This window comes from Georgenia sp. AZ-5 (assembly GCF_043952095.1).
In the GTDB taxonomy this organism is placed as follows: domain Bacteria; phylum Actinomycetota; class Actinomycetes; order Actinomycetales; family Actinomycetaceae; genus Georgenia.
In genome coordinates, this window is sequence record NZ_JBINOU010000001.1 from 2,370,041 (window position 1) to 2,600,726 (window position 230,686).

Below are 230,686 nucleotides of genomic sequence, written 5' to 3' on the forward strand. Positions count from 1 at the left end.
CGGCGTAGTCGGTCAGCCCGTTGGCCCCGTGCATCGTTGTCGCGTCCGGGACGCGGCGCAGACCGAACCCCGCGTCGACGATCCGCGCGGCAAGCCCGTCCCACAGCCCGTCGGGCGCCGTGCCCTGAAGCAGCACGGGCATCGGTGGCTCGGGCAGCGGGTCGCCGTCGGTCTGGGACACGTCCCACACATGCGCTCGCTTCACGCCGACCACGCGGGAGCGGAGCGCCTCGCCGGGGCCTGGTCTCTCGTACGGGGCCAACCGTCGCCACGCGTCACGCTCGGGGTCGTCGTTGGCGTACCGGGCCGTGACGGGGGCGAGGATGACGTAGCCGGCCTGGCCCTTGAGCACGTGCCTGCCCAGAGCCAGCCACTGGTGGTATCCGGCGACGTATGTCGGGGTCGGGTCGGGCACGCGGCCCTGCTCGTACGCCTGCAGGTGCTGGAGGTAGATCAGCAGCGTGTTGTTGAACGACCGTGTCCGGAAGCGTGCGGTGAACTCGAGTGCTCGGCGCCAGTCGTCCCCGGTCACCAGCGCCCCGACGGCGGCTTCGAGCATCTCTTGCGTGGCGTCGAGCTTGGCATCGCGCGCTGCGGCCCGCGCGGTCCGGTCTGCCGGTCCGGGGGTCATCGCGCACCGCCTGGTGCGGCGACTTGCCCAGACGGTCCGGTGGCGTGGTCATGCTCGGTGAGCTCGCGTGGCTCACCTGTCAGGCGTGCGGAGGTGTCGAACAGCGCGGCCTCGGCCGGATGGAGCTGGTGCTGGACGACGAACGAGCGGTCGCGGATGCGCCACAGGCCCTGCCCGGTGTCCAGGGCCGGCAGGTGCTCCCGTTCGGTGCGGGTAAGCCCGAGGGCGCGTGCGGTGGGGCCGAGCTGGTCGGACTCTTGCCGGTAGATGATTCGGATCTCGGCGTTCGCCAGCAATGAGGCCGCGATCGCGCGGTTGGCAGAGCCGGAGTTCCCGACGTTCTCCAGGTCGGACAGCTTGTGGAAGATCAGCATGTTCGCGATTCCGTAGTGGCGGGCCAGGCGCCAGTGCGCGTCCATGCGCCGCAGCAGCGCGGGATGGGCCATGAGCCGCCACGCCTCGTCGTAGACGACCCACCGCCGCCCACCGTTGGGGTCCAGCAGCGCGGCTTCCATCCAGGCCGAGGCGCACGTCATGAGGAGCGAGATGGCGGTGGAGTTCTCCGCGACGGCCGACAGGTCGAGCGACACCATCGGCAGGGTCGGGTCGAACCGGACCGTGGAGGGCCCGTCGAACATGCCGGCGAGGTCGCCGGCCACGAGCCGGCGCAGCGCATGACCTGGTAGCCGGCCGTCCTCGACCAGGCGGTGCTCGGGATCGCTGTTCGCGTCGGGGGTCAAGAGCCGGTCGACGACCATCGGCAGGATCGGCACGTCGGCGGTGCGGACCACGTCGGCCAGGGCGACGTCGATCGCGGTGTGCTCCAGCGGGGAGAGGCGGCGGTCGAGGACAGTCTCGGCCAGCGCGCTGACCAGGTCACGGCGGCGGGCGGTCAGCTGCGCGGCCCACTGGGCGTCGTCCAGCCCCGACGGCCGCGGGCCCTCATCGAGCGGGTTGAGCCGGTTGGGCAGCCCGTGCCCGAGCCGGATCGCCACGCCGCCGACAGCCTCGGCGACGGCGGTGTGCTCACCCTTGGGGTCACTCGGCACGTAGACGCGGCGCCCGAACGGGATCGAGCGGGTGTACACCGACTTGGCGAGCGACGACTTCCCGGCCCCGACGATCCCGGCCAGCACCACGTTCGGCGCGGTGATTACCCCACGCTGGTAGAGCACCCAGGGGTCGTAGACGAAGGATCCACCCGAATAGAGGTCGCGGCCGACGAATACGCCGTCGGACCCCAGGCCGCCCTCGGCCAGGAAGGGGTACGCACCTGCCCAGGTCGCGGAGGTGTCCTGGTGGCGGGGGAGCCGGAACCTGCCGGGCGTTCGCAACGCCGCCGGGCCAGGCTCGCCGGCCGCCGGGAGCAGCGCCACCGCGCGCCGTTCCGCACGCTCGGCGATCCGCCGCGCACGCTCGGCCTGCTGCCGTGCCGCCCGGTCGGCCGCGGCCAGTTCAGCCGCGGCCCGGCGGCGCATCCGACGGAGGCGGCCGCGCTCCCCGGCGGGAGAGACCAGCACGGCAGTGTGCAGGCGCTGGCGACCGCTCATCGCGACAGCCCCGGCGGAGGCGTCACGCGGCGGTCACGCTGTGTAGCGGCGTCCTTCTGCTGAGGTGGGGCCGTCGGCCGGGGCGGCTCGGTCTCGACCTTGGCGTGCGGCGGGTCGTACCAGGCAATGCGCCCGGTGCTGACCGATGCCATGTTGATCAGCCGCTCGACCTCCTCGAGCCGAAGCGACGCGCGGCGCAGCGCCGCAGCCGCGTCACGTGCGTGCCTGTGGCCCTCCTGCCGGTCGCCGGCGTCATCGTGCGCGAGCTCGCGGTGATGCATGTGCGCGCTGGCTACGTTGCCCAGCACCGCCTGCAGTCGGCGGGTGATGGCAAGGAGGTCGCCGACGACCCAATAGGTATCGCCGGGGGTTTCGAACCAGCGGGTGGCGTGGGCCAGCGCGCGCAGCGCTTCGGCGGCTTCGTCAGCTGAGGGGACGGGGCGGTCGTAGTCCGCCATGGTGAACCTCCTGGACGACGGTCGGTCACCCAGGAGGTGTGCAGGCAGCCCCCGCTTCAGTCGTCGAAGTCCGTCCGCATCGTCGTCCCTACTCGCCCCTGTTTCTTGAACTTCACGGAGTTCCTTTGCTGCTGCTGCCCGGTGAGGTGAGGTGGTTACATGGCCCTGCAGATCGGGAGGGCGGCCGCGGTGAATGCCTGCGCTTGCTGTCCCCACAGCCGGCGGGTTTCGCACGAGGACTGAATTGCGGCCTGCTCGATCGCGGCAACAGCACGCTCGAGTTCGCCGGGGCTCTCGGCGCTGAGGGTGATCAGCCCCGTGGCCCGCAGGATGCCGTGTCCGGCGGTGAGGTCGGCTTCCTGCTGCAGGACGTCGGCGTACTCCGCGGTCTGGGCGGCGTCATCGATCTGGCCGATCTTGGCGCGCTGGGCGGCGTCGGAGAGGTACTCGGTCTTCTTCTTGCGGATGTCTCGGGCGGCGATGTCGGCCCGAACGGGGGTGAACAGCATCGTGAAGGTGCGCCGCACGCCTGAGGACAGCAGCACGGGGCTGAGGAACGTGGGAAAGACATGGGCGCGGGGCCACTCGGAGATCCACAGCACCGCGTGGTGGGCGGAGTCCGAGCGGATCGATCCCGAGGTTTCGGCCACCGAGACCGGGCCGGCGGACGCGAGGTCGCGGCCGAGCTCGCCGTAGCGCTCGAGTGTTGAGGCGACGAGTGGGTCGTAGGCCGAGCGCAGCATGAGCGCCAGGTCGCCGGGCCCGAGCGGCGCCGAGGGTGCCAGCTCGGCTGCGCGCATGGCCGCGGTGAGGGTCTCGACCTCCTGGCGCAGCACCGCGACGGCGCCGCGCATGCCGCCCCCGGCGGCCTGGATCGATCGTCCGGCCGAAGAGAGGTTGAGGGCGAGCGAGATCGTGGTGGCATGCCGCTCGCCGGCCGGCCCGGCTCGCTCGATCAGCTCGCCGTAGGTGCGCGAGGGCCATGACCCGTCGAATCGGCCGCGATGGGTCCACCAGTCCGTCAGGCCCTTGCCTGAGGCGGGAAGGGTGCGCTCCATGACTTGCAGGCAGGCCAGGCGCCCCGATCGGCAGGCGGTGGCCAGGACGCGCCCCCACCCGGCGATGCGGCGCTGCTGGTCGGCGGGCTCGAGCAGGATGAACGCCGGGTGAGCGACCCCGATGACCGCGACCAGTGTCCTGGTGTGCGGATCGTGCACGTAGACCGCGCCGGTGTCGGCGTCGACCAGCTGCCGCAGCCGCGCGGCGTCTCCTGGCAGCGCGAGCGTACCGGCGGGGCGCGGCCTGCTGATCCGTGCCCGGTACTCCAGCTGCCCGGTCATCGAGCGCCGGCCCCAGCGGGCGGCGAGGGGCAGCCACTCGATGATCGGGCGACCGGCCACCCGAACGAGCGCGAGCACGGCGCTGCCGGCGATGAGCGGCGCGGTGTAGGGAAGCGTGGTTTCCCCGAGGTAGAGGGCGACCACGAGTATCGCGGCGCCGGACCCGGCGGCGACCAGCTGGGGTCCGGACAGCCCGAGCAGGACGCCTCGGCGGGACAGGCGGGAGAACTTGACCGGCTGGAGCTCGGCCTCGCCGGCCGGCCGAGAGGGGGTGGTCGTCATGGTTGTGCTCCTCGGGCGGCGGTGTCGTGCTGGGCGGCTTGTCCCGCAATGGCCCGGCCCACGCGTGGGCCGACCTTCGTGGCCTCGACGGCGACGGCACCGGCGAGGAGGGCACCGGTTGCGGCGGCTCCGCCGGCGACGGCCGCGCCACCGGCCGCGGACCCCCCGGCAGCCGAGCTGCCGGCTGCCGGTGCGCCGGACGAGGCTGTTGCCGAGCCCGCCGTCGACGGTGCCGGAGCGCCGCCGGTGCGTACCGCGGTGGGCGCGGTCCCCGGACCGCCCGTGCCTGGCTGGCCGGGCTGCCCCTGTGTGCCGGGTGTCCCGGGCGGGCCGCCAAGGACCGCAGGCGCACTGGCGCGGGGCAGGGCGCGGGTGGGAATCGGGATGGGCCGGTTGACCGCCTGCTTGGCCTCCTGCTCGGCGCCGACGGCGTGGTACATGTCGAAGCCGATGAAGCTGATCGCCTTGTACGTCAGGTACGGCGCGAACCCGGCAACGAGCATGAGGACGACGCCGGCCATCGGGTCGGCAAAGGATTGCAGGTCCGGGCTGATGGGCGCGGAAACCTGGGCGGTTGCGAGCAGGAAGATCACGACGACCACGAGCTCGGACGAGATCAGCGCGAGGACGAACGACGCCCACCGAGAGACCCACCCCCGCGTGGCGTCCCACGAGGCGCCGGCGAGGGCGAAGGGAGCGAACACGATCGCGATGAGCAGCAAGGCCTTTCGGATCAGCAGGCTGAGCCAGACGATGAACGACGCGCCGATGGCCAAGCAGGCCAGGAGGAACACCACGATGATCGGCAACGCCGGCCCGCCCGCGGCGCCGGCGTAGGTCAGGGCGGCGGTGGGCAGCGAGATGCGCTCGCCCATCTGGTCCAGGGTGGTGCCGGTGGCTTGGATGATGCCCAGGCACAACTGGTCGGTGATCTCCAGGGCGGTGGCGACCAGGGTCAGGACGACGAAGGAGCCCAGGACGGACTTGGCCAGTCCGAGCGCCGCCCGGGACAGGGCGGCCGGCTCTCGGCGGATCATCGCGGTAATGACCTGCAGCAGGAAGAACGTGACCATGATGAAGACGGCCACGCCGAAGACGATGCTGTAGACGCGGGTGAACTGACCGGTGGTGATGTCCACGAAGGTCGTGGTCTCAAACGCGGCCCACATCGTGCGGACCATCCACGCCGCGGCGGACGTCGTCAGGTCCGCCAGCACCTGAAACGGGACGAGGAGTGCGGTGGCGACCGACTCGCCGACCTTCGCGCACACCGCGGCGATGCCCGGGATCTCGCACACACTGACAGCCATGAGGACCACCTCCGTTGAGGGTCAGACCTAGACGGTCTGCCCGACGTTCCAGAAGAAGGTCACGAGGGCGACCGCGGCGCCGCAGATGACCGCGGTGCCCACCGCGATCAGGACGCCGGACTTGCCGCGACTTGCCGCGTGCGGGTTGGCGGAGTGGGCCCCCAGGGCCCAGACGATCGCCGAGATGATCACCGCGAGGACGGCCAGGATGAGCCCGACCGTCATAACGGCGCCGACAATCGTGCGCAGCTGCGCGATACCGGGCAGCCCGTCGCTGTTCGGGGTGATGGAGATCTGCGCCAGCACGGTCGTGACGGCGGACGAGTTGATGAGGGTCGACATTGTCTGCTCCGGATGGTCGGTGCGTCAGAGCCTGGCGCCGGTGTCCAGCAGCCAGTTCGTCCAGGCCAGGGCGGCACCGGTCAGACCGGCCCCGGCGAGGGCGACCAGGACGCCGGTGCGGGCGCGGGCGGCAGTGGACCAGTTGCCCGTGTGAGCGGTCAGCGCCCACACGGCCGCGCACACCACGACCATCGCCACGGCGGTGATCAGCGCGACGGTCAGCAGGGCGCCGACGACGCGCTCGAGCTCGCCGGTCGCGGCCACGGCCGCGAAGTCCGGCCTGACCGGGCCGGCACGCAGGCGGGCGGTCACGCCCCCACCGCCAGGCAGAAGTCGGGCCGCGGTGCGGGCGGTGCCCCGTTGGCGTCGGCCTCGGTGGCGGAGGACAGCCACCCGGCCGGGTCGACAGGTGACGCGTCCGGTCCGCCGCGATGGATCTGGAAGTGCAGGTGCGGGCCGGTGGACATGCCGGTCGACCCGACGTCGCCGATGTGCGCCCCGGCGGCCACGAGGTCACCGACCGCCACGCGAATCCCGCCGTCGCCCAGGTGCCCGTACACCGACGCCACCAGCTCGCCGTCGACGTCGTGCACGAGCACGAGACGGTTGCCCAGGTCGCCGGAGTACCCGGCGGCGACCACGCGACCGGCGGCGGTGGCCAGGACCGGGGTGCCCGCGGGCGCGGCCAGGTCCACGCCCGCGTGCAGCCGCCGCACGCCCAGGATCGGGTGCAGGCGCATGCCGAACGGCGAGGTGTGCGTCCACGTGCCGGCCGGCAGCGGAAAGACGGTGGCGGTCGTCGCGGGCAACGCCGCCGCGGACACCCCACCGGCGCGGTCCGGCCCGCTTTCACCGATCACGGCGGGCGGCGCGGTGAGCGCGGCCAGGATCGCCTCGGCGACCGGCTCGTAGCGTGCGTACCGGTCCGGGTAGGCGGAGACCTCGACGGCTTGGGCGGCGGCGCCCTTGGGGAGCTGGTCCCAGTCGGGGATGTCGAGCAGCCCGCGTGGGGAGCCGCCGTTGGGCCCGGTCGGCCCGCCGAAGAACGCCCTGGCCTGGTAGGTCGGGTCCATCAGGTCGGCGACCGAGCCCCACCCGGCCGCGGGGCGCATCTGGAAGAGGCCGAGCGAGTCGTGGTCCGCCCCGTCGGCGTCATGCGGGTAGGTCGCCGAGGCCGGGTACGCGCCGGTGTTGGCGTACATCAGCAGCCGCGACTCGGTCAGGGCGGCCATGAGCGCGACGAGCAGGCCGTCGCGGCCCACGCCGTCGGTGCGAGAGCCCACCGTGATGATGGTCGCGGCGTGGGTGAGCTGGGTCCGGTTCAGGCGGACGTCTGACCCGTCCGTGGCGGTCGCGGTGAGGCTGTCGGGCACCTGTCCGACGGCGAGGGTCGCCGACGCCTGGCACGAAGAGAGCGTGGACGCCACGGTGGCGGCGAGCAGGACCAGGACGAGGGCCGGGGACGCGAGCATGGCCAGCAGGCCGACGGCGAGCAGCCGGAGCATGTCAGGTCCCGCCTCTCACCGCAGGGGGTTGTCCAGCTGCGACAGGCGCAGCAGGTAGCAGGTGGGGTAGGACGGTTCGCAGACGACGAAGACGGTGAACGCGACGTCGAACTGCTGCCTGACGGGCTCGCCCTGCCACACGCCGGCCCGGTGCCGGACCCCGGTCACCGTCAACGCAGTGACGCCCGGAGCCGGCGCGTCCTCGCCGGCCGCGGCCAGCGCCCGGGCCCACTGGGCCGGCTCGGCGACGTCACGGATCTCGATCCACTGCCTGGTGGAGTACTGCGTGAGGAAGTCCCACGTCGGGGCGCTGGGCACGTAGCCGGCCAGGTCGGCGACCAGCCCGGGGGCCTCATGCCCGGTCGGGTCGGCCACGGCCAGCAGCCGGCCCTTGATCTCGGCGAGGTCGACCGGTCCGGTGGTGTCCCAGTCGAAGATTGCCCGGCTGACGTCGGTGGCGAACGCGGCCGGATCCGGCGTCGCGTCGATCGGCGCCCGTTCACCGTCCGCCGCCAGGTCCGGTGGTGCCTGCGGTGCGACGGCGCGGGGGCCCGAGCTGGTGATGACTGGGTCCGCCGCGCGGGGGTTTCGGGTGACGGTGCTGACGACCCCGTAGGCGGTGAAGCCCACCAGCAGGCATCCCAGCACGATGCCGAGCGCTAGGCGCACGCGATGCCACAGGCGGGCGGTGGGGGAGCGAACGAGCATAGTCCTCACCACCCTCATGCCACACCGGTGCGTGCCTGGCGGGCTGCGCCGACGGCCTCGAGGAACCCGACGCTCTCGGACACCACGCGCTCGAACAGGCCCCAGTCGGCATCGGAGAGCTCGGCGGCGACCTGGTCGGCGTCGTAGTGCCGCGTCCAGCCATCCAGGTCCCGCCACGTCAGCACCAGCGCCTTCGGGCTGCGCTTGACCGGGGCCGGCGGGGCCTGGTGCGCCTTGAGCGGCTGGACGCGGGCGGGCCGCTCCTTCTTGGCGCGCTCCAGGGCCGCGACCCCGAGCTGGGCGATCTGCTCCGGCGTCAACGGGTTGGGTTCGCGTTCGGCGGTCGCGATCGCCTGCATGACGGACTCGTAGGCGGGGGCGACGGGTGCGCCAGCGGCGATCGCGTCCAGCTTGGCCTCGGCGAGACGACGGATCGTCAACGGCCGGGTCTCGTCTCCGATCATCGCCCGCAGCTTGTTGATCTGCTCAAGCCGCTTGTACGACGCGGAGCCCGTCACGAAGTCCGCGGCCTCCTCACGGGTGCGCCCAGGACCACGCTCCGGCCGGGGCGAATCGCCCCGGCCTGACGTTCCGCCGTTCCCGCCCATCGGGCGGAACTGGTTCGCCGCGATCCGGCGCTGCGCGTCCTCCGCCAGGAGCGCCTTCAGCTCCCGGTACAGCTCCGCGGCCTCGATCGGGGACAGCGGCTTGCGCAGGGCGTTCTCGTCCTGCTGGGCGAGCAGACTTGACAGCTTGTCGGAGATCCCAGCCCGCACCCACACGTTGACCGTCTTGACCCCGAGCCGCTTGAGCGCCTCCAGCCGTCGGGCCCCGCACACGAGCAGGCCATCGGGCGTGACCGTGATGGGCTGCAGCAGGCCGACCCGCTGGATCGACTCCATGAGCGGGGTCAAGTCGCCCAGGTCCGTGCGGTGTCGGGCGCCCACCACGATCGAGTCGACGGACCGCTCAGCACCCCGGTACTCGCGCACCTCAGACATGACTCGCCTCCAAGGCCCTGGGCGCGGCGCCTTCCAGCAGCCGCGTGATCCGCTCGTCGGCCAGGACCTCCTCACGGGTGTGGCCCGCGATGAGCCGCCAGAGCACCCCGCGGCCGACGTCGGTGTTCGCCTCATCGCGGTGTTGGCTGCCGAGGACGACCGTCAGCACGCGCGTCCACTGGTGCTGCGTGAGGTCCAGATGGGCCCACGCCTCGACGTCGCGGCGCAGGTACTCAAACGCCGTGGCGCGGCTGCCCGCCTCGATCGTCCGGGCGCACACGGCCGCCAGCACCTGGCGGGCGTGATCCGCCTGCCACCCGCAGCGCACGAAGATCTCGACGGCGACCTGCACGGCGGCGTCGGGCCCGAGGACCGCCTGGGCGCGCCAGCGCTCGTCCCGGTCGTCCGATCCGGCGCCATGGGCGTCCAGCTGGAGTCGGATCTGCAGGGCGGGGTGGAACTCGAGCAGCCGGTGATCGGCGAACCGCGTGACGTCCCGATCGCGCGAGCGCAGCAGGTGGCGGGCCTGCTCGTCGCCGCACAGCAGCCCGTGGGCCCGGTGCTCGCGCTGCAGCGTGTGCCGCACGGCGCTGGTCACCACGCCCCACGGGTCGTTCGCCCACCGGGTAGCGGGCGCGAGCAGGACCTCAAACGCCGCCCGCGCTGCGTCAGCGGGCTCCTGCTCGTACTTGCGGGCCAGTGCCCGGTAGCGGTCGGCGCAGTAGGCCACCAGTGCCGCAGCCTCCCGGTCATCGCGCCACCGCTGCGGGTCACGATGCAGCCGGATCAGCAACTCGCGCAGCCCGGCCGAGGACGTGAACGACCATTCGGTCATCGCGGCTGCACCCCCTGCCGCGCCTGAGCGCGACGGGCCCGGATCCTGCGGGCCGCGGCCGCCGGCGCGCGCACCGCCGCCTTGGTCGCCGTGGACTGGAGGTCGAAGGTGCGCCCGACCACCCACCCCACCGCCGGAGCGAGCGCGGCCTCGGGGATGTCCGACGGACGGATCCAGCCGGAGCTGCCGCGCGACGGCCTGACACCATTTGAGCCGGCGCGGGGTCGGCCCGTCTCAGCCTGAAGCGGCTCCAGTTCGGCCGCGCGGTCGTTGGGAGCGGACGGATCGTCGAACAGCGCGAGCGCCGACGGCGGACGTCGGGTGGCCGGCGCCTGCGGGGCCGCCGGCAGGGGCCGCGGGGGGCGTGGCTCGTATGGTGTGCTCATCGCGATATCGCCTCATGGGTAGGCGGGCGGCGGCGACCGCCGCCCTTGACCGGTGTGGGGAACGGGGCCGTGCGGAAGGCCGAGCGGATGGTGGCGATCGCTTCGCGCTCGGGAAGCCCGGCGTGCTGTGCGGCGGCGCCGAGCGCGCCGAGCGTGGAGGGCAGGTCGAAGCCGTGCTCGACCATTCGGCACGCGGCCCAGAACAAGCCGTCGTTGCGCCCGCCCTCCGGCCGCGACGCCACCCACGCGGCCAGGTGCTCCGGATTACTTCCGTGCGTCGGTGCTAGACCGGCGGGCCGCTTCGGACGTGGCGGGAGGAGGAAGGACCGCAGCGCGGCCGCGTTTACCGGAGCCGGCTCGCCGTGAGCGACGACGGTCAGCTCGTAAGCCCGCACACCGCCGTCGACGGTTCGGACCCGTGAGGGCGGGGCGATGACGTAGCCGCCGTCCCCGCGGAAGTCCACGTGCGCGCCGGGTGTGGACCACGATCGCTGCTCGCTGCCGCCCGGGTGCGGGTAGTAGAGGTGGACGCCACCCGACGGGGTGCGCACGATCCATGCCCAGTTCCCCGTCAGGCCAGTCCGGCGGGCGCGGTCGAGCGCGCCGAAACCCGCTCCAGATGAGTGCACGTCGACGTCGACTACGTCGATCCCGGCCGATGCGCCCGTGGGCAAGCCGATGTTCGCCCGAGGGGACTGGCGCCACCACGACTCGACCCGCCGCGGGTCAGAGCTGGCGTCATGGAAGCCGCGCACTGTCAGCGGCGCCTTGCCCTCGGGCAAGCACGGGAACACCGCGGCGCCGGCCCTCGCGAATGCGAGCGCGGCGTCAGCAATCGTGGGCGCAGACGCTGCGCGCGCGAACGCCGCTGGCGTCCAACTTGCCGGTGCGGGGGCGTGGTTCATGGCCGCAACGCTGGCGGTGCGGTATCACCCATCTCGTACCCCTACACGGTCTACCCCCTCACCCAACATGGGTGTTCATGCAGGTCGCTGGGTATACCCCAAGACTCCATCGCGGCAAGCATGAAGGCCGGAGAAGCAGCGTGATTACCTTCCGATGGCGCGGCGACATCGCAAGGGGGCGTACTTTTCCGAGGCGGGGGATAGGCGCCAAAGGGCATCAACAGATAGACCGCACGGTCACGTGTCGTCCGCAATGAGAAGGTCGAGGGTTCGAGTCCCTCTAGTGTCCTGCGCCAGAAATTCACTGGATAAGTCGTAGACTGGGGTATGCCTCGTTCTGGGCGTCCCAAAGCCGAGTTGGTCTTGTCCGCTGACGAGCGCGCGCAGCTGGTGAGGTGGTCGCGCCGGGCGAAGTCCTCGCAGGCGCTGGCGCTGCGGGCGCGGATCGTGCTGGCATGCGCGGAGGGCTTGGACAACAAGACGGTTGCGGCGCGGTTGGGATGCGCGGCGGCCACGGTGGGCAAGTGGCGGGCCAGGTTCGTCGAGCAACGCCTCGATGGGCTCGGTGACGAGCCGCGGCCGGGACGGCCCCCGGTGATCAGTGCCGACCAGGTCGAGGATGTCGTGGTCGCAACCTTGGAGTCGACGCCGAAGAACGCGACGCACTGGTCGCGGGCGAAGATGGCCGAGCGCACCGGGCTGAGCAAGTCCACGATCGGGCGGATCTGGAGGGCGTTCGACCTCAAGCCGCACCGGGCCGAGGGGTTCAAGATCTCCAACGACCCGCTGTTCGTGGAGAAGGTCTACGACATCGTGGGGCTGTACCTCAATCCCCCCGAGGCCGCGGTCGTGCTGTGCGTGGACGAGAAGTCCCAGGTGCAGGCGCTGGCCCGGTCCCAGCCGGCGTTCCCGATGATGCCCGGCATGCCCGAGAAACGCACCCATGACTACGTCCGCCACGGCACCACCAGCCTGTTCGCGGCGCTCAACATCGACGACGGCACGGTGATCTCCAGCCTCCACCGGCGCCACCGGGCGAGCGAGTTCAAGAAGTTCTTGACCAAGATCGACGACCAGATCCCCGACGATCTCGACGTGCACCTGGTCTGCGACAACTACGGCACCCACAAGCACCCGACGGTGACGAAGTGGCTTGAGGCGCACCCGAGGTTCCACATGCACTTCACCCCCACTTACTCCTCCTGGATCAACCAGGTCGAGCGGTTCTTCGCCTACGTCACCGCCGACCTCCTCCAGCGATCCGACCACCGCAGCGTCCAGGCCCTCGAGGCCGACATCCGCACATGGGTCAAGGCCTGGAACGAGGACCCCAAGCCCTTCGTGTGGACCAAGACGGCCGAACAGATCCTCGACTCACTCCGAAGACTTCTTCAACGAACTACTGGCGCAGGACACTAGCTCACCATTGTGATGTCGCAAGACATCCCGGACAGCCCGGACCCACGTTTGTGGGTCCGGGCTTTTCCGTGTACGCCCGGCATGGGCAACTGCTAGGAGGTGGAAGTCCTCTGGGGGAGGCGGTGGTGCTAACTCCGAGTCGGAGGCAACTGCGTCACCGTGAGGTGGGGTGGGAAGGAAGCCCGAGACGTAACTCTGCACCGAGGAACACGAATCGGGTATGAGGCGTGATGGTCGGGGTGAGCCAGCACGAGATGGTGAAGCCCGTCACCACCAAGGCGGCCATTGCGTAGACGCGGCGGGGGTAGGGGGAAGTGGTTGTTCTTATCCGGGGAGACCTGTCCGGGTGTCCCGCCCCGGCGGGACGGTCAGGGCCGAGAGGGTCTGGCTGACCGGGCAGGAGTCAGCAGAGGTCGTGGTACCGCCTGGAGGGATACCCGCCGGGGGAGTCCGGGGGGATGGGGCGGGAAGGGCCGAACGTCAGATGCATCGAAGGATCTGGTGGTGCTCGTATGAGTCGTGGTGATCGCAGCCATCCCGCGAACGCGGGTCTGGCGGGGCAGGAGGCGGTGCTCCCGCCGGAATCCCGTCCAGGGCGTAGCGGCTCGTCGGCGGCCACTGGTGGCAGCGGTGCGGAGCCGGTGGGGGTGTGGGACGAGGTGTTCTCGCCCGGCAACCTCTCGGCAGCGTTGAAGCGAGTCCGCGCCAGTCGCGGGGCGCCGGGAGTGGACGGGATGACCACGGAGGAGTTGGTGCCGTGGCTGGACGTCCACTGGCCGGAGGTCCGGGCGGCGTTGGACGAAGGCACCTACTGGCCCTCGCCGGTTCGCCGGGTGGTGATCCCCAAGCCCGGCGGCGGGGAGCGGTTGCTGGGTGTTCCGACCGTGCTGGACCGCCTGGTCCAGCAGGCGCTCGCGCAGGTCCTGACCGGGATCTTCGATCCCGGTTTCGCCGAGTCCTCCTACGGGTTCCGGCCCGGCAGGTCCGCCCATCAGGCGGTCCGGGCGGGGCAGGTCTTCATCGAGGAGGGCTACCGGTGGGTCGTCGACGTGGATCTGGAGAAGTTCTTCGACCGGGTCGGCCACGATGCGTTGATGGCCAGGGTCGCGCGGAAGGTCACTGACAAGCGCGTGCTCAAGCTCATCCGCCGGTTCTTGGACGCCGGGGTGATGGTCGAGGGGGTCAAGCAGCCCACCGCGGAGGGAACTCCGCAGGGGTCGCCGCTGTCCCCGTTGTTGTCGAACATCATGCTCGATGACCTCGACCGCGAGCTGGGCAGACGCGGGCTGCGGTTCGTGCGCTACGCCGACGACATTGGCGTCTTCGTGCGTTCCAAACGCGCCGCCACCAGGGTCCTGGGCGGCATCGCAGAGGTCGTCGAGGGGCGGTTGAAGCTGCGGGTGAATCGGGAGAAGTCCTCGGTCCAACCCGCCGGTCGGGCGGTTCTTCTGGGCTTCGGGTTCTTCTTCGTCACCGGCGGCAGGGTCAAGGTCCGGGTCGCACCAAAGGCGATCGCTCGCCTGAAGACGCGGCTGCGGGAGTTGACCCGCCGGAACTGGGGGGTGTCGATGGGCTATCGCATCGGCGTCCTGAACCGGTTCGTCCGCGGCTGGATGGGCTACTTCCGGGTCGCGGACACCTCGCGGGTGTTCCGGGACCTCGACGAGTGGTTCTACCGCCGCATGCGGCAGATCTACTGGAAGCAGTGGAAGCGGATCAGGACTCGGCGCCGGATGCTCGCGCAGTTGGGCATCCCACCGCTCAGCGCGATCCGCTGGGCGGCGTCGAGCAAGGGCTACTGGCGCATCGCCGGCTCGCCCGTGCTCCAACGCGCCCTGCCCCGCCGCTACTGGGACCGTCAGGGACTGATCGGCCTGCGCACCGCATGGGAGCGCTTCAGGCAAGCGGTCTGACGAACCGCCGGATGCGGGCCCGCATGTCCGGTGGTGTGGGAGGGGGCCGGGCGACCCGGCCCCCTACCCGATTATCGGGGTTGGTAGTCGCGTGTGGGGTCGAGGGTGAGCTCGCGCAGGATCTCGCCGGTGGTGGCGTCGGCGATGGTGATGTGCAGGCGTTGACAACGCTCGTCACCGTGGCCCAGGAAACCGCAGCGAAGAGTGGCCTGGCGACATTCACCCGAGGCGTCGCGGCGGGCACCCTATTGACCCTGCCTTCTTACCTGCTGCACGCGGTCGGGTCGGCCGGCAGCCGGATCGTCCTGGCCTACCTCGTTGGTTTCTTTCTCGGCCTGGGCCCGTTCGACCACGTCGTCGTCTCGGGTCTGCAGCTCCTCTTCGGCGTGTGGCTGGGGGGGCCGGTGGCGTACGGGGACGTGGCCGCCAACGTGGTGATCGCGGCCGCGGGCAATCTCACCGGAGGCATCCTGCTCATGACACTGACTCATACCGTGCAAGCCAAGGGCTCACGTTCTCAGCACGACTGACCCTGTGGGCGCCCACCGGCCCCCACGCGGGCCCCCGGCGCCCGGATGCTTCGGCTTACGGGGGCTCGGTACCGTCCAGGCGCAGTCCCAGTGCCGGCCCTGCCGAGGGGCCGGCTACGTTCCTTGACGCACGGAGCGACGGAGATGGCTGAGCGAACCTACCGGCAGGGCGACGACCAGGTCGGCTCGCCCCAGAACCTCGATCAGGAGAGCCCGGCATCGAGCGAGGCGGCACGCGCTCAGGAAGCCCCCGCGCCGGGGGGCGAGGCGCAGTCGACATTCCCGGCCAACATCCCGAGGACGACCCCGACGCTGAGGGCAAGGACCGCTTCGACGCCGGCTGACCCCCGGCGGCGCTCGGGCACCGCCAAGCGGCATCCACGGAGCCGGCTCCAGACCCAGCTTCGGGAACCACCATGGCGGCCGCCACCACGAGGGTCCTGGCAAGCGCTCCATCAAGCCGTTGACCCGGTGCTGCGATCATGCGTCGGCGGGGCCCCGGTCGCTTTGGTCCCCGCTATCCCGCCGGGGGTGGAGTTTCCGGCGTTGTGCCGTGGTTAGCCGACGGCGCGAGCGTGGTGGGGCTCTGGCGGGGGCGCTCGAGGAAGTACGCACCCAGGGCCCCGGCCAGGGTGGCGAAAACGGCGACCGAATACGCAGCGAGCACCACTTCGAGGATGCGGGCCGCGGGGTCAGAGGCGTGGAACGGCTCTCCCGTGACGGTGGCGAGCGCAGCGGCGTGAAGGGCGTCCGCGTAGGAGTCGAACACGCCGACGATGACCAGCAGCTGGCTCGAGGCGAGGATGACCACGCCGGTCACGACCGCCAGCCATCCGATGCGCCCGCTCAGCAGACGGCTGGCTGAGCGTGATCCCCGGACCGCGCTGGACAGCACCCCACCGACGCGGGCCACTCTGGTCAGCCGTAGGAAACTGAATGCGCGAATGACGCGCAGGAACGGGACGGCGAGGAATATCACCTGCCACCAGTTGCGCCGCCAAAACCGCTTCTGGTCACGGGCGATGTACGCCCGCAGCGCGAGCTCTGCCACGAAGACCGCCCACAACACCCACCCCACGACCGAGAGCACCGATGCAAGGGCCGGCCCGGCCAGGTTCTGCCCCAGCACGACGAACAGGAACACCAGACCCAGGGCACCCATCGGTCGATCAAGGCGGCGGGCGAGTGCCTCCGCCTCACGAAGTCCCCTCCGCTGAGTACTCTCGCCGTTCAACTTCGCTACACCCCACATCCTCGACGTCCAACGCGCGGGACACGCTTCGAAGTCGCCCCACTGCCAACGGGTGGTCCTGACTGGAGCCCGCGCTCCGACTCAAGAAGCATCGCCGACCTCCCCGATGGTGGCGCGCTTCCCGAGGACAACGCGCCAGGAGGTTTCCTGCGGAACGGGCGGTGGCTGTGCTGGCGAAGATGTGGGCACCGGCTCGCCCGCCTCGGTGGCCTACGTGCTCGAGAACTTGCGGGAGAGGGCATCCATGCACCTCTTCGACGACGCGGAGAGGTGGGGCGAGGTCCTCGCCGCCTTCGACGGGCTCGCCGAACAAATCCGGCGCTGGCGGGCCGGCCGCAAGCAACCGGCCGGGCTCGCGCAGCGCATGGCGATGGCTCCGTCACCCGTCGAGCCTCGCATGAGGAGGGAGCAAGACCGCCCCGTCGTTCGAATCACTGACCGGGTCCAGCACGCGATCGTGAACCAGCTGGAGGGGAAGGCGGTCGATCAGCACAGCGGGCTTCACGGCATCGACGACTGTGTTGATCGCGTCCTGGCCACACCGACCGCAAGCGCACGCGTAGTCCACTGGCTCGTCGATCGACTGTTCATGGGCGGTGGGCGCTTCGATCCGCGATGGTCCAATCCAAGGTGATGAAGTTATTCGCTGAGATCGCCGCCTTCCAGAGCCGAGGGGAGTAGCGGCCGGCCCGCGTTGGCGAGGCACATCAGCGGGCGAGTGAGATCATCTGACCCACCAGCTGATCACACTCCTCGAGCAACTGCGCATGGCGGGCGACCCCGGTGCGCCGTCGAGGCGCAGATCGAAGCTGTCAACGGCGAGGTCGCTGAGCAGGTCCGGCCGCCAACGCTCGCTCTATCCATGCCAGGCAAGCCCCGCGGGCACAAGGAGAAAGCGGAGCGGACGTGACAAGTACTGCCCCCGACCCGAAAGCTGGAGCACATCCTGTTGCGAATTAGGCGGAGCCTTCTGCAGTCGCCCGCAGCCGGGCCCGACGCACCACCTCAGTAGCTTCACGCACGACCAGCGCAGGAAGGCCAAAGGAGCCAAGATCCTGCTCATCCAACCATTCCAGTGCGGCAGCCGTATCCATGTCACCATCGGCAATGAACTCAGAGATCTGAATCGTTGCGGTGCGCGAGAGCCCGAGAGACATCAACGACACTTCTGTAGGTCTGGAGACGCCAAGTTCGAGCATCATCGTCACGTCCGGCCTCGGCGGGTCATCAGTGGATCGGGGCGCGACTAGCTCCACGATGTCTGCATAGCACGACAGGTACTTCGGGGCACGGAAACGAGCGATCTGTTCGACGTCTTCCAGTACTGATCGAATGCAATTCGCTGAACTAAACTTGTCAGGCTTGCGCTTGCGTTCAAAGTCGATCCGCTCTGACACAAGCCAGGGGATTGGGACTCCTCGCATCCAGTCCAACAGGAAGACTGAAAGTCTTGCCTGATTGGCTGGCACGCCAAAACCTGCGCGCATATTCCGTTCACACCGCGCAAGCACCCTCACTAGGCGATCGAAAGCACCTTCATCATGGGGAGAGAGAAGTGGAAGCTCACCAGGATCCTTTGTGCGAAGATCGTCGAGTAGTCGTTGCATCGCCTGCGGGTTGATCCCTGGATGCGAGCGACGAATCCTATCAGGGATATCCAACTCATCTTCTTTTGCTTCGACTATGGCCGTCAGTTGAAGCGCCTTATCGGCCGGCAGCGCCCGCAACGATATGGAGCTTTCATTGCGAGAAGCAGCATCGAAGAGATGTGCAGCCAGAGCCTCAAGGTCCTCGTCCTTCTTAGTTCCGCGAGTGTGCTGGCCGTTGTTTGTGATGAACTCCGCGAGGCGCTCTGAGTTCTGTAGATTCGTCTCAGTAGCAAACGAAATCACTCCACTAGTACGTCGAGTAGGTGGAGGGCTTTGCCAACCGGTTCGCGTCCGAGTTCCAATGCAAATAATATTCCCAGCAAACTCCGCGCCCCAGCGACCGGCTCGTCCGGCCAGGTTCCAGAAGTCGAATGCCGACATTGGGTTACCGCGCCCACGTCGAGGATTCATGATCCAAATGTTGGTGCACGGCAGGTTCACGCCTTCGAGAAGCGTTGAGGTGCACACAAGAAAGCGAATCAACCCTGCTCGATAAAGTTCCTCAATTCCTTGACGGACCGGTTGAGGCATGTTCCCGTAGTGAAACGCGACTCCACGCGAGATCACCTCGGCTAGAAGGTAACTAGCGTGTACTGATTTTCGAATAAGATCCTTCAAGTCACCAATGCGGGAGTCGTCAGACTCTGCCGAAGTTCCTAGATACTCATATATTTGCTTCGCGCACGTTTCAGCCTCTGCTGCCGTGTTCGCGTAAACAATGTTCAGCGCTCTTGGGCCCGAGAGCTTCGCCGGAATAGCTGCCAGCCGCTTCGAAGGAGGACTTGGTTCCTCCCCCAACGAGACCTCAGCGATCTCGACCATCTCACCGTCTTGCGAACGTTCGATAGACCAGACAGGCGAGCGGCGGGGAACCGGGTTTATCCAGTAAAGATTCTGGTTGACGCTTGGTAACAGCGAGGCAAGAGCGGCGCTCTGAGTGTCACTTGCTGACCGACTCAAGAGTGCTTCGGGATTCTCAGTCATCGGGCTAGCGAAGACCGCCTTGATTGAGCTATTCCTGCGCACGGCCTCCTGTACCACTTCTTCAAGCAGTATGCCTCGATATCCTTCAGCGACTTTCTGCGCCTCGTCAAAGAATGCCGCAGTAGGCCGCAAGGACGGAAACCTATCAAAAGTGATTTGCACACGCTCTTGTGTCATTACCAGAATTCTAGGCCCCGCTTCATTCAGTCCGCTGTCCCACGGAATCGAATGAACATGAACTGAGTTCAGTTCGGGTTCGTCTAGCAACTCCTTTGATACTTCGTCGACCAGGGCTCGCGTAGGAACAACGTAGAGTACAGCCGCATCCTGGCTCTTCAACGCTTGGTCGATCACCCAACGTTTGACGACATAAGACTTACCCGCTGACGTTGGCGCAGAGACGCTCAACCATTCGTTAGATCTTGATTCTTTCCAGAAGAGTCTCTGGAATCTGCTTCCCAGAAATGATGTACCGGCTGCTGGTTGGATTGTGTGCTCTAGTTTTGCGGCAACTGAGTCGATTCGAAGGGGAAGCGGAAGAGATCTTCGATAGTTATCATCGATGCGGGAACGTTTGATTGCGAGGTTGATCGACGGCCAGTTCCCAAAACGCTCTAGCAGTAGAGCCGCGGCTATCTTGTTTTCGGCAGAGGCGTCCGCAGACTGCAGTGCGCCGAAACTGATATCCATAACGGCCTGCTGAACTCGGGGGCTTTCGTCATCGTTGAGAGCGCTGGTCAGGAAGAGTGCGAGATTCCAGTCAATCCCGTCGGACGTACTGTGGAAGGTGGCAGAGGGGAAAGCCGCGCGGTCGAATGCTGCGACTACCTCATGGCGAAGACTCTCGAAGATTTCGGAATCTAGGATTTCATCATTGATGTCAGTCATCGGCATTCAGGCCTAACGCAGAAAGGGTGAGCTTACGAAAATCGGCAACGTCCTTGAAGGGAACCATAAAAAAGTCGATCTCGAACGCGTCGAGCTGGTTGCCGATGATGTGGGTTCCGAGGTGGCTCGCCCAGGATGAGATGGCTCTATTAATCTCGTCGTCGTCGGCAATCTCAGCGACAGAGGTGTAGCGCGGGTAAGAGGGCAAGTTGAATCCAACGAGACACGCGGCGCGCAGTTCCAAGAGGTTCCACTCAGGGTTCTTCTTAATGAAGAACCTGACCATTGCGTCCTTAAGTTTCTTGCCCTCTACGTCTAGATTGTCTCGAACGAGCCCTAGATCCCTCGTGGCAGCTTTGCGGTTTGGGTCTGTCAAAAATGGGCCAACTGATTCGAGACATTCTCGAACTGCTGCGGCACGATCCTCGTGGATCTTGGATTCTCCCCAATAAAGTGCGAGGCCACGTTCTGTATGTTTGGCGTGAACGCCATCCGCACCGTGATAATGCATCATGTTCGACGTCTTCAAAGTCATCTTGCTCAGAATCTGTGGAGCGCCAAGGACCCGCTCGGTAAGCAAGTAGAGCAGGAGTTCGCCTGCCTCGCCTGACGTAGTGCTGTCGACAAACAACTCTCCTGCTTCTCGGCGAAGGGCATTGAAGGGCTCGTTGGAGCCAGTTCGATGCGCCTCCTCAAATGCTTCTGTGCGGCGATCGCGGGGAAGACAGTAGTCGGTGACTAGATCTGCCAGAAACTCGGCGAGCTTAGACGCCTGGAAGATCCCGTTGACGTCAGCGGGAATCAGGTGGGTGCGCATCCGAGTTTTGATATTCGGAAGATCAAGACTGTTGCCAACTGATAATAGGTAGCCATCAAGCGTCTCTAGCCCTTGTTTCGGGACCAGGGTGTTTAGGTTCATTGTGCTGAACGGTTGTCTCGAAGATGTACTGCGTGCATCTTCGTTGGGAGCCGTGAGTGATGCCTCCGACATCACCCTGAGACCTCCTGGGAGCAGGACGTCGGAAGCACCGCTGACGCCTTGACGCTGAGTTGCTCGACTCTGAGTCTTTTCAACGCCGTCTCCATCCCGGCGAACGGTCACGACGTGTGCGGGTCGCCTACTGTGGTTGTGCGAGCATTTCATCTTCAATCATGCCGGATCGAGACAGTTTGCGGCCGACGACACGACGAGGTGGTGCGCCGCCACCGGTTTCGGGCCTTGCCCGCGGGCTAGTGGCGCGTGTCGTTAGTTAATTTACGGTTGGTGTGCGGGACGATGGGGGTATGGCGAATCGTCCTGCTGCGGCATTGGTGCTGCGTGATGACGACCGGGTGGAGCTGACGCGGGTGACCCGGTCCTCCTCGGTCCGGGCGGGGCTGGCGCAGCGGGCGCGGATCGTGCTGCTGGCGGCGGAGGGGTTGTCGAACACGGCGATCGCCGAGAAGGTCGGGGTGTCGCGGCCGACGGTGATCGAGTGGCGAGAGCGGTACGCCGCCAGGGGCTGGCCGGCTTGCAGGACGAGGCGCGGGCGGGTCGGCCGCGCAGCGTCGACCACCGCCGGGTCGTGGCGCTGACGCTGGCGCCGCCACCGAAGAAGTACGGCGTGACGCACTGGTCCTCCCGGTTGCTGGCCCGCCACCTCGGCGTCGGCAACGCCACCATCGCCCGCGCCTGGCGCGAGTACGGCGTGCAGCCGTGGCGGTCGGAGACGTTCAAGTTCTCCACCGATCCCGAGCTGGTCGCCAAGGTCACCGACGTGGTGGGCCTCTACCTCGCACCGCCGGCGAACGCGATCGTGCTGTGCGTGGACGAAAAGTCCCAGATCCAAGCCCTGCACCGGACCGCCCCGATGTTGCCCATGCAGCCCGGACTGCCCGAGCGGCGCACCCACGACTACGTCCGGCACGGGACCTCGACGCTGTTCGCGGCCCTGGAGATCGCGACCGGGAAGGTCACCGCGGCGTGCAAGCCACGCCACCGCCACACCGAGTTCCTGGCCTTCCTCAAACAGATCGCCCGCGCCTACCCCGACGACGGGACCGGCCAGGAGCTGCACCTGGTGATGGACAACTACGCCACCCACAACAAGGCCGAGGTCCGCGCCTGGCTCGAGCAGCACCCGCGCATCCACGTCCACGTCACCCCGACCGCCGGGTCCTGGCTCAACCTCGTCGAGGTCTGGTTCGGCATCATCGAACGCCAGGCCATCCGCCGCGGCAGCTTCGCCTCCGTCAAGGACCTCAACGCCAAGATCCGCGCCTTCATCGACGGCTGGAACGACCGCCGGCACCCCTTCGTCTGGACCAAAACCGCAGAAGAGATCCTCAAAAAGGCCAACCGTCAGACGACTTCAAACACGCGCCACTAGGCACCACGCTGCGTTGGTGGTCGCGGCAGAGCCGCGTGATCGGGTGCAGTCCAACTGCGGCTGCACGCGCGCCAGGTGCCGCCGCCCTCAGGAGCGATGGGGTGCCCTCTACGGGCGCGAGGTCGAGGCGCAGGCGGGATCGGCGCACCGACCTCGCACCGACTTACGGAGCACCCCCAGGGCGGACCTGATCCTTGCCGGGAAGGTCGGCCTCGGAAATGATTCCGACGAGCCGCTCGCCCTCCACGACCAGCAGCCGATCCAGCTGATGCTTGCGCATCTGCACTATGGCTTCTTCGAGGTCCGCGTCTGGCGCGATCGTGACCAGCTCGCGGGTCTCGATGTCGTTGACCGTGAGGCCGGTGGGGTCACGTCCCTCGGCGACCACCCGAGCAACCAGGTCGCGGTCGGTGATGATGCCGACCAGGCGCTCTCCCTCGACGACCGGGAGTGGCCCGTGCCGGGACTCGACCATCTTCTTGGCCGCGTCGACGATGGTGGTGGACGGTTCGACGGTGATCACGTTCTCCGTCATCAGATCTTTGACCTGTGGCATGACGTCCCCAATCTCCGCGGGCCGGTGAAAAATCGCTCACCGGCTACGACTGCTGGGCCATATGAACTTTACCGCCGGCTGCTCAGCGTGCGGTAGAAAAGAAAGGGTATGCGGACCTCCGGCTTCGTGTCGCGGGAGCACTGCTCGTCGCCATCTCGAAGGAGCCTGAGGTGTCGGAGCGGCTCAGCGCGCGGGCAGGGCAGGTGATCAAGCGGCGTTGCCCACACGGGCCCGATGACAGGGGCCCGTGTGGGCAGCGTCCGCCGGGTCACTGGCGCCTCGCTCGGTCGGCCGTCGAGGTTTGGGCGAGTCTGGCGGCCGGCGCACTGCGGTTGGATCGGACCCCGGTGCGGGGCGGCACTGCTGCCTGGCGGCGGCACTGCCGCTTGGGTGTGCCCCGTCTCGGGGCTCGTTGGTCAGACTCGGCCGGTGCCTTCGTCGCCCTCCAACTCGATCTGCTCCTTGCGGACCTCTTCCGTGACCTGCTCCTCGCCTGTGACGGTCTCGGTGTCGAGCCGGACGCGTTCGACCGGGCGGGCCTCCTTGGACACCACGGGGACCTCCTCGTGGAGGACGACTTCGTGCTCCTCCTCGGAGATGGCCGGGCCGTCCATGGCGGCTCCGACGTTGGCGTCGGTGATGGGCTCACGCTCGAGGCGGGCCTCCTCGCGACTGACCGGCACGTTGACGGTCTGCTCCTCAGTGACCACGTACTTGCGCAGGCGGGCGCGGCCGGCCTCCCGGCTCGCGGTGCCGACGTTGAGCTCCTCCTCGGAGCGGGTCATGGCGGTGTCCGTGGTCGGCCCGGAGGTGTCGTAGCCCGTGGTGGTGGTGTCATAGCCTGTGGTGGTGCCGCTGAGGTTCGCGGCGTCGTCTTGGGTCTGCGTGGTCGCGTAGGCGTCGCTCATCCCGTAGTAACGGTAGAGTTGTTCTTCCTCGGTGGGTTCGAGGTGGCCGTCGTCCTCTACGCGGGGTGCGTCCTTGACGGTGTCCTTGTCGTAGGGCACGCGCAGGGTGTCCCCCTCGATCGTGGCCTGGTTCAGGGGGACGAAGGACTGCGACGTGCCGAACAGGCCGGTGTCGACGGTGACCCACTGGGGTTGGCCGGTGACGTCGTCGAGGTAGACCTGACCGACGGTGCCGAGCTTCTCGCCATCGCTTCCAACGACGGCGGCCTTGCTGCCGATGAGGTTTTGAACTTGGTCGTTGGTGATCATGGGTCCTCTCCTGCTGGTAGGGAACGCGGCTACGACCACCGTAGGTCCGCCACCATTACGTCTGCATCGGGACTAGGGCGTGTCTCTTAATGCGTTGAGCCAGATGGTGATCGCTCGCAGGACGACGCCGCCGCGGTAGGTCAGCGCGAGCTTGTCGTAGCGGGTGGCCAGGGCGCGCCACTGCTTGAAGACGTTGAAGGAGCGTTCGACGACGTTGCGCCGCTTGTAGGCCTCTTCGTCGTAGGTGACGGGCCGGCCGCCCTTGGACCCGCGGCGTTTGCGGTTGGCGACCTGGTCGGAGCGTTCGGGGATGACGGCCTGGATGCCGCGCCGGCGCAGCAGCGCCCGGTTCGCCCGGGAGGAGTAGGCCTTGTCGGCCAGCGCCCGCACCGGCGTGCTCCGGGCCCGCCCAGGGCCCAGCCGGGGCACGCGCACAGAGTTCATGAGGTGGACGAACATCGGCGAGTCTCCGCCCTGCCCTGGTCCGAGCACCATCACCAGCGGGCGCATGTTGCCGTCGCAGACGTGGTGGATCTTCGTGCTCAGTCCGCCGCGGGAGCGGCCGATGGCGTGGTCAGGCGGCTCCTCGTCCAGTTTCATGTAATTCGACAGGTCCCCCTGTGTCCCTCGGGAGGTTCGTGGCGTGCTGGTGAGCACGGTTGATCGTGGAGTCCACCGACACCTCCCAGTTGACCAGGCCGGCCGCGTCCGCCTGCGCGAGCAGGGCGGTGAGGATCTTGTCCCAGGTCCCGTCGCCGCTGAAGCGGCGGTGCCGCTTCCACACCGTCTGCCACGGGCCGAAGCACTCGGGCAGGTCCCGCCAGGCGATCCCGGTGCGGTAGCGGTAGACGATGCCCTCCACCACCGCGCGGTGGTCCCGGAACCGCCGTCCCCGACGGCCCTCCGAGGTCGGCATCAACGGTTCGATCAACTCCCACTGGGCATCCGTCAGCACGGCATAACGTGACACCCCCGCAGCGTTTCAGCCCAACGGCTCGACTATTGGGAGACACGCCCTAGTAGCTCCGAAAAGCGATATGGCGCCTCCGTGCTGGTCGCCGCCGACATCGGCGTAGCGATTGGGGGCGCTGGTTCCGCCGTCGCCGTCGAACTCGCCGCCTCGCCCTATGGGCGGCCTCCCGAAATGGGAGGTGATCGCGCTGGCCGCACGGTCAATAACATGCGACAGAACATCGCCAGGCACTCGAATGTTTCTCAACGGGGATGATTCGTCCGCGGCGTGCATGCGCGCCATTGAAAGGTGGTCGGGGGGACGCCCCTGGGCGCGACACTCGGGCGTCGGGCGGGTAACACTACGGGTGTCGGCATCGATGAGGCTGGCGACGGATCTCGGTTTCCCTGTCCCGCTACGACGAGGTGAAGACCCATGTCTGAACGCAACACGCTGGTGCGGAGCATGCACGATCTCGGTCTGGACGCGTGGTTTGGCGGCTCCCTCATGGGGGCGATCGGCCTCAACGGTGCGGCCTCGGCCGCGGCGGACCCCAACGAGCGGTTGACGCTGTCCTCCAAGGGGTGGGGCATGTGGGCCCCGGTGAACGCCGCGGCCATCGGCACCCATGTGGTCGGCAGCGTCGGCCTGATCGCCGGCAATAAGGCCCGGTTGATGAGCCAGCCCGAGGCCATGCAGAACACGATCGTCAAGAGTGTGCTCACCGTCGTGGCGGTCGGTATGACGGTCTACAGCGGGATGCTGGGCGCCAAGGTTGCCAGGGAGGCGCAGCGAGGCGGCGAGGGCGCCGCCGGGCCGGCGCCGCAGGGGGCCATGGGGGCCACTGAGCCGTCGCCGGGTTCCTCGGCCACGCTGGCGGCGGCGCAGAAGCAGCTCAAGGCGCTGCAGTGGGCGATCCCCCTGGTGACGGGATTGCTGGTCGTCCTGGGCGCGCAGCAGGGGGAGCAGCAGCGCCCCGTCGCCGGGCGGTCGTCGCGGCGCTAGCCAGCAGTGGCGCAGACTATCCGGGACACGACACTGCAGCTGGGCTCGAGCCGGCTGGACGGCAGCTACTGCCCGAACTAGGCAAGTGGCGGGCGCGGCCGGCCCTGTCATTCGTCGAGAGGAGAGGTGCCATGGCCTCGCACCAGGAGGGCCTTGCCAAGCCGGACTCCCCGACTGAGATCCGCAAACCGTCCTGGGGGTACGTGCTGCGCAAGACGGCCAAGGAGTTCATGGCGGATCAGTGCACCGACATCGCCGCCGCTCTGACGTATTACGCGGTGCTGTCGATCTTCCCCGCCCTGATCGCCCTGGTTTCGATCCTGAGTCTGGTTGGGCAGGCGGGGACGACGACCAATGTCATCGTCGGCATGCTCGAGGGCGTGGTCCCGCAGGACGCCATGAGAACTCTCGAACCGGCCATCGCGCAGCTCACGACGGCGCCGGCTCCGGGCATCGGTCTCATCATCGGTCTGCTTACCGCGCTGTGGACCGCGTCGAACTACGTCAACGCCTTCGGGCGGGCGATGAACCGCATGTACCAGATCCCCGAGGGCCGCCCGGTCTGGAAGCTGCGCCCGCTCATGTACGGCCTGACGGCCCTGCTGCTGGTTCTGGTCGCCATCGCCGCCCTGGTACTCGTCGTCAGCGGGCCCATCGCCCAGGCGATCGGTGGTGCCATCGGACTGGGTTCGGCGGCTCTGGCGGCGTGGAACATCGCCAAGTGGCCAGTGCTGCTCCTCGTCGTCATCGTGATCGTCGCGCTGCTCTACTACTTCACGCCGAACGTCAAGCAGCCGAAGTTTCGCTGGATCAGCCTGGGTGCGGTCATCGCCATCGTCGTCGCGGCCCTCGCCGTCCTGGCTTTCGGCTTCTATGTGAGCAAGTTCGGCAGCTACGGCGCGACGTATGGCGCGCTGGCCGGCGTGATCATCTTCCTGCTGCTCCTGTGGATCATGAACCTCGCCCTGCTTTTTGGTGCCGAGTTCGACTCCGAGCTTGAGCGCGGCCGCGAGCTACAGGGCGGGATCGCGGCGGAGGAGACGCTCCAGCTGCCCCCACGGGACACACGCGCCAGCGACAAGAAGGCGGTGAAGGCCCAGAAGGACGTCCAGCGGGGCCGGGCGCTTCGCGAGTCGCGCGGCCGCAGCGCCAAGCCGGACGACGATGCCTGAACCGTGGAAGCGCCACCGCCGCTTCAGCGGGGACGGTACCTGGGACAAGATCTTGACCATCCTCCTCGCCCACGCCGACGCGGCCGGTCTGATCGACTGGGAGGTCTCGGTCGACTCCACGGTCAACCGTGCCCACCAGCACGCCACCAACCTGCCCCGGGACACAGGGGGACCTGTCGAATTGCACGAAACTGCGGCAGGAGCCGCCTGACCACGCCATCGGTCGCTCGCGTGGCGGGCTGAGCACGAAGATCCACCACCTGTGCGAGGGCAACATGCGCCCGCTGGTGATGCTCCTGGGGCCCGGGCAGGGCGGGGACTCACCGATGTTCACCCACGTCCTGGGCGCGTTGAGCGTGCCCCGCCTCGGTGGGGGCCGGCCGCGCACGACCCGGATCGGGCCGTGGGCGACAAGGCCTACTCCTCCCGGGCCAACCGCCAGCTCCTGCGCCGACGCGGGATCCGGGCCGTCATCCCCGAACGCTTGACCAGGTCGCCAACCGCAAGCGCCGCGGATCCAGGGGCGGCCGCCCGGTTACCTACGACGAAGAGGCCTAGAAGCGACGCAACGTCGTCGAACGCTCCTTCAACGTCTTCAAGCAGTGGCGCGCCCTGGCCACCCGCTACGACAAGCTCGCCCTGACCTACCGCGGCGGCGTCGTCCTGCGCGCCATCACCATCTGGCTCAGAGCATTAAGAGACACGCCCTAGCACCCGCCGCTACTCGTGAAGTGTTCACGCTCAGGCAAACCCCCCGGTCGCAGTCGGGCAGCTCGACGCCTGAGAAAGGCCCAAGCTTGGTGATCTGGAAAACGGATCCGTGGGGCCTTGCCACTACGAGTTCGCTAGGCCGGCACGCCCCAAATCCTCTCGGACGGGGTCTTACCCGGCAGGGTTGCCGGGCTTCCCCCGCCTGCGCCAGTCGTGGTTGTTGATGATCTTGACCGTGCGCGGGGGCAGATCACCGTACAACGGGGTGGCGGGCTCGTCGTCGCGGCGTTCGATCTCTTCGGTGAGAATCCGGTCGGCCTGGCCGTCGTGGCCCTCGGCCTTGAGCACGGTGATGAGGTCGAGCTTGGGGATCTCCTCGTAGGGCGCGGCCTTGTAGATCTTCTCGGCGACCGTGTGCGCTAGGTCGAGGTCGTCTTCGTCGAGTGCGCGCGTCACGACGATGTGCGCGACGTCGACGATCGCACAGGTCATAAGCTGGTCGGTGCGATCGCCCTCGAGCATCCAACTCCAGCCTTGCTTGCGGGTGTGGGTGAATGGCTCCCCGCGCACAAGCTTCAGCGCGGACTGAAGGTCGGCGATGCCGTCGGCCTGACGAGCCTGTCCGCGCGCTCGCAAGGCGCGGAACAGGTCGACGTCGCAGAGGAGGTCTTCGACCTTGTAGGCGTGCGGGTCGCGACCGCCCTTGCCGTTGGGGCTGGAGGCGTAGGGGAGGTGCCAGTCGCCGGTGCGGGGGTTCTTCCCGAGCCACTTGCGCAAGACTGTTAGGTCGTTGCGCATGCGCTCTTCCTTGATGGAGAACGCCTCGGCCAGCTGCGAGATCGTCGACCCGTGCGGATGCAGCGCGAGGTAGGCCAGCAGTTCGGTGTAGTAGGCACGTCGGTTCGACCCGGCGGTTGCTTCCCCGCGGGTGCGTGCGACGACGGGGCCGAGCAGCATCAGGCGCGGCAAGGGGCAGTCGTCGCTGAGGAACATCGTCACGTCGTTGTCGAGCGTGGACGTTTCGGCTTCGACCAGTCGGCGCACGCGGTCGGTGACGTGCGGGGCCAGGTTCTCGACGTCTTCGACGGTGGTGGCCCCGGCCTTCTCGTACTCGGTGGCGGCATCGGGAAGGAGGGACTCCTCGCCGCCGGGTCCGGTGGTGCCGTGCTGGCGGGGGTGGACGAGCTCGTCGCGCAGCGCGCCGGCGGCGTCCGTGAGGGAGGGTATGCCGTCCGTCGAGGTGTAGTCGACCGGCATGGGCAGGTTGATCACCGTTGTGTCGGTCAGGTGCGCGAGCGCTCCGGTCGCGTGTGCGTCTTTGGCTGAGAGGCCGGCTGCGCGGAGGGTCAGGCCGAGGTGCGGGACGAGCAGCCGGCCGTCTGGAGTGAGGTCGAGCACGGCGTCGTGGTCGTGGGAGCGCCCGTGGAGGGTGACGATGGTGGCGCCGGCCCGGTCGGTGGCGGCGCGAATCGCCGTGGCCTTCTCACGAATGGTTGCGAGGTGTGGGCTCTGCGCCGTGATGAGGAGTAGTTCCACCCCGTCGGGGTCTGTCCCGCTGTCCAGGCTCGAGGACGTGCCGAAATGGTGGAGTGGTTCTTGGTCGTCGGCGGTGACGTAGGTGATGCGCTCGAGGCCGGTGGTGGCGACCTCGCGCGCGACGCCCGCGGCGACGATGCTCACGCACACGCCGCGCCTGCTCAGCGCGATGTCCGCCGCGATGTACCGGGCGAGTGCTTCGGCATGTTCGGCATCACCGGTGATGGTGATGGTGCGCATCTGCTCGAGGTTGAGCAGCCAGGCGTGGCCGGCGTCATCTGTGCCGACCGACGTGAGCAGCGGCCAGGGTGGGGTCAGTGAGGCCGTATCCCGGTCGGGCTCGGTGTCGAGGAGCGCGGACCACGTCTTGCCGCGGCCCGTCCAGGGCGCGGGCAGGTCCTGGTTGTCGGTGAGGTGCAGCACCGCGGTGCTTTCGGCGATCTCGACGGCGTCGAGCCGGGGCAGGCCAGCGAAGCCCTCGTAGTGTGAACCGAGCGCACACAGGTAGGCGTCGAGGGCCTCCATCATGTCGGCCCGGGGCCGGCCGACGATGGTGGCCGTCCTCTCGGCCGAGACGAGCTCAGGGGGTGGGGGAGCGATGCGCATCCCGGGCCGGCGGAACCGTACCTGCTTGCGCATGCGGGCACGGACGCCGATGAACAGTGCCCCACCGAGCAGCGCACCGGCCCCGGTCAGGCCCGGCAGCAGCCATGCTGCGGGTGCGGTGTCGTCCTCGATGTCCTCGGTGTCCTGAGACTCGAACTCGTCGGCCTCGGTCGGGGGGTTGGTTTGGGCCGGGGGTGGTGACGGGGCGGCGCTCGGCGGAGGAACGGGGATGGCCGGTGGTTTGGCGACCGCGCTCGGCCGGGGTGATGCGGGTTCGTCCGCGGGTACCGGTTCCTTGGCGCCCGCAGATGATGTTTCGGGGCCGGCTCCTGCGGCGGCGTCGTCGTCTGGCAGGTCAAGCTCCCAGCCGGGCTTGATCAGGTCCGGGTCGGTGAGCTTCTCGCCGCCGGGCTGGATGGTGTCAGTGGACGCCTCGAAGATCTCCGGGTAGCGGGCTGCGTCGCCAAGCTCATCGAGTGCAATCTGGGACAGGGTGTCGCCCGGCTTGACCGTGTAGGCGTCTGCGTCGGCAGCGGCCGGGGTGCGGGCGTCGTCGGGCAGCAGCAGCACCATGGGTGGGGCGATGAAGTCGGGCTCACCGCCGAGGGCGTCGGCGTTGAGCGCGGCGATCTCGGGGTACCGCAACGGGTCGCCGAGCATCTTCTCAGCGATCTTCCACAGGCTGTCTCCGCGCATGACCGTGTACGGCACCGTGCCGGGCACGTCGGCGACGGGTTGGCGCGCCGCCGGCACTGGTGTGGCTGGAGCGGTGAATGCCACCGGCCGGACTGTCGCGACCGACGCCGTGCCTGCGGCGTCGGTGCGTGGCGGCGCGGTGGCGATCAGCCCTGGCAGCTCGTCCGGGGCCAGGGCGTGCGCCGCCGGAGCGGGGAAGGCCGCTGGCGCGGTTGGGGCGGCGACGAACAGCAGCGCGGCCCAGGCGACCAGGACCCTGGCGGCGTGCTGGGGCCGGGACAGGCCGCGGAGTTCGGGGGCGTGGATCCCCCGGACCGCGGCGGCGAGCTCGACGAGCAGGCAGGAGACCAGGACGGCCCAGGCGCCCCACAGCAGGATGCCGAGCGCGACCCACACGATCTGCCAGGGCCTGGTTCAAGGCCGACGACGACCCCGACCGCGGGTCGGAGTAGCTCAGCCCGCCGGCTCCGGTGCCTAAACCGGAAGAAACAGGAGCCGCTGCGGAACGCCTTCTGAACGCCCGTGGTGGAATCTAGACGCACGTGGGACCATCTCAGAACCGACCGTTTGTGAGACGACGCAACGAGACGCTGCTGGACGGTGGCTTATGCGTCCACAACCCATCTCAAAACGGCTCTTCGCGCTTCGTGGTGAACGGCCTGCTGTGATGGGCGTTCACGCCACTGCTCGCGCGGCGCTGGCCAGGAGGATACGGGTCTTGTAGTTGTTGCTGTTCCTGAAGCCGCGTCCGGTGCGTTTGATCTGCTTGACGGAGGTTTTCGCGGCCTCGACCTTGGCGTTGGTGGTGCCGGTGACGATGAGGACCTCGATGTGGGGCCACCAGGCGGCGATGGTGTCGTAGAGCCGTTGCGTCTCGGGCATGTTGGCGACCTTGACGTAGTGGCCGAGGCGCATCCGCTCGTGCCAGGCGTCGGCGAGGGTGGTGGTGCGCAGCAGCCGGCGGACCTGCTCCTTGATCGCCCAGGCGGCGGAGAGCTCGTCGGTGGGATCGTCGCTGCGGAAGACTTTCTCGAGCCGGTCCCAGCCGCGCTGGGACAGCGTGTCCGCGCCGCGCAGGAGGAGCTTGCGGTTGGCCCAGGACGGGTCGACCAGGCGGCCGCGGCGGCCCTTGTGCTCGCGGGCCAGGCGCTGGCGCACGGCGGTGAGGGCGTCGTTGGCGAGCTTGACCAGGTGGAAGGCGTCGACGCTGACGGCGGCGTGGGGCAGGTGCTCGCGCAGGGCCTTGCGGAAGGCGGCCGAGGGGTCGATCGCGACCACCTCGATGCCCTCGCGCCACGTGGGCGTGCGGGCCTTGAGCCAGGCGCCGACGGCCTTGGAGTCGCGGCCGTCGACGACCCCGAGCACCCGGCCGGTGGCCAGGTCGACCAGGGTGGTCATCCACGGCTCGTAGCGCTGCCAGGCGCCGGCGGTGTCGCGGAAGTAGCGCACCGAGCGGTAGCGGTGCTCATCGATTCCGAGCCGCCGCACCGGCACGGAGTCCACGTCCGGGAGAACCACCGCGGCCGCCGCCGTCAGCGCGGCCTGGACCAGCCACCACGAGACCGCGTGGGCCCGCGCCACCTCCACCGCGGCCCGACCGGAGACGATCACCGCCGCGGCCAGCTGCTCCCTGAGCCGCCGGGTCGAGCGGGCGCGCCTAGGGACCTGGACCGTGGCCTCGGCGAAGGTGGCCCTGACGCATTCGGGCTCGTCGCAGAACCAGCGCCGCTTGACCCAGACCACCTCGGCCTGCCCAGCCACCGGGATGTCGCGCAGCCGCTGCCAGCGGCGCGAATGCACCCGGGTGGCGATCACCCCGCAAGCCGTACAACCGGGCGGGTCGATCGACTCGATCATGATCCGCCGCCCAACATCGGGCAGATCGACCGCGTCGATCACGCGGTATCCGGGCAGGTTGAAGATCGTGCTCGCAGCATCACGCCGCGAGCCCGTAGGCTCATTCACGCTCGTGGTCCTCTGGCTGACGGATCTCTCGACAAGACCCATCCCAGCAGGACCACGAGCCTTTACACGTCTACGACGCGGACCCGCTCTTCACCACGAACCGCGAAGAGCCCTCAAAACCGTCCGTGTCGGGCCATGGTTCCGAGAGCCGTTTCTGAGACGCTTGGGTGGTGACGCAGAACCTCATCGGCCTCGCCCGCGTGTCCACCAACGCGCAAGACGCCCAACTCCAGCGCGACGCCCTGCAGGCGGCCGGCTGCATCAAGATCTTCGAGGAGAAGATCAGCAGCCGATCGAGCCATCGCCCAGGGCTAGCTGCCGCGCTGGACGACATGCGCGACGGCATCGACACCCTGGTCGTATGGAAGCTCGACCGCCTGGGCCGGTCGACCAAGGACATCCTCACGGTCGCCGACGACCTCAGTGACCGGGGTATCGGTCTACGCGTCCTCACAGGAACGCTCGCCGGCACCTACAGCCCGACGGGGGAGGGGAAGTTCTTCTTCACGATGATGGCCGCCTTCGCCGAGCTCGAGCGCGACCTCATCCGGGAACGGACCTTGGCTGGCCTGGCGGCCGCCCGGGCGCAGGGGCGCACCGGTGGCCGGCCCCGGGTGATGGACCCCGACAAGCTCGCGATGGCTCGCGCCCGCCGTGCCAATGGTGAGAGTCCAACGCAGATAGCTAAGGCTCTTGGGGTGTCGCGGGCAACGGTCTACCGCTACCTGGCGGCCGGTTAGCCGGAGGCGCACGAACGGTCCTCCCAGAGGTCCGGATTGTGCCGGACAGCGCGCCCCCGCCGGACATATCACCGGACAGGTCTTACGGGGACGGGTCGGCGGCCGAGATCCTGAGACCGAGCGATGTCGCACTCCGTCCCGGTGTGGGTTCGCCAATCGGGACAGCGGGAAGGTCTCGCTCTACCAACCGCTCGGATCGTGGAAACGAGGCGGACGCCGGGACATGAAAGGTCGGCGGTCACGCGGGGGGATGAGAAGGTCCAGGCCTGCGCTACGACAGTTGCTAGACGAGGCCTTGCTTCTCGAATCAAGCGCTAGATCTGCGGCCCGGGGAACTGTCGAGCGTGTCTGTCGTCAGGCGACCTGGCTCCATTGCCTGCCGCAATGGTCGACCGTGCACGAGATCCGCGATGGAGTGGCCCGTACCCGGGCGGCGCGACGAAGCGTCATCCGAGACGCCGCCACGCAACTGTCCTTGAGCCGTCGTAAGGCAGCGCTCCGCTGAGCGATCCCCAGCTGACGATCGGTGGCCCGGCCCTATTACGCGAACGCGGCCTGCAGGTGCCAGCCGAGCTCGCACGGCGTTACCGAGACGTGGAGCCGGCGCTTGCACGTCGTGCGCGACGGGCAGGTCATCGGAGCGTTCAGCCTCGAGGACGAGATCCGGGACGTCTCCCGCCAGGCGGTCGACGAGCTGCACGCCGCAGGCGTCAAGGTCGTGATGATCACCGGCGACGGCCGCCAGGTCGCCGAAGCGGTCGCCGCCGAGCTCGACATCGACGAGGTCTTCGCCGAGGTCATGCCCGAGGACAAAGACGCCAAGGTCGCCGAACTGCAGGCCCGCGGCCTGACGGTCGCCATGGTCGGCGACGGCGTCAACGACGCCCCCGCACTCGCACGTGCCGACGTCGGGATCGCGATCGGTGCCGGCACCGACGTCGCGATCGGATCCGCGGGGATCGTGCTCGCATCCGACGACCCCCGCGGCGTGGTCGCAGTACGCCGACTGTCCGCCGCCAGCTACCGCAAGATGGTCCAGAACCTGTGGTGGGCCGCGGACTACAACGCCAGATCGAGGAGGACACCTACTGCATCGACGTGCTGCAACAGATCGCCGCAGTCAACGGCGCGCTGCAGAACGTCGCGATCGGCCTGCTCGACGAACACGTCGGCCACTGCGTCGCCAACGCAGCCGGCGACCAGAACAAGGCCCGCGACATGGTCACCGAAGCCACCCAGGCCATCGCCAGGATCATCAAGGCCTGACGCCCGCCTCACCCACGGCATCCGCAACTCGAGAAAGACGCCCGTAGGAACACCCGGTGCGGCGGTTATGGATCGGAGCTGCGGTGCAGAGGGCCGCGCGACGGTCCGTGAGCGTCGCTATGCGGAGGCTCTCAGGGGCTCGAGGGCGGCTAGGACGAGGTCGAGGCCGAACATGAACTCCTCTGCCGGGTCGTAGCCGGCAGCGACGAGCGCCGCGGCGGACTCGTTGAGGTAGGGGAACTGGTCAGGAGGAAGCTGGGGCAGGAAGACGTCCTCGGCCATGTCCGCGAACTCGTCGGCGGTGTCGAACGCCAGGCTGGCTGCCTGCAGGGCGAACCCGTAGACGTAGCTGTCGAGCAACCAGTTGGCGTGCGTCGCCATCAAGACCGGGAAGCCAGCCCTCCGCAGGCAGGCGGTGACCGCCTCGTGGTGGCGGAGGTTCGCGGGCCCCGGCGATGTCCTCGACTCCAACAGGCCGATCGCCCACGGGTGGCGTGCGAGAACCTGCCGGGCGGATACCGCCCGCCGTCGCATCGCCGACTGCCAGTCGGTCTCCTCGGGCGGGAGCTCGATCTCCTCGAACACGACGTCGATCATGGCGTCCAGCAACTCCTCCTTGCTCGCCACGTAGTGGTAGAGCGACATCGCGCCCGCGCCGAGCGCGCCAGCCAGCCGGCGCATGCTCAGCCCGTCGACCCCCTCCCGGTCGGCGAGCCGGACCGCCTCGACCACCACCCGCTGCTTGCTCAGCCCCGCGTCTGACGAGACCTGGCGTTGTTCCCTCACAGACACGGGTCCTCCTCGCTCCCTAGAACGGCTTGACAATGGTACAGCGTACGCCCATAGTACAACGTACGACGTACGACGTACGACGTACGACGTACGACGTACGACGTACGACGTACGGGCCAGCGAGAGTCCACTCAGGACGTGAGGAGGCTTCTGTGGGAGCCGAACAGCGATCGAATGCCGGAGCACGCCTGGTGCCGGGGGCGAGTCCGGCCGGGGCGGCGACGATGCGGGCCGCCGTCCAGCACCGCTACGGCCCGCCCTCAGTGCTCGAGTCGTCCGAGGTCGGGATACCGCTGCCCGGTCCAGGCGATGTGCTCGTCCAGGTGGGCGCGGCCGCAGTACATCCCGGCGACTACTTCGTCATGACCGGCGAGCCGTACGTGGTGCGCCTGGCGTTCGGGCTCCGCCGGCCGCGCCACGGCATCCCTGGCCGGGACCTCGCCGGCGTGGTGGCAGCGGTCGGGAAGGATGTCACCGCTCTCCGCCCCGGCGAGGAGGTGTTCGGCTGGAGCACGGCTGGAACGCTCGCGGAGTACGCCTGCGTCCCGGCGGACAACCTCGTGTCCGTGCCTGCCAACCTGTCGGTCGTGGACGCGGCAGCGGTGCCCACGTCGGCCATGACGGCGTTGCAGGCATTGCGCGATATCGCGAACGTTCGACCGGGCCAGACGGTGCTGGTCACGGGCGCGTCGGGCGGCGTGGGCTCCTTCGCCGTACAGATCGCCAAGGCGTTTGGCGCCGAGGTGACGGGGGTGTGCAGCACCCGCAACGTCGACCTGGTCCGGTCGCTCGGTGCCGACCACGTCGTTGACTACACGAGGACCGACTTCACCCGCACCGAGAAGCGCTACGACGTCATCCTCGACAACGTGGAAGCCCAGCCCCTGGCGGCTGTCCGCCGAGCGCTGACAACCACCGGCACCCTCATCCCCAACAGCGGACGCGGTGGCCGCTGGCTCGGCCCCCTCGGTCGGATCGTCAAAGCGCGCGTGCTGTCCGGGTTCACCCGTCAGCAGCTGAAGCCTCTCCTGTCGGTCGAGAAGCGCCAGGACCTGCTCACCCTGGCCGACCTGCTCGCGACCGGGCAGGTCACGCCGGTCATCGACCGCACCTACCCCCTCGACGAAGCAGCCGACGCCCTCCGCTACGTCGGGGCCGGCCACACCCGAGGGAAGGTCGTCGTCACCGTCTGACGACCGGACCGACGAGAACGACCCAACCCGTGCGTATGCACGCCCAGACCTGCCGCCACTCCGGCGGACGGACCGCTCCTCTTGAAAGAAGAACCGATGACCATCCGAACGAAAACCCCGAACCTGCTCGACAACCCGCCGATCCCCGTGCAGGCCAAGATCGCCGCCGCATGGACCAGCTTGATGTTCTTCGTCATCTACATCGACTACTTCCACCTCTACCAGCCCGGCGCCATCGACCAAATCCGGGGTGGCCGCATCTTTGAGTTCGACATCACCCCGACGTTGTTGACCATATTCGTCGTGGTCATAGGGATCCCGGCCCTGATGGTGATGCTCTCCATGACGCTGCCCGCCCGGGTGAACCGCGCCACGAACCTCGTCGTGGCATCGCTCTACATCCCCGTCATGGTGTTCAACGCGGCAGGGGCGTCCTGGGACTGGGCCTTCTACTACGGCCTTCACATCGGTATCGAGGTGCTGCTCCTGGCCTTCATCCTGCGCTCCGCCTGGACCTGGCCCCGCACCGCACCGTCGGCGACCATGGCAACCAGCCGCGACAACGAGCCACACCGCACGCCGGAGCAGGCCTGACTGCCCGCCCCGCGCCCGACCATCCTTCGCTCGCCCCACCCGCGGGCACGGTCACCTGCCTCAGCGTTCGCTGCTGAGCACTCTGTCCCACCCGATCCCCCAGAAAAGGTCCCGGTCATGATCGAGGCGCACGAGCTCACCAAGCGCTACGGCGACACCACCGCCGTGCACTCCCTCAGCTTCACGATCGCGCCCGGGACCGTCACCGGGTTCCTCGGCCCGAACGGCGCCGGCAAGTCCACGACCATGCGCATGATCATGGGACTGGACCGGCCGACGTCGGGCACCGTCACCGTCAACGGCAAGCCCTACCGGCAGCACCGTGCCCCGCTACGCGAGGTCGGCGCCCTGCTGGAGGCAAGCGCCGTGCACCCCGGCCGCAGCGCCCGCTCGCACCTGCGCACCATGGCCGCCACCCACAACATCAAGGCCTCCCGGGTCAGCGAGGTCATCGAGATGACCGGCCTGGCCGGGGTCGCGACCAAGCGCGTCGGGGGGTTCTCCCTCGGCATGGGCCAGCGCCTGGGCATCGCCGCCGCCCTTCTGGGTGACCCCAGGACGCTCATCCTCGACGAGCCGGTCAACGGGCTCGACCCCGAGGGCGTGCGGTGGGTTCGCCAGCTCGTGCGCGCCCTGGCCGCCGAAGGACGAACCGTCTTCCTCTCCTCACATCTGATGAGCGAGATGTCGCAGACCGCCGACCAGCTCCTGGTGATCGGCCGCGGTCGCATCATCGCCGCCGGCCCGGTCCAGCAGGTCATCGACTCCGTCGGCGGCGGCGCTGTGCGGGTGCGCTCCCCGCGCGCCGGTGATCTCGCCGCCGCTCTGGCCGCCGACGGTGCGACCGTCACCTCGCCCGAGGCCGGGATGCTCGAGGTCAGCGGGACCACCGCGGAGCACGTCGGCGAGGTCGCCTTCAGATACGGGCTGCTGCTGCACGAGCTGTCACCGCGCCGCGCCAGCCTCGAGGAGGCGTACATGAGCCTGACACAGGACGCGGTCGAGTACCGCGCCCACACCACCACCACTTCCAGGACCGCGAAGGCCGAGAACCGATGAGCACCCTGACCGCCGACCCCCCCACGACCTCACACGCAGCCCCCCCGCCCGCCCCCGCGCAGGTGCACCCCACCTTCGCGGGGGTCGTGCGGGGGGAGTGGATCAAGCTGCTGTCCCTGCGCTCGACGTGGTGGGCGCTAGCCTCCACCGCCGCAGTCATCACGCTGGTGGCCCTGGCCGCCGCCGCGTCCCTGAACGCCATGGCCGACAACCCCGCCCTGGCCCCGGGCATCGAGCAGATGCACGGCGCCGAGGTCATCTCCAGCGGCTTCCACTTCGGGATGCTGACCATCGCCGTCCTGGGCGCCCTGCTCATCACCGGGGAATACTCCACCGGCATGATCCGCTCCACGTTCGCCGCAGTCCCAACCCGGATCCCCGTCCTTGCCGCCAAAGCCCTCACCCTGGTCGTCCTGACCGCCGCGGTGGCCCTCGTCAGCGTGACCCTGTCCTACGTCGTCACCATGCCCCAGCTCTCACAGCACGACCTCGTCCCAGCGCTGGACGACCCGGGCACCTGGCGCGTGTTCGGCGGCACCCTCTACTCCCTCATCGCCGCCGCCCTGTTCTCGCTCGGCATCGGCACGCTGCTACGCTCCACCGCTGCCAGCCTGACCGCTGCCCTGACCGTCCTGCTGCTGCTGCCCGGCATCCTCAGCTTCATCCGCCTGGACTGGGTAGAGACCATCGTCAGCTACCTACCGCTGCCGGCGTCCTCAGCGTTGCTCACCACCGGAGCAGCCGAGACCCAAGGTGCCTACCTCTCCACACAGGCGAGCCTGATCGTGATGGCCGCCTACGCTGTCGTCCCTATCGCGGCGGCCGCCGTCACGCTGCACCGACGCGACGCCTGACGCCCTGCGTCTCGATACCCCAACGAGCTGAGCACTATGACCGCAGAGATCCTGGCTGCCACCGAGCATCTGGTGCTGCGCCGAATGACCAACCACGACGCCGCCGCCCTGGCGGCGTACCGAAGCGACCCGGCGCAGGCCCGATACCAGTCATGGGAGACGCCATACCCCCTCGACAGCGCCCGGGCGCTCATCGCCGAGATGCGCAACGTGCGATTCGCCCAACCCGGCGTATGGCTCCAGATCGGCATCGAGACCAGCGGGCGGCTCATCGGCGACATCGCGGTCCGCGTCGACGGCGACGAGACCCGCCAGGCCACCGTCGGGTTCACCCTCGCCGCGGAAGCGCAAGGCCACGGGTACGCCACCGAAGCACTACGCACAGTCATCTCACTGCTGTTCACCGAGCACGACGTACACCGCATCTGCGCCGACTGCGACACCCGCAACGACCGCTCGGTCGCACTGCTCGAACGCATCGGCATGCGCCGCGAGGCCCACCACCACAAGTCAGCCTGGTGGAAAGGTGAATGGACCGACGAGTACGTCTACGCCATCCTCGCCGAGGAATGGCCAGACAAGAACCACGGAGTAGACCCACGACCGCCGGCCGACGCCGGAGGTAGAGACCACTAGGGCGTGTCTCCCAATAGTGGGGCCGGTGGACTGAAACGCTGCGGTGGTGTCACGTTATGCCGTGCTGACGGATGCCCAGTGGGAGTTGATCGAGCCGTTGATGCCGTCCTCGGAGGGCCGTCGGGGACGGCGGTTCCGGGACCACCGCGCGGTGGTGGAGGGCATCGTCTACCGCTACCGCACCGGGATCGCTTGGCGGGACCTGCCCGAGTGCTTCGGCCCGTGGCAGACGGTGTGGAAGCGGCACCGCCGCTTCAGCGGCGACGGGACCTGGGACAAGATCCTCACCGCCCTGCTCGCGCAGGCGGATGCGGCGGGACTGGTCAACTGGGAGGTGTCGGTGGACTCCACGATCAACCGTGCCCACCAGCACGCCACGAACCTCCCGAGGGACACAGGGGGAGCTGTCGAATTACATGAAACCCGGCGAGGAGCCGCTTGACCACGCCATCGGCCGCTCCCGCGGCGGACTGAGCACGAAGATCCACCACGTCTGCGACGGCAACATGCGCCCGCTGGTGATGGTGCTCGGGCCAGGGCAGGGCGGGGACTCGCCAATGTTCGAGCACCTGATGAACTCTGTGAGAGTGCCCAGGCTGGGTCCTGGGCGGGCCCGGACCACGCCGGTGCGGGCCCTGGCCGACAAGGCCTACTCCTCCAGGGCGAACCGGGCGCTGCTGCGCCGGCGCGGCATCCAGGCCGTCATCCCCGAACGCTCCGACCAGATCGCCAACCGCAAACGTCGCGGGTCCAAGGGCGGCCGGCCCGTCACCTACGACGAAGAGGCCTACAAGCGGCGCAACGTCGTCGAACGCTCCTTCAACGTCTTCAAGCAGTGGCGCGCCCTGGCCACCCGCTACGACAAGCTCGCGCTGACCTACCGCGGCGGCGTCGTCCTGCGAGCGATCACCATCTGGCTCAAGGCATTAAGAGACACGCCCTAGCTGGCATCTGACGAACAAGTCGAAGAGCCAAACCCCGCCCCCTGGTCTAAACGGGCGCACGCGCCCCTGAGCCGAGTGCGCGCCCCGCGGCTACGTGTTTCATTGACGTCAGGATCGGCCCGGCCAGGCTCGGTCTCAGGTGACCCGGGTGGTCGCTCTCCATGCGGCTGCCCACGCTCCTGGCGTGAGGCTCACATTTGGAATGCTGGTGGTTCCCACGTTCACTGTTGTTCGGTCAACGGGCGAGGCGCCCGGCTTTGCCCCTGCGGCATCGTCGTGGCTACGCCGTAGACATTCACCACGACCTACCGGACCCAGCACATGTCACCGTTCCTGTAGTTCCCCACTCCGCGCACCAACTGGCTGCCGTTGCACGAGGCGGTTACGCACCGCACTCCCGCCCAGATCCACCGGGTTCGAGCGGGTCGACGATTAAGAGTGGCAATCCCCTGGAACCGTGGAGACCTGATTAGTGGGCGTCCTGTCCGCGTCCTGGCTCGCGGGCGGGGTCGCAGAGGCTCCGGGGTCAAGGGCGGCCGGAGGCCGTCGCGCAGCGATCGCGCAGCGACCCTTGAGGCCGGAGGGGCGGCACCGCCACCCTGGGCCGCGCGGGCGGTGCGCCGGATGAGATCGGGCGGCGCAGCCGCCTCCGCCTGCTTGTGCGGTGCGGTTCATGCCGCGAGCTTGTCCCGGTGGCCCTGGCCGGTGGCGAGGGAGCGTTCGTACTCGACGGGGCTGAGCATGGCGTCGGTGGAGTGCCGGCGGGTGGTGTTGTACTCATCGATCCATCCGGCGGTCACGCGGCGCGCCTGCTCGCGGGTGGCGAAGTGGTGCCGGCGCAGCAGCTCGAACTCGACGGTGCTGTTGAAGCTCTCGCTGACCGCGTTGTCCAGCGCGGAGCCGGTGCGGCCCATCGACTGGGTCACGCCGGCGCTGCGGCAGGCCCGGGCGAAGATCTCCCCGGTGTACTCCCCGCCCTGGTCGGAGTGGAAGACCACGCCGGCCACGGACCCGCCGCGGCTCGCGATCGCCACGCACAGGGCCGCCCGGGCCAGCGGGGCGTCGTGGTGGGCGTCCATCGCGAAGCCGACGCAGCGGCGCGAGTGCAGGTCCAGCACCGCGGCGAGGTAGAACCTGCCCTCGTCGGTGGGCAGCTCGGTCAGGTCCCCGCACCAGCGCTGATCGGGTATCGGCGGCGGGGCGAAGTCGCGGCCCAGGGCGTCGGGGGCCTTGCGGGCGCGCCGGTCGGCCCGCGTGGTGCCGCGGCGTCGGCGCTTGGGCCGGGCGGCCAGGTGCTGCTCGGCCATCAGCGCCGCGACGGTGTTCACCGAGACCCGCCAGCCGGCCGCACGCAGGTCCGCGGTGATCCGCGGGGAGCCGTAGGTGCCGTGGTGCCGGGCGAAGAGATAGGCGACCTGGGCGGCCAGCGCCGCCCGGCGCTTACGCCGCACCGAGACCTCCCCGCCGACCCACTTGTAGAACCAGGCCGGGGAGACCCCCAGGGCGCGGCAGGACACCGCGTACGGGACGTGGTGCACTGCCCTCTGGGCGGCGATGAAGGCAGCCAGGCTCAGTGCCCCATCGCTTCCTTGACCCAGAGGGCGACCGAGCGCTTGAGCACATCACGCTCCATCGCCAGCTCGGCGTTCTCCTTGCGCAGCCGGCGCAGCTCGGCGCGCTCGCTCTCCTCCAGCGTGCCGTCCCCGCCCTCGCGCGCCCGCCGGTCGAGCTCGACCCAGTTCCCCAGCGTGCCGTCGTTGATGCCCAGCTCCCGTGCGACCTGCGCGATCGGCTTGCCGGTCTCCCGGACGATCCGCACCGCGCCCTCCTTGAACTCCCGGTCGAACCTCCGCCGCGTCTCCATCGCCGTTCCTCCTTGGGGGCGATGCCTCCACGATAAGAGGGGAAGCCCACAGGCCTTACGACACCGGTTCCTTGCGTACACCTTCCCGTCTCGCTCACCAGACCCGTCCCATCCGGCAGTGCTGGGCCGTCCTGACTTCGTCGCGGCTGCTCCCACCCTCCCCGGCGTTCCCCGGGTCAGGCTGCCGCCAGCTTCACCCCGCTCCTACGACAGCGAAGCGATGTAGGTCTTTCACCTCCATCCGAAACAACAGCGCCTCGTGGCGCACCACGTGCTCATCGACGCCGATGACCTTCACACCGTCGAAGCGCGCGGTGTCCTCGATGAGAACCCGCTTGCACTCGGCCAGAACGGCGTCGGTGGCGGTGTTCCAGGCCACCCCCAGCCCCTCCGCAACCCGGGCAACCGTGAGGTGCTGCATGACGATGCCGACCAGCGCCGAGCGCAGCGCGCTACGAGACAGCTTGGCGCGGGGCTCAGCGGCGCGGCTGGTGTCTTGGCCCCACACGTGCCCGCACTCGGTGTAGCGGTAGCTGCGGACGGTGATCAGCAGCGTCGTGGGACGGCCAGCCCGGCGGCTCGTGCGCCAGCCGGCGGGTGACGGTGTCGCGGGCGGCGCCTCGCGTCCACAGCGCCGGCACCACTGGTCGGCCTCGACGTCGACGACACGGCAGCCAGCACCGCCCGGTCCGGTTCGAGCTGCTGCCCGGTGACCTCCACGCCGAGCTCCTCCAGGCGGCAGAACGTCGTCAGGTCGGGGCAGGCGAAGGTAGCGTCAGGCACGTCGAGGTCTTCCGGATGGGCGGGGTAGGAACCTCCATCCTCGGGAGACCTCGACCCCTACCCCCGCACTGCGCGCCGACCGGCTCAACACACTCAACTGCGAAAAGCCGGATTCAGTCGCTGGCACGACGGCGTTCTCACGCGTCGCCAAGGGCATGGTGGCGCTGCTGCGTCTGCCGAGGCTGCCGATGTCGCCGCCGTGAGGAGCGTCAGTGGACCGAGGCCGGCGACAGGGGCGTAACGGTCAGCTGCTTCGACGGGCAGCTGGGCAAGCAGCTTGAGCACCGAAGCCACCCGGGGGATGAGGTCGGTCGTGTCGATAGACGGCACCCATCCGAGTCGTGCGGCAACCGGAACCAGACACCACGTTGGCCGTTCCGGCTGACCCTTAGGCCAGCCTCGTTGTCGCGGTCACTGGCTCCCACGATGACCTGATTGCCCTGCACATTCTACGGAGACCGGTTAAGTCGGTGTGAAGAGGCCGCCCTGCCGGCCGAGGCCCACCAGGTCATCAGCGAGGCTTGCGCAGCCGCCGGGCTTCGACGAGGACCTGATCGACGGTTGCCGCTTCGTGGTCTTGATCCTCAAGACGTGGCATCGTGACCACGTGCGGACTCGTCGGTCTCACCGAACAGCCCGCTCTGGTACGCCAGGACGACCGCCTGCACCCGATCCCGGAGGTGGAGCTTCTGCAGGATGTGCGTTATGTGCGTCTTCACCGTCGTGTCGCTGACGTACAGCTGCGCGGCTATCTCCGCGTTCGATAGGCCGTCGGCGATGAGGCGGAAGACCTCCCGCTCCCGGGCAGTGAGTTCGGCGAACTGACGCGGTGCGCTGGGGTGCCGGATGCGACTGAACTGCTGGATGACCCGCTTCGTCACCCCAGGCGACAGCAGAGCATCACCGGCGGCGATGGTACGGATGGCGGTGAGCAGCTGTTCGGGCGGATCGTCCTTCAGCACGAACCCACTCGCCCCAGCCGCCAGCGCCTCGTAGACGTACTCGTCGAGGTCGAACGTCGTCAGGATCAGCACGCGGGCTGCGTCGTCGGCCTCCAAGATGCGTCGGGTCGCCGCGAGCCCGTCGACCTCGGGCATGCGGATGTCCATGAGGATGACCGTGGGGTGGAAGCGCGCGGCGCTGTGGATGGCCTCCAGCCCGTTTCGGGCTTCGGCGACGACCTCGATGTCCTCCTCGCCGGCAAGCAGCATCCGGAATCCGGCGCGGACCATCGACTGGTCGTCGACGACGAGCACACGGATAGTCATGGTCGCTCGTTGCTGAGCGGCAGACGGGTGCGGATGAGGAAGCCGCCGCCAGCGACGTTCCCGGTGCTCATCTCTCCGCCGTAGAGCTTCACCCGCTCACTGATCCCCACCAGGCCGTGGCCGACACCATCCGTGCGGTGGACCCCGACGCCGTCGTCGCGGACCGCGACCTCGAGCGCGGCGGCGTCGTAGCGAATCGTGACGGCAGCCGTGCTGGCGCGGGCGTGCTTGAGGGTGTTCGTCAGCGCCTCCTGGATGATCCGGTAGGCCGACAGGTCCAGCGCACGAGGGAGTGGGACGCGGTCACCTTCCACGTGCACGTGCACGGAGAGTCCGGCGCGCACGACGTCGTCCACGAGTGCATCGAGGTTGTCCAGACCCGGCTGGGGGGTCAGCGCGAGCCGCTGGCCATCCTGGCGCATCGCGCCGAGCAGGCGTCGCATCTCCGTCAGTGCCCCCCGCCCGGTCTGCTCGACGGCTTCTAGCGCCTCCTTGTCAGCCGCATGGGTTGCGGGAAGGTGGTGGCGCACCGCGCCGACCTGCAGCACCATCACGCTGACAGTGTGGGCGACGATGTCGTGCAGCTCGCGCGCGATGCGGATGCGCTCCTCGGCCACGGCGATGCGAGCCGCACTCTCTCGCTCCCGCTCCGCGTGCAGCGCGCGCTCCCGCTCCGCGTCCGCCTCGGCGCCGCGCTGGCGAACCATGGCCCCGCCCAGCCACGCGATCCCGAACAGCGCCGGTGTGATGACGAGGTCGCTGGCGTCATGGGTCGGATCGTTGGAGATGATCACTGCCGCGCTCCCGAGCACCACGGCCAGCCCAAATTTTTGCTTCAACGGGTCGCGAAGCGTGCCCAGCAGGAACGCCGCCACGAGGCCGGTGAGGAACACCATGCTGAGAATCGCCACGAGACGGCCGTCGAGGAACGACAGCGTCGAGGCGACCAGCCACGCGGCCGCGGGCGCGCCGAAGGGGAACCGCCGACGGCCAAGAAGCAACAGCACCATGATCCCGACCGCGGGCACGGCGACCTCGGGATGCTGCGCCGGCGTCCGCCGGGGTTCCTTGAGCAGCGCGACCTCGGTTGCCGCGGCGAACGCGCCCACCACGATGAGGGCGTCTAAGCCGTAGCGACGGACGAAGTGGCTGACTCGGCCCACTCGTCTGACGGTACTGCCGCCGCCCCGCAGCGCGCCTCCTCCGCAGGTCGTAGACGCCGTCCTCAATCCGGAGGAGACGCAAATCAGAGCTCCGGCCGACGCTGTGACCGCAGCCGCTGCCTACCGTCGAGGCAGTTCACAACGCCACGACTGGAGCTGTCATGCACGCCTCGGAAACCAAGATGTTCACCGGCACTCGCCTCGTTGCCCTGAGCCTGATCGCGCTTCTGGTCGCCGGCCTCGTAGCCCTGCGCCTCGACCGTGATGAGGACCTCCTCGCCGTCCCGGCTGGCGCAGTCGCGGGGGACCTTCCGCTCGAGCCGTGCGAGTTCCAGGCCGACAGCGGCTCATATCCCGCGGACTGCGGCTCACTCGTCGTGGCGGAGGACCCGGCGGACCGTGCGTCGCCGTTGCTCGCGCTGCCGGTGCTGCGTGTCCGCGCGCTGACCGACACCCCGCAGGAGCCGGTGTTCTTCCTCACGGGCGGCCCCGGCGAGTCGAATGTCGAGTTCGCCTCGCAGTTCGCCGAGCGGTATGTCGGGGACCGTGACTTCGTCGCGGTCGGCTACCGAGGCGCTGAAGGGTCCGTACGACTCGACTGCCCAGAGGTGTCCCGGGCGTCACGCGCGACGGACATCCTGAGCGACGCCTTCTTCACTGCTGTTGCTGATGCGTACGGTGCATGCGCCAGCCGCTTCGCCGACCAGGGGATCGACGTCGCCCGTTACGGCCTGGTCCAGCAGATCGATGACATGGAGGCCGCGCGCATCGCACTCGGCTATGACCGCATCAACCTGCTCAGCGAGAGCGCGGGAACCCGCACCGCAATGATCTACGGCTGGCGGCACCCCGAGTCGATCCACCGGTCGGTCATGGTGGGGGTGAACCCGCCGGGTAGGTTCCTGTTGGACCCGGCCATCACCGACGAGCAGCTCGCGCGGTTCGCCGCGCTCTGTGACGCCGACGACGCCTGCCGGGCACGAACGCCCGACCTGATGGCGACGATGCGAAGCACGACGGCCGACTTCCCCGGCCGCTGGGGACTCCTGCCGATCAGGGAATCGAACATCCGGGCGGCGACCCTGTACGGGTTGCTGGAGACGGAACCGACCGGGGCCCAGTCCGCCCCGATGATGATCGACACCTGGCTGTCAGCCGCCGACGGTGACACCAGCGGGTTCTGGTTCAACTCGGTCCTCGTCGACGTGCTGTTCCCGGACCTGTTCATCGCCGGTCAGCGCGCCGCCGCGGTAAGCATCGACTATCCAGCGGCGCGGGAGTACTTCGCCGACGGTCCTGGTGATCTGGCGAACCTCGGCCGCGCCGCGACGGCATCCCCCTGGGCTGCCGGGCGCTATGTCGATGCCTGGCCGGCCGCCGTGGAGGCAGAGCCCTACCAACAGGTGCGCACCTCGGAAGTCGAGACACTGCTCATCAACGGCGCGCTCGACGTCATGGCGCCGCCGCAGCTTGCAAGCCGCGACCTCATGCCGCATCTGCCGAACGGTAAGGAGGTCGTCCTCCCCAGCTTCGGACACACCACCAGCTTCCTCAACCAGCAACCGGAGGCGGGAACGCAGCTGGTGAACACCTTCTTCGACAGCGGCGCCGTCGACGTCTCGCGCTACCGGCCCGAATCGATCGACTTCACGCCCCCGTCCACGCATCGCCAGTACGCGCGGTTGGTCCTCACCGCGCTGCTCGGCCTCGCGACGATCATGGTGCTGTCGCTGGTCCTGGTCGCCCGACGCGTCCGCACCCGCGGCCGGATTGGCCCAGTCGCAGCGGCCACGTTCCGCTCGGTCTTGCCGGTCGTCCTGGGGCTGGGCGGCTGGTCGCTCGGGACGCTGATCGTCCTGTCGACCGTGCCTGGCCTGCTGATCACCGACCCGCTGGTCGTTGTTCCATCCGTCGCCGTACCGATCGGCCTGGCCATCTACTTCGCCTGGGTGCACCGCGGGTGGCCCGCTTCGACGAGGCGCGCCGGCGGTGCAGCCGTTGGCGCGGCGGCGCTCGCCGGGGCGTGGCTGGGCTTCCACGCGGCAACGGTCCCGCTCGCGCTCATGACCGCGATCGCAGGCGCGGTCGCCGGCGGCAACCTCGCGCTGCTCGTCTTCGACATGCGGGCCGGCCGCTCGGCGAGCGCGCCGCCGACCGACGCCACGGTGGACCTGCCTGATCCCGAGCCGGCAACGCCGACGATCGGCATGCCGTGAGCGGACCGCCGCCGAGCACCCCCGTGCAGCCGCCACGGACACCACGTCCTCACCTGACCCAACCGGCTCTACACCCCCAACTGCGAAGAGCCTGTTTCCGGTCCCGTTCCGGGCGCTGCCGAAGGAGCGGCAGTTCAAGAAGTACCAGGTGATCTCTCTTCTGGTACAGCGGGGGTCGAGCGACCGTAGGCCTGAGAGTTGGAAACCCGATCTCGAATCAATGCGCCTCGGTGATGTCATCGGAAGCGGAGGTGGATGGAAGAAGCGGTGGGAGATCGTCGAGCCGGTTGCCGAGACAACAACGACATGCGAGCTCTTCTCCGTGGCCTCCAAGCGGGGACAGGACGCTCCGTCGCTCGGTCTCGTTCGGCCCGTTGAGATCAGCGACCTGGTGGTCACGCCGAACCCCGACTACAGGCCCCGCGGAGTTGACGATGTCGATGTTGACCTCTTCGGCACGGAAACTGAACTGCTGGAAGCGACTCCTGTGGTCGCCAAGTACAGGTACCGCTGCGCGTACAGGGCGTGCAAAGGTCACGAGCAGTCCATCGTCGACTGGGAGTCAGGACAGTTCGCCCGCCGGAATCTCAAGCATCACACGATGCCAGAGGTCACGGAGATGCACCGGCGAAGGTTCCTCGACGAGATATGCGGTTCGACGAGAGACACGCTTTTCTACGTGGGCAACCAGCACCAACACCCGGCATCGTTCCTGGTACTCGGTTTGTTCTGGCCGCCGCAGAACTCGCGGCCACACCCCACGCTCTTTGACTAGCTTGCCACGCGCGCGCGAATTGAGGTGAGCGCATCGATCACGAGGCTTCGATGGCAGCAGCGCTGGTCCGCCTCGAAGCAGACGAGGACGACGGCCCCGTGCTCGAGCAGACTGCGTACCTTCTCGAGCGCTTTGGCTGCTTCGTCGGTTGCCAGGACATCATTCTTGAAACGCCGGTGAGCTGCGGTCGCGAGCGGCGTTCCGGGCGACGAGAACCCTGGCCGGTTGTCAACTGGATTTCCAAGGGCACGAAGGTGCACGTAGCCGAATCCAGCCCGGCCGAGGTGCTCACTCAACGCGCGCTTTGAGAAGCCTCTCTTCCGCGAGACGGGGTTCAGCCGGATATCGACCACATTGTGTGCACCAATCTTGGCGGCGTACGCGATGAGGTCATCTACGTTCCGACCCTCGTATCCCCAGCCGTGCAGTCCAGACTCGCCCTCGTACGCCATGCGCCCGATACTGCCAGGTGGCTGAGGGATCGCGGGGTTCACTTGGGGGATCGCCAGCGAGTGTGGCGCGCTCCACGTCACCTCCAGACGGTGTCGCGCCAGTTAACCCTGGCCTGGGCGAGGGACCGCAGTATGGAGACGGTGGTGATGCCGGACAGGCCGCGGGCAGGCATCAACTTCAGCAGTGACGGTGGTGGAGCTAGGGCGTGTCTCTTAATGCCTTGAGCCAGATGGTGATCGCTCGCAGGACGACGCCGCCGCGGTAGGTCAGGGCGAGCTTGTCGTAGCGGGTGGCCAGGGCGCGCCACTGCTTGAAGACGTTGAAGGAGCGTTCGACGACGTTGCGCCGCTTGTAGGCCTCTTCGTCGTAGGTGACGGGCCGGCCGCCCTTGGACCCGCGTCCCTTGCGGTTGGCGATCTGGTCGGAGCGTTCGGGGATGACGGCCTGGATGCCGCGCCGGCGCAGCAGCGCCCGGTTCGCCCTGGAGGAGTAGGCCTTGTCGGCCAGGGCCCGCACCGGCGTGGTCCGGGCCCGCCCAGGACCCAGCCGGGGCACTCTCACAGAGTTCATCAGGTGCTCGAACATTGGCGAGTCCCCGCCCTGCCCGGGTCCGAGCACCATCACCAGCGGGCGCATGTTGCCGTCGCAGACGTGGTGGATCTTCGTGCTCAGTCCGCCGCGGGAGCGGCCGATGGCGTGGTCAAGCGGCTCCTCGCCGGGTTTCATGTAATTCGACAGCTCCCCCTGTGTCCCTCGGGAGGTTCGTGGCGTGCTGGTGGGCACGGTTGATCGTGGAGTCCACCGACACCTCCCAGTTGACCAGTCCGGCCGCATCCGCCTGCGCGAGCAGGGCGGTGAGGATCTTGTCCCAGGTCCCGTCGCCGCTGAAGCGGCGGTGCCGCTTCCACACCGTCTGCCACGGGCCGAAGCACTCGGGCAGGTCCCGCCAAGCGATCCCGGTGCGGTAGCGGTAGACGATGCCCTCCACCACCGCGCGGTGGTCCCGGAACCGCCGTCCCCGACGGCCCTCCGAGGACGGCATCAACGGCTCGATCAACTCCCACTGGGCATCCGTCAGCACGGCATAACGTGACACCACCGCAGCGTTTCAGCCCAACGGCTCGACTATTGGGAGACACGCCCTAGGTGCTGATCTCGTCCGGTGCGAGCAAGAGGGAGATGGGTCGAGGCGTTGGCGGAGCATCTTGGCGGCGAGGCGTCTGGCGGTCTGGACGAGATTTCGATGGGCGCTCGACGAGGGCGCCTACATCATGGGACTCGTGCGGCAGGCGTTCGAGTACCAGATGGGCAGGGAACAATTTCACTGCGCCCCGGGCGATCGGTTCCACGCGAGTTCCACGCGTGTCGCCTGCCATGAGGATGGGACCGCCCTGAGCGGTTTTCTGCCAGCCGCATGGGACCACCTGGATTGCCAGTCATGGGACCACCCGGCGCGCCTTGCCGGTGGTCTCCTCGATGGCTCGTTGGATCGCCGCGTCAGCGTTGTCGGCGCGGAGGTTCGCGGGCGTGGGATTCAGGGAGGTCAGCGTGGTTGAGATCAAGGAAGTGCTGCGCGGGTGGCTGGAGGGGGCCGGGCTACGCACGGTCGCCGAGCGGGCGGGGGTGGACCGCAAGACCGCCCGCCGCTACGTCGCCGCGGCGCAGGCGGCCGGGCTGGAGCGGACCGCGGGGTTCTCGGCGGTGGACGATGACCTGGTCGCCGCCGTGGTGACCGCGGTGCGGCCGGCCCGCCCCAACGGTCACGGCGCCGCCTGGGAGGCGCTGCTGGCCCGGGAGGGGCAGATCACCGCGTGGGTGGCGGGCGACGGCAAGGACGCCAAGGCGTTGACGGTGGTGAAGATCCACGAGCTCCTCGCCCGGCAGGGGTGCGTGGTGCCGTACCGGACGCTGCACCGTTTCGTCACCGAGCGGTGCGGGTACCGGGCCAAGGAGACCACCGTCCGGGTCGATGACGGCGAGCCGGGCGTCGAGCTGCAGGTCGACTTCGGTCACCTGGGGTACCTGACCGACCCCGAGGACGGGCGGCGGCGCAAGGTCCACGCGCTGATCTTCACCGCCGCCTACTCCCGGCACATGTTCGTGTGGTTGACGTACTCCCAGACGCTGGCCGCGGTGATCGCGGGCTGCGAGGCCGCCTGGGCGTTCTTCGGTGGGGTGTTCAAGGTCCTGATCCCGGACAACCTCAAACCGGTCGTCACCGACGCCGACCCGGTCAACCCGCGCCTGTCGACGGGGTGGCTGGACTACGCCCAGCACGCCGGGTTCGGTACCGATCCTGCCCGGGTCCGCTCGCCGAAGGACAAGCCCCGGGTCGAGCGGGCCGTGCAGTACGTCCGCGGGAACTTCTGGGCCGGGGAGACCTTCCCCGACCTCGCCGTCGCTCAGCAGCGGGTCGAGGCGTGGTGCCGGGACCGGGCCGGGATGCGGATGCACGGCACCATCCAGGCCCGCCCGCTGGAGGTCTTCACCGCCGTCGAGGCCCCGGCGCTGCTGCCGGTGCCCGAGGTCTATGACGTGCCGGTGTTCACCTCGGTGAAGGTCCATCGCGACTTCCACGTCGAGGTCGCCCGGTCGTTGTACTCCGTCCCCGGGGCGTTCCTTGGCCAGCAGCTGCAGGCGCGAGCCGATTCCGAGCTGGTCAAGCTCTACCACCGCGGCACCCTGGTCAAGACCCACCCCAGGCAGCCGCCCGGGGTGAGGTCGACGGACAAGAAGGACCTGCCCGAGGAGCGGTCCGGTTACGCCCTGCGGGACCTGACCCGGCTGGTCGCCGCCGCCGCGTCCCACGGTCAGAACGTCGGGATCTACGCCGAACGGCTGCTGGACGACCCGCTGCCCTGGACCAGGATGCGGGCGGTCTACCGCCTCCTCGGCCTGGTCAAGCGCTACGGGCCCGGCCCGGTGGAGACCGCGTGCTCGCGGGCGCTGGACCTCGACGTCGTCTCGGTCACCAAGGTCGCCTCGATGCTCGAGAAGGCCACCGAGGACACCGTGCCGCTGCTGCCCGCCGCCGGCGTGGGGACGACGTCGAGGTTCGCCCGCGACCCGGGCGAGTACGCCACCCGGCCGGCGCCGCGTCCTGCCACTGGAGGGACCACCGCTGCCAGTGGCAGGACCACCGCTGCCAGTGGAGGGACCGCCCCGGCCAGTGGGGGGACCACCCCCGCTGCCACCGGTGGGACCGCCACGTTGACCCTGATCCGCGGCGGGCAGCCCGTCGCCGCCTTCGACGCCACCGAGCTCGAGGAGGAGTCTCGATGACCACCACGACGACTGCCCCAGCGCGGGCGACCCCAGCGGCCGGGCCGGTCGACCCGATCGGCGCCGACCTGGCCAAGATCCTGCGGACCCTGAAGCTCTCCGGCCTCAAGGACACCCTGCCCGAACGCCTGACCCTGGCCCGCCAGCAGCAGATGGGCCACGCCGCCTTCCTCGAGCTCCTCCTGGCCGACGAGGTCACCCGCCGCGAGTCCCGCTCGGCGATGCTGCGCGCGGCCAAGGCCGGCCTCGACCCGGCGATGCGGATCGAGACCTGGCACGACGCCCCCGACCTGTCCTACGACCGCACGCTGTGGTCGGACCTGACCACGTTGCGGTTCGCCGAGGCCGGCACCGGCGTGCTGGTCCTCGGGCCCGTCGGGGTCGGCAAGACCCACCTCGCCACCGCGCTGGGGCACATCGCGATCCGGCGCCGGATGACCGTGGCGTTCTACCGCGCCGACAAGCTCTTCACCCGGCTGCGCGCCGCCCGCCTCGACAACAGCCTCGAGGCCGAGGTCCGCCGCCTCACCGGCGTCGACCTGCTCATCGTCGACGACTTCGCCCTGAGGTCCCTGGACGCGACCCAGACCAACGACTTCTACGAGCTCGTGGTCGAACGGCACCGGAAGTCACCGACGATCTGGGTGTCCAACCGGGAGCCGTCCGAATGGCTCGCGATGACCACCGACGCCCTGCTCGCCCAGTCCGCCGTCGACCGGCTCACCTCAGGAGCCCACACCCTCGTCGTCGAGGGCCCCTCCTACCGCCAACGCGGGCGCGCCGTCGTTGACACCACCACGGAGGCCCGCAATGCTCACTGACACCTCCAGGTGGTCCCATGCTCGTGGCAACACGGTGGTCCCATCACGCTGGCAAGCGACAACGCGTGCGCCCCGATTCCACGCGAGTTCCACGCGTCTGCAACCGTCAGATGACTGCGGTTGACCACGTTCGCGATGAGGTGCAACGCTGGAGACTGCTCGTTGAGCACCGTTGATATTCCGCCGTTCCTGCACGATAGGACGTGGTCAGCGAGCGTTCGAGACGACGGACTCCGGGGAGTGCCGGGGGTTGCGAACCTCCGGGAGAAGGTCGAGGGTTCGAGTCCCTCTAGTGCCGTGTGTAGTTAGTAGATTTACGGTTGCCTTGCTGGGAGCATGGGGTATGGCGAATCGACCTGCCCCGGCCTTGGCACTGCGGGATGGCGACCGGGAGAAGTTGGTGCGGCTGACCCGGTCCTCCAGTGAGAGGGCCGGGCTCGCCCAACGAGCGCGGATCGTGTTACTGGCCGCGGAGGGGGTGTCGAACACCGCGATCGCGGACAAGGTCGGGGTGTCACGCCCGACGGTGCTGGACTGGCGTGGCCGGTACGCGCGCGAGGGCCTCACCGGGTTGGAGGACGACCCGCGCTCGGGGCGGCCGCGGACGATCGACCATCGTCAGATCGTCTCGGTCACGCTCGCCCCGCCGCCGAAGAAGTACGGGGTGACGCACTGGTCGAGCCGGCTGCTGGGCCGGCACCTGGGAATCAGCAACGGCACGGTGGCCAAGGCATGGCGCGACTATGGGGTCCAGCCCTGGCGCGAGGAGACCTTCAAGTTCTCCACTGATCCCGAGCTGGTCGCGAAGGTCACCGATGTGGTCGGGCTGTACCTGGCCCCGCCGGAGAACGCGGTCGTGCTGTGCGTGGACGAGAAGTCCCAGATCCAGGCTCTGGACCGCACCGCGCCGATGCTGCCGATGCAGCCGGGTCTGCCCGCCCGGCGGACCCACGACTACGTCCGGCACGGGACCTCGACGCTGTTCGCGGCGCTGGAGATCGCGACCGGCAAGGTCACCGCCGCGTGCAAGCCGCGCCACCGCCACCAGGAGTTCCTCGCGTTCCTCAAGCAGGTCGCACGCGCCTACCCCGACCAGGAGCTGCACCTGGTGATGGACAACTACGCCGCGCACAAACGGATCGAGATCCGCAAGTGGCTGGCCGCGAACCCGCGCGTGCAGGTGCACTTCACCCCGACCTCCGGGTCCTGGCTGAACCTGGTTGAGGTCTGGTTCGGGATCATCGAGCGCCAGGCCATCCACCGCGGCACGTTCGCCTCGGTCAAGGATCTCAACACCAAGATCCGCGTTTTCATCAACGGCTGGAACGACCGATGCCACCCCTTCGTCTGGACCAAGCCCGCTGATGAGATCCTCAAGAAGGCAAACCGTAAGAACACTTCAAACACGGACCACTAGCTCCACAATGTGATGTCGCAAGACATCCCGGACAGCCCGGACCCACGTTTGTGGGTCCGGGCTTTTCCGTTATCGGGGTTGGTAGTCGCGTGTGGGGTCGAGGGTGAGCTCGGCGCAGGATCTCGCCGGTGGTGGCGTCGGCGATGGTGATGTGCAGGTCTTGGATGACCATGACGACCGGGGTGCGGGCGTGGGCTCGGCCGACGCCGATGTGGTGCAGTCGGCCGTTGTAGCGCAGCGTGACTTTGCCCTGGCGGTCGATCTTGTCGGTGCGGACGCGGTTGTCCTTGCCGGCGGGTGAGCCGAGCGGGGCGGCCTTCGGGCGGGCGAGGTAGGCGGCCCGGGGTGTTCTGCCCGCGAGGGAGCGGTGCGGGTGGGCTTCCCCTCTTATCGTGGAGGCATCGCCCCCAAGGAGGAACGGCGATGGAGACGCGGCGGAGGTTCGACCGGGAGTTCAAGGAGGGCGCGGTGCGGATCGTCCGGGAGACCGGCAAGCCGATCGCGCAGGTCGCCCGGGAGCTGGGCATCAACGACGGCACGCTGGGGAACTGGGTCGAGCTCGACCGGCGGGCGCGCGAGGGCGGGGACGGCACGCTGGAGGAGAGCGAGCGCGCCGAGCTGCGCCGGCTGCGCAAGGAGAACGCCGAGCTGGCGATGGAGCGTGATGTGCTCAAGCGCTCGGTCGCCCTCTGGGTCAAGGAAGCGATGGGGCACTGAGCCTGGCTGCCTTCATCGCCGCCCAGAGGGCAGTGCACCACGTCCCGTACGCGGTGTCCTGCCGCGCCCTGGGGGTCTCCCCGGCCTGGTTCTACAAGTGGGTCGGCGGGGAGGTCTCGGTGCGGCGTAAGCGCCGGGCGGCGCTGGCCGCCCAGGTCGCCTATCTCTTCGCCCGGCACCACGGCACCTACGGCTCCCCGCGGATCACCGCGGACCTGCGTGCGGCCGGCTGGCGGGTCTCGGTGAACACCGTCGCGGCGCTGATGGCCGAGCAGCACCTGGCCGCCCGGCCCAAGCGCCGACGCCGCGGCAGCACGCGGGCCGACCGGCGCGCCCGCAAGGCCCCCGACGCCCTGGGCCGCGACTTCGCCCCGCCGCCGATACCCGATCAGCGCTGGTGCGGGGACCTGACCGAGCTGCCCACCGACGAGGGCAGGTTCTACCTCGCCGCGGTGCTGGACCTGCACTCGCGCCGCTGCGTCGGCTTCGCGATGGACGCCCACCACGACGCCCCGCTGGCCCGGGCGGCCCTGTGCGTGGCGATCGCGAGCCGCGGCGGGTCCGTGGCCGGCGTGGTCTTCCACTCCGACCAGGGCGGGGAGTACACCGGGGAGATCTTCGCCCGGGCCTGCCGCAGCGCCGGCGTGACCCAGTCGATGGGCCGCACCGGCTCCGCGCTGGACAACGCGGTCAGCGAGAGCTTCAACAGCACCGTCGAGTTCGAGCTGCTGCGCCGGCACCACTTCGCCACCCGCGAGCAGGCGCGCCGCGTGACCGCCGGATGGATCGATGAGTACAACACCACCCGCCGGCACTCCACCGACGCCATGCTCAGCCCCGTCGAGTACGAACGCTCCCTCGCCACCGGCCAGGGCCACCGGGACAAGCTCGCGGCATGAACCGCACCGCACAAGCAGGCGGAGGCGGCTGCGCCGCCCGATCTCATCCGGCGCACCGCCCGCGCGGCCCAGGGTGGCGGTGCCGCCCCTCCGGCCTCAAGGGTCGCTGCGCGATCGCTGCGCGACGGCCTCCGGCCGCCCTTGACCCCGGAGCCTCTGCGACCCCGCCCGCGAGCCAGGACGCGGACAGGACGCCCACTAATCAGGTCTCCACGGTTCCAGGGGATTGCCACGGGCGGGTGTCGTTGTAGTAGCTGACGAAGGCGTCGATCTGGGCCTGCAGCTGCTCCAGCGTGGTGGCGGGTTCGCGGGTGGTCAGGTGCTTCTTGAGGGTCTGCTGGAAGCGTTCGACCTTGCCCTGGGTCTGCGGGTGGTGCGGGGCGCCGTTCTTCTGGTGGACCCCGAGGGTGATGAGCAGGCGTTGGAAGGCGTTGCGGGCGCCGAGGGAGCGGGTGGTGTAGACCAGGCCGTTGTCGGTGAGCACGGTGGCCGGGATGCCGTGGACGGCGGTCGCGGCGGTGAACTCGGCGGTGACGGTAGTGCCGGTGACGACCCGGTGGGCGGTGACGGACAGGGCGTAGCGGGCGTGGTCGTCGAGGAAGGTCAGGACCTCGGTGTCGGTGCCGTCGGCGAGGCGGATATGGGTGAAGTCGGACTGCCAGCACTCGTTCGGTGCACTGGCCTGGAAGCGGATGTAGGAGGACTTCGGCCGCTTCTTGGGCTCGGGAGTGATCAGGCCGTGCCGGTGCAAGGTCCGCCAGGTGGTGGCCTCGGAGACGGTGAGGCCGTCCTGGGCGAGGTGGTGGGCGATGGTGGCGGGCCCATTGTCGTGGCCGGCATCGGTGAGCTCGGCGCGAAGGGCCACGATCGCGGCCGACGACCTCGTCGCTGATCGCTCGCGGGCTGGTGTGCGGGCGGCGGGAGCGGGGCTCGAGGGCGCTCTCGCCCTCGGCGCGGTAGCGGGTGAGGAGCTCGTAGATCCAGGACCGGGAGACCCCGTAGGTGGCAATCCCCTGGAACCGTGGAGACCTGATTAGTGGGCGTCCTGTCCGCGTCCTGGCTCGCGGGCGGGGTCGCAGAGGCTCCGGGGTCAAGGGCGGCCGGAGGCCGTCGCGCAGCGATCGCGCAGCGACCCTTGAGGCCGGAGGGGCGGCACCGCCACCCTGGGCCGCGCGGGCGGTGCGCCGGATGAGATCGGGCGGCGCAGCCGCCTCCGCCTGCTTGTGCGGTGCGGTTCATGCCGCGAGCTTGTCCCGGTGGCCCTGGCCGGTGGCGAGGGAGCGTTCGTACTCGACGGGGCTGAGCATGGCGTCGGTGGAGTGCCGGCGGGTGGTGTTGTACTCATCGATCCATCCGGCGGTCACGCGGCGCGCCTGCTCGCGGGTGGCGAAGTGGTGCCGGCGCAGCAGCTCGAACTCGACGGTGCTGTTGAAGCTCTCGCTGACCGCGTTGTCCAGCGCGGAGCCGGTGCGGCCCATCGACTGGGTCACGCCGGCGCTGCGGCAGGCCCGGGCGAAGATCTCCCCGGTGTACTCCCCGCCCTGGTCGGAGTGGAAGACCACGCCGGCCACGGACCCGCCGCGGCTCGCGATCGCCACGCACAGGGCCGCCCGGGCCAGCGGGGCGTCGTGGTGGGCGTCCATCGCGAAGCCGACGCAGCGGCGCGAGTGCAGGTCCAGCACCGCGGCGAGGTAGAACCTGCCCTCGTCGGTGGGCAGCTCGGTCAGGTCCCCGCACCAGCGCTGATCGGGTATCGGCGGCGGGGCGAAGTCGCGGCCCAGGGCGTCGGGGGCCTTGCGGGCGCGCCGGTCGGCCCGCGTGGTGCCGCGGCGTCGGCGCTTGGGCCGGGCGGCCAGGTGCTGCTCGGCCATCAGCGCCGCGACGGTGTTCACCGAGACCCGCCAGCCGGCCGCACGCAGGTCCGCGGTGATCCGCGGGGAGCCGTAGGTGCCGTGGTGCCGGGCGAAGAGATAGGCGACCTGGGCGGCCAGCGCCGCCCGGCGCTTACGCCGCACCGAGACCTCCCCGCCGACCCACTTGTAGAACCAGGCCGGGGAGACCCCCAGGGCGCGGCAGGACACCGCGTACGGGACGTGGTGCACTGCCCTCTGGGCGGCGATGAAGGCAGCCAGGCTCAGTGCCCCATCGCTTCCTTGACCCAGAGGGCGACCGAGCGCTTGAGCACATCACGCTCCATCGCCAGCTCGGCGTTCTCCTTGCGCAGCCGGCGCAGCTCGGCGCGCTCGCTCTCCTCCAGCGTGCCGTCCCCGCCCTCGCGCGCCCGCCGGTCGAGCTCGACCCAGTTCCCCAGCGTGCCGTCGTTGATGCCCAGCTCCCGTGCGACCTGCGCGATCGGCTTGCCGGTCTCCCGGACGATCCGCACCGCGCCCTCCTTGAACTCCCGGTCGAACCTCCGCCGCGTCTCCATCGCCGTTCCTCCTTGGGGGCGATGCCTCCACGATAAGAGGGGAAGCCCAAGGCGGCGGTCACCTCGGCGACGGGACGTTTCTGGATGACGACGGCGGTGAGGACCAGCCGGGGCAGAGAGGACATGCCCTACGGGTAGGGCCGGGTGGTGTCCGGGATGTCTTGCGACACGCTCCTGACCGCGGGCGCCCGACGGGGATGATGCGTCGTGGCCGAGGTGTCCGGGGCCGGCCATGGCGCGTGTCCGGGGTGTCCTGCGACATCTCGACTAGCTCGAACGGGCGCCGTCACGGACGCGTTGTCCAGGCGGGGTTGACGGTGTCCGGGATGTCTTGAGAGAGGTGTCCGGGATGTCTTGAACCAGGACACCTCTAGCTCCACAACGGGCCGCTGACCTGCGGAAACGCAAGCAGCGGCCATTCGTTGGTCCGAACTCGTTCGCAATAGTGGTGCGACCGAGTCCACGGTGGTTCAAGTTTGCCTGCTGTGGACTCGCGCCGTGGGTTTGGCCGGAGAGGATGCTTCTCGTGGCCGTCGCGAGGCGGGATTGATGCGCGGCCTGACTCCACTTCATTGTCTTGAGAAGCGCGCTGCAGGGCCTTCCCGCCGGCAGCGACTTCGGTGCGGAGGGTCTTAGATCCGGTCGGCGACCCAGTCGGCGATGAATGATGCGCCGGGGAGCATGTTGTCGCCTCCGACGTGTTCGATGCCGCCTTCTCGCGGTGTGAAGATGTGCAGTTCGCGATCGGGGCTGTTGGCGGCGTTCTGGTACTGGGCATGTGCGTATTCGATCGGGATCTGCCGGTCGTTGGAACCGTGGGTGACGAGAAAGGGCACGGTGATGTGCTCGACGACTCCCTCGAGGCTGATTCGCGGTGCGAATTCCATGAATGACTCAAAGTCGTTCTTGCCCCAGACCCATTGGACGTGCTCCCAGTAGTGCGGGACGGGGTTCTCACCTTCGCGGTCGGCGCGGCGGCGCTGGAGTTCTCCCCAGTTGTAGTTGGCGCCCCATGCGACGCACAGTGCGAACCGCTTCTCGAAGGCGGCGGCTCGTGGGGCGTAGTAGCCGCCGAGAGACCATCCGACGATGCCGATGCGGTTGGGGTCGACGTCGTCGCGGGTGAGCAGGTAGTCCACGCAGGCACCGGCCCAGGTCTCGCTCTCGGGCACGGCGGTGAGGCCACGCAGCCGCAGCGCCTCCCCGACGCCTGGGTGGTCGACGATGAGCATGGAGATGCCGCGCTTGGCGAGTTCGGTTCGTAGCGGGGCACCCCAGATCATCTCCTTGGTCGAGTCGAGCCCGTTCACGTGCACGATGACCGGCGTTTTCTCGCTCGCCTCAGGGGCCCGGTAGAACAGAGCCGGGAAGGCGGAGTCACCGAAGGGGATCTCCACTCTGGTCACCGGTTCAGCGCCGTGTTGGATGAACGCGTCAACTGCGTCGAGCATTTTTCGGTAGGCGACCTTGCGGCGCTCGTTGCCGACGCGTTGCATGCGCTCGCCGGTGAGGTAGTAGACGGCTGCGCGTTCGTACTTGGTCGCCGCGCTGAGGGTGTGCCCGGCTGCCAGGTCTTCCTCGGCGAGGCCCACCAGTCGGTCGCCTAGGTCCTCGTACGCCTCGAGGTAGGCCTCGGTGGCGTCGTCGCCGGAGGACGACAGCGGGATGACGGGGGCGATTGCGTCGAGCACCTCGTTGAGCTGGGCGCCGGTGTTCAGGGCGATGTTGGTCGACAGGTTCCAGACGTAATTGCCGGGGAAGGGTTCGAACACGGTTCCTGCTTTCTGATGTATTAAGGCTGCGGGTTCAAGGGGACGGCAGTTAGAGCGTGGCGGGTTCGGGGCCTGCCACGATGGTTTGGCTGATCGTTCCCAGGGGTCCGCCGTCGATGCGGACGACGTCGCCCGGGCAGAGGTAGGGGTACCTTTCGAAGCCGTGGACTCGGCCGAGCTCCAGGATGCAGCCGGTGCCGATCGTGCCGCTGCCGATGACGTCGCCCGATCGCAGTGTTGTGCCGCGGGAGGCGTAGGCCACCATCTGGGGGAACGTCCAGTGGATGGTCGACCAGTTGCCGCGGCTGTAGAGCCGGCCGTTGACGTGGACCGTGAAGTCGATGTCAAAGCCGCGCGGTGTGCGGAGGGGCTCGAGCTCGTCGGGCGTGATGAGCCACGGGCCGATCGTGGTCGCTGTGTCCTTACCTTTGGCTGGGCCGAGTCCGACGCGCATCTCACGCTCCTGCAGGTCCCGTGCGCTCCAGTCGCAGAGGATGGCGTAGCCCGCGATGTGGCGCTCTGCCTCAGAGGCGGGAATGTCGGACCCGGGGGTGCCGATCACGGCCCCGATCTCCAGCTCGAAGTCGAACTCGGACGAACCGGGGGCTACCGGGACGTCGGCGGACGGGCCGATGACGGCTGCGGGGTTGGAGAAGTAGAAGACCGGTTGCTGGTACCAGATGGGGTCGACCTGACGCCCCAGGGCGGACATCGAGGTGACGACGTGGTCCTCGAACGACATGAAGTCACGCAGTGATGGCGGAACGTCGACTGGAGAGTGCAGGTGAAGCCTCTCGAGGGGGATCGGTGCGGGCGCGGTGGCGCCGTCGAGGATCCCTGACCCGACCGAGCCGAGTGCTTCCGGCATGGTCACGCCGGCGGCGAGGGGGCGCACCCCTTCAGCTGTGAGCCATCCTGTTCGCACGGCGGCGTCGACGCCCTCCGAGTACCGAACCAACTTCATCGATGATTACCCCGTCCTGGCGCGCTCCTGCCGGCGGCACCTGGGCAAAGACTCCGATGACTGCGCGCGAACGAACAAGCATCTTCGGACGATGGGGTCCATCGATTTGGTCGATGGGTGAACCCCTCAGAGCTCTGCGGCCAGCCCGGCGAGCTGGTGGCGCAACCACGCGTGACCCGGGTCGGCGTTGTCCCGTGGTGACCACAGCATGAGCTCATGGATGGGGGGAATCTCATACGGGGGAGGGAGGACCTTGAACCGGAGATCTGCCATGAGGATGTCCGCGAGGCGTTGGTGGATCAGGGTGTACATGCGGGTGCCAGGCAGGAGGAACGGGGCCATCACGAAGGACTGAGCGACCATCATCGTGTTCCGAGCGAGTCCATCTCCGTCCAGGTGATCGTCGGCCAGGGACCGTAGGACTCCCTGGCTGGCGGCAAGGTAGGGCAAGGACGCGAACTGTTCCTGCGTGAGCTGGTCCGTGACGTCCGGGTGAGCGGCATCGACGACACACACATAGCGGTCCTCGAACAGCGGCTGTGAGCTGAACGGCCGGTTCCGGGGGAGCAACTCGCGCGGGTAGATCACCAGGTCAACCAGGCCCCGCCCGAGGTCGTCGAGGAGCCCGGCCTCGATTGGCCGGACCCGGATCTGGATTTGGGGAGCCTCCTTGGCCAGGCGCTCGAGCAATGGGCGCAGCAAGACCAGCGCGACGTAGTCACTTGCGATGACCGTGAAGATCCGATCGCTCTGCTCCGGATCGAACAAGCTCGCCCGATCCACCAGCGCCTGGATCTCCCTGAGCACCGCCGCCAGCGGTTCGCGGAGCGATTCCCCAAATGGTGTCGCCTTGAGGGAGCGCCCGTCCCGGACGAGCAACGGGTCGTCGAATATGGACCGGATACGGGCGAGGGTCGCACTCATGGCCGACTGACCGACGTGCAGCCGCTCCGCCGCGCGCGTCACGCTCTGCTCATCCAGGAGCGCGTCGAGCGCGACGAGAAGATTGAGGTCGAGGCTCGCCAGCTGCATGGACGGGAAGGGTAACCGCTCATCCATTGGCTCCATCGATGAATCGCATCAACTTCCGGGGATGGATTCTTCATGGCCCGCGTCCATAGCGTCCCGCTCCAAGGGCCGTAGGGGTCCATGGGACGAGGGAGTCGCATGATGGCTGTCAACAAGGTGCTCGTTATCGGTGCCGGCGTCGGCGGACTGGCCGCCGCCGCAGCACTCGGCCAGCGGGGCGTCGCCGTCGACGTCGTCGAGGTCCGGGAAGACGAACACGTGCTGGGCGTGGGGATCAACCAGCCGGGCAACTCGCTGCGTGCCCTGGACGCGTTGGGTGTGCTGGAGGACGTCCTCGCCGTCGGGTTCCCCTACGACGGGAACGACTACCGGGACTGGAACGACGAGCGGATCGTGCTGGTGCCGTCGAGCCTGGGCGACGGGAGGGTGCCGGCCAACTGCGCTCTCACGCGCAAGGAGCTGCACACGATCCTCCATGCTGCCGCCGACGCCGCCGGGGCCAGCGTCACGTACGGCGTGACGGTCGAGGCTCTGGAAGAGCGTGACGACTCCGTGGCCGTGACCCTCAGCAACGGGGACGTCGGCGTCTACGACTTGGTCGTCGCCTTCGACGGCGTGCGGTCGCCGATGCGTCGGCGACTGTTCGGGGACGCTTTCGAACCCGTGCACACCGGCTCGTCGGTCTGGCGGCTCCAGCTGCCTCGACCGGCCGACGTCACACGAACCACCCTGTGGCAGGGGGACCTGGTCAAGGGCGGGGTGATCCCGTTGTCCGCCGAGTCGATGTACATGCTGCTGGTCACCCGCGAGCCCGGTAACCCGCGCCATGCTCCGGAGGATTTCGGCGAGCTGCTGAGGGAGCGCCTCGCGGGGTTCTCGGGTCTGCTCGCCGACATCCGCGAGTCGATCACGTCCTCGCAGGGCATCGTCTACAGCCCTCTGGTGGAGGTGCAGGTGCCCCTGCCATGGCACAAGGGCCGCGTCATCGTGCTCGGCGACGCCGTACACACCGCGGTGCCGCACCTGACGCAGGGGGCCGGCATGGCGCTCGAAGACGCCGTGGTGCTCGCCGACGAGGTCACCCGCGACCGCCCTATCGAGGAGTCCCTCGTCGCGGTGGAGGCCCTCAGGTACCCCCGGGTCGACCTCGTTTTCAACGCCTCGCACGCGATTCTCGAGGCGGAGATGCAGGTCACCGCCGACGCGATTCCGGCGGCCGCCGCAGGGATGCGCGAGCACCTACCCGGTCAGACGGCTTTCGTCGAGGGCGTCCTCAACCAGCCGTTCCGCGCGCAGGCCGACCAGGCCGCCGTCAACTGACCCGACCACCCGCACCACTCACTGAGACGGAACACTATGAACAAGCTGCTCGGACACCTGGCCTACCTCGAGATCGCCAGCCCGGATCCCGAGGCGTCCGCCCGGTTCTACGAAGAGCGATTCGGCATGCGCGTCATCGACCGGATCGACGGCAAGATCTACCTGCGGTCCTGGGGCGACTACTACCGCCACAGCCTGGTCATCTCCGCCGGACCGGACGCCGCGCTGAAGACGATGGCCTGGCGCACCGAGAATGCCGAAGCCCTCGACGAGCTCGTCGAGCGTGTCGAGAACGTCGGAGGGGTGCGAGGGGAGTGGACCCCGTCGTCTCCCGGTGTCGGCCGTGCGTACAGCTTCACCGGCCCGTTCGGCCACAACATGACGCTGTTGTGGGAGATCGAGGACTACGTCGCCGAACCCGGCTACGAGTCCGTCTACCCCGATCGGCCGGAGAAGCGCAGCAGCCACGGCGCCGCCCCCAGGTTCCTCGACCACGTCACGATCGCCTGCTCCGACGTCGATGGCTTCGCCACGTGGTATGCGCAGACCCTCGGCTTCCGCATCATGGCCCGCACCGTCCTGGACGAGGCCCCGGTCACGGTGTTCTCGGTGCTCACCACGAACGAGAAGTCCCACGACCTCGGCATCGTGCTCGACACCTCCACCACCCCCGGGCGTCTGCACCACATCGCCTTCTGGGTCGACCACCCCGAAGACCTGGTCCGTACCGCGGACCTGCTGATCGAGAACGGCGTCCCGATCGAGTACGGCCCCTCGATTCACGGCATCGGCGAACAGCACTTCTTGTACTTCCGTGAGCCAAGCACGTTGCGCGTGGAGGTTAACTCCGGGGGCTACCGAAACTACGTGCCCGACTGGCGGGCGAGGACCTGGAAGCCGTCCGACGGGGCCAACAGCTTCTTCCGGAACTGGAACATGCCCGATTCCATGATGGAGGCGTTCCCCGCCGCGGCCGGCCTCACCGCCACCGAACAGGGTGCCTCCCCGGAACTCAGGGCGGCCTTGGCCAACCCGTGGTCCACGACCACCTCGGCACGCTGATGCCGCGCTTCGTCGACCTGTCGATCCCGTTCGAGAACGACGTCGCGGCCGATCCACCGTTCCAGCGGCTCAACATCGATTACTCACGGCACGAGGAGACCGCCGGCGACATCGCCGGCCTGTTCCCGGGCCTCAGCCCCGAGGACCTTCTTGACGGCCAGGGGTGGGCCGTCGAGAGGGTCACCCTGTCGACCCACAACGGCACGCACATCGACGCCCCGTGGCACTACCACCCGACGATGGACGGCGGTAAGCCCGCCTGGACCATCGACGAGGTGCCTCTCGATTGGTTCTTCAGGCCAGGGGTCAAGCTCGACTTCCGCGAGTTCGACGACGGCTACGTCGTTCAGCCGGAGGACATCGACGCCGCACTCGACAACATCGGGTACGAGCTGCAGCCCCTCGACATCGTCCTCATGAACACCTCAGCCGGCGCCGCCTACGGCCGCGACGACTACGTCAATCACGGATGTGGGTTCGGACGAGAGGCCACCCTGCACCTGACCTCCCTCGGCGCCCGCGTAGTCGGAACGGACGGCTGGAGCTGGGACGCGCCGTTCAAGGCAACGGCCGAGCGGTACGCCGAGACCGGCGACGCCTCTTTGATCTGGGAAGGGCACAAGGCCGGCGCCGAGGTCGGCTACTGCCAGATCGAGAAGCTCCACAACCTCGAGAGCCTGCCCCCGACGGGCTTCACCGTCGCCTGCTTCCCGGCCAGAGTCCGCGGCGCCTCCGCCGGCTGGACTCGAGCGGTCGCGATTGTGGACGACCCCGCCTGACTGCTTGCCGTCACCCCCATCAACACGCCTGACGTTCCGGCCCCGCCGGAACCCGATCTCGCGCGGCCCTCGCACGAGATCCCCTCATCACGGCTCAAAGGAGAGTCCCCATGACCCGACGATTGACGACCACACTTGGCGCTGCCGCCGCAGTGCTGCTCCTCACCGCCGCCTGCGGCAGCAGCGGGGCGGACACCCCGAAGACAGGGGCCGGCGAGAGCCGCACGACGGCCGGGCCGTCCGACGCGCCAGCCACCGAGGCCGGCGCGACCGGAGCGACCCTGGAGACTGACCTCGCCGGCACATCCGGGCAGGCACCGCAGGAGCCGGTCGAGACCGAGGATGGCATGAACGTCTGGGTCATCTCATGCGCCCAGCTGGCCGAGGGCTGCGCCGTTCCCGGGGCGGCTGCCCAGGAGGCCGGCGAAAAGCTCGGCTGGGACGTCACCGTCTTCGACGGCGCCTTCGGTGCTGGGGGCGCCTACACCACCGGGATCCGCCAGGCGCTCTCGGCGCAGGCAGATGCGATCATCCTTATCGCCGTCGACTGCAACCTCGTCCAGGGACCGCTGCGCGAGGCGCAGACCGCCAACGTCGCGGTCATTGGGGTGTTCTCCTTCGACTGCGACGATCCGATGATCGGGGGCGAGCCGCTCTTCGCCGGCAAGGTGCTCATGACCACCGAGCTGCCCGGGATTGCGGACTGGGCAAAGGGCTGGGGTGAGGCCAAGGGGCGGTGGATCGTCGACGCGACGGACGGGCAGGCCAAGGTGGTGAACACGGTCTTCGACGGCAAGATCCTCGGCACGTACCTCAACGACGGGCTCATGTCGGTCCTGGACGACTGCGAGGGTTGCTCCGTGGTGGAGGACGTGCACGTCGCAGACACCGACATCGGCTCAGGTGTGCTGCGCCAGAAGTTTGCGGCGGCCCTCACCGCGCACCCCGAGGCAAATGCGACGCACGCCGTCTACGACGCCTGGATGAGCGTGGCCGGGCTCGCGCAGGCGGTGAACGAGTCCGGCCGGGCGGCCAGCATCGCCGCCATGGGCGGGGAGGGCCTCACCCCGAACATGGAGTTCATCAAGAACGGGCGCGGGCAGAGCGCAGCCGTGGCCTACGACGCCTCCTGGGTCGGCTACGGCGCCATCGACACCGTCGCCCGGGTCCTCGCCGGGCAGGAGCCCCTGCCTCAGGGCATTGGCTGGCAGACGGTCGACACCGAGCACAACGTGCCCGACGGCGACAAGGGCTACCAGTCCGAGTACGACTTCCGGGCGGACTACCTCGCGGCCTGGGGCGTGCAGTGACGGCCCAGCTCGCGGCGACCGGGCTGCGCAAGACCTATGGCAGCACGGTCGCACTGGACGACGTCGGACTGGAGGTGCAGGCGGGGGAGGTCCACGCCCTTTTGGGCGCGAACGGCTCGGGCAAGTCGACGTTGGTGAAGATCCTCGCCGGGGTGGTCCCAGCGGACGCCGGGACCGTCGCCGTGGCCGGCCGTGCGGTATCTGCTCGGCATATCACGTCCGGCGACGCCCGGGACCTCGGGCTGCGGTTCGTGCACCAGGACCCGGCCGTGTTTGCTCACCTGAGCGTCGCGGAGAACCTGGCGCTCGGACACGGCTACGCCACCCGCGACGGCGGTCGAGTGGACTGGAAGGCCCAGCACGCCCGGGCACGGGACTTGATCGAACGCTTCGACCTCGGGTGCCACCCGAAGACGACGGTCGCGGAGCTCAGCCCGGCGAAGCGCACCATGGTCGCCATCGCACGGGCGCTCCAACATGACCTCGCCCGCGAGAGCGAGGGCGGGGTACTCGTCCTCGACGAGCCGACCGCCTCGCTGTCGGCGCGAGAGTCGGGGTTGCTGCTCGGCTGGGTCCGGCGCCTGGCCGGGCGGGGTACCGCCGTCGTGTACATCACGCACCGCCTGCATGAGATCGACGAGATCGCTGACCGTGTCACGGTGCTGCGCGACGGTCGCCGGGTCTTCACCGCTCAGCACGATCCTTCCCAGAGGGACCGCCTGATCGAGCACATCGCGGGCCGCGCGCTCGACGACGTCTACCCCGCCCGCCGCGCGGAGGCGCGCACGCCGCTCCTCCGCGTGGAGGGGTTGGCCGCTCGCGGACTCCGCGACATCAACTTCACCCTCGGACACGGTGAGGTGCTCGGCATCGCGGGATTCGTCGGCTCTGGTCGCAGCACTCTCCTCAAATCCCTGTTCGGGATCGTCCCCCGAAAGGGCATGGCCAGCCTGGACGGCGCGACGCTCCCGCCCGGGAGCATCCGCACCGCAATCCGTGCCGGGGTTGCGTACGTCCCCGAGGACCGGCTCGGTTACTCCGCGTTCGTGGACCTCTCACTGCAGGACAACATCTCGGCCGGCATCACCGCACGCTTCTGGCGTGGCTTCTGGATGGACGCCCGCCGGGAGCGGGCGGAGACACGGCACCTCATCAAGCTGCATGCCATCAAGGCCCACAGCGAGCACCAAGCTCTCTCCTCCCTCTCGGGGGGCAACCAACAGAAGGCCATCCTCGCCCGGTGGCTGCGACGCCAACCCCGTCTGATGCTCCTGGACGAGCCCACGCAGGGCGTCGACGCCGGCGCCCGGCGGGAGATCTACCGCTCGATCCGGGGCGCCACGGAGGGTGGCTCCGCCGCGATCGTCGTGAGTTCTGACTTCGAGGAGCTCGCGAACGTCTGCGACCGGGTCCTCGTGCTCCGTGACGGGACCATCCGGCATGAAGTCACAGCTAAGGAGCTCTCCTCGGCCCGACTTATCCAGCTCAGCCTCGCCACAACGAACGAAAGCGGAACCAGGTGACTCCCCGAACCGATACGGCCCCGCCTCAGCAGACGGACGCGGGCAGTCTCCCGACTGCCCGCGGCCACCGGCCCCACCAACTCCTCGAACGGTACGGTTTGCTGCTCGCGTTGGCCCTGGTCCTCATGATCTTCAGCGTCTACGGGGCTACCCGTGCCGTGTTCCCCACCGGGGCGAACGTGACCACGACGATCGGCAACTCCGCCGTCATCGCCCTGGTTGCCCTGGCGACGGTCGTGCCCTTCCGGGCCGGCTTCCTGGACCTGTCGGCGAGCGCCGGCGCCGGGCTGGCCTCGGTCGCCACGGCAGCGGCCATGTCCCACTTTCACGCCCCGCTCTGGCTGGCCATCGCCTGCGGGATCCTCACCGGCGTGCTCATCGGGGTCGTCAACGGCCTGCTTGTCACGGTGGCCAAACTGGACGTCTTCATTACCACGCTCGGCATGGCCACGCTGCTGGGCGGCTTCCTGCAGTGGTACACGGGCGGAGCCCCCATCACCACCGGGTTGTCCCTCGCCCTCCAGGACTTTGGATCGCTGACCTGGCTAGGTGCGCCCCGGCTGCTGTTCCTGCTCGTCCCGGCCATCGTCCTGACATGGTTCTTGCTCGAGCAGACCCCGTTCGGTCGCGAGCTGACCGCAATCGGCTCCAACCCCCGGTCGGCCCGCCTGGTCGGGATCCGCACGAATCGGGTCGTGTTCGTCAGCTTCGTGACGAATGGACTCCTCGTGGGGACCGCGGGTGTGCTGCTCACAGCCCGGTCCGGTGGCGCGGACCCGCTGACGGGACCGGGACTGATGTTCCCCGTGCTGGCCGCGGTGTTCCTCGGCATGACGACCATCCGTCCCGGGCAGGCGAACGTCGTGGGCACCGTCGTCGGAGTCCTGTTCGTGGCGTTCACGGTCAGCGGCCTGAGCATCGCCGGTGCGCAGTCCTGGGCCAGTCCTGTGTTCAACGGGGCGGCACTGGTCGGGGGCATCGCCATCTCGACATACTTCGGCAGGCACCGGCGGGCGGCTTGAGTTTTCCCGCACCAACGGGATGGCCCATGCACTCCTCAAACCCTGATTACGTGGTGGCTCCACGCCGCCGATGTCCTCTACACGCGAGCCGCGGTTGAGGGAACCGTCGCATGCCTCCCGGCCAAGGTCCGTGGCGCCTCCGTCGGCTGGACCCGAGCGGTCGCAATCATGGATGGCGAAACTGACCCGGCCCGTATTCACACCGGTGCACATTGCGTGCCGGGCCCGTTCTACCTAGACGTCAGACCCACTTACCGGCTGACGGATACACCACGACCCGAATTCCCACCCATTTCGTCGAAGGAGACAAGAATGGCTTCCAATAGTGCCCCCACGACTCCCTCCCGCGGGCGCGCCGGCGGTCCGCCAGTGGTCACGACGGGGGAGGAGTGGTGGACCGGCTACTGGCCCGGACCGCATCCGTACCATGACGAGAGCTTTATGGGGCGTCGAGGGGGCGAGGACCGGTGAGGGGCTCGGTGGCCTCACCTAGCCAGGCGCCGGCAGCAAGTGCGGCGCGCAAGGGTCATTCCCGGCCCCTCGACGATGTTTGCCGCAGCCCAACCCAGGGCGAAGGCGGTGAGAGGCCAGCAGCCGCACCCCGGAGCTCTCCTGGGTGCGGCCACTGTCATGCGCTGCGCGCGAGGGCCGTGCGGTCCGGCATGATCGAGGCGCAGCTGTGACGAGGGAGGGCTCATGGAGGCGGTCAAGATGGTCGTCGGCGCGGTGGTGCTTCTCGGCGCGCTCGCCCTGGTCGGCTACGTCATCTATGCCGCGGTCTCGAGCGTGGCCGCGGACCGCCGGCGGAAGCGCCGCCCGCCCGTCGCGAAGCGGGAACTAACAGAGGACGACATCATTCTCCGCAAGATGTAGCCCGGCGCGCACCACCGCACGTACAGCAGCGCCCAGAGCCATCACGGTTCGGGGCGCTGTGCCGTCGCTCCACCTTGGACCGCGGGGGCCCAGCAGGATCCCGTCGACCGGCACGGCGACGTATCCCACGAGATCGCGGCGTAGCTTGCGCGTTCGACCGGCCAGCAGGGTTGATGAGGAAGTGGAAGTAGATCGCTTCCTCGAATATAGAGGTTCCGCGTCGCTGCAGGCGGCGGCGTCAACCGGAGGAGTGGAAGACCCTACGAAAACCCCGCATAAACACCGATCGCCAGCGCTCGACGCCCCGAGCCGATGCGTGATGTACTCACCTCGCATCGAAGGCAACACCGCAGGTGTTGCGCGGTTTCGCCAGACACTGAAGCGCCAATGCTCAAGTCGGGGGACCAGCCCGATTTGAGCAAGGGGTCGTGGGTTTAAATCCCGCCAGCCGTGCCAGCCGACGTATTACCGCAGCCAGAGCCTCGACCGAGTGATTCGGTCGGTCGAGGCTCACCGCTTTTCTTCACACCAATATCGATCGACATGCATCCGCCTATCGGTGCTGGTGTCAGATCCGCCGTGGCGGGGGAGCGGCAAAGGCGTCCACTCGGAAGGTGCCGGAGCCTGCGGAGGCGAAAACCGGCTCTTCAGAATTGACGGTGTAGTCGGGGTCTGAATCCGCCGGCCTCCAGCAGGGATCTGGCGATGTAGTTGGTGAGGTTGCGGAACCCGAGTGCGGAGCCGCGCAGGTGCTCGAGCCGTCCGTTGATGGCCTCGGTGGGCCCGTTGGACGTGCCGGGACGATCGAAGTAGGCCAGGACGTCCTCTGCGCGGCGGCTCAGGGTGCGGCCAAGCGTGCGCAGCTCGGTCAGGGCGGTGGGCACGCCGTGGCTGAGGGAGTCGATCGCGGCGTGCAGCAGTTCGCGGCCTCGGGTGGTGTCGGGGTGGCGGTAGGCGGTGATCATGCGCTGGTAGACGGCCCAGGTCGCCTCGACCGCGACGTGGGCGTCGCCGTCGAAGAGGTCCTCCAACCGCTGCTTTTGCTTGTCGGTGAGCAGGTCGGTCCCGGTGTGCAGGGTCCGCCGGGCGGCGTAGAGGGGATCCCCCTTGCGGCCGCGGCGCCCGCGGGTGTGCTGCTGGACGCGCCGGCGGCACTGGTCCAGGGCGTCCCCGGCCAGGCGGACGACATGAAAGGGGTCCATGATCGCGACGGCGTCGGGAAGCTCCTCGGCGGTGGCGGTCTTGAACCCGGTGAAGCCGTCCATCGCGACGATCTCGACCGCCTGACGCCAGGACTTGTCTCGTTCGGCGAGCCACTGCTTGAAGACCTGCTTGGAGCGGCCCTCGACCATGTCCAGCAGCCGGGCCGGTCCGGTGCCCTCACGGATCGGGGTGAGGTCGATGATCACGGTGACGTACTTGTCCCCGCGGCGGGTGTGTCTCCACGCGTGCTCGTCCACACCGACGACCTTGACGCCGTCGAACCGGGCGGGGTCGTCGATGAGGACTCGCTTTCCCTCGGCCAGGACCGCGGCGTTGGCGGTGTTCCACGACACGCCCAGGCCCTCGGCGACCCGGGCCACGGTCAGGTGCTGGCACACGATGCCCTCCAGCGCCCAGCGCAGGCCCCGGCGGGAGAGCTTCGCCCGCGGCTCGGCGGCCTTCGTGGTGTCCTGGCGCCACACGTGCCCGCACCCGGTGCACCGGTAGCGGCGGACCGTGACCACCAGCGTCGTCGGACGCCACCCCAGCGGCTCGTGCGCCAACCGCCGGATCACCGTGTCCCGAGGCGAGCCCTCGCACCCGCACCGGCGGCACCACTCGTCGGGCTCGACCACGCGGCAGGCCAACACCGCTCGGTCCGGCTCGAGCCGCTGCCCCACGACCTCCAAACCGAGCTCGTCGAGGCGGGCGAACGTGGTCAGGTCAGGGCGAGCGAAGGTAACGTCGGGCACGTCGAGGTCTTTCGGATGAGCGGCGTAGGAACCCTCATCATCGGAAGACCTCGACCCCTATCCAGCGACCGACGCGCCGACTCCCGTTACACCCTCAACTGCGAAGAGCCCGAAAACCCGCAGAATAGTGCCGGTTCCGGTGCCACAGCGCCGCCGGTGGCGGGCGCCGGCAGGAGTGCCGCCACGCCGAGTGTCCGGCGGCGCCCTTGCGCCCCGGTCAAGGGGTCACACGTGGTCCCGCGGGAGCAGGATGAACGCGGGGTCCATCTCCTCGCCGGTGACGTACTGGTCGTTGAACACCGTGGTGCCCTCGCGGGTCAGACGGGCGGGCACGGGGCCCCACATGGGCCCAGCCGGCGTCGCCGTCGGTTCCGGCAGGGAAAGGCTCGCCAGCGGCATGCGCCTGGATCGGTCCGGCCAGTGATTGGCGTCGACGACCGTGAGCGTGGCGGAGTCGTCCCGGAGCTCGACCCACGGGTCCGCGATCATCACGGAGAGCATGCGGTGGTGTCCGCTCAGGCGGACGTCGCCGCGGAATCGAAGTGTGCCGCGGCCGGTGCTGCGGTCCAGCTCCGCGCGGTCAAGCGAGAAGTGGAAGAGGCTGGGCGGTTCCAGGGAGGCGCCATCGGTCTCGGCGTGCGCGCCGTCGGGCAGTGACGAGATGTACCTGATAAAGCTGCGCTTCAGGCCCCAGGTCAGGCCCGGACGAGGCAGCTCTGATCCAGCGGCAGTGCTGGTCGTCTCGTCGTCGGGCGTCGGGATCACGGCGTGCATCGATGCTCCACTCGCTAGACAGGTGTCTAGTCAGTGTGCCAGGCTGCGACCCGATGTGTCACACGTCATAGCGATATCGGTCATACCGCTCGAGGAGGAGCCACCGCATGAAGTTCCAGGACAAGATCGTCTTCGTCACCGGGGCCGCGTCCGGCATGGGGCTCGCCACCGCCCAGGCGTTCGCGGAGGAGGGCGCGATCGTCTTCGGTGCCGACATCTCTGCCGGCAACCTCGCGCAGGACGTCGCCGCCGTGCCGAACGCCCGCCCCGTGCCGCTGGACATCGCCGACCCCGCGGCGGTCCGAGCCGCGTTCGGGGAGATCGAGCGGGAGTTCGGCCGGCTTGACGTCCTGGTCAACGCCGCGGGTGTCAACACCCCCAACCGCGCCGCCCAGGAGAAGCTCAACGAGCTCAACTACGAGGGCTTCGTCGCGATGAAGGAGGGCCGCCGGCCCACCCCGCCGGAGTTCTTCGAGCAGATCTCCGACGCGGACTTCGACAGGGTCATCAAGATCAACCTCTACGGCCCCTTCTACACGATTCGCGCCGCCGCCCCGCTCATGAAGAGGAACGGGGGCGGCGCCATCATCAACTTCTCCTCCGCCGCGGCGCTCATGGGCGTCGCCATGCCCGCGTACTACCCCGCGTCCAAGGCTGGCGTCCTGGGCCTGACCCGCGAGGCCGCCGTCGAGCTGGCACCGTTCAACATCCGCGTGAACGCCCTCGCCCCTGGCGCCGTCGACACGCCGCTGTTCCGGCAGACCGACCCGGAGTTCAACGACTTCCTCATCGGCATGCAGCCCATCCGCCGCAGCGCGGCCCCGGCCGAGGTCGCCCGGACCGTCCTGTTCCTCGCCGGCGAGGAGGGCTCCTACTACACCGGCCAGACCATCTCGCCCTCGGGCGGCCTGGTGATGCAGTGACCGACCGGGCCCTGACAGCGACGACGACGACGAGAGACGACGTGACCATGAAACTGACCAACCCCACCGTGCTGACCGGCACGGCCGCCGGGGACATCGACACCAAAGCGCTCGCCCGCCTCAAGGCCGAGATCGAGCGCGACATCGAGGGCGGCACGTACGACGGCGTCAACATCATCGTCGCCCGCCACGGCGAGGTCGTGCTGCGGGACACCATCGGTTACGCCGAGCGTGCTACCGGCCGACCACTCCAGGGCGACGACGTCTTCCGGGTGCTCTCGCTCACCAAGGCCTTCACCAACGCGATGGTCTACCGGGCCCTGGGCGAGGGGAGGCTCTCCCTCTCCACCCGCGTCGTCGACCTCATTCCCGAGTTCCTCGGCACGGACCCGTTCCGGATGCTGCGCAAGGACAGGATCAACCTCGTCCACCTCCTCACGCACCGCTCCGGCATGGCCCCGACGCCGAACCCCGGTGTCGGCCCCGACAAGTTCGGGAACCTCGCGACCGTCATCGCGGCCCTCGGCGGGGTTGACGTGCTGTTCGAGCCGGGGACGAACCTCAACTACTCCCCGGCGATCAACCACGCACTCATGGGCGAGATGGTCCGCCGCGCCTACGGCGCCGCGTCTTTCGGACGGCTCGCCGACAAGCTCATCTTCCAGCCGCTCGGCATGGACAGCACGCGCTTCGGCCTGCCACGCGCGTGGGAGGACAGGGCCGTCCCGCTCAAGGTGTACCTGCCCGAGGGCGGCTTCTTGTCGCCCGAGGACATCGAGTGCCTCAACGACCACATCAGCGAGGACGCTGAGATGCCCTGGGTCGGCTCGGTCAGCACAGTCGACGACGTCTTCACGTTTGCGGAGATGATCCGCAACAAGGGGCGCCACGACGGCGAGCAGCTCATCGCCCCGGCGGTCCTCGAGCAGGCGACCACCCTCCAGACCGGCGACATGCCAAACGACCTGTATGCCGAGATGGCCAGGGCGCGCGGCTGGGAGATGCCGAAGGGCAACTTCGGCCTCGGCTTCTCCCTCAGCGGGACGGGCACGGCGCCGAACTTCTTCGGGCCCTTCACGTCCCCGCGCACCCACGGCAACTACGGCGCCGGCTCGTCGCTGTTCTGGGTCGACCCGGAGCGCGACATGACGTTCGTCTTCCTCTCCGCCGGCGTCATGGAGGAGAGCGAGAACGTCGCCCGCTTCCAGAAGCTCTCCACCATGGCCGTCGCGGCGGCCCTGTAGCTACCAGGAGTCAACGATGACCACGACACCGACGGCGTTGCAAACGCCCGAGCGCCCCACCGTCCCTGGCTTCGACCTCATCGTCGATGACGCCTACTACGAGGACCCGGCGGCCTTCTTCGCGAGCATCCGCGACGAGCACCCGGTCTTCTTCTACCCGTTCATCAACGCCTGGATCGTCACCCGGCGCAAGGACGTCGAGGTGGTGCTTGGCAGCTGGACCGACTTCAGCTCGGGCGCCAACTCGGCGCTCATAGACGTGCCCGACCGCCACCGCGAGGCCGTCCCGCCGGAGCTCATCTCCCAGATGCTCGTGGGGTCCGACCCGCCGAGCCACACGCTGCACCGCGCCGTCGCACAGCCGGGCTTCACCAAGGCGCGGATGGAGGCGCTGCGGTCCCAGATCGAGGCGCGGGCCCACCGCATTATCGACCGGTTTGAGGCCAACGGCAGCGGCAACATCATCGAGGACTACTGCCTCGAGCTGACCACCCAGACGCTGCTCGCGCACATGGGCCTGGGCTGGGAGCACGACGCGATGATGCGCCAGCTCCGTGACGACAACGCCCGCGTGCTGTCGAGTGCACAGGAGCCCATCCCCGAGGACATCGTCGACGACGTCTGGGACCGGTACGTGGCTGCCCAGCTCGAGCTGCGCCGCATCATCGAGGACCGCCGGGCGCACCCGCGCGAGGACCTCATCTCGGACATGGCGACCGCGAAGGACAAGGAGGGCGACTACGCCCTCACCCCGGCGCAGATCGCCCTTCACCTCAGCGAGTTCGCCCAGGCCGGCGCCGACACCACGGCGCAGGCCATGGCGAACGCGATCATGTACCTGGACAGGTCGCCGGACGTGCTTGCCGAGGCGATCGCCGACCCGGCGCTGTGGGCGAGGGTGTTCGAGGAGACGGTGCGCCTGCGACCGTCGTCGACGTTCACCTCTCGCCGTGCGGAGAAGGACGTCGAGCTCTCGGGCGTGCGGATCAAGAAGGGCGACATGGTCTGGATCGTGCTCGTCAGCGCGAACACCGACCCGGACTGGATCGACCGGCCGTTCGAGTTCGACATCCACCGCCCCGATCCCGAGTCCCACCTCGCGTTCACCCGCGGCCGGCACACCTGCCTCGGGCAGAACCTGGCCCGCGTCCAGGGCGCTGCCGGCCTGCAGGTGCTCTTCGAGCGGCTGCCCTCGCTGCGCCCCGCGCCCGAGGTGCCGCTCGACTTCGTGCGCATGGTCTTCGTGCCGGCCCGCCGCTCGCTCCCGGTGACGTGGGACGTCGCGGACAGCGAGCGGTCCAGGAAGCAGGCGCCCCGCGAGATGGCGCTCACGGTCGTCGAGCGCCGCGACGTGTCCGACGGGGTGGTCTCGCTGACGCTGGCGCACCCGGACGGCGGCGACCTGCCCGCGTGGAGGCCCGGTGCGCACGTCGACGTCCACACGGGCGACGACGGCGAGGGCAGGGTCTGCCAGTACAGCCTGTGCTCCTCCCCGGGGCGCACCGACCGCTGGCGCATCGGTGTCCTCCGCGAGCCGGAGAGCCGCGGCGGGTCGACCTACCTCCACGACCACGTCACCGAGGGCTCGACGCTGCGGGTGTCATGGCCGCGGAACAACTTCACCTTCCACGCCTCGCCGTGGTACCTGTTCGTCGCCGGCGGCATCGGCATCACGCCGATCCTGCCGATGATCGAGCAGGCCGAGGCAGCCGGTGCGGAGTGGACGCTGCTCTACGGCGGCCGGACGCGGGCCTCGATGGCCTACCTCGACGAGCTCGCCCGCTACGGCGACAAGGTGCAGGTGCGCCCGCAGGACGAGCACGGCCTGCTCGACCTCGCCGGGCTCCTCGGCGTGGTCCGGCCCGACACGCTCGTCTACACGTGCGGTCCCGAGCCCCTGCTCCAGGCGATGGAGAGGGCGACGGAGCACTGGCCGGTCGGCTCTCTCCACATGGAGCGGTTCGCGCCCAAGGCGGTCGTCCTCACCGAGCCCGACGAGACCTTCGAGGTCGAGTTCGCCGAGTCGGGGGTCACCGCCGCGGTGCCCGCCGGGAAGTCGATCGTCGACGTCGCCGAGGAGAATGGGATCACCGTCCTCACCTCCTGCCAGGAGGGCACCTGCGGCACGTGCGAGACCCGCATCGTGCTCGGCCGCGCCCACCACCGCGACTCGATCCTCACCCCCGAGGAGCAGGAGGCCAACGAGACCATGATGGTCTGCGTCTCCCGCGCCGAGCGCGGCTGCTCCAGGCTCGTCCTCGAGCTCTAGCCACCTGGGCGGCGGCGGACCTCGCGCCGCCGCCATGAGGCTCGACGGCGACCGTGGCCCGGGCGGGCCACGGTCGCCCCGGCGCGCGGCGAGGACGAGCCCGCCACGGGCGCGCCTCCGCGTGCGGATGGACGCTGGCCGCGCCGGCCATGCACGAGCGCGACCAACCCGCGGCCGTGGCCGGCGCTCAGCTCGGACGCTGTCAGGCGCGGTGGGGGTCCGGCAGCGCCGCGTAGACGGTCTCGAGGAACTCATCGATGCCCTCGGTGCCGCCCTCGCGGCCCAGGCCGGACTGCCTGACGCCACCGAACGGCGCCGCGGCGTTGGACAGCAGGCCCTGGTTGACGCCGATCATCCCGACCTCGAGCCGCTCAGTCATGCGCAGGACGCGGTCGAGGTCCTTCGTGAAGACATACCCGGCCAGGCCGACGTCGGCCGCGTTGGCGATCGCCAGCGCCTCTCCTCGGTCCGGAACGTCGTCACGGGGGCCACCGGGCCGAAGATCTCCGCGTCGAGGATGCGCGCCGTCGCCGGCACGTCGGCCAGGACGGTGGGCGGGTAGAACCAGCCCGGCCCGTCCAGCGGCTCCCCGCCCGTCAGGACGCGGGCGCCGTCGGCCACCGCGTCGCGGACCAGGCCGTGGATGTCGGCGCGGGCGTTCTCGGAGATGACCGGCCCGACCTGGGCCGCCGGGTCGATCCCCGGCGCGACCGTCAGGCCGGCGAAGAGGTCCGAGAGGCGGCGGGTGAACTCCGCGGCGACGTCCTCGTGGACGATCATCCGGTTCGCCGCGGTGCACGCCTGTCCCATGTTGCGGAGCTTGGCAAGATACGCACCCCGCACGGCCGCGTCGAGGTCGGCGTCGTCGAACACCAGGAAGGGCGCGTTGCCGCCGAGCTCCATCGAGGTCCGCAGCACGTTCTGAGAGGCCTCGGCCAACAGGGCGCGGCCGACGGCCGTCGAGCCGGTGAAGGAAAGCTTGCGGAGCCGGCGGTCCTTGATAACCGGGCCGGTGACGGCGGGCGCCGTGATCGTCGGGATGACGTTGACGACGCCGTCGGGCACCCCGACGTCCTGCAGCACCCGGGCGAAGAGCAGGGCCGTGAGCGGTGTGGCCACGGCCGGCTTGAGAACGACGGTGCAGCCAGCCGCGAGCGCCGGCGCGACCTTCCGGGTAGCCATCGCGAGCGGGAAGTTCCACGGGGTGATGAACAGGCACGGACCCACGGGCCGCCTCGTGACGAGCTGCCGCGAGGTGCCCTCGGGCGCGAGCTGGTAGCGCCCGGCGACGCGCACCGCCTCCTCCGAGAACCAGCGCAGGAACTCGGCGCCGTACGTGACCTCACCGCGGGCCTCGGCGAGCGGCTTGCCCATCTCGAGGGTCATCACCGTGGCCAGCTCCTCGCCGCGTGCGACGACGGCCTCGAACGCCGCTCGCAGCAGCTCACCCCGGACTCGGGGCGGGGTCGCGGCCCACCCTGCCTGGGCGGCCACGGCGGCGTCGAGCGCGGCGATGCCGTCCTCGGGCGAGGCGTCCGCGACCTCCGCGAGGACCTCGCCCGTGGCGGGGTCGTGGACCGGGAAGGTCCGGCCGGTGGACGCGGCGCGCCACGTCCCCCCGACGAGGAGCTGGGTGGGCGTGCCGGCCGGCAGGGCGGTCGGGGGAGCCTCGGGGGAGACGCGCGTCATCGGACACCTCGCGGGTCGGGAAGGTCGGTCGGCCGCAGCATACATATTGTCCGACAATCTGCGAGGTGGTGGGCGCCGGCGGCGCCGGCATGCCGGGGATCAGGTTTTCAGGTCCCGCCGCAGCACCGTCTGGAGGAACAGCGATACCACCTCGTTCGGCTGCGGCGACGGCCGCCACACCACCTCCACCTGCAGACGGGGCAGCGTCGGGGTCACCTCTTTCGTGACGACGGCGGTCTGGGCGAGCTGCTTGATCTCCGGCGGCATGACGCTCACCCCGAGCCCGGCGGTGATGAGCGGGAGGGTCGTCTGCAGGTTCCACACCCCCTTGACCGGCGGCGGCGCGATGCCCTGAGCCAGGCAGGCGTCGACGACCAGCTCGGTCAGGCCGGGGAAGCGTGGCGTCGTCCGGGGCAGCAGGATCGTCTCGCGGACCAGGTCGGCGAGCGGCACGGGCTCCGGCTCGTCGCCGCGGTCCGCCGGCAGCACCGCCACGAGCGGCAGCGAGGTCAGCCGCTCGATCCGGAACGTCCCCTGGTACATCGTCCGCATGCGCTGCGGGTCCGACGTCGCCATGATCGCGACGTCGGTCGTGCCGGCGAGCAGGCCGTCGATGACCGCTTCTGGCGGCGGGTCGGACAGCGTGATGTCGACGTACGGCGCGACCCGGTGGTAGCGGGCGAGCACCCGCGGCAGGTAGGCCCACGCGAACGGCATGACCGACGCGATGTGGAGCGAGCCGGACACGCCGCGGCCGTGCCGCTGCAGCTCCTTGGCCAGGGCCTCGGTCTCGCGCACCAGCAGGTCGCCGCGGCGCAGCAGCAGCTGCCCGGCCGGCGTCGCGTGGATGCCCCGCGGCGTGCGCTCGAGCAGCCGGACGCCGAGCTCCTTCTCGAGGTTGGCGATCGTCGTGCTCAGCGGGGGCTGGGTCATGCCCAGCGTGCGGGCCGCCCGGGAGATCGACCCCTGCCGGACGACCTCGGCGAAGTACCTGATCTGCCGGATGTCCATACTCAAACCGTATACCGGCGAGCGACGAATTCCTGCGTGCCTATGGCCAACCGGCGGGGCCGGCCATAACGTCGACCCAACGCGACACCACAGGGCAGTGGCGACGCAGCGGACACACCGTCGTGACACGCCCATTTATCAGAGGGAGGTCCTCGTGACCGAGAACAGCACCGCAGTGGCCCAGGAGACGACCGTCCCCGCCGACGACTGGAACCCGATCACGGTCACCGACTACCCGGCCGAGTACCGGCGCCTGCGCGCCGAGCAGCCGCTGTCCTACACCAGCGACTACGACGGCTTCTGGTGCTTCATGAAGTACCCGGACGTCCAGAAGGGGAGCCGGGACTGGCGGACGTACACGAGCGGCCAGCCGTTCGTCGAGTTCCCCGAGTTCATGAAGTCCATCCCGATCCAGGCGAACCCGCCGGAGCACACCTTCTTCCGGAAGTTCCTCTCGCAGTACTTCACCGCCGAGCGCGTCGGGATGCTCGTGCCGGACATCGAGGAGATCGTCGCGAAGAACCTCGACCCGCTCGTCGAGCGCGGCGAGGGCGACATGATCGACGAGTTCGGTCGAATCGTCCCGCAGCAAGTGCTGGCGAAGTTCCTCCTGCTCCCCGAGGACGCCTGGGTCACCATGGCGGACTCGCTGGCCAAGGCCGACGCCGTGCGCTTCGACCTCGAGAAGCACCGCGAGGTCAACAAGACGCTGTGGAACCCGACCGTCGAGGCGCTCATCGCGGACCGCCGGCAGAGGCCCCAGGATCCCGCGATCGACGTCATGTCCGGCGCGATGCTGCTCGAGCCCGGGGGCCGCCCCATCACCCACGAGGAGCTCGTCGCCCTCGGCGTGCAGATCTTCTCCGCCGGCGCGGACACGACTACGGCCGCCATCGGATCGATCGTCGGCTACCTCGCCGCCCACCCGCAGGACCAGCAGCGGCTCCGGGAGGACCTCTCGCTAGTGCCGAGCGCCGTCGAGGAGCTCCTCCGCCTTGCCCCGCCGCTGCACCAGCTGGGCCGCCACGCCACCAAGGCCGTGGAGGCCCACGGCCGCACCATCGCGGCCGGCGACAAGGTCGCCCTCAGCGTCTACTCGGCCAACCGGGACGAGGACCGGTTCCCTGACGGTGACACCTACGACGTCGATCGTGCGCCGACGCCGCAGCACCTGACCTTCGGGCACGGTCCGCACCAGTGCATGGGCGCGCCGATCGCGCGCGAGGAGCTCAAGGCCACGCTCACCAGGCTGCTGCAGAAGACCTCGGGCTTCGAGCTCGCGGGCGAGCCGGTCTCCAACGGCCGGCCGCTCCGGACCGGCTGGACCAACGTCCCGATCCGCTTCATCGCATGACCACGGGCGGCGACCGCCGGGCGCCGCTCCACGAGCCCATGGCAGGGCCGCCCGTCGCGGCACCGTGGCAGACTGCGCCGGCTCCCGGACCGGCGCGCGCCCTCACCGGGCCTGTGAACCCAATCAGCCTCACCCGAAGGGAGACCGACATGTCCGTCGCCGTCGCCGTCCGCCCCGCCTCCGACCAGGACGTCCTCACGCTGGAGGTGGTCGAGAAGCGTCTCGCCTCCGACTGCGTCGTCGAGCTCGTCCTCGCCCACCCCGAAGGGATGCCGCTGCCTGGCTGGCTCCCCGGCGCCCACCTGGACCTCCGGCTCCCCAACGGGCTCAGCCGGCAGTACTCCCTCTGCGGCAGCCCGTCCGACACCTCGCGCTACCGCCTGGCGGTCCTGCGCGAGCCGAAGAGCCGCGGCGGCTCCGTCTACGTCCACGACGAGCTCGGCCCCGGCTCACTCGTCGACGTCGCCGGCCCGACCAACCACTTCGAGCTCGTCACCGCCCCCACGTACCGCTTCCTCGCCGCCGGCGTAGGCATCACCCCGCTCATGCCGATGATCGAGGCCGCCGAGCGCGAGGGTGCCGACTGGACCCTGACCTACATGGGGCGTTCCCGGTCGTCGATGGCATTCTGGCGCGAGCTCGAGGAGCGCCATCCCGGCAAGGTCGCCGTCCGCCCCGACGACGAGGCCGGCGTGCCCGACCTCCTCGCGCTGGTCGGGGAACCGGCCGACGGCACCCTCGTCTACGCCTGCGGTCCCGAGGGCTTCCTCCGGGCGCTCGAGACCGTCATGGAGAGCTGGCCAGACGGTGCCCTCCACCTGGAGCGCTTCGCACCCAAGGACGCCGAGGCCCTCACCAAGGACCGCGGGTGCTTCAAGGTCCGCCTGGCCATGTCCGACATGGAGGTCGAGGTGCCCGAGGACAGGTCGATCGTCGAGGTGCTTGAGGAAGCCGGCGTCCCGGTCATCTACTCCTGCATGGAGGGCACGTGCGGCACGTGCGAGACCCCCGTTCTGTCGGGCGAGGTCGACCACCGCGACTCCATCCTGAGCGACGAGGAGAAGGCGGAGAACGCGATGATGATGATCTGCGTCTCCCGGGCCAGGTGCCCTGTCCTCGAGCTCGACATCTAGCGCCGTTCCTTCCGGCGGTGCGCGGCGTCCGTCCGGGCGCCCCGGTCTCACCATGCGCAACCTGCTGACACCGCGAGCGTGATCCAGCACACTGGTGCCTCCGACTAGACACCCGTCCAGCGAAACGCCGCCGAACGCTTCGGCACAGGCATTGTCGGACCGTATGACAATCAGTATCGTTACACGCACGCCCCGAGAGGGGACATCGGGCGGCGGTGTGGCCGCCCGGGAAGGACATGACATGACGCAGCACGATCCCGTCCTCATTGTCGGGGCAGGCCCGGTGGGCATCCTCAACGCCCTCGGGCTCGCCCAGGCCGGTGTCCCGGTGACCGTTCTCGAGCGCAACGACGGCGTCGTGCCTTCGCCCCGGGCGATGGTGTACCACTGGTCGGTCCTCGACGGCCTCGAGCGGTTGGACGTCTACGACCAGGCCGTCGCCCGCGGCTTCCTCAAGCAGGACTACACCTACAAGGTCCACCGGACCGGCGAGGAGATCCGTTACGGGCTGCGGTCGATCGAGCGGCTCGTCAAGCACCCGTACAACCTCCACCTCGGGCAGCACGTGCTCGTCGAGGTGGCGCTCGAGGCCCTCGCCGACCACCCGCACGCCAAGGTGCTCTGGGGGCACAAGCTCGTCTCCCTCGAACAGGACGCCGACGGCGTCACCGCCGTCGCCGCGGCGGCCGACGGGGAGCGCACCCTGCGCGGCAGCTGGCTCATCGGCGCCGACGGCGCCCGCAGCCGCGTCCGGGAGTCCCTCGGCATCGAGTTCGAGGGGATCACGTGGCCGGAGCGCTTCGTCGCGACCAACATCCGCTACCCCTTCGAGGAGAAGGGCTTCTCGCAGACGACGATGCTCATCGACGACGTCTACGGCGCGATCATCTCCAAGATCGACAACTCCGGCGAGACGGGCCTGTGGCGCTACACCTACTGCGAGGACGCCTCCTTGCCCGAGGAGGGCGTGCTCGACCGCATGCCCGCCTTCCTCGAGGAGGTTCTCCCGGACACCGAGGGCTTCGAGCTCGACTCCTACTCGCCGTACCGGATGCACCAGCGCGCGGCGAGCCGCTTCCGCGACGGACGCGTCCTCCTCGCCGGCGACGCCGCGCACGCCACGAACCCCACCGGTGGTCTCGGCCTGACCTCCGGGCTGTTCGACACCTTCATCCTCCAGGAGGTCCTTGCCGCGGTGATCAAGGGCGAGGCCGACGAGGGCATCCTCGACGACTACGCGCGTGAGCGGCGCCGCGTCTTCGTCGAGCAGGTCAACCCCGCCGCGAGCAACAACAAGCGCCTCGTCTACCACTCCTCCGACCCCGAGCGGCTCGAGCGGGACCTGGCCGAGCTGCGGACGCTCGAGTCGGACGAGGAGGCCGCCGTCCGGCGCCTGCTCTTCACCAAGTCCCTCGAGACCCCCTCCCTCATCGGCGCCTGGTAGGAGACGACATGATCACGAGCTTCACGGACAAGGTCGCCGTCGTCACCGGCGGCGCGAGCGGCATCGGCTACGCCATGGCCGAGCGCTTCCTCACGGAGGGGGCGAAGGTCGTCATCGCGGACATCGAGCAAGCCGCGCTCGACGCCGCCCTGCGCACCCTCGGCGCCCGGGGCGAGGTCATCGGCGTCCGGACCGACGTCAGCGACACGGCCAGCCTCCAGAACCTGGCGGACCGCACGGTCGAGGCCTTCGGCAAGGTCAACGTCGTGTGCAACAACGCGGGCGTCGAGACCGGCGGCACCTTCCTCAACGTCCCCGAGCAGGCCTGGCGCTGGGTCATGGACGTCAACTTCTTCGGCGTCCTCAACGGCTGCCGCATCTTCCTGCCGCTGCTCCAGCAGCAGGAGGAGGCGCACATCGTCAACACCGCCTCCGTCGCCGCCTTCAACTCCGGCAGCGCCACGATGATGCCGTACTGCGCGTCCAAGTTCGCCGTGCTGGGCATGACCGAGTCCCTCGAGATCGAGCTGCGGGGCGCGGGCAGCCACGTCGGCGTCTCCCTGCTCGCGCCGGGACCGGTGAGGACGCGGATGCCCGAGGCCGAGCGCAACCGGCCACGCACCGTCCCGGCCGCCACCGAACCGGCCCGGGTCGCGGTGATGGAGGCCCTCGCAAGGGCCTCGGCCGAGATCGGGCTGGACCCCGCCCACGTGGCCGGCCTCGTGGTCGACGCCATCCGGCACAACCAGTTCTTCGTCCTCACCCACCCCGAGATGGCCACCGCCGGGGTCCACAAGCGGCTCCGGTGGATGGAGACCGGCGAGGCGCCGCCCGTGCGCGTCCCCGGCACCTGATCCCGCCCGCGCTCGCCGTCCACTACAGAGAGGTAGGAGCATGACCGCCACCGTCGAGGCGCCGATCGAGGCGCCTGAGATCGACTACGACCCGTTCGCGATGGAGTCGTTGGAGGACCCGCACAGGTTCGACGGCGAGGCGCGCGAGGTCGCCCCGGTCGTCCACGTCAAGAAGTACGGCTACTACGCGATCACGCGCTTCGCGGAGATCCAGAAGGCGCTGCGCGACTGGCGGACCTTCTCCTCCACGGACAGGCCGTTCTACGCGCCGTCCCCCTTCCGTCCGCGGACCCTCATCCTCGAGGACCCACCGGAGCACACGGCGTCGAAGAACGCCGTGCTCAGCGTGTTCTCCAAGGAGAACCTTGCCGCCTTCGAGGTGCACTTCCGGGCGGAGGCCGAGCGGATCCTCGACGAGCTGCTGGCGGACGGCCCGGTGGAGGTCGACGGCTTCCAGGACATCGCGGCGCGCTACGTCCTGAAGGTCTTCCCCGACGTCCTCGGCCTCCCCGAGGAGGGCCGCGAGCTGCTGCTGAAGTTCGGCGACGGCGTCTTCAACACCTTCGGCCCCCCGAGCGACTTCCAGGCCGCGAAGCTCGCCCGCGCCTCCGAGGCCCAGGAGTGGGTGGAGAACAACACCGCCCGCGAGGTCCAGGCCGAGGGCGGCATCGGCTGGCAGCTGTACGCGATGGCCGACGAGGGGAAGATCAGCGAGCACACCGCCCAGCAGATCCTCAAGTCGATCTTCGCCGCCGGGTTCGACACGACGACGGCCTCCATCGCCTCGATGATGCGCGCCTTCGGCGACAACCCGGGGGAGTGGGAGAAGCTCGTCGCCGATCCCGGTCTCGTGGAGAACGCCTGGGAGGAGGCCATCCGCTACTACCCGGCGTCCCGCTACGGCGGCAGGTGGGCCAACAAGGAGACGGTGCTCGGCGGGGTACGTATCCCCGAGGGCGCCAAGATCCTCACCATGTGGCTCGGTGCCGGCCGCGACCCCCGCCAGTACACGAACCCCGACGAGTTCCACGTCGACCGCGACCTCAAGGGTGGCCACCTGTCCTTCGGGTTCGGCATCCACACCTGCGCGGGCAACCTCGTCGCGCGCCTCGAGGCGCGCACCCTGCTCCGGGCCATGGTCGAGCGGATCGCCACGATCGAGCTGGTCGGTGAGCCGCGTCAGGCCGTCAATTACCAGGCCTTCGGCCACGAGTACGTGCCCGTCCGCCTCACGCCCAAGGCCTGATGTGACGACCTCCCGCGCCGCCAGGCCGCCGCACGAGGAGGCGCCCGCGGTGCACGTGCGCCGCGGCGGCTTCTGGCTGCCGGGCGACCTGCGGCGCGGGACCGGCGCCGCCTCCCCCAGGGACGCTCACGCGGGCCAGACCTGGCAGCTCGGGCCCGCCTGGGTCCAGTGGGAGGCGCCCGCCGAGCCCACGGGCCTGCCGCCGCTGGTGTTCGTCCACGGCGGCGGTGGGCAGTCGACCGACTGGCTCGGCACCGCCGGCGCGGAGGAGGGCTGGGCTCAGCTCGCCCTCGCGGCCGGCCATCCCGCCTACCTCCTCGACCGTCCCGGGCACGGTCGCTCCCCGTGGGACCCGGCACGGCTGGGTGCCCGCACGCCGTCACCCGACTACGCCGGCCTCGCCGCCGTCTTCGTGCCGGCCGAAGACGATCCCCGCGCCGCCGGGCACGGCGCCTGGCCGTGGGGGCGGGGGCCGGGCGACTCGCACGTGGACGCGCAGGTAGCGTCCTCGAGCGGGATGCTGCTCGACACCGCGCTGGGCCAGGAGCTCGACGGCCGCAGGCTCGTGGACCTGCTCGAGCGGACTGGCCCAGCCGTCGTCGTCACGCACTCAGCCGGGGCACCGGCGGGCTGGCTCGCGGCCGACCGGCGCCCCGACCTCGTGTTCGGGCTCGTCGCGGTCGAGCCGCTCGGGCCGCCCTTCAGGGACCTCGGGCCCCGGGGCCGCCTCACCGAGGGGCCGACGGCGGTTCCCCTGACCTGGGACCGTTCGGGAGCAACCGCGCGACTGCCGCGGCTGGCGCGCACCCCGGTGTGCGTCGTCTCGGGGTCCGCCTCGGGCCGGGTGGACGGGGACCGGCAGACCGTCGCGTTCCTGCGGGACGCCGGCGTCGCCGTCGACCACCTGGAGCTGGCCGCGCACGGACTGGCCGGCAATGGGCACGGCCTGATCTTCGAGAACAACAATCGCGTGATCTTCGACCTTCTTACCCACTGGGTGAACGAGAAGGCCGGCATGTGCGTCGCATGACCCTCGCCCCATCCGCGCACGAACCTCCCAACGAAGGAAGGCTCATGTCCCAGACAACCACCGCCGCCCGCCTCTGGGCGCTGGACGCCCCCCGGATGAACATCGACGCCGCGCACCTGGTCGTCGGCGCCGAAGGCACCGTGTCGATCCCCCTACCGGCGTTCCTGATCGAGCACGAGCAGGGCCTGGTCCTGTTCGACACCAGCATGAACCCGCTCGTCTGCGACGACCCGGCGCTGGTCTTCGGTGACCGTCCCGAGACGGCGATGATCGAGTCGAACCCCGAGCAGCGCATCGACCGCCAGCTCGCCAAGCTCGGGTTCCGGCCCGAGGACATCACCCACGTCGTCCTCTCGCACACCCACTCCGACCACGCCGGCGGGCTGTACCTCTTCCCCCGTGCGGAGTTCTACATCGGGCCTGAGGAGTTCCGCTGGGCGGCGGACCCCGGGGAGACCGCCTACCTGTTCCAGCCGAGCGACCTCAGCGACGAGGTGAAGGAGTTCGACTGGCACGACGTCGACCCGCTGGGCACGGACCTGTTCGGCGACGGCGCCATCAACATCCTTCACACCCCGGGGCACACGCCCGGCGAGCTCAGCGCGCTCGTGCGCCTGCCCTCCCAGAACATCGTGCTCACCGGCGACACCGTGCACCTGCGCGAGGCGATGGAGTGGGACGAGGTGGACCCCAACGACTGGGACTACGAGGTGGCCCGCAAGTCGATCACCACCCTGAAGAACCTCCAGGAGGACGAGCAGGCCAAGGTGTGGATCGCCCACGACCCGCGCGACTGGGCCGACTTCGGCGGCCCTCTCTCGGCGATCGAGTGATCGCATGAGCCGCATGCTCTTCGACTACCGGTGCACCGCGTGCACGTGGGAGGGCGAGGTCTACGCCGAGACGCCCGCCCCGCTCAGCCAGCAGTGCCCCGCCTGCGGCGACGAAGCTCGTCGGCGGTACACCACGGCCGGCCTGGCCCGCTCGGGCAGGTCGCTGGCGGCCATCGCGCCCGCTGGCGGGAGCATCGACTGCCGGGACAACGCCGATGTGCCCGGACTGTGCCACGTCGCGCCGAGCGCGAGGCGTGGCCTGATCGCCTACCACCGCGGTGACGTCGAGACCTACCAGGCGGAGAAGAAGCGCCAGACCCGGGAGTTCGAGCAGAACGGCCCGCCCCCGGCCGCCAACGTGTTCGCGCACGGACACTGAGGTCAGGCATCCGGCGAGGGGTCGTCCGGCCCCTCGCTCCCTGCTAGCACCCGAGGCAGACGCATGAACAGCACAGTGACGGCTGCAGCCATCCGAGAGGACTTCGTCCGCCTCCACGGACACTGGGACGAACGGCTCGCCGCCCTGCTCGAGCTGAGCCCCGGCCATTTCTCCGCTCACGCCCGCCTGGTCGCAGTACCGGCGCGGAACAGCGCGCTGAGCGAGAAGGAGCGGCACCTCGTCCATCTGGCGGTGGCGGTGAACGCCACGCACATGTACGCCCCCGGGGCAAGGCACCACATGGGCGCAGCGCTCGACGCCGGGGCCTCCCCGGGGGAGGTCCTCGAGGTTCTCCAGCTGGTTGGGACCCTCGGCATCCACGCCATACTGGTCGGGGCCCCCATCCTGGAGAAGGTGCTCGCGGAGCTCGGAATGGACGACGCGGGCCGGCTCTCCGCCCGGCAGGAGGCCCTCAAGGCGGAGTTCACCGCCGACAGGGGGTTCTGGAACCCGGACTTCGACGGGCTCCTCCGCCTCGCCCCGGACCTCTTCGAGGCGTACGTCGATTACTCGGCGCAGCCGTGGCGGGACGGCGTGCTCGAGCCCAAGGTGAAGGAGCTCATCTACATCTCCTTCGACGTCGCAGCCACGCACCTGCACGAGCCGGGGATCGAGCAGCACGTCCGGAACGCTCTGCGGCACGGGGCGAGCCGGGACGAGATCGTCGCGGTCATGGAGATCTCCAGCATGCTCGGCACCCACGCCGTGCTGGAGGGAGCGACGCTCCTCAAGGAGCAGCTGGGCACGGGAGAACCCGCCCGTGGCGCCTGCCTTGATGCGGCGGCCGAGGAGAGGACGCGCGCATGAGGTCCGATGTAGCGACGAAGGCGGACCAGGAGAGCCGGCGGCTCGAGCATCTCGGGTCCATGTTCGACGTGCGTGGCCTCGGCGTGCTGGTCACGGGTGGCGGCAGCGGCCTCGGACTGACCATGGGCGCGGCGCTCGCACGAGCGGGCGCGACCGTCACGCTCCTCGACCGGGAGGAGGAGCGGCTGGCCGCCGCGCGGGCCGACCTCGACGGCGAGGGCTACGAGGTGGGCACCGTGGCGGTGGACATCACGGACGCCGACGAGCTGGACGCGCAGTTCGCGCGTGTGGCCGCGTCGAGACCCGGCCTGCATGTCGTCTTCGCCAACGCGGGCATCAGCGCCGGCATCGGGCCGCGTCTGAAGTCCGGGCGCCTCACGGAGATCGACCAGGACCGGTGGCGCAGCGTCCTCGACGTCAACCTCACCGGGGCGATGAACACCGTGGCCAGTGCCGCCCGGCACATGACATCTGGATATGGGCGGATCGTCGTGACGTCGTCCGTCGGCGGGATCCGCGCGGACCCCATGGTGGGGTACGCCTACGCGGCGACCAAGGCCGGGGTCGTGGGCCTCGTCAGGAACGCCGCGCTCGAGCTGGCCCCGCGCAACATCCTGGTCAATGCGATCGCGCCCGGCCTGTTCGAGACGAACATCCGCCGGGCGAACCCGACGGCCCAGGCCATGACCGCGGACTTCGCGCGGGTCTCGGCCCTCAAGCGCGCGGGGCGGCTCAGCGAGCTCGAGGGGCTCGCGGTATACCTCGCCTCTCCGGCGTCCAGCTACGTCACAGGTGCCGTGCTCTCGATCGACGGCGGCGCCGCGCACACCGGCCCCAACGAGGTCGAGGTCTAGAGCCGGGTGTCCGGGGCGGCGTGTGCGCGCCTTCTGCTTGCTGACTCTAGGGTGGGAGCCGACCGCGCGGAGGAGCCGACGCCCGCATGACCGAACGCACCGCCCGAGGAGTGGCCACCCGCCAGCGATTCGTCGACGAGGCGCTCCGGCTCTTCCGCGAGCAGGGCTATGAGCAGACCTCGATGGCGCAGATCGCAGCAGCAGCCGGGGGAAGCCGCTCGAACCTCTACCTCTACTTCAGCGGCAAGCCGCAGATCGTGCTGGCACGGATGCACGAGCTCGAGGACGACGTCGCGGACCTCTATCGCGCGCTCGACGAGCTGCCGTCGCACGACGAACCTGCCATGCGCCGGTGGCTGGAGAGCGCCCGGGAGATGTGGCGGCGGTACTCTCCCGAGTTCGAGGCGATCGCCCAGGTGATGACCGCCGAGCAGGACGTCCTCGATGAGTGGCTCGGACTGATCCGGCGCATGTGCGCGGCGCAGACGGTGCTCTACGAGAGCTGTGCATCGGAGGACGAGCGCGAGGACCGGGCCGTCCACATGAGCACGCTGATGATGAGCCTCGAGCGCACCTTCTACTTCCTGTACGTCCGCGGCCACGACGACCACGAGGACCGGGTGCTCGCCTCCCTCGCCCGCCAGTGGGCGTACCTGTTCAGCGAGCGACCCGGCCCTCGTCCCTAGGTCAGCGGTCCAGCACGAGCCGCGCACACCCCGGCGCTGCGCGCGAGACGCAGGTCATCATCGTCGCGTTGGCATCCTGCTCCGCGCCGGTGAGGATCGAGTCCCGGTGGTCCGCCCGCCCGGCGACGATCCGCGTCTCGCAGGTGCCGCAGGTGCCGTTCCTGCACGACGAGATGACCGGCAACCCGGCCCTCGCAGCAGCATCCAGGATCGACTCCTCCGCCCCGACCTGGACCCTCACGCCCGAGGCCGCGAACTCCACCTCGAACGGGGTGTCCGGGTGCGACCGCTCGATCACCTTGGGCGCGAACCGCTCAAGCCGCAGCGAGTCCTTCGGCCAGTGAGCGGTGCGCTCCTCCACCGCCCGCAACAGCGGCTCGGGCCCGCAGCAGTAGACCAGCGTGTCGCCGCGGACGATCTCGAGCAGGGTCGCGAGGTCAAGGAGCCCGGACTCGTCCTGCGGCACGATCCGCACCCGGTCCCCGTATGCGGAGAGCTCGTCGAGGAACGCCATCGACGAGCGGCTCCGCCCGCCATACACGAGCTCCCAGTCGGCACCGGACCGCTCGGCCTCCCGGATCATCGCGAGAATCGGGGTGATGCCGATACCACCGGCGATGAAGAGGTAGCGCGGCGCTGGGGTGAGCCGGAAGTTGTTCCGTGGCCAGGACACGGTGATGGTTGCACCGACGTCGACGGAGTCGTGGATCGCTGCCGACCCGCCACGGCCGGCGACCTCGCGGAGCACGCCTATCCGGTACGTGCGCCGCTCGGCCGGGTCTTCGCACAGCGAGTACTGCCGCACGAGCGGCTCGGCCTCACCGGCGGGGACGTGCACGTCGATGTGCGCCCCGGCCTTCCACCGCGGCAGCTCACCGCCGTCGGGGTGGCCGAGCGTGATCTCGACGACGCCGTCGGCGGCCTCTCGCCTCGCGAGCACGCGAAGGTTGAGTGTGCGGACCGTTCGCTCCTTCTGCCGCTCGATGTCCCGCACGTCCCAGGTGACGCTGAGGGTGCGCCGGACGGGCAGCAGTGCCATGCGGAGGAAGTCGAGCTCGTCGGCGTCGACCGGTCGCAGTGAGGGCAGGCGCTCGAAGAGCACCTTCAGGCCCGTCGCCCCCTGCACCCGCGCGAGCGGGTTCCCCAGGCAGGTGTGCCGCCCGGTCGAGAAGGCGAGGTGGTCGGTGGGGTCGGACCGGTGGATGTCGAACTCGAACGGCCGGTCGTAGTGCTCCGGATCGGTGTTCGCACTGGTGAGTGCCACGTGGATCATGTCGCCGGCGGGGATGTGCACGCCGGCGATCGTCACGTCCCTGGTGGCGCGGCGAGAGGTGAAGGTCGAGGACACCCGGCGGCGGACCGTCTCCTCGAACACGCGCGGCCACAGGTCCGGCTCGGCGAGCGCGTCCTGGAGGGCGTCGGGGTGCTGGGCGAGGAAGATGACCGCGTTGGCCATGGCCTGCGCCGTGGTGTCGGTGCCGGCCGCGGCGAACTCGGAGATGTGCAGGCCGATCCGGGCGGTGTCCATGGCCCAGGAGCCGTCGTCGTTCTTCGCCGAGGACATGACGGAGATGAGGTCGTCGGCGTCGGAGTGGCGGCGGGCCTCGATGATCTTGCGCAGCTCCATGTTGGCGGCGACGAACCGGTCCCACAGCGCGAGCCGGACGTCGTCGGGCATCTCCTCGTGGGCGCTTGCGATGACGGCGAACAGGTCGTCGCGCAGCTGGCGGAGCATCCCTTCTTTGTCGTAGTCCAGGTCGAGGAGGGCCATGATCGTCTGCGTCGTGAGCTCGAGGCAGTAGTCGGCGATGAGGTTGCCGGACCCGTTGGCCTCGAACCGGTCGATGATGCGGTGCGCTCGCGCCTCGATCTCCGGCTGGAGCCGGTCGATGCGTTCCTTGAGGAAGCCGCGCTGGGCGATCCGGCGGGTATCGGTGTGCCGGGGTGGGTCCTGAGCGAGGATCATGTTTGAGACCAGCTCGGGCGGGTAGACGTCGCGGTACTTCTCGGGCACGTCCGCCGCGGTGTTGCCGGCGGAGGAGAACGTCTGCCAGTCGCCGAGGACCATGAGGGCGTCCTCGCGCCGGGTGACGGCCCAGCCGTGGAGGGCCTCGAACCAGAAGACCGGGGTGGCGTCGCGCACTTCGGCGAGGTGGGCGGCGGGGTCGCGGTAGTAGGCGTCCGACATGACGTCGAACCCGTGGGCGACCGGGCAGCGGCCCGTCTGCCGGGCGTCGTCGTGCAGCATGGTCATGGTGTGCTCCTCACCGGTTCAGGACCGCGGAGGCGGTGATGCTGGAGAGCTTCTGGAAGCGTGCGACGTTGTCGCCCTCGTCCATGACGCCGGAGGACAGGAAGCAGAAGGAGACGTCCGAGACGGGGTCGACCCACAGGAGGGACGAGCCGGCGCCGTAGGAGCCGAAGGTGCGCGGCGAGACGAACGGCCCGAAGAACCGGGCGTGGGTGCCGGTCCCGGCGAGGGCCATGCCGAGGCCCATGTTCCCCGTGGGCAGGTCCCACTTCCGGGCGGCCGCGACCATGCCGTAGAGGTCGTTGATCATCTCACCGGTCTGGTTGGTGGTGGCGAAGTCCAGGGCGGACTCGCCGATGAGCTGGAAGTCCCCGACCCGGCCGCGGTTGCGGAGCATCTCGGTGAAGGCGAAGACGTCGTCGATGGTGGAGACGGCGCCGACCCACGGCATCTCGGCGTCCTCGCTGATGACGTCGTTGAGGATCTCGATGTCCCGGGGTTCGAGCCAGCTGTCGTTGGCGACGATGACCTTGAGCGGGACGGCCTCCTCCGCCCACTCGCGGGGCAGGCCGAAGCGGGTGCGGGACATTCCGATCGGCTCGAAGACCTTCTCGGTGGCGAGGGCTGAGAAGGAGTCGGCGCCGTAAGCCCGACGGACCAGCTCGCCGAGGAGGGCGTGGTTGATGGCGGCGGAGTAGTTGAGTTTCGTGCCGGGCTCGTTGACGACGTCGACGCCGCCTAGGGCGTGTCTCTTAATGCTCTGAGCCAGATGGTGATGGCGCGCAGGACGACGCCGCCGCGGTAGGTCAGGGCGAGCTTGTCGTAGCGGGTGGCCAGGGCGCGCCACTGCTTGAAGACGTTGAAGGAGCGTTCGACGACGTTGCGTCGCTTCTAGGCCTCTTCGTCGTAGGTAACCGGGCGGCCGCCCCTGGATCCGCGGCGCTTGCGGTTGGCGACCTGGTCAAGCGTTCGGGGATGACGGCCCGGATCCCGCGTCGGCGCAGGAGCTGGCGGTTGGCCCGGGAGGAGTAGGCCTTGTCGCCCACGGCCCGATCCGGGTCGTGCGCGGCCGGCCCCCACCGAGGCGGGGCACGCTCAACGCGCCCAGGACGTGGGTGAACATCGGTGAGTCCCCGCCCTGCCCGGGCCCCAGGAGCATCACCAGCGGGCGCATGTTGCCCTCGCACAGGTGGTGGATCTTCGTGCTCAGCCCGCCACGCGAGCGACCGATGGCGTGGTCAGGCGGCTCCTGCCGCAGTTTCGTGCAATTCGACAGGTCCCCCTGTGTCCCGGGGCAGGTTGGTGGCGTGCTGGTGGGCACGGTTGACCGTGGAGTCGACCGAGACCTCCCAGTCGATCAGACCGGCCGCGTCGGCGTGGGCGAGGAGGATGGTCAAGATCTTGTCCCAGGTACCGTCCCCGCTGAAGCGGCGGTGGCGCTTCCACGGTTCAGGCATCGTCGTCCGGCTTGGCGCTGCGGCCGCGCGACTCGCGAAGCGCCCGGCCCCGCTGGACGTCCTTCTGGGCCTTCACCGCCTTCTTGTCGCTGGCGCGTGTGTCCCGTGGGGGCAGCTGGAGCGTCTCCTCCGCCGCGATCCCGCCCTGTAGCTCGCGGCCGCGCTCAAGCTCGGAGTCGAACTCGGCACCAAAAAGCAGGGCGAGGTTCATGATCCACAGGAGCAGCAGGAAGATGATCACGCCGGCCAGCGCGCCATACGTCGCGCCGTAGCTGCCGAACTTGCTCACATAGAAGCCGAAAGCCAGGACGGCGAGGGCCGCGACGACGATGGCGATGACCGCACCCAGGCTGATCCAGCGAAACTTCGGCTGCTTGACGTTCGGCGTGAAGTAGTAGAGCAGCGCGACGATCACGATGACGACGAGGAGCAGCACTGGCCACTTGGCGATGTTCCACGCCGCCAGAGCCGCCGAACCCAGTCCGATGGCACCACCGATCGCCTGGGCGATGGGCCCGCTGACGACGAGTACCAGGGCGGCGATGGCGACCAGAACCAGCAGCAGGGCCGTCAGGCCGTACATGAGCGGGCGCAGCTTCCAGACCGGGCGGCCCTCGGGGATCTGGTACATGCGGTTCATCGCCCGCCCGAAGGCGTTGACGTAGTTCGACGCGGTCCACAGCGCGGTAAGCAGACCGATGATGAGACCGATGCCCGGAGCCGGCGCCGTCGTGAGCTGCGCGATGGCCGGTTCGAGAGTTCTCATGGCGTCCTGCGGGACCACGCCCTCGAGCATGCCGACGATGACATTGGTCGTCGTCCCCGCCTGCCCAACCAGACTCAGGATCGAAACCAGGGCGATCAGGGCGGGGAAGATCGACAGCACCGCGTAATACGTCAGAGCGGCGGCGATGTCGGTGCACTGATCCGCCATGAACTCCTTGGCCGTCTTGCGCAGCACGTACCCCCAGGACGGTTTGCGGATCTCAGTCGGGGAGTCCGGCTTGGCAAGGCCCTCCTGGTGCGAGGCCATGGCACCTCTCCTCTCGACGAATGACAGGGCCGGCCGCGCCCGCCACTTGCCTAGTTCGGGCAGTAGCTGCCGTCCAGCCGGCTCGAGCCCAGCTGCAGTGTCGTGTCCCGGATAGTCTGCGCCACTGCTGGCTAGCGCCGCGACGACCGCCCGGCGACGGGGCGCTGCTGCTCCCCCTGCTGCGCGCCCAGGACGACCAGCAATCCCGTCACCAGGGGGATCGCCCACTGCAGCGCCTTGAGCTGCTTCTGCGCCGCCGCCAGCGTGGCCGAGGAACCCGGCGACGGCTCAGTGGCCCCCATGGCCCCCTGCGGCGCCGGCCCGGCGGCGCCCTCGCCGCCTCGCTGCGCCTCCCTGGCAACCTTGGCGCCCAGCATCCCGCTGTAGACCGTCATACCGACCGCCACGACGGTGAGCACACTCTTGACGATCGTGTTCTGCATGGCCTCGGGCTGGCTCATCAACCGGGCCTTATTGCCGGCGATCAGGCCGACGCTGCCGACCACATGGGTGCCGATGGCCGCGGCGTTCACCGGGGCCCACATGCCCCACCCCTTGGAGGACAGCGTCAACCGCTCGTTGGGGTCCGCCGCGGCCGAGGCCGCACCGTTGAGGCCGATCGCCCCCATGAGGGAGCCGCCAAACCACGCGTCCAGACCGAGATCGTGCATGCTCCGCACCAGCGTGTTGCGTTCAGACATGGGTCTTCACCTCGTCGTAGCGGGACAGGGAAACCGAGATCCGTCGCCAGCCTCATCGATGCCGACACCCGTAGTGTTACCCGCCCGACGCCCGAGTGTCGCGCCCAGGGGCGTCCCCCCGACCACCTTTCAATGGCGCGCATGCACGCCGCGGACGAATCATCCCCGTTGAGAAACATTCGAGTGCCTGGCGATGTTCTGTCGCATGTTATTGACCGTGCGGCCAGCGCGATCACCTCCCATTTCGGGAGGCCGCCCATAGGGCGAGGCGGCGAGTTCGACGGCGACGGCGGAACCAGCGCCCCCAATCGCTACGCCGATGTCGGCGGCGACCAGCACGGAGGCGCCATATCGCTTTTCGGAGCTACTAGGGCGTGTCTCCCAATAGTCGAGCCGTTGGGCTGAAACGCTGCGGGGGTGTCACGTTATGCCGTGCTGACGGATGCCCAGTGGGAGTTGATCGAACCGTTGATGCCGACCTCGGAGGGCCGTCGGGGACGGCGGTTCCGGGACCACCGCGCGGTGGTGGAGGGCATCGTCTACCGCTACCGCACCGGGATCGCCTGGCGGGACCTGCCCGAGTGCTTCGGCCCGTGGCAGACGGTGTGGAAGCGGCACCGCCGCTTCAGCGGCGACGGGACCTGGGACAAGATCCTCACCGCCCTGCTCGCGCAGGCGGACGCGGCCGGCCTGGTCAACTGGGAGGTGTCGGTGGACTCCACGATCAACCGTGCTCACCAGCACGCCACGAACCTCCCGAGGGACACAGGGGGACCTGTCGAATTACATGAAACTGGACGAGGAGCCGCCTGACCACGCCATCGGCCGCTCCCGCGGCGGACTGAGCACGAAGATCCACCACGTCTGCGACGGCAACATGCGCCCGCTGGTGATGGTGCTCGGACCAGGGCAGGGCGGAGACTCGCCGATGTTCGTCCACCTCATGAACTCTGTGCGCGTGCCCCGGCTGGGCCCTGGGCGGGCCCGGAGCACGCCGGTGCGGGCGCTGGCCGACAAGGCCTACTCCTCCCGGGCGAACCGGGCGCTGCTGCGCCGGCGCGGCATCCAGGCCGTCATCCCCGAACGCTCCGACCAGGTCGCCAACCGCAAACGCCGCGGGTCCAAGGGCGGCCGGCCCGTCACCTACGACGAAGAGGCCTACAAGCGGCGCAACGTCGTCGAACGCTCCTTCAACGTCTTCAAGCAGTGGCGCGCCCTGGCCACCCGCTACGACAAGCTCGCGCTGACCTACCGCGGCGGCGTCGTCCTGCGAGCGATCACCATCTGGCTCAACGCATTAAGAGACACGCCCTAGTGCCTCGATGACGTCGGCGAGCACGCCGAACCCTTCCGGGCCCAGGCCCGGGTTGGGAGTGGCGGGCATGCCGGCGCGGTGGGTGAGGAGGTGGGCGACGTTGATGCGGTCCTTGCGGGCGGCACGGAAGGGCTCGGCGCCGAGGAACTCGGGGATGAGGTCGACGACGCGGGTGGAGAGCATGAGCTTGCCCTCGCTCAGCGCACGGAGGACGAGCGCGTTGGTGAAGCCCTTGGACATCGACAGGATGCGGTAAAGGTCGTCCCCGCGGGTGGGGCGGCCGGTGTCGGCGTCGGCGCGGCCGTAGGTGCCGCGAAGGGCGATCTGGCCGTGGCGGGCGACGATGATGTTGGCGCCGTAGTAGTCGCCGCGGGCGATGTCCTCGCGAATGGTCTCGTCGAGCAACTCGAGGAAGCGGTACTCCATCCCAGGTGCGTCGGTGATGGTGACGTCCTGCTGGGTGTCGGTCGTGGTCATGGCCGGTCCTTTCGCGTCGTCGGGGTCAGACCATGAGCGCGCCGCCGGAGGGCGACAGCGTCTGGCCGGTGAAGTGGTGGGCGGCCTCGGAGGCCAGGAACAGCACGGTGCGGCCGACCTCGTCGGGCTCGGCCACGCGCTTGAGCGGCTGCAGGGCGAGCAGAGCCTCGACGTGGTCGTCGCCGGAGGCGGTGAACATGGGTGTGTTGACGCCCGCCGGGGCGAGGGCGTTGACGCGGATGTCGAACGGCGCGAGCTCGGCGGCCGCGGCCTTGGTCAGGCCCACCACGGCGGCCTTGGAGGCCGGGTAGTAGGCGGGCATCGGCAGGCCGAGGAGGCCCGCGACGGAGGCGAAGTTCACGATCGATCCGCCGCCGGCCGCCTTCATCAGAGGGATGGCGGCGCGGATCGTGTAGAAGGTGCCGGTGAGGTTGATGGCGAGCACGCGGTCGAAGTCCTCGTCGGTGATACCACCGAAGAACTCCGGGTGGAAGGGCGTGCCGCGCTTCATCGACTCCACCATGTTGTCGTTGATCTCGTCCACCCAGGCCTGCTTCTCGCGACTCGGCGTGGAGACGCCGGCCGCGTTGACCAGGACGTCGAGCCGGCCATGGTCGGCCTCGACCTCGGCGAAGACGGCGCTGACCTTCCTCGAGTCCGAGACGTCGATCGCGAAGGCTCGTGCACGCTCCAGCGCGGCGAACTCCCGGTCGAGGGCCTCGTGGCGCAGGTCGATGCCGTAGACGGTCGCTCCCGCCTGGGTGAGGGCTCGCGCGGTCGCCAGTCCCATGCCTGAGGCTGCGCCCGTGACGACTGCGATAGCGCCGTCGAGTTCCATCTGTTGACTCCCGTCGTCGGCAGGGCCCGCCGCGGCGCCTGTGCCCTGGCTCACATCTCGGTGGAGCGGCGAGCGTGTCATGAACCTGGACGCGTGTCTAGGTCTAGGCCCTTTGCCTGGGGCGCGGCCCCGGCTTCTCAGGTCAGCAGCGGCGCAGGCACGCGTCCGTGACGGACGCCAGGGCGGAGGTTCCGAGGCCCGTTCCGGTCTGACGGCACGCCCCGCCCCAGGGCGGCGAACGGCGATCTTGCCGCTGCTCCGCCGTCGCCCTCCGGTGTGCGGGAACGCTCGTCAAGCGGGGTGGTGCATCGGTCGACCAGGTGAGCGTGCGTCGCGTGCGGGTCACCGCGTGAGCCGTCGACTACTTCTCGCAACTGGCTCGAAGGACCTCGACGCGATGACCGCCCCCACATCGCCGCGCTCAGCTCCCGCACGGGCACCGCGCCCCGGCGTCCGCGGACTTTCGGGGTATGCGCGCCAAGTCCGCGGACGCCGCGCTCCTGCGCCGAGGCCGGCGGGGTCTGTGGGGATCTCGCCCTCAGTGGACGACCACCTCGGTGAGGTTGAGCTTCTTGGACAGCCAGAGTCCGGCGAGCACCGCCACCAGGGATGCGCCCGCCGCCACCAGGAAGCCGACGTCGTAGGTCGCGGCGACCGGGATGTTGGTGGTCGGGTCGGTGTACTTGCCCACGATGGCCGAGTAGATGGCGGTGCCGATCGAGGAGGCGGACAGGGCGATCGCGACGTAGACGGAGGCGGTGCCGGCCCCCTTGCCGACCACGGCCTCGGCCGCGATCACCGAGATGGCCGTCGTGAACAGCGCGGTGTAGGCGAGGCCGTAAACGAGGACGCCCACCAGGGCGGCCCACAGCTGCTCGTGCATGGCCCAGAGCCAGACGAAGGTGAGCGCCTGGGCGAGCCCGGCAGCGATGATCACCGTGCGGGGCGCGACGGTGTGCAGCAGGTGGGGGACGACGCGCGCGGCGACGATGCCGGCGACGGTCATGGGGATGAAGACGAACCCGGCCACGAGGGGGTTGAGGCCGAACCCATACCCGGTGACGGCCGCCGGGGTCTGCGCGTAGCCCATCACGAGGTTGAAGAAGAGCATCCCCGGGATGCCCATGGCGACGAAGACGGCGTAGGCGGGGAGCAGGCGCCGCGTGAAGAGCTGGCTGATGTCCAGCAGCGGCTCCCTGGCGCGCGACTCCCACCACAGCGAGATGGCGAGGAGTGCCACGCCACCGAGCACCCAGGCCAGGGTCCGGCCGGAGGTCACGCCCCACACCGTGGACTGGCTGATCCCGATGCACAGGGCGGTCAGGCCCAGTCCCATCAGGAGCACGCCCAGGACGTCCATCCGCCTGGACGCCCCGACGTTGCGCTTGACGGCGTCCGAGTCCGAGCCCCACGCCAGGAAGGCGACGAGGCTGACGACGGTCAGGATGGCGCCGATCCAGAACGCGGTTCGCCAGCTGGCCCCGAGCACGATCATCAAGCCGCCGAGGGCGAAGCCGATAAAGACCCCGATTGCCTGGCCGCCGCCGATGATGCCGATGGCCTTGCGCCGGTCCAGCTCGGTGAGCCGGTCGTTCATGATGCCAACGCACAGTGCCTGACCGGCCATGATGCCGGTCAGGGCGCGCCCGACGATGAGGACCGCGAAGTTCGGCGCCAGGGCCGAGACGACGTAACCGACGACGATGCCCAGTACGCACCAGATCATCAGGCGTCGGTGGCCGAACAGGTCCCCGGCCTTGGACAGGATCGCGATCGAGGCGGCGCCGGCCAGCGTGGTGGTGAGCAGCACCCAGGAGACCTGGTTGGGGGTGAGGCCGAGCTCGGCACTCATCGCCCCGTACATGGGGATCGCCATCATGGCGCCGACCTCGTTGAGCATCTGCAGCAGCGAGAACGTGATGGCCATGTACAGCCCTGCCTGACGCCAGGGGATGGCGATACCCCTGACCGGTGCTTGTGTCGTGGGAGCAGGAGTTGATCGTGAAGCGACGCGGTCTGTCATGTCGTGTCCCTATGCTCTTGGCGGCATGAACGCCTTGTGATCCCGCGGTGTCCTCGTCGACGGCCGCGGGCGGACCGGGCGGTGCAGTCAATCTGGGCGCGAGGTCCGACGTCCGAAGTCCTGATTCGCGCCGTCACGAACCAGCCCGGTTCGTACGATAGTCGTACAACCGGTTGGCTAGACAGTTGTACACCGTGCGCCAGAGTCTGACAACAACTTCGCCGACGACACGCGCTCACCCGCCGCCGTGGACGAGCGGCGATCGGCCCCGCGGGCACGGGGCGCGGGTGGCGCGAGAGGGGGCCGGGAGCAGCAGCTCCCGGCCCCCTGCCGTGCGTGCGGCTCAACCGATGTGCGTGCGGCTCACGAGCCAGCGCGCGATCTCCGTGTGGTCGGCCGTGCGAGGCAGCTCCTCGGCCGCCTGTCCCCACAGCTCCACGGCGCACTCGCCCAGCCGGCTCGGCATGCCCAACGCGGAGGCCAGCCCCGTCGCGATGCGCATGTCTTTGAGCATGAGCTGCAGCGCGAACCCGGAGTCGTACGACTCCGGCAGAATGAAATTCGGCCACTTGTTCTCGGTCGAGCCGCTGCGGCCGCTCGAGCCGTTGATGGTGGCGAGCATCACGGCCGGCTCGAGGCCGAACTCCTTCCCGGCGAGCACGGCCTCGCTGGTGACGAGGAGGTGCGTGGCCGAGAGCAGGTTGTTGAACGCCTTCAGTGCGTGCCCGGAGGCCACTGGGCCGGTGTGGACGACCTTGCCCATCGCCTCGAGCACCGGCCGCGCCCGCTCGACGAGCTCGGCGTCGCCGCCGGCCATGATCGTCAGCGAGCCGGCGACCGCGCCCTTCACGCCGCCGGAGACCGGGGCGTCGATCAGCTCCGTTCCGCGCTCTGCCAGCCGGGCCGCCAGCTCACGGGTCCGGAGAGGCTCCGAGGAGCTCATGTCGATGACGAGCGCGCCCTCGGGCAGCGCCGCGGCGGCGCCCTCGCGGAGGAGGACCGCCTCGACGACGTCGGAACTCGGGAGCATGAGGACGAGGACGTCGGACGCGCCGGCGACCTCGGCGGCCGAGGCGACCGCGGTGCCGCCGGCGTCGATCAGTGCCCGGCGGTTGTCCGCTGACAGGTCCGTGCCCGTCACGCGGTACCCGGCCGCGGCGAGGCGTCCGGCCATGGGGGTGCCCATGTTGCCGAGCCCGACGAAACCGATGCGGGGCTGCTCAAGCATTGTCGAGCTCCTCCAGCACCCGCTCGGCCACCCTGAAGGACTCCAGCGCCGCCGGGACGCCCACGTAGATCGCGGTCTGCAGCAGCACCTCCTGGATCTCCTCCCGGCTGGCGCCGTTGGTGATGGCGCCCTTGACGTGCACGCCGAGCTCGTGGTTGCGGCCAAGGGCCGTGAGCATGGCCAGGTTGACGAGGCTGCGGGTCTTGCGCTCCAGGCCGGGACGCGTCCACACCGCACCCCAGCAGTACTCGGTGACGAGCTCCTGGATCGGGCGGGAGAACTCGCTGACATTGGCCAGCGAGCGCTCGACGTGCTCGGCGCCGAGGACGGCCTTGCGGACCTCGAGGCCCGCCTCGAACGTCTTGTTGGTGGCGGTGGAGTCGGTGGCGATCATGATCATCCTGCTCTCTGGGGTGGTGCGAAGCGGGTGGGGGTCGGGTCAGGCGTCGCGCTCGGCGACGGCGATGAGATGGGCGTGCGGGTCGACGGTGTGGTGCTCGGGGGCCAGGACGATGTCGAACCGGACCCGGGCCCAGTCGGCGTCGCCGAGGTCCCGGCCGTCGGGGGTCGGGGTGCCGGCGGGCTGGGTCTCGAAGCGCTTGACGAGGGAGTTCTTGACGCCGAAGACGCTGTCCTTGGTGAGCAGCTCGTCGCCCTCGACGAAGATGTGGGTGACCAGCGTGTGCTGCCCGGGCGCGGAGACCATGAAGTGCAGGTGGGACGCGCGCATCGGCGAGCGGCCCACGGCCTGCAGCATGCGGCCGACCGGCCCGTCGTGCGGGATGGGGTACGGCGCGGGGGTCAGACCCCAGAATCGGTAGGCGCCGTGCTCGTCGGCGAACAGATGGGCCCGCCCGGCGACGCGCCCGTCGTCGTACTGGACGTCGTAGAAGCCGTCCTCGTCGGCCTCCCACACCTCGATGCGCGCGCCGGGCAGCGGGTTGCCGTCCGCGTCGCGGACGGTGCCCTCGACCCAGCACGGCTGGCCGGGCGCCCCGCCGGCGATGTCGCCGCCGTTGTCGATCCGCGGGGCGTCCTCGACGAAGAACGGCCCGAACACGGTGGCTTCCGTGGCGTCGCCGTATGCCTCGTTGTTCACGGCGATGGTCTGCATGGACGCCCCGAGAACGTCGGAGAGCAGGACGAACTCCTGACGGGTGTCCGTGGTGATGTGTCCGGCCTCGGTGAGGAACCGGATCCCCGCGTTCCACTCCGCCTCGGTGAGGCGGACCTCGCGGATGAAGCCGTGCAGGTGGCGCGTCAGCGACTGCATGAGCTGCCTCAGCCGCGGCGAGGAAGCGCCGTCGAAGGAGGCGAGCACCTGCTCGAGGAGCGCCTCCTCGCGGCGGGCCTGCTCGGCCGAGACCGCGATCGTCACGGCTGCCGGGTCGCCGGGGGCGACGGCCGGCGGGAGAGGCGCGGGGCCGGTGTGGGCGGTGGGGTTCATCGTGCCTCCGTTGCAGGGACGAGGGGTGCGGCCGGGATGTCCGGGTCGACGCTCGGCGTCGCGCCGGACCAGGCGGCGGTGAGCAGCGCGGTTAGGTTCTCCTCCGACACCGGCCGCGGGTTCGACGGCGGTGCCGCCCGGAGGACGCGCGCCACCGCGTCGGGGATGTCCTCGGCGGCGAGGCCGTAGTCGCGCAGCGCGGTCGGGGCGCCGAGACGCGCGCGCAGCTCGCTGAGGCCGGCGACGGCGGCCTCGGCCGCCGCCCGTGGCTCGTCCGGATCCGCCGGGCGGCCGAGGGCCTGGGCGATGCGCGCCGCCGCCCCGGGTGCGAAGGGCGCGTTGTAGGCCAGCACGTAGGGCAGCACCGTCGCGTGGGTCTCGGCGTGCGGCAGGTCGAACGTGCCGCCGAGGACGTGGCAGATCTTGTGGTGCAGCCCTGACCCGGCCGAGGCGAACGCCACGGCCGCGAGGTACGCGCCGTAGAGGGCGTGCTCGCGGCCCGGCAGCCCGGCCGGGTCGGTGATCACCCGCGGCAACCCGGTGGCGAGGGCGCGGATGCCCTCGGCGGCCAGCGCCCGGTTGATCGGGTCGGCCCGCGGAGCCCACATGCTGTCGACGCAGTGCGCGAGGCCGTTGAGGCCCGAGGCTACCGAGAGCGGCACGGGCAGGGAGAGGGTGAGCTCGGCGTCGTAGATCACCGTGCCGGGCAGCACCCGGTCGTCGACGCCGGTCGTCTTGGTGGCGTCCTCCGTCATGCCCCAGACGTTCGTCGCCTCCGAGCCCGCGTACGTCGTCGGGACGGCGACGATGGGCAGGCCGGTGGTGAGGGCGACGGCCTTCGCGAGCCCCGTCGTCGACCCGCCCCCGACGCTGACCAGGAGGTCGGCCGCGCGCTCGGCGGCGACGGCCCGGCCCCGCTCGGCGACGTGGACGGGGACGTGCTCGGCCACGCCGTCGTGCCACACCGTGACGTCGATCCGTGCGCAGACCCGCTCGGCCAGACGTCGCTCGCGCGGCGAGGCGATCACCATGACGCGCTGGGCGCCCAGGCGAGCGACCTCGGCGGCGAGGTGCTCGGCGGCCTGGCCGGAGCCGAACAGGACCTGCTGGGACAGGGACCGATGAGAGAACCGCAGGCTCACGGCGCGAGCACCTCCGCGCGGGCGAGGTCGGGGGAGGGGACGGTACCGGCGGCCATGTTGTTGGCGCAGGCGAGCGCCGTCAGGCGCACGAGGCACACCATCGAGACGAGCAGCAGGGCGCCGACGAAGGTCGGGATGGTGTAGGGGTTGCCGGTGGCCTGCATGAGCCCGGCGGCGATCATCGGGGTGAAGCCCGAGCCGAGCACGTTCGCGAGCTGGTAGCCGAGGGACATGCCGGTGAACCGGATCTCGGGCACGAAGCTCTCGGCGAAGAGCGCCGGTTGCGCGCCGTAGGCGACCGTGTAGAGCATGCCGAAGCCGACGGCGTAGCTCGCGATGATGACGGCGCTGTTCGCCGTGCCGACGCCCCAGAACATCCCGAAGATCGCGGCGACGGCAGCGAGGGAGCCGACGATGCTGATGGCCTTGCGGCCGATGCGGTCCGAGAGGTGGCCGGAGAGCAGGATCATCGGGATCTGGATGCAGAAGGACAGCAGCGTCGCGGTGAGCATCGTCGTCGGGCTGATGCCGAGCGTGTTCGGGCCGTAGTTAACCAGGTACGCCATGACGGTGATGGAGAAGGCGCCGAAGCCGAGGAAGCCGCCGGCGACGAGCAGGACGCCGCGCATGTGCTCACGCAGGACGGTCAGCGCGGGCACCTTGACAGCGCGGCCCTCCTTCTTCACCGCCGAGAACTCCGGCGACTCGGCGATCTTCAGGCGGATCACGAGGCCCACGACCACGAGGACGGCGCTGAGCAGGAACGGGATGCGCCAGCCCCAGGCCAGGAGCTGGTCCTGGGGGAGCAGGGTGACGAGAAGGAACGCGGCGTTGCCGAGGATCGAGCCGGTGGCCGGGCCCACCTGAGGGACGGCGGCGAAGAAGCCGCGCTGGCCCGGCGGGGCGTACTCGAACGCCATGAGGATCGCGCCGCCCCACTCGCCGCCGAACGCGATGCCCTGGAGCAGGCGGAGCAGCACCAGGATGACGGCAGCCCACACGCCGATCTGGTCGTAGGTGGGGAGCACGCCGATGAGCATCGTCACCGCGCCCATGAGCACGAGCGTGACGACGAGCATCGGCTTACGGCCGATCCGGTCACCGAAGTGCCCGAAGATGACCGCGCCCAGCGGCCGGGACAGGTAGCCCACGGCGAGCGTGGCGAAGGTGGCGAGCGTGCCGACGAACGGGTCGCTCTGGGGGAAGAACAGCTGGGGGAAGACCAGGGCAGCCGCGAGGCCGTAGATGGAGAAGTCGTAGTACTCGATGGCGTTGCCGGCCAGGCTCGCGGCCGCCACGCGACGGACGGTGGGCGTGCTCGGTGTGGTGCGGGTTCCTCGGCTAGTCATGACAGTCCTCCTCGACTGTGTGCGCCGGAGTTCGTAAGATTGTCGGACAATCATACAGAACCGGAACTGGCGCGCAAGGACATCACGCCGGCCCGCTAGGCGTGAGGTCACTCCGCCGCGGTGTCGGACCTCCGCACCGTCTTCTCGTGAGACGGACGACCGTCTCAGCCCGCGACGGCCTCCATCTGCGTGAGGGCGGAGCGGGCGGCGCCCCAGATGTGGTCGGCGCACAGCCGCGCCGCCTCGTCCGCGTCCCGCCTGCGAATGGCGGCGACGATGCCGCGAAGCTCGCGTACCGACTCCTCGATCCGTCCGGGGCGCATCATCGACGTCGCGCGCAGCACGCGGACGCGGGCCTGGATCTGCTCGAGCAGCGTCTCGAGGACCTCGCTGGCCGCGCCCTCGAGCAGCACCTCGTAGAACCCGTCCTTGGCCTCGAGCGTGGCGCGGATGTCGTCCGAGGTGGCGGTCATGGCGGCGAAGCGCTCGACCGCCTCGTGCAGCCGTTGGGCCTGCTCGTCGCTCGCCCGCTCGACGAAGCGCCTGACGACGAGCGACTCGAGAGAGGCGCGCACCTCGTACAGGTCCTTGGCGTCCTCGGCGGACGGCGCGCTGACGGTGGCGCCCTTCTGCGGGATGACGGTGACCAGGCCCTCGGAGGCGAGCTCGCGCAGCGCCTCGCGGACGGTCGTGCGGGAGACCTGGAGGCGCTCGATGAGCTCGCGCTCGACGAGGCGCTGCCCCGGCTGCAGCTCGAAGCTGAGGATGGCATGCCGAAGCGCCGCGATCACCTGCTCGCGCAGAGGTGCCGCGGTGCGTCCGACCGGCGAGAGGCTGCCGCTGGTCACGGCGGCGGTTGTGGGCTGCATCGACGTCAGCGTACCGGCAGGCCAGGGCTTGAGCGGCGGCGGCTGCGACGCTCGCCTCTGTTCACGTGGCCGCGTCCGCGTGGACCGACGCGGCGTGCCGCGGTCGCGGCCCACGGTCCAGGCTCGAGGGGCCGCGACGAGCAGAGGCTCGGGTCCGTGAACCCGGTTCGGTGGCCGTGGCGTCGGTCACCCCGAGGCGGCGCGAGAGCCTCGATTCCGCCAAGATGACGATGACGGACACGCCGGCGGCGACGAGGAAGCCGGCGTCGTAGCTCTCGGCGGCGACCGCGCGGGTGGCCGGATCGGTGTACTGGCCGACGACCGCGGCGTACAGCGCCGTTCCGATGGAAGACGCCGACAGGGCGGGCCATGGCGACGTAGATCGGGGAGCGCGGTCACGCCGCGCCGAGGGCGGAGCCCCGTCGGGGTCAAGGCTTGAGGAGAGCCAGCCACTGGTCGGCAAGAACGTCGATGACCGCGGCGTAGTTTTCGTCGTGCCCGCGAAGGATCAGGAAGTAAAAGTTTCGGTCCACGGACATCATGAGGCTCATGAAATGCGCCCGAGTCCGCATCTGCTCCATGTCTGACGCTCGCCGGCCGTTGATGTGCACCATTCGTTCTTGCGTGTGCCGGTGGAGCGCATACCACTCGTCTGCAACGGCCGCCTCATGCGCGAGCGCCTGTTCCATGGCAGCGAACTCCGGCCGGTACATCCGCCAGAGCTGGGCGTGCTCCTCCAGCCATGCCGCGACGTCGTCGTGCGTGGGGTCGACCATCGCGTCGAGCCGCTCGTACGCGCCGACGACCTCGGGTTCGATCTCGCGCATGATCTCGCGGACGACCTCAGCCTTGGACCGGAAATGCAGATAGAACGTCGCTCGTGAGACGCCAGCGGTCTTGGCGATCATCTCAGCGCCGGTCGCGGTGTAGCCCTGCGTGTTGAATAGATTCCGCGCGGCAGCAACCAGCGCGGCGCGCGTCTGCTGCTTTTGCTCCGCGCGGGTCGCCGTCTTGGGACCCATAACTTGGTAGTTCCCTCCGTAGCCGCGGATGTCGCCCGGTGCCGTACGAATTTACACGACCCCGCCGACCGGCTCTCGACTGGCTTCGTCAGGAGTCCATCGCCCTACTCCGAAGATCCCAGTGGCGCAGCGCCCAACCTGCCGCGGCGAAGCGGCACCTGTAAGGGACGGATCTGTGGCGGGGCGCTCACGCCCGATGCGGAATGGTTGTGTCCGGAGGTGGTTGCCGGAGCCTGGTGCGGCGTGGCGGCGTATCTCGAAGGGCGCCCATGGGGCATGGGAGTGCGACGTGCCGCGGTTGGCAGGCGGCGGTGGAGAAGCGGAATCTTGACACCAACTTTGACACCAACATGTTGGCGTCTGTGAATGTTCACGAACGTCGAGCACCGTCGGCATCAGCGACATCAAGCCGAATCGCGACGGTCGGGAACGGGGGTGAACGGGTTGCCGTCTTCTGGGGGTCAAGGGGTCGTGGGTTCAAATCCCGCCAGCCCGACGTATTGCCGCAGGTCAGGGCATCGATCGAGGGATTCGGTCGAGCGTCGCTGCGTTTCTTGACACCAAAAGTGACCTTCATCCGCGCATCAGTGCTCGTGTCCGGGCGGCTGTGGCGGGAGCGCCCGACGACGCCGAAGCAGCTATCGCCGGAGCCGACGACGTCGAAAACCCGCGGAATCGTGCCGATTTCGGTGCCATCAGCGCTACCGGCGGGTGGCGCCGGCGGGGGAGTGCCGCCACGAGATCCCCGACGGCGCCCTTGTTCCAGGTCAAGGGGTCATGCATATCAGAATCGTCGCTTTCCCGTGACGGTCCAATAACGCGGCTCGCTGACGTCCAAACGACGTCTCAAAACTTCCGTCGACTTTCGCTTCTGAGTACTGCTGCGGTGAAACCATGCGCCACAGTCTCGTCGGCTCTGCCCGCGTGTCCACCGATGACCAGGGTCCCAGCTCCAAGCTCGACGCCCGCACCTCGGCGAGCTGGGCCGGATCTTCAAGGAGGAGCACGTCTCCACCCGCCGCGCCTCCAGGTCGGGCCTGCGGGGCGCCCTGCCCATCTGCGCCCCGGCGGCGTGCTTCCGGCGTCGGAAGCTGTCTCAGCGCCGGGCGCCTTCTCACCTAGGGACGGAGACGTGCGTTCTCAGCGGCATCGCGACGGCGCACCGTCGTCATCATCGGAACGCAGCTGGTGGGTGGCGAACTCGGACGCCTGACCGCAGCTCGAGCTGGCGGTGTGGATCGCCGTCGCCGCCGCAACTCCTGGCGTCTTCTCGGCGACGGGTGTACCGCGCCTGTCGCCCGGTTTATCCGGGCGGCTGACACCACGGTCGCGGCGCTCGGCGCGACGTGGAACCTGCTTGGCGGCCGCTAGATCTGACCGTTACCGGAGCGACTCCGACAACGAGCCGGCGCCGTGCTTGAGCCGCGCCACCACACCCGGGACCCGGCCTTCCGGCATGCGCTCGGCCGGCGCCGCGATGGACAGTGCGCCGATCGCCTTCCGCCGGCCTCCGCCGCGTACCACGACCGCGATAGCGGCCACGCCGTTCTCGCTCTCGCCCGCATTGACGGCGTAGCCACGCGCGCGAATTGCATGCATCTCGTCGATCAGGCTGTCGATGGAGTTCAGCGTCCGGGCCGTGATGGTGGCGAACCCGCGCGGGTAGAGCGCCCGGAGCTGCTCATCGCTCAATTCCGCGAGCAGAGCCTTGCCGCCCGACGTCGCGTGAGCGGGAAGCAGGATCCCCACCCGGTTCACGACACGCACGAGGCTCGGGCTCTCACTCCCGGCTGCGAAGCGCACGCCGTTGCCCTCGAGCACCATAAAGGTGGTGGTCTCCCCAGTGGTAGTGGCGAGCTCGTCGAGGTGCCTCTGGACCTGGGACCGGATGTTAGTGCGGGTCATCGAGCCGGCAGCGATGCTGCGAATCGCGGGGCCGAGGACGTACTCGTGGCCAGTAGGCGACTTCTCCACGAAGCCCTGCTGACGCATTGCGGTGAGAAGCCGGTGTGCCGTCGATCGAGCCACGCCGAAGTGCTCGGCTGCCTCAAAACCTCGGACCGACCCGCGCTCGTGGATTAGGTGCAGGATCGCCATCGCCTTGTGCACGGACTCTAGGCCGCCGCCCGACCGAGGCCGTTTCGTCGATGTCATATCCACTCCTCAACGTCGCTGGCGAGGTGTCAAGCCAGGGACCTTCCTCCTGATTTCGGTTGCGTATTCCGGAATCCGCGCACCGATTGTTGCACGGCTCACTCGGGCGTATCGAGACTGCAGTGCCATGGCTCGCACATCGGTGTGGGGTCGCGAACGGAGTGATCGAGTGACACGGTCGAGGCAGACGCAGCGGGGCGCGAGTCCTGTGCCGTCGGTGCCCGCTACGCGCCCCGCGGGGTCCGTTAGTGAGGCCGGACCAGAGCGGACGCACGGGGTCCGCCCCGGTTTCGCCGCCACCATGGCCATCTCCATGGGCATCGGCCCGTTGCTCGTCTACGGCCTGACCGCGATGAGCCCGCTGGTGATCAGCGAACTCAGCCTGAGCCGCACACAGTTCGGCAGCTTCGCGACGACGGCGTTTCTTGCTGCGGCACTGAGTTCCGGCCTCGTAGGCGGGCTCGTCGACCGGATCAGCGAGCGGGTGACGATGTACCTGCTCTACGGCGGGTCGGCTGTCGCCCTGTGGATTGCCGCAACCGCGCAGAACTACGCCTGGATGCTCGTGGCCGTCGTGGTTTCAGGCACCGTGCAGGCGCTGTCCAACCCCGTGACCAACCGGCTCGTTGCCGAGTACACGGGACCGGCCGAGCGCGGCACGCTCATGGGCGTCAAGCAGTCCGGGGTTCAGATGGCGCAGGCGCTCGCCGGGCTGGCGCTGCCGCTCCTTGCCGTCGTCGCCGGCTGGCGTGGCTCACTCAGCGCGGCGTCCGTTCTCGCCCTAGCCGGGCTGGCGCTGTCCGCCCGGTATATCCCCCGCCGCAGAGCTACCGACGCGCCGCGCACCGAGCGCGGCGGCGGCCGGGCCACGATGCCCGCCGTCGTTTGGTGGCTCGCCGCCTACGCCCTGCTAAGCGGCTGTGCCCTGCAGGCCACGAACTTCTACCTGCCCCTGTACGGGTATGAGGCCCTGGGCCTGTCGATGGCAACGGCCGGTCTGCTCGCGGCCGTCGTCGGCGGGGTCGGCCTTCTGGCCCGCATCGGTTGGGGTCGGGCGGTCGGCCGCCTCCGGTCCCCGCGCGCGGCGCTGGCCGTCCTTGCCGGTGGCGCCGGCCTCGGCGTCGTGGCCATCACGCTGGCCGACGCCGTCGGCAGCGGGCTGGTCTGGGCCGGTGCCGCGCTCTTCGGGGCGACCGGCCTAGCGGCGAACGTTGTCCTAATGGTTACCGTCCTGCGGACGGTGCCGCCCGCGCTGGTCGGCCGGGCCTCCGGTGCCATGGCCATCGGTCTATACCTCGGCTTCGCCGTCGGGCCGGTGTCCTTCGGCGGCATCGTGGACGCCACCGGTGACTATCGCATCGGTTGGCTGGCCGCCGTCGCCCTCTATGTCCTCACCGGGCTACTGGCGCTGCTGCGCCGCGACTGGTCACCACCGGTCGACGCTCCCTCCTGACCTATCCCGCCGCCCCATTACGCCGAACCTCATCTCCAGCACGACACCCACACAGAGAAAGGCGCCCCATGCTGACGCGCGAGCAGAACGAACTCATCAGCCGCACCGACCCAGGCACGCCTATGGGCGAGTTGTTCCGCCGCTACTGGATCCCCGCGCTCCTCGCCGAGGAACTGCCGGAGCCGGACTGCCCGCCGGTGCGGGTCAAGCTCCTGGGCGAGCAGCTCATTGCCTTCAAGGACACCCAGGGCCGCATCGGACTGCTCGACGAATTCTGCAGCCACCGCACCGCATCCCTGTTCTTCGGACGCAACGAGGAGTGCGGCCTTCGTTGCGCCTACCACGGCTGGAAGTACGACGTCGACGGCAACTGCGTCGACATGCCCTCGGAGCCGGAGGGCAGCAAGCTCAAGCAGCGCATCAAGCAGCGCGCCTACCCGTGCGTCGAGCGGGGCGGGGTGATCTGGACCTATATGGGCCCTGCCGACAAGCAGCCGCAGCTGCCTGAGCTCGAGTGGGCGCTGCTGGCCGACAGCCAGCGGTTCGTCTCCAAGCGCATCCAGGAGTCCAACTACCTCCAGGCCATGGAGGGCGGCATCGACTCCAGCCACGTCTCCTTCGCGCACCGGTTCAACCTCGACGACGACCCCATGCACAGCGGGACCGCGGGCAACGAGTACCTCAAGGCAGACACCCGACCCAAGTTCGAGGTGGCTGAGTCCGACGGCGGCCTGGTCATCGGCGCGCGCCGGACTGCCGACGAGGACAACTACTACTGGCGGATCACCCAGTGGATCATGCCCTGGTACACGATCATCCCGCCGTTCGGCACCCACAACCCCATGGGCGGCCACGCCTGGGTGCCCATCGACGACGAGACGTGCTGGGCGTGGAGCATCAACTACCACCCCACCCGCGACCTGCGCGAGGACGAGCTCGCCGCCATGCGCAACGGCGACGGTATCCACGCCAAGTACATCCCGGGTACGTATCGGACGCTGGCGAACAAGGACAACGACTACCTCATCGACCGCGAGGCGCAGAAGGAGCGCAAGTCCTTCTCCGGCGTCGAGGGCATCGCCGCCCAGGACTTCTCCCTCCAGGAGTCGATGGGCCCGATCGTCGACCGCACCCGTGAGCGGTTGGGGACCTCCGACGCCGCGATCATCCTCGCCCGTCGCCGCCTGCTTGCCGCCCTCGAGGAGATCGAGGAGGGAAACGACGAGCTGCCTGGGCACGATCACGAGCATCAGCGGGTCCGATCCACGTCGCTGCTCCTGCCCAAGGAGGTGCCCTTCGACACCGGCGCCGCCGAGGCTCTGAAGATGGTCCCCGGCCAGATCTTCGTCTCCATCTGAACCGCCCCGCCCCACCCTCCGAAGAAGAAGGACGACTCAACGATGAGCGAACTGACCATCAAGAGACTGGCCGCCTCCCTGGCGGCCCTGAGTGCGGGCGCGGTGCTCGCAGCCTGCGGCAGCGCCGAAGTCGAGCCTGCGGCGGCTGGCACAGACGGCGGCGGCTGCGAAGGCCAGACGGTGCGCGTCGGCATCACCAACTCCGCCTCCGACGCCCCGCTCTACATCGCTCAGGACGCCGGGTACTTCGAGGAGGAGGGCCTGAGTGTGGAGGTCCTGCCCTTCGACTCCGCTGCGCGCATGATCGCGCCGATGGGCGCCGGTGACCTCGACGTCGGCGCCGGCGCCCCATCCGCCGGGTTCTACAACGCGGTGGGCCGCGACGTGAACCTGCGGATCGTGGCCGACAAGGGTTCCATGCCGGAGAACTACGGCTACATGCCGCTGCTCGTGCGAGCCGATTTGTACGAGTCCGGCGAGATCACCTCGATCGAGGACCTAAAGGGCCGCATCGTCGCCGAGCCGGCCGAGGGCACCGCCACGTCGTCCACGCTCGCCACCATCCTCGACAGCGCGGGCCTGGCCTACGACGACGTCGAGCACCAGTTCCTCGGCTTCGGCGAGCACCGCGCCGCGTACGCCGGCGGCTCGATCGAGGCGTCCCTGACCACCGACCCGGCCGCGACCAACGCAATGGAGAACGGGTCCGCCGTCTTCCTGGCCACGCCGCCGGACTTCTACGACAGCCAGCAGCTCGCCGTCCTTCTCTACGAGGAGTCCTTCGCCACCGAGAACGCCGAGGCGGCGCAGTGCTTCATGAACGCCTACCTTCGCGGCGCCCGCGACTACGTCAGCGCCTACGAGGACGGCAAGCTCGCCGGCGAGAACGCCGACGAGGTCGTGCGCATCATCACCGAGGCGACCGGCCTCGACGAGGAACTCTTCCGCAAGATCACCCCAACTACGTCGACCCGAACGGCGCCGTCAACGTCGAAAGCCTGCAGAAGGACTACGACTTCTTCGACGAGCAGGGGCTCCTGGAGTCCACCGTCACGGTTGAGGACATCGTCGACAGTTCCTTTACCGAGGCCGCCGTGGCGGAGCTCGGCGAGTTCACCGGCTGACCGCCCGCACCGACCGAGGAGACACCGTGGCCATCAGCACCCCGACCCGACCCGCGGTCACCAGCGAGCCCATCCGGATCACCAGCAGCGCCCAGCGGCGGCGGATGCCGCTGGGCCTGCGGGATCGGCTGCTCGCCGTCGCGACCCCGCTTGCCCTGCTCGCCGTCTGGGAAGTCCTGGCGCGAGCAGCCGTCATCGACACCCGCTTCTTCCCGGCGCCGACCGACATTTTCGCCCAGCTCGTGACGCTCGCAACGACCGGGGAGCTGTGGTCCCACATGGCCGTCAGCCTGCGGCGCCTTGCGCTGGGGTTCGTCGTCGGCGTGATTCCCGGCCTGTTCATCGGCGTCGCCATGGGCCTGTTTCGGCCGGTGCGCGCGGCGGTCAAGCCGCTGATCTCTGGCACCTACCCGATCCCGAAGTCGGCGCTCCTGCCGCTGATTCTGCTGATCTTCGGGCTGGGGGAGACCTCGAAGGTCGCCATGGTGGCGATCGGCGTCTTCTACCCGGTGGCGCTCAACGCCCTCACCGGCGTGGCCCAGGTGGCGCCGATCTACTACGACGTCTCGAAAAACTTTGGCGCCAGCCGCTGGCAGACCTTCCGCACCGTTGCCATCCCGGGCGCCATGCCGAACATCGTCACGGGCATCGAGCTCGGTGCCGGCCTGGGGCTCATCCTCATCGCCATCGCCGAGATGGTCGGTGCCCAGTCCGGTCTCGGCTTCATGATCTGGAACGCCTGGCAGCTGTACTCCGTGGAGACGATGTACGTCGGCCTCGTCGTCATCGCCCTCATTGGGTACGCCGTCTCCCTGCTCATCTCCTACCTCGGCCGTCTCGTCACGCCGTGGCAGACCACCCGCTGAGACCACGCGAACGGAAGGCACGAACGTGACCCGAACCAGCGCCGCTCCCGGCGGCGACCTCGCCACTCTCGACCCCGCCCACGACGTCAAGATCGGCATCCACGCGGTGACCAAGGAGTTCACGACGCGCAAGGGCACGACGACCGCCCTGACCGAGTTGAACATCGACATCCCGACCGGGCAGTTCTTCATGATCGTCGGCCCGTCCGGCTGCGGGAAGACCACGCTCTTGCGAATCCTCGCCGAGCTTGAGGAGCCCACCGCCGGCGAGGTGATCATTAGCCGCTCCTCCGAGGGCCGGCCACACAACTCGATGATCTTCCAGGGCGACTCGATCTTCCCGTGGATGACCGTGTGGGACAACGCCGCGTACGGCCTGACCATGCGTGGGGTCTCCAAGTCAGAGATCGCCGAGACGGTGGGGCACTACCTCGACCGCACCGGCCTGACGAAGTTCAAGGACGCCTACCCGCACCAGCTCTCCGGAGGCATGCGCCAGCGCGTCTCCATCGCCCGCGCGTTCGCCAACGACCCAGACATTCTTCTCATGGACGAGCCGTTCTCGGCCCTGGACGAGCAGAACAAGACCCTGCTCCAGGGTGAGCTGCTGCGGATCTGGGACGAAACCCGCAAGACGGTCGTCTTCATCACCCACAGTGTCGACGAGGCGGTAACCCTCGGCGACCGGATCATGGTGATGACGGCGCACCCAGGCAGCGCCAAGGCATTCATCGACGTGCCGTTCGAACGGCCGCGCGACGTCCTTGAGCTGCGGCATCGGCCGGAGTACGGCGAGATCGTCTACTCCATCTGGGAGCAGCTGCGCGACGAGGTCACGCGCAGCCAGAAGACGGCACCGTCCACGGGGCGGCGCAAGTGACTCAGGAGACGACAACGCTGTCCGACGCCTCCGCTGCGCTGGACCTGCCAGCGTCCGCGCGGGCGAGCGTCACGCACCCCGACGGCTCGACCGAGGTCGTCAGCTTCCCGCTGGTCGACTGCGGCGACGACGGCGCCTGGCTGCGTGTCGAGGCCAGCGGAATCTGCGGCACCGATGTCGGCCTGGCCGGCGGCAAGCTGACAGCGCCTACGGTGCTCGGCCACCACGCCGTCGGCCAGATCGCCGACATCGGGCCGGCGGCGGCGAAGAGGTGGGGGCTCCAGGTCGGCGACGCAGTCGCCGTCGAGGAGTACCTGCCCTGCTGGGAGTGCGAGACCTGTCGGACCGGGCGGTACCGGCTGTGCCCAAAGACGGATCTATACACCGGCGGGCGGCGCATCGGGCTCGTGCCGGCTTCCGAGGAGCCGCACCTGTGGGGCGGCAACGCCGAGTACCTCTTCCTGCCCGCCAACGCCGTCGTGCACCGGCTCCCATCGGATCTGCCGATGGGGCTGGCCTCGTGGACCCAGCCGGTCGCGAACGCTATCGACTGGGTCAGCCGGGTCGGCCGGCTCACACCGGGGGAGCGGGTCGTCATCCTCGGGCCGGGTTATCACGGGCTGGCCGCCGCGGTGGTGGCCCGACAGCTGGGCGCCGGATCGGTTCTCATAGGCGGGCTGCCGCGACACGAGGCCAGGCTGGCTCTCGCCGAGCGGCTAGGGGCGACGGCGTTCAACACCTCATCGGCCAACCTCGCCGGGGAGGTCTTCGACCTCACCGACGGCGCGATGGCGGACGTCGTGCTCGACACCGTCGGCGGCGGCCCCGAGAGCCTCACGGCCGCGTTCGAGCTGCTGCGCCAGGGCGGCCGACTCGTCGTCGCGGGCGCGAAAAAGCCCGCCCGCGCGGCGATCGACACCGAGGCCCTCCTCCGCGGGATGACCACGGTGTCCGGGGTGCGCGGGCGCGACCCCGAGAGCGTCACCCGGAGCATCGAGATGCTGGCCGACCCGTCGGCAGGTTTCGCCGAAATCCCGACCGAAAACGTTCCGCTCGAGGGGGTGGGGGAGATGCTCGCGCGCCTCGGCAGCAGCCGGGGCCCAGTCACGCCCCACGTCGACGTCCGCCCCTGGGCGGCCCAGAGCACAGGAGAGGCCAATGGTTAAGCTCTACCGGAAGTCCTACGAGGCGAAGGTGCTGGTCATGCCGCTCGGCGCCCACGCCGCCGGAACGCTCGCCGAGATCGCCGCCTCCGGCGTCGACGGCATCATGACCCTCGTCCCCGAGCCGGACGCGATGGGCTTCTTCCACCACCTGGCGCCGCTCGCCATAAGCGGCTGGGGCGAGCCGGCCGCCGGCGTGACCGTCGAGACCGCCGTCGAGCGGGCCGACATGGTAGTGCTCCTGGCCACCGACATCGCCGAGGTCTCCGCGCAGACCTGCGAACTGGCCGCCGCCGCCGCCGCCAAGCACGGCACACTCATCGCCGCCCTCGCCATCGGCACCGACAACTGGGACACCCCGGAGGGCCCCGAGGCCATGGTCGCGATGCGCGAGGCCGTCGACATGGTCGTGCTGGTGCGCGGGCTGACGTTGGCCGCGCCGTTCCTCGACGTCCTGCGCGGCGGTGCCCGCACCGAGGCGCTTCACGCCTGATTCGCAACTGAGTCCCATCTGATTCCTGCCTGATCTCCGCCGGCGACGGTCGTGCCCCGCTATGCGCCCGGCCGGTCACCGGCCCAATCCCTCACCGCCGCGGCGCCACCCCTCGGCGGCGGGCCCCACATCCGCGAGCTGGCTTGCTCGCGCCCAGATTCACCCCGGAGGTAACCATGACCATCCACGACGTGGTGGAGGAGACGACGACGCTCGAGGACCCGTTCGCGTTGCGAGACCTCGTCATCGAGCAGGTGACGCTCGAGGCGGAGAAGGTGCTCTCCGTCCGGTTCGCCGCCCTCGACGGGGCCGAGCTGCCCGGGTGGGAGCCCGGCTCGCACCTGGACGTCGTCCTCCCCTCCGGCAAGGTTCGCCAATTCTCGCTGTGCGGCGACCCGGCCGACCGGACCAGCTACACCGTGGCCGTTCTGCGCGAGGACGACGGCCGTGGCGGATCGGTGGAGCTGCACGAGTACGCCATCCCAGGCCGCACGCTCAAGATCCGCGGCCCGCGGAACCACTTCGAGTTCGTCCCGGCCCACAGCTACCTATTCATTGCCGGCGGCATCGGCATCACGCCGCTGCTGCCGATGGTTCGGGAGGCCGCTCGGGAGGGCGCGTCGTGGCGGCTCGTGTACGCCGGACGATCGCGGGGGACGATGCCGTTCCTCGCCCAACTGGCCGAGCTGACCGGGATCGCCGGCGGTGAGGTGGTGCTTTACCCGAAGGACGAGACCGGTCGCGCGGACCTCGCCTCGCTGCTCGCTGATCTCCCGCCCGACACTCACGTCTACTGCTGCGGCCCCGGCGGCGTCATCGAGGAGGTGGAGCGCCGGTGCGGTGAGTGCCTGCCCGAGGAGGCGCTCCACGTCGAGCGATTCACGGCCGGCGAGGCGGCGGCCAATGTGCACGCCGAGATCGCCGAGGCGGGAGGAACATTCGAGGTCGTGCTCGCGCGCTCCGGCGCGACGGCGATCGTCGGCCCCGGCTGCACCGTGCTCGACGCCATCAGAGACATCGCCCCCGACGTCCTCACCGACTGCGAGGAGGGCTACTGCGGCACCTGCGAGACCAAGGTGATCGAGGGCGAGCCGGAGCACCACGACACGATCCTCACGGCCAAGGACCGCGCCAAGAACCGCTGCATGATGATCTGCGTCGGCAGAGCCAAGTCGGACCGGCTGGTGCTGGACCTCTGAATTGCGCGCGACGCGAGCGTTCCGGCCGCTGTCATCCCCCCGGCCTTTTCGACCGGAATCGAGCACACGACGGCCGCGCAAGCCTACCTCGGAATTCCCGCAAAAGAACAAAACAGAATGCGTGGGATGTCCCACGGTGCACCCCACTCGAAGATCTCACCCAGTTAACAGCCGGACACGAAGGCGTAAGCCGAGTGCTCGAAGCGGTGGAACGGAGAACTCATGAACGTAATCATCATCGGCGCGGGCATAGGCGGGCTCACGCTAGCTCTCGAACTGCACGATGCCGGCATCCGGGCGCGGGTCTACGAGGCAGCCCCGCACATTAAGCCGCTCGGGGTAGGAATCAACATCCTCCCGCACGCCAGCCGCGTACTGGCGAGGCATGGGGTAGTGGACGCACTCGCCGCCGTCGGCGTCGTGACACGGCAGGCGGCGTACTACAACCGCTTCGGGCAGTTGATCTACCTTGAGCCGGCCGGACGTCACGCCGGCTACGACTATCCACAGCTCTCCCTCCACCGCGGCGACATGCAGCAGGTCCTCCTCGGCGCCGTTCGTGACCGCCTTGGCTCTGACGCGGTTGTGATGGACCACATCTGCACCGGCGTCGATCAGGATGAGAACGGCGCACGCGCTTCTTTCCGCTCCACCGCGGACGACACCCCGCTCCCCAGCCAACGGGCGGACGTTGTCATCGCCTGCGATGGGATCCACTCCGTCGTGCGCAAGCAGTTCCACCCGGACGAGGGCGACGGGGTCTACTCAGGCGTCAACATGTGGCGCGGCGCCACCACGTCGGAGTCATTCCTCACTGGCGCCACCATGGTCCGCGCCGGCTGGCTCACGACAGGCAAGATGGTGATCTATCCAATTCGGAAGGCGGACCATGAGGGCAACCAGCTCATCAACTGGGTAGCCGAGGTTGAGACGCCCCGCCGCCTTCGCCGGGACTGGACTCGCGAAGGTGACTTAGCCGATTTCATCGACCGGTTCGAGGACTGGCACTTCGACTGGCTTGACGTCCCCGCACTCATCAAGGCGACAGACGCTGTGCTTGAGTACCCGATGGTCGACCAGGACCCGCTAGACCGCTGGAGCTTCGGCCGAGTCACACTCCTCGGCGACGCTGCGCATCCGATGGTCCCCCGCGGCTCGAACGGCGCGGGTCAGGCGATTCTCGACGCTCGCGCGCTGCGCGAGGAACTTGCGCGCGGCGGTGACGTAGTCCAGGCACTGCAGGCATACGAGTCCCGAAGGCTGCCGGCGACGGCGCAAGTCGTCCTCGCCAACCGCCGCAACCCGCCCGACGCCATCCTGCGAGAGGTGTGGCAGCGCACGGGTGACCGACCGTTCGCGAACGCCGAGGATGTCATCAGCTCCAAGGAACTCGATGCCATCTCGGCGAATTACAAGGCAGTTGCTGGCTACTCCCACGAGGCGCTGCGAGATGGCGCCTGAGGTTCGGGCGACGTACAGGGAAAGTCAAGAAGCCATGCATGAGGATGACTACACAACCGAGCGTTCGCGAGCCCGAGCGACTCCAGGCCGGCTCACTCGAACATCGTCCGGAATTCGGAGTCGGGTTAACCATGTAACCCTTAGGTCGCACTATTCCAGGCAATGTGGGTGCCCAGAGCCCGTGGGCGTGCACGTCGGGTCAGCCAAGACTGATACGCCGATACGCCAGCCATCGACATCGAGGTGCAGGTGCAGACGACAATCGAGCTTGAGCGGCGCGCGTTCAGCCGCGAGGAGGCGCCGGCGGCCTCGCATGCGGTGGTCCATCACGATCCGTCGGTGCGGCGCGCGGTCAGTTTCGTCCCGACGGATGCGGCGGCCGCGGCGGCAGGCGTTCAAGAACTTGCTTCCCACTTGGACCGGCTTCCGGCTTTCATCCGCTCCGCGCCCAGCGGCGGGAAGACAACGCCGCACATCTGAGTGACGACCGCCTTCAGGGTCTCGCCGGACTCATCCAGAATGCCGAAGATCTGGGTGCGTCGAGTGTGCGTTTCGCAGTCGACGAGGCCGGTGGAAAGCTGATCTTCCAGCATGACGGAGCAGGGCTCATTCTTCATGACGTATGAGGTCTGGCCATTCCCTGGCTAAGTCTCAAGGTGACAAACGCCGAACAACTCCGACGATTTGGCATCGGTCTGAACACCCTGCAATCGCTCTCGACCGCGCGCCGAGAAACTCCTCGACAAGTTGCGTGAGATCGCGACGCCGTTCCCGGCGATGCCGGTAGCCTCAGCCGGTTGTCGGAGTTGCCCTCGCAGTCTCATCGTCCCACCTCCGACCGGGCGTGCGGCGGTGCAGCGGTGTCCCAGATGGTTGGCGGTCACAGGTAGCATCAACAAGACCTAGGGATTGCGCTTCTCATGGCGTGGGCGCAGCAGCCGAGGGGTGCTTGATTGTCGATTTATCGCGGCTTCGGAACAGCTGGAGCCGGCGACCCGCCGCTCGACCAATAAGGGGGATGCCCAGAAATGAAGTCGCGGGCGGATCCACGCGGATCAGTGTGGCGGCGCTGGGATCCTCACATCCACACGCCCGGCACGGCGATGAACAACCAGTTCGGCCAGGATGCCTGGGACGACTACCTCACGCGGATCGAGCAGTCCGAGCCGAGGATCGAAGCGCTCGGCACTACGGACTACTGCGGCATTGACGAGTACGAGAAGGTTCGCGACTACCAGATGAGGGGTCGGCTCCCCGACGTTGGCCTGATCTTCCCGAACATCGAACTACGACTTCCGACTGCGACGGCGCGCGACCATCCGGTCAATATCCACCTGTTGGTCTCGCCTGACGATCCCAATCACGTCGAGGAAACCCGGCGCTTTCTGCGGACCCTGAAGTTCTCCTCAGGACGTGAGTCGTATGTATGCGATCGAGCGGACCTGATCCGGCTGGGCAAGGCGCACAACCCCTCGATCACGGACGAAACGGCGGCGCTGACGGCAGGCACAAACCTCTTTAAGGTGACCCTCGAGAACCTCAAGCACTCGCTAGAGGAAAGCGTCTGGGCGCGGCGCAACATCATCATCGGCGTGGCTGCTGGGAGTACGGATGGCACGTCCGGCGTCCGCGATCCAGGCGGCTCGCTCGAAGCTGTCCGCGTGGAGATTGAGCGACTCGCACGAGTGATCTTCGCGAGTTCGCCAGCGCAGCGCACCTTCTGGGTCGGTGAGGGCGCACTTAGCATCGAGGACCTGACCAAGAAGTACGACGGTCCCAAGGCATGCCTTCACGGCAGCGACGCGCACAAGCTCGCTGACGTTGGCAAGCCCGCGGAGAACCGCTACACCTGGATCAAGGGCGATGCCACCTTCGAGGCCCTCCGCCAGGCTTGCCTCGAGCCGAGGGAGCGCGTGATCGTCGCCGAGCAGCCGCTCAAGGGTGCGTTGGACTATCGGGTGATCGACAGTGTGACTGTGACTGGCGCTGACTGGGTAGCCACACCAGAGATCCCGCTGGCGCCGGGGCTGGTCGCCATCATCGGCGCCCGTGGCTCGGGTAAGACAGCGCTCGCCGATCTGATCGCGGCCGGTGCTGGAGCAGCCAGTACCGACGCCTCTGACCAGACGTTCCTCCAACGAGCCCGCCAACACGTGGCCGGAACCAACGCCGGTATCGCATGGGGCGACGGGGTTACGACCGGAACCGATCTCCCACCGAGCTTCTTCGACGATGAAGACTCGCCGCGCGTCCAGTACCTCTCGCAGCAGTTCGTCGAACGCCTCTGCTCGTCCGAGGGGATCACCGACGAGTTGCTCGCCGAGATAGAACGGGTCATTTTCGAAACGCATCCCTATGAGGAACGGCTGGGTGCTTCGAGCTTCCGGGAGCTTCTTGATCTGCGGGCGAGCCACGGGCGAGACCTTCGACGTTTTGCGCAGAGCGAGATGGACAGCCTGGCAGAGCAGATTGAGGCTGAGAGGGGCGCGCGGGGAGAACTTCCGGGACTGAACAAGGAGAAGTCCAGGCTTACGGGGATTCTCGCCGAGGACAAGAGGGCGCGGGGTAGAGTGGTTGTTGTCGGCGGGAAGGAGCGCGCCAAGCGGCTTGAAGCGCTGAACGGTGCGCTCGTTGCCAAACAGGCCGGGGTCGACGTCCTGAAGCGGCGTGAGAAGTCGCTCGCCGACCTCGCGGAGGCAGTCAACGACATCTCGTCTCGACGACTGCCAGCTATCCGAGCCGAGTTGGAGCGCGACTACGCGGGTTCCGGCCTGTCGGTTGCTGAATGGCAGAACTTCAACCTGGGGTTCATCGGCGACCCTAGCAAGGTCGTCGATGAGCGCCTGGCGGGAGTGCGCAAGGCGATCGCTGACCTAGTTGGTCCACCGATCCCCAAGCCGAGCCAGCCTGGGCATGAGCTGCCGCCGTTCGTGGCTGATGGCGCTGATCTATCACAGGCGCCCCTTGGGGCGCTTCGCGCTGAAGCGTGGCGACTCGGCGAACTGATCGGGCTCGACGCCAACCGCCAGAGGCAGTTGCAGACCCTCAACGACAAAATCGCGAAGACAGAAGCGGCGCTCGTATCGGTCGACCGAAGCGTCAAGGAGGCCGAAGGTGCTGCCGGCCGCATCAAGGCCCTGATGCTCAAGCGGAAGCAGGCCTACGCGTCCCTCTTCGATGGCTTCTCGTCGGAGCAGGAGCAGCTTGAGGCCATGTACTCGCCGCTCAAAGGCATGCTCGGTGCGGAGCAAGGGACGCTCGGCAAGCTGACCTTCAGCGTCAGGCGCGTGGTTGACGTCGAGACTTGGGCCAAGCGGGGCGAGGCCCTACTTGACCTGCGCACGGGCGTATTTCGCGGCCACGGCGAGTTGCTCAACCACGTGTGCGAAAAGCTCTTGCCTGCTTGGGAGAGTGGCGCGAGCGCTGAGGTTGCCGAGGCGATGTCGGCCTTCCGTGAAGAGCACGATCAGCACATCGTCGAGCAAGCCAAGGTTCCGGCTTCCGACCCTCAGGCGTTCCGCAAGTGGGCCGCCGACGTCTCTACCTGGCTAAACAGCACCGAGCACATCTCGGTGCAGTACGGCGTCCAGTACGACGGTGTCGATATTGAGCAGCTCTCGCCTGGTACGCGCGGCATTGTCCTGCTGCTCCTCTACCTGACTGTCGATCGGTCGGACGACCGGCCGCTCATCATCGACCAGCCCGAGGAGAACCTGGACCCGAAGTCGATCTTCGATGAGTTGGTTGGGCGGTTCGTCGACACCAGACGTCGTCGACAGATCATCATCGTGACCCACAACGCGAATCTGGTCGTCAACACGGACGCCGATCAAGTCATCGTCGCGAATGCCGGCGCTCATCGACCAGGTCGCCTACCTGTGATGACGTACACCAGCGGCGGACTTGAAAACCTGGTCATTCGACAGCAGGTCTGCGAGATCCTTGAGGGCGGGCAGCATGCGTTCGAGGAGCGTGCGCGGCGTTTGCGGATACACCTGGGATGATGGCTCGCGCTTGATCAGACGGGTGGGTACAGCCGCAAGACAACACCGTCTCGCCTTAGCGTCTCCGATCGTCTACGCGGAAGGTGGAATCCAGCTTCACGACGGGCCGCGCACCCCCGCTTTGTAGACGCCCCACGATTGGCGCGGGCGTGCTCACATCCGATCGTTCCCGAGACGGGCAAGAAGTTGACTGCGGGCCGCTCCGTCCACAACCCGTGTAACTGGCCGTGTCGTGCTTCAGTTTTGCGACCGCTTCTGCGACGCCCTGGCAAGCGGCACTGGCTCGAATGAGCACGTCCATCAGCGATCACTGCGGAGACCATCGGGCTCGAACTCGCCGGGAATAGCGCCGCGGAGGCGCTGGCCGTCGTCGCGACACATCTGGCCGACGAGGTCGCCCTGCACGTGATCACCGACGACGACGGTCGCGACCGGGTCGTCGTCGACACGCTACGCCAAGTCGGGGCCGACGCCGCCGAACGTGCGCGTCTACCGCTTTGACCGGTGGACATCTGCGATTCTGAGTGCTTCCCCGATCCACCCGAGCAAGGACACGCATTGTTCAGCAGTCTCCCAGTGAGGCTTCGCCTCTGACCGCCGAGCGGGTGGCTGGCCTGGCGGGGCGGGTGCGGTTCACGCTGGTGGCATGCCTGCTGAGGTGACGGTCAACGACCTGCTCGACGATCACGTGACGCTGGAGGTGGAGTGGCTGGACCCGATCTATCTCAACGGGTACGTGCCCAACCTGCAGGTCGCCGGGCAGGTGGTGACCTTCATGACGAGGCATCTGGGGTTCCCGATTCCCTCGCCGGCCATCATGGAGAAGATCGGCACGAAGTTCCGTCGCTCGGTCCGTGCGTTCGCCGAGGAGCTGGACATCCCGATCGTGAAGTTCGCAGGGACGACCGCAAGGTCGACGTGATGCGCCGCTATCTCGACGCTCAGACCAGGACCGGACAGTCCGCGGTGGTCGCGGTCGGGTTCGCCCAGGAGTACCAGAACGTCTTCTCCTCGAGCGAGCGGCAAAGTCCCAGCGGCGTCCCCTCCTTCGGGTTCTACAAGGCCGATCGGCGCGTGACGTGCTTCTACTTCTACCTCTGGGACGCCGACTTCGGACCGGCGTTCTTCAAGGTCTGCGCGTACTTCCCCTATCCGATCAAGGTCTGGCTCAACGGGCACGAGTGGGCCAAGCGCCAGGCCACCGCGGCAGGGATCGGCTTCACCGCCCTGTCCAACGGGTTCGCCAGCTGCGAGGACCCGGCCGCGCTACAGGCCGTCTGTGACCGGCTCGGCCCCGGCACCATCAACGTCTTCTTCGAACGGTGGATGTCCCGCCTGCCGCTGCCGCTGGACGACGCCGACCGGGCGGCGGGGTACTGGTGGGAACTCTCGATGCGCCAGATCGAGGTCTCCCGCACGATCGTCTTCGACGCTCCCCGCCGCGCCCGAGCGTTGTTCGAGGCTCTCGTCGGGGACAACCTCGACATCGGTCGCCCGGACAGCGTCGAGCTGATCTTCACCGGCAAGCACGAGACCCGCGGGCGCCACCCCAAGGTCGCCCCGGTCTACAAGACGAAGGTCGTCACCCGGGACACGGACGTGACGGTCAACGCCTTCTACAAGCACTCCCGGATCAAGCAGTACCTCAAGGACGGGCGCGCGCTGCGCATCGAGACGGTCGTGAACTCACCGGACGACCTGCGCTGCCACCGCCGCCTGGAACACCTCGACGAACTTGCCACCAAGGCCCGTGACGTCAACGCCCGCCTGCTCGATACTGAACGTGTCGGGCAGGGTTGTGTCCTTGCGGGCCCAGCCTTTGAGCGGGTCGCGCAGTCCACCCTCACCGAGGATGGCAGGAGGTCGCCCGCGCTACGGTTCGGCGATCCTCGGGTCATGGCCCTGCTCGGCGCCCTGTGTGTCGGTCTGAACGCCCTGAGATTCACCAACCGAAGCCTGCGCGCCCAGGTGAACCATCTGCTCGGCGTGGCCTACACCGTCGACCAGATGAGCTACGACCTCGCCCGACTGCGCCTCAACGGCCTGATCGAACGCATCCCGCACACCAACACCTACGTCCTGAACCCGGACGGCCAGCGCGTCGCGATCTTCTATACCAAGGTCCACGACCGACTCCTACGCCCGCTCATCGCCGCGAACGCGCCGCCTGCACCAGCCGAACTCCGCCACGCCCTGCGCACCATCGACAACCACGTCGCGGGCTACGCCGACCGCGCACGCCTCAAAACCGCGGCGTAAAACCCAAGACCGGCGTCCTAGGCCACTTGCGTCGTGGGGAAGAGGCGGCGCAGGACGTCGGCGAGGGTGACAACGCCGATGATCTGGTTGCCGTCGTGGATGAGGGCGAGGTGGTTGCGGGTCTCGCGCATGGCTGCCAGCGCGGCGTGGACGGTGGTGGCGGCGTCAAGGGAGAAGACGGGGCGCATGAGCTTGCTGGCCGGGCTGTCGTCGGGTTCGGTGAGGGTGTCGCGCACGTGGACGACGCCGTGCATGGCTCGCGCGTCGCCGATGAGGATGCGCAGGTGGCTGGACCGGCGGGCCTCGGCGCGCACGTCTGCGACGGTGGCGTGCTCGGGGACGGCGGTGGGAGTGGAGCCGGCCCGGATGAGGTCGCGGACGGTGAGGGTCTGGAGGTCGAGCGCGCCGGACAGCTGGGCGGAGTAGCGGGCGTCGAGCGCGCCGACGTTCGCCGAGTGCTCGACGAGGTGGCGCAGGTCGTCGGGGTTCTGGCCCGAGGTGACCTGGTCCGCGGGCTCGACCCCGATCCTGGTCAGACACCAGTTAGCCACCGTGTTCAGTGCCCTGAGGATGGGGCGGGTGGTCCACATGAAGGCCCGCATCGGGAGGGCGAGCATCGTGGCGGAGCGCTCGGGGTGGGCGATCGCCCACGACTTCGGCGCCATCTCGCCCACCACCAGGTGCAGGAACGTCACGATGACGAGGGCGAGGGCGAAGCCGGCCACGTCCGCACTCCAGGCCGGAATGCCCCAGTCCGCGAAGAGTGGCGTGAGCCAGTGGTGTACCGCTGGTTTGGTGAGGGCGCCCAGTGCCAGCGTGCACACGGTGATGCCGAGCTGCGCGCCGGCGAGGATGACGGTGAGCTCGGAGGAGCTGCGCAGCGCGGCCCGGGCCGACCGGCTGGTGGCCGCGGCGTCCTCGAGGCGGTGGCGCTTGGCGGAGATCAGTGCGAACTCGACGGCGACGAAGAAGGCGCTGAGGCCGATGATCGCGGCGGTCGCGCCGGCGATCATCCAGGGATTGTTCATCGGTCGGCCTCCACGTCAGCGCCGGGCGTCGTGCCCGGCAGGGAAATGCGGACGGTTGCCGGCACATGGCGGTCGATCTCCAGGACCTCGACGCGCATCCACCGGATCTCGGGTACGCCGTGGCGGGCGAGGTCGGCGGGGTCGGGCGGCAGCTCGACGTCGAGGGTGGTGCCGACGTCGGCCAGGTCGCCGTGGTGGGCGATGACCAGGCCAGCGATGGTCTCGTAGTCGCCCCTGGGCAGGTCGTGTGCGATGGCCCGCTCGACCTCGTCGACATAGACGTCACCGGGCATCGTCCAGGCCCCGTCCTCGGCCGGAGCGATCACGGGGTGGGCGGGGTCGTGCTCGTCGGTGATCTCCCCGACGAGCTCCTCGGCGATGTCTTCGAGGGTGAGGACGCCGGCGAGGCCGCCGTACTCGTCCACGACGCAGGCCAACTGGTTCTTCGTCTCGCCCAGAGCGCGCAATGCGTCCGGCAGGGCCATCGAGGTGGGGACGATGAGGGGCGGTCGGCTCAGGTCCTTGACCAGTGCCCGATCCGGCAGCTGGGTGGTCAGGACGTCGTCGAGATGCACGGCGCCCACGATCTGATGGTCGGAGTCAAGGACGGGGTATCGCGAGTGTCCGATGCTCATCAGCGTGCGGAGATCACCGAGCGTGGTGGAGGCCTCTACGGTGTCCACCCGCGAGTGCGGGATCATCGCGTGCTCGACGTCACGGTTCGGGAAGTCGAGGATCCGGTCCAGGAGCATGGAAAGCTCGGCGGGAAGGTCGCCGCTCTCGCGGGAGTCCGCGACGATGTGCTCGAGGTCGCGCGCGGTGGCGGAGTGCTCGACGTCGTGAACCGGCTCGATCCGCAGGGTCCGCAGCAACAGGTTGGAGGCCTGGTCAAAGACCCAGATGAGCCAGCCGAACAGCTTGAGGTAGATCAGGGTGGAACGCGAGAGCCACCGTGCGACCGGCTCGGGACGGGCGATGGCGAGGTTCTTGGGGAAGAGCTCACCGAAGAGCATCTGCACCAGGGTCGAGAAGAGCAGCGCCAGCACCGTCCCGACGGCGATCCCCACGCCGGTGGGGACACCGACACCGCCGAGGACGTCCCCGAGCGACTCGCCGATCAGCGGTTCCGCGACGTACCCGACGAGCAGGCCGGTGACGGTGATACCGAGCTGGGCACCCGAGAGCATGAACGACGTGCGTCGGGTCACCGCCAGGGCGCGCTTGGCAACCGGGTCTCCGGCGGAGGCACGCGCGTTCAGCCGCGAGCGGTCCACCGCCATGTAGGCGAACTCCTGCGCCACGAAGTAACCCGTGAGCGCCGTGATCAACAGGACGACCAGCACGCCAAGCAGCAGGGAAAGGACTGTCATCATCGGACGCCCGCCGCCGCACGTCGATCGTGACCGGGCGGTACGGGCATGTCTATAGGGTCGCTGTCCATGTCTCTCTCGATAGGGGCACGCGGCCTGAGGATGCATTCTCGCAGACGCCAGCTCACCGCGACATGGCGCATCTGTCTAAGTGCTGAGGGTCACGTTGAAGACCGGTGCGGTTCCGAAACGCGCAACGCTCTCAGGAGTCAAGCAGCCAGCCGTGGGACCTCGCCGCTATTGGCCCTGCACTGCACCGCGACTAATCGCCGGCTTGGCGGGCGAGTGCGCCGGGGCGGGTGTAGGGCCCGAGGGGCCGGTCTTTGAGGCGCCAGGAGGACTGGCTCTCCAGCCGGTCCTACCCGGGCTAGGTGGTCTGATCTGGGTTGCGGGCGCTTGTGGACGTGGTGGGCACCAGCAGGTGCGATGCCGGAGGTCGCTGGGACGGCGAGGACCTCCTCCCGCGGCCGGGCATAGGCCCTGAGCGCCGCGGTGGTCGCTGCCCGGAACACCATCTGCACCACCGCCCTGAATCGGCTGTGGAACGATGCTGATGTCTGTGGGGGGCTCGACGTACTCGCTTGCATCGAAGATGTAACCGCAGGTGATGCGCGGTTTCGCCAGACACTGACGCGTCGGTGCCTGGGTCTTCGGGATAGAGCCCAGTTTGAGCGAGAGGTCGCAGGATCGATTCTCGCCGGTCGAAGAGCACCGCGGTAGAGTCGGCGCGGTTCCAGCGACAGAGTTCGCGTGGGACTCCAGTCCGTCGACTTCGCGCTCGGTATGGATCCGAGACGCGGGCCCACCGGGGGCCCACGGAGGTCACAGAGGCGGCAAAGATGCTGGTGAGCGATCCACAAGCAGCTGGTTCGAACCCAGTATCGCCCACCACCAAGGACCGCCCCCGGCCACGCCGGGGGCGGTTCTGTAGTTGTGGAGCCGTTCGTCGATGTGGCCGGTCCTTTCGTCCGGCGGCTGCTCCTCGTTGCGGCAGGTCCTGAGCTCCGGGGACGGTCCGGCGGACGTGGGCATCCTGACTTTCGGGTCGCGGCCGTCCCGCCGGCCACGACGCCGCCGGGCGGTGCGCCGACGAGCCGCCCGGACGGGCCGCGTACCGCGCCTCGGTACGATCGGCACAGTTCTATCCGGCTGCCAGAGGAGCGCGCACGTGTCCGAGCACCACCTGACCATCGACGGCGTCGAGCAGACGGTCACCGGTGCCACGCCCGGCACGGACCTGTTCGCCGGCCGCCGCGACGTCGTCGCGCTCAAGGTGGACGGCGAGCTGAGGGACCTGGCGACCGACCTCGCCGGCCTGCCGGCCGGGGCCGCCATCGAGCCGGTGACCATCGACAGCCCCGACGGGCTGTCCATCCTCCGCCACTCGGCCGCGCACGTGCTGGCCCAGGCGGTCCAGCAGGTCAACCCCGACGCCAAGCTCGGCATCGGCCCGCCCATCCGGGACGGCTTCTACTACGACTTCGACGTCGAGCAGCCCTTCACCCCCGAGGACCTGCGCGCGCTCGAGAAGACGATGGCCCGCATCGTCAAGGAGGGCCAGAGCTTCCGCCGTCGCGTCGTCACCGAGGAGGAGGCCCGCGCCGAGCTCGCGGACCAGCCCTACAAGCTCGAGCTCATCGGCCTCAAGGGGCCCGGCGGGGACGGCGAGGCGGACGACAGCGAGGTGGCAGAGGGCGCCTCGGTGGAGGTCGGGGGCGGCGAGCTGACGATCTACGACAACGTCCGCCGCGGCGGCGAGGTGGCCTGGAAGGACCTGTGCCGCGGCCCGCACGTGCCCACCACCAAGCTCCTCGGCAACGGCTTCGCCCTCATGCGCTCGGCCGCGGCCTACTGGCGCGGCAGCGAGAAGAACCCCCAGCTCCAGCGCATCTACGGCACCGCCTGGCCCAGCAAGGACGAGCTCAAGGCCTACACCGAGCGGCTCGCCGAGGCCGAGCGGCGCGACCACCGCCGCCTGGGCTCCGAGATGGACCTGTTCTCCTTCCCCGACGAGATCGGCTCGGGCCTCGCCGTCTTCCACCCCCGGGGCGGGATCATCCGCACCGAGATGGAGAACTACTCCCGCAAGCGGCACGTCGAGGCTGGCTACTCCTTCGTCAGCTCCCCCCACATCACCAAGGGCCGCCTGTTCGAGGTCTCCGGCCACCTGGACTGGTACTCCGAGGGCATGTACCCGCCCATGCACCTCGACGAGGAGCGCGACGCCGAGGGCAACGTCCGCCGGCAGGGGCAGGACTACTACCTCAAGCCGATGAACTGCCCGATGCACAACCTGATCTTCCGCTCGCGCGGCCGGTCCTACCGCGAGCTGCCGCTGCGGCTGTTCGAGTTCGGCACCGTCTACCGCTACGAGAAGTCCGGCGTCGTCCACGGCCTGACCCGGGCGCGCGGCTTCACCCAGGACGACGCCCACATCTACTGCACCCGCGAGCAGATGAAGGACGAGCTGACCGGCACGCTGAACTTCGTCCTCGACCTGCTCAAGGACTACGGCCTGACGGACTTCTACCTCGAGCTGTCCACCCGCGACCCGGAGAAGTCGGTGGGCTCGGACGAGGTGTGGGAGGAGGCCACCCGCACGCTGGCCGAGGTCGGCGAGGCCTCCGGGCTCGAGCTGGTGCCCGACCCGGGCGGCGCCGCCTTCTACGGGCCGAAGATCTCCGTGCAGGCCAAGGACGCCATCGGCCGCACCTGGCAGATGTCGACCATCCAGCTCGACTTCAACCTGCCCGAGCGCTTCGAGCTCGAGTACACCGCGGCGGACGGCTCCCGCCAGCGGCCGGTGATGATCCACCGCGCCCTCTTCGGGTCGATCGAGCGGTTCTTCGCCGTCCTGCTCGAGCACTACGCCGGCGCCTTCCCCGCGTGGCTCGCCCCCGTGCAGGTGCTCGGCGTGCCGGTGGCCGACGTCTTCGACGACTACCTGCGCGGCGTGCTGGACCAGCTCCGGGCCCGCGGGGTGCGCGTGGAGCTCGACGACTCCGACGACCGGTTCGGCAAGAAGATCCGCAACGCGGCCAAGGAGAAGGTGCCCTTCGTCCTCATCGCCGGCGGCGAGGACGTCGAGGCCGGCGCGGTCTCCTTCCGGTACCGCGACGGTCACCAGGACAACCAGGTGCCCGTGGCCGAGGCGGTCGAGCGGATCGTCGCGGCCGTCGCGAGCCGGGAGCAGGTGTGAGCGTGACCGACCAGGGCCAGGCGGCGCGGGAGCCGGCCGAGAGGTTCGCCGGCGTCCCCGACGCCCTGCAGCGGCTGTGGACGCCGCACCGGATGGCCTACATCGACGGCGACGACCGCCCCACGGACGACGGCGAGACCGGCTGCCCGTTCTGCGCCGCCCCCGGCCGCAGCGACGTCGACGGTCTCATCGTGCACCGCGGGGAGACCGCGTACGTGGTCCTCAACCTCTACCCGTACAACCCCGGCCACCTGCTCGTGTGCCCCTACCGGCACGTGGCAGACCTGACCGAGCTCACCGACGCCGAGCGCGACGAGGTCGGGGCGCTGACGGCGACCGCCATGACGGTGCTGCGGGAGGTCTCCGGGGCGCACGGCTTCAACCTCGGCATGAACCAGGGCGCCGTGGCCGGCGCCGGGATCGCGGCGCACCTGCACCAGCACGTGGTGCCCCGGTGGGGCGGCGACGCCAACTTCTTCCCGGTCATCGCCCGCACCAAGGCGCTGCCCCAGGTCCTCGGGGACACCCGCGAGCTGCTCGCCGCGGGCTGGGAGCGGGTCACGGCGCCGGTGCCCTCCGACGGGGCGGAGCTGTAGTGCTCAGCAGGACGGGCCGCGGGTTCGCGACGGCGGTGTTCGGCCCCGCCGCCCGGTTGCTGGTGCGCCTGGGCGTCAGCCCGGACGTCGTCACGGTCGGCGGCACCCTCGCCACGTCCGTCGCGGCGCTGACCCTGCTGCCGGGCGGGCACCTCGCCGTCGGCGCGCTGGTGCTCGGCGCGCTCGTGGTCACCGACAACCTCGACGGCCAGATGGCCCGCCTGACCGACCGGGTCTCGCGCTGGGGCGCCTTCCTCGACTCCACGATGGACCGCGTGGCCGACGCCGCGATCTTCTCCGGCGTGCTGCTGTGGGCCCTGGACCACCTCGACGGGACGCTGCGGACCTGGACGGCCGCCTTCGCGCTCGCCTGCCTGGTGCTCGGCAGCGTCGTGCCCTACGCCAAGGCCCGCGCCGAGGGCCTCGGCATGACGGCGAACGTGGGCCTCGCCGAGCGCGCGGACCGGCTCGTCGTCGTGCTCGTCGCCACGCTGCTGGTGGGACTGGGCCTGCCGGCGGCCGTCATGACCGCCGCCCTGGGCCTGCTTGCCCTCGCCAGCGCCGTCACCGTCGTCCAGCGCATGCGCACCGTGTACGTGCAGGCCCGCACCGGCTCCCCGGCCGACCCGGCGGAGCACCGGGCATGAGCGTCGACATCGTCCGCGCCTTCCGGCTGGCGAAGGCGGGTGTCGAGCGCCTGCCCGGACCGGTGACCCGTGCGCTCTTCGACGCCGTTGCCGACGGCGCGTGGGCCGCTCGCGTGGGTGGCGTGCGCCAGCTCGAGGCCAACCTCGCCCGGCTGCGGCCGGACCTGTCGCCCGCGGCGCTGCGCCGCGCCTCCCGGGCGAACATGCGCGCCTACATGCGCTACTACCGCGAGGCGTTCGAGCTGCCCCAGGCCTCGGTCGCGCAGCTCGGCGCCCGGGTGCACGTGGTCGGGGACGCGGCGTTGCGTGCCGAGCTCGCCGCCGGCCGGTCCGTGGTCGTCGCGCTCTCCCACTCCGGCAACTGGGACCTCGCGGGCGCGTGGGCCGAGAAGTACCTCGGGCACGTCGTGACGGTCGCCGAGCACCTCCAGCCGGAGGAGCTCTTCCAGGGGTTCCTGGACTTCCGCACCGGGCTGGGGATGACGATCATCCCGCTGGAGAAGGGCGGGTCGGTCTTCCGCGAGCTGGTGCGGCACGTCCGCACGTCGGCGAGCATCGTCCCGCTCCTCGCCGACCGGGACCTCTCCCGCACCGGCGTCGAGGTGGACCTCGGCGGCCACAGGGCGCGCGTGGCTCCGGGGCCGGCCGCCCTGGCCCTTGCCACCAGCCGTCCGCTGCACGCGGCGATGATCCGGCACGAACGCCTCAGCGGGGCGCGCCGCCGCGCCGCCGGGGGCCCGTGGGGCATCGTCATCGAGTTCTCGGAGCGGCTGGACCGGCCGGGGGACTCGGTGGAGCAGCTCTCCCAGCGGTGGGTGGACTGGGTGGCCGGGCGAAACCGCCGTCACCCCGAGGCGTGGCACATGCTGCAGAAGGTCTTCGTCGAGGACCTCGACCCCGAGCGTCTCGCCCGCTCGCGCGCCCGGGCCCCGGAGCCCTCCGCGGCGACCCCCGACGGTGCCGTGCCCGGCGAGGCACCGGCCGGCAGCCTCTCGGAGGCCTCCGACGCCCCGGGACGCGCCTGATGCGCATCGGGATCGTCTGCCCGTACTCCTTCGACGCGCCGGGCGGGGTCCAGTTCCACGTCCGCGACCTCGCGGAGGAGCTCATCCAGCGCGGGCACACGGTCAGCGTGCTGGCGCCGGCCGAGGACTCCACGCCGGTGCCGGACTACGTGGTCTCGACCGGCAAGACCGTCGCCATCCCGTACAACGGCTCGGTGGCGCGCCTGAACTTCGGCCCCGTCGTCGGCGGCCGGGTCCGGCGCTGGCTGGAGCAGGGCGACTTCGACCTCCTGCACGTGCACGAGCCGATGATCCCGTCGCTGAGCATGCTGGCCCTGTGGGTGGCGGACGGTCCCGTCGTCGCGACCTTCCACACCTCCATGGAGCGCTCCCGCGCGCTGCAGGCGATCTCACCGGTGGTGGTCCCCATGCTCGAGAAGATCTCCGGGCGGATCGCCGTCTCCGAGGAGGCGCGGCGCACGCTGGTCGAGCACCTCGGCGGGGACGCGGTCGTCGTGCCCAACGGCGTGTTCGCCGACCGGTTCGCCGCGGCCCGGCCCGCGCCGGCCTGGACCGGCACCGACGAGCGCCCCACGGTCGCCTTCCTGGGCCGCCTCGACGAGCCGCGCAAGGGCCTGGCGGTGCTGGCCGCCGCGGTCGAGCCGGTGCTCGCCGAGGTGCCGGGGACCCGCTTCCTCGTGGCCGGGCGCGGGGAGGCCGCCGAGGAGCGGGAGGCCCTCGCCCGGTTCGGTGACGCCGTGACGTTCCTCGGCGGGATCAGCGACGCGGAGAAGGCCAGCCTGTTCGCCTCGGTCGACGCCTACGTCGCGCCGCAGACGGGCGGGGAGAGCTTCGGCATCGTGCTGGTGGAGGCCATGAGCGCCGGGGCGCTCGTGGTCGCCTCGGACATCCCCGCGTTCCAGGCGGTGCTCGACGGGGGCCGCCTGGGCCGGCTGTTCCGCCGCGGCGACGCCACGTCGCTCGCGCGGAACCTGGTCGACGTGCTGAGCGACCGCGCCGCCACGCTGCCCATGCGGGAGCGGGCCGCCGCGGCGGTGCGCCGCTACGACTGGTCTACCGTCACCAGCCAGGTGCTCGCCGTCTACGACATGGTCCTCTCCACGGCCCACGCCCGGGTGCGCGAGGACCCGCGCTCGCGCACCATGTTCGGCCGGCTGCGCGCGGCCACGCAGGCCGTCACCGGGGGAGGTGAGCGGCCGTGGGCGTGACGGAGTGGGTGCTCGTCGCCGTCGCCGGCCTGGCGGTGCTGGCGTGGGTGCTGTGGGTGCAGGCCTCCCGGGTCGACCGGCTGCACCGGACCGTGCTGCGCTCCCGGGCGACGCTCGAGGCCCAGCTCTTCCGCCGGGCGAGCGCCGCCCTGGAGCTGGCCGCCTCCGGCGTGCTCGACCCGGCGCAGGCCCTGGTCCTGACCGACGTGGCGCTGCGCGCGACCGACGCGGCGCCGGCGGCGCTCGTCCCCGACCGGCTCGAGGGCCGGCCGGCCGCGGGCGCGCTGGGCGAGGAGGAGGAAGCGGGCACCGTCCGGGTGGACCGCGGGCTCGTCGAGAGCGAGCTCAGCCGCACCCTGCGCACCGTGCTCGGGTCCCCGGAGGACCAGGCCGAGCTCGCCGGGGACGCCCGGGCGGCCGAGGTGCTCACCCACCTCCGGCAGTCCTGGTACCGGCTGCAGGTGGCCCGGCGCTTCCACAACGCGCACGTCGAGCAGGTCCGCCGCATCCGCGCCCGCCCGGTGGTCCGCCTCTTCCACCTGGCCGGGCGGGCCCCGCTGCCCGAACCGTTCGACATGGACGACGCCCTGCCCACGACGTGACCGGGCCCCGACCCTAGGGTGACCGTGTGATGCCCGCCGAGGATCCCCGCCGCGCGCTCCACGCCGCCGCGCCCGCCGTCGCGCCGCAGTGGCGGCCGCCGCGCCCCCGACGCGCGGGGACGGCCGTCCTGGAGGTCCTCGCGGTCGCGGTCGGCATGGTCGGCGTCGTCTGGGCGCTGTCGCTCGCGATGCGCCTGGGCGGCGCCGCCTCGACCGCCGTCGCCGGCGCGCTCGCCTTCGTGCCGCTCGTGGGCGTGCTGGCCACCGTCGCGTGGGTCGACCGCTGGGAGCCGGAGCCCCGCCCGGTCCTGGCCGCCGCGCTGGCGTGGGGCGCGGGGGTCTCGACGGCGGTCTCGCTGGTGCTCAACGACCTCATCGCGGTGAGCGTGCTGACCGCCACCGGGTCCGCCACGGCCGCCGAGGTCGTCGGTACGGTCCTGGGCGCCCCCGTCGTCGAGGAGCTCGCCAAGGGGGCCGGCGTCCTGCTGATCTTCCTCGCCCGCCGCCGCTACTTCGACGGGCCCGTCGACGGGATCGTCTACGCCGCCGTCGTCGCGGCCGGCTTCGCCTTCACGGAGAACGTCTTCTACTTCGTCCAGTACGACGAGGCCCTGAGCCAGGTGTTCTTCGCCCGCGCCGTCCAGGGGCCGTTCGCGCACGTCACCTTCACCGCCTGCACCGGCATCGCCCTGGGCCTCTCCTCACGCTCCCGCGGTCGCGGCGCCTGGCTCGCGCTGTTCCCGCTCGGCCTCGCCGCCGCGATGGGCCTGCACGCGCTGTGGAACGGCTCGGCCGTGCTGGGCGTCCACGGCGTCGTCTACTGGGTGGTCCAGGTGCCGTTGTTCGTCGCGCTGGTCGGCCTGGTGGTGTGGCTGCGGGCCGACGAGAAGGCCGTCATCGCGGCGCGCCTCGGCGAGTACGCGCGGGCCGGCTGGTTCCCGGCGGAGGAGGTCGCCATGCTCACCTCCCTGCGCGGTCGGCAGCGCGCGCGCAGCTGGGCGGCCCGGGCGGGCCGGGAGCGGGCGATGCGGGACTTCCAGGCCGCGGCGACGTCCCTGGCCTTCGCCCGGCAGCGGGCCGCAACGGGCCGCCGCGACCTGCGGGCGAGCCGCGACGAGCGCGAGCTGCTCGACGCCGTGGCCCACGCCCGCGGCCGGCTCGCGGCGCCGCCCCGGTAGGGCAGCGGCGCCGCACCGGTAGGGCAGCGGCGCTGCACCGGTAGGTCCACGGCGGGCGGTCGGGACGGGGCCGGCCCGGCGCGTGCGCGGGGGCGGGCCGCGTCCGGTCCCGGACGAGGGCCGGGGCGTTCCCGCCGCGCACTAGACTGGCCCCGTCCTTCCCACTCCACGCAGAGGTCACCGTGTCAGAGAACGAGTTCGCCATCGACGCCGTCGGCGCGCAGCCGGCCCAGCAGGGCACCGCCCGGGTCAAGCGCGGGATGGCCGAGATGCTCAAGGGCGGCGTCATCATGGACGTCGTCACCCCCGAGCAGGCCAAGATCGCCGAGGACGCCGGCGCCGTCGCCGTCATGGCCCTCGAGCGCGTGCCCGCCGACATCCGCGCCCAGGGCGGCGTGGCCCGCATGAGCGACCCCGACATGATCGACGGCATCATCAGCGCCGTCACGATCCCGGTGATGGCCAAGGCCCGCATCGGGCACTTCGTCGAGGCGCAGGTGCTGCAGTCCCTCGGCGTCGACTACATCGACGAGTCCGAGGTGCTCACGCCCGCCGACTACGCGCACCACATCGACAAGTGGAAGTTCACCGTGCCGTTCGTCTGCGGGGCGACCAACCTGGGCGAGGCGCTGCGCCGCATCACCGAGGGCGCGGCCATGATCCGCTCCAAGGGCGAGGCCGGCACGGGCGACGTCTCCAACGCCACCACCCACATGCGCCAGATCCGCGGCGAGATCCGCCGCCTGCAGAACCTGCCCGAGGACGAGCTGTTCCTCGCCGCCAAGGAGCTCCAGGCGCCGTACGAGCTGGTCAAGGAGGTCGCCGCGGCCGGCAAGCTCCCCGTCGTGCTCTTCACCGCCGGCGGCATCGCCACCCCGGCGGACGCCGCCATGATGATGCAGCTCGGCGCCGAGGGCGTCTTCGTCGGCTCCGGCATCTTCAAGTCGGGCAACCCCGCGGAGCGGGCGGCGGCGATCGTCAAGGCGACGACGTTCTACGACGACCCGGACGTCATCGCCCAGGTCTCCCGCGGCCTCGGGGAGGCGATGGTCGGCATCAACGTCGACGACATCCCCGTCCCGCACCGGCTGGCCGAGCGCGGCTGGTGACGGACGGGCGCCACGGGCGGGTGCGGCCGTCCGCACCCGCCCGCGGGGCCACCCTGCTCGAGGGGGCCTGCGCCTCGCCCGAGACCGCCGGCGCTCGGCCAGCGGGCGCCGGCGCCGGGCGCGAGACGGCAGGCGCCCGTGCCTGACCCCACCTACGGCCTCGGCCCGGAGTGGGAGCCTGGGGAGGACGGCGTCCCGTTCCGGCGCGCCGCCCGCGTCATCCTCGTGGACGAGGACGACCGGGTGCTGCTGGTGCGCGGCCACGACGCCGGCGAGGTCACCCGGTCCTGGTGGTTCACCGTCGGTGGTGGCCTCGACGCGGGGGAGGACGTCCGCGACGGCGCCGCCCGGGAGGTCTACGAGGAGACCGGGCTGGTGGTGGCCCCGGCCGACCTGGTCGGCCCGGTGCTCACCCGCAGCGCGATCTTCGACTTCGCGCGCGTCACCTGCCGGCAGGACGAGGAGTTCTTCCTGGCGCGGGTCTCCTCCGCGCACGACTTCTCCGACGTCGGCTGGACGGAGCTGGAGCGCGACGTCCTGGACGAGATGCGGTGGTGGGGCCTCGACGAGCTCGAGGCCGCGGTCGAGAGCGGCGCCGTCGTCTACCCCGCGCCGCTGCCCGGGCTGGTCCGCCGCCTCCTCCGCGGCGGCTGGGACGGCACCACGCCGCACCTGGACGAGTCCTCCGTCTGACGGCGACGCGGGGGCGTCGCCGTGAGGGAGAGACGTCGCCGGTCAGGGCGCGGCCGACGCCGGACGCACCTGTGCCGGGTCCACCGCGATCCACGTGGCCTCCGCCCGTGCCAGCAGCCGCCCGTCGGCCGCGTGGAGCGCCGTCCCGCTGAGGTGCTTGCGTCCTTGCACACCCCGGGCCCACGCCATGACCACGTGCTCCGCCCCCGCGTCGGGCAGCGCGTGCACGCGGGCGGTCATGGTGCCGAGCACCATCGGGCGCCCGCCGACACCGAGCGCCCAGGCACCCGGGCAGTCCAGGGCCGCCCACACCAGCTCGGCCGCCGGCTCCTCCGGCACCCACGCCGCGGCGAACCGCCTCCCACCCGCCACCGGCCCCGGGCGCAGTGCGAGGGCGTCGGCCGGGTCGCGGGCCGTGCCGCAGACGAAGCACGTCGGGAAGGGATGGTCGCGCAGCCCGGGGAAGGACGCCCCGGCCGCGACTGCCTCGTCGTAGCGCACCGGGTCCGGGACGTCGCCGGCCGGGGCGGCGGCCGGGCCGGCCCGCAGGACCAGGTGCTCGTCGTCGAGGACCTCGACTGCGCCGTCCGCCGGCCGGACCCGCATGGGACGGTCCAGGGGCGGCGGGCTGACCAGCCGCACGCTGACGGCCGGCAGGCCGGCGGTGGTGCGGACCAGGCGCGCCGCGTGGCCGCTGACCCAGCCGCCGTTGGCCGAGTGCGGCGGGCCGCAGTACCGGGCAGGGACCACCAAGGGGGCGGGCACGCGGCACAGGCTAGCTGCGGCGGCGACCGGGCGCGCGGCCGGGAAAGCCGCGCACGACGTAGGATCGTCAGCCGTGACACCTTCCCCGGACCGTCCCACCATCGGCGTGCTCGCCCTGCAGGGCGACGTGCGCGAGCACCTGGCCGCGCTGACGGCGGCGGGCGCGAACGCCACCTCCGTGCGCCGTCCGGCCGAGCTCGCCGCCGTCGACGGCATCGTGCTGCCCGGCGGGGAGTCCACGACCATGGACAAGCTGCTGCACGCGTTCGGGCTGTTCGAGCCGCTGCGCGAGCGGCTCGCCGCCGGCCTGCCGGCGTACGGGTCGTGCGCCGGGATGATCCTGCTGGCCGACCGCGTCCAGGGGGCGACCAGCGACCAGGGCACCCTCGGCGGCATCGACATGACCGTGCGCCGCAACGCCTTCGGCCGCCAGGTGGACTCCTTCGAGCAGGACCTGCTGGCCCCCGCGCTCGGCGCGGGCGAGGACGTCGCCCCGCTGCGCGCCGTCTTCATCCGCGCGCCGTGGGTCGAGCAGGTCGGCGACGGCGTCGAGGTGCTCGCGCGCACGGCCCGGCGGGGCTCCGCGGCGGGGGAGGCGACGGCCGAAGGTAAGATCGTCGCAGTTCGGCACGGCAGGCTGCTCGCCACCTCCTTCCACCCCGAGATCGGGGGAGAGACACGGGTGCATCGACTCTTCGTCGAGATGGTCCGCGACGCGCTCCTGCCGACCCAGCAGCAACTGACCAGCTGAGGAGCAACATGTCCGGTCACTCCAAGTGGGCCACCACCAAGCACAAGAAGGCGGCGATCGACGCCAAGCGCGGCAAGCTCTTCGCGCGCCTCATCAAGAACATCGAGGTGGCTGCCCGCACGGGCGGCGGTGACCCGGCCGGCAACCCCACGCTCTACGACGCCATCCAGAAGGCGAAGAAGAACTCCGTCCCGGCCGACAACATCGACCGGGCCGTCAAGCGCGGCTCCGGCGCCGAGGCCGGTGGCGCCGAGTACGAGACGATCATGTACGAGGGCTACGCGCCCGGCGGCGTCGCCGTGCTGGTCGAGTGCCTCACCGACAACCGCAACCGCGCGGCGTCCGACGTGCGCGTGGCGTTCACCCGCAACGGCGGCAACCTCGCCGACCCGGGCTCGGTCTCGTACCTGTTCACCCGGCGCGGCGTGGTGACCGTGCCCAAGAACGACGGCCTGACGGAGGACGACGTCCTCGCGGCCGTCCTGGACGCGGGCGCCGAGGAGGTCAACGACCTGGGCGAGTCCTTCGAGGTGCTCTCCGCGGCCGGGGACGTCGTCGCGGTGCGCACCGCCCTGCAGGACGCCGGCCTCGACTACGACTCCGCCGAGGCGCAGTTCGTGCCCTCCATGGAGGTCGACGTCGACGCCGAGGGCGCCCGCAAGGTCCTGCGCCTCATCGACGCCCTCGAGGACAGCGACGACGTCCAGAACGTCTTCGCCAACTTCAACGCCTCCGACGAGGTCATGGCCGAGCTCGAGAACGAGGACTGACTCTCGGCGCGAGACATCATCTTCTCCCCGACGTGTCATCTGCTCCCGGATCCGACGGCATCGCGCGCCGCGCGGGCGGGCCTGACATGTCGCGGAAGAGATGACAGGTCGCGGGCGGGGGATGGTTGCGGTCCAGGGGCGGCGGGTGTGGCGGGCGGCGCAGTGTCGCTGCGCCGCCGTGCGGGCGCGCGGTGGGAAGGTGAGCGCGTGCGCATCCTCGGAGTCGACCCCGGCCTGACCCGCTGCGGTCTGGGCGTGGTCGACGCCGGCGGCGGTCGGACGGTCTCGCTCGTGGAGGTCGGAGTCGTGCGCACCCCGGCCGACCAGGCGCCGCACCTGCGGCTGCTGACGGTCGCCGAGGCGCTGGACGACTGGCTCGGACGGCTGAGGCCCGAGGTGGTCGCCGTCGAGCGCGTCTTCGCCCAGGCCAACGTGCGCTCCGTCACCGGCACCTCGCAGGTGGCGGGGGTGGCGATGCTCGCCGCGGCGCGGGCCCACCTGCCCCTCGCGCTGCACACGCCGAGCGAGGTCAAGGCCGCCGTGACGGGGAACGGCCGGGCCGAGAAGCTCCAGGTGCAGGAGATGGTCATGCGCATCCTGCACCTGAGCGAGCGGCCGAAGCCCGCGGACGCGGCCGACGCCCTCGCCCTGGCCATCTGCCACGCCTGGCGCGGCGGCGGCGTCGGCAGCGCGGTGCGGGCGAGCTACGGCGGCGCCGACACGCTGCCGCGCGCCACCGGCGCCGGGCTCACCGCCGCTCAGCGCGCCTGGGCGGAGGCCGAGCGCGCGGCGCGGCGGGCCGGGGCTGTCGCACCCAGAGGGTAGGTTAATCCAGTCGTACAGGTGTTCGCACCACATTGCCGTAGAGAGGGAACGCATGATCGCGTCGGTGACGGGCGAGGTCGAGGCCGTCGGGCTGGACCACGCCGTGGTGCGCGTCGGGGGAGTGGGCATGCTGGTGCACGCCACCCCCACCACCCTCACCGGGCTCGTGGTGGGCCGGCAGTCGCGCCTGGCCACGTCGCTCGTCGTCCGCGAGGACTCCCTGACGCTGTTCGGCTTCGCCGACGACGACGAGCGGACCGTGTTCGAGACGCTCCAGGGCGTCTCCGGCGTCGGGCCCCGCCTCGCCCTGGCGATGCTGGCCGTGCACACCCCGGACGGGCTGCGCCGCGCCGTCGCGGGGGAGGACCTCGCCGCGCTGCAGCGGGTGCCCGGCATCGGGAAGAAGGGCGCCCAGCGCATCGTGCTCGAGCTGGGCGAGAAGCTCGGCGCCCCCGCCGACGGCGTGCCCACGGTCGCCGCCGTCGCCCCCGCCGGCCAGGAGCGCGCGCCCGAGGTCGTCGAGGCGCTCGTCCAGCTGGGGTGGACCGAGAAGGTCGCCGCAACGGCCGTGGAGACGGTGCTCGGTGCGGACGACGCGCCCAGCGAGGTCCCCGCCATCCTCCGCGGCGCCCTGCAGCACCTCGGCGGGCACGGTCGTGGCTGATCCGCGCGACGTCGTGGACGCCGGCGCCGACGACCTCGAGCGCGCGGCCGAGGCGGCGCTGCGCCCGCGGCGGCTGGCGGACTTCGTCGGCCAGGAGGTGGTGCGCGACCAGCTCTCCCTCGTGCTCGACGCGGCCAACGCCCGGCGCACCCCGCCCGACCACGTGCTGCTCTCCGGCCCGCCCGGGCTGGGCAAGACGACGCTGGCGATGATCATCGCCGCGGAGGTCGAGGGCGCGCTCCGGCTGACGTCCGGGCCCGCCATCCAGCACGCGGGCGACCTCGCCGCCATCCTGTCCTCGCTGCAGGAGCACGACGTCCTGTTCATCGACGAGATCCACCGCCTCGCGCGCCCCGCCGAGGAGATGCTCTACCTCGCCATGGAGGACTTCCGGGTCGACGTCGTAGTCGGCAAGGGCCCGGGCGCGACGTCCATCCCGCTGAGCCTCCCGCCGTTCACCGTCGTGGGCGCCACCACCCGGGCCGGGCTGCTGCCGGCGCCGCTGCGCGACCGGTTCGGCTTCACCGGGCACCTGGAGTTCTACACCGCCGCCGAGCTCGAGCAGGTGCTCCGCCGCAGCGCCGGGCTCCTCGGGGTCGAGCTGCACGACGACGCCGCGGCGGAGCTCGCCTCACGCTCGCGCGGCACGCCCCGCATCGCCAACCGCCTGCTGCGTCGCGTGCAGGACTTCGCCCAGGTGCGCGGCACCGGCGTGCTCGACCTCGCCGCGGCGCACGGCGCGCTGGACGTCTTCGAGGTGGACAAGCTCGGGCTGGACCGGCTCGACCGCGCGGTGCTGCAGGCGCTGTGCAGCCGCTTCGGCGGCGGCCCCGTGGGCCTGACCACGCTCGCCGTGACGGTGGGGGAGGAGCCCGAGACGGTGGAGACGGTCGCCGAGCCCTTCCTGGTGCGCGAGGGCCTGGTGGTCCGGACGCCGCGCGGGCGCATGGCCACGGCCGCCGCGTACGACCACCTGGGCCTGCAGCGCCCCGGCGACGGCATGCTCTTCACCTGACGGGAGCGCGCCCGCGCCCGAGGGAGCCTGCACCGCCGCTGCGCGCGGCCGGAAGCCACAGCTGGTTCTCGTCCGGCGCGCCCGGCTCCTCGCGTGACGGTGCGTCGGGCGCCGGGCCCGGCGGGGCGCCCGGGGTTGGCCCAGACGCCGGGCCGGGCTCCCGGCGGGGTGTTGGGGGCACGGCCGCGCCTCGCCTAGACTCGTGTGGATATCGCCCTCGACCGACCGGAGAACCGCCTGATGGAAATTTTCATCTTCCTCGCCCTCATGATCGCCATGATGTGGTTCGTCACGAGTCGCGGGAAGAAGCAGCAGGCCCAGCAGCGTCAGCGCCTCGAGGAACAGCTCGTCCCCGGCACCTGGGTGATGACGATCGGCGGCTTCTTCGGTCGCGTGATCGAGATCGACGGCGACGTCGTCACGCTGGAGAGCCCCTCCGGCGTGGAGACGATCTGGGTCAAGAGCGCCATCCGCGAGGCCAAGGAGCCCCCGTACGCGCCGGTGGACGAGGACGAGACCGAAGGGTCCGTCGTCGTGCCGGACGACGCCGCCTCCCTGACCGAGACCGGCCCGGTCGTCGGCGGCGCCACCTCCGTCGAGCCCAGCGGCCCGGTCGTCGACGACGTCCGCCCACTTGACGGCGAGGCGCCCAAGCGCCCCTGGGCCGCGGGCGAGCCTCAGGACGGCGAGGACCGCGGACCCGGCGCCGCACCGCGCGCCTGACGCCCGAATCACATTCCCGCCGTCCGACCGGCGGGCCCTGCACGAGAGAAGACACCGGTGGCGCAACGCCCGAAGAGACCCCGGCCTGGCCGGAGACTGGTCCTGCTGTTCGTCCTCATCGCGGCCCTGGCCGGCTCGCTGGTCGCCGGCATCCAGGCCACGAAGGGCGATGACGACCCGGCGTCCTTCGCGCCGAAGCTCGCCCTGGACCTCCAGGGCGGCACGCAGCTGATCCTGACGCCGACCGCCACCGACGACTCCGAGGTCACCCCGGAGGACGTCGAGCAGGCGATCGAGATCATCCGCCAGCGCGTCGACGCCTCCGGCGTCAGCGAGGCGGAGATCACCAGCCAGGGCGGGTCGAACATCGTGGTCTCGCTCCCGGGCACGCCGTCCGAGGAGACCCTGGACCTCGTGCGCCAGTCGGCGCAGCTGCGCTTCCGGCCGGTGCTGACCATCGCGGGACCGGGCACCATCGACCCCGCGGCCCTCGAGGCGGCGCAGTCCGGCGAGGAGCCGACGGCGGAGCCCACCGAGGAGGCCACCGAGCCGCCCACGCCAGAGGAGATCGACGCCGCCGCCCGGCAGGCGGCGGACACCGACGGCAACGGCGAGCTTTCGACGGAGCCCGCGGCGGAGCCGACGTCGGCGTCGGACCTGAGCTGGATCACCGAGCGGCTGAGCTACGAGTTCTACCGGCTCGACTGCACCGACCCGGCGAACCTCGCGGGCGGGGTGCAGGACGACCCGGCCGCGCCGCTCGTGTCCTGCGCGCAGGACGGCTCCTCGAAGTTCATCCTCGGTCCCGCCGAGATCGAGGGCACCAACGTCACCTCCGCCAGCGCCGGCATCGGCGTGAACTCCCAGGGCATGAGCACCGGCCAGTGGGTCGTCAGCCTGGAGATGGACCGCGAGGGCACCGCGGCCCTCGGTGGGCTCACCGAGCGGCTGCTGGGCCTGCAGTCACCGCAGAACCAGTTCGCCATCGTCCTGGACGGCCTGGTCGTCTCCAACGCCGTGGTGCAGAACGCCATCTACGACGGCCGGGCGCAGATCAGCGGGAGCTTCGACCAGGAGACCGCCAACGCCCTCGCGAACCAGCTGAACTTCGGCTCGCTGCCGCTGAACTTCGAGGTGCAGTCCGAGGACCAGATCTCCGCGACCCTGGGCAGCGAGCAGCTCGCCCGCGGCGTGCTCGCCGGTCTGATCGGCGCGGCACTCGTGGTGCTGTACATGCTCTGGCAGTACCGCGGGCTGGGCCTCGTCGCGGTGGCGAGCCTCGTCATCTCCGCCGCACTCACCTACCTCGTCATCGCGCTGCTGTCCTGGACGCTCGACTACCGGCTCTCGCTGCCGGGCGTCGTCGGCCTCATCGTCGCGGTCGGCGTCACCGCGGACTCGTTCATCGTGTACTTCGAGCGCGTCCGTGACGAGGTGCGCGAGGGCCGGGTGCTCGAGGCCGCCGTCGAGCACGGCTGGACACGGGCGATCCGCACGATCATGGCGTCCGACGCCGTGAACTTCCTGGCCGCGGTCGTGCTGTACTTCCTCGCCGTCGGCGGCGTCCAGGGCTTCGCGTTCACGCTCGGCCTGACGACGATCATCGACCTCGTCGTGGTCGTCCTGTTCACGCACCCGCTGATGCAGCTGCTGGTGCGCACCAAGTTCTTCGGCCAGGGCCACCGGCTCTCCGGCCTCGACCCGGCCCACCTCGGCGCCTCGTCCATGACGTACCGCGGCCGCGGCCGCTTCGGCCCCGCCCGGCCGGTCCGTCCGGTCGCCGAGGAGCCCGAGCCCGAGCTGGTCGGCGCCGGGGTGAAGGGCGGCGCGACCGCGAAGGCGGCCGCGGCCGGGAGCGACGCGGCCCAGAGCGGCACGGCTGGCGCCGGCGCCGCTGGTTCCGACGCGGCCGGGACCGGCACCGCGGAGCCGGGCAGGGCCGGGTCGGCCACCGCCGGGTCCGGCGCTGCCGGGAGCGGCACGCAGCGAGCGACCGCCCACGCGGGCGCCACCGCCGCCGCCGAGCCCGCAGCGAACACCACGGCACCGCGGGCCCGCCGGCGTCCGGCACCGGAGCGCGCGCCCCTGCCCGCCCCCGCCGTGGGGGAGGACGGCCGGCGCCTGACGATCGCGGAGCGCCGCGCCGCCGAGCGGGCCGCGGCCAGGCAGCGCGAGGAGGAAGCGCGCGCCGGCATGCAGGCGACCGGGGCGACGGAGTCGGGCGACGCCGCGCCGGCGGGCGAGGCCACGCCGTCGGCCCAGGCGACGCCGTCGGGCGAGGCCGCGCCGTCGGCCCAGGCGGCGCCGTCGGGCGACGCCGCGCCGACGACCGAGGCCACGCCGGCGGGCCAGACCACGCCGTCAGCCGACCCCCGTCCGGGCGGCGAGCCGCGCGACGATACCGGCCGCGCGACCACGGGAGGTGAGCGGTGATGGCCAGCCTCGCCACCATCGGCAACGAGCTCTACACCGGCAAGCGGTCGGTGGACTTCATCGGGCGGCGTCGCACCTGGTTCGCGATCGCGGGAGCCCTCGTCGTGGCCTCGCTGCTGCTGCTCGGCCTCAAGGGGCTCAACCCGGGCATCGAGTTCCGGGGCGGGTCGCAGTTCACCATCTCCGGCGCCTCGACCCTCGACCAGCAGCCCGCCTACGACGTGCTGGAGGAGCTGGGCTCCGACGAGCCGCCGCGCGTGTCCGAGGTGGGCAACGACTCCCTCCGCGTGCAGACCGCCGAGCTGGACGACGAGCAGACCCAGCAGGTCCAGGAGGCCCTCGCCGAGGCGTACGACGTGCCCGCCGGGGACGTGACGTCCACGTTCGTCGGGCCGACGTGGGGCTCGAACGTCACCGCCAAGGCCTTGCAGGGGCTGGTCATCTTCCTCGTCCTGGTCTCCGTCGTGATGGCGGCGTACTTCCGCACCTGGACGATGTCGGTGGCCGCGATCGTGGCGCTGCTGCACGACCTCGTCGTCACCGTCGGGGTGTACGCGCTGGTCGGATTCGAGGTCACGCCGGCGTCGGTGATCGGGTTCCTGACGATCCTGGGGTATTCGCTGTACGACACCGTGGTCGTGTTCGACAAGGTGCGCGAGAACAACGTCAACGTGCTCAACCAGCGGCGGCGGACCTACGCCGAGGCGGCAAACCTGGCCGTCAACCAGACGCTGGTGCGCTCGATCAACACCTCGGTCGTGGGCCTGCTGCCGGTGGCCTCCGTGCTGTTCGTGGGCGCCTTCCTGCTCGGCGCGGGCACGCTGCGCGACATCGCCCTCGCCCTGTTCGTCGGCATGCTGCTGTCGACCTGGTCGTCGGTGTTCATCGCCGCGCCGGTGGAGGTCGAGCTGCGGGAGCGGCGCGGGCCCATCGCCAGGCACACCCGCTCGGTGCTCGCCGCCCGCGCCAAGGCGCGCGCCGCGCACGGCGAGGAGAACGTCAACCTGTCCGCCACCGCCGAGGACCTGGGCGTCGGCGTCGTGGCAGGGCACCACCTGGGCGTCACGGCCCAGCCCAAACGTAAGAGAGGCCGCCGATGACCACAGCCCCCGCCTCCGCGTTCCCCGCGGAGCTGACCGACCTCGTGCGCGACCACGTGCGCGAGATCCCGAACTTCCCCGCCCCCGGCGTGCTGTTCCGGGACATCACGCCGCTGCTCGCGGACGGCGAGGCGTTCGGGTCGCTCGTGCGCGGGCTGGCGGAGAAGTACGACGGCACCATCGACGCCGTCGCCGGGCTGGAGTCACGCGGGTTCATCCTGGCCGCGCCGCTGGCGCTGCAGCTGAGCGTCGGCATGATCACCGTCCGCAAGGCGGGCCGCCTGCCCGGCCCGGTGATCGGCGTGGACTACGCGCTCGAGTACGGCACCGCCCGCATGGAGCTGCGGCCCGAGACCGTGCAGGAGGGCCAGCGCGTCCTCATCATCGACGACGTGCTGGCCACCGGGGGCACCGGGGCGGCCGCCGTGGAGCTGGTCGAGCGCAGCGGGGGAGAGGTCGTCGCCCTGGCCATGCTGCTCGAGCTCGCCGCCCTGCGGGGCCGCACGAAGCTCGAGGGGTACCAGGTCGACTCGGTGCTGGTCTACTAGCGTCATGTCCCCGACGGCGACGCGGGCCCCGGCCCGGCGCCGTGCGGACGGGCGGGCGGAGGCCCGGTCGTCGGCACCGAGGCCCACGCCGTAGGATCGAGCAATGGCCGGGGAACGCGTCTCGACGGGAGAAGGTGGCGCCGCCGACACGGTGGTGCCTGGCTCCCGCGTGCGCTCCCGCCTGGTCTGGCTCGGATCGCGCGGCCACTCCAGCCCGCCGGCCATCGAGCCGCTGCTGCGTGCGGTGAGGGCGAACCACCCGAAGGCCGACACCCAGCTGATCGTGCGGGCCTACGAGGTCGCCGAGCGGGCGCACCGCGGGCAGCTGCGCAAGAGCGGCGACCCCTACATCACCCACCCGGTGGCCGTGGCGACCATCCTCGCCGAGCTGGGGATGACGCCGCCGACGCTCGCCGCCGCGCTCCTGCACGACACGGTGGAGGACACCGGGTACTCGCTCGAGGAGCTGCGCGGGCAGTTCGGCGACGAGATCGCGCTGCTGGTCGACGGCGTCACCAAGCTCGACAAGGTGACCTACGGCGACGCCGCGCAGGCGGAGACCGTCCGCAAGATGGTGGTGGCGATGGCCAAGGACATCCGGGTCCTGGTCATCAAGCTCGCCGACCGGCTGCACAACGCGCGCACGTGGAAGTACGTGCCCGCCGAGAAGGCGGGGAAGAAGGCCCGGGAGACCCTCGAGATCTACGCCCCGCTGGCCCACCGGCTCGGCATGAACACGATCAAGTGGGAGCTGGAGGACCTCTCCTTCGCGACGCTCTACCCGAAGGTGTACGAGGAGATCGAGCACCTCGTGGCCGAGCGGGCGCCCGCCCGCGACGAGTACCTGGCGACGGTCATCCAGCAGATCGAGTCGGACCTGCGCACCGCCAAGATCCGCGGCGTGGTCACCGGCCGGCCCAAGCACTACTACTCGATCTACCAGAAGATGATCGTCCGCGGCCGGGACTTCGACGACATCTTCGACCTCGTGGGCGTGCGGGTGCTGGTCGACTCCGTCCGCGACTGCTACGCCGCGCTCGGCGCGATGCACGCCCGCTGGACGCCCCTGCCGGGGCGGTTCAAGGACTACATCGCCATGCCCAAGTTCAACCTCTACCAGTCGCTGCACACGACCGTGGTGGGGACGGGCGGCAAGCCGGTGGAGATCCAGATCCGCACGCACGACATGCACCGCCGGGCGGAGTACGGCGTCGCCGCGCACTGGAAGTACAAGGAGAACCCCAACGCCAAGTCCGGGGGCACCGAGCCGGGCGACATGGGGTGGCTGCGCCAGCTGGTGGACTGGCAGCGCGAGACCGCCGACCCGGGCGAGTTCCTGGACTCCCTGCGCTACGAGATGTCCGGCTCGCAGGTGTACGTCTTCACCCCGAAGGGCGACGTCATGGCGCTGCCCGCCGGCGCCACGCCGGTGGACTTCGCCTACGCCGTGCACACCGAGGTCGGCCACCGCACCGTCGGGGCGCGCGTCAACGGCCGGCTGGTGCCGCTGGACTCGACGCTGGAGAACGGCGACACCGTGGAGGTGTTCACCTCCAAGGCCGAGGGCGCCGGGCCCAGCCAGGACTGGCTGTCCTTCGTCAAGAGCCCGCGGGCCCGCAACAAGATCAAGGCGTGGTTCACCAAGGAGCGGCGCGAGGAGGCCATCGAGGCCGGCAAGACGCAGCTGACCAAGGCGATGCGCAAGCAGAACCTGCCGATCCAGCGGCTCATGAACCACGAGTCGCTCACCGCGCTGGCCACCGAGATGCGCTACGCCGACGTCTCCGCGCTGTACGCGGCGATCGGCGAGAACCACGTCTCGGCCAACAACGTCGTCCACCGGCTCGTGCAGTCCATGGGCGGCGAGCCCGGCGCGGAGGAGACCCTGGCCGAGGCCACCGTCCCCGGCGAGCACCGGCCGCGGCACCGCACCGGTGACTCGGGCGTCATCGTCGAGGGCATGTCGGACACCGACATCTGGGTCAAGCTCGCCCGGTGCTGCACCCCGGTGCCCGGGGACCCGATCGTCGGGTTCATCACCCGCGGCCAGGGCGTCTCGGTGCACCGCGCCGACTGCGGCAACGTGGACGGGCTGCGCGCCCAGCCCGAGCGCATGGTGGGCGTGAGCTGGGCGGCCCGCGCGCAGAGCACCTTCCTGGTGCAGATCCAGGTGGAGGCGCTCGACCGCAACGCGCTGCTCTCCGACGTCACACGGGTCCTGTCGGACAACCACGTGAACATCCTGTCCGCGTCGGTCTCGACGTCCCGGGACCGGGTGGCGCTGAGCAAGTTCGTCTTCGAGATGGCCGAGCCGTCCCACCTCGGCCACGTGCTGGCCGCGGTGCGCCGCATCGACGGCGTGTTCGACGCCTACCGGGTCACCGGCACCAGGAGCACCCCCACCCCGGCGCCCTGAGCGGGCCCGCCCGGTCAGCGCCCCCCGCGGGTGCGCGACGACGCCCGGCGCGCGCTCAGCACGCCGGCAGGTGCGCGAGCACGCCGGGCACCGGGCCGGCGTGCACGACGCCGAGCCGCCGGGTGGGGCGGGTCATCGCCACGTAGAGCGCGGACAGGCCGCGCGGCGCCGCCAGCATCCCGGCGGGGTCGGCCACCAGCACGCCGTCGAACTCCAGCCCCTTCGCCTGGTCGGGCGTGAGCACCGTGACGGGCGCCCTGAGGTCCGGGCCGTCGCCGTAGGAGACGCCCGGGACCGCCCCCGCGAGGGCCGCCCCGAGCTCGGGCACCCGGGGACCCGGGGCGATGACGGCGAGGTTGCCGCCCGCCAGCGTCGCGGCCTCCTCCCGGGCCGCCGCCACCACCGCCCCGGCGAGGGCGCCGGCGTCGGTCTCGCGGCGCCAGGGCTCGACGCCCGCCGCCCGGACGCAGGCCGGGGCCGCGGCGGCGGGGTCGAGCGCCCGCAGGACCGGCTCGGCGGCGGCCATGACCTCCCGCGGCGTCCGGTAGCTGACGGACAGCGTCACGCTGCGCCACCGCCCCGGCAGCAGCCGGTCGAAGACGTCCTCCCACGACGCCGCGCCCGCCGCGGCCACCCCCTGGGCGAGGTCGCCGACCACCGTCATCGAGGTCGCCGGACACCGCCGCGCCACCATGCGCCACGCCATGGGGGAGAGCTCCTGCGCCTCGTCGACGATGACGTGCCCGTAGGTCCACGTGCGGTCCGCGGCCGCCCGCTCCGCCAGCGTGCGCGTGTCGCGCTCGGCGAACCGCTCGGCGAGGTCCCGCGCCGTCACCGACGGCAGCAGGTCGCTGTCCGACCCGGCGGCCAGCACCCGCCGCGCGTACCGGACGGCCTCCTCCCGCCGGGCCCGTTCGCGGGCGTCGTCACCGTCGTCCGTGCCGAGGAGCTCCGCCGCCTCGTCCAGGAGGGGGACGTCGGCGGCGGTCCAGCCAGAGCCGCGGTCCCGGCGCAGGGCCGCCCGGTCCGCGGGCGCCAGCGTGCCCGCCGCCGCCCGCAGCCGCTCCGGGTCGGCGAGGAGGTCCTCCAGCAGCGCCTCCGGCGTCAGCAGCGGCCACAGGTCCTCGAGCACCGCGGCGACGCCCGGGTCGTCGAGCAGCTCGCGCCGCAGGTGGGGCAGCTCGTGCTCGGCCACCGTGCCCGTGACCTCGGTCCCCGCGCCGCCCACCCGGGCGGGCAGCAGGTCCTCCTCCCGTGCGAGCGCGGCGTCCAGCCGGCGCAGCTCGTCCTCCAGGCCGGCGTCGACCTGCTCCAGCAGCGCGCGGTCGTGGTCCGCCACGAGCCCGGTGAGCGCGTCGAGCACCTCCCGGCGGAAGACCCGCCGGGCCACGTTGTGCGGCAGGGCGGTGGCCCGGGCGCGGCGCGTGGCGGCGCCCAGCGTCCCGGCGTCCAGGTGGTAGGTGTCGCCCTGGAACGTGACGTCCGCCCCGTCCCCGGAGCCCTGCCGGGCGCGGACGGCGCGCGCGATCGCCTGGGCCATCTCGGCACGGCCCTTGACCCGGGCGACGGCGGCCGGCTCCTCCCGCGCGGGGACGACGCCGGGATAGAGCTCCTCGGCCGTCGTCAGGACCACCTGGCTCTCCCCGAGGGAGGGGAGCACCTGCTCGACGTAGGCGAGGAAGGTGTCGTTCGGGCCCACCACGAGCACGCCGCGCTCCGCGATCAGCGGGTGCGCGTAGAGCAGGTACGCGGCCCGGTGCAGGGCGACGGCCGTCTTGCCGGTCCCCGGCCCGCCCTGGACCACCAGCGCACCGTAGGGCGGCATCCGGATGATCTCGTCCTGCTCGGCCTGCAGCGTCGCGACGACGTCGCCCATCCGGCCGGTGCGGTGGGCGGTGAGTGCCGCCATGAGGGCGCCCTCGCCGACGAGCGCAGCGCCGTCGGGGGCGCGGACAAGGTCGAGCAGCTCGTCCTCCACGCCGACGACGCGGCGGCCCTCGGTGCGCAGGTGCCGCCGCCGCACGACGCCGTTGTTCCGGGCCGCCGTCGCGGCGTAGAAGTCCCGCGCGCCCGGGGCGCGCCAGTCCAGCAGCAGGGGCCGCCGCTCGGGCGGGGCGGAGCGCAACCCCATGCGCCCGACGTACGTGCACGACCCGTCGGCGCGGTCGAGCCGGCCGAAGCAGAGGCCGTTCTCGGCCCGGTCCAGCGCCGCCCGGCGCTGCGCCAGGTGAGCCGCGCGGGCGTCCCGCTCGAGGAGGTCCTGGGCCCTGCGCCCCGCGTGATCCAGCACCCGCCCCAGCTGTGCCTCGACCTCCGCCCGGAGCTGGTCGACCCGGGCGTACAGCTTGTCGAGGTGGTCCTGCTCCCGGGCCAGCTCTTCACTCAGACGCGACATCGTCCACCGCCAACCTCCGCGGCCGGCCGGGGATTCCGGGCGGCCGCCCGGCGCGACCCGGGCTCAGTCCTGCGCGGTGCGCTGGACCTGGTCGAGCCACGCCCGGCGGGCCTGCAGCGCGGCCTCCGCCTCGGCGATCTGCCTGGCGTCGCCGGTGCCGCGGGCCTGCTCCAGCTCGGACTCCAGGGCGCTGATCGCGGCCTCGAGCTGCGCCGCGGCGCCCTCGGCACGGGCCTTCTTCTCGGGGTCGGTGCGCTGCCACATGGCCTGCTCGGCGTCCCGCACCGCCTGCTCGACCGCGCGCATGCGGCCCTCGACGCGCTGGACCTCCGAGCGCGGCACCTTCCCGGCCTCGTCCCACCTGTCCTGGATCGGGCGCAGGGCCGCCCTGGCGGCGCGGACGTCGGTCACCGGCAGCAGCGCCTCGGCCTGCTCCAGCAGCTCGAGCTTAACCTTGAGGTTCTCCGCGAACTCGGCGTCCACCTGGGCGTTCTGCTCGCTGCGCGCGTCGAAGAACCTCTGCTGGGCGGCGCGGAACCGGGCCCACAGGGCGTCGTCGTCCTTGCGCGCCGCCCGGCCGGCGGCCTTCCACTCGTCCATCAGCTCGCGGTAGGCGGCAGCCGTGCGGCCCCAGTCCGTCGAGCTCGAGAGCTCCTCGGCGCGGGCGATGAGGAGCTCCTTGGCGGCCTTGACCTGCGCCTGCGCCGCGTCGAGCTCGGAGAAGTACTGGCGGCGGTGCCGGTCGAACGCGGTGCGGGCGTGCGAGAAGCGCTTCCACAGGGCGTCCTCGGTGGGGCGGTCCAGACGCGGGCCCGAGCGCTGGGCCGACTTCCACGAGTCCAGCAGCTCGCGCAGCCGCTCGCCGGACTGCTTCCACTGGGTCTTCGCCGGGTCCTGCGCGGCGATCTTCTCCGCCTTCTCCACGATGGCGGTGCGGGCGGCCAGCGCCTGCGCCCGGGCGGCCTCGCGCTCGGCCGCGGCCTGCTCCCGACGCTGCTCGGCGACGGCGCGGAGCTGGTCCAGCCGCGTCCGCAGGGCGTCGAGGTCGCCGACCGCCGTGGGCTCGGCGAGCGCCTCGGTCAGCGTGGCCATGGTCTGGTCGATCTCCTTGGCGGAGAGCTGCGGCAGCCGCGCCTCGAACAGGGCGACCTGCGCCTGCAGGTCGAGGAAGCGGCGGACGTAGAACCCCAGCGCCTCCTCGCGGTCCGCGCCGGTGTACTGGCCGACCACCCGCTCGCCGGTCGCCTCGCGCACCCACACGGTGCCGTCGTCGTCCACGCGGCCCCAGGCGGCGGCCTCGGCGGCGTCGTGGGGGTCCACGGGCGGCGTGACGGGCGCGGCGACCTCCGGCGCGGCGGGCACCCGGGGGCGCCCGGCGGGGCGGGCGAACGCCCGCGGTGTGGGGCGCGGTGCGGGCGCGGTCTCGGGGGCGGCGGTCTCGGGCGCGGTCTCGGGGGCGGCGGTCTCGGGCGCCGCCGGGGACGGCGTCGCGGCGTCCGTGGGCGCGGGGGCGGCGGGCGCCTCGGGTGCGGCGGCAGGTGCGTCCGGCGCGGCGGCGGGGGCCTCGGCCGCCGGGGCCGGCGTCGGGCTGGGCGCGGCGTCGGCCGCCGGCTCGGCATTCTCCAGCTGCGGCTGGGTCGCGGCCTCCACCGGCTCCTCAGCAGAGGTGTCCACCGGCGTCTGCGTCGCGCCCCCGGCGGGCGGCCGGACGGCGTCGTCGACCGGCGGCCGGACGGCGTCGTCGACCGGCGGCTGCACGGCGTCGTCGACCGGCGGCTGCACGGCGTCGCCGGCGGGCGGCTGGATGGCCTCGGTGCCCGGCTCTGCGGGGTCGGTGACGGCTTCCGGCCGCCCGACCGCGCCCGCCGCGGGCACCACGTCCGCCTCGGCACCCTCGGTCGGCTGGTCGGCGCGGTCGTCGCGGATGTCGCTGGGGCTGGACTGCTCGGTCACTGGATGCCGCTCCTTCATCGTGACGGGGTTGGCAGGTGCCACACCGTTCTCGTCGTGCGCCTCGCGCGGCGCGCCGTGGAGGCCCCATCACGCGTGCGCGTGCCCGGCGGGCGCGCGCCCCCGCCGGGCGGGGGCGTGGTGAGGTCCTCAGTCTAGGGAATGGAGCGACCAGGATCACACCGCATTCCGAAAAGCCCGGCCGTCCGGGCGTGGCGCGGGGGCGGCGCGCGGCGCCGATAGCCTGACCCCCATGCTGCTGCTCCGCGTCACCGCGCCGGCCCTGGAGACCCACTGCTACGTCGTGGCGAGCGGGGAGGGCCGGCCGGCCGTCGTCGTCGACCCGGGCGCCGGTGCCGCCGGCCCGGTGGCCGAGCTGCTGGCCCGCCACCGCCTGACCGTGGGGGCCGTGGTGCTGACGCACGGGCACGCCGACCACCTGTGGGACGCCGCGGAGGTGGCGGGCGACGCGCCGGTCTACGCGGCCGCTCCCGACCTCTACCGGCTGGACGACCCGGCCGGCGCCCTCGGGCCCGAGCTCGGGCCCATGTTCGCGCAGCTCGCGGGCACCCCGTGGCGCCGCCCGCCCGGCGCGGCCCCGATCCCCGGGGCGTTGCTGAGCGGCGGCGGAGCCGAGCTCGTCCCCGGCGTGCCGGTGCGGGCGGTCCCCGCCCCCGGCCACACCGAGGGCTCGGTCGTGCTGCTCGTGCGCGGGCCGGTGGACGCGCCGGGCGTGCTGCCCGACGGTGCGGAACCGGACGCCGACGGGACGTACACCGTCGGGCTGTGCGGCGACGTGATCTTCGCCGGCTCCATGGGCCGCACGGACCTGCCCGGCGGGGACGAGAAGGAGATGGCCTCGACGTTGCGCACTCTCGGTCGCGCGCTGCCCCCCGCCACCGTGCTGCTGCCGGGCCACGGCCCCGCGACGGTGCTCGCCCACGAGCTCGCCACCAACCCGTACCTCCGCGAGGCGCTCGGCACGCGCTGAGCGAGGCGACGCCCGGCGTCCGCCGAGCGGCGTGCACGCCCGGCGCGTGCGTGCACGTCCGGCACTCGACCTGCACGCCCGGCGGGGTCTCCCGGCGGGCCGAATCGCCCGGGCGGGCGGCGGGATGGGAAGATCGGCCTCATGGCACGTGCGTCTTCCCTGTCCGGTTTCCCCGAGTGGCTGCCCGACGGCCGCGTCGTCGAGCGCTCCGTCCTCGACAGCCTGCGGCGCACGTTCGAGCTGCACGGCTTCGCCGAGATCGAGACGCGCGCCGTCGAGCCCCTGAGCCAGCTCCTGCGCAAGGGCGAGACGTCCAAGGAGGTCTACCTCCTGCGCCGCCTGCAGGAGGACGCCGAGGAGGGCGGCGCCGAGACGGGCCCGGACCGCCAGCTCGGCCTGCACTTCGACCTCACGGTGCCGTTCGCCCGGTACGTCCTCGAGCACGCCGGCCAGCTCGCGTTTCCCTTCAAGCGGTACCAGATCCAGAAGGTGTGGCGCGGGGAGCGCCCCCAGGACGGCCGGTTCCGCGAGTTCACCCAGGCCGACATCGACGTCGTGGGCGCCGACACCCTGCCGTTCCACTACGAGGTCGAGCTGCCGCTGGTGATGGCCGAGGCGCTGGAGGCCCTCCCCGTTCCGCCGGTGCGCATCAGCGTCAACAACCGCAAGGTGGCCCAGGGCTTCTACGAGGCCATCGGCCTGGAGGAAGTCGAGGCGGCGCTGCGCGTGATCGACAAGCTCGACAAGATCGGCCCGGAGGCGGTCGCCGTCGCCCTGGAGGAGGAGGCGGGCGCGACGCCCCAGCAGGCCGCGCACGCGCTCGAGCTGGCCTCGATCTCCGCGATCGACGCCTCGGTAGCCGATCAGGTCCTGGCGCTCGGGCAGCGCTCCGACCTGCTCGACGAGGGCCTGGGCGAGCTCGTCGCGCTGCTTGAGGCCGCGCAGGACCTGCGGCCGGGCACCGTGGTCGCTGACCTGAAGATCGCCCGCGGGCTGGACTACTACACCGGCAGCGTCTACGAGACCACGCTGCTCGGGCACGAGAACCTCGGCTCCATCTGCTCGGGCGGCCGGTACGACTCGCTCGCCTCGGACGGCAAGCGCACCTACCCCGGCGTCGGCCTGTCGATCGGTGTCTCCCGGCTGCTCGCTCGCGTGCTCGGCGACGACCTCGCGACAGCGACGCGCCCGGTGCCCACCGCCGTCCTCGTCGCGGTCGCAGACGAGGAGCACCGCCGCGCCAGCGACCGGGTGGCGCGTGCCCTGCGGGCGCGGGGCATCCCCACGGACGTCGCGCCCACGGCGGCGAAGTTCGGCAAGCAGATCCGCTACGCGGACCGGCGCGGCATCCCCTTCGTCTGGTTCCCCGGCGAGGACGGGGACGAGGTCAAGGACATCCGCTCCGGCGAGCAGGTGCCGGCCGACGCCGGCGCCTGGGCCCCGCCGGCGGAGGACCTGTGGCCGCGGGTGCTGGCCGCGGGTGCGGCGAAGCCCGCCGCGCAGCCGGTGACGGAAGGGGCGGGACCCCGATGAGCCTGCCCGCCGGCCAGGGCGAAGGCGCCCGCGCCGTCCTGGGGGCCCTGACGGGCCTGCGGGAGGTCCTGGCCGGCGTCCGCCTGCCGCTCGACGTCGAGGGCGCCGCCGCGGCGCGCGCCGAGCGGCAGGAGGTGCTCGACCAGCTCGCCGACTACATCATCCCGCGCTACGAGCAGCTCGAGGCGCCGCTGCTGGCCGTGGTCGGCGGCTCCACGGGGGCCGGGAAGTCCACGCTGGTGAACTCGCTGCTGCGCGAGCACGTGTCGGTCGCCTCCGCGATCCGGCCCACCACCCGCCGGCCGCTGCTGGTGCACCACCCCGACGACGCCGCCTGGTTCACCGACGACCGGATCCTGCCCGGCCTCGCCCGGGTGCGCGTCGCGCCCGGCTCGCCGCCCACCCCCGCCCTGGGCGAGGGCGCCCACCACGAGCTGGAGCTGCGCGCGGGGGCGGCGCTGCCGCCCAGCCTGGCCCTGCTCGACGCGCCCGACATCGACTCGGTCGTCGCCGAGAACCGCCAGCTCGCCAACCAGCTCCTCGCCGCCGCCGACCTGTGGGTGTTCGTCACCACCGCCGCCCGTTACGGCGACGCCGTGCCGTGGGCGCTGCTGACCGAGGCCGCCGCCCGCCGCATCGTCGTGGCCGTCGTGCTGGACCGGGTGCCCGCCGGGGTCAGCGCGGAGGTGCGCCAGGACCTGGCCGCCCGGCTCGAGGAGGAGGGCCTGGGGCGGGCGCCGCTGTTCGTCATCGGCGAGACGACGCTGGACCGGGACGGGCTGCTGCCCCCCGAGGATGTCGCCCCGCTGCGGGCGTGGCTGCACGGCATCGCGGAGGACGCCGGCTCGCGGGGCTCGGTGGCCCGGCAGACCCTGGGCGGCGCCGTGGACGGCGCCCTGGCGCGGGCCTCGGCCGTGGGCGAGGCCGCCCACACCCAGGTGGCCGCGGCGAACGCGCTGGCGGCCCAGGTGGACGAGGCCTACGCGCACGCGCACGCCCGGATCATGGACGCCACCGCCGACGGCGCGATGCTGCGCGGGGAGGTGCTCGCCCGGTGGCAAGAGTTCGTCGGCACTGGGGAGTTCTTCCGGTCGGTGGAGGCCCAGGTGGGCCGGCTGCGCGACCGCGTGGGCGCCTTCTTCAAGGGCCGGCCCGCCCCGACCGAGCAGGTGGAGGTCGCGATCGAGACCGGCCTGCAGACCCTCCTCGTCGCGGAGGCCGAGCGCGCCGCCGCCGACGTCGACCACGCCTGGCGGCTCGAGCCGGGCGCGCGGGCCGTGCTGGCCGCGGCCACGGGGCGGCTGACCCCCGAGCCCGAGCTCGTGGACCAGGCCTCCGCCCAGGTGCGCGGCTGGCAGGGCGACCTGCTGTCGATGGTGCGCGAGGAGGGCGCGGACAAGCGGTTCACCGCCCGGGTGCTCTCCTTCGGCGTCAACGGCCTGGCGATCGCGCTGATGGTGGTCATCTTCGCCTCCACCGCCGGCCTCACCGGCGCCGAGATCGCGATCGCCGGCGGCACCGCGGTGGTCGCGCAGAAGCTCCTCGAGGCGGTGTTCGGCGACGACGCGGTGCGGAAGATGGCCCGCGCCGCCCGGGTGGACCTGCACCGGCGCGCCGGGGAGTACCTCGCCGCGCAGGCCGCCGCCTACCGGGAGGCGCTGGCCGAGCTCGCCGTCGACCCGGAGGCGCCGGACCGCATCGCCGGCGCCGTCACCGCCGTGCGGGCGGCCCGCCGGGTGGAGGCGGGGCTGTGAGGCTGCGCCGGCGCGGGGACGATCCCGCGCAGACCCTGCCGCAGGACCTCCAGCGGCTGCGCGAGGCGGTCGAGCTCGCCCACGACCACCTGCCCTCCCCGGCGGTGGAGAGCGCCCGCGCGCTGGTGCTGCGGGCGGAGCAGCGGCAGAACCTCGCCACCGGCCGGACCGTCGTGGCGCTCCTCGGTGCGACCGGCTCGGGCAAGTCCTCGCTGTTCAACGCCCTGGTGGGCCGGGAGGTGGCCCGCGTCGCCGCCCGCCGCCCGACCACGCAGCGGCCGCTCGCCGCGGTGTGGGGGCCCGACGACGCGGCGGACCTGCTGGACTGGCTCGGCGTGCCCGAACGCACCGCCGCGCCGGGCGGCCCGGACGGGCTGGTGCTCCTGGACCTGCCGGACATCGACTCCACCGCCGCCGACCACCGTGAGATCGCCTCCCGCATGGCCGGGCGGGTGGACGTGCTCGTGTGGGTCCTCGACCCGCAGAAGTACGCCGACGCGATCGTCCACCGGGACTACCTCGCGCCGATGGCCGCGCACGCGGACGTCACCCTCGTGGTGCTCAACCAGATCGACACCCTCGACGCCCCGGAGCGTGACGGCGTGGTCGGCGACCTGCGGCGGCTGCTGGAGCGGGACGGGCTCGACTCGGTCGACGTGCTGGCGGCCTCGGCCCGGGAGGGCACGGGGGTCGCGGAGCTGCGCGAGCGGATCGCCGCCGTCGCGGCCACGACCAGGGCGGCGCAGCTTCGCCTCGCGGCGGACGTGCGCACGAGTGCGGCCGAGCTGGCCCGCGCCGCGACCGACGGCGCCGTGGGCGGCGGGCCGGGCGGCGGCGCGGCGGACGTGCCCGAGGCGCCCACGGCGGTGGAGGGCGGCACGACCGCCCGGCTGAGCGCGGCGGCCGCCCGGGCCGCCGGCGTGGAGGCCGTGCGGGACGCGACCCGCGCGTCCTACGTGCGCGCGGCGCGCCGGCACGTGGGCTGGCCGCCCGTGCGGTGGCTGGCCCGGCTGCGGCCGGACCCCCTCAAGCGCCTGCACCTGGGCACGCCGGTGGAGGACCCGCGGCTGGTCCGCACGTCGCTGCCGGGCCCCACGCCCGTGCAGGAGGCCGCGGTCCGCTCCGCCGCGCACGCGGTCACCGCGACGGCCACCAGCCGCCTGCCGGACCGGTGGCGGGCCGACGTGGCCGAGGACATCGCCTCGCGCGTCCCCGCCCTGGTCGACACCCTGGACCAGCGGGTCGCCGGGACGGAGCTGGAGCAGGCCCGCGAGCCGCTGTGGTGGCGGGCGCTGGGTGTGCTGCAGTGGCTGTTCCTGTTCGCCGCCCTCGCGGGCGCGGCGTGGCTGGGCGTCCTGTTCGCGATGGCGTACCTCCAGCTGCCGGAGCCGGTCACGCCGATGGCGGGCCCGGTCCCGTGGCCCACGGCGCTGCTCGCCGGCGGCGTCGTCGTGGGACTGGTGCTGGCGCTCGTCGGCGCCGTCGCCGCCCGGGTGGGCGGCAGACGGCGCGCCCGGCGCGTGGAGCGCCGGCTGCGGGACGTCGTCGACACCACCGTGCGCGAGCAGCTCATCACGCCCCTGGAGGCCGAGCTCGCCCGCTACGCGCGGTTCCGCGAGGCGCTCGTCGCGCTCATGCGCTGAGGCGCCCGCGACGGCGGGCAGCGTGGGCGGTCACTCGCCTGCCGGGCGCGGCGGCGGATAGCGGTCCGCCGCCGACATAGAACATCAGGCCCGAGGTAGAACACCCCGGAGTTCTATGTCGGCGCAGACGTTCGAGGTGACAACGCCCCTCCGTCGTCGCGTTCGACGGAGGGGCGTTCTCGGGGCGCCGTCAGCGGGGCCGGAGCCCGCTGACCGGCTCGCTCAGCGCCCGGGGCGGCGGGCGCCGTAGGCGGGGCGCGAGGGCCGCAGGCCGCGGTCAACGCGGCCGGGACGCTCGTCGCGGCCGTTGTCCCAGCGGCCGGGGCCGTCGGAGTGCTTCTTGGCGCGCATCGGCTTGTGGTCCCCGCCGCTGCGCGGGCCCTCGTCCGGGCGGATGCGCAGCGCGCGGCCGGCGACCCGGGCGGCGCCGATGCGGCGCGCCGTCTCGGGCGAGAGGTCCCCGCTGATCTCCACGAGGGAGAAGCTCGGGAAGATGTCGATCTTGCCCAGGTCGGAGCCGTTCAGCCCGCCCTCGCCGGTGATCGCGCCGACGATGGCGCCGGGCTGCACGCCGTCCTTGTGGCCGACCTCGACGCGGTAGCGCGCCCCGGCGACGCGGGGGCGGCGCCCGCCGCGCTCGGCCGCGCCGCGACCGTGCGAGGTCTTGGGGGCGAAGCCCGCGTCGAAGCTCGCGGCGATGAACTCGCCGTTCTCGTCCACGTCCTCCTCGCGGCGCACGCGCTGCTGCGCGGCCTCGTCGTCACGGGAGCGCGGCCCCTCGTCGCCGACGGCCAGGGCGACGAGCGTGGCGGCCACCGCGGCCGGGTCCAGGCCGGACTCCTCGGCGTAGGCCGCGACGGCGTCGCGGTACATCTCCAGGCGGCCGGCCTCGTGCCGGGCGGCGACCTGCGTGAAGAGCTGCTCGGCGCGGTGGCGCGAGACGTCCGCGGGGGAGGGCAGCGACACCTCCTCGAGGGTCGAGCCGGTCGCCTTCTCGATCTGGTGGAGGCGGCCGCGCTCGCGCGGGGTCAGGAAGGTCAGGGCGGTCCCGGTGCGCCCCGCCCGGCCGGTGCGGCCGATCCGGTGCACGTAGGCGTCCGTCTCGCGGGGCACGTCGAAGTTGACCACGAGGCCGATGCGCTCGACGTCGAGGCCGCGCGCGGCGACGTCGGTGGCGACGAGGACGTCGAGGGACCCGCTGCGCAGGCGCTCCACGAGCCGCTCGCGCTCCTTCTGGGCCACGTCGCCGGAGAGCGCCGCGGCCTGGATGCCGCGGCCGGCGAGCTCGAGCGCGACGTCCTCGGCGGTGCCCTTGGTGCGGACGAAGACGATCGCCGCGTCCGCGGGGGAGGTCGCCAGGACGCGGGCGAGAGCGCCGACCTTGTGGCGGAACGGCACGACCGCGTACGTCTGGTGGATGTTGGACACCGTCGAGGCCGGGCGGGTGACGGCGACCCGGACCGGGTCGGTGAGGTACGTCGCGGCGACCTTCTTGATCGCGGCGGGCATCGTGGCGGAGAACAGCGCGGTGCGCCGCACGGCGGGCACGTGGGAGGCGATGACCTCGACGTCCTCGGCGAAGCCCATGCGCAGCATCTCGTCCGCCTCGTCCAGCACGAGGAAGCGCAGCTCGCCCAGGTCCAGGGCGCCGCGCTCGATGAGGTCCATGACGCGGCCGGGGGTGCCGACCACGACCTGCGCGCCGTCCTTCAGGGCCCGCAGCTGCGGGGTGTAGCTCGAGCCGCCGTAGACCGGCAGCACCCGCAGGTCGCGGGTGCGGTGCGCGAAGGAGGCGATCGCGTCGGAGACCTGCATGGCGAGCTCGCGGGTGGGGCTGAGCACGAGGGCCTGGACCGCGCGGCGCGCCGGGTCGACCTCGGCCAGCAGCGGGAGGCCGAACGCCGCCGTCTTGCCGGTACCGGTCTGCGCGATGCCGACGACGTCGCGCCCCGCCAGCAGCACCGGGATGGCCTCGGCCTGGATGTCGGTGGGCGTGGTGAAGCCGAGGTCGGAGACCGCGTCGAGGAGCTGCGCGGGCAGGCCCAGGTCGGCGAAGGTCACGAAGGGCGCCTGCGCGGCCTCCTCGGCGACGGCGTCGGCCGCACCGGTCGGGGTGGACTCGTGGGCCTCGGCGTCGGCGGTCGTGCCGGCGTCCGGGCGCGTCAGGGCATGGTCGGGGGAGAGCGTGGTCACGGAGGAACCCATCGTCAGCGGAGTGTGGGTGGTGGCGCCAGGTCGGCGACCCACCGATCCGCACGTCGTGGCCCCACCTGCGCGAACATCCGCACGGGGCCTGGGCGGTCGTCAGGCACTCCAGGAGCCCCCAGAGTATCGGTGCAGGCGGCGGGCGCGACAGGGCAGAGGTGGTGACGTCCCGCACAGCACCCGCACCGTGCCCGGCGCTTCGCCGCCGCCGCGTGCGGCAGGCCGTCGTCGCGCGGCGCGGGACACCGGCTGCCCGCCACATCGGCGAAACATCACCCGTCGTTGCCCGCGCGCCGCGCAGCGTTTCCAGGCACCCTTGCACCGGGGGAGAGGGGCGCACGATGAAGGTGCTCGTCACGGCGGCCAGCAGGCACGGCGGAACCGCGGAGATCGCCGCGGCCGTGGCCCGGGACCTCGCGGCAGCCGGCCACGACGTCGAGGTCAGGGACCCGGCCGAGGTCACGGAGCTGGCGGAGGTGGACGCCGTGGTGCTGGGCAGCGCCGTGTACGCCGGCGGCTGGCTCCCGGCCGCCTACGACTTCGTCCAGCGGCTGGGGCCCGAGCTCGCGGCCCGGGACGTGTGGTTGTTCTCCTCGGGGCCGCCGGGGTACGCCCCGTGGCTGAACCAGGAGATCGCGATCGACGAGGTCGTGCGTACCGTCCGTCCGCGCGAGCACAGGGTGTTCGACGGCCGCGTGGACAAGCACCGGCTGACGTACGCCGAGCGAGCCCGGGTGCACGCGCTGCGTGTGCCCATCGGGGACTTCCGGGACTTCGGTGCGGTGGCCGAGTGGGCCCGGAAGATCAGCGCGGAGCTCGGCGCGGCACCACGCGCGACGACAGCCAACAGCGGCTGAGCCGCGGAGGAGGTCGGGGTCCGGGCGACGACGCCCGCGCACCGGCCAGCGCGGCGAGCTGGCCCAGCGCGACGGCGAGCAGCAGCCCGGCGAGGTAGGCGACAGCCCCCTGAGCCACGAGCGCGATGAACAGCGCGCCCGCGACGGCGAGACCGCGGCGCCGAGGGCGTCGGAGATCTGCAGCGACGAGCAGACCTGCCGTGCTCGGCCGCGGGGGTGGACTGCAGCACCAGCACCGCCGGCGCGGGGAAGACCAAGCCCAGCTCGTCGCCACGGCCACCGCCCCGGTCATGGCCCACCCCCGCCACCGGTGGCGATCGCGGGTCGCCGGCACGGCGTGTCGGGGCAACTAGGATCGCTGGAGCGCCCGCCCGTCTAGCGGTGCGCCCGTCGAGAACCGGAAGGAACCCCGTGCTCCGCACCCACACCGCAGGATCCCTGCGCGCCAGCGACATCGGCACCACCGTCACCCTCACCGGCTGGGTCGACCGCCGCCGCGACCACGGCGGCGTCGCCTTCATCGACCTGCGCGACGCCTCGGGCATCGCCCAGGTCGTCATCCGTGACGAGGATGTCGCGCACGGCCTGCGCAGCGAGTACGTCCTGCAGGTGACCGGCGAGGTCGCCGCCCGCCCCGAGGGCAACGCCAACCCCAACCTGCCCACCGGGGAGATCGAGGTCATCGCTAACGGGGTGGACGTGCTCAACGCCGCCGCGCCGCTGCCCTTCCAGGTCTCCGAGCACGCCGAGGAAGGTCAGGTGGGCGAGGAGGTCCGGCTGAAGTACCGCTACCTGGACCTGCGCCGCAAGGCCCCGCAGCACGCCCTGCGCCTGCGCGCCAAGGTCAACCAGGCCGCGCGCCGGGTGCTCGACGGCCACGACTTCGTGGAGATCGAGACGCCCACCCTCACCCGGTCCACCCCCGAGGGCGCCCGCGACTTCCTCGTGCCGGCGCGCCTCTCGCCCGGCAGCTGGTACGCCCTGCCCCAGTCCCCGCAGCTGTTCAAGCAGATGCTGATGGTGGCCGGGATCGAGCGGTACTACCAGATCGCCCGCTGCTACCGCGACGAGGACTTCCGCGCCGACCGCCAGCCCGAGTTCACCCAGCTCGACGTCGAGATGAGCTTCGTGGACCAGGACGACGTCATCGCCGTCGCCGAGGAGGTCCTGGCCGAGCTGTGGAAGCTCATCGACCACGAGATCCCCCGGCCCATCGCCCGCATGACCTACCGGGACGCGATGGAGAAGTACGGCACCGACAAGCCCGACCTGCGCTTCGGGCTCGAGCTGACCGACCTCACCGAGTACTTCAAGGACACCCCGTTCCGGGTCTTCCAGAGCTCCTACGTCGGGGCCGTCGTCATGCCCGGCGGCGCCTCCCAGCCGCGACGCGCCTTCGACGCCTGGCAGGACTGGGCGAGGTCGCGCGGGGCCAAGGGTCTCGCCTACGTCACCGTCGCCGAGGACGGCACCCTCGGCGGCCCGGTCGCGAAGAACATCTCCGACGCCGAGCGGGAGGGCCTGGCCGCCGCCGCCGGAGCCGAGCCCGGCGACGCCGTCTTCTTCGCCGCCGGCCGCGCCTCGGACGCCCGCGCCCTGCTCGGCGCCGCGCGCCTGGAGATCGGCCGCCGCGCGGGCCTCATCGACTCCGGCGCCTGGTCGTTCGTGTGGGTCGTCGACGCGCCGCTGTTCAAGCCCGCGGGCGAGGACGACGACGTCGCCGTCGGGCACGGCACCTGGACCGCCGTCCACCACGCCTTCACCTCCCCGACCCCGGAGTGGGTCGACCGCTTCGAGCAGTCGCCGGGCGAGGCGCTGGCCTACGCCTACGACATCGTCTGCAACGGCAACGAGATCGGCGGCGGGTCGATCCGTATCCACCGCCGCGACGTGCAGGAGCGGGTCTTCTCCGTCATGGGCATCGACAAGGCAGAGGCGCAGGAGAAGTTCGGCTTCCTCCTCGACGCCTTCAAGTTCGGCGCCCCGCCGCACGGTGGCATCGCCTTCGGGTGGGACCGCATCGTCTCCCTCCTCACCCGCTCCGACTCCATCCGCGACGTCATCGCGTTCCCGAAGTCCGGCGGCGGGTACGACCCGCTGACCCAGGCCCCGGCGCCGATCACGGCCCAGCAGCGCAAGGAGGCCGGGGTGGACGCCAAGCCGAAGACGGCGGACGCCGAGTGACGCCCCGGCGGACGGCGGGGAAGGCCGGCGACGGACCCCCGCGCCGGGCGGACGGACCGCGTGGCCGGCACTGACGGGGCACCCGTCGCGACGGCGCGGCCGGCGGGCGATGACCACCTCGCTCGCTGGCCGTTCTGGCGTGCGAACGCGCCGCGGTGGCGGCCCGCCCGCACGTGGGCGGCCGACGACGCGGCGCTGGTGCACGTGCCCCGCGACGGCCGCGGCATGCTCGTCGGCCTCGGCGAGCCCGCCGCCCTGGCGCCGCTGCTCGCGGCCGCGGACGTCCCGCCGGTCGGGCACGTGATGCTCACCCGCGGCACCTGGGACCTGGTCCCCGCGGCCGCGCGGGAGCGGCTGGGCTACCGGCCCGGCCGGCCATGGGAGTGGATGGCCGCGACCGAGCCGCCGGCGCGCCGGGCGGGCGAGGAGCACGTCGCCGAGGTCACCGGCGCGGACCGGCTCGCCCGGGTCCACGCCTGCCTGGCCGAGGCATACCCCGAGCGCGGCGCCCACCCTGGCGACGAGGCCGAGTCGTGGTGGGGCTACACGGCCGACGGCCACCTGGCCGGCGTCGCCGCGGCCTCCGTGCCGCACGAGGCCGACCGCGCCCGGGGCGCCGGCGTGCACCTGCAGGCCGTGGCCGTGGTGCCGGCGCACCGCCGCCGTGGCGTCGCCGCCGCGATGACCGCGGCGCTCACCCGGTGGGGCCTGGCCCTCGGGCCCGTGGTGCACCTGGGGATCTGGTCCGACAACGACGCCGCCCGGCGGGTCTACGAGCGGCTCGGCTTCGTCACCGCGCACCGGATCGAGAACCTGGGGCCGCGGCCGTGAGCGCGCACGGAGCTCCCGGGCCCTGGCACGGCGCCGGCGACCGGGCCGGCACTCGCGGCGGCAGCGGGGCGGGGCGTGGGCGACGCCGCTGGGCCGTCGCCGTCGCCGCGCTCGCCTGCGTGGCCGTCGCGACGGTGCTCTGGCAGCTGCTGCCCGGTGGGAGCGCGCCGGGGGCGCCCGGCGCCGGCACTGCGCCCGCCCCCGCGGAGACCACGCCGGCCGAGCCGGAGAACCCGTGGGGACCCACGGCGGCGGAGGTCGCCGCCGCGACCGGGCGGGCCTCGCGGATGACGGCGGAGGAGGTGGCCGGCCAGCTCATCGTCGGGCGCCTGCACGGCACGGACCCGCAGACGGCCGCCGACCTGGTGGCCGACCTGCACCTCGCCGGGGTGATGGTCACGGGCAGCAGCGTGGCGGGCCTCGAGCAGGTGCTCGCGCTGTCCGAGGGCGTGCACGCCGCCGTCGCCGCTGACGGGCGCGACTGGCCCGGCCTGGTCAGCACGGACAACGAGGGCGGCGCGGTCCAGCGCATGTCCGGCGACGTCGGCCCGTGGACGACGTTCCCGCCCTTCGCCGCCGCCGGCGCCGCGGGCGACCCCGCCGTCGTGACCGACGCCTACCGGGCCATGGCCACCGAGCTGCGCGCGTCGGGCGTCACCGTCGACTGGGCGCCCGTCGCGGACGTGACCGTGCCCGGCCAGGACGTCACCATCGGCTCCCGCTCCGCGGGGGAGGACCCGGACGTCGTCGCGCCCGCCGTCGTCGCCGCCCAGCGGGGATTCCTCGACGGCGGCGTCCTGCCGGCGGTGAAGCACTTCCCCGGGCACGGGGCGCTGACCACCGACTCCCACGACGCGCTGCCCGTCCAGCCCGCCACCGAGCGGGAGCTCGCCGCGCGCGACCTGCCGCCCTTCGCAGCCGCCGTCGAGGCGGGCGTGCCGATGGTGATGCTCGCGCACGTGGACGTCCAGGCCTGGGACCCCGGCACCCCGGCGTCGCTCTCGCCCGAGGCGTACCGGGTGCTGCGCGAGGAGCTGGGCTTCGCCGGCGTGACCGTCACCGACAGCCTCGGCATGGGCGCGCTGAACGCGTTCGGCGACGCGGGCGACGTGGCCGTGACGGCCCTGCGGGCGGGCGCCGACCTGCTGCTCAACCCGGCCGACAACGCCGTCGCCCACGCCGGCGTCGTCGCCGCCATCAAGGACGGCACCCTCAGCCGGGAGAAGGTGGACGCCTCCGCGGGCCGCGTCATCGCGATGATGCGGTACCAGGAGCGGCTCGCGGCGGCCGCGGGCCCGGTGGGACCGGAGGACGTCGGCTCGGCGGCGCAGGCCGCTCGGGCGCTGCGCGACGCCGCCGGGTGAGCCATCGCCGGGAGCCCCGGCTGCCGAGCCGGCGCGGGGACCTTGCGCCGACCCCGTAGCCGCCGGGAGTCCGGCGGCTACGGGGTCGGGTGCCGCGCGTCGTGGCGCAGGAAGCCGCGCTGCCAGCGCGCCAGCGCCAGGACCGCGGCGACGCAGGCCGCACCGCCTCCCGCGATGGCGCCCCACTCGGTCCACCACGTGGCCACCGAGCCCGCGACGAGGTCGCCGAGCCGCGGGCCGCCCGCCGCCGGCGCACGCCAGGCACACGGCCGCAGCCCACAGCGCGTGCGCGGGGTCGAGCACCCGGCCGGCGAGCAGCACCGTGAGCCCGAGGCCGACGACCGCCACGCCCCACAGCGCCACCGCGACGACCACCGTGCGGCCCTGGTGCACCACCTGCCCGAGGCGGCCCGAGAAGAGCATCACCGCCATGGCGCCCACGGCGATGGCGGCGCTCATGACCCCGACGGTTGCGGCTCCGCCCCCGAACGCGACGAGCGCGACGGCGGGGAACAGCGCCCGCGGGTGGGCCAGGACCATGGCGCAGAAGTCGGCTCCAGCAGCCGCGGGTAGATCGAGGACCGAGCCGGGCTGACGACGGCGAACCCGGCGTTGTGCAGCGCGACCAGGGCGTAGAGCACCGAGGGGCTGGTGTTCCCCGCCCAGGCCTGCACCGTGTTGAGGATCGCCGCTGCCCACAGCACGGCGCCGGCGAGGAGCGCGACGGTGCCCCGGTCGTGGAAGTCCACCAGCGCCCCGCCGTACAGGCGCAGCAGCACGATCGGCACGAGGGCGAAGACGCCGACGAGCCCGACCGAGAAGGAGCTGCCGGTCATCTCGTACACCTGCAGGCCGATCGCCGTCGTCGCCAGCTGGGTGCCGATGCCGGAGAGCGTGAACCCGGTCCACAGCCGTCGGTAGGGGGCGTTGACCCGCAGCGGGGTCAGGTCGACCAGGAAGGGCACGAGCGCAGAGCCTAGGACGCGCGTCAGTGGTCGAGCCGGAGGCGGGTGTAGAGGCGCTGCAACGGCGCCGGCGCCCACCAGTTCCACCGCCCGAGCAGCGTCATCGTGGCCGGCACGAGCAGCATGCGCACGAGGGTGACGTCCACGGCCACGGTGACGGCCAGCGCGACGCCGACCTGCTTGATGACGATGAGGTCCCCGGCGACGAAGCCGGCGAAGACGGCGACGATGATGAGCGCCGCGGAGGTGATGATCCGCCCGGAGCGCTGCAGCCCCAGCTCCACGGCCTCGTCGTTGCCGAGCCCGGCGTCCCAGTGCTCCTTGATCCGGGAGAGCAGGAACACCTCGTAGTCCATGGCCAGCCCGAACCCGAACGCCACGACGACGGCCACCACGTAGGACTCCAGCCCGGGCAGCGGCGTGAAGCCGAGCAGGCCGGCACCGTGGCCCTCCTGGAACACCCACACCGTCACGCCCAGCGAGGCCGCGAGGGAGAGGAGGTTGACCACGATGGCCTTCAGCGGCACCAGGACCGAGCCGGTCATGAGGAACAGGAGCAGGAACACCGCCACCACGATCACCGTGCCCGCGAGCGGCAGGCCCTCGAGCAGCGCGGCGTTGAAGTCCATCTGGTTCGCGGCCTGGCCGACCACCCAGGTCTCGAACCCGGGGTCCAGCGCCCGGACGTCCTCCGCCACCGCCGCGGCCTCCGCGCCGCCTGCGTCGTCGGTGTCGACGAAGACGTCGAGCACGGAGTACTCGCCCACCTGCGTCGGCCGGCCCACGTCCGTCACGCCCGGCACGGAGCGCACCTCCTCCGCCCAGGCGGCCGCCTCCTGCGCGTCGGCCGCGGCCACCACGGAGACCTCCGGGGCGGCGGCGGCCGGGTAGTCCTCGGCGAGCACCGCGATGTAGTCGCGCTGGTCGGAGTCCGACGGCAGCAGCTCCGTGGTGGAGCTGCGCATCTGCAGCCCGGTGACCGGCGAGGCCAGCACGAGCAGCACGGCGAGCGCACCGACCAGCACCAGCCACGGGTGCGCGTGCACCCGTCGGGCGATCCAGGAGAACGCGCCCTCGCGGGGCGCGACGTCCCCGAGGCCGTTGACGACCCGCCGCATGCCGGGCAGCCGGGAGAGGAGGGAGGGGCGCATCAGGCGCTCGCCCAGCACGGTCAGCAGGGCGGGCACGAGCGTGACGGCGGAGAGCACGGCGAGCAGGACCACGGCGACGCCGGAGACGGAGATGGAGCGCAGCACCTCCGGGCGCATGAGCAGCAGGCCCGCGATGGCGAGCGCCACCGTGACCGCGGAGAACACGACGGTCCGGCCCGCCGTGGCGACCGTGGTCCGCACGGCCAGGGCGACGACGTCGTCGCCCTGGCGGCGGCGTCGCCGCCGCCCGGTGGGGACCTCCTCGCCGGTGCGGCCCGCCTGGAGCCGGTGTGCCTCCTCGCGGAACCGGGAGACGATGAGCAGGCCGTAGTCCACCGACAGGCCCAGCCCGAGGACGGTGACGACGTTGATGACGAAGGAGTCGATGTCGATCGCGTAGGTCATCGCGAGCAGCACGCCCAGCCCGCCGGCGATGGAGGCCAGGGCGCCGACGAGCGGCAGGCCGGCGGCGAGGAAGCCGCCGAAGACGACGACCATGATCAGCAGCGCCACCGGCACGGCGACCACCTCGCCGGTGAGCAGGTCGGCGCGCACCTGCTCGACGACCACCTCGGAGAGAATGGGGGCGGAGCTGGCAATCCCCGTGGCCCCGGGCGCGACGTCCTGGAGGTCCGCGGGGACCGCCTCCAGCCGCTCGACCACGGCGTCGTGCGCGGCCTCGGCGTCGTCCTCGGTCAGCCCGGCGTCCAGCATGACCACCAGGAGGAAGCCGTCCTGGGCGGTGGAGACCAGGCCCGCGGCCGCGGGGTTGGTCAGCGTCCCGGGCAGGAGGAACGGGTCCACGACCGTGTTCACGCCGGCGATGGCGGGGAGGTCCTCGTGCGCGGGGGCGAGCGCCTCGCCGATGCCCGCGGCCACCTCCGGGTCGGTGAGGTCGGTGCCCCGCACGAGGTAGGTGATCTGCTCGCCGGCGTCCTGGGCGTCGGCGAGGATGTCGCGGCCCTCCTGGCTCTCCGAGCCGGGCACGGCGGGCTCGCCGGTGCGCAGCCGGTCGAACAGGCCCTGGCCGCCGAGACCCGTGAACGCGCCGAGCAGGCACAGCCCCGCGATCAGCGCCCACACGACGATCACGGTGCGCGGGCGGCGGGTGGCGATGCGGCCGAGGAGGTCGAACACGCGGGACAGTCTCGCACCCGGCGCGGCGCGGACCCGCGCGCCGCACGGGGCCGCGGCGCGCACGCGCGGCGGGGACGGCGCGGCCGGTACGTGGCGGGCAAGCCCGTGGGCGGCGGTGCGTAGAGTCGTCGTCGTGGATCTGTTCGAGGCGGCCGGGGCCGACGACGCGGGGGTGCCGGCGGTCGGAGCGTCCGCGCCGCTGGCCGTGCGGATGCGGCCGAGCTCCCTGGACGAGGTCCTGGGGCAGGAGCACCTGCTGAGCACCGGCTCCCCGCTGCGGCGGCTGGTGGAGCCCGAGCCCGAGGGGCGCCGCATCGCCCCGTCGTCGGTGGTGCTGTGGGGCCCGCCGGGCACCGGCAAGACCACGCTCGCCTACCTCGTCGCGCACGGGTCCGGCCGCCGGTTCACCGAGCTCTCCGCCGTCACCGCCGGCGTGAAGGACGTACGGGAGGTGGTCGAGGCGGCCCGGCGGCGGCTGGTGACGTCGGGGGAGGAGACGGTCCTCTTCATCGACGAGGTGCACCGGTTCTCCAAGTCCCAGCAGGACGCGCTGCTGCCGAGCGTGGAGAACCGCTGGGTCACGCTGGTGGCCGCGACCACGGAGAACCCCAGCTTCTCCGTCATCTCCCCGCTGCTGTCCCGGTCCCTGCTGCTCACCCTGCGCCCGCTCGCCGAGGAGCACGTGCGCACCCTGGTGCACCGGGCGCTGACAGATCCGCGCGGGCTGGGAGGGGCGCTCACCCTCGCCCCGGACGCCGAGGACCACCTCGTGCGCCTGGCCGGGGCGGACGCCCGCAAGGCCCTGACCATCCTCGAGGCCTCGGCCGGGGCGGCGGACGCCGCGGGGTCGGACGACATCACCCTCGACGTGGTCGAGAAGGCCGTGGACGTCGCGGCCGTGCGCTACGACCGCGCCGGCGACCAGCACTACGACGTCAAGAGCGCCTTCATCAAGTCCATGCGCGGCTCCGACGTCGACGCCGCGCTGCACTATCTCGCCCGTATGGTGGTGGCGGGGGAGGACCCGCGGTTCATCGCCCGGCGCATCGTGATCGCCGCCGCCGAGGACGTCGGCATGGCCGACCCCAGCGCGCTGCAGACCGCCGTGGCCGCCGCCCAGGCGGTCGCCCTCATCGGGATGCCCGAGGCGCGGATCATCCTCGCCGAGGCGGTGGTGCACGTCGCCACCGCGCCGAAGTCGAACGCCGCCTACAAGGCCGTCGACGCCGCCATCGCGGACGTCCGCGCCGGCAAGGCCGGACCCGTCCCGCCGCACCTGCGCGACGCGCACTACGCCGGCGCCAAGCAGCACGGCCACGGCGTGGAGTACCGCTACGCCCACGACCACCCGCACGGGATCGTGGCGCAGCAGTACGCCCCCGACGAGCTCGACGGCGCGCGGTACTACCAGCCCACCGGCCACGGCCACGAGCGGGACATCACAGCCCGCCTCGAGCGGATCAGGCAGATCCTCTCCGGCCGCTAGTGGTAGCCTCTTCCGGTTGCCTTCCAACGGCCCGCGGTACCCTCGCGGCCCGGCAGCCACCTGGGGTCATGGCCCGCGAGGTCGACCCCGCGCCGCACGGAGTGCCCGCGCGGTGTGACGTCACTACACACGACAGGAAGAAAACATGGCAGTGAGCCGCACGCGCCGTCAGGTGCGTCTTTCCCGCGCCCTGGGGATCGCCCTGACCCCCAAGGCCGTCAAGTACTTCGAGAAGCGCCCGTACGGCCCCGGCGAGCACGGCCGCGCCCGTCGCCGCACCGAGTCCGACTACGCCGTCCGCCTTAAGGAGAAGCAGCGCCTGCGCGCCCAGTACGGCCTGCGCGAGGCGCAGCTCGTGCGCTACTTCGAGGAGGCCCGCCGCGAGCAGTTCCTGACCGGTGAGTCGCTCGTCGAGCTGCTGGAGATGCGCCTGGACGCGCTCGTCCTGCGCTCCGGCTTCTCCCGCACGATCGCCCAGGCCCGACAGGCCGTGGTGCACCGCCACATCCTCGTCGACGGCAAGCTGGTCGACCGTCCCTCCTTCCGCGTGAAGCCGGGCCAGGTCATCCAGGTCAAGCCGAAGAGCCAGGCCATGGTGCCGTTCCAGGTCGCCGCCGCCGGCGCGCACCGCGACGTGCTGCCGAACCTGCCCGAGTACCTCGACGTCGACCTGACGAAGCTGCGCGCCGAACTGGTCCGCCGCCCCAAGCGCGCCGAGGTCCCCGTCACCTGCAACGAGCAGTTCGTCGTCGAGTACTACTCGCGCTGATCGTTGAACCGCTGCGCCCCGGGCGGCCGGCCTGTGCCGGTGCCCGGGGCGTCGCTGTCGAACCGGTAGCCTCGCCCTGGCGGTCCGCGCCCCCGCACGGGTCGTGCCGCCGTCCGCCCCCGCACCCTAGGAGCCCCACGTCATGTCGCTCGGAGACATCGCCGGTCTCATCGCCGCGCTGGCGTTCGTCGCGCTGGTCGCCCTGCTCGCCGTGCCGCTGCTCAAGCTCGGCAAGGTCCTCGACGAGGCCCGCGGGTCGCTGCGGGAGCTGACCGAGCACACCGTGCCGAGCCTGGACGAGGCGGCGCGGACCATCCGCGCCACCAACGGGCAGCTCGAGAAGGTCGACACCATCACCACCTCCGCGGCGCGGGCCAGCGAGGACGTCTCCGCCCTGACCACCCTCGTCTCCGCCACCGTGGGCGGCCCGCTCATCAAGCTCTCCGCCTTCTCCTACGCCGTGCGGTCCGTGCTCTCCGGGAAGCGGGGCAGGTGACGATGCGCCCCAAGGTGCTCATCGGCGTCGTCGGGCTCGTCGCGGTGACCGCCACCCTCGCGGTCGTCGTCGGCCGCTCGCCCTCGCTGGTGGCCCGCCTGCGGACGCTCCCGGAGGACTTCTCGGCGGCGTACCGGCAACGCGAGGCCGAGCTGCGCGCCGCCCTGCTGCCCGGCGACGACGCCGTCGTCGCTGCCAGCGACTCCGCCGCGGCCCGGGCCACCCGGCGCGGCCGCCACGCCGCGGACGAGGAAACAGACGACCTGCCGTACTCGTTCTACTGAACGCGCACGCCGCGACCCGCGGCGCCCAGCCGAAGCTCCGACCCCTTGCCTTGATGAGGAACCATGCGCACCGCTGAGATCCGTACCCGCTGGCTCGACTACTTCGCCAAGCACGGCCACGCCGTCGTGCCCAGCGTCCCCCTGGTCTCGCCCGACCCGTCGATCCTGTTCACCATCGCGGGCATGGTGCCGTTCATCCCCTACATCATCGGCACCCAGAAGGCGCCGTGGCCCACGGCCGCCTCGGTCCAGAAGTGCATCCGCACCAACGACATCGAGGAGGTCGGCAAGACCACCCGGCACGGCACGTTCTTCCAGATGGCCGGCAACTTCTCCTTCGGGGACTACTTCAAGGAGGGCGCCATCACGATGGCGTGGGAGCTGCTCACCACGCCCCTGTCGGACGGCGGCTACGGCCTCGAGCCCGAGCGGATCTGGATCACCTGCTGGGAGGAGGACGCCGAGGCCAAGGACATCTGGCTGAACAAGATCGGCCTGCCGGCCGAACGGCTGCAGTTCCAGACCCGCGAGGAGAACTTCTGGGACACCGGCCAGCCCGGCCCCGCGGGCCCGACGTCGGAGATCCACTACGACCGCGGCCCCGCCTACGGCCCGGACGGCGGCCCCGAGGTGGACGAGCAGGGCGACCGGTTCGTGGAGATCTGGAACCTGGTCTTCGACCAGTACCTGCGCGGCGAGGGCAGCGGCAAGGACTACCCGCTGCTGCGCGAGCTCGAGCACAAGGCCATCGACACCGGCCTGGGCGTCGAGCGCCTGGCGTTCATCCTGCAGGGCCGGGAGAACTTCTACGAGATCGACGAGACCTACCCGGTCATCCAGGCCGCCGAGCGGCTCTCCGGGCGCACCTACGGGGAGGGCAAGAACTCCGCCGACCCCGACGACGTGCGCATGCGCGTCGTGGCCGACCACGTGCGCTCGGCCATGATGCTCATCGCCGACGGCGTCCGGCCGGGCAACGACGGGCGCGGGTACGTGCTGCGCCGCCTGATCCGCCGTGCGGTGCGGTCCATGCGGCTGCTCGGCGTGGACGTGCCCGCGCTGCCCGTGCTGCTGCCCGCGTCGAAGGACGCGATGAAGGGCTCCTACCCCGAGCTCGAGACCGACTTCGCGCGCATCTCGCAGGTGGCGTACGAGGAGGAGGAGGCGTTCCGCCGGACCCTCACCTCCGGCACCACGATCCTGGACACCGCCGTCGCCAGGGCCAAGGAGGCCGGTGCCTCCGGCGGGCGGGCGGTGCTCTCCGGCGCGGACGCCTTCGCGCTGCACGACACCTACGGCTTCCCCATCGACCTCACCCTGGAGATGGCCGCCGAGCAGGGCGTGTCCGTCGACGAGCAGGGCTTCCGCAGCCTGATGGACGAGCAGCGCCAGCGCGCCCGCGCCGACGCCCTCGCCAAGAAGACCGGGCACGTGGACACCCAGGTGTACCGCGAGGTCCAGCAGAAGCTCGGCGGGCCCGTGCAGTTCCTCGGCTACACCGACGCCGCCGCCGACGCCCGCGTGGTCGGGCTGCTGGTCGACGGCCGGCCCGCCCCGGCGGCCAGCGCCCCGGCCGACGTCGAGGTGGTCCTGGACCGGACCCCGTTCTACGCCGAGGCCGGCGGCCAGCTCGCCGACCAGGGCACGATCACCTTCGAGGGCGGCGCGATCGTCGACGTCGCCGACGTGCAGGCGCCCATCAAGGGGCTGTCCGTGCACCGCGGCCAGCTCACCGAGGGCACGCTGACGCTCGACGAGAAGGGTGTCGCCGCGATCGACACCGCGCGCCGCAAGGCCATCGCCCGCGCGCACACCGCCACGCACATGGTGCACAAGGCGCTGCACGAGTTCCTCGGCGACCAGGCCACCCAGGCCGGGTCCGAGAACGCCCCGTCCCGCCTGCGCTTCGACTTCCGCCACGGCTCCTCCGTGCCGGCGTCGGTGCTCGGCGACATCGAGGGCCGGGTCAACGAGCGGCTGGCCGAGAACCTCGACGTGACCGACCAGGTGATGGACATCGACCAGGCGCGGGCCGCCGGGGCCATGGCGCTGTTCGGCGAGAAGTACGGCCGCAACGTGCGGGTGGTCTCCATCGGCGGCGACTGGTCCAAGGAGCTGTGCGCCGGCACCCACGTGCCGAAGACCGGCAACCTCGGGCTGGTCACCGTCCTCGGCGAGGCCTCCATCGGCTCCGGGGTGCGGCGGGTCGACGCCCTCGTCGGCGCCGGCGCCTACGGCTACCAGGCCAGGGAGCACGCCCTGGTCAACCAGGTCACCGGGCTGCTGGGCGGGCGCCCCGAGGAGCTGCCGGAGCGGATCGGCTCCCTCATGAGCAAGCTCAAGGCCGCCGAGAAGGAGCTTGCCGCGCTGCGACAGCGCGAGCTCCTGGCCGCCGCCGGGAGGGTCGCCGACGGCGCCACGGTCGTGGGCGGCATCCGGGTCGTCACGCACGACGCCGGCGAGGTCGCCTCGGCCGACGACCTGCGCACGCTCGCGCTGGACGTGCGCGGCCGCCTGGGGGAGTCCGCCCCGGCCGTCGTCGCGGTGGGCGGCGTGGCCAAGGGCCGCCCGGTCGTGGTCGTCGCGACCAACGCCACCGCCCGGGAGGCCGGCGTGCGGGCCGGGGCGCTGGTCCGCACCGCCGCCACGACCCTCGGCGGCGGCGGCGGCGGCAAGGACGACGTCGCCCAGGGCGGCGGCACCGACGTCGCGGCGCTCGGCCGCGCGCTCGACGCCGTCCGCGACGAGGTCTCGGCGCTGGTAGGCGCGTGACGGCCCCCGGCGGGACCGACCCCGGCCCGGCCCTGCGCCGCGGCACCCGGGTCGGCCTCGACGTCGGCACCGTGCGGATCGGCGTCGCCCGCAGCGACCCCAGCGGCATCCTCGCGACGCCCGTGCGGACCGTGAGGCGCGCGCCGGACGGATCGGACCTGACCGAGATCGTGGACCTGGTCCGCGAGCTCGACGCCGTGGAGGTCCTCGTCGGCCTGCCCAAGAGCCTGTCGGGCAAGCAGGGGAAGTCCGCGGCGGCCGCCCGCAGGTACGCTGTGCGGGTCGCGGCCGCCGTCGCCCCGGTTCCCGTCCGCCTGATCGACGAACGGCTGACCACCGTCAGTGCCCACCAGGCGCTGCACGCCTCCGGCCGGCCCGGGCGCCGGCACCGTGAGGTGGTGGACCAGGTGGCCGCGGTGATGATCGTCGAGCAGGCGCTCGAGGCGGAACGTCGGACCGGCGCCCCCGCCGGTGAGGCGGTCACGGCTGCGCCCGGGGACAAGGAGACCGAGTGAACGACCTGTTCGCCGACGAGACGGCGGTGCCCCTCGAGGAGGACGAGCGGCGCCGCGAACGCCGCGAGCAGCGCCGCGAGCGTGATGCCCGCCGTCGGCGGCGCCGGCGCCGCAGCGCCGTCGTGCTCTTCGTCGCCATCGCGATGATCGCCGCGCTGTCCGTGTGGGCCGTGCCCCGCGTGGTGGACCTGGTCGCCGGTTCCCCTGCCGCGCAGGACTACCCCGGCCCCGGCACCGGCGAGGTCCTCGTCCAGATCGAGGAGGGCTCGACCGGTCAGGACATGGGCGCGGCGCTGGAGGAGGCGGGCGTCGTCGCGTCGGTCGACGCCTTCACCGAGGCGTTCAACGACAACGTCAACGCCGCGTCGATCCAGCCGGGGACGTACACCCTGGCCAAGGAGATGCGCGCGAGCGACGCGGTCGCCGCCCTGCTCGACCCGGCCAGCAAGGCGGAGATCACCATCACCGTCGTCGAGGGCTTCCACGCCACGCAGGTGTACGCGCGCATCGCCAACGTCGCCGGCCTGCCGATCGAGGAGGTCGAGGCGGCCGCCGCCGACCCCGCCGCCATCGGCCTGCCCGCCGAGGCGGGCGGCGACCCCGAGGGCTGGCTCGCCGCCGCGACCTACTCCTTCCAGCCCGGCGACGACGCGGCCTCCATGCTGCGCGCGATGGTGGAGCTGACCGTGGCCAGGCTGGACGAGCGTGGCGTCGCGCCGGCGGACCGCCAGGCCGTGCTGACGAAGGCCTCCATCGTCGAGCGCGAGGTCAACCTGCCGCAGTACTACGGGCAGGTGGCCCGGGTCGTCGAGAACCGCCTCGCCGGGGGCAACGGGGCCAACGGCCGGCTGCAGATGGACTCCACCGTCCAGTACGGGCTCGGCGAGGTGGGGGGCGTGCCCTCGACGACCGACCTGGCCGACGCGAGCAACCCCTACAACACGTACGTGCACCCGGGCCTGCCGCCCACGCCGATCGGCGCGCCCGGCGAGCCGGCGCTCGACGCCGTCGTCAACCCGCCCGCGGGGGACTGGCTGTACTTCGTGACGGTGAACCTCGAGACCGGCGAGACCAAGTTCGCCGCCACGCTCGAGGAGCACAACGCCAACGTCGCCGAGCTGCGCGCCTGGCGCGACGCCAACCCCGACGCCAACTAGCAGCAGCGACGAGCGGGGGCCGCGCGTCGGTGGACGGCGGGCGCGGCGCGCCCGCCGTCCTGCTACACCAGTGCCCGTGGGAGTGAGCTTGAGCAGCACCGCGGAGGGCGCGCCGACCGGCGCCCAGGACCTCGACGCACCGGGCATCGCCCACCGCGCGGCCGTGCTCGGCCACCCGGTCGCGCACTCCCTCTCGCCCGCCCTGCACCGCGCCGCGTACGCCTCGCTCGGGCTGGGCGACTGGGGCTACGGGCTCCAGGACGTCACCGCCGACCAGCTGCCGGCCGTCGTCGCCCAGCTCGACGCGCGCTGGGGCGGGCTCTCACTGACGATGCCGCTCAAGCAGGCCGTGATCCCGCTACTGGACGTGCTAGACCCGCTCGCGGACGTGGTGGGCGCCGTGAACACGCTCGTCGTCCAGCCAGGCGGCGGCGGGGCCGGCACCCTGGTCGGGTTCAACACCGACGTGCACGGCATCGCCGCCGCCCTCCGGGAGGTAGCGCCCACGCCCTGGCGCCCGGTGCGGGCGCTCGTCCTCGGCGCGCGGGCCACCGCCTCGTCGGCGCTCGCCGCGCTCACCGAGGTCGGTGCCGGCGAGCTGACGCTCGTGGCCCGCAGCTTCGCGGGCCCGGGCTCGGCCGCGGCGGCCGCGCACCGCATGGGCCTGCACCCCGCCAACCTGCCCTGGTCCTCGCCGTCCGCGGTGGCCGAGGCCCTCCTGGACGCCGACGTGGTGGTCTCCACCGTGCCGTCCGGCGTCGCCGACGCCGTGGCGGACGCCCTGGCCGAGCGGCTCCGTCCGGCACCGGCGGACCAGGCCCCGGCCGGCGGTCCTGCGGACCCGGTCGGGGGCGTCCCGGGGCCCCTCGCCGGCAAGGTGCTCCTCGACGTCGTCTACGAGCCCTGGCCCACGCCCCTCGCGCGCGCCTGGAGCGCCGCGGGCGGGAGCGTGGCGCCGGGCTGGGCCATGCTGCTGCACCAGGCCGAGGCGCAGGTGCGGCTGATGACGGGGCACACCCCGGACGTCGAGGCGATGCGCGCCGCGCTGCTGGCCGAGCTGGAGCGCCGCCGCGCCGGGGGAGCGGTGGCGGTCGTGCCCGGACCGTTCCGGCTGGGCGCCGCCTGATGTCGGCGGACCGGCCGGAGCCCGTGCGGGCGGAGGCGGACGACCCCGCGCCCCGACCTCCCGCGACCGCCGGGTCCCCGGAGGCACGGCCCGACGCGGCGCCGTCCGTCGACCGGCCGACGCTCCCGGAGGCGCAGGACGACGGCACCCGCCCGGGCCCGGCCCTCATGGTCGTTGCCGCGGCGGTGGCCCTCGCCGCCGGGGCGGCGCTGCGCGACCAGGCACCGGGCGTGGCGCTGGCGGGAGGCTGCCTCGCCGGTATCGGCACGCTCCTCGCCGTGATCGACGCGCGCACCCACCGCCTGCCCGACCGCCTGGTGCTCGCCGGCACCGTGGGCGTGCTGGCGCTGCTGCTGCTCGCCGCGGCGACCGGCGCCGGGTGGGCCCCGCTCGGCCGGGCCGTGCTGGCGGCGGCGGCGGCGTTCGCCGTCTACCTGGTGCTCGGGCTGGTCCGGGTGGGCGGGCTCGGCTTCGGCGACGTCAAGCTCGCCGGGCTGCTGGGCCTGTGGCTCGGGTGGTTCGGCTGGTCGCACGTCGTCCTGGGGTTGGCCGGCGGCTTCGTCATCGGCGGCTTCTACGCGCTGGCGCTCCTGGTCACGCGGCGGGCGACGCGCACGTCCTTCATCGCCTTCGGCCCGTGGATGATCCTCGGCGCCGCCGTGACGACCGCCCTGGCGGTCGCGGGCTGACGCGCCCGGCGGCACGGACCCGTCCGTGCCGCCCCGGCCGGAAGCCCCGGGAATGGACGCCCGGAGGACCATCCGCCGCGACATGGCAGGATCGAGACCATGCTCAGATGGTTGACCGCAGGTGAGTCGCACGGCCAGGCCCTGGTGGGAATCCTCGAGGGCGTGCCGGCGGGGGTCGCCGTCACGACCGCCGAGATCCAGGCCGCGCTGGCCCGCCGCCGCCTCGGCCACGGCCGCGGCTCGCGCATGAAGTTCGAGCAGGACGAGGTCCGCCTGCTCGGCGGCGTCCGGCACGGCAGCACCATGGGCGGTCCGGTCGCCATCGAGATCGGCAACACCGAGTGGCCGAAGTGGCAGACCGTCATGTCGCCCGACCCGGTGCCGCGCGAGGCGCTGCTCGTCGACGCCGGCACGGGGGACGAGCGGGAGATCGCGCGCAACCGTCCGCTCACGCGACCGCGGCCGGGTCACGCCGACCTCGTCGGCATGCAGAAGTACCACCTGGACGACGCCCGGCCGGTCCTCGAGCGGGCGAGCGCCCGCGAGACCGCCACGCGCGTGGCACTGGGCACCGTCGCCGCCGCCCTGCTCGAGCAGGTCGCCGGCATCCGGCTGGTCTCGCACGTCGTGGCCATCGGCCCGGTGGCCGCGCCCGACGACGCCCCCCTGCCTGGGCCCGGCGACATCGCGGCCCTCGACGCCGACCCCGTGCGCTGCTTCGACGCCGCAACCTCCGCCGCCATGGTCGCCGAGATCGACCAGTGCCAGAAGGACGGCGACACCCTCGGCGGCGTCGTCGAGGTGCTGGCGTACGACGTACCGCCCGGGCTCGGCTCGCACGTCTCCTCCGACCGCCGCCTCGACTCCCGGCTCGCCGGCGCGATCATGGGCATCCAGGCCGTCAAGGGCGTCGAGATCGGCGACGGCTTCCGCACCGCCGCCCGGCGCGGCTCCGCCGCCCACGACGAGATCGTGCCCGACGGCGACGGCCGCCTGCGCCGTAGGACGAACCGGGCCGGCGGCACCGAGGGCGGGATGAGCAACGGCGAGGTGCTCCGGGTGCGAGCCGCCATGAAGCCCATCTCGACCGTCCCGCGGGCGCTGGCCACGGTGGACGTCACCACCGGCGAGGTGGCCCAGGCGATCCACCAGCGCTCCGACGTCTGCGCCGTGCCGCCCGCCGCCGTCGTGGCGGAGGCCATGGTCGCCCTCGTGCTCGCCCAGGCGCTGCTGGAGAAGGTCGGCGGCGACTCCGTCGTGGAGTCGGCGAGGAACCTGCGGGCGTACCTCGAGGCGATCCCGGAGCACATGCGCTGAGCCGGGCGGGCGAGCACGGCAGGCCAGCCGACGGCCGGCGGGAGGTCGCCGGGTCCGGTCGCTGGTCCGGGTCGCCCGGGCCGTCCGTGAGACACGGCCATCCAGCATGCGGGCGCGGCTGTACCGTGGCGGGGTGGTCACCGATGCGCCCGTGAGCCCCGCCGTCGTCCTCGTCGGCCCGCCCGGAGCGGGCAAGACGACGGTCGGCAGGCTCGTCGCCAAGGCGCTCGGCGTCGGCTTCCTCGACACCGACGCGGAGGTGGAGCGCGCGGCCGGGACCACCATCCCCGACCTGTTCCTCGAGCGCGGCGAGGAGCACTTCCGCGCGCTCGAGCACGAGGTCGTGACCCGTGTCCTCGGCGAGCACGCCGGCGTGGTCGCCCTCGGCGGCGGCGCCGTCATGCATCCCGGGACCCAGGAGGCACTGCGCGGCCACATGGTCGTCTTCCTCGACGTCGACGTCGCCCAGGCGCTGCCGCGCGTGGGCCTGTCCGGGGTCCGGCCGCTGCTCGTGGGAGATCCGGTCGCGAGGTTCAACGCGATCATGCGGGAGCGGCGCGCGGTGTACGAGGGCGTCGCGACCCTGGTCACGCCCACCACCGACCGCCGGCCGCAGGACGTCGCCGAGGACGTCCTGCTCGCGCTGGTCGCGCGGGGCGTCACCACTCTGGACGCGGCGGCCGTCCACGAGGTCGCCGCGGAGAACGCGCCGGCCTCGCGCATCCGGGTGACCGGGCCCGCGCCCTACGACGTCGTCGTCGGCCGCGAGCTCGACGCCGAGGTTGACGCGATGGTCGGCGAGGCCGCGACGCGCGTGCTGCTCGTGCACCCTGCGCCGCTGGCCGCCCGGGCGGAGGCGCTGGGCCGCAGCCTCGAGGCCGCCGGGCGAACGGTGGTGCGCCGCACCGTGCCCGAGGGGGAGCAGGCCAAGACGATCGAGGTCGTGACTGCGTGCTGGGAGCTCCTCGGCGAGCACCGCTTCGGGCGCGAGGACGTCGTCGTCGCGCTCGGCGGCGGGGCGACGACCGACGTCGCCGGCTTCGTCGCCGCGACCTGGCTGCGCGGCGTCCGACTGGTCAACGTGCCCACCACGCTGCTGGCGATGGTCGACGCGGCCCTGGGCGGCAAGACCGGCATCAACACGGAGGCGGGCAAGAACCTCGTCGGTGCGTTCCACCCGCCCGCCGGTGTGGTGTGCGACCTGACCGCCCTGCAGACCCTCCCCGCCGCGGACCTGCGGGCGGGCCTGGCCGAGGTCGTCAAGTGCGGGTTCATCGCCGACCCCCAGATCCTGAGGCTGGTCGCCGCGGACGGCGGCGCCGGCGCCCAGGACCCGCGGTCCGCCGTCCTGCGCGAGCTGGTGGAGCGGGCGGTCGCGGTCAAGGCCCGCGTCGTCGGCGAGGACCTCCGCGAGTCGGGGCTCCGGGAGATCCTCAACTACGGCCACACCTTCGGCCACGCCGTCGAGCGCACCGAGGGCTACCGGTGGCGCCACGGCGACGCCGTCTCGGTGGGGATGGTCTTCGCCGCCGAGCTGGCCCACGCGGCCGGGATCCTCCACGCCGACGTCGTCGCCCGCCACCGCGAGCTCCTGACGATGCTCGGCCTGCCCGTGAGCTACCCGGCCGGACGGTGGGAGGTGCTGGCCGAGGCGATGGCGCACGACAAGAAGGTGCGCGGCAACGCCCTGCGCTTCATCGTGCTGGAGGACGTCGCGCGCCCCACCGTGCTGCGGGGGCCGGACGAGGCGCACCTCGCCGAGGCCTACGCGCGGGTCAGCGACTGACGTCGCGGCGGCTGCGGGCGGCTGGCGCGTCACCCGGCGATGTCCCCGCGCGACGATACGGTGCGGCTGTGAGCATCTCCGCCGACCGCCCCGCGGTCGTCCTCGTCGGCCCGCCGGGTGCGGGCAAGAGCACCGTCGCGGCCCTGGTCGCCCAGCGTCTCGGCGCCGCGGTGACCGACACGGACGCGCTCCTCGCCGAGCGCGCCGGGCGCAGCGTTGGGGAGCTGTTCGTCGACGTCGGCGAGGAGGTCTTCCGGGACCTCGAGCAGGCGGCCGTGGCAGAGGCCTTCGCGCGCCCGGGTGTGGTCGCGCTGGGCAGCGGCGCGGTGGAGCGCGGCGCGGCGCTCCTGGCCGAGTACCGGGAGGCGGGGGGCGCCGTCGTCTTCCTGGACGTGTCCCTCGCAGCCGGCGTGCCGCGGGTGGGCCTCAACGCGCCGCGCGCGGTGAACCTGGGGAGCCCGCGCGCCCAGTTCTCCTCGATGGCGGCGCAGCGCCGGCCGCTGTACGCCGCCGCGGCGACGGCGGTGGTCGACACCTCCGAGCTGACGCCGGACGAGGTGGCCGACGCCGTCCTGAGCCAGCTCCCGGACCGGGGGTGACGCCTTGATCAGGCGGTATCAAGGCCATGGCCTGGATTCCCGGTTATCAAGGCTATAGGCTTTAGTCATGTTCGTCCTCACCGCGGACCAGAACGCGAGCACCCGGCACGGCGACAGGGTCGACGACCTGCTCGGGGCGCTCGGGGCGTGGAGCGCCGACCACACCGATCCCGCGCACATCGCCCTGCCGCTCGAGCGGACCGTGGGCGACGAGGTGCAGACCGTGCTGAGCACGCCCGAGGCGGCGGTCCAGCTGGCGCTGCACCTGATGCGCCTGCAGGAGTGGAGCGTCGGCATCGGCGCGGGGCCGGTCAACGAGCCGCTGGGGGAGTCCTCCCGGGCGAGCTCCGGCCCGGCGTTCGTGCACGCGCGCAACGCCGTCGAGCGCGCCCGCGGGAAGGGCGTGCCCTCGCCCGTCGTCGTCGCCGGGGAAGATACCGAGGCGGCCACGCGCGCCACGGCGCTCCTGCAGCTGCTCGCCGCCGTCGTGCGCAGGCGGTCGGCGGCGGGGTGGGAGGTCGCCGACCTCCTGGAGGCCGGCGGCACGCAGAAGGACGCTGCCGCCCGGCTCGGCGTGACCGAGCAGGCCGTGAGCCAGCGGGTGCGCGCGGCGATGCTCGAGGAGGAGCGCGCGGTGCGGCCGCTCGCCGCCGAGCTCATCGGCCGCGCGGCGGGGGAGGGCTCGTGAGGTTGGACACGGCTACGGCCGCTGGGGCCGGCGTCGTCCTCGCGGTGCTGGTGGTGTCGGCGGTGGCCGGCAGGTTCCTCGTGGGAGCCGTCCTGCGCCGCGTGGAGCCCGGCCCCGCCGCCAACGGCGTGCTGCGCGGCGGCGCCTGGATCGGCATGCTGGAGCGGCTGGCCATCACCGGGTCGGTCATCACCGGCTTCCCGGAGGCCGTCGCCGTCGTCCTGGCGATCAAGGGTCTCGGCCGCTACCCGGAGCTGCGCGAGGCGCACCCGGACAAGCGCAGCCCGGCCGCCGAGCGGTTCATCATCGGCACGATGGCGAGCTACATCTGGGCGGGCCTCTGGGGCGTCCTCGGCGTGCTGCTGGTCGGCGCGGTATCCTGACGGGCGCTCCGGCCCGCCGGCACCGCCCGCCGGGCCGCCTCCCTATCCGTGAAGGACGGCTCAACAAGTGGCTTCGACCAACGACCTGAAGAACGGCATGGTGCTCAACATCGACGGGCAGCTCTGGTCCGTCGTGGAGTTCCAGCACGTCAAGCCCGGCAAGGGCCCGGCCTTCGTGCGGACGAAGCTGAAGAACGTCCTCTCGGGCAAGACGATCGACCGCACCTTCAACGCGGGCGTCAAGGTCGAGACGGCCACGGTGGACCGCCGCGACATGCAGTACCTGTACAAGGACGGCACCGACTTCGTCTTCATGGACTCCTCCACCTACGAGCAGCTGCCGATCCCGGCCGAGACCGTGGGCGACGCCGCCAACTTCCTCCTGGAGAACCAGGACGCCATCGTCGCCATGCACGACGGGCAGGTGCTCTTCGTGGAGCTCCCCGCCTCGGTGGTCCTGGAGATCACCTACACCGAGCCCGGCCTGCAGGGGGACCGCTCGTCGGCCGGCACCAAGCCCGCGACGGTGGAGACCGGGTACGAGATCCAGGTCCCGCTGTTCCTCGAGATGGGCACCAAGATCAAGGTGGACACCCGCACCGGCGAGTACCTCGGCCGGGCCTGATCTTCCGGGGCGGCCCCGGCCACCACGCGAAGGCCGCTCCGGCCGGCACTCCCAGGGCGGCCCCGGCCGTCACCCACGGCGGCCCGGCCATCACTCCGAGTGCGGCCCCGGCCGTCACCCCACGGCGGCCCTGGCCGTCACCCCACGGCGGCCCCGGCCGTCACCCCACGGCGGCCCCGGCCGCCGCTCCCACGGCGAGGCCGCAGCACCATCGCGGCGGCCCTGTCCCACGACCCGCGGCGCACGCCGCTCACGCAGTGAAGGAAGGACCGCGGTGTCCGCACGCAGCAAGGCCCGTCGGCGGGCGCTGGACGTCCTCTTCGAGGCCGACCAGAAGGGCCGGGACGCGCGCGCGGAGGACCTGCTCGCGCTGCTCGCCGAGCGCGAGCAGGTGACCGTCGCCCAGGGGCCGTTCCCGGCGTACGCCGGCCAGATCGTCCGTGGGGTGGCCGAGCACCGCTGCCGCATCGACGAGCTGCTCAGCACCTACTCGCAGGGCTGGAGCCTCGAGCGGATGCCGGTCGTGGACCGGTGCATCCTGCGCCTGGGCACGTGGGAGCTGCTCTACAACGACGAGGTCCCCGACGCCGTCGCGGTGGACGAGGCGGTGGAGCTTGCCGCCGAGCTCTCGACGGACGAGTCCCCGGGCTTCGTCAACGGGCTGCTGGGCCGCCTGCTGGAGCTGAAGCCCACGCTGCTCGCCTGAGGCGACAGTGGCTCACCCACGACCGCCGCGGCCCAGCGCGCGGCGGTCCGGCCGTTCTCGGGAGCGTCGTCCGGGCGGCCCCGCGTGAGCCGCGCCACACCGCGTCTCAGGTGGGGGACCGGCCCCGGCCGGCCGTCCGCGCCGCGGTAACATCACCGTCGTCAGACATCCTTTAAGGCCCGTCCCGTGAGGCGGGGAAGGAGGTCCCCAGTGGCCACCATGCCCAAGAGCCCAGGCGCCCCCCGCCAGGTGCTCTCCGACTCCGACATCTCGCGCTCCCTCACCCGGATCGCGCACGAGATCCTCGAGCGCAACCACGGCAGCGACGACGTCGTCCTCGTCGGGATCCCCACGCGGGGAGTGCCGCTCGCCGAGCGCATCGCCGAGCGCATCGCCGCGACGGAGGAGAGCGAGTCCATCCCGGTCTCCGCGCTCGACGTCACCATGTACCGCGACGACCTGCGCGGCCAGCCCACCCGGACCCTCGCGCGCACCACGGTGCCGCCGGGCGGGGTCGACGGCAAGGTCGTCGTCCTCGTCGACGACGTGCTGTACTCCGGCCGCACCATCCGCGCCGCCCTCGACGCCCTGGGCGACCTCGGCCGGCCCCGCAGCGTCCAGCTCGCCGTGCTCGTGGACCGCGGCCACCGGGAGCTGCCGATCCGCGCCGACTTCGTGGGCAAGAACCTGCCCACCTCACGCACCGAGCGGGTGCATGTCCGGCTGGCGGAGGTCGACGGCGTGGACGCCGTCACCATCGCCGGCGGGGAGGTGGCCCCATGAGGCACCTGCTCTCCGCCCGGGACCTCGACCACGCCGCCGCGGTGCACGTGCTAGACACCGCCGAGGCCATGGCCGCCACCCAGGCCCGCACCCTCAAGAAGCTGCCGACCCTGCGCGGGCGGACCGTGGTGAACCTCTTCTTCGAGGACTCCACCCGCACGCGCATCTCCTTCGAGGCGGCGGCCAAGCGGCTCAGCGCCGACGTCATCAACTTCTCCGCCAAGGGCTCGAGCGTGTCCAAGGGCGAGTCGCTCAAGGACACGGCGCAGACCCTGCAGGCCATGGGCGTGGACGGCGTGGTCATCCGCCACCAGGCCTCCGGCGCCCCGTACCGGCTGGCGCACTCCGGCTGGATCGACGTGCCCGTCCTCAACGCCGGCGACGGCACCCACCAGCACCCCACCCAGGCCCTCCTGGACGCCTTCACCCTGCGCCGCCACCTGCACGCCGCCGGCGCGGCCGGCAGCGTCCCGGCGCCCGAGGGTTCCGACCTGGGCGGCGCCAGCGTGGTGATCGTCGGCGACGTCCTGCACTCCCGCGTGGCCCGCTCGAACGTCGAGCTGCTCACCACCCTCGGCGCCCGGGTCACCCTCGTCGCGCCGCCCACCCTGCTGCCGGTGGGCATGGAGGCCTGGCCCTGCACCGTGCGCCACGACCTCGACGAGGCGATCGCGGTGGACCGGCCGGACGCGATCATGATGCTGCGCGTCCAGCGTGAGCGGATGTCCTTCGCGGGCGGCGGGTTCTTCCCCTCGCCGCCGGAGTACCACCGCCGCTACGGCCTCGACGGCGCCCGCCTCCGCGCGCTGCCGGAGCACGCCATCGTCATGCACCCCGGCCCGATGAACCGCGGGCTGGAGATCAGCGCCGAGGCGGCGGACTCGCCGCGCTCCACCATCGTCGAGCAGGTCGCCAACGGCGTCAGCGTCCGCATGGCGGTGCTCTACCTGCTGCTCGCCGGCGACCAGAACGAAGGGACGGGCCTGTGACCGACTACCTGATCCGGGGGGCCCGCCCGCTCGGCGGCGACCCGGCCGACCTGTTCCTCGCCGGCGGCACCATCGCCGCCGTCGGCCCCGACGCCGCGCGGCCGGCGGCCGAGGCGGGCGACGTCGTCGAGGTCGACGCCGACGGGCTGGTGGCCCTGCCCGGCCTGGTGGACCTCCACACCCACCTGCGCGAGCCGGGCCGGGAGGACACCGAGACGGTCTTCACCGGCACCCGCGCCGCCGCCCTCGGCGGCTTCACCGCGGTGCACGCCATGGCCAACACCTCCCCGGTGGCGGACACCGCCGGCGTCGTGGAGCAGGTCTGGAACCTCGGCCGGCAGGCCGGCTGGGTGGACGTGCACCCCGTCGGTGCCGTCTCCGTGGGCCTGCGGGGCGAGGTGCTCGCCGAGCTCGGCGCCATGGCCGACTCCGCCGCGCGCGTCCGCGTGTTCTCCGACGACGGCAGGTGCGTCGCAGACCCGGTGCTCATGCGCCGCGCCCTGGAGTACGTCAAGGGCCTCGACGGTGTCATCGCCCAGCACGCCCAGGAGCCCCGCCTCACCGAGGACGCCCAGATGCACGAGGGCGCCGTCTCCGCCGACCTCGGCCTGACCGGCTGGCCCGCCGTCGCCGAGGAGTCGATCATCGCCCGCGACGTCCTGCTCGCCGAGCACGTCGGCGCGCGGCTGCACGTGTGCCACCTGTCCACCGCGGGCTCGGTGGACATCTTGCGGTGGGCCAAGGCCCGCGGCATCCAGGTGACGGCGGAGGTCACGCCGCACCACCTCATCCTCACCGACGAGAAGGCGCGGAGCTACGACCCGCTGTACAAGGTCAATCCGCCGCTGCGCACCGCCGAGGACGTCGAGGCCGTGCGCGCGGGCCTCGCGGACGGCACCATCGACATCGTGGCCACCGACCACGCCCCGCACGCCGCCGAGGACAAGGACTGCGAGTGGGCCGCCGGTGCCTTCGGCATGACCGGCCTGGAGACGGCCCTGCCCGTCGTCCAGGAGGTCATGGTCGAGACGGGCCGCATGACCTGGGCCGACGTCGCCCGGGTCATGTCGGTGAACCCGGCCCGGATCGGCCGCGTGGGGGACCACGGCCGCCCGCTCGCCGTCGGCGAGCCCGCCAGCCTCACGCTGGTCGACCCGGCCGCGCGCCGGGTCGTGGACCCGGCCGCGCAGGCCACGAAGTCCCGCAACAGCCCCTTCGCCGGGATGTCCCTTCCCGGCCAGGTCATGGCGACGTTCCTGCGGGGACGCGCCACCGTGCTCGACGGCGCCCCCGTGGCGCGAGAGGAGGTCGGCGCATGAGCGCGCCCGCCACGTCCCAAGCGATCTCGACCGGCGGCCCACGACGCGCCGTGCGCGAGCCGGCGCTGCTGGTGCTGGAGGACGGCTACGTGCTGCGCGGCGGCGCCTACGGCGCCACCGGCCGCACCGTCGGCGAGATAGTCTTCTCCACCGGCATGACCGGCTACCAGGAGACCCTCACCGACCCCTCGTACCACCGGCAGATCGTGGTCATGACGGCCCCGCACATCGGCAACACCGGCGTGAACGAGGAGGACCCGGAGTCCTCCCGCATCTGGGTCGCCGGCTACGTCGTGCGGGACCCCGCGCCGCGCGCGTCGAGCTGGCGCGCGACGGCGGAGCTCGAGGACACCCTCGCGGCCAAGGGCGTCGTCGGGATCTGCGACGTGGACACCCGGGCGCTGACCCGGCACCTGCGCGAGCGCGGCGTCATGCGCGGCGGCATCTTCTCCGGCCAGGCGCTGCCCGCCGGGGCGGACCACCTGACCGACCAGGCCCTCGAGGTCCTGCTGGACGTCGTCCGCGAGTCCCCGCAGATGAAGGGCGCGGACCTGGCCCGGGAGGTCTCCACCTCCGAGGCGTACGTCGTCGAGCCCACCGGCGACTTCGCCGGCAAGGAGCCGGTGGCCACCGTCGTCGCGGTCGACCTGGGCATCAAGTCCCGCACCCCCCAGCAGCTCGCCGCCCGCGGCGTGCGCGTGCACGTGGTCCCGCAGTCGGTCAGCCTCGCCGAGGTCCTCGCCTACGAGCCCGACGGGGTGTTCTTCTCCAACGGCCCCGGCGACCCCGGCGCCGCCGGCCACGAGGTGGACCTGCTGCGCGGCGTGCTCGACGCCCAGCTGCCGTTCTTCGGCATCTGCTTCGGCAACCAGCTGCTCGGCCGGGCGCTGGGCTACGGCACCTACAAGCTCGAGTACGGCCACCGCGGCGTGAACCAGCCGGTGCTCGACCGCACCACCGGGCGGGTGGAGATCACCGCCCACAACCACGGCTTCGCCGTCGACGCACCCGTGGCCGAGGTGTCCACCGCGCCGTTCGACGGCGGCCGGTACGGCCGCGTGGAGGTCTCCCACGTGGACCTCAACGACAACGTCGTGGAGGGCCTGCGCGCGCTGGACATCCCGGCGTTCTCGGTGCAGTACCACCCCGAGGCCGCGGCCGGCCCGCACGACGCCGAGCACCTCTTCGACCGGTTCGTGCGGATGATGCACGAGCAGCGCCGCGGGAGACCGGCCGCAGCCGGGACGACGCCCGCCTCCGGCGAGCCGGCCACCGCCACAACCACCACCGACGACGAGAGCGAGACCCACTGATGCCCCGGCGCACCGACATCTCCAGCGTCCTGGTCATCGGCTCCGGGCCGATCGTCATCGGCCAGGCCGCCGAGTTCGACTACTCCGGCACCCAGGCGTGCCGCGTGCTGCGCGAGGAGGGGCTGCGGGTCATCCTCGTCAACTCCAACCCGGCCACGATCATGACCGACCCGGAGCTGGCCGACGCCACCTACGTCGAGCCCATCACGCCCGAGGTCGTCGCCACGATCATCGCCAAGGAGCGCCCCGACGCGCTGCTGCCCACCCTGGGCGGGCAGACCGCGCTCAACACGGCGCTGGCGCTGCACGAGAACGGCGTGCTCGAGGAGTACGGCGTCGAGCTCATCGGCGCCTCCATCGACGCGATCAACGCCGCGGAGGACCGCCAGGCGTTCAAGGACGTCGTCGAGCGGTGCGGCGCCTCCTCGGCGCGCTCGGCCATCGCGCACAGTCTCGAGGAGTGTCACGCCATCGCCGCCGAGCTCGGCTTCCCGCTCGTCGTGCGCCCCTCGTTCACCATGGGCGGGCTCGGCTCGGGCATGGCTTACGACGCCGCGGACCTCGACCGCATCGCCGGCGCCGGCCTGCACTACTCGCCCACCACCGAGGTGCTCCTGGAGGAGTCCATCCTGGGGTGGAAGGAGTTCGAGCTCGAGCTCATGCGCGACAAGGCGGACAACGTCGTCGTCGTGTGCTCCATCGAGAACGTCGACCCCGTCGGGGTGCACACCGGCGACTCCATCACGGTCGCCCCTGCGCTGACGCTGACCGACCGCGAGTTCCAGAAGCTCCGCGACGTCGGCATCGCGATCATCCGCGAGGTCGGCGTGGACACCGGCGGCTGCAACGTGCAGTTCGCCGTGGAGCCCACCACCGGGCGCGTCGTCGTCATCGAGATGAACCCCCGCGTGTCGCGCTCCTCGGCGCTGGCGTCGAAGGCCACCGGCTTCCCGATCGCCAAGATCGCCGCGCGCCTCGCGGTGGGCTACACCCTCGACGAGATCCCCAACGACATCACGGGCTCCACGCCGGCCTCCTTCGAGCCGACGCTGGACTACGTCGTCGTGAAGGTGCCGCGGTTCGCGTTCGAGAAGTTCCCGGCGGCCGACCCCACCCTGACCACCACCATGAAGTCGGTGGGCGAGGCGATGGCACTGGGCCGGAACTTCACCGAGGCGCTGCAGAAGGCGATGCGCTCGATCGACAAGACCGGCAGCGTCTTCCACTGGGACGGCCCGGTTCCCGACGCCGAGCAGGTCGCCGCGCTGCTGGAGTCGGTCCGCACGCCCACCGAGACCCGGCTGGTCGACGTCCAGCAGGCGCTGCGCGGCGGCGCGACGGTCGAGCAGCTGTACGAGGCGACCCGGATCGACCCGTGGTTCCTCGACCAGCTCGTCCTCATCGAGGACGTCGCCGCCGAGGTGCGCGGCGCCGGGGCGCTCGGCGAGGGCGTGCTGCGCCTGGCCAAGCGCCACGGCTTCTCCGACGCCCAGATCGGCCGGCTGCGGGACCTCAGCGAGGAGGCCGTGCGCGAGGTGCGGCACGCCTACGGCCTGCGCCCGGTGTACAAGACCGTCGACACCTGCGCGGCCGAGTTCGCCGCGCTCACCCCGTACCACTACTCCGCCTACGACAGCGAGACCGAGGTGCGCCCGCGCGAGCGGGAGGCCGTCATCATCCTCGGCTCCGGGCCGAACCGCATCGGCCAGGGCATCGAGTTCGACTACTCCTGCGTCCACGCAACGCTGGCGCTGGGGGAGCGGTACGAGACGGTGATGGTCAACTGCAACCCGGAGACCGTCTCGACCGACTACGACATCTCCGACCGCCTCTACTTCGAGCCGCTCACCTTCGAGGACGTCCTCGAGGTCTACCAGGCGGAGGCGGCCGCGGGTCCGGTGGCGGGCGTGATCGTCCAGCTCGGCGGGCAGACCCCGCTGTCGCTGGCCCAGCGGCTGGCCGACGCCGGGGTGCCGATCCTGGGCACCTCGCCGGAGTCCATCGACCTGGCCGAGGACCGCGGCGCGTTCGGCGAGGTGCTCGCGCGTGCCGGCCTGCCGGCCCCGGCGTTCGGCACCGCGACGACGGCGGAGCAGGCCTACGAGGTCGCGGAGCGGATCGGCTTCCCCGTCCTGGTGCGGCCCAGCTACGTGCTCGGCGGTCGCGGGATGGAGATCGTCTACGACGCGCCCGGGCTGCGCGACTACGTCTCGCGCTCCTCGCTCGGCGGGCGCGCCGCGTCCACCGACGCCTCGCGGCGCCCGGCGCCGCTGCTCATCGACCGGTTCCTCGACGACGCCATCGAGATCGACGTCGACGCGCTGTACGACGGCGACGAGCTGTTCCTCGGCGGCGTGATGGAGCACATCGAGGAGGCCGGCATCCACTCGGGCGACTCCGCCTGCGTGCTGCCCCCGGCGACGTTGTCGGAGTCCGAGATCGCCCGCATCCGCCGCTCCGCCGAGGCCATCGCGGCCGGGGTGGGGGTGCGCGGCCTCATCAACATCCAGTTCGCGCTGGTCTCCGACGTCCTGTACGTCATCGAGGCGAACCCGCGAGCGTCCCGCACCGTGCCGTTCGTCGCCAAGGCGACGGGGGTGCCGCTGGCCAAGGCGGCGGCGCTGATCATGGCGGGGGAGACCGTCGCGTCCCTGCGCGAGGCGGGCATGCTGCCTCGCCGGGACGCGGCCGTGCTCGACCTCCACGCCCCGCTGGCGGTGAAGGAGGCGGTGCTGCCGTTCAAGCGGTTCGCGACGGCGGACGGCTCGATCGTGGACACCATCCTCGGCCCGGAGATGCGCTCGACCGGTGAGGTCATGGGCCTGGACGAGACCTTCCCGCTGGCCTTCGCCAAGTCGCAGTCCGCGGCCTACGGCGGACTGCCGACGTCCGGGCGGGTGTTCGTCTCCGTCGCCGACCGGGACAAGCGCTCGATCGTCTTCCCGGTCACCCGGCTGGTCGAGCTCGGCTTCGAGATCCTCGCCACTGAGGGCACCGCGGCGGTGCTGCAGCGCCACGGCGTGCACGCCTCGGTGGTGCGCAAGGCGTCCCAGCGGCGGGGGCCGGGCGGGGAGCCGACGATCATCGACCTCATCAACGACGGCAGCGTCGACATGATCGTCAACACGCCCAACGGGCAGGGCGCGCGGGCGGACGGCTACGAGATCCGCACCGCGACCACGGCGGCGGACAAGCCGATCATCACCACGGTGCAGCAGTTCGGCGCGGCGGTGCAGGCCATCGAGGCGCTCGGCGTCGGGGCGTTCAGGGTGCGCAGCCTGCAGGAGCACGACGCCGACCGCATCCAGCGGCGCGCCGCGGCACCCGCGGCCGCGGCGGTGCCCGCCGGGGTGGGGGCGGGGGCCGGGGCATGAATGTGCCCGCCGGCTCTGCCGGCGGCGTGCCGGGCTCGGCCGGCGGCGTGCCGGGCTCGGCCGGCGGCGTGCCGGGCTCGGCCGGCGGCGTGCCGGGCTCGGCCGGCGGGGCGCCGGGCTCTGCCGGCACGCCCGACGCCCCCGGCCGCCCCGGGTTCGGGATCCGGCTCGCGCGCGCGATGGCCCACCTCGGCCCGCTCTGCGTGGGCATCGACCCCCACCCCGGCCTGCTCGAGCGGTGGGGGCTGGCGGACGACGTGCAGGGGCTGCGCACGTTCGCCCTCACCGTCGTCGAGGCCCTCGGCGGGCATGTCGCGGCCCTGAAGCCGCAGTCGGCGTTCTTCGAGCGTCACGGCTCCCGCGGCGTCGCGGTGCTCGAGGAGGTGCTCGCCCTCTCGCACGACGCCGGCACGCTGACCGTGCTCGACATCAAGCGCGGGGACATCGGCTCGACGATGGCGGGTTACGCGGACGCCTACCTCCGGGACGGCGCCCCCCTGGCCGCGGACGCCGTCACGCTCTCGCCCTACCTCGGCTTCGGGTCGCTGCGGCCCGCGCTCGACCTCGCCGAGGAGACCGGCCGCGGCGTGTTCGTCCTCGCGCTCACGTCCAACCCGGAGGGCGCGGCGGTCCAGCAGGCCCGCGGCGCGGGAGGCTCGGTGGCCGGCCAGATGGTCGCCGGTGCGCGCGGGGAGAACGCGCGCATCCTCGGCAACGGTGAGGACCGGCTCGGCCCGGTCGGCCTCGTGGTCGGTGCCACCATCGGCGACGCCGTGGACGAGCTGGGGCTCGACCTGGCCGCCGTCCGCGGGCCCCTGCTCGCACCGGGCGTCGGGGCGCAGGGCGCGGGCGCGGCCGAGCTCGAGCGGGTGTTCGGACCGGCCCGTTCCCAGGTGCTCGCCAGCACCTCGCGGGCGGTGCTCGCCGCCGGGCCGGACGCCGGGGCTTTGCGGAACGCCGCCCAGGCCGCCGCCGATCAGGTGCGCGCAGCCCTGGCGCCCTGATGGCCGGCGCCGCAGCCCCGGAGACGTCGCTCGTCGTCGACGTCGCGGCCGAGCTGCGGTTCCACCTGCCGCCGCACCGGCGCCGCGCCGTCCTGGCGGTTCCCGCGGACGAACGGACCACGCTGGGGCACCTGGTGCAGGCGCTCGGGGTGCCCCTCACCGAGGTCGGGTCGCTCGTGCTCGACGGCGCGGAGCGGCCGCCGTCGGCGCGCGCGGTCGGCCGGCGCCTGGGGGTCGGCCCGCTGCCGCGCCCGCAGCGAGCACCGCACGACCCTCCCCGCTTCGTCCTCGACGTCCACCTGGGCTCGCTCGCCCGGCGGCTGCGGCTGCTGGGGCTCGACGCCGCCTACCGCAGCGACGCGCCCGACGACGATCTCGCCAGCCAGGCGCTGGCCGAGGGTCGGGTGCTCCTCACGCGCGACCGCGAGCTGCTCCGGCGCCGCGCGCTCAGCACCGAGCCGCGCCACGGGGCGTTCGTGCGCGGCACCGCCGTGGAGGAGCAGATGACCGACGTGCTAGAGCGCTTCGCCCCCAGGATCGCGCCCTGGACGCGGTGCCTCGCCTGCGGCGGCCAGCTGGCGGCGGCGAGCAAGGCAGCCGTGGCCGCGCAGCTGATGGCGGGCACGCTGCGCACGTACGACAGCTTTTCGAGGTGCTCGATGTGCGGGCGGGCGTTCTGGCGTGGCGCCCACAGTTCTGGCCTGGAGGCGGCGGTGGCGCGCGCCGAGGCGATCCTCCGGCGTGGCCCGGGCGGCGGCTGAGCGCCCGCGTGGCGCGGGCGGCGCCTGAGCGCCCGCGTGGCGCGGGCGGCGGCTGAGCGCCCGCGTGGCGCGGGCGGCGCCGGAGGGCGTCCTGGGGAGAGCGTCGAGCGCGGCGCGGGCGGCGCCGGAGGGCGCCCTGAGGAGAGCGTCGAGCGCGGCGGCACAGGGGGTTGGTTCCACCCCATGGCGGGGCCTCTCCCGGTACCTTGGTGCTCCGTACCGTCCATCGCACCACCGGTGTTCGCGACCAGACGAGGTGACCGACGTGGCCCTGCCGCCGTTGACCCCCGAGCAACGAGCTGCCGCTCTGGCGAAGGCCGCCGCCGCGCGCGCCACGCGGGCGGAGGTGAAGAACAAGCTCAAGTACTCGCAGGTGTCGTTGTCGGAGGTACTGGAGCGGGCTCGCACCGACGAGGCGCTGAGCAAGCTCAAGGTGGTCTCGCTGCTCGAGTCGCTCCCGGGCGTGGGCAAGGCCACGGCGCGGTCCCTGATGGCCGAGATCGGGATCTCGGAGGCCCGGCGTGTGCGAGGGCTCGGCCCGCACCAGACCGCCTCGCTGGTGGAGCGCTTCGGCTGAGTCCGTCGGCGCCCGCGCTGCCGCACGCGCAGCCTGCCGGCCCGGACAGCAGGACGCCGAGCAGGCGGATTCCGCGGCCAGCAGAGCGCGGCGCCGCCGCGAGCGATGCACCGGTCCCAGCCCGTCCCGGCTCGCCCCCCGAACTGCTGGCAGGATGGCTCGCATGACCGAGCCCGCTCCCTCCCGCACGTCCGCCGCCACCTCACCCGCGCGCCTCACGGTGCTCTCCGGGCCCACGGCGGTCGGGAAGGGCACGATCATGGCCGAGATGCGCCGTCGCCACCCGGACCTGTGGATCTCCGTCTCGGCCACCACGCGACCGCCCCGGCCCGGTGAGGTCGACGGTGTCCACTATCACTTCATCTCGCCCGAGCGCTTCGACGAGCTGGTAGCCGGCGGCAAGATGCTGGAGTGGGCCGTGGTGCACGGCCGCAACCGTTACGGGACGCCGCGGGAGCCCGTGGAGCGCCAGCTCGCCGCCGGGCGCCCGGTCTTCCTGGAGCTGGACCTGCAGGGCGCCCGCCAGGTGCGGCAGGTGATGCCGGAGGCACGGTTCGTCTTCCTGGCCCCGCCGTCGTGGGCGGAGCTCGTGCACCGACTGGTCGGACGCGGCACCGAGGGGCCGGAGGAGCGGGAACGGCGGCTGGCCACGGCCCGGCAGGAGCTCGCCGCCGTCGAGGAGTTCGACCACGTCGTCGTCAACGACGACGTGGCGCGCGCCACGGACGAGGTCCTCTCGCTCATGGGCTTCGATCCGCAGTAGGATAGAGAGTTGTATGCGCGCCGGGCCCAGGCACGGCGACGCGCCGCGAACCGCCGAGCCGTTAGAAGGTCACGCATGTACGGAACCGTCGCCGCCCCCGAGGGCATCACCGACCCGCCCATCGACGAGCTGCTCGAGAAGGTCGACTCCAAGTACGCCCTGGTGATCTACGCCGCCAAGCGCGCCCGTCAGATCAACACGTACAACGCCCAGCTCCAGGAGGGTCTCCTGGAGTTCGTCGGCCCGCTCGTCCCGGCCGCGCAGGAGGACAAGCCTCTGTCCATCGCCATGCGTGAGATCAACGAGGGCATGCTCACCCTCACGCGGATCGAGGACTAGCCTCGTCCGCATGACGAGCACTTCTGGCTCACGCGCCGCCACGTCCCCGACCGGGACTGGCGGCGCGTTGCGCGTGGTCCTCGGGGTCACCGGCGGCATCGCCGCCTACAAGGCCGCCTACGTCGTTCGCCTCCTGAAGGAGGCCGGGCACCGCGTGCGCGTGGTCCCCACCGAATCGGCGCTGCAGATGGTCGGGCGCGCGACGTGGGAGGCCCTGTCCGGCGAGCCCGTCCGCACCGGGGTCTTCGACGACGCCCAGCACGTCGACCACGTGGCGCTCGGCCGCAGCGCGGACCTCGTCATCGTCGCGCCGGCCACCGCCAACGTGCTCGCCCGGGCGGCGGCCGGCGTCGCCGACGACCTGCTCACCACCACCCTGCTCACCGTGACGTGCCCGGTGCTGCTCGCGCCGGCCATGCACTCCGAGATGTGGCACCACCCGGCCACCCGCGCCAACGTCGCCACCCTCCGTAGCCGCGGCGTCCACGTGCTCGACCCCGACTCCGGGCGCCTCACCGGCGCAGACAGCGGTCCCGGACGCCTGCCCGAGCCCGAGGCCATCGTCGAGGCGGCCCTCGCCCTGGTGGCGCCGGCTGCCGGCACGACGACGGCGCACGCCTCGACGGCGGACCTCGCGGACGCCGCTGGCGCGGCTGCCACCCCCGCCTCGACGGCGCACTTCGCGGACGCCGCTGGCGCGGCCGCCACCCCCGCCTCGACGGCGCACTTCGCGGACGCCGCTGACGCGGCCGCCACCCCCGCCTCGACGGCGCGCTTCGCGGACGCCGCTGACGCGGCCGCCACCCCCGCCTCGACGGCGGACCTCGCGGGGCGCGCGGTCGTCGTCTCCGCCGGCGGCACCCGTGAGCCGCTCGACCCCGTGCGCTTCCTCGGTAACCGGTCCAGCGGACGGCAGGGGATCGCCCTGGCGCTGGCCGCCGCCAGGCGCGGCGCCCGGGTGACGCTCGTCGCCGCCAACGTCGAGTCCTCGCTGCTCCCGGACGAGCCGGGCATCGCCGTCGCGCAGGTCGAGACCACCGCCGAGCTCCGCGACGCCGTGCGCGCCGCCGCTGTCGAGGCCGACGTCGTCGTCATGGCGGCCGCTGTGGCCGACTTCCGCCCGGCGGACACCGCGGGGCACAAGATCAAGAAGGTCGAGGGTGCAGCGCCCCCGCCCATCACCCTGGTGCAGAACCCCGATATCCTCGCCGAGCTGGCCGCCGAGCGGCTGCGCCCGGGCCAGGTCGTCGTCGGGTTCGCCGCCGAGACGGGCGACGACGAGGGCGACGTGCTCGCCCACGGGCGGGAGAAGGCACGGCGCAAGGGCGCCGACCTGCTGGCGGTCAACCAGGTCGGGGCCACGGTCGGGTTCGGCGACGTGCCCAACGAGGTGACCCTCCTCGACGCGGCCGGCGAGGTCGTCGGCCGGGGGAGCGGCACCAAGGCTGACGTGGCCGAGGCCATATTGGACGGCGTGATCTCGCGGCTACGGGCGGCCACTACGATCGTCCGGTGAGTAATTCCGCGCCGCGTCAGTTCACGTCCGAGTCCGTGACCGAGGGGCACCCGGACAAGGTCTGCGACCGGATCTCGGACACGATCCTCGACGCGATCCTCGAGCAGGACCCGGCGGCGCGGGTGGCGGTGGAGACGGTGGTGACGACCGGGCTGGTGCACGTGGTCGGCGAGGTCACCACCGAGGCGTACGTGGAGATCCCCCAGATCGTGCGCGACGAGGTGACCAGGATCGGGTACACCTCCTCCGACATCGGCTTCGACGGGCGCTCGTGCGGGGTGTCGGTCTCCATCGGCCAGCAGTCCCCGGACATTTCCGCCGGGGTCAGCAAGTCCCTGGAGGGCCGCGACGATGCCGGCGCGCACGACCAGCTGGACATGCAGGGGGCCGGCGACCAGGGCCTGATGTTCGGCTACGCGTGCGACGACACCGCGCAGCTGATGCCGCTGCCGATCTATCTCGCGCACCGGCTGGCGGAGCGGCTGGCGAAGGTCCGCAAGGAGGGCCTGGTCATGGGGCTGCGCCCGGACGGCAAGACGCAGGTGACCATCGGTTACGAGGGCGACACCGCCGTGTCGCTGGACACCGTGGTGGTCTCGACGCAGCACGACGCGTGGGTGCGCCAAGACCTGTTGCGCGCGCAGGTGGCGGAGGACGTCGTGGCGCCGGTGCTGGAGGCCGCGGGGCTGGACCTGCGGACGGGCGACTTCGACCTGCTGGTCAACCCCACGGGCAAGTTCGTCGTGGGTGGGCCCATGGGCGATGCGGGGCTGACCGGCCGGAAGATCATCGTGGACACCTACGGCGGGATGTCGCGGCACGGCGGTGGCGCGTTCTCGGGGAAGGACCCGTCGAAGGTGGACCGATCGGGCGCGTACGCGATGCGCTGGGTGGCGAAGAATGTCGTGGCCGCCGGGCTGGCGCGGCGCTGCGAGGTGCAGGTGGCCTACGCGATCGGCAGGGCCCACCCGGTGGGGCTGTACGTGGAGACCTTCGGCACCGAGACGGTGCCGGTGGAGTCGATCGTGGCCGCCATCAGGGAGGTCTTCGACCTGCGCCCCGCGGCGATCATCCGCGACCTGGACCTGCTGCGCCCGATCTACCGGCACACCGCTGCCTACGGGCACTTCGGCCGCGAGCTGCCGGAGTTCACCTGGGAGCGCACCGACCGCGTCGCCGACCTCCAGGCCGCGATCGCCTGACGAAGACCCCAGGTCGGCACCCACTCGTGGCGCGGACGGGGATCTTGACACGACGCCGCCGGGTGGCTGTGCACCCGGCGGTTCTGGCGTCCCTGCGGAGACAGCGGCTTTTCGTGTCCCCGAAGTCGTGATGGCATCGGCCTTCCTGAAGCCGCGTCGGCCCCGTGCGGCGGGGGCTCCCCTGTGGACATCGGGGGCCTTCGCTCTCTGAAGTGTCGGCTCTCAGGGTACGTTGCTTCGCTCGCACACACGCGTACGAGCAGGCGGCGAGCACGTGGTGCTCGCCGCCTGCCCGTGGTGGCGTGGATCCGCCGGCGGCGGTTGTCGGGCAGCCCGCGGAGCGCGGCGGCCGTCGTTCGGTCTGGCTAGAAGGGGGGTGGGTCGTCGGGCGGGTCGCGGTCGGGCGGGGTGTCTGCTGGCGGGTCACGGTCGGGCGGAGTTGGCGGGGGTGGGGCGCCCGGTGGGGTGGGCGGTGGTGAGGTGTAGGTGTGGCCGGTGGGGGCGGTCCAGCGGATGTGGCCGCGGGGGTCGCGCACGGCGGTCCAGTACTTGGTGGTCTTGAGGTTGTGGTGGCGCCGGCACAGGGCCTGCAGCCGGGTGGTCGTGGTCTGGGCGAGGCGCTCGGCCAGGGCGGGGTCGTAGGCGCTGATGTGGTCCAGGTCGGCCTTCCAGGCCGGTTGGCGGCAGCCGGGGAAGGTGCAGACCACGTCGCGGGCGATGACCTGGCGGGTCAGGTTCGCCCCGGGCCGGTAGCCCTTGGTGCCCGGGGCGGCGAAGTGGCCGGCGGCGTCGGTGAACAGCCCGCGCCAGGTGGCGTCGGCGGCGATGGCGCGGGCGAGGTCGGCGGGGATGGGCCCGTAGCCGCCGAGCTCGGCGACGCCCTCGTCCAGGCCGAGCAGGGTGGTGGCGGCGATGGTGACCTGGATGTGCGGCTTGGTGCCGTGGAAGGTGGGCAGCTCCGCGCCGGTGAGGTCCACGCCGCGGGCCAGGGTGGTGGTGACCAGGTCGGTCAGGGCGTCGGCGCGGCGCTGGTCCAGGGTGCGCGGGTCGGCCGGGCCCTTGGCGGCGGCGGCCAGGGCGTCGAGCAGGACCCGGGTGGCCTCGGCGTGGTCGGCACGGACCAGGGCCACGACCCAGGCCATGGCGTCCCCGGCGGGGGTGATGCTCACGTGCCGGTCGGCGAAGGCCTTCGCCCGCCGCTTCGCCCCGGCGGCGGGCCCGCCGGTGGTCAGCGCGGCCCTGCGCAGCCGGGCCCGCAGCTGCGGGCCGGTCAGGTCCTCCACCACCTCCACCACCGGCCCCAGGCCTCCGGCCCCGGACTCGGCGCCGGTGCCCGCCTCGCCGTTCGCCGCGCCCTCAGCACCGTCGGGCGTGCCGCCGGCCGCGGTGCTGGCGTGCGTGGTGGCGTCGGAGGTGGGGGTGAGCAGGTCGGCCAGGACGCGGCGCTGCTCGGGCACGCTGAGCCCGGCCTCGGTGGCGGCGAGGACCTCGGCCTTGCGCTTGTCGATCCGCCCGGCCGTGAGGGCGTCGGCGACCTCGGGATAGAGGTCCAGGGCCGAGGCGAAGCCGAGCTTGGCCTCGGCGCCGTGGTGGGTGATGCCCAGGCGGGCGGCGATCTCCGCGGCCGCGCTGGCCGCGCCGGCGGTGGACGGCCCGCGCCGGTCGGTCAGCTCCAGCACCGCCCGGGCCTGCTGCGAGGCCGCCCAGGACGCCAGCCGCTCCCACCCGGCGATCGCCTCGACCACCGTCGCGTCATCGGCGTCCGCCAGGGCCAACCCGGCCAGGGCCCGGGCCAGCGGCCAGCCCGGCGCCCGGTGCTCCAGCGCCACCGCCCGCGCCGAGGAGATCCCGTACCGCGAGACCAGCCGCGGGGCGTACTCCACCACCACCCGCCCCGCTCCATCCGCGAGGCCCGGCGCGTCAGCGCCGGAAGCAACGTGGGCGTCGTTGGCCCGGGCACGCTGCGAGAAGGCACCGTCCTCCCGCGCACCGGCCTCGACAGCCGCGACGGCAGCGCCGTCCGCAGCCCGGTCCTGCGAGGGCAGAGCTCCCGTCCACGGCGGGGCGGACTCGGGGCCCTGGCGGTCGCGGGCGGCCAGCGCCGCTGCCGGACCGGCGGCGGTGCGCCACGGGAAGTCATACGCCAGGTCGATCGCCGCGGCCGCCGCGGGCGTGCGGGACAGCGCCCGCTCAAGCACCGAGACGGCGCCCACCGCGCCGTCCTCGCCGCCCGGCGGAAGCCCCGCCACGTCCTCCTCGACCATGACAAGACGCTATAAGCGGCCACTGACATCGCCGGGGCGTTCGTGACGTGCAGCACCGAAAGGCCGTGCCGCAGCCCGAGCACCCACAGGCGCGGGCTGCTTCGTCAGTGGGAGGTGATGAGATAGGGCCATGACGTCGATGAGCGGTCTGCGGCCCGGCCAGGGCACGCTCCTCGACCTGCCCGCACCCGCACCGGTGCCCGTCGACGGTGACGGCGTCGTCGACCCGGTCGCCAGGGTCGTCGTGGACGTGCCGCTCCCGCACCTCGACCACCCCTTCGACTACCTGGTGCCGCCCGCCATGGCCGCCACGGCGCTGCCCGGCAGCCGTGTCCAGGTCAAGTTCGCCGGCAAGGACCGTTCTGCCTTCGTCGTCGAGCGCCGGTCCGACACCGATCACACCACGAGGCTGGCGCCGCTGCGGCGGGCGGTGTCCCCGGTGCCCGTCCTGGGCCCGACGGTGCTGGGCCTGTGCCGCGCGGTGGCCGACAGGTACGCGGGTACCTTGATGGACGTCGTCCGTCTCGCCGTCCCGCCCCGTCATGCCAGCACCGAGAAGGCAGTCCTGGAGAAGCATGCGACGGCGGGACCCCTCGTCCCGGTCGAGCCGCCATCCGGTGATGCCTGGCAGCCCTACACCGGCGGGCCGGCCTACCTGCGGCACCTCGCGGCGGGGGAGAACCCGCGCGCCGTCTGGACCGCGCTGCCCGCCCACGAGGCCCGCGAGGGGCACCCGGTGCCGGACGTGCGTCCGTGGACGGCCGCCGTCGCGGAGGCGGCGCGCGCCAGCCGCGCCTCGGGGCGTGGCGTGCTCGTCGTCGTGCCGACCACTCGGCAGGTGGAGCAGGTCGCCGCGGCCATCACCGCCGAGCTGCCCACCGAGCCCATCGCCCGCCTCGTCGCCGACGACGGCCCCGCCAAGCGGTACCGAGCCTTCCTCCGCGTTCTCCTCGGCGAGGCGCGCGTCGTCGTCGGCACGCGCGCCGCCGCCTTCGCGCCCGTGGTCGACCTGGGCTTGTGCGTCATCTTCGACGACGGGGACGACCGCCTGGCGGAGCCACGGGCGCCGTACCCCCATGCGCGGCAGGTGCTGGCCATCCGCGCCGAGCGGGAGCGCGCCGCCATGCTCGTCGGCGGGTTCGCGCGATCGGTGGAGGCGCAGCTCCTCGTCGAGCAGCGGTGGGCGCACCCGGTGCAGGCCCCGCGCAGCGTCATGCGCACGGCGGCCCCCCGAGTCGAGGCCCCCAGCGAGGTGGACCTGGCCAGGGAGGGCGCGGCGGCCCACGCCCGGATCCCGCACCCGGCTTGGCGGCTCGCCAAGGAGGCCCTGGCGACGGGGCCCGTGCTCGTGCAGGTGCCGCGCGGCGGTTACGTCCCGGTGGTCAGCTGCGCGCGGTGTCATGAGCCGGCCCGGTGCCGCGCGTGCCACGGGCCGCTGCGCCTGGAGCGGCCAGGCGTTGCGCCGTCGTGCGCCTGGTGCGGCCGCCTGGCGCTCGACTGGGCGTGCCCGACCTGCGGCGGGACCGGGGTGCGTGCGAGCCGGGTGGGTTCCTCCCGCACGGCCGAGGAGCTCGGCCGAGCCTTCCCGTCGGTGCCGGTGGTCGTCTCGGGCACGACGGCGCGGCACGGCGTCGTGGAGACGGTGGACGACAAGCCACGCCTGGTGGTGGCGACGCCCGGCGCCGAGCCCACGGCCTTCGGTGGTTACGCCGCCGCCCTGCTGCTCGACGGCGCGGTGAGTACCTCCCGGCCCGAGCTGTGGGCGTCAGCAGAGGCCCTCCGTCGGTGGATGGGCGCGGCCGCCCTCGTGCGCGGCGCCGGCGACGGCGGGCGGGTCATGCTGCTCGGGCAGCCGGCCCCCGTGCCGGCACAGGCCCTCGTGCGCTGGGATCCCGCCGGGTTCGCCGAGCGCGAGCTCGCCGAAAGGGCGGAGCTCGCCTTCCCGCCGGCGGTGCGCATGGCCGCCATCCAGGGCCCTTCGACCGCCGTGCGGGGCTTCCTGGGGCACCTCGACGTCGACGGGGTCGAGGTGCTCGGCCCGGTGGAGGTCGACGGCGCCCGGGAGGGCGACGGCCCCCAGGTGCGGGCGGTGCTGCGGGTCGGCAGGCCTCGCGGCGCCGAGCTCTGCCAGCGCATTGCCCATGCGGCCGCCGCGCGGAGCGCCCGCAAGGAGGAGGGCGCCGTGCGCGTCCAGGTGGACCCGCCCGACCTCTGGTGAGCGGCGCACCTTGGAAGCGAGAGCTGAAGGAGAATGGGACAGTGACCGACGACCTGACCGTTGTGCTCGACCTCGGCCAGGTGGTCGTGGGCTGGGACCCGTACCTCACGGTGGCGGACCGCCTCGTCCGCGCGGAGTGGGCCGAGTTCTCCGCTGCCATCGACTTTCCGCGCTGGAACCAGGCGATGGACGGCGGCCTGACGCACGCCGAGGCCTGCGCGCGGGTCGCGGCCGCCCATCCCGAGCACGCCGCGACCTTCGTGCGGTACTGCGCGAACTTCCCCGCCAGTCTCACCGGCCCGGTGCCCGGGATGGCAGAGATCGTCGCTGAGCTGGCCGACGCCGGCGTCCGCCTGCTCGGGCTGACGAACTGGTCCGCGGAGACGTTCGTGCACGCGGAGCCCTCAGCACCGGCGATCCGACGCCTCGACGGCGTGGTCGTGTCCGGGCGGGAGGGCGTCACCAAGCCCGATCCCGCGATCTTCGAGATCCTGCTGGACCGCTACGACCTCGCCGCCGCCCGCACCGTTTTCGTCGACGACTCGCCCGCGAACGTCGCGGGCGCCGCCGCGCTCGGGATCACGGCGCTGGAGTTCGCCGGCGCCAGCCGGCTGCGCGCACAGCTACGCGCGCTCGGTCTGCCCCTGGCGGCGGAGGATCCGGCTGCGACCGGCCGCGCCTAGACTCGATCACCATGCGTCTTCTCTTCGCCGGCACCCCGGACGTGGCCCTGCCCTCGCTCCGGACCCTGCTGGCCTCGGACCACGAGGTGGTGGCGGTCCTCACCCGCCCCGACGCGCCGAAGGGGCGCGGACGCAGTTTCTCCGCATCGCCGGTCGCCGAGCTGGCCAGTTCCGTGGGCCTCCCGGTGCTGACCCCCCGCTCGCTCCGTGAGGACGGGGTGAACGAGGAGATCGCGGCACTGGAAACCGACGCCGCCCCGGTCGTCGCATACGGCGGCCTGATCCCGCCGACGCTCCTGGACGTGCCGCGGCACGGGTGGGTGAACCTCCACTTCTCCCTGCTGCCGGCATGGCGCGGCGCCGCGCCCGTCCAGCGCGCCATCATCGCCGGCGACGAGGTCACCGGGGCCAGCGTCTTCCAGATCGAGGCGGGGCTGGACACCGGGCCCGTGTACGGCACCCTCACCGAGACCGTCCGGCCGCGAGACACCGCCGGCGACCTGCTCGCGAGGCTGGCCGACTCCGGCGCCCAGCTGCTCCTCGCCGTGCTGGACGCCCTGGCCGACGGTTCCGCGCGTCCCGCGCCACAGCCGGCCGAGGGCATCAGCCTCGCGCCGCGCCTGGAGGTCGCTGACGCCCGGGTGAGCTGGGCGGACCCGGCGCTGGCGGTGGACAGGCTCGTCCGTGGCTGCACCCCGGCACCGGGGGCGTGGACGACGGCGCCGGGCGGCTCCCGGCTCAAGCTGCGTCCCGTCACGCTGCGGGCAGACGTGGACGACCTGCGACCCGGGGAGGTCCGGGCGGGCAAGCACGAGGTCCTGGTGGGAACCGGCTCGCACGCCGTCGCTCTCGGGGAGGTGGCGCCGGCCGGGAAGAGCTGGATGCCGGCCGAGGCGTGGGCGCGCGGCGCCCGGCTCGAGCCGGGCACGGTGCTCGGTGAGCAGCGATGAGCGACACGAGCGGGCCTGCGCCCGGCGACGACAGACGGCCCGGTGGCCGTGGCGGCAGCGGGCGGGACGGCCGCGGCGGCCGTGACGGCGCAGGCCGCGCCTCCCGGAGGTCGGCCGGGGAGCGCGCGGACCGAGGCTCGAGCTGGTCGAACCGGGGCGGTGGGGACCGTTCCCCGAGCCGGGCGGGCGGCGCACCGGGCCATGGGCGGCGGGGGCAGGCACGGCGGTCCGGCGCCGGAACGGGTGCCCGTCGCGGCACGCGGAGCGACGCGCCGCGCAAGGCGGCGTTGGACGTCCTGCGCCAGGTCGCGAGCTCCGACGCCTACGCGAACCTGGTGCTCCCGGGCCTGCTCCGTGATCGCGGCATCACCGGGCGGGACGCCGCCTTCGCCACGGAGCTCGCCTACGGCACGCTCCGTCTGCGCGGCAGGTACGACGCGATCCTGGCGCGGTGCACCAACGGTCGGCCGCTCGAGAGCCTGGACCCGCCCGTGCTTGACGTGCTGCGCCTCGGTGCGCACCAGCTGCTCGGCATGAGGGTGCCGACGCACGCGGCCGTCTCCGAGACGGTCACCCTCGCGCGCCAGGAGATCGGCGCGGGTCCTGCGGGCATGGTCAACGCCGTGCTGCGGGCCGTCTCACGGCGCCCGCTGGAGTCGTGGCTCGAGGACGTGGCAGCGGCGTCGACCGACACGGCGACGCGGCTCGCCGCCACCGAGTCCCACCCCGAGTGGATCGTGCGCGCCCTGCACCAGGCCCTCGTGGCGAACGGCCGACCGGCGGACGACCTGCCCGCGCTCCTGGCTTCGCACAACGCCTCCCCGGCCGTGACGCTCGTCGCCCGGCCCGGTCTCGTCACCGCCGAGCAGCTGGCCGACGAGGCAGCCCAGGCGGGGGCCGGTGAGCTCCGCCACGGGCGGTGGTCGCCCCAGGCGCTCGTCCTGGCCGGCGGGGACCCGGCGAGCCTGCCCGCGGTGCGGCGTGCCGCCGCCGGGGCGCAGGACGAGGGCTCGCAGCTCGTGGCTCTCGCGCTGGCGGCCGCGCCCGTCGAGACGCCGGATCTCTCGGGCCCCTCGGGGGAGGCGACGACGGACGCCCGGTGGCTGGACCTGTGCGCCGGCCCCGGCGGCAAGTCGGCGCTCCTGGGTGCCCTTGCCGCCCAACGCGGCGCGCGCCTTCTCGCCAACGAGGTCGCACCTCATCGCGCACAGCTCGTGCGGCAGTCGGTCGCCGGCGTCCCGGCCGGGGCGGTCGAGGTGCGCACCGGCGACGGCCGTGACCTCGGGACCGAGCGTGCCGAGGAGTTCGACCGCGTGCTGGTCGACGCACCGTGCACCGGGCTGGGCGCGCTCCGCCGGCGGCCCGAGTCCCGGTGGCGCCGTTCCCTGGCGGACCTGGCCGCCCTCGGGCCGCTGCAGCGCGAGCTCCTGGGCTCGGCGCTGGACGCGGCGCGGGCCGGGGGAGTGGTCGCCTACGTGACCTGCTCGCCGCACGTGGCCGAGACGCGGATGGTCGTCGAGGACGTGCTCCGCCGACGGCCGGACGCCGAGTTGATGAATGCCGTGCCGGTCGTCCAGGGCCTCGCCGTCGAACCCCTCCCCGGACTCGGCGAGGGGCCGTACGTCCAGCTCTGGCCGGACGTGCACGGCACCGACGCGATGTTCCTGGCGCTGATCCGCAAGACGGCGTGATCAGGCGGCCGGAAGGTGCGGGACACCACTTCCCGCGCCGCCGGGCGGCGCGCCGGCTGCCGCGTGACCCGGGCCTACGCTGACCGGGTGAGCATCGTCATCTCGCCGAGCATCCTCAACTCCGACTTCGCCGACCTGCGCGGCGAGCTGGCCAAGATCGCCGGGGCCGACTACGCGCACGTGGACGTCATGGACAACCACTTCGTGCCCAACCTGACCATGGGGCTCCCGATCGTGGAGAGCATCCTGCAGGTGACGCCCGTGCCGGTCGACGCACATCTGATGATCGAGGACCCGGACCGGTGGGCGCCCGCCTACGCCGAGGCGGGCTGCGCGTCCGTCACGTTCCACGCGGAGGCCGCGACGGCGCCGGTGAAGCTGGCCCGCGACCTGCGCGCCAAGGGCGCACGGGCCGGCCTCGCGCTGCGGCCGGCCACCCCGATCGAGCCGTACCTGGACCTGCTGCCGGAGTTCGACATGATCCTCGTGATGACTGTCGAGCCCGGCTTCGGTGGGCAGTCCTTCATCGACGGGACTCTGCCGAAGATCTCCCGGACCCGCCGGGCGATCTCCGAGGCGGGGCTCGACGTCTGGGTGCAGGTGGACGGCGGCGTCTCGCGCGCCACGATCGAACGCGCCGCCGATGCCGGTGCCAACGTCTTCGTCGCCGGCTCGGCCGTGTACAAGGCGGAAGACGCCGCCGCGGAGGTCGAGGCGCTCCGCGGCCTCGCCCAGGAGGCGCACCACCACTGAGGCCGACGGTGGCGAGGTTGGACCGAGCGTTTCAGGGTCGGCGTGCCGCGCTGAGGCCTGCAGCGGTGAACGGTCACTGTCGCCGAGGAGGCCTGCAGCGTTGACCGGTCGCTGCCGCAGAGGAGGCCTGCAGCGTTGACCGGTCGCTGCCGCTGGGATCGGTGGGCGAGTGCCGGGTGTGGGGAGGCTCACTCCCGGCGTCGGGCTTTCCGGCTGGCGGCCGTCCGTGATCGGGTAGCCCGCACCAGCGCGCCGATGAGGCGTAGCGGCGCACCGTAAGCCGTGCTGCACCGGGCAGCGGAGGGCATTTAAAAAGTGTGAATGCAGGCTTCTCGAGAGTGGAAGTCCGGCGTCTGGGGACGGTAACTTCACCCCGGCCCAGCCCCGACCGGACGGAAACCGCGTGAACGACCAGGCCTTCCAGATCATCGCCCTCGGCATCTACCTAGCGGCGATGGTCGCCATCGGGTGGTACTTCTTCGTCAGGACGAAGAACCTCGACGACTACATGCTCGGTGGCCGCGGGCTGCCACCGTCGGTGGCCGCGCTCAGCGCGGGGGCGTCCGACATGTCTGGCTGGCTCCTGATGGGCCTGCCGGGTGCCATCTACCTCTCCGGCCTCACCGAGGCGTGGATCGCGGTGGGCCTCACTGTCGGCGCGTGGGTGAACTGGAAGGTCGTGGCGCCCCGTCTGCGCAGCTACTCGCAGGTGTCCACGGACTCGATCACCATCCCGAGCTTCCTCGAGAGCAGGCTCCGCGACGGCACCCGCGCGCTGCGCGTTGTCTCCGGCCTGATCATCCTGGTGTTCTTCACGTTCTACGTCTCCTCCGGCATGGTGTCCGGCGGCGTCTTCATGCAGAGCTCCTTCGGGATGGACTACCGGCTCGGAATGGTGCTGGTCGCCGCCGTCACGATCCTCTACACGCTCTTCGGCGGGTTCCTCGCCGTCAGCTACACGGACTTCGTCCAGGGCGTCATGATGTTCCTCGCCCTCCTCGCGGTGCCTGTCGTCGGCCTGTTCGCCGTCGGTGGCCCCGGCGAGGTCGCGTCCACGGTCCGGGCGGTCGACCCCGAGCTGCTCAGCATGGTCGGCGGCGGCGCCACCATCGTCGGCGTGATCTCCGCTCTGGCGTGGGGGCTCGGCTACTTCGGCCAGCCGCACATCATCGTGCGTTTCATGGCGCTGCGGACCCCGCAGGAGGCCAAGGCCGGGCGCCGTATCGGCATGGGCTGGATGGCGCTGTCGGTCGGTGGCGCGATCGTCACCGCGCTCGTCGGCATCGCCTACTTCCAGCAGAACCCGCAGCTGACGCTCGAGGACCCGGAGACGGTCTTCCTCGTGCTCGGCCAGATCCTCTTCCACCCGCTCATCGCCGGTTTCATCCTGGCCGCCGTGCTCGCGGCGATCATGAGCACCATCTCCTCCCAGCTCCTCGTCACGGCCTCCGCGCTGGTCGAGGACCTGTACAAGATGGTCGTCAAGAAGGAAGCCACGGACCGCCAGCAGGTGCTCCTGAGCCGTGTGGGCGTGCTGCTGATCGCCGTGGTCGCCGCCGCGATGGCGTGGACGCAGAACAACACGATCCTCGCGCTGGTCTCCTTCGCCTGGGCCGGGTTCGGTGCCGCCTTCGGCCCGACGATCCTGCTGGCGCTGTACTGGCGCCGGCTGACCACCTCGGGAGCGCTCGTCGGCATGGTCCTCGGCGCCGGCACCGTGGCGGTGTGGGGCAACATCGAGGGCGGCATCTTCGACCTCTACGAGATCCTGCCCGGCTTCCTCCTGAACCTCCTCGCCGCCGTCGTCGTCTCGCTGGCGACGCACAAGCACAACTCCGAGATCCAGGCGGAGTTCGACGAGTCCCTCGACCAGCTCGACGGCACCGCGGACGTCCCGGCCGCTCGCTGAGCCCCGCGGCATCCCACCGGGCCCGGCCCCCCACGAGGGGCCGGGCCCGGCGCGCTACCGAGGGGCCGGGCCCGGCGCGCTACCATGGCCGAGCAGCAAGCACGTGCTCCGGGGTCGGTGAGAGTCCGAACCGGCGGTGACAGTCCGCGAGCCGCGCACCTCGGTGCGTGGTTGACCTGGTGGAACTCCAGGACCGACGGTGAAAGTCCGGATGGGAGGAAGCACGCGGCGCGCACACCCGTGCGTGCCGGGGCGTCGCGGTGGCCACGACCGCCGGCGGCGCCGCCGTCCCCGGTCCACGTGCCCGGACCGGGGAGGACGCAGTGAGATCGCACGAGCAGTCGACCATACCTTCGTCGTCACCTGCCGTGCCCGCGTCCGCGACGACCGCCGCGGACGAGCCCGCGCGCGACGCGACGGCGCCCGCCACCTCCGCCCCGGCGCTGAGGGCGGCCCGCGAGACCGCCGGCCCCGGCGGCTCGGCCCCCGCGCAGCCGGAAGGCCGGTCCGTCCGCCGCCATCGCTGGCTGCCCGCCGCCCTCACCGGCGTGCTCGGCCTGGTGCTCTGGGAGACGGTCGTCCGCGCCGGCGCCATCTCGGAATTCTTCCTCCCCGCCCCCTCGGCCGTGGCCACGCGCCTGTGGGAAGACCTCACCACCGGCGGGATCCTCGCGTACGTGGGCCCCACCCTCGCGGAGGCCCTCGCCGGGTGCCTCCTGGCGTCCGTCGTCGCGCTCCCGCTGGGCTACCTGGTCTTCCGCAGCCGGTGGGCCTCGGCCGCGCTGGAGCCCTACATTGCCGCCTCGCAGGCCGTGCCCGCGGTCGCGATCGCCCCGCTGCTCACCATCTGGCTCGGCTACGGCCTGGTCCCCATCGCCGTGCTGTGCGCGATCGTCGTCTTCTTCCCGATCCTGCTCGCCACGGTGCTCGGCCTGCGCATGCTCGACCGGGACGTGGTCGACGCCGCACGCCTGGACGGCGCCGGGAGCTGGGACCTGCTGCGGTCCATCCAGCTGCCGCTGGCACTGCCCAGCCTCCTCACCGGCCTGCGCAACGGCTTCACGCTGTCCGTCACCGGCGCCGTGGTGGGGGAGTTCGTCATCGGCGGCGAGGGCCTGGGCATGGTCCTCTCCACGCGCGGCGCCTCCTCCGACACCACCGGGCTCTTCGCCACCCTCGTCGTCCTCTGCGCGCTGGCCATGGGCATCTACGGCCTGCTCAGAGCGCTCGAGCGCCACCTCGAGCGCCGGTGAGGCGCCCACGACGCCGCGCGCGTGCTGCCGCGGCCGGGCCGCCCGCGAACGCCCCCGAACCACCGCAGCGCCTCCAGGCGCCCCCGCCCGCCACCTCGGCACGAACCTCAGGAGAGACCCGATGAAGAAGTCCCGCCTCGCCGCCGTCGGCGTCGCCGCCGCGCTCGGCCTGGCCGCGTGCACCGCACCGGCCGACCGGACCACCGAGGAGCGCGGCGGCGCCAGCGAACCGGCGGAGAACGGCGCGGGCGGCGCGGGCCGGGCCACCATCGGGCTCACCTACACGCCGGACATCCAGTTCGCGCCGTTCTACGTGGCCGAGGAGCGCGGCTACTACGAGGAGGCGGGCGTCGACGTCACCCTGCGCCACCACGGCCAGAGCGAGGGCCTGTTCTCCGCCATCGGCTCCGGCGAGGAGGATGTCGTCGTCGCCGGCGGTGACGAGATGCTCCAGGCGCGCGCCCAGGCCGAGCCGGTGCCCCTGAAGTCCGTCGCCACCCTTTACCAGCAGTACCCCGTCGTGCTCATCGTCCCCGCCGACTCCGGCATCACCAGCGCCGCGGACCTCGAGGGGCGCAGCGTCGGCATCCCCGGGCCGTTCGGCGAGACGTACTTCGGCCTGCTGGCGCTGCTGCGCAGCGCCGGCCTGACCGAGGACGACGTCGACGTGCAGCACATCGGCTACACCCAGCAGTCGGCGCTGCAGGCCGGGCACGTCGACGCGGTCATGGGGTATGTCAACAACGACGCCGTGCGGTTCGCCCAGGCCGGCATGGACGTGCGCACCATCGAGATCCCGCCCGCGGAGGACGGGAACGTGCCGCTGGTCGGCGTCAGCATCGGGGTCCTCGACTCCACCGCCGCGGAGCGCCCCGAGGACGTCGCCGCCGTCGTGGCGGCCTCCCTGCGCGGGGTCCAGGACGTGCTGGACGATCCCGAGGCCGCCGTCGACGTCGCCACCGGGTACATCCCGGACCTCGCCAGGCCGGAGCAGCGGGAGGCCGCCCTGGCCACCCTCGACGCGACGGCCCCGCTGTACGAGGGCGCCGCCGGCCCGGGCCGGCACGACGGCGCGAGGTGGGAGCAGATGGTGACGTTCCTCTCGGAGCACGGGCTGCTGGAGTCCGAGGTGGACGCCTCAGAGGCCTGGACCGACGAGTTCGTTCCCGGCACCAACTAAGGTGGCCGACGTGAAATCCTTCGACCAGCTCTTCGCCGAGCTCCAGCACAAGGCCGCCACCCGACCCGAGGGCTCGGGCACCGTCGCGGAGCTGGACGGGGGCATCCATGCCATCGGCAAGAAGGTGGTCGAGGAGGCGGCCGAGGTCTGGATGGCCGCGGAGCACGAGAGCGAAGAGGCGGCGGCGATGGAGATCAGCCAGCTGCTGTACCACCTGCAGGTGATGATGATCGCCCGCGGGCTCACGCTCGACGACGTCTACCGCCACCTGTGAGCCCCCACCGCCCCCGCCGTGCCCGACCCCGGAGCTGACTGAATTGCTGCGTATCGCCGTGCCCAACAAGGGTTCGCTCTCCGAGCCCGCCTCCACCATGCTGGACGAGGCTGGATACCGCTCCCGCCGTGACAGCCGCGAGCTCGTCCTGGCCGACCCCGACAACGACGTCGAGTTCTTCTTCCTGCGTCCCCGGGACATCGCCGTGTACGTCGGCGCCGGGACCGTGGACGTCGGTATCACGGGCCGCGACCTGCTGCTGGACTCCGGCGCGGACGCCGTCGAGCACCGCCCGCTCGGCTTCGCCCGCTCCACGTTCCGCTTCGCCGCGCCGGCCGGGCAGATCACCTCGCTCGAGCAGGTGCGTGGCAAGCGCGTGGCAACCAGCTACGACGTCCTCGTCGGCAACTACCTCGCCGAGCGGGGCATCGAGGCGAAGGTCGTGCACCTCGACGGCGCCGTGGAGTCCTCCGTGCAGCTCGGCGTCGCGGACGTCGTCGCGGACGTCGTCGAGACGGGCACCACGCTGCGGGCGGCCGGGCTGGAGACCTTCGGCGAGCCGATCCTGCGCTCCGAGGCCGTGCTGATCCACGGCAACGGTCACGAGCTCACCCCCGCGATGGAGGTGCTCGACCGGCGCCTGCAGGGCGTGCTCGTGGCGCGCGAGTACGTGCTGATGGACTACGACGTGCCGGTCGCGCACATGGAGAAGGCCATGCGCCTCACGCCCGGCTTCGAGTCGCCCACGGTCTCGCCCCTCCAGAACGGCGAGTGGGTGGCGGTGCGGGCCATGGTGCGCAAGAAGGCCACGAACAAGGTCATGGACGAGCTCTACGAGGTCGGCGCACGCGCCATCCTCGTGACGTCCATCCACGCCTGCCGCATCTGAGATGGCGACGGCGAACGAGCTGCACCGCCCGTTCCGCCCCCGCGCGGCCCGGCGGGTCTCCCAGGCGCTGGGCGTGCTGACCGTCGCCGGTGCCCTCGCCATCATCATCCTGGTGCCGCAGGTGCCCGGGTTCGCCTTCACGCCCGCCGACCAGGCCGGCACGGCGGGCCTGGCGCTCGTCATCCTGTGGCTGCTGTGGCGCCAGGGCGGCGTGCGGGCGCTGCCCGACGAGGCCGGGCTGACGGTGCGCAACATCGTCTACACCCGCACCGTGGAGTGGGCCGAGATCGTCGCGGTGAACTTCGGCAGCGGCAACCCGTGGGTCCAGCTCGACCTCTCCGACGGCGACACCCTCGCCGTCATGGCGATCCAGCGCGCCGACGGCGCCCACGCCGCGGCGGAGGCCCGCCGGCTCGCCACGCTGGTCGCCCTCCACGAGCCGCGGGCGAACGGCTGAGCCCGGGGCGAGGCCCTACGGCCGCGCCCCGGGCGGCATCGGCCGAACCCCGGCGGTCTGCCGGGCCGCGTGAACGCCCGCCACCGCAGCCGTGAGGAACGCGGCGGGATCCTCCACGAGCGACCGGCCCATCGTCGACAACCGCACCGGGGAGTCCGCGAGCGCCTCGGCCAGCCCGCGGGTCGAGACCTCCACGAGCCGGTGGACACCCGTCGGGGCGACCAGGCCGTCGGCCTGCTGCCGCACCCGGGCCGCGAGCGCGGCGAGGCCGTCCTCGAGGGCGCTGTCGCCGTCGAAGCGGGGGACGACCACGTCCGCCGGCGCCAGCGCCACGCGCCCGTAGGCCGTGAGCGAGTGGTGGGAGATTCCGCGGTGGCGCTCCCGCGGGTCGGCGCCGGACACCCGGAGCGACGCGACGGGCGCGCCGCGGAGCGTCGCCACTGCGTTGACGGCCTCGCCGCACGCCGTGCCCGAGAACCCCCAGCGCGTGCCGGTGCCGAGGTTGCCCGGGCCCTGCGCGACGACGATCACGTCCGCCGCGAGCACCAGGCCCGCCGTGAGGAGCCCGGAATGGAGGCTGACGGCCTCGAGGTCCCCGCCGAAAGCCTGCCCGACGGTGACCGAGCCGGCGAGCCAGCCCGCCTCGCGGAGCCCGGCGAGCGACCGGGAGAACCAGGCGGGCAGCGCGCCGCCGTCGGTCATCACGTAGGCCACCCGCAGGCCGGGGTCCACGGCACGGACGCCCGCCACGACGGCCGGGAGGGCGGAGTGCAGGTCGGCGACGACGACGGGCGTGAGGCCGAGGTCGTCGGCATCCCGCAGCAGCTCGTGATGCGCCGACTCCTGCTCGTCGGCGCCGAGGACCATCGCCTGCAGCGGGGTGTAGCGGGCCTTGACCAGGTGGCCGGGCGCCGGCTCCGGGTCAGCCGGCAGCCGGTCCGGGATCGCGACGACCATGGCGTAGCCGCCGGTCCCCAGCCCGCGGGCGAGCGCACCCGCGTTGAGCAGCACGCGGTCACCGGCCCGCGGCCGGCCCACGAGCCGAGGGTAGGCGAGGGCCCGCACCCGCGTCCCGGCGGTCAGCGCGGCATCCTCCGACGGCGCCTTCCCGTTGCCACGTCCCTGGATCTCGACGTCGAGCTCCAGGGCGCCGGCCCACTCCCGCCGCAGGTCACGCACCACTGCCTCGCGCCAGATCATCACGCCCGCCACCGTACCGGCGCGGCCCGGCGCCCCGGCGCGTGGGGCCCGGCGGGCGTCGTGCGCGGCGGGCGTCGTGCCCGGCGACAGGGCACTGTGCCGGCAGGGGGGGGCGAGCGGTATCCCGGGCCGCGGGTCGCCGGGGGCGGTAGCGTTCGCGCCATGTCACCCTCCCGGGCACCGGCGACCGAGATCGACGTGGACGGCCGGAGCGTGCGCGTGAGCAACCCGGACAAGGTCTACTTCGCCGGTCCGGGCATCACCAAGCGCCAGCTGGTCGAGTACTACGTCAGCGTCGGCGACGGCATCCTCCGCGCCCTGCGCGAGCGCCCGACCACGCTCGAGCGGTGGCCCGACGGCGTGCACGAGAACGTCAAGCGGGCGACGCGCGAGGACCCGCACGGCGACGCGTTCTTCCAGAAGCGGCTCCCGCCCAAGGGCGTGCCCGAGTGGGTGGAGTCGGCGCGGATCGCCTTCCCCTCGGGCCGGACGGCGGACGAGCTGTGCCCGACCGAGCTGGCCGCGGTGGCGTGGGCGGCGAACCTCGGCACGATCACGTTCCACCCATGGCCGGTGCGTCGGACGGACGTGGACCACCCGGACGAGCTGCGCATCGACCTCGACCCCCAGCCCGGCACCGGCTTCGCCGAGGCGGTCACGGTGGCGGGCGAGGCCCACGCGGTGCTGGACGAGCTCGGCTGGGTCGGCTTTCCCAAGACCTCCGGCAACCGCGGCGTGCACATCTACGTCCGCATCGAGCCGCGGTGGAGCTTCACCGACGTCCGCCACGCCGCCATCGCCTTCGGCCGGGAGCTGGAGCGGCGCCTGCCCGGCCGGGTGACGACGAAGTGGTGGAAGGAGGAGCGCGGGGAGGAGATCTTCGTCGACTACAACCAGAACGCGCGGGACCGCACCATCGCCTCCGCGTACAGCGTCCGGCCCCTCCCGCACGCGCCGGTCTCCGCGCCGGTGGAGTGGGCCGAGCTGCCCGACGTCGATCCCCGAGACCTGACGGTGCTGACCATGCCGGCGCGCTTCGCCGAGCGCGGCGACGTCCACGCCCGGATCGACGACGTCGCCCACGACCTCACGCCGCTGCTGGAGTGGTACGAGCGGGACGAGCGCGAGCGCGGGCTCGAGGACATGCCCTACCCGCCGGACTACCCGAAGATGCCGGGCGAGCCGCGGCGGGTCCAGCCCAGCCGGGCCAGGAAGGAGCCGGCGGGGGAGTAGCGCCCCGGGCGCCCCTTGGGCGGCGCGGGCACCGCGGAGCGGGCAGGATCGCTCGTATGGACCTGCCCGTGATGCCGCCCGTCCCGCCGATGCTCGCCAAGTCGGTGCCGGAGATCCCCGACCTCGGGCACACGGAGCCGAAGTGGGACGGCTTCCGCACGATCGTCTTCCGGGACGGGGACGAGGTGGTCCTCGGCAGCCGGAACGAGCGGCCGATGACCCGCTACTTCCCCGAGCTCGTCGAGTCGATCAAGGCCAGCACCCCGCCCCGGTGCGTCATCGACGGCGAGATCGTCGTGGTCTCGGGCGACCGGCTGGACTTCGACGCCCTCCAGCAGCGGATCCACCCGGCGACCAGCCGGGTCAAGCTGCTCGCCGGCCAGACGCCGGCCTCCTTCGTCGGCTTCGACCTGCTCGCCCTCGGCGACGACGACCTCATGCGCCGGCCGTTCAGCGAGCGGCGCTCGCGCCTCGTCGACGCCCTCGCGGGCGCCGCCGACCCGGTCTTCGTCACCCCGGCCACCGCGGACCTGGCCGTGGCCCAGGAGTGGTTCACCCAGTTCGAGGGCGCCGGGCTCGACGGCGTCGTCGCCAAGCCGCTCCAGGGCACCTACCAGCCGAACAAGCGGACCATGTTCAAGATCAAGCACGAGCGCACCGCCGACTGCGTGGTGGCCGGCTTCCGCTGGCACAAGACCGGCGACGTCGTCGGCTCGCTCCTGCTGGGGATCTACACCCCCGACGGGCGGCTGCAGCACGTCGGCGTCGCCGGCTCCTTCCCGATGGCACGGCGCCGCAGCCTGCTGGACGAGCTGGAGCCGTACCGGGACGTCGACCTCGCCGACCACCCGTGGGGCGCCTGGGCCGACCAGGAGGCGCACCAGGACCGCCGGCTGCCCGGGGCCGTCAGCCGCTGGAACGCCAACAAGGACCTCTCGTTCGTGCCGCTGCGGCCCGAGCTGGTCGTGGAGGTCGCCTACAACCACATGGAGGGCGACCGCTTCCGGCACACCGCCCAGTTCCGCCGGTGGCGTCCCGACCGCGACCCGGCCTCCTGCACGTACGAGCAGCTCGAGGAGCCGGTCAACTTCAAGCTGTCGGACATCCTCACCACCGTGCGCTGACGGCTCGGCCGCGACGCCGCGCGGTCGTGCGCCCGGCCCGTGGAGGCCCGGCTGGATCGTGTGGCGGCGGGACGGCCGTAGCGCGGTCCCCCGCGCCCGCTGCCCGGACCGGTCTGACACCTCGGTACCCCGCGCCGCGCTGCCCGCTCCTCGGACCGACTTGACGCGGCCGCACTCACCCGTGGCACCATGACGGCCGAGCAGCACGTGCTCCGGGGTCGGTGCAATTCCGAACCGGCGGTGACAGTCCGCGACCCGCACGCCTCAGGGCAAGCGGTGGACCTGGTGGAACTCCAGGACCGACGGTGAAAGTCCGGATGGGAGGAAGCACGTGGCGCATGCGCCGCGGTCCGTCCGTGCGCGCCTGTGCCGCACCTTCGTGCACCACCCCTCCCTACCCGGCTGCCGTGCCGGGAAGGAGAGAGATGGAGCACGGCACCCTGGACGCCGCCCTCGCGCGAGCGCTGGACCTGGCCGAGCATGGCCCGCTAGTCGGCGGGAACCCGCGCGTCGGGTGCGTCATCGTCGACGCGGACGGCCCGATCGCCGAGGGCTGGCACCGCGGCGCGGGCACCCCGCACGCGGAGGCAGCCGCGCTGGCCGCCGTCCGCCCGGAGGACCGGGGCAGGCTCGCGCGCGCCACCGCCCTCGTCACCCTCGAGCCCTGCAACCACACCGGGCGCACCCCGCCGTGCGCCGCGGCGCTGCGCGACGCCGGCGTGCCGCGCGTCCTGTACGCCGTCGCGGACCCCAACCCGGTCGCCGCGGGCGGCGCCGCCTGGCTCCGGGCGCACGGCGTGGAGGCGGTCACCGCGCGGGCCGGCGGCCTCGACCCCGCCCTCGTCGCCCGGGCCGAGGAGCTGCTGGCCGGATGGTCCGCCACGGTGCGCCGCGGCCGGCCGTGGCTGATCGGCAAGACGGCCACCACGCTCGACGGGCGCGTGGCGGCCGCGGACGGCACCAGCCGGTGGATCACCTCCGCCGCCTCCCGCGCCCACGCCCACGAGGTCCGTGCCCAGGTCGACGCCATCGTCGTCGGCACCGGCACGGTGCTGGCCGACGACCCCGCCCTCACGGCCCGCGCGCCCGGCGCGGCGCGCCAGCCGGTGCGGGTCGTCGTCGGCCGCCGCGACGTGCCGGCCTCGGCCCGGGTGGTCACCGGCCCGGGGGAGTGGCTGCACCTGCGCACCCGGGACCTGACCGAGGTCCTCGGCGAGCTGCACCGCCGCGGCCTGCGCCGGGTCCTGCTGGAGGGCGGGCCGACGCTCCTCAGCGCCGCGCTGCGCGAGGGGCTCGTCGACGAGCTGCACGCGTACGTCGCCCCGGTGCTGCTGGGCGCCGGGGCGGGGGCGGTGTCCGGCCTGGGGATCGGCACGATCGGCGACGCCATGCGCTGGGACGCCCACGACGTGCGGCGGCTCGGCGACGACGTGTTCCTGTCCCTGCGGCGCACCGGCCCGTCGGAGGCGCCTGCTTCCCGGCGTGCGGAGCCGGCGGCCGACAGGCCCGGGCATCCCGCCCACCCCGACCGTTCTGGGCGCCTGGTCGCCGCCACGATCCACGAAGGAGATGAGTGATGTTCACCGGACTTGTCGAGGAGGTCGGCGAGGTCCGCGGCCGACGCGAGCTGGACGGCGCCGTGCTGCTGCAGGTCGCGGCCGCCACGGTGACCGAGGACCTGCGCCGCGGCGACTCGGTCGCGGTCGCCGGGGTGTGCCTGACCGTCACCGAGATCGAAGCGGACGGCTTCGTGGCCGACGTGATGCCCGAGACCCTCGCCCGCACCACGCTGGGCGCGCTCGCGACGGGCGCACCGGTGAACCTCGAGCGGGCGGTGGCGGCGAACGCGCGGCTGGGCGGGCACATCGTGCAGGGCCACGTCGACGGGGTCGGCACCGTCCGGCGCCGGAGCCCGGGGCCCCGCTGGGACGACGTCGACATCGCCGTGCCGCCGCACCTTGCCCGGTACGTCGCCGAGAAGGGCTCCGTGACCGTCGAGGGCGTCTCGCTCACCGTCACGCACGCGGGCGACGACGTCTTCGGCGTCTCGCTCATCCCCACCACCCTCGCCGCGACGTCCCTCGGCACGCTCGCGCCCGGCACCCCTGTGAACCTCGAGGTGGACGTGGTGGCGAAGTACGTGGAGCGTCTCCTCACGGCGGGAGCCGGACGGTGAGCGCCGTGACCTCGGTGGCGCCGGACGCCGGCGCGGCCCTCGCCCGGGTGACCGCCGCGCTGGAGGAGCTGCGGCGCGGGCGGCCGGTCCTGGTCGCCGACGACGCGGACCGGGAGAACGAGGTGGACGTCGTGCTGGCGGCCGGCTCTGCGAGCGCCGAGTGGGTCGCCTGGACGGTGCGGCACAGCTCGGGGTACCTGTGCGCGCCGCTGCCGGCGGCGCGGGCCGACGCCCTCGAGCTGCCGCTCATGGTGGGCCGCTCCCAGGACCCCCGGCGGACCGCGTACGCGGTCTCCGTCGACGCCGCGCGCGGGGTGACGACCGGCATCTCGGCCGCCGACCGGGCCGCGACCCTGCGGGTGCTCGCCGACGGCGCGTCCGGGCCGGCCGACCTCATCCGCCCCGGGCACGTCCTGCCGCTGCGGGCCGTGCCGGGCGGGGTGCTCGAGCGGCCGGGGCACACCGAGGCCGCGGTGGACCTGTGCCGGCTCGCGGGGGCCGGGGAGGTGGCCGCCATCGCGGAGCTCGTGAACGACGACGGCACGATGACGCGCCTGCACGAGGCCGCCCGGCTGGCCGAGCGGGACGGTCTGGCGCTGCTGACGATCGCCGACCTCGTCGCGTTCCGGCGGGCGCGGGAGGGCGCCGGCCCGGCCGGAGGGGACGACCGGCGCGCGGGGGAGGCGGCTGCGCGGCCGGCGCGCGACCGCGTGAGCCGCACCGCCAGCGCCGCCCTGCCCACCGAGCACGGGACCTTCACCGTCCACGGGTACCGGGACGAGCGCACCGGGGCGGAGCACCTCGCCCTGGTCGCGGCGCCGACCGGGGCGTCGCTCGCGCCCGGCACGCCGGCCGGCAAGAGCGGCACGCTCGTGCGGGTGCACTCCGAGTGCCTCACCGGCGACGGCCTGGGGTCGCTGCGCTGCGACTGCGGCCCCCAGCTGCGGGCGGCCATGCGGCGCACCGGCGCGGAGGGCGGCGTCATCGTCTACCTCCGCGGGCACGAGGGGCGCGGGATCGGGCTCCTGGAGAAGATCAGCGCCTACGCCCTGCAGGAGACGGGCCTGGACACCGTCGAGGCCAACCTGGCGCTGGGCCGGCCCGCCGACGCGCGGGAGTACGGCGCCGCGGCGGCGATCCTCGCCGACCTCGGGGTGGACGCCGTGCGGCTGATGACGAACAACCCCGAGAAGGTCGCCGGCCTGTCCGCCGACGGCGTGGCGGTGCGCGAGGTGGTCGGGCTCGAGGCCGGCCTCGGCGAGCACAACCGCGAGTACCTGATGACCAAGCGGGCGGCCATGGGGCACCACCTGCCCGGGCTGGACCGGCTGCCCGCCGGGCCGGGCGCCGGTACGCAGCAGGCCGCGGGACGCGACAACACCGAGGCCGCCGCCCGGCGGCCGAGCACGAAGGAGACGAGATGAGCGGCGCAGGAGCACCCCGGCTGGACGTGGACGGGTCGGGGCTGGAGGTCGTGGTCGTGGCCGCGCAGTGGCACACCACGGTGATGGACGGGCTGGTGGCCGGCGCCACGCGGGCCCTGGAGGCGGCGAACGTGAGCGCCAGGGTGGTGCGGGTGCCCGGGTCCTTCGAGCTGCCCGTGGCGGCCGCGGCCGCGGCGCGCGCGGGTGCGGGCGCGGTCGTCGCGCTCGGCGTGGTCATCCGCGGTGGCACGCCGCACTTCGACTACGTCTGCCAGGCGGCGACGGCGGGGCTGACCGACGTCGCCGTCAGCACCGGCGTGCCGGTCGGGTTCGGCGTGCTCACCACCGACGACGAGCAGCAGGCGCTCGACCGCGCGGGACTGCCCGGATCCTCGGAGGACAAGGGCGCCGAGGCGGCGGAGGCGGCGGTGGCCACCGCGCTGGCGCTGCGCGACCTGCGTGGCGCGCCGTCGGCGAGGGTGCTGCCGGCCTGACGGCGGCCGGGGCGCGCGCCGTCGAGGGACGCCGTCGAGGTCGTCGGTGGCCAGGTGCCGGGGCCCTCGGCGGGGCCCCGGCACCGGCGCCCGCCGTCCCCGGGCCGGTGCCTCGCCGGGCCGGGCGCGCGGTAGCGTGAGCCCGTGGCACAGCGTGTGATGGCGGCGGAACGGCTGCTCGACCTGGTGATCGCGCTGTCGCACACCCCGCGGTGGATGACCAAGCGGCAGATCCGCGAGCGCGTCAACGGCTACGCCGACGCCGCCGGCGACGACGCCTTCGAGCGGATGTTCGAGCGGGACAAGGACCTGCTCCGCGAGATGGGCGTGCCGCTGCTCGTCGAGCACGACCCCGCCCACGAGGACGACGTCGGCTACCGCATCGACCCCGAGCACTACGCCCTGCCGCCGGTGTCCTTCACGGCGGAGGAGGTCGGCGTCCTGTCGCTGGCCGCCGAGCTGTGGCAGGACGCCTCGCTGCGCTCCTTCGCCCAGCGCGGCATCACCAAGCTCCGCGCTGTCGGCCCGTCCCCGGAGCCGGGGGCGCACGCGGGCCTGGCCCTGCGGGTGCGCGGCCCCGAGCCCGCGTTCGCCCCGCTGCTCGAGGCGATCGACGCCCGCCGCGCCGTGGTGTTCACCTACCGGGCCGCCAGCACCGGCGAGGTCACCCGCCGCACCGTCCAGCCCTGGCGGATCCTGAGCCGGGACCGCGGCTGGTACCTCGTGGGCCTGGACGTCGACCGGCACGCGCCCCGCGCGTTCCGGCTCTCGCGGATCTCGGGCAAGGTGCGCGCCACCGGCCCGGCGGGGGCCTTCACCGTGCCGGCCGACGTGGACGTCGACGAGCTGCTCGTGCGGGCCCGGCCCGCCTCCGGGGCCGCCCGCCTCGCCGTGCTGCCCGACCGGGCCGCCGCGCTTCGTGCACGCGCGACCCGGGCCACCGCCGCCGACGGCGACGGGCAGGGCCCGCTGACGGACCGCGACGTGATCACCGTGGACTACCCGGACCTCGAGCTCCTCTCCGAGGAGATCGCCACCTACGCCGACGCGGTGCTCGTGCTGGACCCGCCCGAGCTGCGCGAGGCGGTGCTGCGACGGCTGCGGGCCGTCGCCGCCCTGGACGGGGAGGTGGCCGCGCATGCCTGAGACGACCGCCGACCGCGTCACCCGGCTGCTCGCGCTCGTGACGTACCTGCGCGAGCGGCCCGGCGCCCCGGTCGCCGAGGTGGCCGCCCACTTCGGCACCACCGAGGCCCAGGTGCTCGCCGACGTCAACCTGCTGTGGGTCTCGGGCACGCCCGGCTACCTGCCCGACGACCTCATCGACTTCTCGGCGGAGGCCCTCGACCACGGCGAGCTCACCCTGACCGAGTCCCGCGGCATGGACCGCCCGTTGCGCCTCAGCTCCGGCGAGGCGCTCTCCCTGCTGGTGGCGCTGCGCTCGCTCGCCGAGCTCGCGGAACGCACGCCCGGCCTCGGTGCCGAGCGGGACGCCATCGGCTCCGCCGTCGCCAAGCTCGCCGCGGCCACCGGCCGCGCCGCAGAGCAGGCGTCCTCCGTCCAGGTGCACGTGCGCGCCGACGCCCCGCCCGGGACGCTCGCCACCGTCCGGCGCGCCATCGACGAGCGGAAGCGGCTCCACCTGCGCTACGTCTCCGCCGCGGACGTCGTCACCGAGCGCGACGTCGACCCCGTGGAGCTGCGCTCGGACGGCACGGCGTGGTCCGTGCGCGCCTGGTGCCACCGGGCGCGAGGCGCCCGCAGCTTCCGCCTGGACCGGGTGCTCGCCGCGGACCTGCTCGACGTCCCGGCGGGGGAGCACCCGGACCTCGCCCCCGAGGCGCCGTGGGAGGACGGGCGGCCCGTCACCCTCGAGCTCGCCCCCCAGGCGCGCTGGGTGGCCGAGCACACGCCCGTGGAGGACGTGACGGACCTGCCCGACGGCGGCCTGCGGGTGCGGCTGCGCGTGGGCGACCCCGCGTGGGTGTCCAACCTCCTGCTCTCGCTCGGGCCCGCCGTGCGGTCCGTGGACCCGCCCGGCCTCGCCCACGACGTCGCCGCCCGGGCGCGCGACGCCCTCGAGGCCTACGCGCACCTATCCTGAGCCCATGTGGTGGCTGGTGTGGGTCGTGCTGGTTTTGGTCGCGCTCGGCGTCGGGGCGCTGCTCGCACTGCGCCTGTGGCGCCAGGTCAAGGCGCTCGGCCGCGAGCTCGCCGCCGCCGCGGAGCTCGGCGCCCGGCTCAGCCCCGCCACCGTCGAGACGCCACCCGCCCGCGTCGCGCGCGTCCCCGGACCGGCCGGCGACGCGGCCACCCTCGACCTCGCCCGCCGGACCCGCGACCGGGTCCGCGGAGAGCGGGCGGCGCGCCGGCGCGGCCAGCTGGCCCGCGCCGCGGCACGCTGGCACCGCCACGGCCTCGCACCGTGCCCTCCGGATCTTCGGGTGGTGCCGGAGGACCCGGCGCCCGCCCGACCGGCGGGTGAACGCCACGCGGCGGCATCGTGAACGCCCGCCCCGCACGGCGTTCTCGCGGCGGTCGCTCCATGCCGCGACGGTATGCTCGACGGCGAGGCATCCACTACTAGCGAAGGAACCTCGATGAGACCCAGCGCCTGGGCGATTGTCGTCCTGATCATTGTCGTCATCCTGCTGTTCGGGGCGAGCAGGCTCCCCGACCTCGCCGGCAGCATCGGCAAGTCGCTCAAGATCTTCAAGCGCGAGGTCAAGGAGCTCCAGGACGACGACCAGACGACCGGCTCGTCCTACACGGCCACGGGCGGCCAGCCGCCGCAGACGACGTACCCGCCGTACCCCGGCAACCAGACGGGCCAGACGGCGTACCCGCCGTATCCCGGCACGCAGGCCGGGGTCGGGCAGGCCCCGCCGCCGCAGGACCTCCCCAACGTCCAGGCCCCGCCGCAGGCCGGCCCCGACAGCGCGCCGCAGCCCCCGCGACAGCCCTAGGTGAGCGCGACGGCGGCGCCTCGCTCCCGCAGGAAGAACCCCGAGGGGCGCATGCCCCTCGCGGACCATCTGCGTGAGCTGCGCAGGCGGTTGGTGTGGGCGGTCCTGGGGATCGTCGTCGGTGCCGTGGCCGGCTGGCTCCTGTACGAGCCCGTGCTCTCGGCCATGATGGCCCCGCTGATGGAGATCTCCGAGGAGGGCGGGCAGGCGGCCCTCAACTTCGGCACCGTGGGCTCGGCCTTCGACCTGAAGATCCAGGTCTCGCTGTTCCTGGGGCTGTTCATCTCCAGCCCCTGGTGGATCACGCAGGTGTGGCTGTTCATCACTCCGGGCCTGACCCGCAAGGAGCGGCTCTACTCGGTCTCGTTCATCCTGGCCGGCGCGGTCCTGTTCGTGGCCGGGGGAGCGTTGGCGTGGCTGGTGCTGCCCCGCGCCGTCGAGGTGCTGACGTCCTTCACGCCCGGCGCGGCGGTGAACCTCATGGACGCGCGGACCTACCTGAGCTTCTTCATGCGGGTGATCGTCACCTTCGGCGTCGCCTTCCTCGTCCCGCTCGTCATGGTGGGCGTCAACTTCCTCGGGCTCGCCTCCGCGCGGACCTACCTCAGGGCGTGGCGCTGGGCCGTGCTCGCGGGGTTCGTCTTCGCGGCCTTCGCGAACCCGCTGCCGGACGCGTGGTCGATGATCGCCATGGCGCTGGCCATCTGCACCCTGTACTTCGTGGCCGTGGGCGTGTGCTTCCTGCGTGACCGGCACGTCGCCAGACGGCGCGCGAGCGCGGCCGGCACGACGCCGTGAGGCGGCCCGGGCCGCCCCCGGGGCGGGTCGGGCTGGTGGTCAACCCGAGCGCCGGCAAGGGCCGCGCCGCGCGGGTCGCCCGCACGGTGCGCTTCGGCCTCGCCGCCGCCGGCCTGGCCGCGCTCGACCTGTCGGGCCCCGACCTGCCCACCGCCGTGGCGCGGGCGCGGACCGGGCTGGCGCAGGGCATCGACGCGCTCGTCGTCGTCGGCGGGGACGGCATGGTGCACCTGGGCGTCAACGTCGTCGCGGGCACCGGGGTGCCGCTCGGCGTGGTCGCGGTCGGCTCGGGCAACGACGTCGCCCGGGACCTCGGCCTGCCCGTGCACGACGCCGGAGCGTCCGTGGCCCTCATCACCGCGGCGCTGGGCCTGGGGGAGGAGCCGTCCCGCGCCGGGCGCGGGGCCGGAGCCGGGCGCCGCGCCGTGCCCGACGGCGCCCCGGGGATCCGGACGCTCGACGCGGTCGCCGTCTCGCGGCCCGGCGGGGCCGTGGAGCACTGGTACATGGCGGTGCTGTCCTGCGGCATCGACGCCGCGGTCAACGACCGCGCCAACCACATGACGTGGCCGGCCGGCGCGGGGCGGTACGTGCGCGCCCTGACGGTCGAGCTCGCCGCCTTCGAGCCGTTCGGGTACCGGGTGACCATGGACGGCGAGGTGTGGGAGGGCGACGGCACGCTGGTCGCGGTCGCCAACACCCGCCGGTTCGGCGGCGGCATGCTCATCGCGCCGGACGCCGAGCCCGACGACGGCATGCTCGACGTGCTCATCGCAGAGGGCCTGAGCCGCTCCGCCGTCGTGCGGGTGTTTCCCCGCCTGTACAGCGGTTCGCACCTGAGCCACCCCGCGGTGCACGTGCGCCGGGCCCGCAGCGTGCTGCTCGAGCCCATGGCGGGGCTGGGCGCCGCGCCGCCGGTGGCCTTCGCCGACGGCGAGCGGCTGGACGCGCTGCCACTGCAGTGCGACCTGCACCCGGGTGCGGTGCGGGTGCTGGCACGTACGCTCGGGGCATGACAACGGAAGAGGAGGAGCTCTCCCCGGCGGAGCGGTACGCGGCGGCACGCCGCCGGCGCCAGGCGGAACGCAGCGAGCTCGGCCGCTTCCGGCGGGGGCTGGAGTTCGAGCTCGACGACTTCCAGGTCCGCGGGTGCGAGGCGCTCGAGGCCGGCCACGGGGTGCTGGTGGCGGCGCCCACCGGTGCCGGGAAGACCGTGGTGGGGGAGTTCGCCGTCCACCTGGGCCTGGCCACGGGCCGGAAGACGTTCTACACCACGCCCATCAAGGCCCTGAGCAACCAGAAGTACCTGGATTTGGTGGCCGCCCACGGCAAGGCCAACGTTGGCCTGCTCACCGGCGACACCACAATCAACGGCAACGCGCCGGTGGTCGTGATGACGACCGAGGTGCTGCGCAACATGCTGTACGCGTCCTCGCCCACCCTCGACGGCCTCGGCTTCGTGGTGATGGACGAGGTGCACTACCTCGCGGACCGGTTCCGCGGTCCGGTGTGGGAAGAGGTCATCATCCACCTCGACCCGTCCGTGCAGGTGGTGTCCCTGTCCGCGACCGTCTCCAACGCCGAGGAGTTCGGCGAGTGGCTGACGATGGTGCGCGGCAACACCGAGGTGGTGGTCTCCGAGGACCGGCCCGTCCCGCTGTGGCAGCACATGATCGTGGGCAACCGACTGCTGGACCTGTACTCCGCGCACGTGGACCCCGCCGACGTGCGGGCCGACCCGCCCCTGAACCCGGACCTCCTCGAGGCGATCCGGCGCGCGCAGCGCACCGGCAGCGCCCGCGCCGTGCCGGCCGGGCGGGGACGGGGCGGCCGCGGCAACGGCCGCGCCGGCGCGCACCACCGCGGGGGCCGGGAGGCCGTCCGGTTCCCCGGCCGGGTACGCCCGGCGCCGCGGCCGGTGGTGGTCGAGCGGCTCGACCGCGAGGGCCTGCTGCCCGCCATCGTCTTCATCTTCTCGCGCGCGGGGTGCGAGGCCGCCGTCCAGCAGACCGTCGCGGCGGGCATCCGGCTGACGACGGCCGCAGAGGCGGCCACCATCCGGGAGGTGGTGGAGGCCTCCTGCGCCGCCGTCCCGCCCGAGGACCTCGCCGTCCTGGGTTACGACGCGTGGGCGGGCGCCCTGGAGCGCGGCATCGCCGCCCACCACGCGGGCCTGCTGCCGGTGTTCAAGGAGACGGTCGAGCAGCTCTTCGCCGCGGGGTACGTCAAGGTCGTCTACGCCACCGAGACCCTGGCGCTGGGCATCAACATGCCCGCCCGGTCCGTGGTCCTGGAGTCCCTGACGAAGTGGAACGGCAGCGCCCACGTCCAGCTCACGCCGGGGGAGTACACCCAGCTGACCGGGCGGGCGGGCCGGCGCGGCATCGACGTCGAGGGCCACGCGGTGGTCCTGTACTCCGAGGACATCGACCCGGTGGCCGTGGCCGGCCTGGCTTCGCGCCGGACGTACCCGCTGCGCTCGGCCTTCCACCCCACGTACAACATGGCGGTGAACCTGCTCGGGGCCCTGCCCTACGACCGGGCGCGGCAGGTGCTCGAGACCTCCTTCGCGCAGTTTCAGGCGGACCGCGGCGTGGTGGGCCTGGCGCGCCAGGCCCGCAGGCACGCCGAGGCGGTGGAGCAGTACGCCGCGTCCATGCGGTGCCACCTCGGCGACTTCACCGAGTACGCCGAGCTGCGCCGCCAGATCAAGGACCGGGAGGGGGCCCTCTCGCGGCAGACCTCGCTCACGCAGCGCCGCACCGCCCGGGAGTCCATGACGGGGCTGCGCCGGGGGACGGTGGTGGGCTACTCCCGCGGCCGCCGCGACGCGCACGCCGTGGTGCTGGAGACCGTCGACGGCGGGTTCGACGGCCCCGAGCTCCGGGTGCTCACCGACGAGCGGCAGGTCCGCACCCTCACGACGACGGAGCTCCCGCACGGGGTGCGGACCGTCGGGACCGTGAAGGTCCCCAAGAACTTCAACCCGCGCAACCCCGCTCAGCGGCGCGACCTCGCCTCCTCGCTGCGCAACGCGCTCTCCGAGGGCCGCCTCGCCGTCGAGCCCCCGCGCCACGGCCGGCGCCCGGGGAGCGCGGCGACGGCGGACGCGGAGCTGGCGAGCCTACGTCAGCGGCTGCGGGCGCACCCGTGCCACGGGTGCGCGGAGCGGGAGGAGCACGCCC

General features: G+C 71.7%; 197 protein-coding genes, 8 pseudogenes and 2 riboswitches (2 of these 207 cut by a window edge). Of the genes and pseudogenes, 139 read left to right on the forward strand and 66 right to left on the reverse strand.

Annotated elements, in window-relative coordinates:
- From ACF0H8_RS11120 to ACF0H8_RS11175, 12 genes are all read right to left on the reverse strand, one after another.
- Positions 1-631, reverse strand: partial view of an ArdC-like ssDNA-binding domain-containing protein gene (locus ACF0H8_RS11120; protein ID WP_395288988.1) — the 5' portion only. Its footprint begins 443 nt before the window's first position; only the first 631 of its 1,074 coding nucleotides appear in the window; the start codon lies at positions 629-631; its stop codon lies off the left edge, out of view.
- Positions 628-2,181 (reverse strand): ATP-binding protein, encoded by a 1,554-nt coding sequence (locus ACF0H8_RS11125; protein WP_395288989.1) that lies wholly within the window; start codon positions 2,179-2,181, stop codon positions 628-630. Before ACF0H8_RS11125 ends, ACF0H8_RS11120 begins: the two co-directional genes overlap by 4 nt.
- Positions 2,178-2,639, reverse strand: coding sequence for a hypothetical protein (locus tag ACF0H8_RS11130; RefSeq protein ID WP_395288990.1), 462 nt, complete (start codon positions 2,637-2,639; stop codon positions 2,178-2,180). Before ACF0H8_RS11130 ends, ACF0H8_RS11125 begins: the two co-directional genes overlap by 4 nt.
- Positions 2,640-2,794: 155 nt before the next feature.
- Positions 2,795-4,261 (reverse strand): SCO6880 family protein, encoded by a 1,467-nt coding sequence (locus ACF0H8_RS11135; protein WP_395288991.1) that lies wholly within the window; start codon positions 4,259-4,261, stop codon positions 2,795-2,797.
- Positions 4,258-5,571, reverse strand: a complete 1,314-nt coding sequence (locus ACF0H8_RS11140) for a conjugal transfer protein TrbL (protein WP_395288992.1) — start codon at positions 5,569-5,571, stop codon at positions 4,258-4,260. The genes ACF0H8_RS11135 and ACF0H8_RS11140 overlap by 4 nt, the downstream gene beginning before the upstream one ends.
- 27 nt (positions 5,572-5,598) lie before the next feature.
- On the reverse strand, positions 5,599-5,913 hold the full coding sequence (locus tag ACF0H8_RS11145) for a DUF6112 family protein (protein ID WP_395288993.1): 315 nt from the start codon (positions 5,911-5,913) through the stop codon (positions 5,599-5,601).
- A gap of 24 nt (positions 5,914-5,937) precedes the next feature.
- The gene (locus tag ACF0H8_RS11150; protein WP_395288994.1) at positions 5,938-6,225 is read right to left on the reverse strand and encodes a DUF6112 family protein; all 288 of its coding nucleotides are present in this window, start codon (positions 6,223-6,225) and stop codon (positions 5,938-5,940) included.
- Complete coding sequence (locus tag ACF0H8_RS11155) at positions 6,222-7,418, reverse strand: M23 family metallopeptidase (RefSeq protein WP_395288995.1); 1,197 nt, start codon at positions 7,416-7,418, stop codon at positions 6,222-6,224. Before ACF0H8_RS11155 ends, ACF0H8_RS11150 begins: the two co-directional genes overlap by 4 nt.
- Before the next feature lie 15 nt (positions 7,419-7,433).
- Positions 7,434-8,126 (reverse strand): hypothetical protein, encoded by a 693-nt coding sequence (locus ACF0H8_RS11160; protein ID WP_395288996.1) that lies wholly within the window; start codon positions 8,124-8,126, stop codon positions 7,434-7,436.
- A 14-nt stretch (positions 8,127-8,140) separates the two neighbouring features.
- Positions 8,141-9,127 (reverse strand): ParB N-terminal domain-containing protein, encoded by a 987-nt coding sequence (locus ACF0H8_RS11165; RefSeq protein WP_395288997.1) that lies wholly within the window; start codon positions 9,125-9,127, stop codon positions 8,141-8,143.
- Positions 9,120-9,962, reverse strand: a complete 843-nt coding sequence (locus ACF0H8_RS11170) for a hypothetical protein (RefSeq protein WP_395288998.1) — start codon at positions 9,960-9,962, stop codon at positions 9,120-9,122. Before ACF0H8_RS11170 ends, ACF0H8_RS11165 begins: the two co-directional genes overlap by 8 nt.
- Positions 9,963-10,344: 382 nt before the next feature.
- On the reverse strand, positions 10,345-11,253 hold the full coding sequence (locus ACF0H8_RS11175) for a bifunctional DNA primase/polymerase (protein WP_395288999.1): 909 nt from the start codon (positions 11,251-11,253) through the stop codon (positions 10,345-10,347).
- Between the two features lie 327 nt (positions 11,254-11,580).
- Between ACF0H8_RS11175 and ACF0H8_RS11180 the strand changes: the two genes are divergently transcribed.
- The 3 genes from ACF0H8_RS11180 to ACF0H8_RS11190 all read left to right on the forward strand — a co-directional run bounded on the left by ACF0H8_RS11180 (position 11,581) and on the right by ACF0H8_RS11190 (position 15,115).
- Positions 11,581-12,672, forward strand: a complete 1,092-nt coding sequence (locus tag ACF0H8_RS11180; RefSeq protein WP_395289000.1) for an IS630 family transposase — start codon at positions 11,581-11,583, stop codon at positions 12,670-12,672.
- 647 nt (positions 12,673-13,319) lie between these two features.
- Complete coding sequence (gene ltrA, locus ACF0H8_RS11185) at positions 13,320-14,585, forward strand: group II intron reverse transcriptase/maturase (protein WP_395290872.1); 1,266 nt, start codon at positions 13,320-13,322, stop codon at positions 14,583-14,585.
- A 161-nt stretch (positions 14,586-14,746) separates the two neighbouring features.
- Positions 14,747-15,115: a formate/nitrite transporter family protein gene (locus ACF0H8_RS11190; RefSeq protein WP_395289001.1), complete on the forward strand. Its 369-nt coding sequence runs from the start codon at positions 14,747-14,749 to the stop codon at positions 15,113-15,115.
- 517 nt (positions 15,116-15,632) lie between these two features.
- Here the strand turns inward: ACF0H8_RS11190 and ACF0H8_RS11195 are convergent.
- Positions 15,633-16,259, reverse strand: coding sequence for a hypothetical protein (locus tag ACF0H8_RS11195; protein ID WP_395289002.1), 627 nt, complete (start codon positions 16,257-16,259; stop codon positions 15,633-15,635).
- A 214-nt stretch (positions 16,260-16,473) separates the two neighbouring features.
- Here ACF0H8_RS11195 and ACF0H8_RS11200 point away from each other — a divergent pair, with 214 nt between their 5' ends.
- Positions 16,474-17,001 carry a hypothetical protein gene (locus ACF0H8_RS11200; RefSeq protein WP_395289003.1) on the forward strand — a complete coding sequence of 176 codons (528 nt, stop codon included), beginning with the start codon at positions 16,474-16,476 and terminating at the stop codon, positions 16,999-17,001.
- Between the two features lie 322 nt (positions 17,002-17,323).
- Here ACF0H8_RS11200 and ACF0H8_RS11205 read toward each other — a convergent pair whose 3' ends face one another.
- Positions 17,324-19,888 (reverse strand): DEAD/DEAH box helicase, encoded by a 2,565-nt coding sequence (locus ACF0H8_RS11205; protein WP_395289004.1) that lies wholly within the window; start codon positions 19,886-19,888, stop codon positions 17,324-17,326.
- Entirely contained in the window at positions 19,881-20,705 is an 825-nt protein-coding gene (locus ACF0H8_RS11210; protein ID WP_395289005.1) for a DUF1837 domain-containing protein, read from the reverse strand. The genes ACF0H8_RS11205 and ACF0H8_RS11210 overlap by 8 nt, the downstream gene beginning before the upstream one ends.
- 467 nt (positions 20,706-21,172) lie before the next feature.
- On the opposite strand from ACF0H8_RS11210, the pseudogene ACF0H8_RS11215 reads away from it, so the two are divergent.
- Positions 21,173-22,257: pseudogene (locus ACF0H8_RS11215) on the forward strand (IS630 family transposase).
- Between the two features lie 163 nt (positions 22,258-22,420).
- On the opposite strand, the gene ACF0H8_RS11220 reads toward ACF0H8_RS11215, so the two are convergent.
- The 3 genes from ACF0H8_RS11220 to ACF0H8_RS11230 form a co-directional block, all read right to left on the reverse strand.
- A complete protein-coding gene (locus ACF0H8_RS11220; RefSeq protein WP_395289006.1) occupies positions 22,421-22,792 on the reverse strand; it encodes a CBS domain-containing protein in 372 nt (123 codons plus the stop codon).
- Positions 22,793-23,229: 437 nt separating this feature from the next.
- Entirely contained in the window at positions 23,230-24,030 is an 801-nt protein-coding gene (locus ACF0H8_RS11225; protein WP_395289007.1) for a DUF2382 domain-containing protein, read from the reverse strand.
- Positions 24,031-24,102: 72 nt separating this feature from the next.
- A protein-coding gene (locus ACF0H8_RS11230; RefSeq protein WP_395289008.1) for an IS5 family transposase occupies positions 24,103-25,000 on the reverse strand; the annotation gives its coding sequence in 2 pieces (ribosomal slippage) (positions 24,103-24,639 and positions 24,641-25,000; 897 coding nt in all).
- A 417-nt stretch (positions 25,001-25,417) separates the two neighbouring features.
- On the opposite strand from ACF0H8_RS11230, the gene ACF0H8_RS11235 reads away from it, so the two are divergent.
- The 3 genes and pseudogenes from ACF0H8_RS11235 to ACF0H8_RS11245 form a co-directional block, all read left to right on the forward strand.
- Complete coding sequence (locus tag ACF0H8_RS11235; protein ID WP_395289009.1) at positions 25,418-25,987, forward strand: hypothetical protein; 570 nt, start codon at positions 25,418-25,420, stop codon at positions 25,985-25,987.
- Between the two features lie 131 nt (positions 25,988-26,118).
- Entirely contained in the window at positions 26,119-27,159 is a 1,041-nt protein-coding gene (locus ACF0H8_RS11240) for a YihY/virulence factor BrkB family protein (protein WP_395289010.1), read from the forward strand.
- A gap of 4 nt (positions 27,160-27,163) precedes the next feature.
- Positions 27,164-27,870: pseudogene (locus ACF0H8_RS11245) on the forward strand (IS5 family transposase); the annotation flags it as partial.
- 171 nt (positions 27,871-28,041) lie between these two features.
- Here the strand turns inward: ACF0H8_RS11245 and ACF0H8_RS11250 are convergent.
- Positions 28,042-31,104, reverse strand: a complete 3,063-nt coding sequence (locus ACF0H8_RS11250) for a LysM peptidoglycan-binding domain-containing protein (RefSeq protein WP_395289011.1) — start codon at positions 31,102-31,104, stop codon at positions 28,042-28,044.
- A gap of 279 nt (positions 31,105-31,383) precedes the next feature.
- Complete coding sequence (locus ACF0H8_RS11255; protein ID WP_395289012.1) at positions 31,384-32,673, reverse strand: ISL3 family transposase; 1,290 nt, start codon at positions 32,671-32,673, stop codon at positions 31,384-31,386.
- Between the two features lie 170 nt (positions 32,674-32,843).
- On the opposite strand from ACF0H8_RS11255, the gene ACF0H8_RS11260 reads away from it, so the two are divergent.
- The 3 genes and pseudogenes from ACF0H8_RS11260 to ACF0H8_RS11270 all read left to right on the forward strand — a co-directional run bounded on the left by ACF0H8_RS11260 (position 32,844) and on the right by ACF0H8_RS11270 (position 34,679).
- A complete protein-coding gene (locus ACF0H8_RS11260; protein ID WP_395289013.1) occupies positions 32,844-33,413 on the forward strand; it encodes a recombinase family protein in 570 nt (189 codons plus the stop codon).
- Positions 33,414-33,908: 495 nt separating this feature from the next.
- Positions 33,909-34,479: pseudogene (locus tag ACF0H8_RS11265) on the forward strand (HAD-IC family P-type ATPase); the annotation flags it as partial.
- Between the two features lie 32 nt (positions 34,480-34,511).
- A complete protein-coding gene (locus ACF0H8_RS11270) occupies positions 34,512-34,679 on the forward strand; it encodes a metal-sensing transcriptional repressor (RefSeq protein WP_395290873.1) in 168 nt (55 codons plus the stop codon).
- Positions 34,680-34,796: 117 nt separating this feature from the next.
- Here the strand turns inward: ACF0H8_RS11270 and ACF0H8_RS11275 are convergent, their stop codons facing one another.
- A complete protein-coding gene (locus tag ACF0H8_RS11275) occupies positions 34,797-35,471 on the reverse strand; it encodes a TetR/AcrR family transcriptional regulator (RefSeq protein ID WP_395289014.1) in 675 nt (224 codons plus the stop codon).
- 152 nt (positions 35,472-35,623) lie between these two features.
- On the opposite strand from ACF0H8_RS11275, the gene ACF0H8_RS11280 reads away from it, so the two are divergent.
- The 6 genes from ACF0H8_RS11280 (at position 35,624) to ACF0H8_RS11305 (ending at position 40,751) form a co-directional block, all read left to right on the forward strand.
- Complete coding sequence (locus tag ACF0H8_RS11280; RefSeq protein WP_395289015.1) at positions 35,624-36,664, forward strand: NAD(P)-dependent alcohol dehydrogenase; 1,041 nt, start codon at positions 35,624-35,626, stop codon at positions 36,662-36,664.
- 96 nt (positions 36,665-36,760) lie between these two features.
- Positions 36,761-37,258 carry a DUF6326 family protein gene (locus tag ACF0H8_RS11285; protein ID WP_395289016.1) on the forward strand — a complete coding sequence of 166 codons (498 nt, stop codon included), beginning with the start codon at positions 36,761-36,763 and terminating at the stop codon, positions 37,256-37,258.
- Between the two features lie 117 nt (positions 37,259-37,375).
- Positions 37,376-38,317: an ABC transporter ATP-binding protein gene (locus ACF0H8_RS11290; protein WP_395289017.1), complete on the forward strand. Its 942-nt coding sequence runs from the start codon at positions 37,376-37,378 to the stop codon at positions 38,315-38,317.
- Complete coding sequence (locus ACF0H8_RS11295; protein ID WP_395289018.1) at positions 38,314-39,171, forward strand: ABC transporter permease subunit; 858 nt, start codon at positions 38,314-38,316, stop codon at positions 39,169-39,171. The genes ACF0H8_RS11290 and ACF0H8_RS11295 overlap by 4 nt, the downstream gene beginning before the upstream one ends.
- A 36-nt stretch (positions 39,172-39,207) precedes the next feature.
- On the forward strand, positions 39,208-39,807 hold the full coding sequence (locus tag ACF0H8_RS11300; RefSeq protein ID WP_395289019.1) for a GNAT family N-acetyltransferase: 600 nt from the start codon (positions 39,208-39,210) through the stop codon (positions 39,805-39,807).
- Between the two features lie 46 nt (positions 39,808-39,853).
- Positions 39,854-40,751, forward strand: a protein-coding gene (locus ACF0H8_RS11305; protein ID WP_395290874.1) for an IS5 family transposase whose coding sequence is annotated in 2 segments (ribosomal slippage) — positions 39,854-40,189 and positions 40,191-40,751 — 897 coding nt in all. Because the reading frame shifts where the segments join, the coding sequence is not laid out codon by codon here.
- A gap of 671 nt (positions 40,752-41,422) precedes the next feature.
- On the opposite strand, the gene ACF0H8_RS11310 is transcribed toward ACF0H8_RS11305, so the two are convergent.
- The 5 genes and pseudogenes from ACF0H8_RS11310 to ACF0H8_RS11330 form a co-directional block, all read right to left on the reverse strand.
- Entirely contained in the window at positions 41,423-42,349 is a 927-nt protein-coding gene (locus ACF0H8_RS11310; RefSeq protein WP_395290821.1) for an IS3 family transposase, read from the reverse strand.
- Entirely contained in the window at positions 42,322-42,615 is a 294-nt protein-coding gene (locus tag ACF0H8_RS11315; protein WP_395288084.1) for a transposase, read from the reverse strand. The genes ACF0H8_RS11310 and ACF0H8_RS11315 overlap by 28 nt, the downstream gene beginning before the upstream one ends.
- A gap of 259 nt (positions 42,616-42,874) precedes the next feature.
- A pseudogene (locus ACF0H8_RS11320) lies at positions 42,875-43,398 on the reverse strand (ISL3 family transposase); the annotation flags it as partial.
- A gap of 584 nt (positions 43,399-43,982) precedes the next feature.
- Complete coding sequence (locus tag ACF0H8_RS11325) at positions 43,983-44,666, reverse strand: response regulator (RefSeq protein WP_395289020.1); 684 nt, start codon at positions 44,664-44,666, stop codon at positions 43,983-43,985.
- Positions 44,663-45,775, reverse strand: a complete 1,113-nt coding sequence (locus ACF0H8_RS11330; protein ID WP_395289021.1) for a sensor histidine kinase — start codon at positions 45,773-45,775, stop codon at positions 44,663-44,665. Before ACF0H8_RS11330 ends, ACF0H8_RS11325 begins: the two co-directional genes overlap by 4 nt.
- Positions 45,776-45,990: 215 nt before the next feature.
- Here ACF0H8_RS11330 and ACF0H8_RS11335 point away from each other — a divergent pair, with 215 nt between their 5' ends.
- Both ACF0H8_RS11335 and ACF0H8_RS11340 read left to right on the forward strand, forming a co-directional pair.
- A complete protein-coding gene (locus ACF0H8_RS11335; RefSeq protein ID WP_395289022.1) occupies positions 45,991-48,045 on the forward strand; it encodes an alpha/beta hydrolase in 2,055 nt (684 codons plus the stop codon).
- 148 nt (positions 48,046-48,193) lie between these two features.
- Positions 48,194-48,820, forward strand: coding sequence for a hypothetical protein (locus ACF0H8_RS11340; RefSeq protein WP_395289023.1), 627 nt, complete (start codon positions 48,194-48,196; stop codon positions 48,818-48,820).
- Here the strand turns inward: ACF0H8_RS11340 and ACF0H8_RS11345 are convergent.
- Positions 48,817-49,272: a DUF488 family protein gene (locus ACF0H8_RS11345; RefSeq protein ID WP_395289024.1), complete on the reverse strand. Its 456-nt coding sequence runs from the start codon at positions 49,270-49,272 to the stop codon at positions 48,817-48,819. The genes ACF0H8_RS11340 and ACF0H8_RS11345 overlap by 4 nt on opposite strands.
- A 199-nt stretch (positions 49,273-49,471) precedes the next feature.
- A protein-coding gene (locus ACF0H8_RS11350) for an IS5 family transposase (protein WP_395290875.1) occupies positions 49,472-50,369 on the reverse strand; the annotation gives its coding sequence in 2 pieces (ribosomal slippage) (positions 49,472-50,032 and positions 50,034-50,369; 897 coding nt in all).
- Positions 50,370-50,821: 452 nt separating this feature from the next.
- On the opposite strand from ACF0H8_RS11350, the gene istA reads away from it, so the two are divergent.
- The 6 genes from istA to ACF0H8_RS11380 all read left to right on the forward strand — a co-directional run bounded on the left by istA (position 50,822) and on the right by ACF0H8_RS11380 (position 56,409).
- Positions 50,822-52,555: an IS21 family transposase gene (gene istA / locus ACF0H8_RS11355; RefSeq protein ID WP_395289025.1), complete on the forward strand. Its 1,734-nt coding sequence runs from the start codon at positions 50,822-50,824 to the stop codon at positions 52,553-52,555.
- Complete coding sequence (locus ACF0H8_RS11360; RefSeq protein ID WP_395289026.1) at positions 52,552-53,376, forward strand: ATP-binding protein; 825 nt, start codon at positions 52,552-52,554, stop codon at positions 53,374-53,376. Before istA ends, ACF0H8_RS11360 begins: the two co-directional genes overlap by 4 nt.
- A gap of 343 nt (positions 53,377-53,719) precedes the next feature.
- Positions 53,720-54,793 (forward strand): IS630 family transposase, encoded by a 1,074-nt coding sequence (locus tag ACF0H8_RS11365; RefSeq protein WP_395289027.1) that lies wholly within the window; start codon positions 53,720-53,722, stop codon positions 54,791-54,793.
- Between the two features lie 103 nt (positions 54,794-54,896).
- Positions 54,897-55,094, forward strand: coding sequence for a hypothetical protein (locus tag ACF0H8_RS11370; RefSeq protein ID WP_395289028.1), 198 nt, complete (start codon positions 54,897-54,899; stop codon positions 55,092-55,094).
- 122 nt (positions 55,095-55,216) lie between these two features.
- Positions 55,217-55,510, forward strand: coding sequence for a transposase (locus ACF0H8_RS11375; RefSeq protein WP_395288084.1), 294 nt, complete (start codon positions 55,217-55,219; stop codon positions 55,508-55,510).
- A gap of 14 nt (positions 55,511-55,524) precedes the next feature.
- Positions 55,525-56,409, forward strand: coding sequence for an IS3 family transposase (locus ACF0H8_RS11380; RefSeq protein ID WP_395290876.1), 885 nt, complete (start codon positions 55,525-55,527; stop codon positions 56,407-56,409).
- 202 nt (positions 56,410-56,611) lie between these two features.
- On the opposite strand, the gene ACF0H8_RS11385 is transcribed toward ACF0H8_RS11380, so the two are convergent.
- The 7 genes and pseudogenes from ACF0H8_RS11385 to ACF0H8_RS11415 all read right to left on the reverse strand — a co-directional run bounded on the left by ACF0H8_RS11385 (position 56,612) and on the right by ACF0H8_RS11415 (position 62,605).
- Positions 56,612-57,274 carry a DDE-type integrase/transposase/recombinase gene (locus tag ACF0H8_RS11385; RefSeq protein ID WP_395289029.1) on the reverse strand — a complete coding sequence of 221 codons (663 nt, stop codon included), beginning with the start codon at positions 57,272-57,274 and terminating at the stop codon, positions 56,612-56,614.
- Positions 57,275-57,344: 70 nt separating this feature from the next.
- A pseudogene (locus ACF0H8_RS11390) lies at positions 57,345-57,503 on the reverse strand (hypothetical protein); the annotation flags it as partial.
- Positions 57,504-57,644: 141 nt separating this feature from the next.
- Entirely contained in the window at positions 57,645-58,571 is a 927-nt protein-coding gene (locus ACF0H8_RS11395) for an IS3 family transposase (protein ID WP_395290821.1), read from the reverse strand.
- Positions 58,544-58,837: a transposase gene (locus tag ACF0H8_RS11400; RefSeq protein ID WP_395288084.1), complete on the reverse strand. Its 294-nt coding sequence runs from the start codon at positions 58,835-58,837 to the stop codon at positions 58,544-58,546. Before ACF0H8_RS11400 ends, ACF0H8_RS11395 begins: the two co-directional genes overlap by 28 nt.
- Before the next feature lie 632 nt (positions 58,838-59,469).
- Positions 59,470-60,609, reverse strand: coding sequence for an alpha/beta hydrolase family protein (locus ACF0H8_RS11405; protein WP_395289030.1), 1,140 nt, complete (start codon positions 60,607-60,609; stop codon positions 59,470-59,472).
- Positions 60,610-60,658: 49 nt separating this feature from the next.
- On the reverse strand, positions 60,659-61,573 hold the full coding sequence (locus ACF0H8_RS11410) for a fumarylacetoacetate hydrolase family protein (protein WP_395289031.1): 915 nt from the start codon (positions 61,571-61,573) through the stop codon (positions 60,659-60,661).
- A 126-nt stretch (positions 61,574-61,699) separates the two neighbouring features.
- Positions 61,700-62,605, reverse strand: a complete 906-nt coding sequence (locus ACF0H8_RS11415; RefSeq protein ID WP_395289032.1) for a LysR family transcriptional regulator — start codon at positions 62,603-62,605, stop codon at positions 61,700-61,702.
- A 138-nt stretch (positions 62,606-62,743) separates the two neighbouring features.
- On the opposite strand from ACF0H8_RS11415, the gene ACF0H8_RS11420 reads away from it, so the two are divergent.
- The 7 genes from ACF0H8_RS11420 (at position 62,744) to ACF0H8_RS11450 (ending at position 70,491) form a co-directional block, all read left to right on the forward strand.
- Complete coding sequence (locus ACF0H8_RS11420) at positions 62,744-63,922, forward strand: FAD-dependent monooxygenase (protein ID WP_395289033.1); 1,179 nt, start codon at positions 62,744-62,746, stop codon at positions 63,920-63,922.
- A gap of 36 nt (positions 63,923-63,958) precedes the next feature.
- Entirely contained in the window at positions 63,959-64,984 is a 1,026-nt protein-coding gene (locus ACF0H8_RS11425; protein ID WP_395289034.1) for a VOC family protein, read from the forward strand.
- Positions 64,957-65,763 carry a cyclase family protein gene (locus ACF0H8_RS11430; RefSeq protein WP_395289035.1) on the forward strand — a complete coding sequence of 269 codons (807 nt, stop codon included), beginning with the start codon at positions 64,957-64,959 and terminating at the stop codon, positions 65,761-65,763. Before ACF0H8_RS11425 ends, ACF0H8_RS11430 begins: the two co-directional genes overlap by 28 nt.
- Before the next feature lie 110 nt (positions 65,764-65,873).
- On the forward strand, positions 65,874-67,073 hold the full coding sequence (locus ACF0H8_RS11435; protein WP_395289036.1) for a sugar ABC transporter substrate-binding protein: 1,200 nt from the start codon (positions 65,874-65,876) through the stop codon (positions 67,071-67,073).
- Positions 67,070-68,596 carry a sugar ABC transporter ATP-binding protein gene (locus tag ACF0H8_RS11440; RefSeq protein WP_395289037.1) on the forward strand — a complete coding sequence of 509 codons (1,527 nt, stop codon included), beginning with the start codon at positions 67,070-67,072 and terminating at the stop codon, positions 68,594-68,596. Before ACF0H8_RS11435 ends, ACF0H8_RS11440 begins: the two co-directional genes overlap by 4 nt.
- A gap of 98 nt (positions 68,597-68,694) precedes the next feature.
- Positions 68,695-69,618 carry an ABC transporter permease gene (locus tag ACF0H8_RS11445; protein ID WP_395289038.1) on the forward strand — a complete coding sequence of 308 codons (924 nt, stop codon included), beginning with the start codon at positions 68,695-68,697 and terminating at the stop codon, positions 69,616-69,618.
- Positions 69,619-70,314: 696 nt separating this feature from the next.
- The gene (locus ACF0H8_RS11450) at positions 70,315-70,491 is read left to right on the forward strand and encodes a hypothetical protein (protein ID WP_395289039.1); all 177 of its coding nucleotides are present in this window, start codon (positions 70,315-70,317) and stop codon (positions 70,489-70,491) included.
- A gap of 647 nt (positions 70,492-71,138) precedes the next feature.
- Here ACF0H8_RS11450 and ACF0H8_RS11455 read toward each other — a convergent pair.
- Together ACF0H8_RS11455 and ACF0H8_RS11460 are read right to left on the reverse strand one after the other, a co-directional pair.
- Entirely contained in the window at positions 71,139-72,446 is a 1,308-nt protein-coding gene (locus ACF0H8_RS11455) for an ISL3 family transposase (RefSeq protein WP_395287198.1), read from the reverse strand.
- A gap of 225 nt (positions 72,447-72,671) precedes the next feature.
- The gene (locus ACF0H8_RS11460) at positions 72,672-73,220 is read right to left on the reverse strand and encodes an HtaA domain-containing protein (protein WP_395289040.1); all 549 of its coding nucleotides are present in this window, start codon (positions 73,218-73,220) and stop codon (positions 72,672-72,674) included.
- Between the two features lie 107 nt (positions 73,221-73,327).
- On the opposite strand from ACF0H8_RS11460, the gene ACF0H8_RS11465 reads away from it, so the two are divergent.
- From ACF0H8_RS11465 to ACF0H8_RS11475, 3 genes are read left to right on the forward strand one after another with little or no spacing between them, the layout of a single operon-like run.
- Entirely contained in the window at positions 73,328-74,143 is an 816-nt protein-coding gene (locus ACF0H8_RS11465; RefSeq protein WP_395289041.1) for an SDR family NAD(P)-dependent oxidoreductase, read from the forward strand.
- A gap of 47 nt (positions 74,144-74,190) precedes the next feature.
- On the forward strand, positions 74,191-75,387 hold the full coding sequence (locus ACF0H8_RS11470; protein ID WP_395289042.1) for a serine hydrolase domain-containing protein: 1,197 nt from the start codon (positions 74,191-74,193) through the stop codon (positions 75,385-75,387).
- A gap of 16 nt (positions 75,388-75,403) precedes the next feature.
- The gene (locus tag ACF0H8_RS11475; RefSeq protein ID WP_395289043.1) at positions 75,404-77,656 is read left to right on the forward strand and encodes a cytochrome P450; all 2,253 of its coding nucleotides are present in this window, start codon (positions 75,404-75,406) and stop codon (positions 77,654-77,656) included.
- Between the two features lie 202 nt (positions 77,657-77,858).
- Here ACF0H8_RS11475 and ACF0H8_RS11480 read toward each other — a convergent pair.
- Positions 77,859-79,345: pseudogene (locus ACF0H8_RS11480) on the reverse strand (NAD-dependent succinate-semialdehyde dehydrogenase).
- 99 nt (positions 79,346-79,444) lie between these two features.
- Complete coding sequence (locus ACF0H8_RS11485; protein WP_395289044.1) at positions 79,445-80,356, reverse strand: LysR family transcriptional regulator; 912 nt, start codon at positions 80,354-80,356, stop codon at positions 79,445-79,447.
- 154 nt (positions 80,357-80,510) lie between these two features.
- Between ACF0H8_RS11485 and ACF0H8_RS11490 the strand changes: the two genes are divergently transcribed.
- The 11 genes from ACF0H8_RS11490 to ACF0H8_RS11540 all read left to right on the forward strand — a co-directional run bounded on the left by ACF0H8_RS11490 (position 80,511) and on the right by ACF0H8_RS11540 (position 91,036).
- Positions 80,511-81,710, forward strand: coding sequence for a cytochrome P450 (locus tag ACF0H8_RS11490; protein WP_395289045.1), 1,200 nt, complete (start codon positions 80,511-80,513; stop codon positions 81,708-81,710).
- Between the two features lie 149 nt (positions 81,711-81,859).
- Entirely contained in the window at positions 81,860-82,843 is a 984-nt protein-coding gene (locus ACF0H8_RS11495) for a PDR/VanB family oxidoreductase (protein WP_395289046.1), read from the forward strand.
- A gap of 241 nt (positions 82,844-83,084) precedes the next feature.
- Positions 83,085-84,287: an FAD-dependent oxidoreductase gene (locus tag ACF0H8_RS11500; RefSeq protein ID WP_395289047.1), complete on the forward strand. Its 1,203-nt coding sequence runs from the start codon at positions 83,085-83,087 to the stop codon at positions 84,285-84,287.
- Between the two features lie 8 nt (positions 84,288-84,295).
- On the forward strand, positions 84,296-85,141 hold the full coding sequence (locus tag ACF0H8_RS11505) for an SDR family NAD(P)-dependent oxidoreductase (protein ID WP_395289048.1): 846 nt from the start codon (positions 84,296-84,298) through the stop codon (positions 85,139-85,141).
- A 40-nt stretch (positions 85,142-85,181) separates the two neighbouring features.
- The gene (locus tag ACF0H8_RS11510) at positions 85,182-86,387 is read left to right on the forward strand and encodes a cytochrome P450 (RefSeq protein ID WP_395289049.1); all 1,206 of its coding nucleotides are present in this window, start codon (positions 85,182-85,184) and stop codon (positions 86,385-86,387) included.
- Between the two features lies 1 nt (position 86,388).
- Positions 86,389-87,417 (forward strand): alpha/beta fold hydrolase, encoded by a 1,029-nt coding sequence (locus ACF0H8_RS11515; RefSeq protein WP_395289050.1) that lies wholly within the window; start codon positions 86,389-86,391, stop codon positions 87,415-87,417.
- Positions 87,418-87,461: 44 nt separating this feature from the next.
- Entirely contained in the window at positions 87,462-88,250 is a 789-nt protein-coding gene (locus ACF0H8_RS11520; RefSeq protein WP_395289051.1) for an N-acyl homoserine lactonase family protein, read from the forward strand.
- Between the two features lie 4 nt (positions 88,251-88,254).
- The gene (locus tag ACF0H8_RS11525) at positions 88,255-88,629 is read left to right on the forward strand and encodes a hypothetical protein (RefSeq protein WP_395289052.1); all 375 of its coding nucleotides are present in this window, start codon (positions 88,255-88,257) and stop codon (positions 88,627-88,629) included.
- A gap of 63 nt (positions 88,630-88,692) precedes the next feature.
- On the forward strand, positions 88,693-89,496 hold the full coding sequence (locus ACF0H8_RS11530) for a carboxymuconolactone decarboxylase family protein (protein ID WP_395289053.1): 804 nt from the start codon (positions 88,693-88,695) through the stop codon (positions 89,494-89,496).
- Positions 89,493-90,350 (forward strand): SDR family NAD(P)-dependent oxidoreductase, encoded by an 858-nt coding sequence (locus ACF0H8_RS11535; RefSeq protein WP_395289054.1) that lies wholly within the window; start codon positions 89,493-89,495, stop codon positions 90,348-90,350. The genes ACF0H8_RS11530 and ACF0H8_RS11535 overlap by 4 nt, the downstream gene beginning before the upstream one ends.
- 86 nt (positions 90,351-90,436) lie before the next feature.
- Positions 90,437-91,036: a TetR/AcrR family transcriptional regulator gene (locus tag ACF0H8_RS11540; protein ID WP_395289055.1), complete on the forward strand. Its 600-nt coding sequence runs from the start codon at positions 90,437-90,439 to the stop codon at positions 91,034-91,036.
- A gap of 1 nt (position 91,037) precedes the next feature.
- Here ACF0H8_RS11540 and ACF0H8_RS11545 read toward each other — a convergent pair whose 3' ends face one another.
- The 5 genes and pseudogenes from ACF0H8_RS11545 to ACF0H8_RS11565 form a co-directional block, all read right to left on the reverse strand.
- Positions 91,038-93,290 (reverse strand): cytochrome P450, encoded by a 2,253-nt coding sequence (locus ACF0H8_RS11545; RefSeq protein WP_395289056.1) that lies wholly within the window; start codon positions 93,288-93,290, stop codon positions 91,038-91,040.
- A 10-nt stretch (positions 93,291-93,300) separates the two neighbouring features.
- Entirely contained in the window at positions 93,301-94,134 is an 834-nt protein-coding gene (locus ACF0H8_RS11550; protein ID WP_395289057.1) for a serine hydrolase domain-containing protein, read from the reverse strand.
- Positions 94,026-94,732, reverse strand: a pseudogene (locus ACF0H8_RS11555) (IS5 family transposase); the annotation flags it as partial. The pseudogene ACF0H8_RS11555 and the gene ACF0H8_RS11550, both read right to left, overlap by 109 nt.
- Before the next feature lie 4 nt (positions 94,733-94,736).
- Entirely contained in the window at positions 94,737-95,777 is a 1,041-nt protein-coding gene (locus tag ACF0H8_RS11560; RefSeq protein ID WP_395289010.1) for a YihY/virulence factor BrkB family protein, read from the reverse strand.
- A 131-nt stretch (positions 95,778-95,908) separates the two neighbouring features.
- Positions 95,909-96,478 (reverse strand): hypothetical protein, encoded by a 570-nt coding sequence (locus ACF0H8_RS11565; protein ID WP_395289009.1) that lies wholly within the window; start codon positions 96,476-96,478, stop codon positions 95,909-95,911.
- A 417-nt stretch (positions 96,479-96,895) separates the two neighbouring features.
- Here ACF0H8_RS11565 and ACF0H8_RS11570 point away from each other — a divergent pair.
- Positions 96,896-97,793 (forward strand): IS5 family transposase gene (locus tag ACF0H8_RS11570; RefSeq protein WP_395289008.1). Its coding sequence is split into 2 segments (ribosomal slippage): positions 96,896-97,255 and positions 97,257-97,793, totalling 897 coding nucleotides; the frame shifts between segments, so codons are not numbered across the junction.
- On the opposite strand, the gene ACF0H8_RS11575 is transcribed toward ACF0H8_RS11570, so the two are convergent.
- From ACF0H8_RS11575 to ACF0H8_RS11625, 11 genes are all read right to left on the reverse strand, one after another.
- Entirely contained in the window at positions 97,776-98,270 is a 495-nt protein-coding gene (locus tag ACF0H8_RS11575) for a serine hydrolase domain-containing protein (RefSeq protein ID WP_395289058.1), read from the reverse strand. The genes ACF0H8_RS11570 and ACF0H8_RS11575 overlap by 18 nt on opposite strands.
- A 25-nt stretch (positions 98,271-98,295) precedes the next feature.
- The gene (locus ACF0H8_RS11580) at positions 98,296-99,189 is read right to left on the reverse strand and encodes an SDR family NAD(P)-dependent oxidoreductase (protein WP_395289059.1); all 894 of its coding nucleotides are present in this window, start codon (positions 99,187-99,189) and stop codon (positions 98,296-98,298) included.
- A 457-nt stretch (positions 99,190-99,646) separates the two neighbouring features.
- Positions 99,647-101,035, reverse strand: coding sequence for an MFS transporter (locus tag ACF0H8_RS11585; protein ID WP_395289060.1), 1,389 nt, complete (start codon positions 101,033-101,035; stop codon positions 99,647-99,649).
- 439 nt (positions 101,036-101,474) lie between these two features.
- Positions 101,475-102,359, reverse strand: coding sequence for an NAD(P)-dependent oxidoreductase (locus tag ACF0H8_RS11590; RefSeq protein WP_395289061.1), 885 nt, complete (start codon positions 102,357-102,359; stop codon positions 101,475-101,477).
- Positions 102,352-102,753 carry a 4-carboxymuconolactone decarboxylase gene (gene pcaC / locus ACF0H8_RS11595; protein ID WP_395289062.1) on the reverse strand — a complete coding sequence of 134 codons (402 nt, stop codon included), beginning with the start codon at positions 102,751-102,753 and terminating at the stop codon, positions 102,352-102,354. Before pcaC ends, ACF0H8_RS11590 begins: the two co-directional genes overlap by 8 nt.
- Positions 102,754-102,798: 45 nt before the next feature.
- Complete coding sequence (locus ACF0H8_RS11600; RefSeq protein WP_395289063.1) at positions 102,799-103,806, reverse strand: dioxygenase; 1,008 nt, start codon at positions 103,804-103,806, stop codon at positions 102,799-102,801.
- Entirely contained in the window at positions 103,803-104,948 is a 1,146-nt protein-coding gene (locus ACF0H8_RS11605) for a maleylacetate reductase (RefSeq protein WP_395289064.1), read from the reverse strand. Before ACF0H8_RS11605 ends, ACF0H8_RS11600 begins: the two co-directional genes overlap by 4 nt.
- A complete protein-coding gene (locus tag ACF0H8_RS11610) occupies positions 104,945-106,297 on the reverse strand; it encodes an MFS transporter (RefSeq protein WP_395289065.1) in 1,353 nt (450 codons plus the stop codon). Before ACF0H8_RS11610 ends, ACF0H8_RS11605 begins: the two co-directional genes overlap by 4 nt.
- A gap of 164 nt (positions 106,298-106,461) precedes the next feature.
- Positions 106,462-107,166, reverse strand: coding sequence for a GntR family transcriptional regulator (locus ACF0H8_RS11615; RefSeq protein ID WP_395289066.1), 705 nt, complete (start codon positions 107,164-107,166; stop codon positions 106,462-106,464).
- Positions 107,167-107,594: 428 nt separating this feature from the next.
- Positions 107,595-108,188: a TetR/AcrR family transcriptional regulator gene (locus tag ACF0H8_RS11620; protein ID WP_395289067.1), complete on the reverse strand. Its 594-nt coding sequence runs from the start codon at positions 108,186-108,188 to the stop codon at positions 107,595-107,597.
- Positions 108,189-109,568: 1,380 nt separating this feature from the next.
- Positions 109,569-110,342, reverse strand: coding sequence for an IclR family transcriptional regulator (locus ACF0H8_RS11625; RefSeq protein WP_395289068.1), 774 nt, complete (start codon positions 110,340-110,342; stop codon positions 109,569-109,571).
- A gap of 301 nt (positions 110,343-110,643) precedes the next feature.
- On the opposite strand from ACF0H8_RS11625, the gene ACF0H8_RS11630 reads away from it, so the two are divergent.
- The 10 genes and pseudogenes from ACF0H8_RS11630 (at position 110,644) to ACF0H8_RS11675 (ending at position 120,339) form a co-directional block, all read left to right on the forward strand.
- Positions 110,644-111,795, forward strand: a complete 1,152-nt coding sequence (locus ACF0H8_RS11630; RefSeq protein ID WP_395289069.1) for an MFS transporter — start codon at positions 110,644-110,646, stop codon at positions 111,793-111,795.
- 68 nt (positions 111,796-111,863) lie between these two features.
- On the forward strand, positions 111,864-113,153 hold the full coding sequence (locus ACF0H8_RS11635; protein WP_395289070.1) for a Rieske 2Fe-2S domain-containing protein: 1,290 nt from the start codon (positions 111,864-111,866) through the stop codon (positions 113,151-113,153).
- Positions 113,154-113,195: 42 nt separating this feature from the next.
- Positions 113,196-113,948 (forward strand): annotated as a pseudogene (locus tag ACF0H8_RS11640) (ABC transporter substrate-binding protein); the annotation flags it as partial.
- A 14-nt stretch (positions 113,949-113,962) separates the two neighbouring features.
- Positions 113,963-114,277 (forward strand): hypothetical protein, encoded by a 315-nt coding sequence (locus ACF0H8_RS11645; protein ID WP_395289071.1) that lies wholly within the window; start codon positions 113,963-113,965, stop codon positions 114,275-114,277.
- 26 nt (positions 114,278-114,303) lie between these two features.
- The gene (locus ACF0H8_RS11650; RefSeq protein ID WP_395289072.1) at positions 114,304-115,143 is read left to right on the forward strand and encodes an ABC transporter permease; all 840 of its coding nucleotides are present in this window, start codon (positions 114,304-114,306) and stop codon (positions 115,141-115,143) included.
- Positions 115,144-115,168: 25 nt separating this feature from the next.
- Positions 115,169-116,023: an ABC transporter ATP-binding protein gene (locus ACF0H8_RS11655; protein ID WP_395289073.1), complete on the forward strand. Its 855-nt coding sequence runs from the start codon at positions 115,169-115,171 to the stop codon at positions 116,021-116,023.
- Positions 116,020-117,189, forward strand: coding sequence for a zinc-binding dehydrogenase (locus tag ACF0H8_RS11660; RefSeq protein ID WP_395289074.1), 1,170 nt, complete (start codon positions 116,020-116,022; stop codon positions 117,187-117,189). The genes ACF0H8_RS11655 and ACF0H8_RS11660 overlap by 4 nt, the downstream gene beginning before the upstream one ends.
- Complete coding sequence (locus ACF0H8_RS11665; protein WP_395289075.1) at positions 117,182-117,679, forward strand: hypothetical protein; 498 nt, start codon at positions 117,182-117,184, stop codon at positions 117,677-117,679. The genes ACF0H8_RS11660 and ACF0H8_RS11665 overlap by 8 nt, the downstream gene beginning before the upstream one ends.
- 176 nt (positions 117,680-117,855) lie before the next feature.
- Positions 117,856-118,878: a PDR/VanB family oxidoreductase gene (locus ACF0H8_RS11670; protein ID WP_395289076.1), complete on the forward strand. Its 1,023-nt coding sequence runs from the start codon at positions 117,856-117,858 to the stop codon at positions 118,876-118,878.
- A 222-nt stretch (positions 118,879-119,100) separates the two neighbouring features.
- A complete protein-coding gene (locus tag ACF0H8_RS11675) occupies positions 119,101-120,339 on the forward strand; it encodes a flavin-dependent oxidoreductase (protein WP_395289077.1) in 1,239 nt (412 codons plus the stop codon).
- Positions 120,340-120,734: 395 nt separating this feature from the next.
- Here the strand turns inward: ACF0H8_RS11675 and ACF0H8_RS11680 are convergent, their stop codons facing one another.
- Positions 120,735-120,956, reverse strand: a complete 222-nt coding sequence (locus ACF0H8_RS11680) for a hypothetical protein (protein WP_395289078.1) — start codon at positions 120,954-120,956, stop codon at positions 120,735-120,737.
- Positions 120,957-121,367: 411 nt separating this feature from the next.
- Between ACF0H8_RS11680 and ACF0H8_RS11685 the strand changes: the two genes are divergently transcribed.
- The 3 genes from ACF0H8_RS11685 (at position 121,368) to ACF0H8_RS11695 (ending at position 126,602) form a co-directional block, all read left to right on the forward strand.
- A complete protein-coding gene (locus tag ACF0H8_RS11685; RefSeq protein ID WP_395289079.1) occupies positions 121,368-124,343 on the forward strand; it encodes a TrlF family AAA-like ATPase in 2,976 nt (991 codons plus the stop codon).
- Between the two features lie 646 nt (positions 124,344-124,989).
- Positions 124,990-125,265, forward strand: a complete 276-nt coding sequence (locus ACF0H8_RS11690) for a hypothetical protein (protein WP_395289080.1) — start codon at positions 124,990-124,992, stop codon at positions 125,263-125,265.
- Positions 125,265-126,602, forward strand: coding sequence for a hypothetical protein (locus ACF0H8_RS11695; protein WP_395289081.1), 1,338 nt, complete (start codon positions 125,265-125,267; stop codon positions 126,600-126,602). Before ACF0H8_RS11690 ends, ACF0H8_RS11695 begins: the two co-directional genes overlap by 1 nt.
- A gap of 17 nt (positions 126,603-126,619) precedes the next feature.
- Here the strand turns inward: ACF0H8_RS11695 and ACF0H8_RS11700 are convergent, their stop codons facing one another.
- Entirely contained in the window at positions 126,620-127,630 is a 1,011-nt protein-coding gene (locus ACF0H8_RS11700) for a hemolysin family protein (RefSeq protein WP_395289082.1), read from the reverse strand.
- Complete coding sequence (locus ACF0H8_RS11705; RefSeq protein WP_395289083.1) at positions 127,627-129,003, reverse strand: hemolysin family protein; 1,377 nt, start codon at positions 129,001-129,003, stop codon at positions 127,627-127,629. Before ACF0H8_RS11705 ends, ACF0H8_RS11700 begins: the two co-directional genes overlap by 4 nt.
- Before the next feature lie 1,165 nt (positions 129,004-130,168).
- On the opposite strand from ACF0H8_RS11705, the gene thrS reads away from it, so the two are divergent.
- The 9 genes from thrS to ACF0H8_RS11750 all read left to right on the forward strand — a co-directional run bounded on the left by thrS (position 130,169) and on the right by ACF0H8_RS11750 (position 139,257).
- On the forward strand, positions 130,169-132,199 hold the full coding sequence (gene thrS / locus ACF0H8_RS11710; RefSeq protein WP_395289084.1) for a threonine--tRNA ligase: 2,031 nt from the start codon (positions 130,169-130,171) through the stop codon (positions 132,197-132,199).
- Between the two features lie 2 nt (positions 132,200-132,201).
- Complete coding sequence (locus ACF0H8_RS11715; RefSeq protein ID WP_395289085.1) at positions 132,202-132,795, forward strand: HIT family protein; 594 nt, start codon at positions 132,202-132,204, stop codon at positions 132,793-132,795.
- Positions 132,795-133,442 (forward strand): phosphatidylinositol phosphate synthase, encoded by a 648-nt coding sequence (pgsA, locus tag ACF0H8_RS11720; protein WP_395289086.1) that lies wholly within the window; start codon positions 132,795-132,797, stop codon positions 133,440-133,442. The genes ACF0H8_RS11715 and pgsA overlap by 1 nt, the downstream gene beginning before the upstream one ends.
- Complete coding sequence (locus ACF0H8_RS11725; RefSeq protein WP_395289087.1) at positions 133,439-134,467, forward strand: phosphatidylinositol mannoside acyltransferase; 1,029 nt, start codon at positions 133,439-133,441, stop codon at positions 134,465-134,467. Before pgsA ends, ACF0H8_RS11725 begins: the two co-directional genes overlap by 4 nt.
- Complete coding sequence (locus tag ACF0H8_RS11730) at positions 134,467-135,675, forward strand: glycosyltransferase family 4 protein (protein WP_395289088.1); 1,209 nt, start codon at positions 134,467-134,469, stop codon at positions 135,673-135,675. Before ACF0H8_RS11725 ends, ACF0H8_RS11730 begins: the two co-directional genes overlap by 1 nt.
- Entirely contained in the window at positions 135,666-136,277 is a 612-nt protein-coding gene (locus ACF0H8_RS11735) for a hypothetical protein (protein ID WP_395289089.1), read from the forward strand. The genes ACF0H8_RS11730 and ACF0H8_RS11735 overlap by 10 nt, the downstream gene beginning before the upstream one ends.
- A 29-nt stretch (positions 136,278-136,306) precedes the next feature.
- Positions 136,307-137,455: a PrsW family intramembrane metalloprotease gene (locus tag ACF0H8_RS11740; RefSeq protein WP_395289090.1), complete on the forward strand. Its 1,149-nt coding sequence runs from the start codon at positions 136,307-136,309 to the stop codon at positions 137,453-137,455.
- A gap of 260 nt (positions 137,456-137,715) precedes the next feature.
- Positions 137,716-138,564: a pyridoxal 5'-phosphate synthase lyase subunit PdxS gene (pdxS, locus tag ACF0H8_RS11745; RefSeq protein ID WP_395290877.1), complete on the forward strand. Its 849-nt coding sequence runs from the start codon at positions 137,716-137,718 to the stop codon at positions 138,562-138,564.
- Positions 138,565-138,702: 138 nt separating this feature from the next.
- On the forward strand, positions 138,703-139,257 hold the full coding sequence (locus ACF0H8_RS11750) for an NUDIX hydrolase (protein ID WP_395289091.1): 555 nt from the start codon (positions 138,703-138,705) through the stop codon (positions 139,255-139,257).
- A 42-nt stretch (positions 139,258-139,299) separates the two neighbouring features.
- On the opposite strand, the gene ACF0H8_RS11755 is transcribed toward ACF0H8_RS11750, so the two are convergent.
- A complete protein-coding gene (locus ACF0H8_RS11755; protein ID WP_395289092.1) occupies positions 139,300-140,022 on the reverse strand; it encodes a hypothetical protein in 723 nt (240 codons plus the stop codon).
- Between the two features lie 73 nt (positions 140,023-140,095).
- On the opposite strand from ACF0H8_RS11755, the gene pdxT reads away from it, so the two are divergent.
- The 10 genes from pdxT (at position 140,096) to ACF0H8_RS11805 (ending at position 151,267) form a co-directional block, all read left to right on the forward strand.
- Complete coding sequence (pdxT, locus tag ACF0H8_RS11760) at positions 140,096-140,773, forward strand: pyridoxal 5'-phosphate synthase glutaminase subunit PdxT (protein ID WP_395289093.1); 678 nt, start codon at positions 140,096-140,098, stop codon at positions 140,771-140,773.
- 8 nt (positions 140,774-140,781) lie between these two features.
- Positions 140,782-141,543 carry a YebC/PmpR family DNA-binding transcriptional regulator gene (locus ACF0H8_RS11765; protein WP_395289094.1) on the forward strand — a complete coding sequence of 254 codons (762 nt, stop codon included), beginning with the start codon at positions 140,782-140,784 and terminating at the stop codon, positions 141,541-141,543.
- A gap of 207 nt (positions 141,544-141,750) precedes the next feature.
- A complete protein-coding gene (gene ruvC / locus ACF0H8_RS11770) occupies positions 141,751-142,368 on the forward strand; it encodes a crossover junction endodeoxyribonuclease RuvC (protein WP_395289095.1) in 618 nt (205 codons plus the stop codon).
- A gap of 52 nt (positions 142,369-142,420) precedes the next feature.
- Positions 142,421-143,032 carry a Holliday junction branch migration protein RuvA gene (gene ruvA, locus ACF0H8_RS11775; RefSeq protein ID WP_395289096.1) on the forward strand — a complete coding sequence of 204 codons (612 nt, stop codon included), beginning with the start codon at positions 142,421-142,423 and terminating at the stop codon, positions 143,030-143,032.
- On the forward strand, positions 143,025-144,047 hold the full coding sequence (gene ruvB / locus ACF0H8_RS11780; protein WP_395289097.1) for a Holliday junction branch migration DNA helicase RuvB: 1,023 nt from the start codon (positions 143,025-143,027) through the stop codon (positions 144,045-144,047). The genes ruvA and ruvB overlap by 8 nt, the downstream gene beginning before the upstream one ends.
- 204 nt (positions 144,048-144,251) lie before the next feature.
- Complete coding sequence (yajC, locus tag ACF0H8_RS11785; RefSeq protein WP_395289098.1) at positions 144,252-144,770, forward strand: preprotein translocase subunit YajC; 519 nt, start codon at positions 144,252-144,254, stop codon at positions 144,768-144,770.
- Between the two features lie 57 nt (positions 144,771-144,827).
- The gene (gene secD / locus ACF0H8_RS11790; protein ID WP_395289099.1) at positions 144,828-147,203 is read left to right on the forward strand and encodes a protein translocase subunit SecD; all 2,376 of its coding nucleotides are present in this window, start codon (positions 144,828-144,830) and stop codon (positions 147,201-147,203) included.
- Positions 147,203-148,303 (forward strand): protein translocase subunit SecF, encoded by a 1,101-nt coding sequence (secF, locus tag ACF0H8_RS11795; RefSeq protein WP_395289100.1) that lies wholly within the window; start codon positions 147,203-147,205, stop codon positions 148,301-148,303. The genes secD and secF overlap by 1 nt, the downstream gene beginning before the upstream one ends.
- Positions 148,300-148,851: an adenine phosphoribosyltransferase gene (locus tag ACF0H8_RS11800; protein WP_395289101.1), complete on the forward strand. Its 552-nt coding sequence runs from the start codon at positions 148,300-148,302 to the stop codon at positions 148,849-148,851. Before secF ends, ACF0H8_RS11800 begins: the two co-directional genes overlap by 4 nt.
- A gap of 103 nt (positions 148,852-148,954) precedes the next feature.
- Positions 148,955-151,267: a RelA/SpoT family protein gene (locus ACF0H8_RS11805; RefSeq protein ID WP_395289102.1), complete on the forward strand. Its 2,313-nt coding sequence runs from the start codon at positions 148,955-148,957 to the stop codon at positions 151,265-151,267.
- A 55-nt stretch (positions 151,268-151,322) separates the two neighbouring features.
- On the opposite strand, the gene ACF0H8_RS11810 is transcribed toward ACF0H8_RS11805, so the two are convergent.
- Both ACF0H8_RS11810 and ACF0H8_RS11815 read right to left on the reverse strand, forming a co-directional pair.
- Positions 151,323-153,662 (reverse strand): HelD family protein, encoded by a 2,340-nt coding sequence (locus ACF0H8_RS11810; protein ID WP_395289103.1) that lies wholly within the window; start codon positions 153,660-153,662, stop codon positions 151,323-151,325.
- A gap of 63 nt (positions 153,663-153,725) precedes the next feature.
- Positions 153,726-155,615 carry a DUF349 domain-containing protein gene (locus tag ACF0H8_RS11815; RefSeq protein ID WP_395289104.1) on the reverse strand — a complete coding sequence of 630 codons (1,890 nt, stop codon included), beginning with the start codon at positions 155,613-155,615 and terminating at the stop codon, positions 153,726-153,728.
- Between the two features lie 250 nt (positions 155,616-155,865).
- Here ACF0H8_RS11815 and ACF0H8_RS11820 point away from each other — a divergent pair, with 250 nt between their 5' ends.
- The 4 genes from ACF0H8_RS11820 (at position 155,866) to ACF0H8_RS11835 (ending at position 161,533) form a co-directional block, all read left to right on the forward strand.
- Positions 155,866-156,603, forward strand: coding sequence for an MBL fold metallo-hydrolase (locus ACF0H8_RS11820; RefSeq protein ID WP_395289105.1), 738 nt, complete (start codon positions 155,866-155,868; stop codon positions 156,601-156,603).
- Positions 156,604-156,744: 141 nt separating this feature from the next.
- Positions 156,745-158,136 carry a histidine--tRNA ligase gene (gene hisS, locus ACF0H8_RS11825; protein ID WP_395289106.1) on the forward strand — a complete coding sequence of 464 codons (1,392 nt, stop codon included), beginning with the start codon at positions 156,745-156,747 and terminating at the stop codon, positions 158,134-158,136.
- Complete coding sequence (locus ACF0H8_RS11830) at positions 158,133-159,890, forward strand: GTPase (RefSeq protein WP_395289107.1); 1,758 nt, start codon at positions 158,133-158,135, stop codon at positions 159,888-159,890. The genes hisS and ACF0H8_RS11830 overlap by 4 nt, the downstream gene beginning before the upstream one ends.
- Positions 159,887-161,533, forward strand: a complete 1,647-nt coding sequence (locus ACF0H8_RS11835) for a GTPase (protein WP_395289108.1) — start codon at positions 159,887-159,889, stop codon at positions 161,531-161,533. Before ACF0H8_RS11830 ends, ACF0H8_RS11835 begins: the two co-directional genes overlap by 4 nt.
- A gap of 222 nt (positions 161,534-161,755) precedes the next feature.
- Here the strand turns inward: ACF0H8_RS11835 and ACF0H8_RS11840 are convergent, their stop codons facing one another.
- Positions 161,756-163,726, reverse strand: a complete 1,971-nt coding sequence (locus ACF0H8_RS11840) for a DEAD/DEAH box helicase (protein ID WP_395289109.1) — start codon at positions 163,724-163,726, stop codon at positions 161,756-161,758.
- A 353-nt stretch (positions 163,727-164,079) separates the two neighbouring features.
- Here ACF0H8_RS11840 and ACF0H8_RS11845 point away from each other — a divergent pair, with 353 nt between their 5' ends.
- The 4 genes from ACF0H8_RS11845 to ACF0H8_RS11860 all read left to right on the forward strand — a co-directional run bounded on the left by ACF0H8_RS11845 (position 164,080) and on the right by ACF0H8_RS11860 (position 168,974).
- The gene (locus ACF0H8_RS11845) at positions 164,080-164,595 is read left to right on the forward strand and encodes a flavodoxin domain-containing protein (protein ID WP_395289110.1); all 516 of its coding nucleotides are present in this window, start codon (positions 164,080-164,082) and stop codon (positions 164,593-164,595) included.
- A gap of 411 nt (positions 164,596-165,006) precedes the next feature.
- The gene (gene aspS / locus ACF0H8_RS11850) at positions 165,007-166,779 is read left to right on the forward strand and encodes an aspartate--tRNA ligase (RefSeq protein ID WP_395289111.1); all 1,773 of its coding nucleotides are present in this window, start codon (positions 165,007-165,009) and stop codon (positions 166,777-166,779) included.
- A 60-nt stretch (positions 166,780-166,839) separates the two neighbouring features.
- Positions 166,840-167,610, forward strand: coding sequence for a GNAT family N-acetyltransferase (locus tag ACF0H8_RS11855; RefSeq protein WP_395289112.1), 771 nt, complete (start codon positions 166,840-166,842; stop codon positions 167,608-167,610).
- Positions 167,607-168,974, forward strand: a complete 1,368-nt coding sequence (locus tag ACF0H8_RS11860; protein WP_395289113.1) for a glycoside hydrolase family 3 N-terminal domain-containing protein — start codon at positions 167,607-167,609, stop codon at positions 168,972-168,974. Before ACF0H8_RS11855 ends, ACF0H8_RS11860 begins: the two co-directional genes overlap by 4 nt.
- A 455-nt stretch (positions 168,975-169,429) precedes the next feature.
- Here ACF0H8_RS11860 and ACF0H8_RS11865 read toward each other — a convergent pair whose 3' ends face one another.
- Positions 169,430-169,939, reverse strand: coding sequence for an MFS transporter (locus tag ACF0H8_RS11865; RefSeq protein ID WP_395289114.1), 510 nt, complete (start codon positions 169,937-169,939; stop codon positions 169,430-169,432).
- Positions 169,940-169,962: 23 nt separating this feature from the next.
- Positions 169,963-172,227, reverse strand: a complete 2,265-nt coding sequence (locus ACF0H8_RS11870) for an MMPL family transporter (RefSeq protein WP_395289115.1) — start codon at positions 172,225-172,227, stop codon at positions 169,963-169,965.
- Between the two features lie 133 nt (positions 172,228-172,360).
- Here ACF0H8_RS11870 and ACF0H8_RS11875 point away from each other — a divergent pair, with 133 nt between their 5' ends.
- The 28 genes from ACF0H8_RS11875 (at position 172,361) to metK (ending at position 201,565) form a co-directional block, all read left to right on the forward strand.
- Positions 172,361-173,713: a replication-associated recombination protein A gene (locus ACF0H8_RS11875; protein ID WP_395289116.1), complete on the forward strand. Its 1,353-nt coding sequence runs from the start codon at positions 172,361-172,363 to the stop codon at positions 173,711-173,713.
- A gap of 145 nt (positions 173,714-173,858) precedes the next feature.
- Positions 173,859-174,482, forward strand: coding sequence for a 30S ribosomal protein S4 (gene rpsD / locus ACF0H8_RS11880; protein ID WP_395289117.1), 624 nt, complete (start codon positions 173,859-173,861; stop codon positions 174,480-174,482).
- A 142-nt stretch (positions 174,483-174,624) separates the two neighbouring features.
- Positions 174,625-174,978 (forward strand): DUF948 domain-containing protein, encoded by a 354-nt coding sequence (locus ACF0H8_RS11885; protein ID WP_395289118.1) that lies wholly within the window; start codon positions 174,625-174,627, stop codon positions 174,976-174,978.
- On the forward strand, positions 174,975-175,262 hold the full coding sequence (locus tag ACF0H8_RS11890) for a hypothetical protein (protein ID WP_395289119.1): 288 nt from the start codon (positions 174,975-174,977) through the stop codon (positions 175,260-175,262). The genes ACF0H8_RS11885 and ACF0H8_RS11890 overlap by 4 nt, the downstream gene beginning before the upstream one ends.
- Positions 175,263-175,325: 63 nt before the next feature.
- Positions 175,326-178,034, forward strand: coding sequence for an alanine--tRNA ligase (gene alaS / locus ACF0H8_RS11895; protein WP_395289120.1), 2,709 nt, complete (start codon positions 175,326-175,328; stop codon positions 178,032-178,034).
- Positions 178,031-178,549 (forward strand): Holliday junction resolvase RuvX, encoded by a 519-nt coding sequence (gene ruvX, locus ACF0H8_RS11900; protein ID WP_395289121.1) that lies wholly within the window; start codon positions 178,031-178,033, stop codon positions 178,547-178,549. Before alaS ends, ruvX begins: the two co-directional genes overlap by 4 nt.
- Positions 178,546-179,706: an endolytic transglycosylase MltG gene (gene mltG, locus ACF0H8_RS11905; protein WP_395289122.1), complete on the forward strand. Its 1,161-nt coding sequence runs from the start codon at positions 178,546-178,548 to the stop codon at positions 179,704-179,706. The genes ruvX and mltG overlap by 4 nt, the downstream gene beginning before the upstream one ends.
- Before the next feature lie 88 nt (positions 179,707-179,794).
- Positions 179,795-180,832 carry a shikimate dehydrogenase gene (locus ACF0H8_RS11910; protein WP_395289123.1) on the forward strand — a complete coding sequence of 346 codons (1,038 nt, stop codon included), beginning with the start codon at positions 179,795-179,797 and terminating at the stop codon, positions 180,830-180,832.
- Positions 180,832-181,521 carry a prepilin peptidase gene (locus ACF0H8_RS11915; protein WP_395289124.1) on the forward strand — a complete coding sequence of 230 codons (690 nt, stop codon included), beginning with the start codon at positions 180,832-180,834 and terminating at the stop codon, positions 181,519-181,521. The genes ACF0H8_RS11910 and ACF0H8_RS11915 overlap by 1 nt, the downstream gene beginning before the upstream one ends.
- Before the next feature lie 99 nt (positions 181,522-181,620).
- Complete coding sequence (aroC, locus tag ACF0H8_RS11920) at positions 181,621-182,838, forward strand: chorismate synthase (RefSeq protein WP_395289125.1); 1,218 nt, start codon at positions 181,621-181,623, stop codon at positions 182,836-182,838.
- Positions 182,839-182,944: 106 nt separating this feature from the next.
- Positions 182,945-184,624 (forward strand): 3-dehydroquinate synthase, encoded by a 1,680-nt coding sequence (aroB, locus tag ACF0H8_RS11925; RefSeq protein WP_395289126.1) that lies wholly within the window; start codon positions 182,945-182,947, stop codon positions 184,622-184,624.
- A 68-nt stretch (positions 184,625-184,692) separates the two neighbouring features.
- The gene (locus tag ACF0H8_RS11930) at positions 184,693-185,223 is read left to right on the forward strand and encodes a shikimate kinase (protein ID WP_395289127.1); all 531 of its coding nucleotides are present in this window, start codon (positions 184,693-184,695) and stop codon (positions 185,221-185,223) included.
- Between the two features lie 67 nt (positions 185,224-185,290).
- A complete protein-coding gene (locus ACF0H8_RS11935) occupies positions 185,291-185,911 on the forward strand; it encodes a hypothetical protein (protein WP_395289128.1) in 621 nt (206 codons plus the stop codon).
- Positions 185,908-186,294 carry a hypothetical protein gene (locus tag ACF0H8_RS11940; protein WP_395289129.1) on the forward strand — a complete coding sequence of 129 codons (387 nt, stop codon included), beginning with the start codon at positions 185,908-185,910 and terminating at the stop codon, positions 186,292-186,294. Before ACF0H8_RS11935 ends, ACF0H8_RS11940 begins: the two co-directional genes overlap by 4 nt.
- Positions 186,295-186,361: 67 nt before the next feature.
- The gene (gene efp, locus ACF0H8_RS11945) at positions 186,362-186,919 is read left to right on the forward strand and encodes an elongation factor P (RefSeq protein ID WP_395289130.1); all 558 of its coding nucleotides are present in this window, start codon (positions 186,362-186,364) and stop codon (positions 186,917-186,919) included.
- Between the two features lie 274 nt (positions 186,920-187,193).
- Positions 187,194-187,625 (forward strand): transcription antitermination factor NusB, encoded by a 432-nt coding sequence (nusB, locus tag ACF0H8_RS11950; protein ID WP_395289131.1) that lies wholly within the window; start codon positions 187,194-187,196, stop codon positions 187,623-187,625.
- Between the two features lie 219 nt (positions 187,626-187,844).
- Entirely contained in the window at positions 187,845-188,408 is a 564-nt protein-coding gene (gene pyrR / locus ACF0H8_RS11955; RefSeq protein WP_395290878.1) for a bifunctional pyr operon transcriptional regulator/uracil phosphoribosyltransferase PyrR, read from the forward strand.
- Positions 188,405-189,397 carry an aspartate carbamoyltransferase catalytic subunit gene (locus tag ACF0H8_RS11960; RefSeq protein ID WP_395289132.1) on the forward strand — a complete coding sequence of 331 codons (993 nt, stop codon included), beginning with the start codon at positions 188,405-188,407 and terminating at the stop codon, positions 189,395-189,397. Before pyrR ends, ACF0H8_RS11960 begins: the two co-directional genes overlap by 4 nt.
- The gene (locus ACF0H8_RS11965; RefSeq protein ID WP_395289133.1) at positions 189,394-190,716 is read left to right on the forward strand and encodes a dihydroorotase; all 1,323 of its coding nucleotides are present in this window, start codon (positions 189,394-189,396) and stop codon (positions 190,714-190,716) included. Before ACF0H8_RS11960 ends, ACF0H8_RS11965 begins: the two co-directional genes overlap by 4 nt.
- Positions 190,713-192,029, forward strand: a complete 1,317-nt coding sequence (gene carA, locus ACF0H8_RS11970) for a glutamine-hydrolyzing carbamoyl-phosphate synthase small subunit (RefSeq protein WP_395289134.1) — start codon at positions 190,713-190,715, stop codon at positions 192,027-192,029. The genes ACF0H8_RS11965 and carA overlap by 4 nt, the downstream gene beginning before the upstream one ends.
- On the forward strand, positions 192,029-195,403 hold the full coding sequence (carB, locus tag ACF0H8_RS11975) for a carbamoyl-phosphate synthase large subunit (RefSeq protein ID WP_395289135.1): 3,375 nt from the start codon (positions 192,029-192,031) through the stop codon (positions 195,401-195,403). The genes carA and carB overlap by 1 nt, the downstream gene beginning before the upstream one ends.
- A complete protein-coding gene (gene pyrF, locus ACF0H8_RS11980; RefSeq protein WP_395289136.1) occupies positions 195,400-196,407 on the forward strand; it encodes an orotidine-5'-phosphate decarboxylase in 1,008 nt (335 codons plus the stop codon). The genes carB and pyrF overlap by 4 nt, the downstream gene beginning before the upstream one ends.
- On the forward strand, positions 196,407-197,168 hold the full coding sequence (locus tag ACF0H8_RS11985; RefSeq protein ID WP_395289137.1) for a Mut7-C RNAse domain-containing protein: 762 nt from the start codon (positions 196,407-196,409) through the stop codon (positions 197,166-197,168). Before pyrF ends, ACF0H8_RS11985 begins: the two co-directional genes overlap by 1 nt.
- A 265-nt stretch (positions 197,169-197,433) precedes the next feature.
- Positions 197,434-197,745: an integration host factor, actinobacterial type gene (gene mihF, locus ACF0H8_RS11990; RefSeq protein WP_395290879.1), complete on the forward strand. Its 312-nt coding sequence runs from the start codon at positions 197,434-197,436 to the stop codon at positions 197,743-197,745.
- A gap of 163 nt (positions 197,746-197,908) precedes the next feature.
- Positions 197,909-198,508, forward strand: coding sequence for a guanylate kinase (gmk, locus tag ACF0H8_RS11995; RefSeq protein ID WP_395289138.1), 600 nt, complete (start codon positions 197,909-197,911; stop codon positions 198,506-198,508).
- Between the two features lie 75 nt (positions 198,509-198,583).
- A complete protein-coding gene (rpoZ, locus tag ACF0H8_RS12000) occupies positions 198,584-198,847 on the forward strand; it encodes a DNA-directed RNA polymerase subunit omega (RefSeq protein ID WP_395289139.1) in 264 nt (87 codons plus the stop codon).
- Positions 198,848-198,857: 10 nt separating this feature from the next.
- The gene (locus tag ACF0H8_RS12005; RefSeq protein WP_395289140.1) at positions 198,858-200,363 is read left to right on the forward strand and encodes a bifunctional phosphopantothenoylcysteine decarboxylase/phosphopantothenate synthase; all 1,506 of its coding nucleotides are present in this window, start codon (positions 198,858-198,860) and stop codon (positions 200,361-200,363) included.
- Positions 200,360-201,565 carry a methionine adenosyltransferase gene (gene metK, locus ACF0H8_RS12010; protein WP_395289141.1) on the forward strand — a complete coding sequence of 402 codons (1,206 nt, stop codon included), beginning with the start codon at positions 200,360-200,362 and terminating at the stop codon, positions 201,563-201,565. The genes ACF0H8_RS12005 and metK overlap by 4 nt, the downstream gene beginning before the upstream one ends.
- A gap of 365 nt (positions 201,566-201,930) precedes the next feature.
- On the opposite strand, the gene ACF0H8_RS12015 is transcribed toward metK, so the two are convergent.
- The gene (locus tag ACF0H8_RS12015) at positions 201,931-203,829 is read right to left on the reverse strand and encodes a DUF222 domain-containing protein (protein WP_395289142.1); all 1,899 of its coding nucleotides are present in this window, start codon (positions 203,827-203,829) and stop codon (positions 201,931-201,933) included.
- Positions 203,830-203,959: 130 nt separating this feature from the next.
- Between ACF0H8_RS12015 and ACF0H8_RS12020 the strand changes: the two genes are divergently transcribed.
- The 11 genes from ACF0H8_RS12020 to ACF0H8_RS12070 all read left to right on the forward strand — a co-directional run bounded on the left by ACF0H8_RS12020 (position 203,960) and on the right by ACF0H8_RS12070 (position 216,086).
- Entirely contained in the window at positions 203,960-206,047 is a 2,088-nt protein-coding gene (locus ACF0H8_RS12020) for a primosomal protein N' (RefSeq protein ID WP_395289143.1), read from the forward strand.
- 41 nt (positions 206,048-206,088) lie between these two features.
- A complete protein-coding gene (locus ACF0H8_RS12025) occupies positions 206,089-206,730 on the forward strand; it encodes an HAD family hydrolase (protein ID WP_395289144.1) in 642 nt (213 codons plus the stop codon).
- A gap of 11 nt (positions 206,731-206,741) precedes the next feature.
- Positions 206,742-207,680: a methionyl-tRNA formyltransferase gene (fmt, locus tag ACF0H8_RS12030; protein ID WP_395289145.1), complete on the forward strand. Its 939-nt coding sequence runs from the start codon at positions 206,742-206,744 to the stop codon at positions 207,678-207,680.
- Entirely contained in the window at positions 207,677-209,371 is a 1,695-nt protein-coding gene (locus ACF0H8_RS12035; protein WP_395289146.1) for an RsmB/NOP family class I SAM-dependent RNA methyltransferase, read from the forward strand. Before fmt ends, ACF0H8_RS12035 begins: the two co-directional genes overlap by 4 nt.
- Positions 209,372-209,458: 87 nt before the next feature.
- A complete protein-coding gene (rpe, locus tag ACF0H8_RS12040; protein ID WP_395289147.1) occupies positions 209,459-210,124 on the forward strand; it encodes a ribulose-phosphate 3-epimerase in 666 nt (221 codons plus the stop codon).
- Positions 210,125-210,527: 403 nt separating this feature from the next.
- Positions 210,528-212,033: a sodium/proline symporter PutP gene (putP, locus tag ACF0H8_RS12045; protein WP_395289148.1), complete on the forward strand. Its 1,506-nt coding sequence runs from the start codon at positions 210,528-210,530 to the stop codon at positions 212,031-212,033.
- A gap of 101 nt (positions 212,034-212,134) precedes the next feature.
- A riboswitch (FMN riboswitch) is annotated at positions 212,135-212,260 on the forward strand.
- Between the two features lie 141 nt (positions 212,261-212,401).
- Positions 212,402-213,286: an ABC transporter permease gene (locus ACF0H8_RS12050; RefSeq protein WP_395289149.1), complete on the forward strand. Its 885-nt coding sequence runs from the start codon at positions 212,402-212,404 to the stop codon at positions 213,284-213,286.
- A gap of 121 nt (positions 213,287-213,407) precedes the next feature.
- Positions 213,408-214,466 (forward strand): ABC transporter substrate-binding protein, encoded by a 1,059-nt coding sequence (locus ACF0H8_RS12055; protein WP_395289150.1) that lies wholly within the window; start codon positions 213,408-213,410, stop codon positions 214,464-214,466.
- Between the two features lie 10 nt (positions 214,467-214,476).
- The gene (locus ACF0H8_RS12060; protein ID WP_395289151.1) at positions 214,477-214,740 is read left to right on the forward strand and encodes a phosphoribosyl-ATP diphosphatase; all 264 of its coding nucleotides are present in this window, start codon (positions 214,477-214,479) and stop codon (positions 214,738-214,740) included.
- Between the two features lie 43 nt (positions 214,741-214,783).
- Positions 214,784-215,629 (forward strand): ATP phosphoribosyltransferase, encoded by an 846-nt coding sequence (gene hisG, locus ACF0H8_RS12065; RefSeq protein WP_395289152.1) that lies wholly within the window; start codon positions 214,784-214,786, stop codon positions 215,627-215,629.
- A 1-nt stretch (position 215,630) separates the two neighbouring features.
- On the forward strand, positions 215,631-216,086 hold the full coding sequence (locus tag ACF0H8_RS12070; RefSeq protein WP_395289153.1) for a PH domain-containing protein: 456 nt from the start codon (positions 215,631-215,633) through the stop codon (positions 216,084-216,086).
- 15 nt (positions 216,087-216,101) lie between these two features.
- Here ACF0H8_RS12070 and ACF0H8_RS12075 read toward each other — a convergent pair whose 3' ends face one another.
- Entirely contained in the window at positions 216,102-217,289 is a 1,188-nt protein-coding gene (locus ACF0H8_RS12075) for a DUF3866 family protein (RefSeq protein ID WP_395289154.1), read from the reverse strand.
- Positions 217,290-217,448: 159 nt separating this feature from the next.
- On the opposite strand from ACF0H8_RS12075, the gene ACF0H8_RS12080 reads away from it, so the two are divergent.
- The 13 genes from ACF0H8_RS12080 to ACF0H8_RS12140 form a co-directional block, all read left to right on the forward strand.
- Positions 217,449-218,519, forward strand: a complete 1,071-nt coding sequence (locus ACF0H8_RS12080; protein ID WP_395289155.1) for a DNA polymerase domain-containing protein — start codon at positions 217,449-217,451, stop codon at positions 218,517-218,519.
- A gap of 56 nt (positions 218,520-218,575) precedes the next feature.
- On the forward strand, positions 218,576-219,643 hold the full coding sequence (locus tag ACF0H8_RS12085; RefSeq protein ID WP_395289156.1) for an ATP-dependent DNA ligase: 1,068 nt from the start codon (positions 218,576-218,578) through the stop codon (positions 219,641-219,643).
- 203 nt (positions 219,644-219,846) lie between these two features.
- Positions 219,847-219,978, forward strand: a riboswitch (FMN riboswitch).
- A gap of 90 nt (positions 219,979-220,068) precedes the next feature.
- Positions 220,069-221,220, forward strand: coding sequence for a bifunctional diaminohydroxyphosphoribosylaminopyrimidine deaminase/5-amino-6-(5-phosphoribosylamino)uracil reductase RibD (gene ribD, locus ACF0H8_RS12090; RefSeq protein ID WP_395289157.1), 1,152 nt, complete (start codon positions 220,069-220,071; stop codon positions 221,218-221,220).
- Positions 221,220-221,819 carry a riboflavin synthase gene (locus tag ACF0H8_RS12095; protein ID WP_395289158.1) on the forward strand — a complete coding sequence of 200 codons (600 nt, stop codon included), beginning with the start codon at positions 221,220-221,222 and terminating at the stop codon, positions 221,817-221,819. The genes ribD and ACF0H8_RS12095 overlap by 1 nt, the downstream gene beginning before the upstream one ends.
- A gap of 5 nt (positions 221,820-221,824) precedes the next feature.
- A complete protein-coding gene (ribA, locus tag ACF0H8_RS12100) occupies positions 221,825-223,243 on the forward strand; it encodes a GTP cyclohydrolase II (protein WP_395290880.1) in 1,419 nt (472 codons plus the stop codon).
- Positions 223,240-223,737 (forward strand): 6,7-dimethyl-8-ribityllumazine synthase, encoded by a 498-nt coding sequence (ribH, locus tag ACF0H8_RS12105; protein ID WP_395289159.1) that lies wholly within the window; start codon positions 223,240-223,242, stop codon positions 223,735-223,737. The genes ribA and ribH overlap by 4 nt, the downstream gene beginning before the upstream one ends.
- A gap of 144 nt (positions 223,738-223,881) precedes the next feature.
- A complete protein-coding gene (locus ACF0H8_RS12110) occupies positions 223,882-224,883 on the forward strand; it encodes a helix-turn-helix transcriptional regulator (RefSeq protein ID WP_395289160.1) in 1,002 nt (333 codons plus the stop codon).
- The gene (locus ACF0H8_RS12115) at positions 224,876-225,841 is read left to right on the forward strand and encodes a helix-turn-helix transcriptional regulator (RefSeq protein WP_395289161.1); all 966 of its coding nucleotides are present in this window, start codon (positions 224,876-224,878) and stop codon (positions 225,839-225,841) included. The genes ACF0H8_RS12110 and ACF0H8_RS12115 overlap by 8 nt, the downstream gene beginning before the upstream one ends.
- 4 nt (positions 225,842-225,845) lie before the next feature.
- Complete coding sequence (locus tag ACF0H8_RS12120) at positions 225,846-226,244, forward strand: hypothetical protein (RefSeq protein ID WP_395289162.1); 399 nt, start codon at positions 225,846-225,848, stop codon at positions 226,242-226,244.
- A 93-nt stretch (positions 226,245-226,337) separates the two neighbouring features.
- Positions 226,338-226,703 (forward strand): Sec-independent protein translocase subunit TatA, encoded by a 366-nt coding sequence (gene tatA / locus ACF0H8_RS12125; RefSeq protein ID WP_395289163.1) that lies wholly within the window; start codon positions 226,338-226,340, stop codon positions 226,701-226,703.
- Positions 226,704-226,754: 51 nt separating this feature from the next.
- Positions 226,755-227,501, forward strand: a complete 747-nt coding sequence (tatC, locus tag ACF0H8_RS12130; RefSeq protein ID WP_395289164.1) for a twin-arginine translocase subunit TatC — start codon at positions 226,755-226,757, stop codon at positions 227,499-227,501.
- Positions 227,502-227,536: 35 nt separating this feature from the next.
- Positions 227,537-228,517, forward strand: a complete 981-nt coding sequence (locus tag ACF0H8_RS12135) for a diacylglycerol/lipid kinase family protein (protein WP_395289165.1) — start codon at positions 227,537-227,539, stop codon at positions 228,515-228,517.
- A protein-coding gene (locus tag ACF0H8_RS12140) for a DEAD/DEAH box helicase (RefSeq protein ID WP_395289166.1) crosses the window boundary here: on the forward strand, positions 228,514-230,686 show its 5' portion. It continues 671 nt past the right edge of the window; the window shows 2,173 of its 2,844 coding nt (coding positions 1-2,173); it begins with the start codon at positions 228,514-228,516; its stop codon lies beyond the right edge, outside the window. Before ACF0H8_RS12135 ends, ACF0H8_RS12140 begins: the two co-directional genes overlap by 4 nt.

What these genes read in the sequence shown, in the direction of transcription:
- tatC (WP_395289164.1), top strand. Translation starts at nt 226,755, where the DNA reads ATGCCCCTCGCGGACCATCTGCGTGAGCTGCGCAGGCGGTTGGTGTGG.
- ACF0H8_RS11810 (WP_395289103.1), bottom strand. Translation starts at nt 153,662, where the DNA reads ATGTCGCGTCTGAGTGAAGAGCTGGCCCGGGAGCAGGACCACCTCGAC.
- ACF0H8_RS11180 (WP_395289000.1), top strand. Translation starts at nt 11,581, where the DNA reads ATGCCTCGTTCTGGGCGTCCCAAAGCCGAGTTGGTCTTGTCCGCTGAC.
- tatA (WP_395289163.1), top strand. Translation starts at nt 226,338, where the DNA reads ATGAGACCCAGCGCCTGGGCGATTGTCGTCCTGATCATTGTCGTCATC.
- ACF0H8_RS11565 (WP_395289009.1), bottom strand. Translation starts at nt 96,478, where the DNA reads ATGTCTGAACGCAACACGCTGGTGCGGAGCATGCACGATCTCGGTCTG.
- ACF0H8_RS11295 (WP_395289018.1), top strand. Translation starts at nt 38,314, where the DNA reads ATGAGCACCCTGACCGCCGACCCCCCCACGACCTCACACGCAGCCCCC.
- ACF0H8_RS11680 (WP_395289078.1), bottom strand. Translation starts at nt 120,956, where the DNA reads ATGAAGAATGAGCCCTGCTCCGTCATGCTGGAAGATCAGCTTTCCACC.
- ACF0H8_RS11235 (WP_395289009.1), top strand. Translation starts at nt 25,418, where the DNA reads ATGTCTGAACGCAACACGCTGGTGCGGAGCATGCACGATCTCGGTCTG.
- ACF0H8_RS11420 (WP_395289033.1), top strand. Translation starts at nt 62,744, where the DNA reads ATGGCTGTCAACAAGGTGCTCGTTATCGGTGCCGGCGTCGGCGGACTG.
- ACF0H8_RS11830 (WP_395289107.1), top strand. Translation starts at nt 158,133, where the DNA reads ATGAGCCTGCCCGCCGGCCAGGGCGAAGGCGCCCGCGCCGTCCTGGGG.
- ACF0H8_RS12015 (WP_395289142.1), bottom strand. Translation starts at nt 203,829, where the DNA reads ATGGTCGAGGAGGACGTGGCGGGGCTTCCGCCGGGCGGCGAGGACGGC.
- ACF0H8_RS11365 (WP_395289027.1), top strand. Translation starts at nt 53,720, where the DNA reads ATGGCGAATCGACCTGCCCCGGCCTTGGCACTGCGGGATGGCGACCGG.
- ACF0H8_RS11505 (WP_395289048.1), top strand. Translation starts at nt 84,296, where the DNA reads ATGATCACGAGCTTCACGGACAAGGTCGCCGTCGTCACCGGCGGCGCG.
- aroB (WP_395289126.1), top strand. Translation starts at nt 182,945, where the DNA reads ATGCGGGCGCGGCTGTACCGTGGCGGGGTGGTCACCGATGCGCCCGTG.
- ACF0H8_RS11685 (WP_395289079.1), top strand. Translation starts at nt 121,368, where the DNA reads ATGAAGTCGCGGGCGGATCCACGCGGATCAGTGTGGCGGCGCTGGGAT.
- carB (WP_395289135.1), top strand. Translation starts at nt 192,029, where the DNA reads ATGCCCCGGCGCACCGACATCTCCAGCGTCCTGGTCATCGGCTCCGGG.
- ACF0H8_RS11525 (WP_395289052.1), top strand. Translation starts at nt 88,255, where the DNA reads ATGAGCCGCATGCTCTTCGACTACCGGTGCACCGCGTGCACGTGGGAG.
- ACF0H8_RS11690 (WP_395289080.1), top strand. Translation starts at nt 124,990, where the DNA reads ATGCCTGCTGAGGTGACGGTCAACGACCTGCTCGACGATCACGTGACG.
- ruvA (WP_395289096.1), top strand. Translation starts at nt 142,421, where the DNA reads ATGATCGCGTCGGTGACGGGCGAGGTCGAGGCCGTCGGGCTGGACCAC.
- hisS (WP_395289106.1), top strand. Translation starts at nt 156,745, where the DNA reads ATGGCACGTGCGTCTTCCCTGTCCGGTTTCCCCGAGTGGCTGCCCGAC.
- ACF0H8_RS11630 (WP_395289069.1), top strand. Translation starts at nt 110,644, where the DNA reads ATGGCCATCTCCATGGGCATCGGCCCGTTGCTCGTCTACGGCCTGACC.
- ACF0H8_RS11675 (WP_395289077.1), top strand. Translation starts at nt 119,101, where the DNA reads ATGAACGTAATCATCATCGGCGCGGGCATAGGCGGGCTCACGCTAGCT.
- ACF0H8_RS11585 (WP_395289060.1), bottom strand. Translation starts at nt 101,035, where the DNA reads ATGGCCATCACGTTCTCGCTGCTGCAGATGCTCAACGAGGTCGGCGCC.
- ACF0H8_RS12035 (WP_395289146.1), top strand. Translation starts at nt 207,677, where the DNA reads ATGAGCGACACGAGCGGGCCTGCGCCCGGCGACGACAGACGGCCCGGT.
- ACF0H8_RS11575 (WP_395289058.1), bottom strand. Translation starts at nt 98,270, where the DNA reads ATGACCACGACCGACACCCAGCAGGACGTCACCATCACCGACGCACCT.
- ACF0H8_RS11285 (WP_395289016.1), top strand. Translation starts at nt 36,761, where the DNA reads ATGACCATCCGAACGAAAACCCCGAACCTGCTCGACAACCCGCCGATC.
- rpoZ (WP_395289139.1), top strand. Translation starts at nt 198,584, where the DNA reads ATGTACGGAACCGTCGCCGCCCCCGAGGGCATCACCGACCCGCCCATC.
- ACF0H8_RS11435 (WP_395289036.1), top strand. Translation starts at nt 65,874, where the DNA reads ATGACCCGACGATTGACGACCACACTTGGCGCTGCCGCCGCAGTGCTG.
- ACF0H8_RS11820 (WP_395289105.1), top strand. Translation starts at nt 155,866, where the DNA reads ATGCTGCTGCTCCGCGTCACCGCGCCGGCCCTGGAGACCCACTGCTAC.
- ACF0H8_RS11615 (WP_395289066.1), bottom strand. Translation starts at nt 107,166, where the DNA reads ATGCAGCCCACAACCGCCGCCGTGACCAGCGGCAGCCTCTCGCCGGTC.
- ACF0H8_RS11885 (WP_395289118.1), top strand. Translation starts at nt 174,625, where the DNA reads ATGTCGCTCGGAGACATCGCCGGTCTCATCGCCGCGCTGGCGTTCGTC.
- ACF0H8_RS11740 (WP_395289090.1), top strand. Translation starts at nt 136,307, where the DNA reads ATGCCCGCCGAGGATCCCCGCCGCGCGCTCCACGCCGCCGCGCCCGCC.
- alaS (WP_395289120.1), top strand. Translation starts at nt 175,326, where the DNA reads ATGCGCACCGCTGAGATCCGTACCCGCTGGCTCGACTACTTCGCCAAG.
- ACF0H8_RS11375 (WP_395288084.1), top strand. Translation starts at nt 55,217, where the DNA reads ATGGAGACGCGGCGGAGGTTCGACCGGGAGTTCAAGGAGGGCGCGGTG.
- ACF0H8_RS12005 (WP_395289140.1), top strand. Translation starts at nt 198,858, where the DNA reads ATGACGAGCACTTCTGGCTCACGCGCCGCCACGTCCCCGACCGGGACT.
- ACF0H8_RS11800 (WP_395289101.1), top strand. Translation starts at nt 148,300, where the DNA reads ATGACCACAGCCCCCGCCTCCGCGTTCCCCGCGGAGCTGACCGACCTC.
- ACF0H8_RS11635 (WP_395289070.1), top strand. Translation starts at nt 111,864, where the DNA reads ATGCTGACGCGCGAGCAGAACGAACTCATCAGCCGCACCGACCCAGGC.
- ACF0H8_RS11165 (WP_395288997.1), bottom strand. Translation starts at nt 9,127, where the DNA reads ATGTCTGAGGTGCGCGAGTACCGGGGTGCTGAGCGGTCCGTCGACTCG.
- ACF0H8_RS11665 (WP_395289075.1), top strand. Translation starts at nt 117,182, where the DNA reads ATGGTTAAGCTCTACCGGAAGTCCTACGAGGCGAAGGTGCTGGTCATG.
- ACF0H8_RS11700 (WP_395289082.1), bottom strand. Translation starts at nt 127,630, where the DNA reads ATGAACAATCCCTGGATGATCGCCGGCGCGACCGCCGCGATCATCGGC.
- ACF0H8_RS11545 (WP_395289056.1), bottom strand. Translation starts at nt 93,290, where the DNA reads ATGACCATGCTGCACGACGACGCCCGGCAGACGGGCCGCTGCCCGGTC.
- ACF0H8_RS11410 (WP_395289031.1), bottom strand. Translation starts at nt 61,573, where the DNA reads ATGAAGTTGGTTCGGTACTCGGAGGGCGTCGACGCCGCCGTGCGAACA.
- rpsD (WP_395289117.1), top strand. Translation starts at nt 173,859, where the DNA reads ATGGCAGTGAGCCGCACGCGCCGTCAGGTGCGTCTTTCCCGCGCCCTG.
- ACF0H8_RS11530 (WP_395289053.1), top strand. Translation starts at nt 88,693, where the DNA reads ATGAACAGCACAGTGACGGCTGCAGCCATCCGAGAGGACTTCGTCCGC.
- pyrF (WP_395289136.1), top strand. Translation starts at nt 195,400, where the DNA reads ATGAATGTGCCCGCCGGCTCTGCCGGCGGCGTGCCGGGCTCGGCCGGC.
- ACF0H8_RS11470 (WP_395289042.1), top strand. Translation starts at nt 74,191, where the DNA reads ATGAAACTGACCAACCCCACCGTGCTGACCGGCACGGCCGCCGGGGAC.
- ACF0H8_RS11465 (WP_395289041.1), top strand. Translation starts at nt 73,328, where the DNA reads ATGAAGTTCCAGGACAAGATCGTCTTCGTCACCGGGGCCGCGTCCGGC.
- ACF0H8_RS11325 (WP_395289020.1), bottom strand. Translation starts at nt 44,666, where the DNA reads ATGACTATCCGTGTGCTCGTCGTCGACGACCAGTCGATGGTCCGCGCC.
- ACF0H8_RS11540 (WP_395289055.1), top strand. Translation starts at nt 90,437, where the DNA reads ATGACCGAACGCACCGCCCGAGGAGTGGCCACCCGCCAGCGATTCGTC.
- ACF0H8_RS12070 (WP_395289153.1), top strand. Translation starts at nt 215,631, where the DNA reads ATGGCGACGGCGAACGAGCTGCACCGCCCGTTCCGCCCCCGCGCGGCC.
- pdxS (WP_395290877.1), top strand. Translation starts at nt 137,716, where the DNA reads ATGGCCGAGATGCTCAAGGGCGGCGTCATCATGGACGTCGTCACCCCC.
- ACF0H8_RS11160 (WP_395288996.1), bottom strand. Translation starts at nt 8,126, where the DNA reads ATGCTCGTTCGCTCCCCCACCGCCCGCCTGTGGCATCGCGTGCGCCTA.
- ACF0H8_RS12115 (WP_395289161.1), top strand. Translation starts at nt 224,876, where the DNA reads ATGCCTGAGACGACCGCCGACCGCGTCACCCGGCTGCTCGCGCTCGTG.
- ACF0H8_RS11485 (WP_395289044.1), bottom strand. Translation starts at nt 80,356, where the DNA reads ATGGACATCCGGCAGATCAGGTACTTCGCCGAGGTCGTCCGGCAGGGG.
- ACF0H8_RS11135 (WP_395288991.1), bottom strand. Translation starts at nt 4,261, where the DNA reads ATGACGACCACCCCCTCTCGGCCGGCCGGCGAGGCCGAGCTCCAGCCG.
- ACF0H8_RS11705 (WP_395289083.1), bottom strand. Translation starts at nt 129,003, where the DNA reads ATGATGACAGTCCTTTCCCTGCTGCTTGGCGTGCTGGTCGTCCTGTTG.
- ACF0H8_RS11400 (WP_395288084.1), bottom strand. Translation starts at nt 58,837, where the DNA reads ATGGAGACGCGGCGGAGGTTCGACCGGGAGTTCAAGGAGGGCGCGGTG.
- ACF0H8_RS11460 (WP_395289040.1), bottom strand. Translation starts at nt 73,220, where the DNA reads ATGCACGCCGTGATCCCGACGCCCGACGACGAGACGACCAGCACTGCC.
- ACF0H8_RS12095 (WP_395289158.1), top strand. Translation starts at nt 221,220, where the DNA reads ATGTTCACCGGACTTGTCGAGGAGGTCGGCGAGGTCCGCGGCCGACGC.
- ACF0H8_RS11915 (WP_395289124.1), top strand. Translation starts at nt 180,832, where the DNA reads ATGTCGGCGGACCGGCCGGAGCCCGTGCGGGCGGAGGCGGACGACCCC.
- carA (WP_395289134.1), top strand. Translation starts at nt 190,713, where the DNA reads ATGAGCGCGCCCGCCACGTCCCAAGCGATCTCGACCGGCGGCCCACGA.
- ACF0H8_RS11590 (WP_395289061.1), bottom strand. Translation starts at nt 102,359, where the DNA reads ATGCTTGAGCAGCCCCGCATCGGTTTCGTCGGGCTCGGCAACATGGGC.
- ACF0H8_RS11425 (WP_395289034.1), top strand. Translation starts at nt 63,959, where the DNA reads ATGAACAAGCTGCTCGGACACCTGGCCTACCTCGAGATCGCCAGCCCG.
- ACF0H8_RS11170 (WP_395288998.1), bottom strand. Translation starts at nt 9,962, where the DNA reads ATGACCGAATGGTCGTTCACGTCCTCGGCCGGGCTGCGCGAGTTGCTG.
- ACF0H8_RS11495 (WP_395289046.1), top strand. Translation starts at nt 81,860, where the DNA reads ATGTCCGTCGCCGTCGCCGTCCGCCCCGCCTCCGACCAGGACGTCCTC.
- pyrR (WP_395290878.1), top strand. Translation starts at nt 187,845, where the DNA reads ATGCCCAAGAGCCCAGGCGCCCCCCGCCAGGTGCTCTCCGACTCCGAC.
- ACF0H8_RS12120 (WP_395289162.1), top strand. Translation starts at nt 225,846, where the DNA reads ATGTGGTGGCTGGTGTGGGTCGTGCTGGTTTTGGTCGCGCTCGGCGTC.
- aroC (WP_395289125.1), top strand. Translation starts at nt 181,621, where the DNA reads ATGCTCAGATGGTTGACCGCAGGTGAGTCGCACGGCCAGGCCCTGGTG.
- ACF0H8_RS11145 (WP_395288993.1), bottom strand. Translation starts at nt 5,913, where the DNA reads ATGTCGACCCTCATCAACTCGTCCGCCGTCACGACCGTGCTGGCGCAG.
- ACF0H8_RS11580 (WP_395289059.1), bottom strand. Translation starts at nt 99,189, where the DNA reads ATGACACGCTCGCCGCTCCACCGAGATGTGAGCCAGGGCACAGGCGCC.
- ACF0H8_RS11155 (WP_395288995.1), bottom strand. Translation starts at nt 7,418, where the DNA reads ATGCTCCGGCTGCTCGCCGTCGGCCTGCTGGCCATGCTCGCGTCCCCG.
- ACF0H8_RS11560 (WP_395289010.1), bottom strand. Translation starts at nt 95,777, where the DNA reads ATGGCCTCGCACCAGGAGGGCCTTGCCAAGCCGGACTCCCCGACTGAG.
- ACF0H8_RS11725 (WP_395289087.1), top strand. Translation starts at nt 133,439, where the DNA reads ATGAGCGTCGACATCGTCCGCGCCTTCCGGCTGGCGAAGGCGGGTGTC.
- ribH (WP_395289159.1), top strand. Translation starts at nt 223,240, where the DNA reads ATGAGCGGCGCAGGAGCACCCCGGCTGGACGTGGACGGGTCGGGGCTG.
- ACF0H8_RS12080 (WP_395289155.1), top strand. Translation starts at nt 217,449, where the DNA reads ATGTCACCCTCCCGGGCACCGGCGACCGAGATCGACGTGGACGGCCGG.
- ACF0H8_RS11335 (WP_395289022.1), top strand. Translation starts at nt 45,991, where the DNA reads ATGCACGCCTCGGAAACCAAGATGTTCACCGGCACTCGCCTCGTTGCC.
- ACF0H8_RS12055 (WP_395289150.1), top strand. Translation starts at nt 213,408, where the DNA reads ATGAAGAAGTCCCGCCTCGCCGCCGTCGGCGTCGCCGCCGCGCTCGGC.
- fmt (WP_395289145.1), top strand. Translation starts at nt 206,742, where the DNA reads ATGCGTCTTCTCTTCGCCGGCACCCCGGACGTGGCCCTGCCCTCGCTC.
- ACF0H8_RS11315 (WP_395288084.1), bottom strand. Translation starts at nt 42,615, where the DNA reads ATGGAGACGCGGCGGAGGTTCGACCGGGAGTTCAAGGAGGGCGCGGTG.
- ACF0H8_RS11360 (WP_395289026.1), top strand. Translation starts at nt 52,552, where the DNA reads ATGACCACCACGACGACTGCCCCAGCGCGGGCGACCCCAGCGGCCGGG.
- ACF0H8_RS11450 (WP_395289039.1), top strand. Translation starts at nt 70,315, where the DNA reads ATGGAGGCGGTCAAGATGGTCGTCGGCGCGGTGGTGCTTCTCGGCGCG.
- ACF0H8_RS11290 (WP_395289017.1), top strand. Translation starts at nt 37,376, where the DNA reads ATGATCGAGGCGCACGAGCTCACCAAGCGCTACGGCGACACCACCGCC.
- ACF0H8_RS11935 (WP_395289128.1), top strand. Translation starts at nt 185,291, where the DNA reads ATGTTCGTCCTCACCGCGGACCAGAACGCGAGCACCCGGCACGGCGAC.
- ACF0H8_RS11205 (WP_395289004.1), bottom strand. Translation starts at nt 19,888, where the DNA reads ATGACTGACATCAATGATGAAATCCTAGATTCCGAAATCTTCGAGAGT.
- ACF0H8_RS11845 (WP_395289110.1), top strand. Translation starts at nt 164,080, where the DNA reads ATGAAGGTGCTCGTCACGGCGGCCAGCAGGCACGGCGGAACCGCGGAG.
- ACF0H8_RS11225 (WP_395289007.1), bottom strand. Translation starts at nt 24,030, where the DNA reads ATGATCACCAACGACCAAGTTCAAAACCTCATCGGCAGCAAGGCCGCC.
- ACF0H8_RS11130 (WP_395288990.1), bottom strand. Translation starts at nt 2,639, where the DNA reads ATGGCGGACTACGACCGCCCCGTCCCCTCAGCTGACGAAGCCGCCGAA.
- ACF0H8_RS11765 (WP_395289094.1), top strand. Translation starts at nt 140,782, where the DNA reads ATGTCCGGTCACTCCAAGTGGGCCACCACCAAGCACAAGAAGGCGGCG.
- ribD (WP_395289157.1), top strand. Translation starts at nt 220,069, where the DNA reads ATGGAGCACGGCACCCTGGACGCCGCCCTCGCGCGAGCGCTGGACCTG.
- ACF0H8_RS12020 (WP_395289143.1), top strand. Translation starts at nt 203,960, where the DNA reads ATGACGTCGATGAGCGGTCTGCGGCCCGGCCAGGGCACGCTCCTCGAC.
- ACF0H8_RS11475 (WP_395289043.1), top strand. Translation starts at nt 75,404, where the DNA reads ATGACCACGACACCGACGGCGTTGCAAACGCCCGAGCGCCCCACCGTC.
- ACF0H8_RS11805 (WP_395289102.1), top strand. Translation starts at nt 148,955, where the DNA reads ATGGCCGGGGAACGCGTCTCGACGGGAGAAGGTGGCGCCGCCGACACG.
- ACF0H8_RS11200 (WP_395289003.1), top strand. Translation starts at nt 16,474, where the DNA reads ATGGTGGCGCGCTTCCCGAGGACAACGCGCCAGGAGGTTTCCTGCGGA.
- ACF0H8_RS11500 (WP_395289047.1), top strand. Translation starts at nt 83,085, where the DNA reads ATGACGCAGCACGATCCCGTCCTCATTGTCGGGGCAGGCCCGGTGGGC.
- ACF0H8_RS11960 (WP_395289132.1), top strand. Translation starts at nt 188,405, where the DNA reads ATGAGGCACCTGCTCTCCGCCCGGGACCTCGACCACGCCGCCGCGGTG.
- ACF0H8_RS11610 (WP_395289065.1), bottom strand. Translation starts at nt 106,297, where the DNA reads ATGACTAGCCGAGGAACCCGCACCACACCGAGCACGCCCACCGTCCGT.
- ACF0H8_RS11345 (WP_395289024.1), bottom strand. Translation starts at nt 49,272, where the DNA reads ATGGCGTACGAGGGCGAGTCTGGACTGCACGGCTGGGGATACGAGGGT.
- ACF0H8_RS11220 (WP_395289006.1), bottom strand. Translation starts at nt 22,792, where the DNA reads ATGACGGAGAACGTGATCACCGTCGAACCGTCCACCACCATCGTCGAC.
- ACF0H8_RS11300 (WP_395289019.1), top strand. Translation starts at nt 39,208, where the DNA reads ATGACCGCAGAGATCCTGGCTGCCACCGAGCATCTGGTGCTGCGCCGA.
- ACF0H8_RS11415 (WP_395289032.1), bottom strand. Translation starts at nt 62,605, where the DNA reads ATGCAGCTGGCGAGCCTCGACCTCAATCTTCTCGTCGCGCTCGACGCG.
- ACF0H8_RS11535 (WP_395289054.1), top strand. Translation starts at nt 89,493, where the DNA reads ATGAGGTCCGATGTAGCGACGAAGGCGGACCAGGAGAGCCGGCGGCTC.
- ACF0H8_RS11620 (WP_395289067.1), bottom strand. Translation starts at nt 108,188, where the DNA reads ATGGGTCCCAAGACGGCGACCCGCGCGGAGCAAAAGCAGCAGACGCGC.
- ACF0H8_RS11670 (WP_395289076.1), top strand. Translation starts at nt 117,856, where the DNA reads ATGACCATCCACGACGTGGTGGAGGAGACGACGACGCTCGAGGACCCG.
- gmk (WP_395289138.1), top strand. Translation starts at nt 197,909, where the DNA reads ATGACCGAGCCCGCTCCCTCCCGCACGTCCGCCGCCACCTCACCCGCG.
- ACF0H8_RS11730 (WP_395289088.1), top strand. Translation starts at nt 134,467, where the DNA reads ATGCGCATCGGGATCGTCTGCCCGTACTCCTTCGACGCGCCGGGCGGG.
- secF (WP_395289100.1), top strand. Translation starts at nt 147,203, where the DNA reads ATGGCCAGCCTCGCCACCATCGGCAACGAGCTCTACACCGGCAAGCGG.
- ACF0H8_RS12085 (WP_395289156.1), top strand. Translation starts at nt 218,576, where the DNA reads ATGGACCTGCCCGTGATGCCGCCCGTCCCGCCGATGCTCGCCAAGTCG.
- ACF0H8_RS11510 (WP_395289049.1), top strand. Translation starts at nt 85,182, where the DNA reads ATGACCGCCACCGTCGAGGCGCCGATCGAGGCGCCTGAGATCGACTAC.
- ACF0H8_RS11240 (WP_395289010.1), top strand. Translation starts at nt 26,119, where the DNA reads ATGGCCTCGCACCAGGAGGGCCTTGCCAAGCCGGACTCCCCGACTGAG.
- ACF0H8_RS11140 (WP_395288992.1), bottom strand. Translation starts at nt 5,571, where the DNA reads ATGGCTGTCAGTGTGTGCGAGATCCCGGGCATCGCCGCGGTGTGCGCG.
- ACF0H8_RS11695 (WP_395289081.1), top strand. Translation starts at nt 125,265, where the DNA reads ATGCGCCGCTATCTCGACGCTCAGACCAGGACCGGACAGTCCGCGGTG.
- ACF0H8_RS11985 (WP_395289137.1), top strand. Translation starts at nt 196,407, where the DNA reads ATGGCCGGCGCCGCAGCCCCGGAGACGTCGCTCGTCGTCGACGTCGCG.
- ACF0H8_RS11600 (WP_395289063.1), bottom strand. Translation starts at nt 103,806, where the DNA reads ATGAACCCCACCGCCCACACCGGCCCCGCGCCTCTCCCGCCGGCCGTC.
- ACF0H8_RS11125 (WP_395288989.1), bottom strand. Translation starts at nt 2,181, where the DNA reads ATGAGCGGTCGCCAGCGCCTGCACACTGCCGTGCTGGTCTCTCCCGCC.
- pcaC (WP_395289062.1), bottom strand. Translation starts at nt 102,753, where the DNA reads ATGATCGCCACCGACTCCACCGCCACCAACAAGACGTTCGAGGCGGGC.
- ACF0H8_RS11210 (WP_395289005.1), bottom strand. Translation starts at nt 20,705, where the DNA reads ATGCGCACCCACCTGATTCCCGCTGACGTCAACGGGATCTTCCAGGCG.
- ACF0H8_RS11520 (WP_395289051.1), top strand. Translation starts at nt 87,462, where the DNA reads ATGTCCCAGACAACCACCGCCGCCCGCCTCTGGGCGCTGGACGCCCCC.
- ACF0H8_RS11625 (WP_395289068.1), bottom strand. Translation starts at nt 110,342, where the DNA reads ATGACATCGACGAAACGGCCTCGGTCGGGCGGCGGCCTAGAGTCCGTG.
- ACF0H8_RS11175 (WP_395288999.1), bottom strand. Translation starts at nt 11,253, where the DNA reads ATGAACCACGCCCCCGCACCGGCAAGTTGGACGCCAGCGGCGTTCGCG.